The sequence below is a fragment of the Boseongicola aestuarii genome (genome assembly GCF_900184815.1).
In the GTDB taxonomy this organism is placed as follows: domain Bacteria; phylum Pseudomonadota; class Alphaproteobacteria; order Rhodobacterales; family Rhodobacteraceae; genus Boseongicola; species Boseongicola aestuarii.
This window is the reverse complement of the sequence record NZ_FXXQ01000002.1, coordinates 221843-446718: the sequence shown is the minus strand read 5'-3', so window position 1 is coordinate 446718 and position 224876 is coordinate 221843. Positions and strand designations below refer to the sequence as shown.

Here is a 224876-nt window from a genome sequence, read left to right as displayed (position 1 = left end):
TCGGCATCCGAAAAGCGGTCAACGATGGCTCAAGTTTCGACACATGGACCAGCGGCCTGATCATCGTCGCCTACGCGATCCCCGGTTTTTTGTTTGCGATCATGCTTCTGGTGTTGTTCGCCGGCGGCTCCTATTTCCAATGGTTCCCGCTTCGGGGCCTGACCTCCGACAATTTCGACGAGTTATCAGCCTGGGGCAAAGTCGTGGACTACCTCTGGCACATCACCCTTCCGGTTCTCGCGTCGTCCATTTCGGGATTTGCGACGCTGACCCTGCTTACCAAGAACAGCTTTCTCGATGAGATCAAAAAGCAATACGTTGTCACCGCAAAGGCCAAGGGCCTTTCGGAAGCCCGCGTGCTTTATGGCCACGTTTTCCGCAACGCCATGCTGATCGTCATCGCCGGATTTCCATCGCTTTTCATCGGTATCTTCTTCGGTTCCAGCCTGATTATCGAGACGATATTCTCGCTCGATGGTCTTGGCCGCCTTGGCTTTGAAGCCGCTGTCGCCCGCGACTATCCGGTGATTTTCGGGACACTGTTCGCCTTTGGCCTTGTTGGTCTTTTGGTCGGTATCCTGTCCGATCTCATGTACGTCTTCGTCGATCCGCGCATCGACTTCGAAAAGCGCGAGGTCTGAACCATGGCCTTGCCCGATCCCGTTATCGTCCCCGCACCCGTCGCCGCCGAAATCAAACGCAAGCGCCCGTGGCTGTCACCGCTCAATCAGCGTCGCTGGCGCAACTTCACCAAGAACCGTCGCGCGTATTGGTCCCTGATCATCTTTTCGGTGCTGTTCGGCCTCAGCCTGCTGGCCGAGTTCATCGCGAACGACAAGCCGATCTTCGTCAGCTATCGCGGCGAACTTTACATGCCGATTTTCAACTTCTACCCCGAAACCGAGTTCGGCGGTGACCTGCCCATCGAGGCGCAATACCAGTACGAAGACGTCGAATGCCTGATCCGCACTGGCGGCATCGAGGCCTGCTACGACGACCCCGAAGGCATCATGGCCGAAGCGGCGGAAACCGGGCAGGTCGACGGTGTCGAAGTTGAAGAAGGCTGGCTCCTCTGGCCGATGATCCCCTACCGCTATGACACCATCGTCGATATTCGGGGCGCTGCCCCAAGTGCGCCCGACAGCAACAACCTGCTTGGTACCGACGACACCAAACGCGACGTGCTGGCCCGCGTGATCTATGGTTTCCGTCTGTCGATCATGTTCACGCTGATCGTCACGGTCTGCGCCAGTATAATCGGCATCGCCGCCGGGGCGGTGCAGGGCTATTTCGGCGGCTGGCTGGACCTTGTGTTCCAGCGATTGCTTGAAATCTGGTCTTCGACCCCGTCGCTTTACGTGATCATCATCATGTTCGCGATTTTCGGGCGAAGTTTCTGGATGCTGGTGTTCCTCTCGGTCCTGTTCGGATGGCCGGCGCTGGTCGGTGTGGTGCGTGCCGAATTCCTGCGTGCGCGCAACTTCGAGTACGTCCGCGCCGCCCGCGCGCTGGGCGTGTCCAACGGCACGATCATGTTCCGCCACATGCTGCCCAACGCCATGGTCGCAACCGTCACTCTGTTGCCCTTCATCATTACAGGCACCATCGGGGGCCTCGCCTCGCTCGACTTTCTCGGATACGGGCTGCCGTCCTCCGCGCCGTCGCTTGGCGAACTGACCCTGCAAGCCAAACAAAACCTCCAGGCGCCCTGGCTGGCCTTCACGGGCTTTTTCACCTTCGCCATCATGCTGTCGCTGCTGGTTTTCATCTTTGAGGGCGTGCGTGACGCCTTTGATCCAAGAAAGACCTTCCAATGAGCAGCGACGTCCTTTTGAACGTGCGGGGCCTGAACGTGCACTTTCGTCAGGATGGTGCGCTGACACACGCCGTGCGCGACGTCAGCTTTGATCTGCGCCGTGGCGAAACCGTGGCACTTGTGGGCGAAAGTGGCTCCGGCAAATCGGTAACCGCGTTGTCCACGGTGTCGCTGCTGGGCGACAGCGCAGAAATCACAGGTTCGATCACTTACGACGGGGCCGAAATGGTCGGCGCCAACGAAGCCGAATTACGCCGCGTGCGCGGCAACGATATCTCGTTCATCTTTCAGGAGCCGATGACCTCGCTCAACCCGCTGCACACGCTTGAAAAGCAACTGGCCGAGGCCGTCGCATTGCATCAGGGACTCCGCGGAGAAGAGGCGCGGGCGAAGATCATCCAACTTCTCGAACAGGTCGGAATCCCGAACCCCGAAGTACGACTTGGAGCCTATCCACACCAGCTTTCCGGCGGGCAGCGCCAGCGCGTGATGATCGCCATGGCGCTGGCGAACGGGCCGGAACTGCTGATCGCGGACGAGCCGACAACGGCGCTGGACGTGACCATTCAGGCCCAAATCCTAGAGCTTCTGGCCGAACTGAAAGAGCGGCTTGGCATGTCTATGCTGTTCATCACCCACGACCTCGGGATTGTGCGGAAATTCGCGGACCGGGTCTGCGTGATGAAAGATGGCGAGATCGTCGAACGCGGCGATACTGCCGAGATCTTCGCGAAGCCAAGCCATCCGTACACGCAAATGCTTCTCAGCGCCGAGTCCACAGGAACACCCCTGCCGGTCCCTGCGGGCGCGGATGTCATCGCCGAAACGGATGCCTTGCGTATCTGGTTCCCAATCCAGCGCGGACTGTTGAAGCGCACGGTGGGGCATATCAAAGCGGTCAACGCTGCGACACTTTCGGTGCGGGCCGGGGAAACGGTCGGGATCGTCGGCGAGAGCGGGTCCGGCAAGACTACGCTGGCGCTTGCGATCATGCGTCTGATTTCGTCGGAAGGTCGGGTGAGCTTTCTGGGGCGCAATATTCAGGGCCTTAAATCCCGCGAAATGCGCCCCCTGCGCGCGGATATGCAGATCGTTTTTCAGGACCCTTACGGATCGCTCAGTCCGCGCATGACGGTCGAGGAGATTATTTCGGAGGGGCTGATGATCCATGACGTCGATTCCGGGCGGGATCGACGCGAGATGGTGGCCGAGATCATGGAAGAAGTCGGCCTCGATCCTGACATGATGCATCGCTATCCGCATGAATTTTCGGGCGGTCAGCGGCAGCGTATCGCCATTGCGCGCGCGATGGTGCTTAGGCCCAAGTTGGTTGTTCTGGACGAGCCGACGTCGGCGCTAGACATGACCGTGCAGGTGCAGATCGTGGAGTTGTTGCGCAATCTGCAGCAGAAATACGGGCTGGCCTATCTCTTTATCAGCCACGATTTGAAGGTTGTCCGCGCGCTCAGTCACAAAGTGATTGTGATGAAAGAGGGCGATGTGGTCGAACACGGGGATGCGGGGCAGGTGTTCGATGCACCGCGTTCCGATTACACCAAGGCGCTGATGGCCGCCGCTTTCGAGGTCAAGGCCGCCTCCTAGGGTTTCGAGCGGCTGCCTGTCCCTGACGTGTGGAATTGGTGTTTTTGAAAGGGTGAATGGGGCTGCGTCACTCCCCGGATCTGAGGCCGCGTTAACCTTAATGGGTGTTAGGGTTAATCGGGTCGGCGAGCGACGAGGCCGTAGCTGGTCCGGGATGGCGGCCCGGAGGGGAACGCATAATCACTTTCGATTTCGAAGCCGGCCTCTTTCACAAGCGATCGGATTTCGGCTTTGCCGAATGTTCGGTGGCGCCATTGCAGCCAGATTATCGCATTGCACCAATGGGGTTTGGACACCACAAGGCGAAGGCGGCCACCTCTCACAGTCAGGCTCTTGAGTTGGTTCAGCGCTAGGGCTGGGTCGGGGCAGTGTTCGATGACATGGGCGGCCAGCACTTCATTGGCGGGGTCATCCTGCACCTCGCCCAACGTCCCCCGCAAAAGCCGCGGCGCGACCCCGCGTGCGCGCAAGGCCGAGGCTCCGCGGTCCAGCATCGCTTGGCTGGGCTCAATGAGCGTCAGCTTTGATGGCGTGCCGTTGACGGCCACCCAGGCCTCCGAAAAAGCCGCGGTTCCGGCTCCCACATCGATTACGCGGGAATGCGCCCCGGGGCGGGGGCCGGGTTCGCAGAGGAACCCGAGATAGCCGTCATAATACCCAAGTGTGCGCATTTTGTCGCGCCATTTGCCGGCGGCGCTATCGTAGCGGTTGGTCAGGCTTTGCGGTGCGTCGCTCATGTGTTCAGAGTGCCATGATCGCAGCCCGTGCGCCAGATCGCCGCTGGCGTTGGCGCGGTCACGCCGCTAGGAAGAAGCGGACCCGGAACGAGAGCAATGACACATTCGATAAAACCCCAACCCGGCATTGACGATATCGTGCTTTACAAGGGCGGTGAGAGCCGCATTGACGGGCATGATCAGGTGCTGAAACTCAGCTCGAACGAAAACCCGTTCGGGCCGCCTCAGTCGGCGCAGGACGCCCTTATCGCGACAGCGGCGACGCTGCATCGCTATCCGTCCAGCGATCATGCCAGCTTGCGCAAGGCGATTGCCGATGTGCATGGGCTGGACGCGGATCGCATCATTTGCGGTGCCGGGTCTGACGAAATCCTGACGTTTCTCTGTCAGGCCTACGCGGGGCCGGGACTTGAGGTGATCTATACGGAGCACGGGTTCTCGATGTACCGGATTCTGGCCCTCGGTGCAGGGGCCACGCCCGTCGTCGTGCCCGAACGCGAGCGGGTCGTGGACGTGGACGCCATTCTGGCGGCCGTGACGGATGCGACGCGGCTGGTGTTCCTGACGAACCCCGGCAACCCCACCGGAACGATGATCGGCAATGAGGACCTGCACAGGCTGGCCGACAGCCTGCCGGATCACGTTCTGCTGGTCCTTGACGGGGCCTATGTCGAGTTTGCCGAAGGCTATGATGGCGGAGCGTCGCTGGTCGAATCCCGCGAGACCGTTGTCATGACGCGTACGTTCTCCAAGCTCTATGGTCTTGGCGGATTGCGCGTTGGCTGGGGCTATGGTCCGACCCATGTCATCGATACGCTGAACCGTTTGCGCGGGCCGTTCAATCTGGGCGTGCCGCAACTTGCGACGGCACAGGCGGCAATGCTGGACCGTGCCTTCGCTGAACACTGTCAATCCGAAAACGCGCGCCTCAGAACTTGGCTTGCCGAGGCTTTGGCGGAGATCGGAATTCCGTCTGACCCAAGTCACGCCAACTATATCCTTGCGCGATTTGCAGATGCGGCGGAGGCCAATGCCTGCGAGGCAGCGCTGCGCAGTGATGGCATCCTTGTGCGTAAGGTGGCAGGCTATGGCCTGCCCGAATGCCTGCGGATCACGATTGGCACACAAGCCAATTGCCAACGGGTGCGCGACTCGATTGAACGATTTCGAAAGGGCGAATGATGGCTCGGATTTATGAACGCGTCGCTTTAATCGGACTGGGGTTGATCGCCTCGTCGATGGCCCATGCCATGCGGCGCGGCGGGCTTGCCGGTGAGATCGTCGGAACCGCGCGCTCGGTTGAGACGCGCGAGATCGCCAGCGAGATCGGGTTTTGTGACCGCGTTGTCGACAGTGCGACCGAAGCCGTCCAAGGCGCCGACCTTGTCGTCCTCGCCATGCCCATCGGAGCGATGGAACCCGTGGCGCTTGAGATTGGGCCGCATCTGGCAAAGGGCGCGACGATCACTGACGTCGGGTCGGTCAAGCGCGCGGTGGTGGAGGCCGTCGGACCGCATCTGCCTGACCACGTCGACTTTATTCCGGGGCATCCGCTGGCCGGAACCGAACACTCCGGGCCGCGCTCGGGGTTTGCGGAATTGTTCGAGAACCGGTTCACCATCCTTGTGCCGGACGAAAACGCGAATACCGAGGCGGTCGCGCGACTGACGCGCCTTTGGGAAGGCATGGGGGCCAAGGTCGAGACGATGGAGGTCGACCACCACGATCTGGTTTTGGCCGTGACCAGCCACACGCCGCACCTGATCGCCTATACGATGGTGGGTGTGGCCGATGATCTGAGACGCGTCACCGACAGCGAAGTGATCAAATACTCCGCCGCCGGTTTTCGCGATTTCACCCGGATCGCTGCATCGGATCCGACGATGTGGCGTGACGTGTTCCTCAACAACAAAGAGGCGACGCTGGAAATCCTCGGACGGTTCACGGAAGAGCTTTTCGCCTTGCAGCGTGCTATTCGTACCGGCGACGGCGATCACCTTTTCGACTATTTCACCCACACGCGCGCCATTCGACGGGGCATAATCGAGGCTGGTCAGGATACGGATGCGCCTGACTTTGGCCGGATCGGAAAGAAGTCATGAAGCGATTGATTGCAGGACTTGCGTTGCTGGCTCTGGTGGCCTGCGGCGGTGGGGATAACAGTGCGAATTTGCCTGGACTTGTGGCCGTCAAACGCGCGCCGGTCACGGGGCCCGGCGGTTGTGGCGTCCGCGATGCCTGGGTTGTGACCGAAGTTGCGGGCGTGCGCCTGTCGCGCCCGTCGATCATGACGATGCGAACGGCGCGCGCACTGGACCGCTGGGTGCGACGCGGGGCTGTGCCGGCGATCGGGCGGCGCGGTGGTGGGTTGGTCGAACTGACCGTCGCGGCGCATTACGCATGCCGGACCCGCAACAGCCGCGCGGGCGCCCGTCTGTCTGAACATGCGCAGGGACGCGCGATCGATATATCCAGCTTCGTTCTGGCAAGTGGTGAGCGGATCAGCGTTCTGCGCGGCTGGCGCGGCGAGGACAGCCGGGTCCTGAGGCGCATGCACGGGGCGGCTTGCGGGCCGTTCGGGACCGTCCTTGGACCCAACGCGGACCGGCACCATCAGGACCATTTCCACTTCGATGTCGCAGATCATCGCGGTGGGCCGTATTGCCGTTAAAGCGGCTTGTTCGGGGCTCTGCCCCCGCTTCGCTCCCCCGGGATTTTCCGGACCCAAAGAACAGTATCAGCGGATGACGATCTTCGGTGCGTCCCCCAGCGGGATAGGGCCGAGGAAAACACGGCCTGAGCGCAGGCTGAGATCGGCGTCGATCGTATCCGAGGGGCCTTTCAGCGCTGCGAGGAATTCCAGAGCGGTCTCGATGGTTGGCGCGACGTTTTCACCGACCATCCCGCTTGCGACGAACATCTGCAGCAGACGGCGCCAATCAACGGCCTTGATAGAAATCTCGCCCGTTGGCGTGCCGCGTGCGTCGACGTCAAGGGCACCGGCCGCGCGGAACGTGACGCTTCCCCATTCGGCTGAGAGGTCATTCAGATCGATCCGGACGATTTGAGGGCGCGCAATTTCGATGGCGCCACGATCCCAGGGGGCGGTGAATCCGATGTCGGCATCAAAGCGCATGCGTTCGACCGTCCTGGGCAGCAGCCCGGCGGGGTCGAGGATTGCAAGCACCTCCTGCGGCGGATGAAATCCCAGCAGTTCGGCACCGATCCGATGTGCATTCGCGCGCGCCGGGATTTGTTCGGTGGCGAAACGACCCTCGTCAAGGCGCGCGGTCCAGCCAAGGGTCGAGCCGACGCTCAATGCTTCGATGATGATCGTCGAACGGTCCAGCGGCAGCGATGGGCTTGGCTGCATGAAGATGGACCCACGCGCCTGATCGTGGCTGAGGTCGAGCGTCTGCAGCGGCGTCGAAAGACGGTGTTCGTTCGGCAGCACCGCGATCACCTGGTGCGGTTTGTAGGCCAGCGCCAGAAGCTGAAGGAACGGCGCGGACCAGGCAACGCCCGTCTCAGGATCGGCAAAGCGGATATCGCTCAGGGTCGTGTCGAAACGATTGGGAAAGCCCGCGACATCAATATCGGCAACATCCGCCGCCCAGCCTTCCGAGCGGCGCTCATCGACCCAAGCCGTCAGCGCGCGATCCAGCGCGGACGACCCGAAAGCCCACCACGCCATCCATCCCAGTGACGCCACCAAAACCACGACGATCAAACGACCCATTTGGCCCTTTCCCCTTTTTGCGTTGCCTCGTATTAGAGGCCTTATGAATAAAGGACCAGAGACACTTGCGACCCCCCTTTGGGTCTTCGGCTATGGATCGCTGATCTGGAACCCGGGCTTTCCGGTGGCCGAGCGACGCCTTGCCACGATGCACGGGTTTCGGCGCAGCTTTTGCATGTCGTCGATCCATCATCGCGGCACCGATGCCGACCCCGGACTGGTCCTTGCGCTCGATCCGGCCCCGGACGCGTCCTGCACCGGCGTAGCCTTTGCGGTTCCTGACGAAAAGGCCGAGGCCACGGTCGCTTATCTGCGCGAGCGGGAGCTGATTTCTTCGGCCTACATCGAGCGTGTTCTGCCCGTCACTTTCGAGGATGGCGAGACCGTTATGGCGCTTTCCTACGTCGTTGATACAGACCATGTGCAATACGTCGGCGGCATGGAGCTTGAACGGCAGGCGCAGATCATCGCCCATGCGGTTGGCGGACGCGGCCCCAACACCGAGTATTTATGGAATACTTTCAGTCACTTGATTGATCTCGGCATCGAAGACGCGGAGCTTGCATGGCTTAGTGATCGCGTCCGCGAGATCGTCAGCGCGACCTGATTCGATTGAGGTTGGCAGCGCGCCGGGCTTCGCCTATTCTGCCCCAAATATAACAGCGTCAGGACCGGCCCCCGAATGGACAAACCGGATCGCGAGGTCGAGCTACAATTCACCCAACCGTATCGTCAGATTCTGACGATGCTGATCGTTTTAGGACTGGTCGGCGCGGGTGCATATGTGGCCTACCCCCAGGTCGCGCCAGTCTTTCTGGCGAACCCCTATCTCAACGGCTTCATAGCCTTTGTTTTCGTCATCGGCGTCTTTGCCTGTTTCTGGCAGGTCTACCAGCTTGTCAGTTCGGTCATTTGGATCGAAGGATTCGCCCGTGACCGTCCGGGGCATCAGTTCACCGCAGCGCCGCGATTGCTGGCGCCACTGGCGAACCTTCTGCGCAAACGCGGTGCCCGGATGCAGCTTGGCGTTTCGTCCACCCGATCGGTGCTCGATTCCGTCGCAACCCGCATCGACGAAGCACGCGATATCACGCGCTATATTGTCAACCTGCTGATTTTCCTTGGCCTTTTGGGTACGTTCTACGGCCTTGCGACCACAGTTCCGGCGGTTGTGGACACCATCCGTTCGCTGGCGCCGCAAGAAGGTGATAGCGGCGTCGCGGTCTTTGAACGCCTGATGACCGGGCTGGAAGCACAGCTTGGCGGCATGGGCGTGGCCTTCGCGTCGTCGCTCCTTGGTCTTGCGGGATCGCTTGTCGTCGGCCTGCTTGAGCTTTTCGCAAGCCACGGCCAAAACCGCTTTTACCGCGAGCTGGAAGAATGGCTCTCGACCATCACGCGCATCGGATATTCCGCAGACGAAGGCGGCGGCGAAACCGCAATCGACACAGGCGCAATCGCACAATTGTCCGAGCACATGGCCGAACGTCTCGACCAGATGCAGGCGTTTTATGAAGAAGCCGCCTCGCGCCGCGAAGCCGCCGAAGACCGCCTTGGTATGCTGGCGAATGCTGTATCGCGACTTGCCGACCGTTTGGGCGAAGGCGACGTAAACGCTGGCCCCGACATGTCTGCGGTCATCCACAGTCAGGAACGCCTGAGCGAAGCGATCGAAACACTCGTGACCGAAGGAACGGGGCAGGTTGATGCCGAAAGCCGGATGCGCCTGCGCTCGATGGATGTTCAGATGCTGCGCATCCTTGAAGAAATGTCCGCAGGTCGTCAGGAATCCCTGAGCGAGTTGCGTTCGGATCTCGGGCAATTGACCAAAGCCGTGCGCGATCTGGCCCGTGATCGCTCTGGCGGAACGTATTAAGCCATGGCGCTGACCCGTCGATCCTCGCAACGGATGTCCGGGTCGATCTGGCCCGGCTTCGTGGATGCGATGACCGCCCTCTTGCTGGTCCTGATGTTCGTCCTGACGATCTTCATGGTGATGCAGGCCGTGCAACGCGAGACGATTACCGGACAAGAAACCGAACTTGACCAACTCGCCGCCGAGGTCACCTCGCTGTCGATCGCCCTTGGTCTGTCGCAGCAGCAAACCTCGCGGCTGGAAGACGACCTGACGTCTCTGCAAAGCGAAAGCGACCGGCAGTCGGTGCTGATTAGCAACCTGACCGGACAACTTGACCAGCAGGCCCAGGCTCTGTCTGAACGCGACGCGGCAATTGCCTCTTTCGAAGCGCAGGTCGCGACGCTCTTGTCCGAGCGTGACGATGCGCGCGCGCTTGGCGCGGAACTGGCCGCCGACATCAACGACCTTGAAGCGGCGCGCGCAGTGCTGATCTCCGAGCAGGAGGCGCTGCAACTGGCGCTGGCTCAGGCCCGTACAGAGATTGACGCGCAAACCGAAGCCGCACGCCTTGCCGCCGCACGCCGCGAGGCCCTTGAGGCGTTGACTGCCGATCTTCGGGCGGAAGCCGAAACGCGCGAAGCCTCGCTTTCGCAGGCGCTGGCGGCGCTGGAAGCCGCCGAGGCGACGGAAGCCGCACTGGCCGAAGCCGATGCCCGTACTGCATCGCTGACGGCGGAACTTGAAAGCGCCGAAGCGGCGCGGCTGCGCGAACTGGCCGCCGCCGAAGCGCTGCGTGCCCGGCTTGCGGATGCCGAAGGCGCACTTTCCGAAGAAGAACAGGCCCGCCTTGCCGAAGCGGCCGCCGCCGAGGCGCTGAGAGAGCGGCTTGAAAATGCCGATGCCGAATTGACCGCCATGTCGTTGGCGCTCGAAGAGCAGCGCCAGAAGGCCGAAGACACGCTGACCCTTTTGGCGGGTGCGAATGCCGTCGAGGCGGAACTGAATGACCGTCTGGCAGCGGCTCTTCTGGAACTCGAAAACCGCGAGGCCGAACTCGCTGACCGTGAGGCGCTGGCCGCCGAGGTTGCCAACCTGCGCGCGGCGAGTGCAGACACTGCCGCGATCCGCGACCAGCTTGCAGCGGCTCTGGCAGCCCGGCTTGCGGCGGAAAACGCAGCGACCGAAATTCTGACCGAACAGGAACGCCAAGCAGCACTTTTGTCGACGGCCCGCCAGCAATTGGCCGAAGAGGAAGCCCTGTCCGCTCAAAGCCAGCGCGAAGTCGAAGCGCTCAATCAGCAGGTCGCAGCGCTGCGGTCGGAGCTTGGGTCGCTTCAGGCGCTTCTCGATGCGGCAGCAGACGCCGACAGCGAAGCGCAGGTGCGCATCGAAGCACTTGGTTCGCAACTGAACACCGCGCTTGCCCGTGCGGCACAGGAAGCCAAACGTGCCGCAGAACTGGAGGCCGCCGAGGCCGAACGTCTGCGGATCGAGGCCGAACGCCTGCAGAATCAGGTCGCCGATCTTGAAGATTTCCGATCGGAGTTCTTCGGAACGATGCGTCAGGTCCTCGGGGACCGCGAAGAAGTCCAGATCGTCGGAGATCGCTTCGTGTTTTCGTCCGAGGTCTTATTCGAAAGCGCGTCCGCCACCCTGTCTGAGGAAGGTCAGGTGCAAATCGCGCGAGTCGCAAATGTCCTGGCCGAAGTTGCCACTCTGATCCCGAGTAGTATCGACTGGATCATCCGTGTGGATGGTCACACCGATAACATCCCGCTGGGAGGGTCAGGCGAGTTTGCCGACAACTGGGAACTCAGTCAGGGCCGCGCTTTGTCGGTGGTGAAGTTCATGACCGAAGAGCTCGGTTTCCCTCCGGACAGACTGGCCGCCACGGGTTTCGGCGAATACCGCCCTGTCAATGCTGACGACACGCCCGAAGCCCGCGCGCAGAACCGTCGGATAGAACTCAAACTGACCGAGCGCTAAGAGCGGAGCGAAGGGATTCGCCTCCGCACGCGATTTATTGCGCCGTGCATCCGCACGTCGCGGTGCCTCCGGCGCGGATGTTCGGACCGAAAGAGCACGGGCGAGTGTTTCTTTGAGTCAGGAAGTCCCGGTGTGAGGCTTTTCAGGCCGAGGCGCAGCGCCCCTTTGTGGGGGCAAGAAAAAAACGCCCCGCGTTTCGGCGGGGCGTTTTTTCTTCAAGCGGTTCGCGCGGGTCAGTCAGCCGTCAGAAGCGGAGGCTTTTTCTTCGGAGAAATCCGCTTTGTCTTGTGTTCGATCCGAAGGTCGAGCTTGCCCTCCTTCACGCCCACTTTGACAATGCCACCTTTGGCGAGTTTGCCGAACAGCAATTCCTCGGCCAGAGGCTTCTTGATTTCTTCCTGGATGACCCGCCCCAGAGGACGCGCGCCCATCTTGTCGTCGTAGCCTTTGTTCGCCAGCCATTCCGCCGCAGGCCGCGTCAGTTCGATGTGAACGTTGCGGTCCATCAGTTGCGCTTCGAGTTGCAGCACAAACTTTTCGACGACCTGGAGGATGACTTCTTTCGGCAGCGCACCAAAGCTGATCACCGCGTCCAGACGGTTGCGGAATTCCGGCGTGAAGGTGCGTTCGATCGCGGCCGTGTCCTCGCCCTCGCGCCTGTCGCGACCAAAGCCGATCGCGGCCTTCGCCATGTCCGCCGCACCGGCGTTCGACGTCATGATCAACACAACGTTGCGGAAGTCGACCTTGCGCCCGTTGTGATCCGTCAGACTGCCGTGGTCCATGACCTGCAGCAGAATATTGAACACATCGGGATGCGCCTTTTCGATCTCGTCAAGGAGCAACACACAATGCGGATGCTGATCCACACCGTCCGTCAATAGCCCGCCCTGATCAAAGCCGACATAGCCCGGAGGCGCACCAATTAGCCGCGAGACCGCGTGCTTTTCCATGTACTCCGACATGTCAAAGCGCATCAGTTCGACCCCGAGGATATCCGCCAATTGCTTGGCGACCTCGGTTTTACCGACACCGGTCGGCCCAGCGAACAGGTAGTTCCCAATCGGCTTTTCAGGCTCGCGCAGACCTGCACGGCTAAGTTTGATGGCGGACGCCAAAGCCTCGATCGCCTTGTCCTGACCGAACACAACGCGCTTCAGTGCCGCGTCCAGATCTTTGAGGACTGCCGCATCATCCTTCGAGACGTTCTTGGGCGGAATGCGCGCAATCTTGGCCACGACGTTCTCGATCTGTGTGACGTCGATCGTCTTGACGCGCTTGTCGGCCGGCACAAGATGCTGCGCCGCACCGGCTTCGTCGATCACGTCGATCGCCTTGTCCGGCAGTTTGCGGTCGTTGATGTAACGCGCAGACAGCTCCACAGCCGTGCGCACCGCGTCATCCGTATAGCTTACCGAGTGATGCTTTTCGAAGTAGGGCTTCAGACCCAAAAGGATTTTCACGCTGTCATCGACAGTCGGCTCATTCACGTCGATTTTCTGGAACCGGCGCGACAAGGCGCGGTCCTTTTCGAAATGCTGACGGTATTCTTTGTAGGTTGTCGAACCCATGCAGCGCAGTTTTCCGCCCTGAAGCGCAGGCTTCAGAAGGTTCGACGCATCCATCGCGCCACCAGAGGTGGCACCAGCGCCAATGACCGTGTGGATTTCGTCGATGAACAGGATTGCATCAGGATGCTCTTCCAGTTCGTTGACGACCGCCTTCAGACGCTCTTCGAAATCGCCCCGGTACCGCGTGCCGGCCAGAAGCGCGCCCATATCGAGCGAGAAAATGGTCGAGCCCTGCAAGACCTCGGGGGTTTCCCCCGCGATGATCTTGCGCGCAAGACCTTCTGCAATCGCAGTTTTACCCACGCCGGGATCGCCCACCAGAAGCGGGTTGTTCTTGCGGCGGCGACACAGAACCTGAATGCAACGTTCGACTTCGTCCTGACGTCCGATCAGGGGATCGACGTCGCCCTTTTCGGCCTTCACGTTCAGATCGACGCAATACTTGGCAAGCGCGCTTTCCTTGGCGTCCTCTTCGGGCGCGCCGTTGGTAGCCTGTGCTTCCTCGTCAAAGTCCGGCGCACCGGAGACTGACCGACTTTCACCAAAGGACGGGTCTTTTGCGACACCGTGCGCAATGAAATTCACGGCATCATACCGCGTCATATCCTGCGCCTGCAGAAAATAGGCCGCGTTCGATTCGCGCTCGGCAAAAATCGCGACCAGCACGTTCGCGCCTGTCACTTCAGTGCGCCCCGAGGACTGCACATGGATCGCCGCCCGCTGGATGACCCGCTGGAACGCCGCGGTCGGAACGGCTTCCGACCCTTCGACTTCGGTCACCAGGGTGGACAAATCTTCATCGATGAAATCGTTCAGCGTCTTGCGCAGGTCTTCAAGATCGACGGAACAGGCCTGCATCACTTTTGCGGCGTCAGGTTCATCGATCAGTGCCAGAAGCAGATGCTCCAGCGTTGCAAGTTCGTGGCGGCGCGAATTGGCAATCGCCAGCGCTGCGTGGATCGCATCTTCGAGCGTCTTGGAAAAAGATGGCACGCTCTGTGCTCCTTTACATTGGAGGTCAGGCAGGGAAAGGCCCCACCGTACCCTGGCCTCATAGTATTAGACTTCGGTTAGTTTCGCCGAGCTTCAAGGCTTTTTTCTTTGAGATACATCACATTTTCGCTGAGTGACGTATTTTCTACCTTAAATCGCGGGTAAATCGGGCATTTTAGAAAGAATTTTTTCTGCGCCGCACTTCTACGAAGACCGCTTCGTCTGAAGCGTCTGACATATTTAGGGCATCTTTTACGCTCTGCAATCCCACGCGAAGGTAAGGATTGGTCCTGAGTTCAAGGTCAAGCGTCGTGGGAACCGTCGGCTTGCCTGTGGCGCGTGTCTGTTTGGCCCCTGCGATGCGTTCGATCAGATCCGGGTTGTCTGGTTCGATCGTCAGGGCGAACTTGCCGTTCGCAAGGGTGTATTCATGTCCTGAACAGATCACCGTCTCCGGGGGCAGGGCACCCAGACGGGTCACGCTGTGATACATCTGGTGCAGGCCGCTTTCCGGGGTCTTGCCACAGCCAAGCGCCATAAGCGTATCAGCCGTGAAAACGACATTCGCCTGCGGCACGTAGTAGGCGACGTGGCCCTCGGTATGGCCGGGTACATGCATGACCGTGACGGCAAAACCCGCGAAATCGAAGCTGTCGCCATCGTCATGGGCGACGTCCAGTTCGGGCAACCGGTGCGCATCGCCGCGAAACCCGCGAACGCGCGCGCCGAAACGCTCGCGCATGATGTCGACACCGTCGATATGATCCCAATCGTGGTGCGTTATCCAGATCTCATCCAGCCCCCAGCCGCGCTGGACCAGCGCCTCCATGATTGGATCGACGCCCGGAGGGGCATCCACTAGAACGGTCTTGTCTTCGGTGTGCAGCAGATAATTGTAGTTGTCTGCTTCGGTCGCGATCGTGACAAGTTCAAATGTCATGGCAATGCCCGTTTAACCCTTTATGGTTTCCAGAATGTTTCAGCCAGAAGAAGGCACAGCGTAATGCACCTCGATGTGCTCGATCTTAGAACTTTTTACTACCGAACCCAACTAGGGCGCGGTGCGCAGGAAGCCATACGACAACAGGTCACGGCCCTGTGGCCATCTGCCAAGGGTCAAACCGTCGCGGGCTTCGGCTTTGCTGTGCCGCTGCTGCGCCCTTATCTGGCCGACGCCCGCCGCGTGACGGCCCTGATGCCCGGTCCGCAGGGCGTCATGCCCTGGCCTGCGGACAAGGACAACGTGTCGGTGCTCTGCGAAGAAACGCAGTGGCCCGTCGAGACTGACAGCCTCGACAAACTGGTCGTGATGCATGGGCTTGAGACAAGCGAACATCCGATTGCCCTGCTGGACGAATGCTACCGAGCGCTTGCGCCCGAGGGCCGCGCGCTTTTCATCGTGCCCAACCGCGCCGGTCTCTGGGCGCGCCGAGACGGAACGCCCTTCGGGTTTGGTCGCCCCTACAGCCTTGGCCAGCTCGAAGGCCAACTGAAAGCCATCGGCCTGCCGCCATCGCGCCACGTCGCAGCCCTCTACCAGCCGCCGCGCGCTACACCTTTCTGGCGGAAGACCGGCCATATGTGGGAAAAACTCGGTCGCCGCGTGTCGAACCGCTTTGCGGGGGGCGTCTTGATGGTCGAGGTCAGAAAACAGGTGCCCGCACCCCCGCGCGCGGGCCTGAGCGAAGCGATGCGACGCCCCCTTCGTGTACTCGACGGCCTGAAACAACCAGGGCCAAAGCCGGTTTGACGCCGTAATCGGGCCTGATACCCCCCTGACTCGCGCGATAAAAATGCGTTCGTTGGGACTTTTCAGTGACTTAGAATTGCGCAAACCGTCGCACCTTTGGCTAAGTGTCTGATTTTGCTCAATCCGAGCCTTTCGGGCAATGTTGACTACCCGGTTGCCCGGTCAAACGGGCTCTGCTACATCACCGCTGATTTTGAGGCTTGGTCGCGCGACCAGGCTTGGGATGCGCGGCTCGGCCAAATCTGTTTTGGCCCTGTGTCGCAAAGAAATTAAAGAACTACGCGGAAGGGGTCTCGTGTCAGAATCATCGTCAATCTCGACCGGTATTGCAGCCCGTTATGCGTCAGCCGTGTTTGCGCTGGCCAAGGACGGCGGCGCGCTGGACGCGCTTGAGCGCGATATCGAGACGCTGGAAGGGGCGCTGAAGAACAGCGACGACTTCCGTGCATTGATCCACTCGCCGATCTACAGCCGGGAAGAACAGGGCCGGGCCATCGCCGCCCTCGCCGCCAAAATGGGCCTCAGCGACACCGTCGCCAACACCCTCAAGCTGATGTCGTCCAAGCGCCGCCTCTTTGTGTTGCCGAACCTCATGGCCGTCCTGCGCGACCTGATCTCGGACGAAAAGGGCGAAGTCACAGCCGATGTGAAAACTGCCCGCGCGCTCAGCGAAGCACAAACAACCAAACTTGCCGAAACGCTGAAAGCGTCTGTCGGCAAAGATGTGAAGATGAATGTAACCGTCGATGAAAGCCTCATCGGCGGTCTTATTGTCAGAGTGGGCTCGAAAATGATCGACACGTCGGTCGCTTCCAAGCTCGCAGCACTCCAGAACACCATGAAAGAGGTCGGATAAATGGCGATCCAAGCAGCAGAGATTTCTGCGATCCTGAAGGACCAGATCAAGAACTTTGGTCAAGAAGCAGAAGTGGCCGAAGTTGGCCGCGTGCTCAGTGTCGGCGACGGTATCGCCCGCGTCTATGGCCTCGACAACGTTCAGGCCGGTGAAATGGTCGAATTCCCCGGCGGCATCATGGGCATGGCGCTGAACCTGGAAAGCGACAACGTCGGTATCGTGATCTTCGGTTCCGACCGGGACATCAAGGAAGGCGACACCGTCAAGCGCACGAACTCGATCGTGGACGTTCCATCGGGCGACGCGCTTCTTGGTCGCGTTGTTGATGGCCTTGGCAACCCACTTGACGGCAAAGGTCCGATCGAAACCACCGAGCGCCGCGTTGCAGACGTGAAGGCCCCCGGCATTATCCCACGTAAATCGGTTCACGAACCGATGGCGACTGGCCTCAAAGCCGTTGACGCGATGATCCCGATCGGTCGTGGCCAGCGGGAATTGATCATTGGCGACCGCCAGACCGGTAAGACAGCCGTCGCGCTCGACGCCATCCTGAACCAGAAATCCTACAACGAAGCCGCTGGCGACGACGAGAGCAAGAAGCTCTACTGCATCTACGTCGCAATCGGCCAGAAGCGTTCGACTGTTGCACAGCTTGTGAAGCGCCTCGAAGAAAGCGGCGCGATCGAGTACTCAATCGTCGTTGCCGCAACCGCTTCCGACCCGGCGCCGATGCAGTTCCTTGCACCCTACGCCGCAACCGCGATGGCCGAGCACTTCCGTGACAATGGCCGTCACGCTCTGATCATCTACGATGACCTGTCCAAGCAGGCCGTGTCATATCGTCAGATGTCGCTGCTTCTGCGCCGTCCACCAGGACGTGAAGCCTATCCGGGCGACGTTTTCTACCTTCACTCCCGTCTTCTGGAACGTTCGGCCAAGCTGAACGAAGACAATGGCTCCGGCTCGCTGACGGCTCTGCCGATCATCGAAACCCAGGGCGGTGACGTTTCGGCATTTATTCCGACCAACGTGATCTCGATCACAGATGGTCAGATCTTCCTCGAAACAGAACTGTTCTTCCAGGGTATCCGCCCTGCCGTGAACACCGGTCTGTCGGTGTCTCGCGTGGGCTCAAGCGCTCAGACTTCCGCCATGTCGTCGGTTGCTGGTCCGGTGAAACTGTCGCTCGCTCAGTACCGCGAGATGGCAGCGTTCGCGCAGTTCGGTTCCGACCTCGACGCCTCGACCCAGCGCCTGCTGAACCGTGGTGCGCGTCTGACCGAACTGATGAAGCAGCCGCAGTATTCGCCACTGACCAACGCCGAGATCGTTGTCGCGATCTTCGCCGGCACGAACGGTTTCCTCGACAAGCTCGCACTGAGCGACGTCAGCCGGTTTGAAAAAGGTCTTCTGACGCATATGCATGCGAAACACAGCGATGTCATGGACTGGATCACCAACGACGATCCAAAGATCAAAGGCGATGCGGCGGACCGCCTCAAAGCCGCGATCGAAGACTTCGCCAACGATTTCGCCTAAGACTGAACGCCCGGAAGGACAGGGATAGATGCCCAACCTCAAGGACCTGAAAAACCGGATCAACTCGGTCAAATCGACCCGGAAGATCACGCAGGCCATGCAGATGGTCGCCGCAGCGAAATTGCGCCGCGCCGAAGAAGCTGCCGCCGCGGCCCGGCCCTACGCCGAGCGGTTCAACGCCGTCATGGCCGAGCTTGCCTCGTCCGTTGGCGACAGCGACAGCGCGCCCAAGCTGCTCAGCGGCACGGGCTCGGACAAAACGCATCTGCTGGTCGTCATGACCGCGGAACGCGGCCTCTGTGGTGGTTTCAACTCGTCGATCGTCAAGATCGCGAAAGCGGCCGCCACCAAGCTGGTCAGCGAAGGCAAGACGGTGAAAATCCTGACTGTCGGCAAGAAGGGTCGCGAGCAGTTGCGCCGCGACTTCAGCGACCATCTGGTCGGACATGTTGACCTCAGCGACGTCAAACGCCTCGGTTACTCCGATGCGCAGGGCGTGGCGGAAAATGTTCTGACCCGCTTTGACGCTGGCGAATTTGACGTTGCCTCGATCTTCTATTCCGAGTTCGAGACCGTCATTAGCCAGATCCCGACTGAAAAGCAGATCATTCCCGCGACCTTCGAAGAAACCGAGGACGCCGGCGAGGCGACGATCTACGACTACGAACCTGACGAGACGGAAATCCTCGCGGATCTTCTGCCCCGCGGGATCGCAACGCAGATCTTCACGGCCCTCTTGGAAAACGCAGCGTCTGAACAGGGTGCCCGGATGAGCGCCATGGACAACGCAACACGCAACGCGGGCGATATGATCGACCGCCTGACCATCCAGTACAACCGTTCGCGTCAGGCTGTGATCACGAACGAGTTGATTGAAATTATTTCGGGCGCGGAAGCGCTCTAAACGACCGGAGAGACCAGAGATATGGCAAACGCAAAAGGCAAAGTGACCCAGGTCATTGGCGCTGTTGTTGACGTACAGTTCGACGACGATCTGCCCGAAATTTTGAACGCGCTTGAAACCGACAACAACGGCAACAAGCTGACCTTGGAAGTCGCACAGCACCTTGGCGAGAACACCGTTCGTGCCATTGCGATGGACGCGACCGAAGGCCTCGTTCGCGGCCAGATCGTCACCGACATGGGCGAGCCGATTTCGGTCCCCGTCGGAACCGCAACTTTGGGTCGCATCCTGAACGTCGTCGGCGAACCAGTGGACGAAAAAGGCCCGGTCGAAGCAACCGAGCGCCGCGCCATCCACGGCGACGCCCCGGCCTTCGATCAGCAGTCGACCGCCACTGAAATCCTGACAACCGGCATCAAGGTCATCGACCTTCTTGCGCCTTACACGAAGGGCGGAAAAATCGGCCTCTTCGGCGGTGCGGGTGTTGGCAAAACCGTTCTCATCATGGAACTGATCAACAACATCGCCAAAGTGCACTCGGGTGTGTCCGTGTTCGCCGGCGTTGGCGAGCGGACCCGTGAAGGCAACGACCTTTACCACGAGATGATCGAATCCGGCGTTATCACTCCCGATAACCTCAGCGACTCGAAAATCGCTCTGGTCTACGGCCAGATGAACGAGCCTCCGGGAGCACGTATGCGCGTCGCACTCTCCGGCCTGACACTGGCCGAGCAGTTCCGCGATGACACGGGTTCCGACGTGCTGTTCTTCGTAGACAACATCTTCCGCTTTACGCAGGCGGGTTCCGAGGTGTCGGCGCTTCTGGGTCGTATCCCGTCCGCTGTGGGCTACCAGCCAACGCTGGCCACCGACATGGGCACCATGCAGGAACGCATTACATCGACCAAATCCGGCTCGATCACGTCGGTGCAAGCGGTCTACGTCCCTGCGGACGACCTTACCGACCCCGCACCGGCCACATCGTTCGCCCACCTCGACGCGACCACGGTTCTTGACCGTGCGATCTCGGAAAAAGGCATCTACCCGGCTGTGGACCCGCTTGGTTCGACATCGCGCCTTCTGGACCCGCAGATCATCGGCGAAGAGCACTACAAAGTCGCGACCGACGTTCAGCAAATCCTCCAGCGCTACAAGTCGCTTCAGGACATCATCGCCATCCTCGGCATGGACGAACTGTCGGAAGAAGACAAACTGGCCGTGGCCCGCGCCCGCAAGATCGAGCGTTTCCTCAGCCAGCCGTTCGACGTGGCGAAGGTCTTCACAGGCTCTGACGGTGTTCAGGTCCCGCTTGAAGACACAATCGCATCGTTCAAAGCCGTTGTGGCAGGCGAATACGACCACTTCCCCGAAGCAGCCTTCTACATGGTTGGCGGCATCGAAGAAGTGAAAGCAAAAGCCGAAAAACTGGCCGCTGAAGCCGCCTAAGGAGTGAAAGCCAATGGCTGACACAATGCAATTCGACCTTGTCTCGCCCGAGCGCCGTCTGGTTTCGGGTCAGGCGACCGCGGTGCAAATTCCGGGTGCCGACGGCGACATGACGGCAATGCCCGACCATGCCGCCACCGTGACGACCCTGCGCCCCGGTGTGCTTTCGGTCGAAATGGACGGCGGACTCCAGGAATTCGTCGTCACCGGCGGGTTCGCGCAAATCTCGTCCGAAGGCACAAGCGTTCTGGCCGAAGAAGCTCTGCCCAAGGGTGAAGTTACGTCCGAGTTCCTTGACGAGCGCGTCGCCAAAGCCGAAGCCGCCCGCGACGCTGCCGAAGGCGAAGCGGTCGATACCGCGGCCAAGCGCGTGGCTGATCTGCTGGCGCTCAAAGACGCGCTTTAAGCCGGCAAAGGTTGCACGAAATGACAAAGGGCCCCGTTGGGGCCCTTTTTCGTTGATGCGCTTCAAACGACGCCAGGAAGCGGTTCGCAGAAACCACGGCTCCATCAAACAGCGACCAAGGCCCACCTACAAGTCAAGGGTTGCATCTTCTCAGCCGCCCGCACATGAGTGAAGCACATCTCGGCCAACTCGCGGAGTACTTTGGATGGTCTTCAGGATATCTGCGCGGGCGCTCATATGATACCGTGGTCAAAGCGAAGTAGCACGGTGCAGGGCATTTTGCTGATCATTCTGACGATGTTCCTGTTCAGCGTCCTTGACGCCATGGCCAAGGAAGTCGCCCACCGCACTGACACGGTTATGGCGATCTGGGCGCGCTATGCCGGACAGACCGTCGCGGTGACTTTTCTGGTTGCCCCGCGCATTCGAAAGGTCCTGAAGACTGGATATCCAAAACTGCAACTTCTGCGCTCTGTTCTCTTGCTCATTGCCACCACCTGTTTCTTCTTCGGTTTTGTGACAATCGGGCTGGCGAATGCCGCCGCGATCATGTCGTTGAACCCGGTCCTGATCACACTCGGAGCCGCGCTTATCTTGGGCGAACGCTTCGGTCCGCGTCGCGCCCTTGGCGTTGCGGTCGCCTTGATTGGCGCGCTCATCATCATCCGGCCCGGCACCGAAGTCTTTTCAGCGGCGGCCTTCCTGCCTCTCTGTGCGGCGGTCGCTTATTCAGGCTATGCGCTTGCGACCCGTTTCGTAGGACGCGACGAAGATGCATGGACCTCACTGTTCTACACAGCGGCCTTCGGCGCGATCATTCTAAGCCTGATCGTCCCGTTCTTCTGGGTGCGGCCAGACCCGCTCGCGGCATTCCTGATGATGATACTGGGCGGCGTTGGGGCGCTTGGGCATTTTTGCCTGATCCGTGCGTATATGGCGGCCGAGGCAAGTGCGATTGCACCGTTTTCCTATGTGGGGCTGCTTTTCGCGATATTCTGGGGAATGATCATCTTTGCCGAATATCCGGACGGATTTACCTACCTTGGCGCGCTCCTGATCGCAGTCGCGGGGATCTATGTCTGGTACCGCGAAACTCAGGTTGTTCAGGATCCCACGCCCTCACCTGCACCTTAACCGGCAGGCGTTAACCCCCTGTCACCGCCCCGCGCGCCCGAGTTAACGCACCAAGAACAGCCAGAACGGTCGCACCGACGTAATACCGACGTGATACCGACGTTGTACCGACGTTGCCCGTTTCACCCAAAACCCCTTGAAAACAGGCGCGTTAATCTTTTTCCTCATGTTGTTTCGTTTGCAGGGTCTCCCACACCGCACGCACAATTGTCCGTGGTCCCTGACGCAGCGTCTTGTTAAAGTCGCCATCGAAAATCCTCTCGCCCGGAGCGCCTATGTCCTTCACTCTCGCCACCTGGAACATCAACTCCGTGCGCCTGCGCGAACCCCTCGTCTGCAAGTTTCTGAGGGAGGAATCGCCGGATATTCTCTGCCTTCAGGAGTGCAAATCCCCCGTCGACAAGATCCCGTTCGAGGCCTTCCAGGCCCTCGGTTACACCCACATGGTTGCCCGCGGCCAGAAGGGCTACAACGGCGTCGCGATCCTGTCGAAACTGCCCCTTACAGATGCCGGAGGCGAAGATTATGCATCGCTAAATCATGCTCGGCACGTTGCGGCGAAACTCGATAACGGTCTGACAATCCATAACTTTTACGTCCCCGCTGGCGGCGATAAACCCGATCGCGCGATTAACGAGAAATTCGGCCAAAAGCTCGATTACCTCACCGAAATGCGCGATGCCTTCCACGCTCAAGCCCCGAAGAAAGCCATTCTTGTCGGCGATCTGAACATCGCGCCGCGTGAGGATGACGTCTGGGATCACAAGAAACTTTTGAAAGTCGTCAGCCATACCCCCATCGAGGTTGAACACCTCGCCGAAACCCAGGACTCGGGCAACTGGGTCGATATCACCCGCCAGGATATCCCCGACGGCCCACTCTACAGCTGGTGGTCCTACCGTTCGCCGGGCTGGGATGACGCCGACAAGGGTCGCCGTCTCGACCACATCTGGGCCACGTCCGACATTGCCAACGCAGGCCACGGCAGCCGCGTGTTGCGCGCCGCCCGCGGCTGGGACCAACCAAGCGACCACGCCCCGGTTTTTGCCACATTCGATTTGTAGTACGCTTGTCGCATAGGAAGAAGGACGACAAATGGGCGAACTGACAAGACGCGCGATCCTGCTGGCCGGCGGCGGAATCATAGGAGGGATTGCAGGCGCCAAATTCTCCTCTAAAAGCCCCTCCCTCGCAGGCACCACACCCCTGCAACCCACGGGTGCAGAGGGCACGCTGAACGACGCCAGTTTTCTCAACGAAACCCAGATCTTCCGCCATACGATCGCGATTGAAAATCCGACCGAAATCCTTGCCGACAAGATACGTGCCGAGATCACCGAAGCTCGTGAAAACAACCGACCTGTCAACATCGGCGCAGCCCGTCACTCGATGGGCGGTCACGCCATTCCGGCGGGCGGTCATGCCATGACGTTCAACAACGGCTTCACCCAGATCAACGCCGGAGACCAGACCTATCGTGTCCACGCTGGTGCCCGGTGGAGCCACGTTATCCGTGCGCTTGACCCACTTGGATTCGGCCCGAAGGTCATGCAGTCCAACAACGACTTTGGGGTCGCGGCGACCTTCTGCGTCAATGCCCACGGGTGGCCAGTCCCCCACGGCCCCATGGGTGCCACCGTGCGCAGCATCTTCATGGTGCGCCCCGACGGCGAGCTTGTGCGTTGTTCCCGCACCGAAAACGCCCCTCTGTTCTTCGCCACGATGGGCGGCTACGGCCTCACCGGGGCGGTCATCGAACTGGAGGTCGAAACCGAACCCAACATCAATCTTGAACCGACATTCCGTAAAATGCCGTCGCGGGACTTTGCGCAGTTTTTTGTCGGCACCATCGAATCCGGAGACGTGAACATGGCCTATGGTCGCCTGAACGTCGACCGCGAGACTTTCTTCGAAGACGCCATGATGATCACCTACCGCGAGGCACAGGACCAAAGCTTTGTTCCTCCTGACAGTGGTTCCAGCACCCTCAGCCGGTTGTCCCGCCACGTCTTCCGCGCGCAGGTCGGCAATGAGACGGCTAAGGATCTGCGGTGGCTGTTCGAGACCGGCATTGGTCCGACAATCGCAGGTGGGTCGGTGACCCGCAATTCGCTGATCAACGAGCCGGTTGCGACCCTGGATGACAACGACCCGACGCGCACGGACATCCTGCATGAGTATTTTGTGCCTCCGGGACGTTTCGTCGATTTTGTGACCGCATGTCAGGAGGTTATCCCCTCCAGCTATCAAGAACTCTTGAATATCACGCTGCGCTACGTCGGTGGTGACTCGGAAAGCGTGTTGTCCTATGCACCCGCCCCGCGCATCGCCTGTGTGATGCTTTTCAGCCAGGAAATGACACAGCGCGCGGAAGCCGACCACGCTCGCATGACACGCGATCTGATCGACCGCGTTTTGGATATGGGTGGTACTTATTATCTGCCGTATCGGCCACATGCGACGGCCGACCAGTTTCGGCGGGCTTATCCCAACGCCGAGACATTCGTGACCGAAAAGAAATTCTACGACCCCGATCTGGTGTTCCGTAATGGTTTCTGGGACCGTTATCTGGCGGATATGGCATGACAAGTCAGCAGAAGATCGCCGTTGGTTTCTTCGTCGTTCTGCTTGGCGCAGCGTCGCTGAATTATATACCGGGCGTCACGGACGCCGACGGTGTCGCGTTCGGCGTATTTGCGCTGGATATCTTTGACGACGCTCTGCATCTGGCCTCGGCGATTTGGGCGCTGGTTGCGGGTCTTATGTCCCGCCACGCCGCCCGGCAGTTCCTGCTGATATTCGGAACACTCTACTTCGGAGATGGATTTCTCGGTCTGATCACGGGCTCGGGCTACCTCGACTTCGGCATCTTCAACTATGGTTTCCAGAACTTGCCATTCGGTTTCAAGATTCTGGCCAACCTGCCGCATATCGGCCTTGGTGGCATCGCACTGGCCTCGGGGATGTTTGTGGGACGCAGCAGATGAACTTCGTCTGGCGGTGGCTCAGGCGGCTTTTGCTCGCTCTAGGCGTCATTGTAATCGCGCTCGCGGCTCCTCCGGTCTACGTCGAGGTCGCCTGCCGGGGTGATACAATCGATCAGACCGGACAGCAGCCCCTGATCGCCCCGGAATGGCGCCGCGCCGAAAGCCGCACTCTTTTGACCTATCCCGAATGGCACATCGTGCACGCTTATGACGACTACGCCGCTGTCATCGCGGAAGGTGAACCGCATGACTTCGCCTATCTTCGCGCAATCTCCGGATTCTGGACGACGCTTTGCCCGCTCACGCAGGCTGCGGCCAGCATGGGCGGTGTCACCGTAGAGACAAAGGCCACGATTTACACAATCGGGGTCAGCTTCACCGTCGAACTGCTTGCAAAGGCTGGCTATGAGGAAACACTCGGACGACTGGCCGTACTGCTTCGTGGGTCCGCGCGTGCACCGCTGGATGATCTCGGCGCCGCACAAGCGGCTGAATACGCCGCTTTCCTGCAGCAAAACCCTTGGTACAAATGGGATTTCGCTGCTGATGCCGAAGCTCTGCGTCAGTCTGCGGGCGGCAGCCTTCGCGACAAGGAGCGCCGGTTTGCGCTTGGCGCTGAATACCGGGCCAAGGCCGCTTATGCCCGTGTGATTGCGGCTGCGGTTGCCGAGGTCGGGACAGACGAGCCAAGGCTCAGATCGGTCGTCTCCGGCCTGTCCACACAGGACTTGTCTCAGATCGAAGGCGTCACGGTTATCGGCCCGCTTGGCGACGGAATTGAAATCGAAACCGAGCGATACCGCGTTTATACGCGTATACTCGAACGACTTGCGCTGGATGGGGCTGATATCCTTGAGATTGCAGGAAACGATGAGATATTGATTACCGCCCTTTCAGAGAAGCCCTCTGCGGAAGGCGCCATCAATAGCTTTCCGCGTCAGGGTTATGCGGACTTCCGCCATCTGATTGTCGTCCCTGTCGCAGGTCTCGCGGCTCGCTTGCGTGACCTGAATGGACTAACCTTGGAACATGTTCACGACTATTAAGCGCACTGCCTTTGCGTTGGCCGTGGTCTTTATCGGCTGGATCGCAATCATGGCGACAGTGATGCTTCTTTCCGACGTTGCCCCCGCTGCTGTGGTCTTTTTCCCATCGCCCGAGCTGCTGGCAGACCTGCCAGACGACACGTCCATTCTTGCCCTCGAGCGCTTTCGGCTGACGGTCGTAAACGCGACGGGCGGCACGCGGGCGCTTTACGACGCCGGAGCCTGGCTTGTCCTTCCGGCAGGATTGACAGGGTGCTTGCCCTTGACGAAAGCACAAAAGGCACAGCTCTTGGCTAGGCAATCAGGCTGAAAAACCAATCGCCACCCCTTGGTCTTTTCGCAATCGTTCGCATATATAGCGCATCTCATAACACTGGGGACGACAATGCTTGAACTGAACCCAACCGCATCTGCAGCGCCTTCGGGCGACCTGATCAAAGACGGCACCGAAGCCACTTTCATGGCCGATGTGGTGGATGCCAGTCAGGCCGTTCCAGTCATCGTGGATTTCTGGGCACCGTGGTGCGGGCCATGCCGCCAATTGACTCCGGCCATCGAGGCCGCTGTCACGAACGCAGAAGGCGCCGTTAAGCTGGTCAAGGTGAACGTGGACGAGAACCCTCAAATTGCGCAGCAGTTGCGGGTTCAGTCGCTTCCAACCGTATACGCGTTCTGGAAGGGCCAGCCGATTGACGCATTTCAGGGGGCCTTGCCACCTTCGGACATCAAGGCGTTCATCGACAAGGTCATCGAAGCCTCGGGTGGAGAAGTCGGAGGCGGTCTGGGCGAAGCCCTGGAGACTGCAGAAACAATGCTTGAGCAAGGCGCGGCGGCCGATGCCGCTTCGGTTTTCGCCGCCGTTCTGGAAGAAGATCCCCAAAATGCAGCGGCTTACGGCGGATTGGCGCGCGCGCATCTTGCTCTGGATCAGGTCGATGAGGCCGCGCGTGTTCTTCTTGCTGTGCCAGACAAACTGTCCTCGGCGCCGGAAATCGAAGCCGCGCGTGCTCAGCTTGAACTCGCGCGGCAAGCCGCGAACGCGGGACCGGTCGCGGAACTACGCGCTGCGGTTGAGGCGAACCCCGATGATCTTCAGGCGCGGTTCGACCTGGCGCAGGCCCTTTACGCCGCGGGCGACGCTGAAGCAGCCGTGGCCGAATTGCTCGACAGCTTCCGACGGGACCGGGAATGGAATGACGGCGCCGCGAAAACGCAACTGTTCACGATTTTCGAAGCTCTGAAGCCAAACGATCCAGTTGTGTTGAACGGCAGACGTAAACTCTCGTCGATGATCTTTGCCTAAAGCGGAAATGGGCTAGGTGTAAATCATGTTTCCAAAGTCCGACCTGCCCGAGACCATCCCGGTATTCCCGCTCCCCGGAGCGCTCTTGCTGCCGCGCGCGCGGTTGCCGTTACACATCTTCGAGCCGCGCTACCTCGCAATGCTGGACGACACCTTGAAGACAACCGATCGTATCATCGGGATGATCCAGCCGCGTGAAGGTGCGCCCGCCGGGTCGTCAACGCTGCAGTCGATTGGCTGCGCGGGCCGACTAACGTCGTTTACGGAAACCGACGATGGTCGCTATATGGTCACTTTGACTGGCATAAGCCGCTTTCGCGTGATCGAGGAAGTCGAAGGTTTCACGCCTTATCGCCGCTGCAAAGTAAACTGGAGCGGTTTCGATCGCGACCTTGGCTCAAGCGAACATGACCCGAAATTCGATCGCGACGCGTTTTTCGCTTCACTTAACCGCTATTTCGAGACGGAAGGTCTTCAGACCGACTGGGAGTCGTTGAAGGAAGCTGAAGATGAATTGCTGATTAATTCTCTGTCGATGCTTTGTCCATTCGAGCCGGAAGACAAGCAGGCGCTGCTTGAAGCGCCATCCCTACTGACCCGTCGCGAAACACTGATGACGTTGATCGAATTCGCGATGCGTGGTGGCGGTGCCGAAGATGCACTGCAATGAGTGAGACCAAGTTCGACCGCCGGATGCTTGAAGTCCTGGTCTGTCCGCAGACCCGCGCCCAACTGACCTACGATTCCAAAACGCAGGAGTTGGTATCGAAAGCCGCGCATCTGGCTTATCCGATCCGCAATGGCATCCCGATCATGCTCGTCGATGAGGCCCGAAAACTCGACTAGAGTGGTTGCCCCTTGGCAAGTCGTGGCAGGTCACCCGTCAATCCGGCCGCTTCTCTGATCAGACTGCGCCTTAGGCCGGGCAGGGCGTTCGCGGCCCCCAGACCCAGATCGCGGATCGTGCGAAGCAGGCTATTGTCGTTTGAAAACAATCTATTGAAGCCATCCGTCGCAATCGCAAGCGTCGCTGTGTCAAAGCGACGCCATTGCCGATAGCGCAGCAGGACGTCAGCGCGACCGACGTCCTCACCGCACCGGATCGCGTCGGCCAGAACTTCGGCCAAAGCGGCCACGTCCTTCAAACCGGCGTTCAGTCCCTGGCCGGCAATCGGATGTACGGAATGCGCCGCATCACCAACCAGCGCGACGCGCGGCCCAATAAAATTCTGCGCAAGCGACAACCCCAAGGGATAGCTGAACCGTTTTCCGGCAAGCGATATATCTCCGAGGAAATCCCCGAAACGAGGCCGCAGCACGTCGAGATACTCGGCGTCGCTGAGCATTTGGATCTCAGCCGCACGTTCGGATTTTTCTGTCCACACAATCGACGCGCGGTTCCCGGTCAGCGGCAGGATCGCAAGAGGTCCAGACGGCATAAAGAACTGGTGCGCCGTGCCTTCATGCGGCTTTTCGTGCTCAATCGCGCAAACCAGCGCGGTCTGTCCGTACTGCCAGCCGATGCGTTTGATGCCAGCCCGCGTGGCGACGCTGCTTGTCTTGCCGTCGCAGCCAATAAGCAAATGCGCGCGAAGTAGTGTGCCATCATCCAATGTCACCGAAATTCCGTTCGCATCCGCGTCCTGATCCACGACGCGCCGCTCATTGAGTTGCGTGATCCCGGCATCGTCCACGGCCCGCAATAGGGCGGGTCTAAGGTGGCGGTCCTCGACGAGAAAACCCATCGGGCCTTCTTCTATTTCGGCATGGTCGAAGGCCAGCATCATCGGCGAAGGGCCTTCGCCCGGGCGGCCATCGGTCACCTTGATATCAAGGATCGGCTGCGTCATTTCAGCGACTGCGGACCAGACTCCAAGGGCTTTCAGGACGCGCTGCGAGGCAATCGACAGCGCATACCCGCGTCCATCGAAATCGCCCGCCGCACGTTTGGGTGCAGGCAGAGGGTCGACGATTGTCACATCAAATCCGGCGGAGGCCAATGCAAGCGCAAGCGAAGTGCCGTTCAGCCCGCCGCCCGCGATCAGGATATCTGTATCAAAACTCATGGGTCTTGATATGGGTGGCCGGGTGGCATTGTCCATGCGTTGTCGTGCCGCTACGGTCAGCCAGATTGTGCAGGGAGACGACAGGCATGGACGAATGGCTTTGGGAAAGCGCGGCTGATCTTGGTCGCGGGATCGAGGCGGGTCACATCGACCCGGTAGACCTGACCGAGACCTACCTGTCTGCCATCCCGGCGCACCAGTTTTCTGACCGAATTTACGTGCGCACGACCGCAGATCGCGCCAGATCTGAAGCCAAAGCAGCATCCGAACGGGCGAAAATGGGGTTGCGACGGTCGCCTCTGGATGGAGTGCCGATTTCGTGGAAGGACTTGTTCGATACTGCGGGAGTGGCGACCGAGGCTGGCTCGCGCCTTTTGACCGGGCGCGTTCCGGGCCGCGATGCGCGTGTCCTTCAGGCCGCAACGGATGCCGGTCTGATCTGTCTCGGCAAAACCCATATGACCGAATTGGCCTTTTCGGGCCTCGGGCTGAACCCAATGACCCAGTCTCCACCCTGCGTGAATGACAACGATGCGGTATCAGGCGGCTCGTCATCCGGGGCGGCGACATCTGTCGCCTTCGGATTGGCTGCGGCCGGTATCGGTTCGGACACCGGTGGATCGGTGCGCGCGCCTGCTGCTTGGAATGATCTTGTGGGCTTGAAAACCGCGCCGGGGCGTTTGTCTCTAGAAGGTGTGGTACCCCTTTGTGCGCGGTTTGATACGGTTGGCCCTCTCTGTCGTACGGTCGAGGACGCTGCATTGTTGCTTGCCGTGATGGGTGGCGACAACACAGCCTCGTTGTCCGGCACGACACTGCGCGGCTTGCGGCTTGCTATCCTCACAACAAGTGCCTTCGAGAACTTGCGCGATAGACCGCGCGGCGCGTTTGAAAGTGCAGTTGAGCGCCTGGAAGTCGCTGGTGCATCGATCGAGGCTATCGAACTGGACTGCGTGGCAGAGGCGATGGGGCTTGCCGGCGTGCTCTTTGCGCCCGAAGCCTATGGCACCTGGAAAACCCGTATTGAGGCCAATCCGGATGCGATGTATCCGTTGGTACGCGAACGTTTCAGGGGTGGAGCCGCCATTTCCGCGGCTGACCTCGTCGCCGGTTGGCAACGGCTGGACATCTTGCGCGCCGAATATGCGGCCGCCACTGCAGGCTATGACGCCGTGATACTGCCAACCGTACCGATCTTGCCGCCTAAACTGGAGGCCGTTGCGCAAGACGACGATCTGTTTGTCTCCGAGAACCTTTTGACCCTTCAAAACACGCGCATTGGCAACCTGATGGGTCTTGCGGGTCTGACATTGCCGACAGGCGTGCCGTCCTGCGGCATCCTGTTTCAGGGGCCTTCAGAAGAGCGGTTGCTGCGAACCGGTGCCGCCGCCGAAGTCGCGCTGGCGTAAAAGACACATTTTCCGCACGGCACGCCTGCAATAGGCGTCTTCACAGTGGACCACTTGGCCTGTGATGGGCTAACTTACCGCAAAACGGGGCAAAATGATCCCGGTATTGAGGCAGTTATGGTGTTTCCCGAGCGGTTTTCGAACCTACCGGAATATGCGTTCCCGCGTCTGCGGGCGTTGTTGGACGGGCATCCGCCCGGCGGTGACGTGCTGCATATGACCATCGGCGAGCCGCGCCATGAATTCCCCGGTTTCGTGGCTGACGTGATTGCCGCCAACACGGATGGTTTTGGTAAGTATCCCCCAAATGAGGGCATGCCCGAACTGCTTGATGCGATCAGCGGATGGCTGTTGCGTCGTTATGATGCGCGGATTCCGTCAGAACAGATCATGGCGCTGAACGGTACGCGCGAGGGGCTCTACAATGCGATGATGGCGCTTTGCCCCGAGACCAAGAACGGCGCAAAGCCCGTCGTTCTGGTGCCAAATCCGTTCTATCAGGTCTATGCGGTTGCGGCGTTGTCGGTCGGTGCCGAGCCCGTCTTTTTGCCTTGTACCAGAGAAACGGGATTCCTTCCCGATTTCACTTCGCTCGAAGCGTCCGTGCTGGACCGCGTGGCTGTGGCTTACGTCTGCTCGCCGTCCAATCCGCAAGGCGCCGTGGCGGATCGTGATTATTGGCGCACACTTTTTGCTTTGGCTGAAAAGCACGATTTTCGCGTTTTTGCAGACGAATGCTATTCCGAAGTCTGGCGCAAGGAGGCCCCGGTCGGAGCGCTTCAGATGGCAGCCGAGATGGGTACGGATCCCGAGCGGGTAGTGGTCTTTCACTCGCTGTCGAAACGTTCGAACTTGCCGGGACTGCGGTCAGGTTTTGTGGCTGGCGGCCCGCTTTCCATTGCGCGTATTCGTCAGTTGCGCGCCTACGCGGGCACACCCCTTCCATTGCCGCTTCAGAAAGCGGCGACGGCGGTCTGGCTGGACGAAGCGCATGTGGACGCAAGCCGCGCGCGCTATCAGGCAAAATACACAATAGCGGACAAGGTTTTCAAAGGCATCGACGGTTGTGCCTCTCCTGAAGCTGGTTTTTTTCTTTGGCTTCCGGTGGATGACGGAGAAACCGCAGCAATTAAGATTTGGCGCGAAACAGGCGTGCGGGTTTTGCCCGGTGCATATCTGTCTCGCGAAGTGGACGGGGAAAACCCCGGCGCAGGCTACATACGTGTGGCGATGGTTTTGAATGAAGAAGAATTGCAGCGCGGACTGGAGGCACTCCGCGACTGCATCTACAGGTAAGGAACAGGTAAGCATGGCGTTTCAGACAAGGCAGCGTGACCCGCTCTTCGACAGCGACACACAGGCGATCATCGAGCGCCGTGGCAAGGAACTCGTCGGGCTGACACTGATCGGGTTGGCAATGCTGGCGGCCTTGATGCTTGGGTCCTATTCGCCGGACGATCCGAACTGGTTGAATGCAACCGATGCACCCGCCCGCAATTTCCTCGGACCTGTGGGTGCCGCGATTGCCTCGCCGCTCTATGTGATTGCCGGATACGGTAGCTGGGCAATTGCCGCCATTCTTGGCGTTTGGGGAATGCGCTTTCTGTTCCATTATGGCGAAGAGCGCGCGATTTCGCGGCTCATCTTCGCACCGATTGGTGTCGCCTTAGTCGCGGTATATGCCTCGACCCACATTCCGGGAGCAAGCTGGGTCCATTCATTTGGCTTGGGCGGTTTGTTTGGCGACACGGTTCTGGGCGCAATCCTTGGTGTCTTGCCAGTTGCGCCTGGCACAGGCCTCAAGATCATGGCGCTGGTTCTATTTGCCGGCGCTATTGCGATGGGCAGCTTTGTTCTGGGTTTCACCCGTGACGAGCTTTGGACCTATGCGCGCTATCTTCTGGGCGGCGTGATCCTGCTTTATGCAACGGTGATGACAGCCCTTGGGCGAGGTGCCGTTGGTGGACTTCGCATGGCTGCTGACGCCCGTAGCCGAGCTGCCGAGCGTCGAGCACTACCCGAGACTCTGCCGGAAGTTGAAGCCTCCGATGTCAGCCCTGCGGTTCTGCGCGCAACGCGCGCTTACCGTGAAGGCGCGCCTGTCGCCGCCAAGTCCGGGCTATTGAGCAGACTTCCCTCGCTTATGAAGAAAAAGTCCCCGGTCGAGACGCCCCAGCAGGAGTTGCCTTCCGGCGCGGAAGGCCTGAGCGCTCGGGTGACTGCGGCCGTTAATTCACGCGTCCGTCGCCCGGATGGTCTGCGCGAAGAGCCGCCTTTGGTCGCCGGTGGAGTGCCACGCACGGTCATGCTGGACGAGTTCGGTGAGCTTTCGACATACGCCGATGACCTTTCGATGCGCGAATTGCCCGAGCCTGAACTGGTGGTTACGCAACACGAGCCGGGCGGCGGTTTTCATTCCTCGCGGCCTATGGTCCAGCACAAGACCGCAAAGCCAGCGCCTTCCAAGCGCGCAAAGGCTGAAGCGCAACCACAGTTGAACTTTGACGGCAGCGAAACCGATTTTGAGATTCCTCCGCTGAGCCTTCTGAGCGACCCGGCAGTGATTGAACGCCACCATCTTTCGGATGAAGCCCTGGAAGAGAATGCGCGGATGCTGGAAAGCGTGCTGGATGACTATGGCGTGAAGGGCGAGATCGTCAGCGTACGCCCTGGTCCTGTCGTTACGATGTATGAGCTCGAGCCTGCTCCGGGTCTTAAAGCCAGCCGCGTGATCGGACTGGCCGATGACATCGCACGCTCGATGTCGGCGCTCTCTGCCCGTGTTTCCACAGTGCCGGGGCGTTCTGTCATCGGCATCGAACTTCCGAACGAAAACCGCGAAAAGGTCGTGTTGCGCGAATTGCTTTCGGGTCGGGACTACGGCGACGGCAACCACCGTCTTCCGCTTGCGCTTGGCAAGGACATCGGTGGCGACCCGGTTGTCGCGAACCTTGCGAAAATGCCTCACCTTTTGATCGCGGGTACGACCGGTTCTGGCAAGTCCGTTGCTATCAATACGATGATTCTCAGCTTGCTCTACAAGCTGACACCCGAAGAATGCCGGATGATCATGATCGACCCGAAGATGCTGGAACTGTCGGTTTACGACGGCATCCCACACCTTCTTTCACCCGTCGTCACCGACCCCAAGAAAGCGGTTGTCGCCTTGAAGTGGGTCGTCGGGGAAATGGAGGAACGCTATCGCAAGATGTCGAAAATGAATGTCCGCAATATCGAGGGCTTCAACGGCAAGGTGCGAGATGCTCTGAAAAAGGGCGAAATGTTCAGCCGTACGGTGCAGACCGGCTTTGATGATGAAACTGGCGAGCCGGTCTTCGAAACAGAAGAATTCGCGCCCGAAACGTTGCCCTATATCGTCGTAATCGTGGACGAGATGGCTGACCTCATGATGGTTGCGGGCAAAGAGATCGAAGCCTGCATTCAGCGGCTGGCGCAGATGGCGCGCGCCTCAGGTATCCACCTTATCATGGCAACCCAGCGTCCGTCCGTGGACGTCATAACTGGAACGATCAAAGCCAACTTCCCAACGCGGATTTCCTTTCAGGTCACGTCCAAGATCGACAGCCGTACGATCCTTGGAGAAATGGGTGCCGAACAACTTCTTGGCATGGGAGACATGCTCTATATGGCGGGCGGCGCGAAAATCACACGTGTGCATGCGCCTTTTGTTTCAGATCAGGAAGTCGAGGAAATCGTCAACCACCTCAAGAGCTTCGGCATGCCGGAATACGTTTCGGATGTGCAGGACGGTCCAGACGAGGACAGCGAAAGCGAAATTGATCTGGTTCTCGGTCTTGGTGGCAACACTACGGGCGAGGACGCGCTTTACGACCAGGCCGTACAGATCGTTATCAAGGATCGGAAATGCTCGACCTCATATATCCAGCGCAAACTTGCGATCGGTTACAACAAGGCTGCGCGCCTTGTTGAGCAGATGGAAGACAGCGGGTTGGTCAGCGCGGCAAACCATGTCGGCAAACGCGAAATTCTGGTGCCCGAACAATCCTGAATAAAGACCGACAGGAGGCGTGTCGCCTCCTGTCAACGGCATGATATTGCCTAGCAGTGGCGCAATGCGTCTGATGCCCCTATATCGTGATCGAGCATCAAAAAAGGGCATATCATGCACCGCAGAACGTTTCTCTTGTCCAGCGCTGCCGCCATCATCGCTGCGCGTCCGGCTTTGGCACAACAGCTTTCGCTGAATGCGATCTCAAACTATCTGAATGGGATCGAAACCGCCCGTTCGCCCTTTACCCAAGTCAACGATGACGGCACGCTTGCAACGGGAACGCTCTATATTCGCCGCCCTGGCCGTATGCGGTTCGAGTACGATCCACCAACTGATCTTCTGGTCATGGCCGGTGCTGGACAAGTTGGAATTTTCGATGGCAAGTCGAACGTCGGCACTGCCGAGCGGTATCCGCTGAGCCGCACCCCGCTAAACCTGATCCTTGAACGCAATGTGGATCTTGCCCGCCGCAATATGGTTGTCGGCCATGAGTTTGATGGAACCGCTACGCTTGTTACCGCGCAAGATCCCGAACACCCCGAGTACGGCTCGATTGCGCTGAAATTTACCGATGGTCCGATTGAACTTCGTCAGTGGGTGATCCGCGACGGGCAGGGCGCGACGACGACTGTCATTCTTGGTCAACTCGAACAAGGCGCGCCGATTCCGGCACGCCTATTCGATATCAACCGTGAAGAAACCAACCGGAGGGGTTGAGATTGCGTTAGACCTTGCCGCAGGATCGTAATTGCGCATCGTAGATAATGGCGCGCGATGCGACGTCGTCGGATACCTTCAGCAACCAGCTTTTCGCGCGATAGCTTCCACGTCGGTACCCAGTGCGGCCTTCGTGGTAAGCGAGGTACTGGTTGCGTGTGTCCGACAAGGAGATCCCGAGTTCTTCTTGCGAAGCGTTGAAGTACCATCCCATAAAGTCGGTCGCGTCATCGATGTCATCACGCCGCGCACCCCAACTTCCACGCGCCTTTTTGTAGTCATCCCACGTGCCGTCCAACGCTTGACTGTATCCATATGCAGACGATTGGCGACCCATGGGAATAACCCCAAGTGAATACTGAACCGGTGTGCGTGCATTTCCGATGAACTTCGATTCCTGATAGATAGTGGCCATTTGAACAGCGACAGGAACGCCCCATCGACGTTCGGTTCGTTTCATCGCCGACAGATACGTCGGACGTTCGTTCACAATGGAACAGGCGTTATCTAGATTTCTGGGCGCCGAATAGTCATTGCCGCCGCCGCAGGCCGCGACGAACAATAGTAATGCCAGGGCGCGAAGGGGTCTGCTCATGCCTCAATCGCTCGTCTTGTTATTTTCTAGCAGCATACCTGATTTTCGTCGTTCTGTGAACGATGAAAGTGCAACTGTCAGATCACTAAAGCGAGGATGAGCGGCAAAAACCCCACGCTCATCAGGGTTGAAACCACCACCAGACCTGCCACCGAGTCCGAGTCCGCTCCATATTTTTCGGCCAAAAGATAGGATGTTACCGCAACTGGCGTTGCGACTTGCAGTACTAAGACTGCAAAGGCCACGTCGTTCAGTTCGAACCAAATCCCGATGGGCCAGGCGACGGCGACACAAAGCACCACTTTCAAACCCGACAACCAGACCATTCGCCCGATCCCGCTTGGAGATAATCTCGCCAGTGCCACGCCCAAAGTGATCAGCATCAAGGGAATGCCGAGTTGCCCGATCAACGACAATGTATTGGTTATGAAGGTCGGCGTTTCCCAACCCATCCACAGGAAAAAGCCGCCTGCAATGCTTGCGCCGACCAAAGGTTCCTTCAATGAAGGCAGCGGATTTCCGCCGCCAGAGACAAGCCAAATGCCGAAAGTGAATGAGATAATCGCCATCACGGCAAAAATGACCACCGCATAACCAAGGCCCAGATCGCCGAAAGCAAACAGCGCCAACGGCAGCCCAAGGTTGCCGGTGTTTCCAAAGGACAGCGGTGCCAGGAAGGTCTGAATGTCCAGTTTGAACGCCAAGGATATCAGAAAAAATGAAATGATTACAGTTGAGTAGGCCGCTATCGTGGCCCCTGCGACTGCAGTCAACGCGTCTTTTTCAATGTCCGCCTGCATCAGCGTCACAAAGATCAGGCAGGGCACACCAATGGTCATCGCCAGCTTGGTCACAAAGTCGAGCCGGTACTCATACCCGAACTTCACCCAAGCAAAGCCAAGCGCGGCCAGTAGGAACACTGGTGCCACGATTTCCGCCACTGTCAGGACCAGGTTCACAGACTGTTTCCCTTAAATTTTCCCAAAATATTCGACATGGCCGTTCCGCAGGATTATTACTGCTTCAGGGGGTTTTGTTATGTTCAAAACGCGTGCGAAATACGCATTGGGTCAAGTTGTCCGTCACCGCAAGCATCCATTTCGCGGTGTCGTCTTTGACGTGGATGCAATGTTCTCGAATTCTGATGAATGGTACGAGGCCATTCCGGAAGACAGCCGTCCTGAAAAAGAACAGCCGTTCTATCATCTTCTGGCCGAGAATGACCAAAGCTACTATGTGGCCTATGTATCCGAGCAGAACCTCGTGGCGGACTATTCCGGGGAACCGGTGGACCATCCGGATTTGCCCGAATTCTTCGGTGATTTCGATGACGGCCACTACCCGATGCACTTTCAGTTGAACTAGGGCCTGCACTGGGGCTGTGCAGTTAATAGCCAACCGCGATGCCGTCCTTGCGAGGGTCGGACCCTGCGATCAGGGTTCCCGTATCATGATTTATCTGGATCGCCTGCGCCCCGCCGATCGGGCCAGCTTCTTGATAAAGCCTGTGCCCGCGCTCGATCAGGCCCTGCCGTGTTTCCTCAGATAGATTCCCTTCAACTCGCAGGCCTTTGGCCTCGGGGAAGACACGCGGTGTGTCGATGGCCGCTTGGGGATCCATCCCGAAATCGATGATGTTCGAGATCAAATGGCAATGCCCCGTCGCCTGATATTGGCCCCCCATAACGCCAAAAGTCATGTCGATCCGACCATTTTTTCGGGTCATGCCCGGCAGTATGGTGTGCAGCGGGCGCTTGCCCGGGCCAAGCTCGTTCGGGTGTCCTTGCGTCAGGTTGAAACCGCTGCCGCGATTGTGGAACAGAATACCGAATTTGTCGCTTGCGACACCGGAACCAAAACTCGCAAATATCGAGTAAATCAAGCTGACCGCCATTCCATCGCGGTCAACGACCGTGATCAAAACAGTGTCTTTGTGAACCGCCTCACTTAGAGGTGCAGGGTCCGGCATGGCCTTTTTCGGATCGATCAAAGCCGCAAGCGATTTCCCGGTTTTGGGGTTTAGCATGTGGTCCAGACGGGTCATATACTCAGGATCGGAAAGGAACCTGTTGCGGGTGTTGTATGCAAGTTTGGTCGCTTCTGTCTCGAGGTGCAGCCGTTCCGTTCCGCTTGGGTTCATCGACGCAATATCGAATTCGGAGAGAATATTCGCCAACAGAATTGCAGTCGCGCCTTGTCCATTCGGGGGGTGCTCGACGATGTCGGTGCCTCGATAGTTTCCGCTGATCGGATCCGCGAAGGTGGTCTGTGTTTCTGCGAAATCCTCCAGCTGATGGACCGCTCCGATACCATTCAGCGCGGTCAGCATGTCCTCTGCAACGTCGCCCGTATAAAATGCATCACGACCGTTCTTCACAACGCGCCGCAGAACCTCGGCCTGACCCGGCATCGCAAAACGCTCACCCAAAGCGAATGGGCGTCCACACGACAAATAATGAGCTTTTCCGCTCGGTGCGAGATTGTCGACAAGCGTCGCAAAATCCATCGCAACCCGCGGTGCCACGGGTATGCCCTGCTCAAAATATTGAATGGCGGGGTCCAGCACACGGTCAAGTCCAAGACGCCCATGTGACTCGGACATTCTGCAAAAGGCATCCACGGCTCCGGGAACGGTAATCGAGGCCGGGTGTCCTGGTTCGATCTGCGAAACACCTTGTGACCTGACGGTATCGGGTGACGTGGCTTTGGGTGCGCGCCCGGATCCGTTGACGGCGATGACATTTTCACTGCCCGCGGGCTTGATAAGCGCGAAACAATCGCCGCCCAATCCAGTCATATGCGGTTCGCAACCCCCAAGAAGAACCGCACCTGCGATTGCAGCGTCAACTGCGTTGCCTCCATCGCGCAGTATGGCAAGTGCCTCAGTCGCTGCGAGTGGGTGCGACGTGGCGACCATGCCGTTCGTGGCATAAACCGACGAGCGGCCTGGTTTGTGGAAATTGCGCATTCTGCCCCATCACTATTGTTTTGCGGGAATGTAAACCAGCAGGCAGCGAATACAATTATATAGCTGGAAAGTTTCGCGACCGCGTCAAAACACCTCGACGTCGCACACTGGGTGGGGGCTGTGATACTGCGACGCCGAGGGAAGCTTTGAAGCTACCTGGACTGAATGAACGGTTCTCACGGCGGGAATTGGGTAAAATTGTGGCAAGAGAAAGGCGACCGGCGTTCAGACTTGGTCGGTCGTGTGCGGCAAAATACTATGGGCTTTGCAGTTTCTAGGTAGAAAGAGATGGTTTGGTCGGCGCGTTCTTGCGCCCGACTGCAAGTCTGAAGATCAGGAAATTCTCACCGTTCTCGCGATCATAGACTAGGTCCCGAGCAAGCTCCCTGATAAGAAACCAACCGAACCCCCCTTCTGGCAATTCATCACTTGGGTGGTTTTCCGTTGGATGATTCCCCTTTGGAGTGCGCCCATTTGGCATCGGTCTGCCGTTGTCGCGGATTTCAATCAAGAGCCCCGCACGACCGTGGCGCAACACAAGCTTTACGTCCCCCGGTGTCCCGTCCGGATACGCGTGTTCGACCACGTTGTTCAGGGCTTCGGCCAAGGCAATCTCTACCGAGCTCTTTTCTTCATCCGGAAGATTCAGCGGTTCAAGCGTGGACATCGCATCTTCGATGGCCAATCTGACGTTTTCGAATGTCGCGCGAAAGGCAGATCGCGAAAGGACCCCGCCGGCAGCAGTTGCCGGAGGGTCCGCGCGAACATGGTTCATCCCAGCATCATGACGCATTCAGGGATTCCTGTGTCGCTTCACCCAGAGTGCCAAAGATACGGAAAACCGAGTCCATTCTTGTCATTCGAAAGACTTTTTCGACTGATGCGCTGAGCCCGACCAGATCCATCCTTCCTTTACGTCTCATTTGCTTCATGCTGCCCACGACAGCGCCAAGCCCACTTGAGTCAACAAAATTGACTGCGGACAATTCGACGATAACGCGACCCGATGCGCCGGACGTCAGATCCTTCATTTTTTCCTTGAACTGCATCGCGACGGCCGCATCGATCCGGCTTTCGCCAACGGTAATCACCAAAAAATCCTTGTGAACAGACGGTGTCATTTCCATGCGTGTTTCCCTCGCCTAACAGATTTCGTAAGACCTAGACGCAAGGGGTTACCATTCTGTAAGCAAACCCGGAAAAGTTCAGGCGTATTGTTTGCATTTTACGTCTCGCCTCAAAGCAAAAGGGATCCCGCTTGGAATACAGTGAACTCAGCCAACGCCTCGCGGCCCTGTGTGAGGGCGAGACTGACACCATTGCCTTGATGGCAACTGTCGCCTGCGAGGTGCATCACTTTGATACGCGCTTTGATTGGACGGGATTTTACCGGGTTACTGCGCCGGGACTTCTCAAGATGGGTCCCTACCAAGGCGGGCATGGATGCTTGGAAATTCCTTTCGAAAGAGGTGTTTGCGGTGCAGCCGCGCGTACCGAGTCAGCACAGATCGTGCGAGATGTGGATGCCTTCCCCGGTCATATCGCTTGCGCGAGCAGCACCCGATCCGAGTTGGTCCTGCCCGTCAAGAACAGTGAGGGTGCCCTGATTGCCGTGTTTGATATCGACAGCGATCTGCCCGCCGCGTTTGACGAAAGCGACGCGGCAGCACTTCAAGCGATCCTCGATGCGATATTTGCAGTATGAGTTTTGGTGACTGGCTGGTCTTTGCAGGTTTTTGGGTCGTCTTCGTCACAACTCCGGGACCAAATGCTGTCAATTGTATTCAAAACGGCCTGACATTTGGCTTCCGGCGGTCGCTGTGGGGCGTGCTGGGCATCCTAACGCAGGCTATTCTCTTTCTTGGGCTTTCCGCGCTTGGAGTAACGGCGCTCATTTCGGCAGCGCCATCTGTGTTCTGGTGGCTGCAATTCGCGGGGTCTTTGGTCCTTGTCGGATTGGGACTGCGCACGTGGATCAACGCAACCACACCTCCGTCTCATGACAAGGCGACGGCCGGGTCGATCTACGGTCAGGCATTCGTCATCGCCACCGTCAACGTGAAGTCGCTTGCGGGCTATATCGCTGCTTTTTCGCAATTTATCGAACCCGGCCTGCCACTCTTCAGCCTGTTGAGCGTGATTTTTCCAACGGCGCTGACGATCACCGCTCTAAGTTACATCACTTATACAGCGATTGGCGTGTACCTTGGCCAGGCTGCGTTTGGAGCGGTGTTTAACGTCTATTTCCGCCGCGTTATGGCGGTTCTCTTTGTGAGTTATGGCGTGCTACTTATGGTGCTGATTGAGCGGATTGGAGCGTCATGAACAGATCGGAATTGTCTTTTGGAAACGGGATCTCGGCCAAGGCGAAGCGACGCTTTGTTTGAACCCTATGCGCCCCCTGATGTGCCGCTCGATATCGTGCATGTGGACCATGAGATCCTCATCGTCGGCAAACCCGAGGGCCTGCTTTCGGTGCCCGGCAAGAGTGATCATCTTGCCGACTGCCTGCTTTCGCGCATACAGGCGGCCTTTCCGGATGCGCTTTTGGTGCACAGGCTTGATCGGGATACGTCCGGCGTCATGGTTTTTGCACTGACCCCACACGCGCAACGCCACCTCGGACTTCAGTTTGAAAAGCGGTACATCAAAAAATCTTATGTCGCGCGTGTTTGGGGGCAGGTTTCTGAAAAAACGGGAATCATCGAACTGCCGCTTATTGTCGATTGGCCAAACCGGCCGCTTCAGATGGTCGACCACGAGAACGGAAGACCCGCCAGTACCGAGTGGCGCGTCCAACGGAGCACCGAAGCTGAGACGCGTATCAGACTTTTTCCAAAAACAGGGCGTTCGCACCAGTTACGGGTACACATGCAGGCGATCGGACACCCTATTCTGGGCGATCCTTTTTATGCCAATGGTCAAGCCCGAGACTTCCCGCGCATGATGCTTCACAGCGAGAGCCTGAGGCTGCGTCATCCCGACGGCGGTGTCGGGATGACGTTCAAAGTCAAGGCACCGTTCTAGCGCGCCCTGAAATCCAGCCACTTCAAGCCAAAAAAGCTTGGATCGCGCCTAGTTCACTTTGGGCGATCTCATGACCCCCCGGATGCCATTCGACACGCACATCTGCACGCTGCGCGACAAGGTATTGCGCAAAAACTTCGGTTTCGGTGGGTGGGCAGATCGGGTCACGTTGGCCTGCGGTGATTAAGACGCGACGACCCTTCAAGCCCGACTGTGGCGCCGGGGTCCACGGGATCAATGGGTGCATCAGGATCAACTCGTCAACGATGTCAGGAAAGCTCAGCGCCACGGAAGCCAGAATGTTCGCACCATTCGAATATCCAAGCCCGATCACACGATTTGCGCCGATTTCGGCTTTCGCGGCCCGCAGGAACGATGCCATCGCAGCAGAGCGTGTGGCAAGATCGTCCATGTCGTAGACACCCTCGCCGGTGCGACGAAAATAACGGTTCATTCCGTTTTCGGAAACATCACCCCGAGGCGAGATTACATGTGCATCCGGGACAAGTTGATGCGCCAGGCCGTGGAATTGGGTCTCGGTTCCCCCAGTCCCGTGAAATGTCACAAACAGGGGAGCGCCGGGCGTCCCTGCCGTGGTGGCTGCGGTATACGACACGTTCAGGCCTCCAGAGGCTCAAGCTGACGCTCGAGCTTTTCGCGAAGGTGCGCGTGCTGGCTTGGAAGTTTCAGTGCTTCACCAAGATGAGCGGTATCCTCATCCACATCGAAACCGGGTTCGTTGGTGGCGATTTCGAACAAAACGCCGCCGGGGGTGCGGAAATAGATCGCCCAGAAATAATCGCGATCGATCACCGGCGTCACTTGATATCCGGTGTCCATCAGAGCCTCGCGTACCTCAAGCTGACGCGCACGGTTTTCAACCGCAAAGGCAATGTGATGAACGGAGCCCGCGCCCTGACCGGCAAACCCGACCGAGGGCAGGGTTTCGATATCGATCGTGTTGGCCTCGTTCCCGCCGGAAATGGCAAACCGGGTCACGTTGCCGGCACGATCGACTTCTTCGTAGCCCATGAACTTCAAAAGTTCCGCGCTGGCGCCGCCGTCTTTGACGCGCATATCTGCCGAGTGAAATCCGCGGATTGCCATATCCTGCGAGACACCATTGCCGGTCCACGGCGTGCGTGCATCGTCGGCCTCGACCAAGGCAAAGGCGTCGCCGTCGGGGCCTTTGAACAAAAGTCGTCTCTCTCCAAAGCGCGTATCAGTTTCAAGATCTGTTGTTCCGTATGTTGTCAGCCGGTAAGCCCACGCCTTTAGCGTCCCAAGTGGAACAGTGAACGATGTGGTGCCGACTTCTCCGGTTCCGGCCCGCCCGCGGGCAGCGTTTCTAAAGGGGAAATAAGTCATGACCGACCCGGCAGTGCCGACTTCGTCGCCGTAGTAGAGGTGATAGACGTCCGGGGCGTCAAAGTTCACGGTCTTCTTGATCCGGCGCAGTCCAAGGACGTCGGTAAAGAAAGTGTTGTTTCTTGAGGCTGATGACGCCAGCGATGTGACGTGGTGCAGGCCTTTGATCTGAGTTAGCATCAAGTGTCTCCAATTGCTGGTTTCCCAAGAGTTATAATGTTCATCAATAAAGTAGAAACACACACGGCCGCGCAAACTTTGATCGTTTTTGCACATGAGTTCGCATCTAGTACCCCGGCGTGGTCGGCATGAAAGGGATGAAATCGCTCGCGGACCTGCAAACTAAAGCTGCGAAGGTGTCAACGAAAGGCGTTCCCCCGGCACTGCGAGATCCCGCGCGACCGGCTTTGTTGGCGTGGATCAATACCGCCGTGCAGCACGCGATGCCATTGAATGAAGTCCTGCGCCGCTTGAGAGACGGGGAAGCAGCCGAAGCGATCGGGCGTACGGCGATCGCGCCGCAACTCGCTGACCCGAACGGTCCTGCCGCTCGCGCGGCCTGCGCGCCGGGATGTGCATTTTGCTGCATTCTAAGCGGGGATGACGGCGGCACGATCACACAAATCGAGGCGCGCCGCATGCATCAAGCTCTCGCGCCGCTAGAGGGTCAACTTGATGGGCGCGCATGGATGCCGAAAGCCTGTCCTTCGCTTGATCCGGAAACTCGTCTTTGCCGGGCTTATGACGCGCGTCCGATGATCTGTCGCAGTTATATGTCGTCGAATGTCGCCGCTTGCGAGGTCATCGCAGGGGGAACGCCAGCCGAAGGCGCTGGTGTTCTTGGGGCGCAAGCCCTGTATCTCGCGGTTCTGATGCTTACCCGCAACTTGTTGAAGGGCATCACTCGTGTGCCCACGTATAGTCTGTCCAGGATCGCTGTCGGTGCTATCGACGGGGAAAGCCTGGAGGATGCCTTGACTGCGGCCAAACACGGGCCGCGCGAACTTGATGAAGAGGTCGCGCGGCAGGCTGCTGTGATCAAGCGATAAAGCGTCAGTCCGGCCAACCACCGACCGACTTGATTTCGACGAACTCTTCCAGGCCCCAGACTCCGCCCTCGCGCCCGTTTCCGGACTGGCCGACCCCGCCAAAGGGCGCACCCTTGCCGCGGCCCTTGCCGTTCATCTGAACCATGCCCGAGTGCAACTCGCGCGCAAAACGCTCAAGCTTGACGGGATCGCTGGACTGCACGTAGTTCGTCAGGCCGTAGACAGTGTCGTTTGCAATAGAAAGTGCTTCATCGGCCGAATCAAAGGGCATGATCGACAAGACGGGGCCGAAAATTTCCTCGCGCATGATTGTCATGTCGGGCGTGACATCGGCAAAGACAGTTGGCCGTGCAAAGTAGCCACGGTTCAGCCCGTCGGGACGACCCACACCACCCGCCACAAGGCGTGCACCTTCGTCGATGCCGGCTTGAATCAGGGACTGTACCTTATTGAACTGAGTCTCATTCACTAGCGGACCAATATGCGCGCCCTTCTCGGCGGCCGGGCCGACGCGCGTTGCGTGCGCAACTTCAGCGGCTTCTTCAACAGCCTGATCATATCGAGTTCGCTCTACCAGCATCCGAGTCGGCGCGTTGCAGGACTGGCCGGTGTTCTCGAACACCTGCCTTGCGCCGCGCTTGACGGCATCCGCATCGGCATCGGCAAAGACGATGTTAGCACCCTTTCCTCCCAGTTCGAGCGAGACCCGCTTCAGCGTATCCGCAGCCGCCTTCGAAATGGCGATACCGGCGCGGGTCGAGCCTGTGAAGGAAACCATGTCGACGTCAGGGTGCCTCGACAACTGACTGCCGACGCCCACGCCATCACCGTTCACCAGATTGAAGACACCAGCCGGTACACCTGCGGCACTCACGATTTCAGCGAACAGTAGCGAGGACAAAGGCGCGACCTCGGAAGGTTTCAACACCATAGTGCAGCCGGTCATCATGGCGGGAATGACTTTCAGAGTGACCTGATTCATCGGCCAGTTCCACGGCGTGATCATCCCAACGACGCCGATCGGATCCTTCAGAATGCGCGTGCCGCGCTGGCCATCAAGACTATGCTCCCACTCGAAATTCTTTACCGCGTGCAAGAAGCCGCGAATATGCCAGTCACCGGAATCTACCTGTTCGGCCAGCGAAAACTCGATTGGCGCGCCCATCTCAAGACTTATGGCCTTCGCCATATCGTGTTCGCGCTCCTTGTAGATTTCAAGGATGCGGCGCACATAGTCGATCCGCTTCTCGTGCGAGCGCGCGCGCCAGGCCGGCAAAGCGGCCTTTGCTGCCGCGACAGCCGCGTCCGTATCGGCTTGCCCACCAAGAGAGATAACCGCGACCGCCTCTTCGTTGGAGGGATCAATCACGTCGCAATCGGTTCCGGCAATCGGGTCGACCCACGCGCCATTGATATAGAACTGACGTTTCTCAAGCATCGGAATGTCCTTCCATTCGTTTTGACGAGACATGTCACTCGGTTCGCGTTTCGACAAGCGATCGAAACACAATTTGATCAAATTATTTTCGTCAACTTCGAGTTTAGCTGGACGAAAAGAAAAAGGCCGCATCCAAATGGAGCGGCCCTTTCATACAATCTGTCGACGTCGGCGCCGAATCAGCCCTGACGTGCTTTGAATCGGCGCTGCGTCTTGTTGATCACATAGACACGACCCTTACGGCGCACGACACGGCAATCGCGATGCCGGTTCTTCAGCGAGCGGAGCGAGTTACGAACTTTCATGTTCTTCTCCCTATTTCGCGGCGCGTGAAGGGCGCCTCTTGTTTTCGGTTCTGCCATATCCCATTGGGAATATGGCGGTTCATGGTGGGCGATACTGGGATCGAACCAGTGACCCCTTCGATGTCAACGAAGTGCTCTACCGCTGAGCTAATCGCCCTGTCTTCAAATCTTTCCACCCTGTTCAAAAGAACAAGACGCGGGGCAAGCCCCGCGCTGGTCGGGGTGGCTATAATAGGTTCGCCCTTTCACTTCAAGGGCTTTTGGCATTACCCGAAATTGATCTATATTCGGCTACAACAAGGAGTCACCTACGTGAAACCCTATCGCCTCAGAATGCCGGAAGTACGCACAACAAGTGTTGTCTTCGCGTCTCCTCATTCCGGACGCGAGTACCCGTGGAGCTTCGTGAGAAGGTCTGTTCTGGATGAACGGCGGCTGCGATCCTCTGAAGATGCATTCGTCGACCAGCTTTTTGACATGGCGCCGAAGCACGGTGCGCCACTGCTCACGGCGACCCATCCACGGGCATGGGTAGATGTGAACCGTTCCCCGGATGAACTGGACCCGGCGCTGATCGAAGGTCTGGGGCGCAATGCGCATAACCCGCGCGTTGCATCCGGGCTTGGCGTTGTGCCACGCGTCGTTGCGAACGGCCGCGCGATATACAGCGGCAAGCTGACACGTCGCGAAGCCGATTCGCGAATCCGCGACGTCTGGCAGCCCTGGCACAACGCGATTCAGACCCTTCTGGATGAAAGCCACGCCTTGTTCGGCGAGGCGGTGTTGATCGATTGCCACTCGATGCCGCACGAAGCACTGGAAAACCTGTCGCACCCTCGGGGGAAACGACCGGACATTGTGCTTGGTGATCGTTTCGGCGCCGCAGCCGGCAGCCAGGTTGTTGACCGCATAGAGGCGGCCTTCGCCGTGGCCGGCCTGCGCGTCGCGCGGAATGCGCCATTTGCCGGGGCCTTTGTGACACAACACTACGGACGACCTGCGCGGTCGCAGCATGTCGTGCAGATCGAGATTGATCGTGCGCTTTACATGAACGAACAGGCCATCCGCCCGAACGGGAATTTCCAGAGTTTCGTTGGTTTGATGGAGGCCGTGACAGCCGAGATCGCCGAGATTGGACGTCGCGATATTCCTCTGGCCGCCGAATAGGCAACGCAAATGTGATTGGCCAGACGGGTCTGCCATGCGCAGTCTTAAGGAATGCGAATTCGCCTTATCCTCGCCTTCGTCGCTCTGGCAAACACCGCATTTGCGACGGATGGTTTGCGCGCGACCGATACTGAGCTTGATCAGGAGGGTTTGACGGCGCTGCTCTCGGGCCAAGTCATTGAATTCTTTGATGGTTCGAAGTCAACTTATCGCGAAAACGGACGTTACGAATACACCTACACGGACGACGGGCCGATCTGGGCCGGGGCGTATCGTATGGAAGCCGAAAGCGCGGTCTGTGTCGAATTCGACAATGGCTCGGCACGCTGCGACGTCTTCGTCAAAGATGGCGCGCGCGTTGTCCTTATCACCGCCGACGGCTTGCGGCTTCCAGTTCGGAACATAACTGTTGCCGCCGACTAATCGCCTAAATGCTTGAAATTAAAACGATCTGCCCCTTAATCTTAATTGTACAGTTAAGAGTGGGGGCTCTTATGAGTGATTTTGCGGTGGCAGGCCTGATCCTGCTTGCCCTGGCGGCTGTGATGAATGCCGGTTCCGCCAGTGACAGCTTGGGCTGCAAGCCTGGCGATCGGGGCTTTATCCAAATCTGCTAAAGAGCGTTCAGCAGCGCCTGCGTCGGCCAGGCATCTGCAGGCTGCCCGAGTCGTTTCTGCTCGGCCTGAACGGCTGCGCGGGTGTTTGCGCCCAGAATGCCATCAATCCCGCCAACATCGTAGCCGCGTGCCTGCAGTTTCTGCTGAAGTACTTTCATTGCATCGCGATCAAGACCGGGTTCCGGATCGCCGGGGTTCAGGGGCGGTCCTCCTTCAAGCCGAGTTGCAAAATAGGCGGCGGTGGTGACGTAGACGAAGCTTTGGTTCCACTCGAAGAAAACATCGAAATTCGGGTAGGCAATAAAGGCCGGACCACGGTGGCCTTGCGGGAGGATGATTGCGGCGGGAAGGTTCGGTGCGAACAACGTGCCGGTTCTAGGCACGATCCCAACCTGCACCCAGTCACGCGCACGGTCCTTTTTTTTGTCGAGTCCGGTCTGGGACAGGTCGAAGTTTCGCGGCACGGTCACTTCCTGCAACCAGGGTTCACCCGGACGCCACCCGAGAGAGTTCAGCATCTTGGCTCCGGACATGAGCGCATCGGCCGGGGACGTCTTCAGCGTGACGTGACCGTCTCCATCGCCGTCGACACCGTTTTCGATGATGTCCTTTGGAAGCATCTGCACCATGCCGATTTCGCCCGCCCAAGCCCCCGTTGTGCGGAGGGGATCAAGATCACCGCGTTCGAACAATTCAAGCGCGGCAAAAACCTGAGGGCGGAAGAGCTCTGGCCGGCGGCAGTCATGTGCAAGTGTGACCAGCGCATTAACCGTGTTGAAATCGCCTTGCACGGCACCGAAGTCGGTCTCGAACGCCCAAAACGCCAGAAGCACGCCGCGCGAAACACCATAGTCACGGTCGATCTTGTTAAAGACCGCATCCCATTTCCGCCCGTTTTGCTGGCCGTTCTGGAAACGGTTTTGCGAAATCAGGCGGCTGGAGAAATCAAGAAAAGGTCGCGTGAAGATACCCTGCGAACGATCTGCTCTCAAAACCGCATCGTCCTTTTGAACATTGGCGAAAAAGCGGTCTGTCACGGCCCGCGATGCGCCATTCCTGATGGCTTCGGCCTTCAGGTCTGAAACAAAGCCCTGAAATGATCCGCCACAGGCCATCGCGGCTGTAGCAGGCATGATGAATGCGGCCGACAAGGCAAAAAGGAAGTGTTTCATTGAATCCAACGTCCATCCAGAAGTTGCGGGAACACTAGCACCGCAATCGGCGGTCGCAAGCAAGGGATCGGCGCAAGCCCGCCTTTGGTTAACGGCAAGTTTACTCAAGTTAACCCTTTGTTAAGCATTGTAGGACAAATATGACGAGGGGTGAACATCCGCAGCGGCTCCCCGCCGCGGGAGGTGGTATGGTGGTACTGATCGTGGCAAATAATAGGCATTTGACGCGCATCTGGTCGCGACATTTGCAGCGTCAGGGCAACACGGTGGTCGTTGTTCATAGTCAGGCGGATGCAACTGACTTCATGCGTGTCCACGACGTCGACGTGATCGTTCTTGACCTGAACCTAGAAAAGGGCAGCGCCCTCGCGATTGCCGACTACGCAAGCTACCGAAGACCGTCGGCCCGGATCGTTTTCGTTTCAAACAGCACATTTTTCTCGGACGGATCGATTTTCAACCACATCCCAAATGCTGCCGCGATGGTGCCCGAACAATCGCCGCCAAATGATTTGGCGGCGATTGTCGAGTATCATGGACGGGCCAGTTAAGCGGCTTTCGAGTTTCCGCGTTCGTGCGGCTCGTTCCAGTCAATAACCGGGTTGATCGGAATGATCCGGTGAGGGTTAATCGTCTCGTGACTGTAGTGGTAGTGGCGCACGATATGGTCGAAATTTACTGTCTCAGCGATGCGGCTTCCGTTCGGCGCAACCCATTGATAAAGTTCACGCGTAAAGGCCCAGAGGTTCGGGAAATCGACAATCCTGCTGCGATTGCATTTAAAATGCAAATGATACACCAGATCGAACCGGAACAGGGTAGCCACCAGACGCCAATCCGCCTCGGTAATTTGGTCGCCCATAAGGTAGCGTTTTTTCGACAACCGATCTTCCAGCCAATCCAACGTTTCGAAGAGCTTGGACACCGCGTCATCATACGCCCTTTGCGACGTCGCAAAGCCGCATCTATACACCCCATTGTTTAAGGTATCGTAAATGCGTGCGTTCACCTTCTCGATATCGTCGCGCATGTGCTCGGGCCAATAGTCGTCTGTGTTGCCCGTCAGCCCGTCGAACGCGGAGTTGAACATGCGAATGATCTCTGAGCTTTCGTTCGAGACGATGGTTTCAGTCTTCTTGTCCCAGAGTATCGGTACCGTAACGCGGCCCGTCATCGTCGGGTCAGCCTTGGTATAAACGTCGCGCGCGAAGCGGAGGCCATAAAGCGTATCGCCCGTCGCGCCGGGGTAATCTCCGCTTAAAGTCCAGCCGTCCGACAACATGTCAGGGTCCACGACGGACACGGAAATCATGTCTTCGAGCCCTTTCAGCTTGCGAAACATCAACGTTCGGTGCGCCCAGGGGCAGGCGAACGAAACGTAAAGGTGATAGCGTTTGGCTTCTGCCTTGAAGCCGCCTTTGCCCGAAGAACCGGGCGCGCCATCGGGCGTCACCCAGTTGCGGAACTTCGCGTCGGCGCGGACAAATGCTCCGTCGTTCGATTTGGTTTCATACCAGACGTCATGCCAGACGCCTTCAACAAGCTTACCCATCTACGATCTCCTTTGACCTTAGATATGAGGTTCTGACGATAAGAAACCATCCCAGTGGCCACAGAGAAGGTGTGCGTATTTGCGAGAAGTGTTGGCGAAACGCGGAGTTTCTTTGCAAATCCGTGCTTCCAAAAGGTGTGTTTGCCTGTGGATTGTTTCATTTTTCTGTCATGAAATCAGTGTTTTCTTTGTCCTGCGAGCGAATCGGCCCAGACTGTCCTTTGGGGGGGATGATAGCTATGTCAGAGTATCTGCCAAAAGAGGTGCGCGAGGGGCTGGAAGCGGCCAGAAAGCGCAACCGGGCAAAGAAAAGCCGTCTGCGTGTGCGGGTCGGCGATCAGACGTTTACCATATTGCGATATTGGGACGAGGGCTTTGCGCTTGATGCCGAAGACGCGCCGCAATTGCGCGGGTTGGTTGATGTTTATGATGGTGCGCGGCACATGTCTCAGTGCCTGATCGTGGCGTCCGAGGAAGACGCGGGCGAGATGGTTTATGAGTTCAAGCGCGAAACGATTGCAGCGGATCAGGCGCCGCTTGATTATGAGCGGTCCGAATTTGCTCCGGTGGCCTTGATCGGTCGTTAAACTGGTACGCCCGCGTCCAGCTCAGGACGCGGTTCTCCAGTCGAAAAAGCCATGGCCTGCGCGGGCCAGAAGGCTTTCTGCAAGGTCCTTTCCGATTGCTGCGCCGTCCTCGATGAGGCCAGTGCGCGTATCGCTCAAAGCTTCAGACCCATCGGTGCGCAGGATTTCCCCGCGCAACGACAAGGTTGTGCCGTCAAGTGTGGCAAGGCCGGCAATAGGTGTTTCACACGAGCCATCCAGCGCCGCAAGATAAGCGCGTTCAGCGGCCAACCTCTGACCCGTTTCCAGATGATGCAGGGCGGCAAGCAGTTCTGTGGCGCGGCCGTCGTCGCTCCGCCGTTCGATGCCGATAGCGCCTTGCGCGACGGCGGGCAGCATTTCCTCAGTCGCTATCGGTGTTGCGGGGACGTCGGACATACCGAGACGGTTTAAGCCAGCCATCGCAAGAAAGGTGCAATGGGCGACGCCCGCTTCCAGTTTCTTCAATCTTGTCTGCACATTACCGCGAAACTCAACGATCTCAAGGTCGGGACGCCGGTTCAGCAACTGCGCTTTTCGGCGCAGTGACGAGGTGCCGACCTTGGTCCCCGGTGCCAGACCCGAAAGTGTGCCGCCGCTGGGGGCGATGAAGGCATCGCGCACGTCTTCGCGCGGCAGATAACAATCAAGCGTCAGGCCGCCGGGTTGTTGGACGGGCATATCCTTCATCGAGTGGACTGCGATGTCGATCCGGCCTGCCAAGAGATCGTCTTCGATTTCGCGCGTGAAAAGGCCTTTTCCGCCGATTTCCTTCAGTGGCCGATCAAGGATCGCGTCGCCTGTTGTCTTGATCACAACGATTTCGAACGCCTCGGACGGCAGATCGAAAGCGGCGCAGAGGCGGTCGCGGGTTTCGTGGGCCTGCGCCAACGCCAGAGGAGAGCCTCGGGTGCCGATGCGGAACGGATTTCTGGGATCAGGCAAATTCTTCATGAATGCCTGTTTAAGGGCGTCAGAAAAAACTGACAACTCATTGTATTGACAATCTTACGTCTGGCTGGGACCTCTCTTATCCAAGTTGAGAAGGTATCCTGACATGGCAAACGATAAGTTAATCCTGCGCGCACTGGCTGGCGAGACGTTGGACACGCCGCCGATCTGGATGATGCGACAAGCCGGGCGGTATTTGCCGGAGTACAAGGCGACGCGGGCCGAGGCCGGGGATTTTCTTTCGCTGTGCTATAACTCTGATCTGGCCGCCGAGGTTACCTTACAGCCGATCCGACGCTATGGCTTTGATGCGGCTATTCTTTTTGCCGATATCTTGCTGATTCCGGACGCGCTGGGCGCGGATCTTTGGTTCGTGACTGGCGAGGGGCCGCGGTTGTCGACGATCACGGAACAGGCGGACTTCGACAAGCTGAAGCCTGCGGATGCGATCCATGATCATCTTGCGCCGGTTTACGGAACCGTTGCGAAGCTGGCGGCGGAACTGCCGAAAGAGACGACACTGATAGGATTTGCGGGCGCGCCGTGGACGGTTGCGACGTATATGATTGCCGGGCGAGGAACGCCCAATCAGGGTCCGGCGCATGCGTTGAAGGCCGCGAACCGCCCATTATTTCAAGCGGTTATGGAGCGGATCGAGGCGGCGACGGTGGAGTATCTTTCGGCGCAGATCGAGTCCGGGGCCGAGGTTGTGAAACTGTTCGACAGTTGGGCCGGATCGTTGAAAGGCGCGGACTTTGAGGAGTTCGCTTTGGAACCTGCCAAGCGGATCATTACTGAGCTGAAAACGCGTCATCCGGGCATTCCGGTGATTGCTTTCCCGCGAGAGGCTGGCGAGAAATATGTAGGGTTTTCAAAGGCTATCGGGGCGGACTGCGTCGCTTTGGACAACTCGGTGGACGCCGAGTGGGCGGCGGCGAATGTGCAGGTGGATGGCTGCGTTCAGGGCAATCTGAAATCGTCGCATATGGTGACTGGTGGGCAGGATCTGATCGACGAAACGGGCGCGATTTGTCGTGCGTTTTCAAAGGGTCCGCATATTTTCAACCTTGGCCACGGCATCACGCCGGACGCTGATCCCGAGAACGTGCAACTGATGATCGATACCGTGCGAAGCGGGGCCTGGAAGGGCTGAATCGGTGACGTCGGTATGATGTCGGTATCACGTCGGTTTTGCGTAGGTGCGACCGTTCGCGCGTTTAGCGGAGCGTTAAGGAAGGTGGCGACATGAACGAACGCATTGGCGTGATCGGACTGGGCCGGATGGGCTGGGCGCTGGCCGCACGGTTTGCAAGTCAGGGTGCGTTGGTCCAAGGCTGGACGCGCAGCGGTGTGGACAGCGAGCAAGCAGCGGCGGCAGGGTTCGAGGGCGTCGGCGAAATGCGTGATCTCGTCGCTGCTTCGGATGTCTTGGTGCTCTCGCTTTTCAATGATGACGCGGCGCGCGACGTGCTGACGCAACTTTCTACACTGGATCTGACCAGCAAGCTGATCGTGGAAACCTCAACCGTGTCGCCGACCGTGGTGCGTGATCTGCTCGCTAGTATCGAGCGGGCAGGCGGTGCCTTGTTAGATGCGCCTATTTCAGGTGGGCCTGACATGGTTGAAGCGGGCACGGTTGGCATGTTCGTCGGCGGCAAGGACGCGGACGTCGCGCGGTTCTTGCCTGTTGCTGCCTTGGCGTCCGACAAGGTGGCTCATGTTGGCCCGCTTGGGGCAGGTGCTTCGGCCAAGATCGTCAACAACATGGTCTTGACGGGGATGTGGGAAGTCTTGTCGGAGGCTTTGGAGACAGGTGCAGGACTGGGGTTGGGGATGGACACAATGCTTGGGTTCCTGGAAAAGAGTCCGGCGGCTTCGCCCGCATTCTTGCAGCGGATGCCTATCATAAAGGGCGAGAGCGACGCGGTTGGATTTTCGGTGTCCGGTATTGCCAAAGACGCGGCGCTGATGGTCGCCACATCACAGGAGCTGGACCGCGAGGCGATTGCGCTGAAGGCGGCTTTGGCGCGTTATGAGACGATGATCGGGGCGGATCTTGGCGGGCAGGATTTGTCGACCGTGCTGCCGCATTCTGTCAACGCAGTGATGAACAAGTGAGACTTTTCGCGCTCACCGCTTTGACGATGGTGGCGTTTGCCTCAAACTCGATCCTGAACCGCTGGGGGCTGTTGGACGGCGAAACCGGGCCGGCGGCTTTTCAGGCGTTGCGGGTTGTGGCGGGGGCTTTGTGCCTTGGGGCGCTGCTCTATTTTCGCGGAAACATGCCGAGGTTGCTGACCAGACGACGTGTCGTCGGGACCGGGTCGTTGATGGCCTATATGTTGGGGTTTTCGTTTGCTTATGTGGCGTTGGACGCGGGCGTCGGGGCGTTGATCCTGTTCGGTGGCGTGCAGGTGACCATGTTTGCCGGAGCCTTGGTCGCTGGGAACCGTCCACCGGTTTTGCGATGGGTCGGGGCGGCAGTGGCGTTTGGCGGATTGGTCTGGCTTTTGTGGCCGGGGGCCATAGGCGCGCCGCCTTTTGGCGCATCTTTGATGATGGGCGTCGCCGCGGTGGCTTGGGGGGTCTATTCGCTGGCAGGGCGCGGCGCGACGGATCCGATGGCCGAGACGGGGGCGAATTTCATCTGTTCGATTCCGTTTGCATTGTTGGCGTGGATCGTTGTGCAGGACGGGATGAGTGCCAGTGGCGCGGTTTTGGCGATCATCTGCGGCGCTCTGACGTCCGGGTTGGGCTATGCGCTTTGGTATTCGGTTTTGCCGAAGCTGGACGCGGCAGTGGCTGCTTTAACGCAACTGACAGTGCCGGTCATTGCGGTTGTGGGCGGTGTTTTGGTTCTGGGCGAGGTCGCCAGTGGACGCTTGATTTTGGCTAGTGCGGTGGTGCTGGGCGGGGTCGCTTTGGGTGTGCTTGGCGGTCAGCGCAGGAGCGGCTCCAAAGCGTCGTAGGCGGCGGCGCCGTCGTGGTCCCAGGCGACCTCGGCAAGGCTGTCGGGTTTGACGCGCAATGTCGTCAGTTCCTCGCGGGTGACCCAGCGGCGGTCGGTGACAATGTTTTCGACGTCTTGCCATGCGTCTGTAAGCTCGCCCGCAACGAGGGTGCAGCGGAAGTAGATATCAACTTGGTGGAAGTTGCTGCCGGGGTTATGGAATTCGTTAATCAGCACACAAGGGCCGACGGTGACGGTCAGGCCGGTTTCTTCGTAAATCTCGCGGCGCAGGTTGTCGGGCAGGGATTGATGGGGTTCTACGCCGCCGCCGGGGGCGCACATGAGGTCGCTCTTGCCGTCGGGCCATGCGTTCACGAGGAGGAGTCTGTCACCTTTGAACACGAGGCCGCGCGTTGCAAGTCGGATGCGCCGCCCCATCAGCGGTCAGTGGCGGGGCCGAGGACGCGTGTGACGTGGCCCATTTTACGCCCTGGGCGGGCTTCGGCCTTGCCATAAAGGTGCAGGCGCGCGCCGGTTTCCGCAGCGATCGCATGGACCTGTTCGATATCGTCGCCGATGAGGTTGGTCATGATGACGTCCGAGTGGCGGACCGGATCGACAAGGGGCCATCCCGCAACGGCGCGGATGTGTTGTTCGAACTGGTCGATGACCGCGCCCGCTTCGGTCCAGTGGCCCGAGTTGTGCACGCGGGGTGCAAACTCGTTGATGATGATCTTGTCGCCCGAGACGAACATCTCGACGCCGATGACCCCGATGTAATCCAGTGCCGTCAGGATGGTGCCCGCGATGCCAAAGGCGCGCTCGCGCGTGGCGGTCGAGATGTCTGCAGGCACGGTAGTGGTGTCGAGGATACCGTCGGTGTGGACGTTTTCGCCGGGTTCAAAACAGGCGATGGTATCATCAAGGCCGCGCGCGGCGATAACGCTGATCTCGCGGTCGAAGGCGACGAAGCCTTCGAGGATGGCGTCCGCGGCGTTCATCGCGGCCAGCGCGGCGGGCGCGCCGTGGCGGTCGTTGATGCGGGCCTGACCTTTGCCGTCATAGCCAAGGCGGCGGGTTTTCAGGATCGAAGGCATGCCGACCGAGGCGAGGGCTTGAGCAAGTTCGGCTTCGGTGATGACGGTGGCGAATGGGGCTGTTTCGAGGCCGATGTCCCTAAGGAAGGTCTTTTCGGTCAGGCGGTCCTGACTGGTGGCGAGCGAGATGCGGTTCGGGCGGATCGGGACGCGGGCTTCGATGAGGTCAAGCGCGGCCGCGGGTACGTTTTCAAATTCGTAGGTGACGACGTCGACGCTGTCGGCGAAGGAGGTGAGAGCGGTCTCGTCTTCGTAGGGCGCGGTGGTTGTCTTGTGGGCAACTTCGCCTGCTGGGGGATTGGCGGCGGGCTCAAAGATGTGGACTTTCAGGCCGAGGCGCGCGGCGGCCATGGCGAGCATACGGCCCAGTTGGCCTCCGCCAAGGATGCCGATGGTCTGGCCGGGTTGAAGCGCGTCAGTCATCGCTTGGTTCCTCGGGGATAGAGGCGGTGAGCGCCTCGCGCCATGCGTCGAGGCGCTTGGCGAGGGTGGCGTCGGTGGTGGCCAACATCTGCGCGGCCATGAGGCCTGCGTTCATACCTCCGCCGATCGCCATGGTCGCCACCGGATAGCCGCGAGGCATCTGCAAAATGGAATAGAGGCTGTCCACGCCTTTCAGCGCGCGGGTTTCCACCGGAACGCCGACGACGGGGATACGGGTCTTGGAAGCCATCATGCCGGGCAGGTGCGCCGCGCCACCCGCGCCAGCGATAATAACCTGAAGCCCACGATCAACAGCCGTTTTCCCGTAGTCCCAAAGGCGGTCGGGGGTGCGGTGGGCCGAGACGATTCGGGTCTCGTACGCCACGCCAAGTTCGTCGAGAATCTCGGCGGCGGGTTTCATGGTGGGCCAGTCGGACTGACTGCCCATGATGATGCCAACTTTAACGCTCACGCGGTGATCCCCCGTCAAATTCTCGCCCGGACCCTAGCGCCGCATGCAAACGGTCGCAACGGCTCAGGCGATGATATCGGGCGTCAGCTCGTCTTCGAGCTGGGCAATTCTGTCTTTCAGGGCAAGTTTCTGCTTTTTCAGCCGTTTGACCGTCAATGGATCGCCCGTACCACGCTCATCCAGAGCACGGATCGCCTCGTCGAGATCGCGGTGCTCGCGCCGCCAGGCCTCCAGTTTGAAGCGCAGAACCTCGTCATGGTCCATCTTGTGTGGCGGTGCATTTGTCATGATTTCGGGCGATATGATGTTGCTCAAGCCTTTAGATAACGTGAACGCCCTTCATTTCAAAGCGTGAACTGGCCTTGTTACGGCCGCATTGCATCCCCATATTTCTGACAACGTCGGTCGCCGTCAGGGGCCGAAAACAGCACCGTCGCTTTACTAGAGGACGTCGCATGACAAAAATGACCTTGGGAACACATCCCTTCCTTCTGGGCTTTGACCAGCTTGAACGGCTCGTCGAACGCACAGCGAAATCCGAAAACGGTTATCCGCCGTATAATATCGAGCAAGTGAAGGACAACGCGTTCCGCATCACGCTTGCTGTAGCGGGGTTTCGCGAAGACGACCTGTCGATCACGGTCGAAAACCGCCAGCTTGTCGTAAGAGGTAAGCAGACGGATGACAGCGCAGATCGGGTGTTTTTGCACCGAGGGATCGCAGCGCGGCAGTTTCAGCGGACATTCCTGCTCGCGGATGGTGTCGATGTTGCAGGAGCTTCGATGGAGCACGGTTTGCTGCATATCGATTTGATGCGCGCAGTGCCCGACAAGGTGGTGCAGACGATCCGCATCAACAAGGCTTGAAAGGAGTAAGTGGTATGAACACGCAGTATGATTTCAAGAAGTTGGACGTAGGCAAGCTGGTTTATGTGCGTCCTGTCGCCGTTGAGGACCTGCCCGAAGAGGTTCAGGATCAGGCGTTGGGTAGCAAGCATATCTATGCGCTGCACTCGGCGGATGGTGTCCGGCTGGCTTTGGTAAAAGATCGCTCGATGGCGTTTGCTTTGGCACGTCAGAATGATTTTGCGCCTGTAAACGTTCACTAATCATGACAGGGGCACGGTTTCGTGCCCCTTTGCGCTTGTTAAGTCGGTGCGCGCTACTAGTCTTTGCCCAGTAATTGTGCGGAGGCTTTCATGGCAGACCAACCCCCTCTTCGACTGGGCGTCAACATCGATCACGTCGCGACGGTGCGCAATGCGCGCGGTGGTGCGTATCCGGATCCGTTGCGCGCGGCCAAGATCGCCGAGGAGGCTGGTGCTGACGGGATCACCGCCCATTTGCGCGAGGACCGTCGCCATATTTCGGATGCGGATATCGACGGGCTGATGGAAGTCTTGTCGGTGCCGCTCAATTTCGAGATGGCCGCGACGGACGAGATGCAGGCGATTGCTTTGCGGCATAAGCCGCACGCGGTGTGCATTGTTCCCGAAAAGCGCGAGGAACGGACCACAGAAGGCGGGCTTGAGGTTGCCAAGGACGAGAACCGTCTGGCGCATTTCATTGCGCCTTTGCGGGATGCCGGATGCCGTGTTTCGATTTTCATCGCCGCCGACAAACGTCAGATCGAGGCGGCTAACCGGATCGGTGCAGAGGTCATCGAACTGCACACCGGGGCTTATTGCGATTTCCACGCTGAAGGGCACTTCGACAAACGCGACGACGAACTTGAGCGTTTGCGCGACATGTCTGCGTTTGCCCATTCGCTGGGGCTTGAGGTCCATGCGGGACATGGGCTGACTTACGACACGGTGGCTCCTGTGTCGGCGTTGCCCGAGGTGCGCGAATTGAATATCGGGCATTTCCTGATTGGCGAAGCGATTTTCCGGGGGCTTGAGCCTGCTATCCGCGAAATGCGCAACATCATGGACGGTGCGCGCCTTGGGCGTTGAATTGTGGGTTGTCGTGGTGGGCTGGATGCTGGCCGGAGGGTCCCCGGGACCGGCGACGCTGGCGATATCCTCAACGGCAATGGGGCAGGGGCGACGGGCAGGGCTGATTCTTGCGTTTGGTGTTCTGGTCGGTTCGGCAATGCTTGGAAGTGCGGCGGCCTTGGGCATGTCGGCGGTCATGATGGCGAATGTCTGGGTCTTTGAGGTGATCCGCTACGTCGGTGCTGCCTACTTGCTCTGGCTGGCGATCAGGTCGCTTCGGGCAGCGTGGTATGGCCGCGCGGTTGCGATCAGGGCAAGCGGCAGCGGGCGTAGCTTTCTGCGTGGTCTGGCAATTCACCTGACGAATCCGAAAGCGATTCTGGCATGGGGCGCGATCTATGCGATTGCTTTGCCCGCCGGAGCGTCTGGCGCAGATGTCTGGGCCTTGTTCGGCATATTGATTGCGGCGTCGACGGTTGTTTTCCTCGGGTATGCGATATTGTTTTCGGCGCCCCGGATCGCACGCGCCTACGGTCGGGCGGCGCGGGTGTTTGATGCGGGCTTTGGTTTGTTGTTCGGAGCAGCAGCCATCCGCGTGCTGACCGCGCGGATCGTGCCTGATTAGGCCGCAGCCGTTTTATCGCTGACGCGAGGGCCGCGAAGTAGCAGCCAAAGCGCAAAGCCGACTTCGGAGAGTGTTACAATCGCGAGGAGACCGATGCGGGCCAGACCGAGAAGTGTGACCTCGGGCAGGGCGAACGCATAGAGGCTGTCCAGCGCGTAACCGATGGCACCGATGGTCATGCCATAGCCAAAGAGCCGCGGATACGCCCCGGATTTCAGGATAAGTATCCCGAGAAGGACAAGGTGAAGCGCGAAGAACAGCTGCCAGATCCATACGCCGACCGCGTCGAGATAGGTGAACAGTTCGGCGAGGCTGGCGCGCTCGGGGGCGGTGAAGCCCGACAGGAACGACGCATCGGTTGCGAGTGTGAAGACCGCCGCGCTGAAGAACAACATTGCCGACATGACCGCGACCATGCTGAGGCGGGCAAGGGCTGCCATACCAGAAAGCGTTGGGCTGACGCCACGGAACATGAAGAACAGCATGACGGTGATCAGCACTTCGGACAGCATCATCACGACGTCGCCGCCGATCCCTGCAAGGAACAAGCCGCGCATGGCGCTGATATTTGCAAGTGTTGCGGCGGGATCGTCTGCGACGTTGATGGCCTCGGGGACATAGGCGATGGCGAAACCGCCAGAGACGGCGATAGTGAGATAAAGGGCCCCCGCGATGCGGGCGTAGTTTCGGCTTTCGGGGTTTGAGAGGGCTTGCATTGGGTGCTCCTTTCGGATTGGCAAAGCGGCTTCGGGACCGGAACACAGAGTGCGTGATCGGACGAGCGCCTGAAGTTCGGTGTTTGGGTCCGGTTGTGGTCCGGTGACGAGGAGGTTTTAAAGGATTCCCGATCCCAACAAAATTGTCAAAATTCGCTTAGCTGCCATGCAAAAACGTTTAAGGGGTGGCGGGCTAGAGCTTGCCCGGCCCGGATCGTCCGTCGCCCTTGCCGTTTTGGCTTGCGCTGGAACCTGTACCGTTCGCCCGGCCATTTCCGTATTCATCCGGCGCGACACCGCCGCCGACCGCGCCAAGGGGTGCGCCGCCGTCCGAAGCGCCAGCCAGACTACAGTTGACCGGATAGACCGTGGTCGGGTCATCAAAGGCCTGCCCCGGAGGGCGCGGCGCGAAGGTGGCGCGGCAGCCCTCGGTATCGCTGGAGTAGGCGGACACCGCTTGGCCATACTGGAACACCGCAACCACATAGTCCCAACTGCTGCCGAACTGCGGAAAACGTTAGCCCCGCGGGTTCGTCATGCTGCGATAGATCAGGCGCGTTTCGCCGCCTTCACGGATACGTTGCGTGGGTCGTCCCCAACGGGTCAAAAACTGACTTTCGGTGGTGACTCCGGGGCGGAGGCTTTCAAGCATCGCACGGCGCACGACTGGTTCGCTGGCCAACGTGGTATTCCACGCCACGCCACCGCAGCCGGTCAAGAGAAACAGAATCATGAGGTTTCGCCACATAAGGCGGATCCTTAGACCAACATGGTTTCCAAAACCTTGCCAAGGCCGGGGTCGCGGTTTCATATGGCGGCGAACTTGGAAAGCGGGCAGGCTAATGATCCTTGGTATCGGGACGGACCTTTGCAATATCGAGCGGATCGCCAGCACGCTGGAGCGTTTCGGCGACCGCTTTCGCAATCGTGTGTTTACGGAGATCGAGCAGGCCAAAGCCGAACGCCGGGCCGATACGCCGGGCACCTATGCCAAACGCTGGGCCGCGAAAGAGGCGTGTTCCAAGGCGCTGGGCACCGGGTTGCGGATGGGCATCGCCTGGAAGGACATGTCGGTCACGAATTTGCGAACAGGTCAGCCCGTCATGCATGTGACGGGATGGGCGGCCGAGCGGCTTGAAGCGATGACGCCTGCGGGCTTTGAAGCGGTAGTCCATGTCACGCTGACCGATGACCACCCCTGGGCTCAGGCTTTTGTTCTGATCGAAGCGCGCCCCTTGGGTGAAACGAATGACATACCAACCCCCGAGACGACGCGGCGGCTTGCTTGACAGGGCAGTCGCCACCCCTCAGAAAGCGTCGACCTTACAGAGGCTAGGCATACATGTCCGACAGTACCAGTACGTTCGTTGACGGGGTCGTCGAAACGATCAAGACCGTCGTCTACGCGCTTTTGATTGCGGGCGTGTTTCGCACCTTGTTCTTCCAGCCGTTCTGGATTCCGTCGGGGTCGATGAAAGACACCTTGCTGATCGGCGATTTTCTCTTCGTCAACAAGATGGCCTATGGGTATTCGCAATATTCCTGCCCGTTTGGCCTGTGTCCCATTGATGGGCGTATCTGGGGGTCCGAGCCCGAGCGCGGCGATGTCGTGGTGTTCCGGCATCCTGCCAACGGACAGGACTTCATAAAGCGCGTTGTCGGACTTCCGGGCGATACAGTGCAGATGCGTAGCGGCGTTCTGTTCATCAACGGATCGGCCGCACCTCAGGTTCAAGAGGGCTTGTTCACCGAGACTTACGAGCGACAGGGACCCATTGGCACAACGCCGATCTGCATCGAGATGTCGGTGTCGTTCGGGGACGATTGCAACAAAATGAAGTCCATTGAAACACTGCCGGATGGCACTCAGCACGCAGTTCTGGACGCGGGACCAACCCGTCTGGACAATACTGGCGTGACGCGCGTTCCCGAAGGCATGTTCTATTTCGTCGGCGACAATCGCGACAATTCCACCGACAGCCGTGTGGCCCAGCCTTCGGGGGTTGGGCTTGTGCCGTATGAGAACCTGATCGGACGCGCGGACCGGGTTATGTTCTCGTCCGCGGGGCGGTCTTTGTTCTTCGTCTGGACGTGGCGCATGGACCGGTTTTTCAAGGCGATCGAGTGATGAAGACCTCGGCTGAACTGGACGCTTTTGCGGCCCGGTTGGGTCACGACTTCAAGGAGCCCGAGTATCTGATCCGTGCGGTCACGCATCCGTCGATTGCCAGCGAGACCCGCCCCGACAACCAGCGGCAAGAATTCCTTGGGGACCGTGTGCTGGGACTGGTGATCGCCGAAGCATTGTTGCAAGCCGACGCAGGCGCCGCCGAAGGTCAACTGGCACCGCGGTTCAACGCTCTGGTACGTAAGGAAACCTGTGCCGCCGTAGCGCGCGATATCGACATCGGCGTGGTGCTGCGACTGGGTCGCTCGGAGATGATGTCCGGGGGGCGGCGCAAAGAGGCGCTTTTGGCGGACGCGATGGAGGCGGTGATTGCGGCGGTCTATCAGGATGCCGGTTTTGAGGCTGCGCGCGATGTTGTCCTGCGGCTTTGGGCGTCGCGCATCGACACAGTCGAAGGCGATGCGCGGGATGCGAAGACATCGCTTCAGGAATGGGCGCAGGCGCGCGGACTTGCGCCTCCTAGCTATGAAGCCGTGAGCCGCACGGGACCGGATCACGCTCCGGTTTTCACCGTGGAAGCGCGACTCTCGACGGGCGAAGCCGAACGGGCCAGCGCGAACTCCAAGCGTGCGGCGGAACAGGCATCGGCCAAGGCGCTTTTGGCGCGGGTAGAAGCGGGCTGACATCTGTCGGTGGCCGGTGGCTTTGTCGCGAAATCCGTTTGCAGCTCACCTGAAATGGACCCTGTTGGGGCCGACTTGCCAGAGTGCCGCTTTGGAAGCGTGACCCACCAATGAGTCTTGTAGGCAACAGTTCTGCGAATGAGCGCCAATTCCGCTACCTCATTTTGTGACGAAGCTTGTTTTTCAAAGTCAGCTTCTTTTCAGGTTGGCATTAGCGAAGGCAACTAAAAACGAGCGCGTAACTTGTGATGATGTACCTGGCGACGTTGAAGGCCATTGCCCATTCAAACTGGTGCGCGCCGATATCTGGGTGCTTTTCTGGCACTTTGCTTGATCGCATTTTCCCAGAGTGCCGTTGCGCAAAACCTTGTGGCGGACACAGTTACGGACAACGGCGATCCTCCGCGCTGGACGTCAGGTTCATGCCTCGCAACGCTTCCCGAATTGTCGGATGGTAGTAATGCGAACCCCGGGATCTGCCTGCTGGGACCTGTCGATCCCGACTACCAGATCACATTCACATTCTCTCCTGACAACGCAGAGTTCATGACCGGGATCGTGATCTGGGCGAACGACGGCCGCAACATGAACGACAACGAGTTGCGCCAGCTCGACGTAGAGGTGGATTACTTTGATCCTGCAACCAATTCCACGATCACGTACGCACAGGAAGACGTCAACATAGGCGAAACCACCAATTTCAACGATCCGAAATTCGTTTCCTTTGCAGGGGCGGGGGGGCGGGTCTCTACCGGGTGAGTGAGGTCAGGCTGGACAATTTCGTGGGCAGAGCCGCGAACCAGCAGGCGACGTTTCGTGAAGTGCAGGGCGTTGTCGTCACGCTTCCCGTCGCGCCCGAGATCGAGATCAGCGCGTCTGAGTCCGGTGGCCCCGTTGCCGACGGCGGCAGCGATCCACAGGGGCTTGAGCCTTCGGGTGTCGCCAAGACCGTGACGTATACCGTCATGAACACTGGCACGAACACGCTGACCCTTGGCGGCACGCCCACGGTCAGCAACGCGACGAATATAACCGGTGCAGTTAACGTAGGTCTGCCGGGGGATCTGACACTTGAACCGGGTGAGACGACGACATTCGACGTGACCTATACGCCAGCGGGGGATGGGGCGTTTGGCTTTGACATTGACGTGGCCAACAACGACCCCGACGAGGGTGTTTATGACATCGCGGTCAGCGGTGACGCGAATGACGCCCCTGGCGTCACGCTTGTGGCCGAGCCAAGCCCGCCCAATGGCCCTTTCCCGATCACGGCGATCTTTAACGAACCCGTGTCGGGCATGACGCTGGCGGGTTTCAACGTGGTGAACGGCGTGGCGTCTAGCTTTGCCAACCCGTCAGCCGGTGTTTACACGATCATCGTCACACCGACGAACCCGATGTTGCCGGTCAACGTGACGGTGCCGTCCGGTGTCGCCACGGATAGCGATGGCGCCCCGAACAGCGCGTCCAGCACGTTGACTTTCGTTCTGGTGGCCGCACTGACTCCGACCGATATTGTGGCCATCGAAGAGATCATCATCGAAGAAACCGTCCGCGACCTGCGCAATCGCATTGCGTTCAACCAGCGGGCAACCCGCGACGCACGGGGGCGACACGCTGGCTACCTACGGTGCCGAAATCTGACCGAAGAGGACCTCAGCGACGCCGATCCGAGCATCGAGGGTCTTGGCGGGTGTGCCGCTGTGCGCGGGATCAGTATCGAGCCGGTTTTTGACGGCAAACTGTCGGTGAGCAAGAGTCTCGCGACGGGCAGCGGGTCTTTCCTGACGCAGAAATCCAGCCTCGATGGCACCAGTCGCCGCCTTGCCTTTGGCGAATTGTCTGTCAGCCGCCATGAGGACGACGATGTGACGTCCTCGGTGGAAGGCCGCGTCGCATGGGAGCGTCTTGTTGGAGATGACGTGCTGCGGGGTCTGTTCATCGGGGCTTCGGCCAGGCGGTCGGACATCGAAGACGATTTTACCGGAAATCGCACGGGCTTTGGCCTGAATGCGGGGGCCTATTTCGTCGATCAACTGTCGGAAAATCTTTTCTGGGACGGGTTTGTCACCCTTGGCGTGGGGCGCAACAATCTGGACCTTGGCAACGGCACGCTGGACGTGGATGGCACGTATGACACGACGTCCGTTCAGGTCGGTGTCGCCGTAACGGGGCAGCGTGACTACGACCGTTTCACGGTCTATCCGGAGTTGAGCTTTGCCTATGGCGTGGCGTCTGTAGGGGACGCCAACGTCACCTCGGTTTCTACTCTTGCGACGACCACCGAGGTCGTGTCGGTCGGCAGCGTCGCTCTGGGTGTGATCCGATTCCGGCCCGAATTCGTTTTTGCAGGCGAGGGGGACCGGTTTGGCATCTCGCGGCGTCAACTGAGTGTTGCGCCGAGTGTCTTGTGCGAGACGATCCGCACCGACGCGACAGACACCGAATGTGGTGGTGGGCTTGAGCTTAAGTGGTCGTCGCGCTCGGTTGACGGGCGCGGAGAGTTCTCGGCGCGTGCGTCTCGCGAGGTGGTTGGCGGCGCGTCACGCGATACAGTGAGCATCAGGTACGAGCGACCGTTCTAGGGCGGATGCTGCGGAACTCATCGGGTGTGACTTGCGCGCCCGGTTGAAGAGGCTCCGAATGGTGGCCGATAGCCGAATGCTCCAAGCGCTATCGGCTGTTATGGATGGCGTTCCTCTCTCACAAGAAAGCGCCCGCCAAGACACATGGCGAGCGCTGAAATATGGTCTGTCCGGAAGTGCCCCGGGCTGTGCTGCTGGCAGTTCACTCGTTGCCGCCGACAATGGCTTTGCCGCCTTTGTAGACCAACTTGCCAGCGCCGACCGCGCCTTTGGCTACGATCTTGGTGCCCCCCGCTGCGACGCCTACCGTGTTGTCAATCACTTGATCGGACGAACAGGCTGACAGGCCGACAACGGCAGCAATCAGCGTGGCGGCAGTGGCTTTACGCGCATCAAACAGTTTCATTTCGTGCTCCTCTTCCCAAAAAGGGTTTCTTGCGTTGTGTGGAAGCAGACGCCGGAGCCTTTGCGAAGGGGCATTGGCCCCGTGACTTCCATGGCGATTCACTCGGTCGTGTTCTGCTTCCACGAGGCGTAGATATGCGGTTTCAATTCGTTAGAAAAACGAATAATAAATGGGTTTGAAGCGATTATTGCTCATGGAACGTTCTGATGGATATTGCTCTTATACGCACCTTTCTCGAAGTCGCAGCCACAGGGTCCTTCGTAAACGCCAGTGATCGACTCTTTGTCACCCAGTCCGCCGTAAGCCTTCGCGTGCAACGTCTTGAGGACTCGCTTGGCAAGCAATTGTTCCTACGCTCGAAGTCGGGGGCTGAACTGACGTCCGCGGGCCGCGAATTCGAACGTTATGCGCTCTCACTAATCAAGATCTGGGAGGAAGCCCGCCAGCAGATCGGCGTCCCCGAAGGATATTCCAGGTCGCTGACAGTCGGAGCGCAATACTCGCTTTGGCCACGACTGGGTTTCCGGTGGATTGACCTGATGCAGGTAACAATGCCGACGCTCAACGTAAGAGCGGAGATTGGGATGCCGGATCGACTGACCCGGTTTCTGGTGGAAGGAATTGTGCAGATTGGCCTGATGTACACGCCGCAGCTTCGACCGGGACTGAGCGCGCGCAGGGTCATGGATGAAGAGCTTGTGATGGCGTCGTCTTTTGAAATGACCCTCGACGAGGTCGCTCCTCACTATGTTTTCGTCGACTGGGGTCCGGAATTCGTGCATGCGCATGCCCTTCAGTTCCCTGAACTAACGAACCCTGGATTGACGCTTTCGCTCGGTGCCATGGCCGCTGACTACGTCGTCATGCGGCAGGCGGCGGCCTATCTTCCAGCGCGATACATAAAACGTTATCTTGATGAAGGGCGGCTGCACCTTGTTCCAGGCGCCCCGGCGTTTCCCTATCCGATCTGGTCAGTCTGGCGCGACGATCTTGATACGGAAGTGCGAGCGACTGCGGAGAAGACACTTGTCGCAATTCAATCACAAATCGAAGCGGATCAGAACTCGGTGATCGCTGAATTGAAAGACATCAGTGACGGCGACGCAGCCGAAGGGACGGGAAACGCTGAATAAATCTTTAAGATGAGTAATACTTGTTTTAAGCGTAATTATTTTGAATTTTCCTTGTAGATAAAACTTACCTACATGCAGTGTCAGCAGGAATTGCTCCCGCCCTTCTGGGTCGGGTCACACTTCTTTGGGAAAGGAATGACCCATGAATAAGACACTGAAACTGGCGACCGTATCCGCGCTTGCCCTGATGATTGCCGCACCTGGCTTTACACAGACTCTGATTGGCCGTGACAGCGTTGCAGGCGATCTGAACGAAGACCTGATCGAAGCCATCGAAGACGATGCAGAGCGCGAGCTTGACCGCTTCGGCAACGAAGGCCGCCCTCAGGGATTCAATGGCTCGGTTGCGCTGCGCGGTATTGCGCAAAGCGGCAATAGCGAGACACTGAACATCGGTATCGGTTCGGACATGAACTATGTCTGGGGTCCGAACGGCATCGAACTGCAGTTGAACTATGCCTATAGCGATGACGATGACTCGGCGTCTGAAGAGAGCCTGTTCTATGGGCTTGAGTACACACGTGACTTCAACCCGTCGACCTTCGGCTTTGCAAAAATTCAGGGTTCGGCAGATGGTGCGACGGACGCTCAGTACGAATCTGACACATTCGTCAGCTTTGGTGCTGGTTACCGCATCTACAACGACGCGGAGCGTCAGTGGTCGGTTCAAGCCGGTCCCGGCTACCGCTTTGCAAACCTCAACGACATCGGTTCGGCTGACGTAAGCGAAGGCGCTTTCGGCATCTCCTCGGACTATGCTCATAAGCTGACGGACACATTGTTCCTGACGAACGACACGGACATCATCCTGTCCTCGTCTGACGATGTGATCTTCAACGACCTCGCCTTGAACGTCGCAATGACCGACACATTGGCACTGCGCACGAGCATCCTGACCGAGTTCCACTCCGAGCCCGGCACAGCGAAAAGCACCGACAACACTTTCGGTGTTTCGTTGGTCTACTCGTTCAACTAAGGCCCGCGATTTCCCTCGTGGCAACAGGGGGCGGAGCAATCCGCCCCTTCTTCATTTCTGGAATCGTTGAATAGGGGCTTACAGTGTCGAATTGGCATACCTTTGCCGCGCGTGAAGGCGGCAACTTTGAAGTCTTCACCACTCAAACGACCGGTTCCATCTTTGGCTATCGCATTGTCGGCACAAAGGTCGGCCCGCAAGTCGTTGTGGCCGGGTTTTGCGATGATGCCAAAGATGTATTCGAGAGGCTTTTGGCTATCCCGACGCTTCCCTGGCTGAGAGGAAATCTGGTCTTGATCCTGCTTGACGCATTGGACGATATCGGTCGTGACATCTCCAAGATTGAATCCATCGGACATATTGATCGTACGATCATACTTACACAAAATTCCGCCGACGAAGGTGCAGAGAAGCTGAAGCGAGAGAATTTCAACATGATTTTGCGTGCCTGCGCGGAGCTTGGAATGATTTCCGGGCGCGGCGTGACTTCTGCCTAGGGCGCACAGGAATCGAAAAGGCGGATGCTCAACCCGGTTGGAGCGTGCCGTTGGCCAGTTACCTTGAAGATCGATTGCTTCGCTGCTGGCGACGTGCGCTTGGTCAAGACCAGCGGACATTTACATTGAACGCTTATCCCCCAAGGTCAGCGTCACGCAGTTGCCGGCAAACCATGTCCTTCCGGATTCAATGGATCGCCTCCGTGCCCTTGCAAGTAGGGGGGCGAGTGGCCGCCACGCGCCTTTAACCAGCGACCGCCAATCCGGCAGAGGCGGCACGCTGGTCAGATCGGGGGCTTTGGTGCCAGGTTTGCGCGCGACCCTCATGTGGCCATCGTCGGTATGCCGTAGTTAAATGAGAAACCCTCTTGTTTTGGAGGGTACAAAGTATCTCTGCTTGCGCCTTGACGACCGGTATAACAATGGAGACATGACTTCGAGATTCTCGACTCGGGCGATTGACGAAAAAAGCGCATCGCCAGAAAGACAACACAGACTGATCCTGCCCTACTGGAGCTTTCAATGAAATTTCGCTTTCCCATCGTCATCATCGACGAGGACTTCCGTTCCGACAACTCCTCTGGCTTGGGCATTCGCGCCATCGCTGAAGCCATCGAGAGCGAAGGTTTTGAGGTGCTGGGCACAACCAGCTACGGAGATCTGTCGCAGTTTGCACAACAGCAATCCCGCGCGAGTGCATTTGTGCTGTCGATCGACGACGAGGAATTCACGCCCGGCCCAGATCTTGATCCGGCAGTGTTGAACCTGAGGTCCTTCATCGAAGAGGTGCGTTGGAAAAACAACGATGTGCCTATTTATATCTATGGCGAAACCAAGACGAGCCGCCATCTGCCCAACGATATCTTGCGTGAACTTCATGGGTTCATTCACACATTTGAAGACACGCCGGAATTCGTCGCGCGCCATATCGTCCGTGACGCCAAGGCCTATCTCGAAGGTATTCAGCCGCCGTTCTTCAAGGCGCTGCTCGACTATGCCGAGGATGGTTCCTACTCGTGGCACTGTCCGGGGCACTCGGGCGGCGTCGCGTTTCTAAAAAGTCCGATCGGGCAGATGTACCACCAGTTCTATGGCGAAAACATGCTGCGGGCAGATGTGTGCAACTCGGTCGAAGAACTTGGCCAATTGCTTGACCACAACGGCGCCATCGGCGCGTCCGAGCGGAATGCGGCAAGGATATTCAACGCCGATCACTGCTTTTTTGTCACCAACGGGACCAGCACATCAAACAAGATGGTCTGGCACCACACGGTCGCTCCCGGCGACGTGGTTGTGGTTGACCGGAATTGCCACAAGTCCATTCTGCACAGCATCATAATGACGGGCGCTATCCCGGTCTTCATGAAGCCGACACGAAACCACTATGGCATCATCGGGCCGATCCCGAAGGCCGAGTTCGAGATCGAGGCGATCAAGGAGAAGATCCGCTCGAACCCGCTGTTGGCGCATGTGGATGCGGACAAGGTCAAACCGCGCATCATTACTCTGACGCAATCGACCTATGACGGGGTCCTGTACAACACCGAGACGATCAAGGACATGCTCGACGGCTATGTCGAGAACCTGCATTTCGACGAGGCATGGTTGCCGCACGCGGCGTTTCACCCGTTTTATGGCACCTTCCACGCCATGGGGCGCAAGCGCGACCGGCCGAGCCATTCGGTGACCTATTCGACCCAATCAATCCACAAACTTCTGGCAGGGATTTCGCAGGCGAGCCATGTTCTGGTCCAAGACAGCAAAAAGACCAAACTGGACCGGCATCTGTTCAATGAAGCGTATCTGATGCACACCTCGACCAGCCCTCAATACAGCATCATTGCAAGTTGCGATGTGGCTGCTGCGATGATGGAGCCTCCGGGTGGACGTGCACTTGTCGAAGAAAGCCTGATCGAGTCGCTCAATTTCCGGCGTGCCATGCGAAAGGTGGATGAAGAGTATGGCAACGATTGGTGGTTCCAGGTTTGGGGTCCGGAGGAGTTGGACGAAGAAGGCGTAGACAGTGCCGACAACTGGGTATTGAAGAAAACGAATGCCGAAGGCGTGCAGCCGTCCGATGGCGAAGACTCCTGGCATGCCTTTGGCGACATGGCGCCCGGCTTCAACATGCTGGACCCTATCAAAGCGACCATCATCACGCCGGGTATGAATTTGGACGGGAAGTTTGACTATTCCGGAATCCCTGCATCCATCGTCACGAAATATCTCGCTGAACATGGTGTCGTCGTCGAGAAAACTGGCCTCTACAGTTTTTTCATCATGTTCACGATCGGGATCACCAAGGGCCGATGGAATTCGCTTTTGACCGAGTTGCAGCAGTTCAAGGACGATTATGACAAGAACGTTCCGATGTGGCGCTGCATGCCGAAATTCTGCGCCAAACAGCCGCGCTATGAACAAATGGGTCTGGGCGATATGTGCCAGCACGTCCATTCGCTTTATGCCAAGTCCGATGTCGCTGTTCTGTCGACCGATATGTATCTCAGCGACCTGGTGCCCGCGATGAAGCCGACGGACGCGTTTTCCCACATCGCCGCCCGAACCACCCGGCGCGTGCCTATCGACGACCTTGAGGGACGTATCACGACCAGCCTTGTCACACCCTATCCACCGGGAATTCCGCTTTTGATTCCGGGCGAAGTCTTCAACAGAAAGATTGTCGAATACCTGAAATTCAACAGAACCTTCGCGCGCGAATGTCCGGGCTTCGAGACCGATATCCATGGGCTTGTGCAAGAGGTAGACGAGAACAACCAGATTCAGTTTTTTGCGGACTGCGTTGCCACTGAAGATGAGGTGTAGCGCCGGCAATCTGGTCTCGATAGTGACAGTAGTGCTGTCCCTGTTGGCGCTCAGGGACCGCGCCAAACTGTCAATCAGCAAGAGTGGCGGTTCATCGCAAGACTCGTTTTTCATCGTGCAAAGCGGGCATTCTTACCTTTTGCGGCATCCGGCGCTCTGAGGTGTTTCCGGTTATTCGCTGTCGCCATAAGTCTTGCGCAGGATGTTCTTTTGGACCTTGCCCATCGTGTTGCGGGGGAGCGCGTCCTTCAGAATATAGCGTCTGGGGTGTTTGAACCGCGCCAGCTTGGGTTCAACCTTGGAGGCGATATCGTCTTCGGACAGGCTTGGGTCCTGACAGACGACCGCCGCAAAGACGCTTTCTCCGAAGTCGGCGTTCGGAACGCCGAAGACCGCGCTCTCGACCACGCCATCGATGTCGTTGATCACGTCTTCGATTTCCTTGGGGTAAATGTTGTAGCCCCCGGAAATGATCAGATCCTTTTGCCGCCCGACAATGGAAATGCGACCGTCTTCTGATTTGACCCCGAGATCGCCGGTGATGAAGAAGCCGTTATCACGAAGCTCTTCCGCGGTTTTCTCGGGCATGTTCCAGTAGCCTTGGAACACATTGTCGCCGCGTACTTCGATCATACCAACCTGGCCAGGGGCAACGGGTGTGCCGCCGTCGGTGATCTCAACTTCGGTGCCGGGCAAGGCATACCCAACGGTGCCGGCCAGTCGTTCAGCTTCATAGGGATTTGATGTGATCATATTGGTTTCCGTCATGCCGTAGCGTTCAAGGATGCGGTGACCGGTGCGGTCTTCAAATGCGGTGTGGGTCTCGGCCAGAAGCGGGGCGGAACCCGACACGAACAGGCGCATGTTCTCGACGAGGGACCTGGTCAGGCGCGGATCAGCAAGCAGCCGCGTGTAGAAGGTCGGAACGCCCATCAGAAGCGTCGATGCAGGAATTTCCGCGATGATTGTATCAAGGTCGAAATCCGCCATCAATCGCACCTCTGCTCCGGCCAGGAGCGATGTGTTCATCGCCACGAACAAGCCATGGGTGTGAAAGATCGGCAAGGCATGGACCAAACGGTCGTTCCGAGTGATGTGCCAAAGATCGGCGAGGCTTGCGGCATTGGATAGCAAGTTCTTGTGGGACAGCATCGCGCCCTTGGAGCGCCCTGTCGTGCCCGAGGTGTAGAGAAGTGCCGCGAGGTCATCGGGCCCGCGCGGCACTGTTTGAAAGGACTTGGATTTCCCGTTCGCCTTACGTGAAATTGTGCCATCACCGGCTTTCGCCAGAGTCAGCACTGGCGTTTTTTTCTGCGCCGCGTCTGAAACTTCGGTTTCGTCCCTGACGTCGCAGACAATGAGTGCAGGGGCTGCGTCCTCGATGAAATAGGTGAGCTCGCTTTTGGTGTACGCGGTATTGAGTGGCAGGTAGACCGCTCCTGACTGAAGCGCGGCACCATAGAGAGCGACCGTGTCCAGAAGTTTGGGTGCCTGCACGACAACTCTGTCGCCCGGCTTCACGCCTGCATCGCCAAGAACATTTGCCAATTGCGCCACTCGGGCGACGTATTCCGCGTATGTGACGCGCGACCCGTCATCAAGCGTCAGAAAAACCGCTCCATTGGTTGCATGAGGTGCGATGAGCGCATCGTAGAGTGTATTGGTCACAATGACTGTTCCTTGGGTTTGGCGGGCATGGCCGCCGTCGATAGTGCAACGACCGGTTTCTTGGCGGCAGTGACTGCATTGAAAGCGAAGTCTTCGTGACGTCGCCGCGTCTTACGCCTGATCTCCTTAACGTGTTTGTCCGCCGATCCATTCGACCCTGTCTTTGTTCTCGTTTCATATCCCTTCAGGGATTACGATGAACCGAAAACTTGCGCTAAGCAAAACTGCCGTTCTCTCTCAAAGGCTTGACGGGATACCGGACACGATCCTGTCGTTGGCCAGAAAGCTTTTCAAAGAACTGTTTCGCGTTTGTCATCCATTTGGAGGCCCAGCCCAGGTGCTGGAGTACTGGTGACGAGTGGATTTGTGCGTCACCTAGGCTTCATGGAGCAATGCTGGTTCCTTGGTTGAGTTCGGGAATGGCCCGGCCAGTGGCAATTCGAACTTGGGATAAGTGGGCTCTTGAGAGCGGGTGAGGCCCTCCGCTTCGCCCAAGTTTCCCTTCAACTATATGAAATCAAGTCAAAAACTGGGTTAGCCTCCTGTGGTTTGTAATTACGCGCAAAGCTGCCATATTGCCCGCAATTGCGAACACTGGAGACGACTCATATGCTCGTTGTCGGCTGGCAGGAGCGGGTTGATCTGCCGCTTCTCGGACTTACGAACCTCAAAGCGAAGATCGACACGGGCGCTCGTACCTCTGCGCTTCACGCGACAGAAATCGTCACCTTCGAACGGGACGGGATGCCTTGGGTTCACTTTCACACGCGGTTCGATGACGATGCGCGCGATACGGATGTGGAATGCCCGATCCTTGAACGGCGTGACGTGAAGAATACCAGCGGGATCCCGGAAACGCGGATTGTCATTCGGACCAAACTTCGAATTGCCTCGCGATTGTGGAGAATTGACCTTTCGCTTACAGAACGCTCGGAAATGAAGTTCCGTATGATTGTCGGTCGTACTGCGCTACGACGCCATTCGATCCTGGTGAATCCAAGCAAACGCAATTTGACGACGCCGACATCAGCCGGTGCCCCCGATAGGAAAAGGACCGCCACATGAAAATTGCGATGCTTGCGAGAAATGCAAATCTGTATTCGCACAAACGGCTTGTCGAGGCGGCGGAAAAGCGCGGACATCAGATTGATGTCATCAACACCCTGAGATGTTACATGAACATCGCGTCCCGCCGACCTGAGGTCTTTTACAACGGTGAGAAGCTTGAAGGCTATGACGCGGTGATCCCGCGTATCGGTGCATCCGTCACTTTCTATGGCCTGGCAGTCTTGCGACAATTCGAAATGATGGGCGTCTACCCTTTGAATGAGAGCGTCGCGATTGGTCGGTCGCGCGACAAATTGCGTTCGATGCAGCTTTTGGCGAGAGATGGCGTGGGCCTTCCCGTCACGACCTTCGCGCATGATCCGAAGCAGACCGAAGAAGTCCTGAAGCTTGCGGGGGGTGCTCCGCTGGTCATCAAGCTGCTGGAGGGCACACAAGGATTGGGCGTGGTTCTGGCCGATACGGATCGCTCTGCGAAGTCAGTGATCGAGGCGTTCCGCGCGACCGGCACGAATATTCTTATTCAGGAATTCATCAAAGAAGCCGGCGGGACGGATATCCGCGCCATCGTCATTGGCGGCCGTGTCATCGCTGCAATGAAGCGCACCGGTGCCGAAGGCGAATTCAGATCCAATTTGCATCGCGGCGGCTCTGCGGAACTCATCAAATTGTCGCCCGAGGAACGGTCAACGGCGGTGCGGGCGGCCAAGGCGATGGGCCTCAATGCCTGCGGCGTCGATATGTTGCGCGCGAACCATGGAGCGGTCGTCATGGAGGTGAACTCGTCTCCCGGTCTCGAGGGGGTCGAGAACGCGACGGGCCTCGATGTCGCTGGTAAGATCATCGAATTCCTTGAAAAGAATGCAAAACGCGGGGCCACCAAGACCAAAGGGAAGGGCTGATGTCAAAACGTGTCGGATTCGAAATCGGTGGCGAGGTCATCCCTCCGGGGAAGCGCCGGACCGTCAATCTGCCGGTCAGCGCTCTTTCGGACCACACCCCGGTTACAATGTCCGCGCATGTGGTGCAGGGCAAAATGGACGGACCAACGGTCTTTGTCAGCGCTGGCGTGCACGGAGACGAGGTGATCGGGATAGAAATTGTGCGGCGCCTGTTGAAGTCTTCGGCGCTTCGGGGGATGCGCGGCACACTGATCGTCGTGCCCATCGTAAATTCGTTCGGGTTCATCAACCGATCTCGATATCTCCCCGACCGGCGTGATCTCAATCGCTGTTTTCCCGGAAACGAGGGTGGCTCACTTGCCGCGCGTCTGGCAAATCTGTTCCTGACCGAAATCGTTGCTCGGGCCGAAGTTGGTATTGATCTACACTCGGCTGCGATCCATCGCATCAACTATCCTCAGGTACGCGTTTCGCCGGGTGATCCGGAAATGCGCAAACTGGCGGATGCCTTCGGGGCGCCGATCATCATGCAGTCTCCGATCCGCGAGGGGTCGTTGCGGCAAGCGGCGCAGAAACTGGGTACACGTGTTTTGCTATACGAATCCGGTGAAGGTCTGAGATTTGACGAAGTCTCGGTACGGGCTGGTCAGGCGGGTATTCTGCGTGTTCTGAAATCGCTGGGCATGATTGCCGGTCGCGGCGTTGCGGCGGCAAAAGGTCAGTCACAGTTCTGTCCCTCCAGTAAATGGCTGCGCGCGCCGATGGGGGGATTGTTCCGCAGCCTGAAGGCCGACGGCGATCCGGTGCGCAAGGACGATCTGCTCGGGCTAGTATCCGATCCTTTCGGCGAAACCGAGAGCGCAATCGTTGCACCGTTCGACGGTATTATCGTTGGCCGCGCCGTGCTTCCGGTTGTTAACGAAGGCGACGCCGTTTTTCATCTGGCACGCGTACAGTCGGTCAAGAAGGCTGAAAACGCGATGGACGATCATTCATCGCAATTGGCAGACGATCCGATGTTCGATGAGGATGAAATCATCTGAGCGCCAGCGAGTTCTGAAGTCATGTCGCGTTTTCATAGGCAGCCACACGCCCGATCACCAGAAGCGGCAGCATGTGCCGGAGGCCAATAGGCGAAGCGATCGAAAAGAGGCATTTTACAACGCCTCTTCCTATGGTTACCAATTACAAAACAACAAGGGGACGCAAGGGATGGAGATATGAGCGAAAGCAGCCATTTTCTGTTCCTGATCGCCCTTCTTCCCTTCATTGGCGCACTTCTACCGGGCTTGATGATTCGTGCTGGCCGCACGGCTTGCGCGGTTTTCACGGCTGTTCCGACGGCGCTGGCGCTGATCCTTTTGATGATGCTGGCGCCCGCGGTCATGCGCGGCGAGGTGGTTCAGGCGGAAATCGAGTGGCTTCCGCAACTTGGTTTGTCCGCCTCGTTCTTCCTTGACGGTCTTGGTCTGCTTTTTGCGACGATGATCCTTGGCGTCGGCTTGCTGATCACGCTTTATGCACGCTTTTATCTCTCGGGCGATGACCCGATGGGACAGTTTTATACCTACCTCTTGTTGTTCCAGGGCGCGATGCTGGGCATTGTCATTTCGGGCAACATACTGCTTTTGCTAATTTTCTGGGAGCTTACGTCGCTCTCGTCCTTCCTGTTGATCGGGTATTGGAAGCACCTTCCCGAAGGTCGGCAGGGCGCGCGCATGGCGTTGGCTGTCACCGGAGCCGGTGGGCTGGCAATGATCGGTGGCATGCTGATCCTCGGCGATATCGTCGGCAGCTATGAACTGGTCGATATACTTGCCGCGGGCGATGCGATCAGGGCGTCGGAATGGTATCTGCCTGCGCTGATCCTGATCCTTCTCGGAGCCTTCACCAAGTCGGCGCAATTCCCGTTTCATTTCTGGCTGCCACACGCGATGGCCGCGCCGACCCCGGTGTCCGCTTACCTGCACTCGGCCACGATGGTGAAGGCCGGTATTTTCCTGATGGCCCGCATGTGGCCGGTGCTGTCTGGCACGGACGCCTGGTTCTATATCGTCGCGACGACCGGCCTGGTTACGATGGTGCTGGGCGCGGTGATTGCTCTGTTCAAGGACGACCTGAAGGCGCTTCTGGCGTTTTCGACCGTCAGCCATCTGGGGCTTTTGACGATGCTTCTCGGCTTTGGCACCCAGGCGGCAGCGGTTGCAGCGGTCTTTCACATCATCAACCATCTGACCTTCAAGGCCGCTTTGTTCATGACGGCAGGGATCGTCGATCACGAAACGCATACGCGTGACATCAAGCGACTTGGCGGGCTAAGGCATCTGATGCCGATCACCTTTGTCATCGGCACGGTCACGGCGCTTTCGATGGCGGGGATTCCGTTTTTCAACGGGTTCTTGTCGAAGGAAATGATGCTTGAGGAAGCGTCGCACACGAAATGGCTTGGCAGCTATTATGTGATCCCGGTGTTTGCGACACTTGGCGCGCTTTTGTCTGTGGCCTATTCCTATCGGTTCATCGTGCATGTCTTCCTTGGCCCCGAACGTGACGACTATCCGCACAAGCCACACGATCCGCCATTCGGCATGTGGGCCGCGCCTGCATTGCTAGCGGTTCTGGTCTTGGTGATAGGTATCATGCCGGTCCTAGCAGAAGCCGTGGTCACAGTAGCCGCAAATGCCGTGACCGGGGCTGACCTGCACCCGCATCTGAAGATTTGGCACGGTGTCACACCAGCGCTTTACATGTCGGTTTTTGCCATTATCGGCGGTGGCGTCCTGCTTGCTGTGCACGCGCCGCTTCAAAGGTTCTGGAACGCCGCACCGCGCCCCGAGGCCAAGGAGATCTTTGAGTGGCTTGTTGACAGTGTCGCCGGGCTGTCGCGCCGGATTACGGATATCAGTCACAACGGTGCCATCAGCCGGTATCTGGCCATATTCGTCGTCACTTCGGTTGCCGTTGGTGCCGCCGCCTTCTTCGGGAGCGGTCTTGCTGCGCCGACTCGCGGGTTGCTTTCGGTTCCTCCGGTTATTGCCGTTGGGTGGTTCATGTTGATCGTCGCGACGGTTTCGGTCGTTATGATGCATCACAGCCGTTTCCGGGCGTTGGTGCTGATCGGGGTCATCGGGCTGACCATTTCTGCAGGGTTCGTTTATCTCTCGGCACCGGACCTTGCGCTGACCCAGATTTCCGTCGAAACCGTGACGATCATGCTGTTGCTTCTGGCGCTGCATTTCCTGCCGAAGTCGACGCCCAAGGAAAGCCCGCTGGGTCTTAAAATCCGCGATGGCGTGATCGCAGTTCTGGCCGGGGCAGGTGTCGCCGGGTTGGCCTATGCCTTCATGCTGCGCGACATCGGCACGATCTCGGATTTCCATATCGCCAACAGCTATGAAGGCGGGGGCGGCACGAATGTGGTCAATGTCATTCTCGTCGATTTCCGGGGATATGACACCTATGGCGAGATCATCGTTCTGGGGATCGCAGGGCTGATTATCTATGCTGTCATGCACGCGCTTCTCGACGGTCCCGCATCACGGCGCTTGAGGAATGTCGACTATTCTCAGGACCGCTCGCGCGATCGTCACCCACTGATGATGGTGGTTGTCACGCGCGTTTTGATGCCGCTGGCGGCAATGGTCGGGCTTTACATCTTCCTGCGCGGACACAACGAACCAGGAGGCGGTTTCGTTGCCGGTCTTGTGATCGCTATTGCCCTATTGATGCAGTATATGGCGTCAGGTTTTGCATGGACCCAAGCTCGACAGAGGATCCAGTATCACGCGATGATAGGAACCGGCGTGGTGATTGCCGGTCTGACCGGGATCGGATCGTGGCTTTTCGGAAGCCCGTTCCTGACGAGTTCCTACACCTATATTCACCTGCCACCCATTGAAGAGTTCGAAGTCGCTACTGCCATGCTGTTCGACCTAGGAGTCTTTTTGACGGTTCTCGGGGCGGTCATGTTGATGCTCTACAGCCTGTCGCGGATCGCCCGATACGCCGGGGAGACCGTGAACCTCGAGCCCATGGACTATGATCCTGCAAAAACGGGCAGCGGCGACAGGGAGGAGGCCTGACATGGAGCTTATTGTCGCCAGCGCCATCGGCACACTGACTGCGGGAGGCGTGTATCTTATGCTTCGGCTCAGAACCTTCCCTGTTATTCTTGGTCTCGCCTTGTTGTCATACGCGGTGAACGTCTTCATCTTCGCGAGCGGGCGGTTGGCGATCGATATGTCACCGATCCTGTCAAAATATGGCGACGCCAGTTACACCGATCCGTTGCCGCAGGCACTGGTTCTGACCGCGATTGTAATTTCGTTCGGGATGACAGCAGTGCTTGTCATGATCGGTCTTGGGGCGTTTCTGGAGGCGGAAACCGACCGTATCGACGTCGCCTCTGACGAAGCTGAAACCAACGAGACCAAGGACGGTGCCGCCTGATGCATTGGATCATTCTGCCAGTCATCCTGCCGGCCATGCTGGCACCCATCCTTGGGTTCGTGATGCGCCACGACATCAGTCTGGCGCGGGTGGCGTCGATTGCGGGAACCGCCACGCTTGTAGCTATTGCCGTAGGCCTGACGATGCTGGCAAGCGATGGCGAAACGCATGTTTACCGATTGGGCGACTGGCCTGCACCGTTTGGGATTGTGCTTGTCCTTGATCGCCTGTCCGCGATGATGGTTATGCTGACCTCGCTGCTGGCACTGGTTGTCTTGATACATGCAGTCGTGACGGGTTGGGATGCGCGCGGCAGGCACTTTCACGCCCTGTTCCAATTCCAGTTGATGGGAATATGCGGCGCTTTCCTGACCGGGGACGTTTTCAACCTGTTTGTGTTCTTCGAAGTTCTTTTGATCGCTTCCTACGGCCTTATGATACACGCAGGTGGCCGCGAGCGGATGCAGGCTGGCTTGCAGTACGTTGTGATGAATCTGGCGGGTTCGACGCTGTTTCTGTTCGCGCTGGGCACGCTTTATGCCAGCACAGGAACTCTGAACATCGCGGACCTTGCCGCCAAAGTGCCGACGATCCCGGCCGATGAAGCGGCACTTGTCCGGGTTGCGGCAATTCTTTTGATGGTCGTCTTTGCGGTCAAAGCGGCTCTCTTTCCGGTCCAGTTCTGGCTTCCGGCAACCTATGCCAACGCCCCGGCACCGGTGGCGGCACTTTTTGCGATCATGACCAAGGTCGGAGCTTACGCGATCATCCGAGTGCACACGCTTGCCTTTGGGCCGGGCACGCCCGGGACGGATGGTCTGGCTGCAAGCTGGCTTTTCCCCGCAGCAATTGTCACCATTGCCGTCGGCGCGTTCGGTGTCCTGGGAGCGAAACGGCTGATGCCGCTTATTGCCTTCTCAATCGTCGGGTCGATGGGCACGCTTCTGGTCGCGGTTGCCGCGTTCTCGCCGACTGCGATGACGGCGGCGCTTTACTATATGCTTCATTCGACATTCGCAGCTGCCGGTCTTTTTCTCATGGCGGATCTCGTTGTCTCGCGTCGAAACGGAGACCTTCTCAGGACACAGGCCCCGACGATCCAGAACGGCCTTTTTGCCGCGCTCTTTTTCGGCGCGGCCATTGCAATGGCCGGGATGCCGCCGCTCAGCGGATTTCTGGGCAAACTCCTGATCCTCGATTCCCTGCGCGATCCGGGCACGATTGCCTGGGCCTGGACCGCGATTCTGGCGGGGTCGCTGCTGACAATCGTCGGCTTTGCGCGGGCAGGAAGCACGCTGTTCTGGAAATCGACGTCCGTTCCGGTTGCCAGCGCAGAAAGCGAAGTCACAGACATGCCTGAACCCGCATCGCAGCCTGCGACCGCCATGGAAATTGCGCCCACGATGGCCGCGATTGCGCTGCTGATCGGCCTTTCAGTGTTCGCGGGTCCCGTGTCGAACTATCTTGAAGGCACATCGGCGCAGCTTTTTGACAGGGCAGGCTATATCTCGGCCGTCCTTGGTCCCGAAGGAGAGGGGTGACCCATGCTAAAACGCCTCGTTCCGCACCCTCTTCTCAGCCTGACGCTGATCCTGTTCTGGCTGGCGCTGGTGAACACGCTGACGCTTGGGCACGTCATTCTTGGCACACTTTTTGGTATTGGGATCCCTATGATCACGGCGCCCTACTGGCCGGATCGCCCGAAAATCCGCGCCCCGCTGAAAGTCGCTGAGTATTGTCTGATTGTGCTTTGGGATATCGTAGTCGCCAATGTTCAGGTCGCGATGATCATTCTCTTTCGCCGCAACGAAGATATCCGCACACAGTGGATCCCGGTCCCTCTGGACCTCAAATCCGCGGAAGCGATCACCATCCTTGCCGGCACCATTACGATGACTCCGGGAACAGTGTCGGCGACTCTGGCTTCAGACGGAAGCTGTGTTCTTGTTCATTGCCTTCATACCGATGACCCCGACGCGGTGCGTGACGAGATCAAGGCGCGCTACGAGAGCCGACTGAAGGAGATCTTCCAATGATTGAAGCTGCCCTAATATTCGCGGCGATCTGCTACGGGGTCGCCTTGCTGCTGGATCTGTGGCGGATTGCCGTCGGACCCGACGCTTCCGATCGGATTCTGGCGTTGGACACGATGGTGATCAACGTTATCGGCCTGTTGGTGATCTATGGTATCGGGCGCGGTACGGCGATATATTTCGAGGCCGCCATGCTGGTCGCAATGGTCGGCTTCGTCTCAACAGTTGCCTATTGCCGCTTCTTGCTGCGCGGCGACATTATCGAGTGAGGTGACGGGATGCCATTTATCGCAGAACTCATTATCGCGATCTTGCTGGTTATCAGCGGGGTCTTCGGGTTTGTCGGCTCTTACGGACTTATCAAGCTAAAAGACCCGCTCCAGCGATTGCATGCACCGACCAAGGCGACTACGCTTGGCATCGGCGCTGTGCTTATCGCTTCGATGGTTTATTTCGTCGCAAAGACCGGACATGTTTCCGTGCATGAATTGATCATCACGCTTTTCTTGTTCCTGACAGCACCAATCACCGCCAATTTCATTGCAAAGACTTATATGGCCCGGAACCTGAAAGTATCCGACTTGCCCAAGAGCGGAACGGACTATGGGTGGTCGGTGTTTAGTGACCCGCCAAAGCGTGAGCCTTTGGACTAAAGGCGTCCTTGCATGCGCAATCAATTCTCCAAATATCGCTTTTTCCTCTCAAATGTTGACGCGCGCAAAAAATTGTTTTGATATGTAAAAGATAAATGCAAACTATCGATGAGCGAGCGTCTGTGCCCGAAGCAAGAATCAAGAATATGGAGGAGTTCTCGGCGATCAGTGGGATCTCAAGGCCCACGGTCTCGAAGTATTTCCACGATCCCGAAAGCGTTCGTCAATCGACACGCAAGCGGATCGAGAAGGCGCTGGAGCGGTACGACTATCGTCCAAACATCTTCGCGATGAACCAGAACCGCAAGCTGACCAAGAACGTCGGTATTGTGGTTCCGCTTCTGGCCGACCCCTATTTCGCAGAGATCGCAAGAAATCTCGAGCAGCGCTGTATTGATGCCGGTTATCGCCCCACGCTCTTCAGCGCGCACGGCGATCCCGATCTGGAAGTCGAGGTTCTCGAAAACCTGCGATCACTCAAGCCCGCTGGTGTCCTGCTTGCACCCTTGGGGCGCGCGTCCCACCGCGATGCCCTTGCGAAGTTCTGCGATGATGTGCCGACTTTGATTTTTGACAGCAGCGTTGACGAGATGGGAATTGCGTTTGTTGGTTCGGATAACTTCCAGTTCACGTCGCATATTACCGACTACCTCTGCCGTACCGGCGAGCCACCCTGTTTCTTCGAAATGAAAACGCCGGCAAACCCGAATGCGCATCGGCGCAGGCAAGCCTATCTGAAGGCAATGGAGGCTTTTGGCCACGCGCCGCAGGTTATTTCCGTCGATGGTGAGGGATGGGCGTTTGAGGAAATCGGACGCCTTGGAGGCCACGAGGCGCTTACGAACAAGCAGTTCAGCACGAACACTATTCTTTGCAGCAACGACCGGCTGGCGATTGGCCTTTTGACAGCCTGCTACGAGCAAGGTGTCAAAGTCGGACGGGCCCCGGACTGTGCGATTCGCGTTGCAGGTCAGGACGGACATCCCAATTCCAGGTATACTTGTCCGCCGCTCACAACGATTTCTCACGACTATGATGCGGTTTCCAAACATGCTGCTGAAACCTTACTGGAGGCAATTGAAGGGCACGTATCCCCTTGGAAAAGCACGAGACTAGAAGGCAAGCTCATCCTTCGAGACTCCGCGTGACAGAGTAAATCTTTACGCGCGTAAAAAAAATGTTGACGGCGCGTTACCAGCCGGGTATCTATTAACCATAACATCCAACTAGGGAGGATACCGGATGTCTTTGAAGAGCACTTTTAGTGCTGCGACTGCGCTTGCGCTGATCACAGCAGGCGGCGCGTTCGCTGACGCCCATTCCGCAACAATCACCATCGCCACCGTGAACAACGGCGACATGATCCGTATGCAGGGCTACACTGACCAATTCACCGCTGAAACAGGCATTGCCGTCGAGTGGGTAACACTCGAGGAGAACGTCCTTCGCCAGCGTGTCACGACGGACATCACCACAAAAGGTGGTCAGTTCGACATCATGACTATCGGCATGTACGAAACGCCGATTTGGGGCGCGAATGACTGGCTCGTTCCACTGAACGACCTGTCTGCAGAATATGACGTGGACGACATTCTTCCAGCCATGCGCAACGGTCTTTCACACGACGGCACGCTTTATGCTGCGCCTTTCTATGGTGAAAGCTCAATGGTCATGTATCGCACAGACCTGATGGAAGCTGCTGGTCTGGAAATGCCAACGGCACCAACATGGCAGTTCATCCGCGAAGCCGCAGCTGCGATGGACGACCCTGAGAACGAGATCAACGGCATCTGCCTGCGTGGCAAGGCCGGCTGGGGCGAGGGCGGTGCCTTCATCACGGTCACAGGCAACTCGTTTGGCGCACGTTGGTTCGACGAAGAGTGGAATGCTCAGTTCGATCAGCCTGAATGGGCTAATGCGCTGAACTTCTACGTCAACCTGATGAACGACTACGGTCCCGAAGGTTATGCCACGAACGGTTTCAACGAGAACCTCTCGCTGTTCAACCAAGGCAAATGCGGCATGTGGATTGACGCCACTGTTGCAGCGTCCTTCGTAACCGGCGCCGATTCAACCGTTGCTGACAGCGTTGGCTTTGCCTTGGCGCCGAATGCAGAAGGTGTTGAGAAGCGCGCAAACTGGCTTTGGGCTTGGGCACTGGCAATTCCTGCCGGTACACAGCAGGAAGCTGAAGCCAAGCAGTTCATCGAATGGGCAACAGGCAAAGCTTACATCGAGCTGGTTGCGGCTAACGAAGGCTGGGCGAACGTTCCTCCGGGCGCACGTACATCGCTTTACGAAACTCCTGAGTACCAGGCAGTTCCATTCGCGAAGATGACGCTCGACTCGATCAACGCAGCGGACCCAACAAATCCGACTGTTGATCCGGTGCCATACGTCGGTATCCAGTTCGTCGCGATCCCTGAGTTTGCAGGCATGGCAACTGAAGTGAGCCAGGAATTCTCGGCAGCCTACGCTGGTCAGCAGACCGTAGAAGAGGCCCTTGCAAAGGCCCAGGCGATCACGACCGAAGTCATGGAAGCCGCTGGCTACCGCTAAGCCTTCCTCCTGAGCCAAGGGGCGGCACGATCCGTCGCCCCTTGGACACAACTACCCTTCCCAAATATACTGTCGCTTGAAACAGCGCGTGAGATCGCTCCGCCTGTTCGCAGAGGAGGTACATCCAAATGGCTACCAAGGCTTCACGATCCGCCGCCAGACTGATGATGGCACCCGCCGTGATCCTGCTTCTGGGCTGGATGTTGGTTCCCCTCATAATGACACTGTGGTTTTCGTTCCGCGTCTACCTGCCGCTGCGTGGCGGCGACCAGGGCTGGGCCGGATTTGACAACTACATCCGGTTTGTAACCTCAAGCGCCTTCTGGCCATCAGTTCAAACCACTCTCATCATCGTTTTGGGTGTTCTCGCGATCACCGTAATCTTCGGAATTCTTCTGGCGCTGCTGCTCGATCAGCCGATGTGGGGACAGGGCGTCGTGCGAATACTCGTCATCGCACCGTTCTTCGTCATGCCGACCGTTTCGGCGCTGGTCTGGAAGAACATGTTCATGGACCCGGTGAACGGACTGTTCGCGCATCTGTGGCGGTTCTTCGGCGCCGAACCGGTCAGTTGGCTTTCAGATGCCTCGCTGCCCGCGATCGTCATGATCGTCAGCTGGCAGTGGCTGCCCTTCGCGACCCTTATTCTTCTGACGGCTGTGCAGTCTCTGGACAGCGAACAGCTTGAGGCGGCCGAGATGGATGGCGCACCTATTGTGAAGCGCTTCTGGTTCATCGTGTTGCCACACCTCAGCCGCGCGATCACCATCGTGATCCTGATCCAGACGATCTTCCTGCTTGCGATCTTCGCTGAGATTTTCGTGACAACCGGAGGCGCTTTTGGAACACGAACCCTGTCCTACCTGATCTTCCAACGTGTGCTTGAAAGCCAGAACGTTGGCCTTGGTTCCGCCGGTGGTGTCTACGCCATCATCCTTGCAAACATAGTCGCGATCTTCCTGATGCGGATCGTCGGCAAGAACTTGGATTAATAATCATGGCTCGCTCTGTTACACCCCGCCGGAAGATGATCAACACAACCGCTGCCTGGGCAGTTGGACTTCTGATCTTCTTTCCGATCCTCTGGACGATCCTGACCAGCTTCAAGACCGAAGCGCAGGCCATTGCCGCACCGCCGATCTTCCTGGGCTTTGATTGGACGCTTGAGAACTACAGCGTCGTGATGGAGCGTTCCGATTATGGTCGTTTCCTGTGGAACTCGATCATCATTGCCGGAGGTTCAACGATCCTCGGCTGTATCATCGCGGTCCCTGCAGCATGGTCCATGGCATTCGTGCCTTCGAGGCGGACGAAAGATATTCTGCTCTGGATGCTCTCGACGAAAATGCTTCCTGCCGTCGGCGTGCTCTATCCGATTTATCTTTTGTTCATTGAGATGGGACTGCTGGACAGCCGTGCAGGTCTGGTCGTGGTACTGATGCTGATCAATCTGCCGATCATCGTCTGGATGCTCTATACCTACTTCAAGGAAATCCCAGTGGAGATCCTCGAGGCGGCGCGAATGGACGGCGCGACACTGAAGGAAGAGTTGCTCTATGTCCTGACTCCGATGGCCATTCCGGGCATTGCTTCCACGCTTCTGTTGAATTTCATTCTCGCCTGGAACGAAGCGTTCTGGACCCTCAACCTGACCGCGGTGAATGCCGCTCCTTTGACCGCCTTCATCGCAAGTTACTCAAGCCCTGAAGGTCTCTTCTTTGCCAAACTCAGTGCTGCTTCCACAATGGCAATTGCTCCGATCCTCATCCTTGGCTGGTTTAGCCAGAAACAACTTGTCCGCGGCCTGACGTTCGGCGCGGTTAAATAAGGAACCTGACACATGGGACAAATCCAACTCAAACAGGTGACCAAGTCTTTTGGCGATGTGCAGGTCATTCCACCACTTGATTTGACGATCGAGGATGGCGAGTTCACAGTCTTTGTCGGCCCATCGGGCTGCGGTAAATCCACGCTTCTGCGCTTGATTGCTGGACTTGAGGACATCACCACGGGCCATATCGAAATAGACGGCAAAGATGCCACCGATCTTGTCCCGGCCAAGCGCGGTCTTGCGATGGTGTTTCAGTCATATGCGCTTTACCCGCATATGTCGGTTCGCAAGAACATTGCCTTCCCCCTGCGGATGGCGAAGATGGATCCGGCCGAGATCGACAGGCGCGTGAACGCAGCCGCCGAGGTCTTGAACCTTGCCGACTATATCGACCGCCGCCCGGGCCAGCTTTCTGGTGGTCAGCGCCAGCGTGTCGCAATTGGACGCGCCATTGTTCGCGAACCGTCGGCGTTCCTCTTTGACGAACCGCTCTCGAACCTCGATGCGGCCCTTCGCGTTGGGATGCGCATGGAAATCTCCGAGCTTCACAAGAAGCTTGCGACAACGATGATCTACGTGACGCACGATCAGGTCGAAGCCATGACAATGGCCGACAAGATCGTTGTGCTTCAGGCCGGCGTGATCGAGCAGGTCGGAAGTCCGCTCGAGCTTTACCGCGCGCCGCGAAACACCTTCGTGGCCGGGTTTATCGGTTCCCCGAAAATGAACCTGATCACCGGAGACGAAGCTGCGAAACACAACGCCACCACGATCGGCATTCGTCCCGAGCACATTGACGTTGTCGAAAGCGGCGGCGCTTGGACGGGGACTGTCGGCGTGGCTGAACATCTTGGCTCCGACACGTTCTTCCATATCCACAACACGGGTTTGGCAGAGATGCTGACGGTGCGCGCCATTGGGGATGTCAGCCTGCGCCACGGGGACACGATCCACCTGAACCCGCGCACCGAAGAAATGCACCGCTTCGATGCAGACGGCCTGCGGATTGCATGAAACGTCTCGAAGGAAAGACGGCCCTGATTACAGGGGCGGCGCGCGGCATCGGACTTGCCTTTGCCCGAGCCTATGCGCGTGAAGGCGCGTCCGTCGCGATTGCAGATATCGACCACGAGCGCGCAATTGTTGCGGTTGATGAAATCAACAAAGAGTTTGGCGATCGTGCCATTGCAGTTGCCTTTGACGTGACGGATCAAGCCAGCATAGACGCCGGAATTGCGCGCACTATCTCGCACTTCGGCCAGATCGACGTTTTGATCAACAACGCCGCGATCTTCACCGCAGCCCCAATTTCCGAGATTACCCGAGCCGAGTACCAGAAGGTCTTTGATATCAACGTCTGCGGCACGCTTTTCACGCTTCAGGCTGTCGCCAATCACATGATTGATCGCGGCATCAAGGGTAAGATCATCAACATGGCTTCACAGGCCGGCCGGCGCGGAGAAAGTCTCGTCGCCGTCTATTGTGCCAGCAAAGCTGCGGTCATCTCTCTGACGCAATCTGCCGGTCTCAATCTTATCAAGCACGGGATCAACGTGAACGCCATCGCACCCGGTGTTGTAGATGGCGAACACTGGGACGGAGTCGATGCCTTCTTTGCCAAATATGAAGGCAAGGCGCCGGGCCAAAAGAAAAAAGAAGTCGGCGAGGCTGTTCCGTTCGGACGGATGGCTACCGCCAATGATCTGACCGGCATGGCGGTGTTTCTGGCGTCTTCCGAAGCCGACTACATCGTGGCTCAGACATACAATGTCGATGGCGGGAACTGGATGAGCTGATGAAAGATCAACCGCGGGAGGACGCGCCAATGAAACTGAGCCAAGAGACGTTACACGCGCTCGCGCTTGTTGTCCGTGTCCCCAACTATGACCGGTCTCAACTGAAGCCTGGCATGGTCCATATCGGTCTTGGCAACTTTCATCGCGCGCATCAGGCGTGGTATTTGCACTGTCTGATGCAAGACGGATTGGCTCATGACTGGGCTATCATCGGTGCCGGGGTACGGGCTGGCGATAGCATTCAGCGCGACAGGCTCATGGCGCAGGATTACCTCACGACCTTGATCGAGCTTAAGCCGACCGAGACCTCTGCCGAGATTACCGGCTCGATGATCGGCTTTGTTCCGGTCGAGGAAGAAAATGCAGCGCTGATTGCACAGATGGCGGACCCGACAATCAGAATTGTCTCACTGACAGTTACCGAAGGCGGGTATTACATCGATCCTGCAACCAAAGGGTTTGATAGCAGCCACGCGGATATGCTGCACGATGCAGCTCACCCCTCGACGCCGAAAACAGCTTTTGGCGCTATGATTGCAGCCCTGAAAATCCGCCGTGACCAAGGCGTCGGTGCTTTCACTTGCATGAGTTGCGATAACCTTCAGGGGAACGGCGATATCTTGCGGCAAACCGTGACGTCGTTGGCGCGCATGGCGGATGGCGATCTGGCTGACTGGATCGAAACCAACTGCACCTTCCCAAATTCCATGGTTGACTGCATCGTTCCGGCGACTGGGCCGAACGAACTGAAGCTGGTGCGAAGCCTCGGGATTGAGGATGCCTCGCCCGTGACCCACGAAAGCTTTCGGCAATGGGTCATCGAGGATAGCTTCTGCGCCGGTCGCCCGGAGTGGGACAAGGTTGGTGCCACGTTCACGGACCGCGTGCACGATTACGAATCCATGAAAATCCGCGTTCTGAATGGTGGTCACCAGATCGTCGCGAACGCGGGCGAAGTACTGTCCATCGCGACAATTGCAGAATGCCTTGCCCATAAACAAATCGGAGCCTTCTTCGAGAAGGTCGCCAAAAACGAAATCATACCGCACCTTGCGCCCGTCCCCGGCATGGCGCCGTCCGACTATGTCGAGTTGATCAAAGAACGCTTTGCGAACCCGCGTATCGTGGACACGACGCGCCGGGTCGCTTTCGATGGTTCGTCCCGGCATCCGGGCTTCGTCATTCCCTCGATCAAAGACGGTATCGCCAAGGGAACATCGGTGTCGGGACTAGCTCTTGCCGAGGCAATCTGGGCCCGTATGTGTGCCGGACAAAGGGAAGACGGTAGTGAAATCGCGGCGAACGACCCATTCTGGAGTGAGTTGAACTCAACGGCTCTCAAAGCGAAGTCCGCGCCGGAAGTCTGGCTTTCACAGCGGAAATACTATGGCGATCTGGTCGAGAACCGCCATTTTTCCGGAGCATTCTCTGCCTGGTTGGAGATAATCTGGAACGAAGGCGTTGAAGCCGCCATGGCAACTTACAATCGCGACGAAGCCTAGTCCTCCGCCCGCAGCGTCGGGCGTCAGGGCTTCGACTATTTGCCGGTCGGAACGTCTCAGACCAAATCAGTGCCATGAAGCCGTTGCCAACCGTCTTGGATGCGATCGCCAAGTTCATCTAAAGCCCATTGATCAATTGATCTCCTGAAGAATCATGATAAGTTCGCTGGCTCTGGTGGATGACGGATCGTCGGCGCCTGGGTTGAGACCTGTGACCATCGGTTGGAAGGTGCTGATCGCAAATAGCTTTCCATCTTTTGCGTGTCGAGTTCCCGACGGTATTCATGAAAACCACAACGCCGCAAATCGGTATCTCCCTGTCGAGTGTCAATGCGCGGGGGCTGTTCGGTTGCGCGTTGTTTTGAGGGTCTTCACCAATCTCCTGATGCTGACGGGGCCGCTTTTCATGCTTCAGGTGTATGATCGCGTCCTGGGGTCCCGCTCGGAAGAAACCCTGGTCGCTTTGACCGTCTTGCTTGCCAGCCTGTACTTTTTCCTTTGGCTTTTGGAATTCGCACGCGGTCGGGTGATGTCGCGGGTCGGTGCGCGATTTCAATCGGCGATGGGTGCACGGGTTTTTGGGGCAGTGCTTGAGCGGGCTGCATTGCGCCGTGGGCAGCGCGACTTGGGCAGACTACAGGATCTCGAAGCTGTTCGCGGCTTCTTCGGATCACCAGCTATTCTCGCTCTGTTTGATGCGCCTTGGACACCGGTTTTCCTGATTGCGATTTTCATATTCCACCCCATGCTTGGCTGGCTTGCGGTGCTTGGCGGTGGGCTGCTGATCGCCGCCACGCTGGTCAATCAAGGGCTGACCCGATCCAAGAATTCGCAAGCCAACGAGCTTGCGCTGGAAGCCGCGCTTTTCGCGCGTCAGTCCGAACTCTCCGCGGATATGATTTGGGCACAGGGGATGGCCAGATCCATGACCGGCCGCTGGGCTGCCTCGCAGGTTAGCGCCATAGACCAATCCACCAGCGCAAGCGACCTCACAGGGACTTTTACCTCTTTCACGCGCGCCTTCAGACTGTGCCTGCAATCGGTGATGCTGGCCTTGCGTATCATGCTTTCGCGACCTCGGGCTCCTTTGCTCTGACAGGCCCACGTCGTAATTGTGAAGGCCAACCCGAAACATGTCGCACCGAGCGGGTCTGCCCCAAACCGCATATGACTCGAAAACCGGTTAACACACACTTGAAGATTCATACGCAAATCGGGGCCTCGCAATCCGAGTGACCCCTGATCTGGAAACGCGGGCTTTGCAGCCTGTCAGGCCGATCTACAGCAAACCGTCTGGCAGTTTCTGTTCCGCAGCCGTATTTGCACGGCGGAACACAAGCGTCACCAGTGTAGAGACAATCACGATGAACAGCGAATAGAGAACCGGTACCGCCATCACTGCCTGCGCTTCTGTTCCATTGAAAGTGAAGACGATGATGGCGACCGCCAGCGGACCGTTCTGAATACCCGTTTCCAACGCTACGGTCCGTGCATTTCGCGGATGCAGTTTCAGGGCGCGGGCAAAGGCATATCCAATCGAGATACCAAAAACGCCAAGCCCGACTGCGGCGAAATACGTCGCCGAGGTGGTTTCAAGCAGAAACGACCAGTTGCGTGGGATCCAGCTGATGACAAGGAAGACGATGAAGAACAGCGCAAGCGCAGATCCCATGAACTCGGTGACCGCCCCGACATTGGCGCTGAACTTGCGCAAAATCATGCCAATTCCGACAGGAACCAAAAGCAGAATAAGCGTCACAATGATATTCTCGCGCGGAATATCCAGATCAAGTGCATTGGCATAAACCACCAGAATGATCGGGATCAGCACCACACCTGCGACCGTCGATGTCACTGTCATGAGAACCGAAAGCGCCAGATTACCCTTCGAAAAATAGGTGAAAATGTTCGACGTCGTACCGCCCGGCATGCACGCCATGATCAGGATGCCTATGGCAATCGTTTCCGGCACCGTCAGAAGCGTCGCCAGCAAGAACCCAATGAAAGGCATGAAACCGTATTGCGAGACCACCCCGATCATCAGTCCATAGGGGCGTCGCAGCGCCAGATAAAAGTCACGCGGTGTAAGGGATGCGCCCATGCCAAGCATGATGACGAAGATCATCAATGCAAGGATTGCCTGCTCTAAAGGACCGACCATGCTGATTACTCCGCTGCGTCTTGTGTTGTTTCGCTGGTGCGCAAATCCTTACGCAGTATCTTGCCGACGTTCGATTTGGGCAGATCGTCTCGGAAGGCGACACGCTTGGGGATCTTGTAGCCAGTCAGATGTGCTTTGCAGTGCGCGCGGATATCGGCTTCGGTCAGGCTTTGGTCGCGCTTGACGACGAAGGCCTTCACGGCCTCGCCAGTCACATCGTCAGGCACGCCTATTACAGCGCTTTCGAGAATGCCGGGATGCGTCGCAAGACAATCCTCGATCTCATTCGGGTAAACGTTGAACCCCGAAACGACGACCATGTCCTTCTTGCGATCGACGATTGAGATATACCCGTCCGGGTCCATCACGCCGATATCCCCAGTCAAGAACCAGCCATCCCGCATTACATTCGCGGTCTCCTCGGGCTTATTCCAATACCCGGCCATGATCTGAGGCCCCTTGGTGGCGATCTCACCCCGTTCACCGGGGGCTACCGGAACGCCGGCTTCATCCACGCAAATCACATCAGTTGATGGCAGCGGTATACCGATTGTGCCTTCGCGAACCTTGCCCAAAGGATTGAACGTCAAAATCGGCGAGGTCTCGGTCAGACCATAACCCTGCAGTACGGGTTTGCCTGTGATATCTTGCCACCTACGGGCGACGGCCGTTTGCAGGGCCATCCCGCCGGCCGAAGCGAACTTCAGATGCTTTGGCGGGCTGTCCGTGAACCAGACCTCGTTGCAAAGGCCATTGAACAACGTGTTCACGCCACTCATCCAGGTGATCTTATAGTTTTCGAATGCGCGTTTCACATTGGACAATGGGCGCGGGTTCGGGATCAGGACATTACGCGCACCCAGCCAATAGAAGCCAAGCAAATTCACCGTAAAAGCGAAGATATGGTAGAGCGGCAGCGCCGTCAGGGCGACTTCTTCACCCTTCTTGAAGACCGAGATCATCTCCATGGTCTGCTGCATGTTCATGATCAGGTTGGTATGGGTCAGCATGGCGCCTTTCGCCACGCCCGTCGTACCGCCCGTGTACTGAAGGCAGGCGACATCATCCGGCGAAACATCCTGAAAATAGGCATCGACTTCGATCTTGTTTTCGTTTCGCCGTGCGCGGCCTACATCCAGCGCTTCCGGAAGGCGAATATGTGCAATTTCGATTGGCTTTACCGAACGATCCCAGTGTTTCTGCACCAATCCGACAATGCCGCGCGGCATCTTCGGCAGGAATTCGGCAATCCGGGTCACAATGACGTTCGGGATCGGGTGGCCCTTCGTTGCTTCCGGGACCTTATCGGCAAACATATCAACGATCACCAGCGCGTGTGGTTCGGCATCGGCGAACTGTTTGGCCATCTCCTCGGCTGTGTAGAGCGGATTGACGTTCACAAGCACGCAACCTGCCTTCAGAACGCCGAAAGCTGCAATCGGATAGCTGAGGCAGTTGGGCATTTGCACCGCAACCCTGTCGCCACGATTGAGACCGGCAACCTCCCTCAGGTAGACCGCAAAGGCATCGGACATTTCGTCGACCTGAGAAAAACTCAAGGTGCCATTCATACCGTTGTACAGGCAGGTCGTGAACGCGGGCGCTTTGCCGTAAGTTTCGGCAACCGAACGGATGAGATCTCCGATAGTGCGACAGGATGCAGTCTCGATTTCGGGACGTACATCAGGTCCGTAGTACGCCGCCCACGGACGTTCAGAGATTGTCATGATGGCCTCCCCAACCTTTCATTCATTGTGACATGATGCGTAAGGGCCTGATTGTCGAATGAAACTTAACGTCAAATGCCGTTTCCCGAGGTTGAGAGGCGGATTTTCATCAGGCCCATTCCCAACGGCGATGTCGCGAGGGCAGACTTGAAGGGCGCTGTGGGGATGTCGTTACAACTTGAACTAAAGAGCGTGGAGCGCCGCCAGGATTTAAAGCCTTCGTTAAAGCGTTCCCCTTATGCCCAATGACCAGGTGATAGCGGTCGACATCCAGTGGTGTCTGACCTGCCGGCATACCTCGACTGCCCTTTTGACGGAGCGTTTGATCGTATGCTGAGCAATACAATACAAAACCCTCTCGAGGTGGCCCACAGTCAGAACAAGTCGGTTCTCGACGTTCTTATTCTCGACGATCTGGAAGCGGATCGGATGCGGGTGCGCCGGTTCTGTCGCAAAGCCGGCCTCGATTTCGAACTGCATGAAGCACACGACGTCGCAAGCTTCCGTCAGTGTATTGATAGTCAAAAGATGGATCTGGTTTTTCTGGATTACCACCTTGCCATGGAGAATGGGCTGGATGCGCTCCAGCTTCTACAGGCCCAAGAAGACCAGATAGATGCCATCCCGATCATGATCACCAGTTTTGATCGTTATGATATCGCGGTTGAGGCTATGCGCGCCGGTTGTGCTGACTACCTCACAAAAGAAGAACTCAGTGTGGATTCCATCCGAAAGGCCATTATTTCCGCTTTCGAACGTCGCATATTGATCTCTGCACTTAACGAATCCCATTCCTCCAAACATGCCCTGCGCGTCTCTATCTCGCGCATTGCCAAGACATGCGGTCCGGAAATCCGCGAAGTTCTCGCGGCAACCCTGAGGCATGTCAGAACCCTACGGTCTGCGGATATGCTAAGTACGAACGTCAAATCGAGTCTTGGCGGATTGGAAAAACCCTGCGGACAACTTTACGCCTTTCTAGACGAAATTTCTGGGCTGTTGGAGGTGGAAAAAGCAACCGCATTTCGGAGCACGCCGCCCCAGTCGTTGCGATCCCCCCGAGCCGCCGTCTCTGCGAAACTATGAGGCCAAACATCCATTTCGAACGGGTTCACAAATATGCACGGCCTGTCGGTATTGATTGTCGACGATAATGTAGGCGACAGAAAAATGCTGCGTCGCATTCTCGGCGCCAGCGATCTTGGTTTAAACATAGTTGAGGTTGAAACGGCCGACGCGGCCCTTGAATTGGATGACAGCGCATTTGATGCGGTCTTTCTGGACTACCATCTTCCAATGACCGAGGGGCTCAGGGCCTTGTCCGCCTGCCGCGCGACCCGAGGCGCTTTTGCGAGGCGTGCTTCAGACCTTGGATCTTGAATTGAAGCAGTCGGGCGCTGTGGTCGAAATCAGTGTTTCGATCGCTTTGCCACAAGTGATTTGCCAACCGCCCCAAATCGCTCAGGCTCTGCAGAACTTGATATCAAACGCGATCAAGTACGCCGGCGATAGCCCGCCGCAGATCATGATAACAGTCACAGAAGATGCCTGCGAGATGGTCGAATTTGATGTTACCGACCAAGGCATCGGCATCCCGGCTGCGTTTATCGCCAGAATTTTTGAGCCTTTCAAGCGTGCGCCTGGATCAGGTGACACGCAGGGGACTGGCCTGGGACCTGGCCACATGCAAAAAGGTCGTTCAACGTCACGGCGGTAGAATATGGTGTGTTTCCGAACCCGCGCGCGGCACGTCTGTTCGCTTCACGCTTCCAGCGGTTGATGGCAAGCATGAAGCAGCGTCAGAACAGGTCGTTTCGAACTCCGCGCAGCCCGCCCCCAGTGTTTTTCCGCAAAGTTGAGAAGGCGCATGATGCCACCGGATCTGTGACGTCAGTCTGCCTCATTGAGCGCATCAACAACTCCGCCAACAAGCTGATATGCCAAAAGATCGCGCATGTCGTGAGGATCGCGAACCATCGGACTGACCATGGCAGTCATTTCAGTCAGCCTTTGCGCTGTGCTTTTGTGCGAATGAAGAGCAGCGTCGTATTCGACAAAGCGAAACCGAAGTTCATCGCCCGGACCAGCTTGGGCAATTATTGGAAGGTCGACAGGCAGCACTGTCCCAATGCGTGGATAACCGCCGGTTGTCTGGCACTCTGGGAGCAACACAAATGGCGCACCTTCGCCGGTCATCTGAATGTCACCGGCAACCATCGGCTCGGACAAAACCGTCAATTGATCGGTTGTCCCGAAGGGTTCGCCTTCAAAAACCAGTTCCAAACCTTGCCGATTTGCGCGCGGTGAGCGCTTGAAAACCGTCGCCTGGAAACGCTCCAGCACGTCTTGCGAAAAACTTTGCGTCTGAACGCTTGGCAGAATGCGAACGGTCCCGCCCTCAAACCTTGGCTCGGGCAAAATCATTTTGTTCACATCGTTTGGTTTCGCGTCCGTTCCGACAGGCAACTCCTGCCCTGTGGCAATCAGTGTGCCAATTCCGGCCGTCAAATGCGTTGATCGGCTTTCCAAAAAGGGCTGTGTCTGGACGCCACCACCGACGTGCAAATACGCATAGACACCCGATCTCGCGGCCCCGATCGAAAGCCGTTTCCCGGCCTTCACAAGATGCGACGCATTCCAGGCCAAAGCTTCACCATCGCAGGTCGCGACCATCGGTGCGCCAGTCAAAGCGATCCTGATGTCCTTGGAAACGGTGAAATCGCCGCCGAATGCCGCCATTTCGATAGCGGCGCATTCAACTGTTTGATCTAAAAGAGCCACACCTTCAAGAAATGCCTCTCTGTCCGCCGCCCCTCCGTGAGACAGGCCTTCCCCCATGTGTCCGGGACGTCCCAAGTCCTGCACAGACATTGCCGGGCCGGCGCGCAGAACTGACAACACGGCCGTCATCGCAAATCCTCGCACTCTGCGCCACCATCGCCACTTTGATCGCGCGCCAGAACGTCATCGTACTCTTGCCACGAGACGGACCGAAAACGGATTTCGTCCCCCGGACGCAACGCGAAAGGCTGCTCAGCTTCTGGGCGAAACGCCTTGAACCCACATACCCCGACCTGCCGCCACCCCGTCGGCGTCGACGTCGAGAACAGGACGATCTGGCGAATGGCGACGGTAATGGCACCTACAGGCACGCGTTTTGTCAGACCCGTTTGGCGCGGGATCGCCCAATTTTCGGGAAGGGATCCAAGATATGGCTGCCCTGGCGCAAAACCCAATGTCATCACGCGTAAAGGATTGGAGCAAAGCTCGTTTACGGCAACTTCGGTGGAAACCCTTGCAAGGCCTGCGGCTTCCTCAAGTTGTGGCCCTGCAACGTCACCGCCGAACACCGCCGGAATGGTCCATCGCACGCGGTTTGCCGGTAATCCCGCCGTTTCCCAATCGCGATCCTGCACCAGTTCGCTCAGGGCCTGTCGCAGAACCTCCCGCTTCAAGGCAATAGGGTCAAAAATCACGAAAGCCGATGTCAAAGACGTCGAACTTTCCATAATTCCGTCCAATCCCAGAGCATCAACGGCTTCGCGGAAGGCAAGAGCCGCGCCATTCGCACTGTCCGTCAGTGTATTGGAAAAGGTAACAAGCATACCGCACAACCCGACATCAACGATGCGCGGAAATTCCAAGGAAGACGAGGCGTCCTGAAGTGTCACTGGCGAACCATCTGTTAGTGTGACTCTGGAAAAGCGTTCTAATTCAGAGCTTGCGGCAGGAACAAAGCGATCTGCGGGAACGCGATCAAGGCAAATGCCATCAACAGCATCACAATAGCAAAGGGGAGAGCGCCAAGCATGACTTCCGACATTGACCCTGATTGTCTGGCACCTTGTACAACATAAAGGTTCAGACCGACCGGAGGCGTAATGAGCGCCATCTCGATCAGTACGATCATCAGGATACCGAACCAGATCGGGTCATATCCCTGTTCGATCACAAGCGGGACAATAATTGGAATGGTCACGACCATCAGAGACAAGGTCTCGATGAAAAAGCCAAGCACTATATACATCACCACCACGACCAGGATGAATCCGAGTGGGGACAGGCCAAGACCACTCAGGAAGGCATCCAACTCCTGTCCTAATCCTGCGGAAGCCAAAGTGAAGTTCAGGAAAGACGCCCCGATCACCACGAGCATGATCATCGAAGTGATCTTGACGGTGCCATAGATGCTTTCAGTCAGCATTTTGAACGACAAGCCGCCAAATGCCCCCGCAATCACAAACGCGCCTGCAACTCCCACGGCTGCAGCTTCGGTTGGCGTTGCCCAGCCGTTATAAATCGATCCGATGATCATGGTGAATAAGAGAATGATCGGCAGGAGATGTACCAATGCGCGCATCATGTCCGCCAAGGGGAACACACGACGTTCGCCGCCAAGGTGGGGTTTTATCGTGCAGATGATCGCCACCATGACGATGAACGCCAGCGCCAGCCCAATACCGGGAATTAGCCCGGCCAGAAACAGCTGTGGGATCGACGTCTGAGTAAGAAACCCATAGACGATCAGGTTGATCGATGGTGGAATCATGATCCCCAGCGTGCCGCCGGCGGCGATCGCGCCCGAAAAAAGTTTCGGATCATAGCCCAGTTTTTCAGCCTGTGGCATCGCTACGGTCGCAACTGTAGCAGCGGTCGCAACCGATGACCCGGACGTTGCCGAGAACATTGTCGCCGTTGCCACATTCGCGTGGACCAGACCTCCGGGCAACCAGGACACCCAGCGATCAAGGGCCGCGTAAGTGCGTGTCGCGACGCCGCTGCGAACAAGTATCTCGCCGAGCAGGACAAAGAACGGAATGGCGATCAGGGTTGCGCTGTTCGACGCGGACCAAACCATGTTTCCCAGCCCGCGGATCAGCGGAAAGCTCGAGAAGAACCAATCGATCCCGAAACCGAGAAGAAACAGAACGATTCCAACGGGAATCGACATGCTGAGCAGGGCCAAAAGGCCAACGGCGACATAGGTGATCATTTCAATGTCTCCACTTCACCAAAGGCGCCGATTATGGCTTCACTCTGAGAAAACTCGCCCTTCAAGATCATCCGAAGCGCGATCAGTGTTGTGAGGCAGGCCATGACGGCGAACCAGAGCCATCCGGCAAACCATGGCGCCTGCACCAGCACCAAAGGTGTTTCCAGCGGTGTATTCGCGGTGGAGTTGTTATTGATGGATCGCTCAAGGACGGGCCAGCATTTATAGGCGATCAGCACGACCGTGGCACTGAGTACGGTCATGGAAAACAAGTCAAACAGGCACCGACCCACCGGCGCCGCGCGGCTGCGCAACAGGTCAATGCGGACGTGTCCGAGCTCCAACATCGTATAGGCCATCCCCCATGACGTGGCGATGGCCATCACATAGCCGCTGATTTCGTCGGTCCCGCCGAAAGAGGACCCAAGCTGCCTGAAAACGATGTCCAGAAGGACGAAGGCCGCACAGAGCAAAAGCATGACGCCGATCAGAGCGGCCACCCCTCTGTTAATCGTCCTGAGTGTTCCCAGTAATTCCATTTGCTTGGATCCTCTTGAGTTTAAGAAGGCTTAGTTGATGGTCACGCCAACAACCTGACCAACAGACGCATTCCAGCGCTCGGCCCAGTCACCGCCAGCGCGTTCTGCCCACTCGGGAAGAACTTCGCCAACCAGAATTTCGCGTGCTTTCGCGAAGTCTGCGTCAGAAGCCTCGACCAGAATCATCGAGCGCGATTCACCCGCAGGGCAGTCACCATTGCCGGTAAGGCAGGCGATGTCATTCACCAACGCGTTCTGGGCTGTCGCCCAGGCCGGATCTTCGAATTCCGTGGTGATCTGTGTTTGGATCAACTCCTGCATTTCACTGCTCAGACCATTCCATTTGTCCAGGTTCATGGCAGTGACAACAGGATCCCATCCGCCCAATGGCAGTGGCATCAGATGCGTGGACACTTCCCACCAGCCAGCGGAATAGCCCGACCCAGCACCGGTCACCGCGCAATCGACGACGCCCTTTTGCAGCGCGCCAGGAACTTCCGAGAACGAAACGTTCACGCCTTCAGCGCCCAGCGCTTCCAGCAATTTCGCAGTCATACGGCCAGATGCACGGACTTTCAGACCCTGAAGGTCGTCAAGACCAGCGATTTCAGCGTTACAAAACACGACCTGCGGCGGGTAGGGGGCAATCGCCAGCACGTGGCTGTTGAATCGGTCATGGTAGATGTCAGCGACCATCGGGCGCGCAGCATCAACCATCGCGCGCGCTTCTTCCGCGCTCAGTGCGATCAGCGGCACGTCGAGGCCTTCAAGCTCGGGCGCGTCGGCGACGGCGTAATCTGCAACCGTCATGGCCACATCATAGACGCCCTGACCAAGAAGCGGATAAATGTCACCAAGCCCCAGACCCATCTGGTTGTGGGTTGTCAATTCGATCGTAAGGTCTCCGCCCGACGCAGCCGGAAGGGTCTCGCCCCAGAACGGTGCTTCATATTCGATGTGCAGCGGCAAGCCCGACCAGCTGCCGACGACGGCCAGGTTCTCGGCCATTGCAGGTGCTGCCAACGTCATCGACGCAGCAACAAGTGTAAGCGATTTACGCATGTTTCTCTCCATGTTGTGTTTGGTTTATTGCTTGATCTTCCAAGGTCTCAGACACGTCCGCGATCAGCATGTGACCGGGGGCGTGGGTGATGCAGAAGGGCAGTCTTGCGTTCATCAGAACGTTTTGCGGGGTTACCCCGCAGGCCCAGTAAACCGGAATTTCGTCTTCTCTGACTGGCACCGGATCCCCCCAGTCAGGTGCGTCTAGGTCCCGAATGCCAATGTCACCCGGTGCACCCATCGCAATAGGAGCACCGTGCGCATGTGGAAATGCGCCACTGATCTGGAACGCGTCTTCAATGCGATCCTTGTGGATGGGTCGCATCGTTGCGACCATTTCACCCGAGAACACGCCAGCAGGCGTCAACGCGACGTTGGTCTTGTACATCGGAACAGTCTTGTCCTGTTCAATGTGGCGCACCGGTATATCGTTGGCGATGAACGCGTTCTCAAACGTGAACGAGCAACCCAGTGCGACCGTCACCAGATCGTCACGCCAAAGTGCGGAAATATCCGTGACTTCCTCCGTAAATGCACCGTCGCGAAAGACCCGATAGCGCGGCACGTCGCTGCGAATGTCGATATCGTCACCCAAGGTGCGCATGAACGGATCACCTGTATCGCTGACGCCAACAACGGGGCAGGGCTTGGGGTTGCGTTGGCAAAATCTCAGGAAATCGAGCGCAAAAGCCTCGGGTATGATCGCAAGGTTGCACTGAAGTTTGCCAGCCGCCAATCCGGCCGTGTGCCGATCGTAGAGACCCTCGCGGATTTCCATCCGCACCTGTCTCGCCGACAATGCACGTCGATCCTGATAGTTTGCCTGGTTCGAAGACATGCCCACCCCTTCGTTCTCACCGAATCAAGATTGCACGCCAGAAGGTTTATCTCAAATTATCATTTTCGATCAAAGTCGATAGATTATTTGAATGCCCTAATGTCCATCCGCGGCCCGCCAATCTGTTGCGATATTGCTGGCAATCTCAGCTCCCCGTTCGGCCAGAATGCTGCGCGGCTCACCCAGATAAGAGGCAGTGAACGTCAATGGGCTGGGTTGAAAGCCAGGATCGAACTCCTCAATACGCCCCAGTGACAACAGCCCGCCAGCCAGCGTACGAGGGTAGGGGCCGACGGCAATGCCCGCAGCAATCATTTGCAAGCTCGCGGACAACGAGGCTGAGGAATAGACCCGGACATTTGGTCCGACGCGACTGGACAATTCTGCCATCAACTCGCGATAGGGTCGGGTTTTCGCGGCATAGGAAATCACTGGTATCGTCTGGAAATCGACGTCTCCGCTGCCCTTCGCCTTATACCAATGCAGATCGAATTTCGGCAGTTCGACGTTCTCGACCGTGAACTCCGACACTGGCCCCATAAGAAATGCCAGATCGATATCCTGCTGGAGCAGACTATTGCGCAGGTTCCCCGATATATCGACCGTCAGATCGACATTCACACGCGGGAATTCCGCGCTGAAGGCCTTCAGGAACTCCGGCAACCACGCCTGTGCAATGGTTTCGGAAGACCCAATCCGGAACAGGCCCTCGGTTTCCAGCGGATTGGCGACGCGTTTGGAGATCTCCTCTTCCACGAACAGCATTTGTTCCGCATAGCCGAGCAGCATCGTCCCGGACTTGGTCAATCCAGCGCCTTTAGCCGTGCGTTCGAAAAGCACGACGCCCAGTTCGGTTTCCAGAGTGCCGACGCGGGTCGAAACAGCAGGTTGAGACAGGCTCAAATGCTCAGACGCGCGCCGAAAGCCACCAAGGCGCGCGACCCAGTAAAACGTCTTCAACTGCTCGAAAGTCATATCAACGCTCCCGCCCGATCGGGCAATTGGGCTGGACAGTCGCTGCGCTTCTGCTCAGGTTCACCCTTGCACACACGTTTGAGGACCACGCGATGCAATTCAATACCGAAAATGGCTCGATCGACTTCGAGTGCCGGCAAGTTGTCGTCGCAGGTTGGACGGGCCGGGATACGCATGCCGTGCAACATCACATTGAAGAATTGGCCGCCATCGGTGTCGCGCCTCCGTCCAAGGTGCCACTGTTTTACCGCGTCTCGAACAGCCTGTTGACTGCCGAACGTAATATCGAAGTCCTCGGCACTGCTTCATCCGGCGAAGCCGAGCCTTTGGTCATCAGGCACGACGGCAAGCTCTGGCTTGGGCTGGCATCGGATCATACGGATCGCCAACTGGAAACTATTTCCGTCGCGGCCTCCAAGCAAATCTGTGGCAAGCCCTGCGCAACGTCCCTCTGGGAATTCGCCTCGCTTGAAGGTCGTTTGGATGCCATCATCATCAAATCGTGGATACGTGAAAACGGCGACTGGGTTCTCTATCAGGATGGTACGATCGGTCAGATCAAGCCCCTGCGCGATCTGATAGCGGCTGCCGATTTGCAAAACGGCTCAGCCATGCTCTGTGGCACCTTCGCGGCCCTTGGCGGTGTGCGCGCAGCAGAGGATTTCCGGGCGACAATGACCGACCCCGAAACTGGCGCCGAGATCACGCTGGAATACACCGCCCGTGCTTTGCCAGAGGTCAGCTAACACCTAAAGACGCGCGTCTCGGAAACTTGAAGCGCGTCCTCAATTTCAACAAACCGGAGTTCCCCGCGATGCCAGTTTTCTCAGCAAACCTCGGATTTCTTTGGACGGACAAGTCTTTGCCCGAAGCGATCCTGGCGGCCCATGCCGCGGGTTTTGTCGCGGTCGAGTGTCACTGGCCCTATGAGACACCACCCGAAGACGTGGCGGCGGCCTTGAAGGAAACCGGACTACCAATGCTTGGATTGAACACTGTGCGCGGCGACGTCGCCGGGGGCGAAAACGGACTTTCAGCGCTTCCCGGACGCGAGAACGAAGCCCGCGCAGCGATAGACCAAGCCCTTGAGTACGCCACGGCGGTCGGAGCGACGTCGGTCCATGTCATGGCAGGCAATGCCAGCGGTGCAGTGGCCCACTCGACGTTCGTTGGCAGTCTTGTTTACGCCTGCGCCCAAGCCGCCAAGAACGACATTACCATTCTGATTGAGCCTTTGAACCGCAATGACGCACCTGACTACTTCCTGCGAACCACGGACCAGGCCGTCGCCATAATGGACGAGGTCAAGGCTTCCAACCTCAAGCTGATGTTCGACTGCTACCATGTCGGGCGGAATGAAGGCGATGTTGTCACGCGTTTTAAAGCCCTTCAGCCGGTGATCGGCCACGTCCAGTTCGCCTCGGTCCCAACGCGCGGCGCACCCGATCAAGGTGAACTCAACTACGCATTCGTGTTCCGCAAAATCGACGCGGCGGGATGGGTCAAGCCCCTTGGAGCGGAATACAAACCGGGGGGTTCGACGGAGGCGACGCTGGGCTGGATGAGTTCGCTCGTTTAGACGCTTTGCACCGGGCCTCAGACCGTGCAATCAAGTGACGACGCCAGCCCAGCAAGAGAGCCAACCATGAAAACACTCGTGAAATCATCGGCCGAGCTTGTCGCTGACGCGCGTGCCCGTATCAGCGAGATCGAGACGGCTGATCTTGTAGCGCGGCTGGGAGATCCAAACCTCGTCGTTGTCGATATCCGCGACATCCGCGAGCGCCAGCGAAGCGGCTTTATCCCAGGCAGCTTTCATGCCCCTCGCGGGATGATCGAATTCTGGGTCGATCCACAAAGTCCATATTTCAAACCCATTTTCGGCGAAGACAAACGCTTCGTGTTTCACTGTGCCAGCGGGTGGCGCTCGGCTCTGACTGTAGCTGCATTGCAGGACATGGGCTTTAGGGCCGCACATCTGAAAGAGGGTTTTTCGACTTGGGAAACCCAAGGCGGGCCCGTCGAAAAAAGCGAGTCGGGCAAATGACGTTAGAAGCCGACAAGGCGTTCCTCGCCAGATTGTTTGACGCGGCCGTGGCGGCGGCAGATCCGAAAATCGCTCTCGCCAAGGCGCTGCCAAAGCCACCAAAGGGCCGTACAATCGTTATCGGCGCGGGAAAAGGCGCCGCGCAAATGGCCGCGGCTTTCGAAGATCTCTGGCCGACGCCGGTCGAAGGCGTTGTCGTCACACGCTATGGCTATGCCGCACCCACCAGATCGATCCGGGTCATGGAAGCCTCGCATCCGGTCCCCGATGAGGCAGGAGCAAAGGCGACGGAGGCGTTGTTCGCGGCGGTTTCTGACCTTGGCCCTGACGATCTTGTCGTCGCCCTGATCTGTGGTGGCGGTTCGGCGTTATTGCCCGCTCCGCCACCCGGAATGACGTTATCCGATGAAGTCGCATTGAACGAGTGTCTCCTCGCTTCGGGGGCGCCCATCTCGGTGATGAACGCCATCCGCAAACAGGTGAGCACGATCAAGGGTGGCCGTCTCGCAGCCGCCGCGCATCCCGCCCGCGTTGTCAGCCTGGTCGTGTCGGATGTCCCGGGAGACGACCCGGCGCAGGTCGCCTCCGGTCCAACCGTGCCCGACAGCGTGAATCGTGCAGATGCGCTCAAACATATCGCGGCCTACGGATTAGCATTGCCGGAAAATATCCGCTCCCACCTCGCGTCCGATCAGAATATTCCGCCGCTTCCAGCGGATGCTGCGTTTGAGGGCAACGAGGTGCACATCATCGCCTCGGCGTCGCTCTCGCTCGAAGCTGCCGCCCGACTGGCCTCCTCCGAGAACGTGCCACCGGTCATCTTGTCAGATGCCATCGAAGGCGAAGCTCGCGACGTTGGTCAGGTGCACGCTGCGATCGCCCGTGAAGTCCGCCAGCGCAATCGCCCATTCGCTCCGCCAGTCGTCATTTTGTCAGGCGGAGAAACCACAGTGACAATCCGCAATTCAGGGGGTCGCGGCGGACGCAATACCGAGTTCCTTCTCGCATTCGCAGGCGGTATCCAAGGTCAGAAAATTACCGCGTTGGCAGCCGACACGGATGGGATTGACGGCTCTGAAGACAACGCGGGCGCCTTCGCTGACGGCACGACCTGGAGCCGTATCCGCGCCACTGGCCAAGACCCAGCCACGCTTCTGGCGGCACATGACGCTTGGGGCGCATTTGACAGTATTGATGCCATATTCGCCCCTGGTCCTACCGGCACGAACGTCAACGATTTTCGAGCCATCTTGATTCGATGACATCGCAGTTGCCCAGCACTTGCAACGAAGTGAAAAGCAAGGTTTATCTTCTGCGACTTTACCTGCCATGCAAAGGATGCCCCAATGACTGATACACCCCTCGCACTCGTCACCGGCGGTGCACAAGGTATTGGGTATGCCTCGGCTCAGGCGCTTATCGAGGACGGTTTTCGCGTCATTCTTGCTGATATCAAGGCGGATGAAGTCGTCGCAGCTGCTAAGGAAATCGGCGCCGTGGCGGGGCTGGTTTGTGACATGGGCGACGCCGACCAGGTGCTCGCCATGTTCGACAAGATCGAAGCGGACTACGGCCCCGTCTCTGCGCTGGTCAACAACGCCGGTATCGCGGCGGCAGGAGACTTCCTCTCCTACGATCTAAAGACGTTCGATCGCGTCATCGACATCAACTTGCGCGGCGTCTTTGTTGCAACCCAGCGCGCGGGGAGGGCAATGGTCGAACACGGGCTTGAAGGCGCAATCGTGAACATGTCCTCAATCAATGCGCAGGTCGCTATTCCGGCCATCCCCGCATATTGCGCGTCAAAAGGTGGTGTCACGCAGCTTACCAAAGTGGCTGCGCTGGCATTGGCACCGCACAATATCCGTGTGAACGCAGTCGGGCCGGGGTCCATCGATACTGAAATGATGGCAGCCGTGAACGCCAACCCGGAAGCCATGAAGATAGCGATGTCCCGAACACCCTTGAAGCGTCCCGGCACAGCGCGCGAGATCGGCGATGTGGTCGCATTTCTTTGCTCGAAGAAAGCCAGTTATATTACTGGTGAAACCATCTATGTTGATGGTGGGCGGCTTGGTCTGAACTACACCGTCTAATTCCCAGCGCCGCGCCCGTTTCGGTATTATGTCTTTAAATGAACTGCTTGGCGGGTTTTGGATGATAGCTCCATTGCCTCGATGATAGCCTGCGCCTTCAAGCCATCCTGCACCGGGCAAAGCGGTGTGCGTCCAGTCCGAAGGCAATCAGCGAAGTCCTCGATCACTCTTTGATGCCAGACGTGTGTAAACGCCATTGGGTTCGCACCTCCGCCCGTGCCATCGGAAGTGGCGCCGATCGTTTCGATACGGCCATCCAGATATGACACCGTCAGAACGCCGTCTTCCAGATGCGCATGCGCTTTCGTGCCCTGTACGCGCATGCTTTCTGGGCATCCTGGAAAAAACGACGTTGTTGCTGTCATTGTTGCCACCGCTCCGTTCTCGAATTCAAACAGCCCGCCGGCCCAGTCTTCGGCTTCCATTGCGTGCAGCGACGTCGTCGCCATCACAGCGCTTACGGATCTTACGGAACCCATGAGCCAGGTCGCCAGATCCAGAGTGTGGATTGCCTGAGTTATCATTACCCCACCGCCGTCGCGCTCAAAAGTGCCACGACCGGGGGCGTTGTAGTAGTCTTGATCGCGCCACCACGGCACCCGGATTTCTGCGGAAACCAGATCTCCGATGAGCCCATCGTCAATCATCCTCTTGAAAGCTTTCGACGACTCTCTTGCACGATGCTGGAAGACAACGCCCGCAAGAACACCTCGCGTTTCAAAAAGGCTCGCGATGGTTTGCGCCGACGTCAACGTCCGCTCGATCGGCTTCTCCATGAGAACCGGTATTCCCGCGCGGACCAAGCCCTCAACTATTGACATGCGCGCGTTTGGAGGGGTTGTCAGAACCACAAAATCCAATGTTTCGTCGTCGCAAAGCTCCGACAGGCTTTGATACACGACTCCGCCGCCATGTGACGAATTCAGATACGAGTGGGCGCGATCGAAATCACGTCCAAGCAACCCGCCAAAATTGACAATATTACTGTCAGTTATGGCGCGAAGATGGGTTTTCGCGACCATCCCGTGTCCGATCAAAGCAACCTTCATGAAACTCCTTCCAGTCTGCCTCAGGAACGGTCCCGTGGCTGAGCAAAGCCGCTCGCCAGGGCGGCCCCTGTACCTTGAGTTTTATTTTGTAATGATCGCCCCACGATACCCCACAACCTTCGAGGCCAATTCGTGTCCGGCCTTCAAGGCATCCGCTTGGCTATGTCCGGTTAATCGCGCAGCAAGGTAGCCGCCGTTGAAACTGTCCCCTGCCGCCGTCGTATCCACCACCCGGCTGGCACGGGCATAAACCTGCTCGATCGTTTGCCCCAGAGAAACAGGCCCAGCCTCGCCACACTTCATCGCCCCGCTCCGGGATGTCGCGGAAAACCGCGCGCGCACCTCATCTTCGCTCTCGCCGAAGATCGCCATCTCATCATCCAGCGAAGGCAGGAGAATGTCCGCAAAGGACCAGAAAGAGGCGGTCACTTCCCGTGCGTCCTCGACACTCCAAAGCCTTGGCCGGTGATTGTTGTCATAAGCAACGCGCAGCCCGCTCGCCTTCAAATAGGCGATCAACTCTAGCCGCACCTCATGCGGCAAAATTGCGAGTGAAATTCCCGATAGGTAAACGAGATCGTATCCCTTGAGCATCGAAAAATCGCCATCCGAAAACAACTTCCGGGCCGCCGACGCCGATCGCCAGTAGGTAAAAGAACGCTCTCCCTCAGCACTCAGAGTAATCGCGTAAAGCCCTGGAACGGCAATTGGATCGATGCCAATTCTCGAGATGCCAAGCCCCTCGGACTCCATAAAGCTCTGAATTCGCTTTGAAAAGGGGTCACTCCCAAGCTGAGTAATATAATCCACTTCAATCTTTGGCGCGCACCGCTTCAGGTAAACAGCCGTGTTCAAGGTATCGCCCGCAACCGCCAACGCAGCAATGTCGCCGTCCAGAGACATTTCGATCATTGCTTCCCCAACGCAGGCGACCCGGGTCATGCCCTTACCCCTTGTAGAGGTCTGAATAGAAGTCGACCATTTGTGGTACCATGTCCTCGGACCGGCCATCCGCCATCGCCGCCTTCAATCCCTTCAAAGCGCATTGCGACATGATGCTGTCAGCGCCCGCATCACGTGCCATCTGAACGTAATAGCCCACGTCCTTGGCGCCATTTTTCACGGCGAACGCCAGCTGCATTGGATCGCCGTCCAACGCATAGGCTTTGACGAAATCCATCATGCCCGAACGCAATGGACCCGCGGCCATCACGTTGTAGACCTTCTCGCGGTCCACACCCATGACATCCGCCATCGCAAAAGCTTCGGACATCGCGTTGGCTGTTGTCATGGCAAAAAAGTTGTTGATAAGTTTGATCGTGTGACCTGCCCCAAGGTCGCCCAGATGGAAAACGTTTTCGCCCAGATCGTTCAAGACCGGTGCGACCTTATCAAAGGCCGCCTTGTCTCCGGACCCCATGATATTCAGCAATCCGTCCTTTGCATGAAGCGGCGTGCGCCCGAGAGGCGCGTCCAGATAAGTGCCTCCTGCGGCGGTGACCTCATCGCCCAGTACGCGCGTCGAAGCGGGTAACGACGTGCCGAAATCAATCACCACGGCCCCTTTGCGCAAGCCAGCAATCACGCCATCACCACCTCTCATCCGAGCCTCGACACTGTCCGATGTATCCATGCAAAGCATCACTATGTCGCTCGCCGCCGCAACGTCGCGGGCCGTGGCAACTTCGGTCGCGCCGCGTGCAACGGCCGCGTCAATGTTGGGACGGGACCGGTTCGGCGTGATTGTCACGTCATATGCCTTGGCCTGAAGCCGTTCCACCATAGCGGACCCCATCAACCCAAGTCCGATAAATCCAATCGCTGGTTTCGTCATCTTTTCATCCCTTCAAAATCTATTCCGCTAACAGGGCCGCACCGAGACGCCCCAATTCATCCGAACATTTCGCACCCGCACCGTTCCCCGCAGAGGCCACTGAAACACGTTCCGAAAGTCGCGCGATTTCGGGCCGCAAATCATCGGTCCAGGTCGTCATGCAGGCGTCCATCTTAATCGAAAGCACTTCGACCGCGGGGAAGAGCGCGCGAAATCTGGCTTCCTGATCGTCTCGCACCTCAGACCTTCCGCCCGATCTGAACCAATCCCCGATCTCTTGTGGAGACTTTAGCAATATATCGTCCGGATCCCCACCGAGTTTCATATAAATCTTGCCATCCGGGTACCGTATGGGCGGCAAGAAATAGTGCCCTTCCGGCGTACCCATAACCAACGAGGGCAAATAGCCAAGTCGCGCGGCTTCGTTCTCGGAAAGCTCGAACAACGCCACAGTACGCCCACAGACCTTGTAAGACAGGGGCCGACCCAAGACATGGTCGGTCATGCCGCCTGCCGCCACCAGCACCTGATCAAAAACCGGGGTGCCAGTCTTCGTGTGAACCTTCACGCCCGCGGCGGTTTCTTCCAGCCCGGTGACCACACCATCGAAAAGGATTGCACCGCCTGCTTCCGCCAATTTCGTTTGCGCCGCCACAAGGCGACGCGGCGAGATGTGTCCGCTGTCGTCGGGCTCCCACAAAGCACTCCAGTCATTTGGCAGAGACAAGTCCGGGATGACTTCTGCCACCAGTTCGCCCCTCAGATCCTGATGCAGCACCGACAACTGCTGTGCCACCCGGCGCGCATTTCCAAGAAACTCACCGCTTTCCGCGCCTGCCATCAACGCGCCGACCGGCGAAAAGAACGCAATCCCCGACGTCGCCTCGATCATTCGATATCTTGCAATCGAAGCAATTGAAGCTTCGGCCCAAAAGATGTCTGTGGCGTTTTTTCGGGTTATCCGCCCTTCATCATAGTGACTTGCAAAAACTCCTTGATGGGTGCGTTTGTCGGCCGGTTCTACCGGGCCGATCAGAGTGACATCCTGCCCCGCGTTGGCCAGATGTCGCGCTGCCGCGCTGCCAATTAGACCCCTGCCGATTACGGCGATCGAAGGACGCTTTTCCACCCGCCGCCTCTCAATCCGGCCGTAGCGCGTCAATCAAGGGCAGCATTTTTTCCTTGTTGGGACGCGCGCCCGAATAGGCCTCGAAAGATCCGAGGATCATATGACGAAACAGATCAAAACCCGAGACCGTCGTCAGCCCGCGAGACGCCGCCGCTCGCAGGAATGTCGTGCGGGTTGGTGTATAAACCGCGTCGAACGCCCAAGCTTGTGAGCCGATGGTTTCGATCGGAAACGCCGACCGCCTGTCGTCCCCCATCCCCAATGCCGAGGCATTCACCAATCCGTCGGCGTCCGAGATCACAGCAGGTGCGTCTGACATTAAAATTGCGCGCACGGGCCCGTCCACCGCCTCGGCCAATCGCGCAGCAACGCCACGCGCCGGGTCCCAGACTGCAATATCGGTAGCCCCAAGCTCGACCAAGGCGGGCACAATCGCACCGGCGACTCCGCCGGCCCCGGCGACCGCGACCTGACCGGGGATTGCATTTCCCATTTCTGTCTTCCACGCGCCGATAAAGCCAGTGTAGTCCGTGTTGAAGCCTCGAATTTCCGGGTGGAATGTCAGCAAGTTCGATGCAGGAAGATGGGCAACCTCTGAGATCATACCGTCAGCGGCGCGCGCGCGGGCCTTGTTCTTGTGGGGATGCGTTATCGTCACCCCAGTCCAGCCTTTGGCAATCAACTCGTCCAACGTTTCGTCGAAGTTGAATTCGGGCATGTCGCCGGTATCTATCGGCGTAAAATCCAGCGTCAGACCATGTTCCCGACACAGCAAATCCATCGCCGCCGAAAACCGCGACTGCCCTATATGATCGCCGATCAATCCAAGTTTGATGACCTTGGTTTCGCTCACATCACGGCCCCTATCTGCCAGGGAACGAATTCATAGTCCCCAAGTCCTTGCGCCTCGGACTTCGTGGCTTCGCCCGATGCAACCCGCAGAAACGCCTGATATATCTCGCGTCCTTTCGCTTCGACTGTCACTCCGGCGTCCAGAATATCGCCCGCGTTGATATCCATGTCGTCGGTCATCCGCTCGTACATCCGTGTGTTCGTGGCGACCTTGATCGTCGGACTTGGCTTTGATCCAAATGCCGATCCACGCCCAGTTGTAAAGCAGACCAGATTGCACCCGCCCGCGATTTGTCCGGTAACGCTCGCGGGGTCATAGCCGGGACTGTCCATGAAGGTGAAGCCGCGCGCGCGTACTTCTTCTGCGTATTTGTAGACCCCCGTCAAAGGTGTCGTGCCACCCTTCGCCGAAGCCCCAAGCGACTTCTCCAAAATCGTCGTCAGCCCACCCTTCTTGTTGCCCGGAGAAGGATTGTTGTCCATCACACCCTTGTTGCGGGCGGTGTAATCCTCCCACCAGCGGATGCGTTCGATCAACTGCTCGCCAACGGCCTGCGTGCGCGCGCGCGCCGTCAGCAAATGCTCGGCCCCGTAAATCTCCGGCGTTTCCGCCAAAAGGCCAGTTCCACCTTGCGCGACCAGCAGATCACAGGCGTGCCCCAGTGCTGGGTTGGCCGTGATCCCGGACCACGCATCAGATCCGCCGCACTGAAGTGCAACCATCAACTCGGAGGCTGGACAAGGCTCGCGCGTGACGTCATTCGCCAGCGGCAGCATCGCTTCTATCTTGGCAATACCCGCTGCAACCGTGCGCGACAGCCCGCCCACATCCTGAATATTCATCGCCTGAAACAACGGTCCTGGCGTCAGGCCGAAGGCCTCCATCAACCAGTCGATCTGCATCGTCTCGCATCCAAGACCTGCCATCAACACACCAACCACATTCGGGTTGCGCGCATACCCCCACATCACGCGCTGCAACGCCTCGAAACCGTCGCCCGCATCCGCCATTCCGCAGCCCGTGCCATGCACGAAGGCCGACACGCCATCCACATTCGGATAGGCTGCCAGACGTTCAGGCGTGAAGTGCTCGGCGATCCGCCGTGCAGCCGTCGCCGAGCAATTCACCGAAGTCAAAACCGCGATATAATTGCGCGTCCCGACCTTTCCGTTCTGGCGACGATATCCCATGAACGTGTCGATCGTCTCAGGGGCTGGGGCGTCGCGCAGGTTGGTCGAGAACTCGTAGGCGCGGTTGACGTTGCGGTATTCGAGATTGTGCGTATGCACCAAAGACCCCGCGGCGATGTCCTCAGCAGCATAGCCGATCAGGGTTGCGTACTTTCGTACTTCGGACCCTTTGGCGATGGGCTCCAAAGCCATCTTCTGACCCCGTGGGATCATCTCGACAGCGCCTTCGACACCGACTTCCAGCGCACGAATGGCGGTTGCAACATTGTCTGCGGGGTTCAGGCGGATCAAAGCACTCATGCGCAGGCCGGACTGTCGGATTGCCATCGGTGAATGGCGATATGCGGGCTTTTCGAAAGCCGTGCGCGTGCCTCTTCCCACATTTTCTTCCACTCCTGCCAATCGTGCAATTCTGTCTCCGGATGCGCGCGGCTTCGCGCAATGAAATCCGGAAAATGGTTGCGCCCCGAAGGTTGTCCCGTAACGTGAAACCGCAAATCAAACGACCAGCGAAATCCGTCCGTCTTATTCATCAATGACGCGTGCGGCGTCAGAGGGTGAAACAGCACCATCCCACCGGCCGCAACCGGCAATGGCACAGCCTTTTCCTCGGCGACGTAACCCGGTGCGATTGCTGTTTGCCGCTGAGGGCAATGGGGCAGCATTTCTTGCGCCGGCGCCTTCGGCAAAACCTGGAGGCACCCGTTCTCCACTGTCGCATCCGTGATCGCCAGCCAACACGTCACCATTTCCGTCCGGTCGGCCTCGTCCAAGGCCACGGCGCGATCCTGATGCCAGTCCGTCGAGGTGATATGTGCGCGCGACTCGTTGTCGGTCAATGTGCGCGCAGGTGGCTTGATGCGGACATGCTGAATGGGATTCGACGTAATCTCGCCGCCGATCAGTTGCTCTACGATGTCCAGAAGCCGCGGTGCACGCACCATATCGAAAACCGCCGGACCAAAATGCATTGGTGTGTCGGGCGAAATCTGATCGCCCGGCAGCGAGATATCCATGGGCTGAAACCAATCGCATCCGGCTTCGTAGGCGGTCAATAGTTTGCCCCAGAAGCTATCGCTGAGCGGCGCACCAACACGCCCCTCGGCCTGCCACCCGGCATAGAGCCGATCCAAGACCTGAGAGTATTCGAGCCGCACCGACTTCAGGCATTCAGTGTCGAGCACGTCCTCGACCACCAGAAACCCCTGGGTGTGAAAGGCCTCTATCTGTGACGCGCTCAACATGCACCGACCCAGCCCTAGTTCAGCAAGACTTCAACGATCGGCGGCCAGATCAGCAGGACCGAAAGAGCGATCAACTGGATGCAGATGAACGGCAGGAAGCCTTTGAAGATATCCGTAAGCGAAATGTGCGGAGGTGCCACCGACTTCAGGTAGAAGGCGGCTGGGCCAAACGGAGGCGACAGGAAACTGACCTGCATGTTCATACAGAACAACACTCCGAACCAGACCGCGACGTACTTTGGCTGAAGCTCTCCGATTAGACCGATCTCCTCGATGGGCAGGCGCTGCACAATCGGCAGGAACACCGGAATGATCAGCAATACGATGCCCACCCAGTCCATGAAAGCCCCCATGAACAAAAGAATCAGCATCATCATCAGCAGGATCGACATCGTCGGCAGATCTTGTCCAAGAATGAAGTTAGCCACGTAGGTCGGCCCGCCCGCGATCGTATAGGCACCCGCCAAAGCCGCCGCTCCGATCGTCACCCAGATGATCGTGCCTGTCGATTTCAGCGTCCGCATCAAACTATCCCAGACAAGCTCGAAAGAAGCCTCGCCCCGAAAAATCGCAATGACGAGGACCGCAAACGCACCCATTCCAGCGGCTTCGGTGATGCCCGTAATGCCGCCGTAAATGGACCCAAGCACAACGCCAATGACGACAATCGGGGGCACTAGTCCTTTGCCCATCGCCCAACCGGTCTTGGTCCGTTCACGCCCGAAGACGAACAGGCACAAAAGAACCGCAATGATCGTAAGTCCGGCAAACCAAGGCACATGGCCCGGGGTGCCCCAAAAGATATCTTCAACACCATTTTCGGCAGCATTCTGTCCGGAGACGGTGAAGAACAATGCGCGCAAGAACAAAACAGTCGAGAACCCTGCAATCAGCACTGACAGGAACGCGCCAAACAGCATCCCTTTTTCGCGTCCCACAGCTTCACCCGGAACGGGGTCGGGCAGCGGGGCGTCTTCCGGGCGCAACCGGGTGCGCACGATGATGTAAATGATGAAGAACGACGCCAGCATGAAGCCCGGCACAAACGCCGCTGTAAACAACGCCTTGATCGACGTCTCGGTAATCAGGCCATAAATGATCAGAACAATCGACGGCGGAATCATCGTCCCCAAAGACCCCGACGCACAGATCGTTCCAATCGCAAGGTTCTGATTATACCCAAGTCGCAACATCTGCGGCAGTGCAATCAGCCCGAGAAGAACAACCTCACCACCGATGATTCCCGACATTGCGGCCATGATCACAGCCATGATCGAGGTGACAATCGCAATGCCTCCGCGGGTGCGGTTCAGCCAGACATTCAGCGACGAATACATCTCTTTGGCAATGCCGGAGCGTTCCAGCAGAGCGGCCATGAAGATGAATAAGGGAATGGATATGAGCACATAATCCGTCAAAAGGCCGTAGATCTTCTGCGCCAGAATGTTCAACGGCCCACTCCCCGGCCTCCCGGTGAGAATGCCGTCCCCAAACAAAAGCGGATTGAACAACGTATCGGGCTCAAACTTCATGAAGAGCACCAAGACGGCCAGAATAGCCGACGCTAGCCCAAGTGGCATGCCGATCGCCAGCAGAACCAGTAGTCCCAGCATCAGGACAAGCGAAATCGTTCCGATATCCATCAGTTGCGCTCCGTTTGATTGCCTTGGATTGACCCGCGCGTCACGTCGAGGTCGCCGACTCCCTCAGCACCGACCGCGGCGCGAATCTTTTCCAGCTCGTCCTGATCGATATCGTCGGCAGCCGTGTGAATTACTGGCTCCGCGTTCCAGTCGGAAATGAGATTTACGACGGCCTGAATCGCCACAAGACTGACAATGATCAGTACTGTAGGCTTCAAGGTCGCCGGAATAGGAGGGTCGAAGGCCGTTCCGAAAGTCTCCCAGCGCCATAGCTTGTCAAGGGCCTCACCATAGCCGCCGTAGACAAGGAAGAAGGCAAAGAGAACAATCAGCACTGTCGAAATCGTGTCAAACAATCGCTGCATCCAGCGGGGACAGATATCGTAGAGCAGGAAGATTCGGATGTGGCTGCGTTGCTGCATCGCGTAGAGACCCGCGCACAGGAACACGAAACCCGCGAGCCAAAGTGACAATTCGTTCGCCCAAAGTGTCGGTGCTTCAAAGACGTACCGAAGAAGGACCTCGTATAGCATAACGCTGGTCAAAAGGATGATCATCATCATCGTCACGCGACCGATGAAGACTGAAACACGGTCAGCAGGGCGCCAGCTTTCGAATTCCATCGGAGCGCGGCGCACGGTGCGAATGCCAATATAGAGGAAGATCGGCAATCCGAGCAGAGCCAGATAATCGACCCAGTCGGCCTCGCCGCCGAAAGGTCCCGACATCCCTGGCGTAACATCATTGCGATGATGCAGCCCGCGAAGATTGTCGGCCTGGCTCTGGTCCGGCGGCACCCAGTCAAGCGTAAATGCGGGCAGATGCCAGATGAGCCAGCCGGCGCACAGAATGAAGCAAAAAGGAATGAGCCACTCTATGAAGCTTCCAGATTTATTCTTCATGAGTCCCCTCCGCGCGGCAGAGCGACCACGCTGAAAATGCCTGCTTGAATGTCCGTAAAAGGGTTTGGACCCCACACCGTGGCGGGGTCCAGATTGAGCGAACAGCGATTAGTTTGAAACCAAACCAAGCTGTGTGAGATAGCTCATGTGAGCATCAACAAGTGCCTTAGCTTCAGGCGTCGTTGCGAACTCAGGCCATGTTGCCTGCGCTGCTGCACGGAACTTTGCCAGCTCTTCAGGTGCCCACTGCGACAGGGTCACGCCCTGTGTGCGCAGTAGCGCCGCTGCTTCGGCGTTCTTCTTTTCGAACGTTAATGCAGTGCGAAGCGCAAGGGCTTCCATGCCGACCTTCATGATCTTCTGGTGGTGTGCAGGCATCGCGTCAAACACGGCCTTGTTACACGCCAGGTGATCGGACGGCATCGAGTGGAAGCCAGGGAAGTTGGCAAACTTGACGATATCATAAAGGCCAAGACCAACGTTGTTGGCCAAGCCAGAGGCGTCAGCACCGTCGATGATGCCGGTCTCCAAAGCCGTAAAGATTTCGGTGAAATCCATCACGATCGGCGAAGCGCCAAGCTTTTCAAAGATCTTGGTTTCCATGCCTGGGGGCGAACGGAACTTCCAGTCCTTGAAGTCAGCGACCTTCTCAATTGGCTTGGAAGACGCAAAACTCTCCTGACCGTAGACCCACCAACCGATGAGCTCCATACCGTACTTGTTGTAAAGCGGTGCAGCGGCTTCGCGACCACCGCCAAAGTACAGCCATGAAAGCTGCTGGTACGGCGTGTCGTAGCCACCCATGATGTCAGCCACGAACTGGAACGCGGGGTTCTTACCGGTCTGGTAACCACCGCCGGTCATGTCGCAGTCGAGAATTCCGGTTGCCGCAGCATCGAACGTCTCAACCGACTTCACAACGGAAGACGAGTAGAACATCTCGACCTGAATTTCGCCATTCGACATCTCGACGATGTCGTCGATGTACTGCTGAGCCAACTGGCCGGATACGGTTTCAGGCGCATAGTGCGTCTGGATGCGTAGGTTCGTCGTTTGCGCCGCGGCGGCAGTTGCACCGACAATCGCAAGAGTACTTGCCGCGGCTGCGGCGAGCTTCATGAATTTCATAATTGGTCCTCCCAGAGTTCAGTTATGCCCATCGCGGTCTTCGCCGCGTCTTCATGGGGCCGAGTCGACCGTAACCGCGCTTTTCATGCCTGCCAACAAAATTCTGGAAAAACTGAAAATTTCAAAATTCTTTGCAAATCTCAAAAAGTCTCTGTTACACACGAGTCGCGAAAGGCTGCCCATGAAGACCGACTCACCGGCGATCTATGCCGATCTCAAAGAGAAACTGATGAACGCGCGTTTCGGTGCGGGCGAGAAGCTGAAGCCGGCGGAACTTCAGGGTGAATACGGCTGTTCGGCCAATACGGTGCGCGATGTGTTGCTGCGTCTGACAAAGGTCGGGCTCGTCAATTTCGAAATGCAGCGCGGCTTTCGCGCGCAATATACATCTCCCGAAAAGCGAAATGACGTCACCCGGTTTCGCACGTTGCTTGAACAGGAAGGTGCTACCCTTTCGATGAAACTTGGCGGCATCAGCTGGGAAGCCGACCTTACGGCGGCGCACCACCGACTGAGCCACCTCGAACGTGAATTCGAACGTTCCGGAGATCTTGCAGACAACCCTGACAACATGAAGCTATGGACCAACGCGGAATGGAGTTTTCACGACACGCTGATCTCGCGCTGCGGCTCGCCTATGCTGCGCGACATTTACGAAAACGTCTATGCCCAGTTCCGTCAGCAAATGGTCGCGCAGGAACGTGACTTTGGCCGCAGCTATTTCAGTGCCATCATCGCCGAACATCAGGCAGTTCTTGATGCCGCGCTGTCGCGCAACGTCGAAGCCTGCCGTGCTGCGATTCACGACCACCTGAAACGAAACTATGTCGAGGCCAAACCCCTCGAAACGGCGGTTTGATGCGGTGCCGCGTCAGTCCAGCCCATTCTGCGCCTTAAGCTCAAGGTAAAGCCCGGAATGATCCAAATCCGCCCCATCCATTTCTTCCGCAAAATACGCGAAACGATCACGTATTGCTTGCGTCGAGGGCAGTTTCAGACCAAGTGCTGCCGCCTCGGCCAACGTATTGTCGAGGTCTTTCACCTGCAATTTCGACAACCCACCCGGAACGAAATTGCCGGTCGTCATCCGTTCGCCGTGTTGCTGCAAAATCGTCGAATCGGCAAAGCCGCCGCGCAAGGCCTGCCGCACAGCTGCCGGGTCGGCGCCGCCTTTCTCCAAAAGCAGCATCGCCTCGGCCACCGCCCCGATCGTTACCGCCACAATTGTCTGGTTGGCCAGTTTCGCCAGTTGGCCGGCCCCGCTTGCGCCGACATGCACTGGCCGTCCAAGATCGTTCAAGACAGGCAGGGCGCGCGAGAAAACCTCCGCATCGCCCCCGACCATGATCGCGAGGCTCGCCGCTTCGGCACCCTTTGTTCCACCGGAAACAGGTGCATCCAGATGCACGCACCCAAGCCCTTGCAGCAACTTCGATTGCGCGCGTGCATGCTCCGGCTTGGCGCTCGACATATCCAGCCACAAGGTTCCGGGCCGCAATGCAAGGCGCAGGTTCGCGTCTTCCAAAAGCGACCCCGTGGCAAACCCATCCGACAGCATCGTCAAGACGACATTAGCCCCGTTGACGGCCTCGGCAGCGGTCTCGGCAATGCGTGCGCCATCCGCTTCCAACCCGTTGGCCCGCGCGCGCGTCCGGTTCCAGACTGTGACGTGATGACCGGCCCGCACAAGATTGCGCGCCATCGGAAACCCCATCAAACCGGTGCCAATGACTGCGATATTCTGTCTGTTCGTCATCTCGTCACCTCTGTCTTGACCGTGGCGAACCCTAAGCCTATCCGCGATTGGAAAACCACTAAAAGCGGCGACGGCATCGACAATAGGGCGTATCCGAACTCGAAAAAGACCGTGAATGGCATAAACAACATCAGCGGCAACGCCGCTTGATCGCATGGGAGAAAAGCATGAAATCTAAAAGGCTTGAGGGCAAACGGGCCCTCATCACCGCCGCCGGTCAGGGGATCGGTCGCGCCAGCGCAATTGCCATGGCCGATGCGGGTGCCCACGTGGTTGCCACCGACATCAGCGAGGCCGCTCTCGAAGACCTCGCGGCAGCGAATCACGCAAACATTGAAACCCGACTGGCCGATGCCCGAGACACTGACAGCATCAAAGCCGCTGTGGCGCACGCGCAACCGGATGTCCTTTTCAACTGCGCGGGCTTCGTCCATCACGGAACGGTTTTGGACGCCACGGATGAAGAATGGGATTTCGCTTTTGACCTGAACGTTAAGTCCATGTTCCGCACGATCCGGGCGGCCCTTCCGGGTATGCTCGAACGCGGCAACGGTTCGATCATCAACATGGCCTCGGCCTGTTCTTCCATCATCGGCGCACCCAATCGGTTCGTCTACGGAACCACCAAGGCGGCCGTCATCGGCCTTACCAAATCGGTGGCGATCGACTTCATCACCAAGGGCATCCGCTGCAACTGCATCTGTCCTGGCACAGTTCAAAGCCCCTCACTGGAAGATCGCCTCCAAACTCTTGGCAAACAGGTCGGTGGCTACGAAGAAGCCCGTAAGCAATTCATTGCGCGCCAGCCCATGGGCCGCATCGCAGCCCCCGAGGAAATCGCGGCTCTGACCGTCTACCTCGCCAGCGACGAAAGCGCCTTTATCACCGGACAACCCCACGTAATCGATGGCGGATGGTCGGGCTGACCCGATCTTCCCAACAGAAGGAAAACACTCATGAAACTCGTACGTTACGGCAAAACTGGTGCCGAAAAACCCGGCTTGATGCACGGCGATAGCCTGCGTGATCTCAGCGCCCATGTCGACGACATCACAGGAGCTACGCTCGACGATGCAAGCCTTGCGCGCCTCGCGGCAATCGATCCTGAAACACTGCCCGAAGTTGCCGGAAATCCCCGCATCGGTCCGTGTGTCGGCAACATCGGCAAGTTCCTCTGTATTGGACTGAACTATTCTGACCACGCTGCCGAAACCGGCGCTGCCATTCCCGAACACCCGATCCTGTTCTTCAAGGCAAATTCGGCAATCGTTGGTCCCAACGACACCGTCATGATGCCCCGCGGGTCGACCCACACCGATTGGGAAGTCGAACTTGGCGTCGTCATCGGCAAGGCCGCGAAATACGTCTCGAAAGAGGACGCGCTCGACTACGTTGCGGGGTATTGCATCGTGAACGACGTCTCCGAACGCCATTTCCAGACGCAACTAACCGGCCAGTGGACCAAGGGGAAAAGCCCGGACACATTCGGCCCGACTGGCCCTTGGCTGGTGACCAAAGACGAAGTTCCGGACCCGCAGAACCTCTCCATGTCCTGCGACGTGAACGGCAAGCGGATGCAGACCGGCACGACAAGCACGATGATTTTCACAGTTGCCGAAATCATCGAACACCTTAGCCACCTGTTCACTTTGCACCCCGGTGACGTCATCTCGACCGGGACCCCTCCGGGCGTTGGCATGGGCATGAAACCCCCGACTTACCTCAAGGTCGGTGACGTCATGGAATTGGAAATTGAGGGCCTCGGTCATCAGCGACAGGAGGTCGGCGAGGATGCCTGATCTCCTGCAAATCGGCGGCGCCACGGATGAGATGAATGCGCGCGTTTCCGCGGCATTCACCATTCAAAAAGCAAGCGACCATGCGGATCTGGCTGCGTGGCTCGCTGAACATGGTGACAGGATCACCCACGTGCAAACCAACGGCCATGACGGAGTCAAACCCGAGATCATGGCCGCGCTGCCGAACCTCCAGATGATCTCGTGCTACGGGGTCGGGTATGACAACATTGATGCCAAAGAAGCCGTCCGCCGCGGCATTATGGTCACGCACACTCCGAACGTCCTGAACGAGGAGGTCGCGACCACTGCGGTTCTTCTCATGCTCGCGTGCTACCGCGAACTTCTGCGCGATGATGCCTGGGTGCGCTCCGGCAACTGGGAAGCCAAAGGCAACAGCCCGCTTACCCGCTCTGCGGACAACCAAACCATCGGTATCCTTGGGATGGGCCGTATCGGTCAGGCAATCGCCGCCAAACTTGCGCCTTGGAACCCGACAATCCTCTACCATACACGGAGCGAAAAAGACGTTCCCTACCAATATGTTGGCGACCTGATCGAGATGGCTGAACAATCCGACGTCCTGATCGTCATCACCCCCGGCGGCGCGTCCACGCATCACCTCGTCAACACCGAGGTCATGAATGCGCTTGGCCCCAAAGGCACACTTGTCAACGTCGCGCGCGGCACCGTAATCGACGAGACCGCGATGATCGCGGCCTTGTCGGAAGGGCGCCTCGGCTGGGCGGGGCTCGACGTTTTCGAGAATGAACCAAAGGTCCCGCAAGCCCTGCGTGACCTCAAGAACGTCACACTCCTTCCCCACGTCGGCAGCGCCACGCACGAAACGCGCGCTGCTATGGGCAAGCTCACCGTGGACAACCTGTTAAGCCATTTGAACGATGGCACGGTCATCAGTCCCGTGCCCGAGTGTCAATGACCAGGATCACTTCGATCGAGCCACGGCTTTTCGCCGTGCCGCTCGACGAGGTGCTGGTCGATGCCAAACACGGCGCGCACAGCCATTTCCACTTGATTACTGCCACCGTCACACTGGAAGACGGTCGCTCTGGAACCGGCTACACCTACAACGGCGGTCGTGGCGGCCATGCGACCCTCGCCATGATTGAACATGATCTTGCGCCTTTTCTGATCGGCGAAGACGCCACGAACATCGAGGCCCTGACCGATGCAATGGATGCGCACATGCATTACGTCGGACGCGGCGGGATCCTAAGCTTTGCCATTTCCGCTATCGACATTGCCCTTTGGGACATCCGCGCCAGAGAAGTGGAAAAACCGCTCTGGCAACTGGTAGGCGGCGCTGCGAAGACCTGCAAGGCCTACGGCGGTGGCATCGACCTCGCCTTCCCGCTTGAAAAGCTGAAATCCCACGTCCAAGGCTACCTCGACGCGGGCCTGAACGCCGTCAAGATCAAGATCGGCCAACCTACCGAAGCCGAAGACATCACCCGCATTCTCGCCATCCGTGATCTACTAGGCCCCGACCGCGCCTTCATGATCGACGCAAACTACTCGATGAGCCGCGATCAGGCCGTCTCGCTTGCCCGCGCCGTTCAGAACCAGAACATCCTCTGGTTTGAAGAACCGATCATTCCCGACGACTACCCCGGATACGCCCATGTGGCCCGAGAAGGCGGTATCTCCGTTGCTCAAGGCGAAAACCTCCATACCATCCATGAATTCGAGATGGCCCTTGCCCAGGGCGGTCTCGGCTTCATCCAACCTGACGCCTCGAACTGCCTTGGTATTACCGGTTGGCTACGCGTCGCCCAACTGGCACGCGAACATGACGTTCCGGTTTGTTCGCACGGAATGCAGGAGCTTCACGTCAGCCTTGTGTCCTCCCAACCTCACGGCGGCTGGCTCGAAGTCCACAGCTTCCCCATCGACCGCTACACGCGCCGCCCTCTCGTCATCGAAAAGGGCAGGGCCGTCGCGCCTGACTCTCCCGGCATAGGCGTCGATTTCGACTGGGAAAAACTCGCCCCCTTCAAAGTCCGCTAAAGCGACGCAGTAATCCCGCCGTCCACATAAAGCGTGTGTCCGTTTACAAAACTGGATGCCGCAGACGACAAGAACACGGCGGCTCCCTGCAACTCGTCGACCTTGCCCCAACGCCCCGCAGGTGTGCGCTTCTCCAGCCATGCGCTAAACTCGGGATCCGCGACCAGGGCCGCATTCAGTGGCGTGTCGAAATACCCCGGCGCAATAGCGTTGCACTGTAACCCATACTTGGCCCAGTCCGTGGCCATACCCTTGGTCAGGTTCGCGACAGCGCCTTTGGTCGCCGTATAGGGCGCAATTCCAGGTCGCGCCAAAGCTGACTGCACGCTGGCGATATTGATGATCTTGCCCGCCTTGCGCGAAATCATGTGCCGCGCGACCGCTTGCCCCACGTGGAAGACACTGGCGATATTCGTCTGTAACAACCGCTCGAACGCATCGGCCGGAAAGTCCTGCAATTCGGTGCGATGCTGCATCCCGGCGTTGTTGATCAGAATGTCGAATGCCATGCCCTCGGCCTCGGCACTGTCCACCGCCGCACGCACCCCGTCATGGTCGGTCACGTCAAACGCCAAAGTCGCGGCGCCACCCAAACGCGCAGATGCTTCTGCCAGCTTCCCTTCATCCCGTCCGTTCAACACCACGGATGCGCCCGCCTCGATCAAGCCCTCAGCCAGTGCAAAGCCAATCCCCTGCGACGACCCGGTAATCAGCGCGCGACGCCCCGAAAGATCAAACAGTTTCGATGACATGCTATTCCCCCCAATGAATTCCAAGGCTACCTTCCGGGTCAAAGCGGGGAACCGCAAGGGGGGATTATGAAAGCCATCGTCATTCACGCAGCCCACGATCTTCGCGTCGAAGACCGCGAAGCGCGCGCACCCGCCAAGGGCGAAGTCCGCGTGGCCATTCAGGCAGGCGGCATATGTGGCTCGGACCTCCACTATTATCACAATGGTGGCTTCGGCCCAATCCGCCTGAAAGAGCCGATGATCCTGGGCCACGAGGTGTCAGGCGTCATCACCGATCTCGGCGACGATGTGACGGGCCTCACGAAGGGCCAGCTTGTCGCCGTCTCGCCATCACGCCCCTGTCAGGCTTGCCAATACTGCCTGAAGGGCATGCAAAACCATTGCGAAAATATGGCCTTCTACGGGTCTGCCATGCCCTTCCCGCACATCCAGGGCGCCTTCCGCGAAGACCTGATCGCGCTGCCCCACCAATGCGTCCCCGCAGAGGGCCTGACGGCAGGCGAAGCCGCCATGGCCGAACCGCTGGCGGTCTGCCTCCATGCGGCCCACCACGCCGGGGACCTTGTCGGCAAATCCGTCCTCGTCTCGGGCTGCGGTCCAATCGGTCTACTGTCGATCCTCGCTGCCCGACGCGCGGGTGCGTCGGAAATTATTGCCACCGACCTCAGCGACTTCACCCTGAAAAAAGCACGCGACATCGGAGCCGACTACGCCCTCAATCTCGCCACTCACCCGGACGCTCTGGCCCATTGGCAAACAGGCAAGGGCCAGATCGACGTGCAGTTCGAATGTTCCGGGGCTCCGCAAGCTGTGGCGGCAGGGGTCAAGGCCCTGCGTCCGCAAGGCACCCTCGTCCAGCTAGGCCTTGGCGGAGACATGACGCTGCCCATGCAGGCGATGACGGCCAAGGAAATCATCTTGAAAGGCTCCTTTCGCTTCCACGAGGAATTCAAGTCTGCCGTGCAACTCATGCAAAAAGGCCTCATCGACGTTGCACCGCTCATCACGCAAACCTTCCGGCTTGCTGACGCCGTCAAGGCTTTCGACACCGCCGGAGACCGCAGCCAAGCCGTCAAAGCCCAGATCGACTTCACGTGATTCCATCCGAATTCCTCCCCACAGGGCTGTCGGAGTTTGCGTTTTACAGCCTTGCCGCGATCAGTTTCCTCGGCTCATTCATCACCGTTGCACTGGGTATCGGAGGCGGTGGTCTGGTCCTTGCCGTCATGGCAATACTCGTTCCGCCAGCTGCCCTTATTCCCGTCCACGGCGTTATCCAACTTGGCTCCAACGCCGGGCGTCTTGCAATGTTTGTGCCTCACATCTTCTGGAGCGCACTTCCCGCCTTCGCGGTCGGCACCGTGATCGGGGCGTCCATCGGCGGAGCCATCGCCATTGACCTGCCGCCCGCGTATGTACAAATCGGTGTCGGCGCCTTCGTCCTGTTCACGATCATCGCCAAATCCCCCAAGTGGCTCAGTCGCTGGCCCGCCATCACCGGCGTGATCTCAAGCTTCCTTACGATGTTCTTTGGGGCCACGGGACTTTTCGTTGCAAGCTTCACCAAGTCCCTCTCGCTGCCGCGCCAGCCCCACGTCGCGACGCATGCCGCCATGATGACACTTCAACACGGGTTGAAAGTTCTCATCTTCGCAATGCTGGGTTTTGCATTCGCACCCTGGGCCCCGACGATCGCCGTTATGATCGCGACGGGTCTTCTGGGCACCTATGTTGGCAAACACGCCTTGGCCAGAATGAGCGACAAGAACTTCAAAACGGCGCTGAATGTCGTTCTCGTCCTGATCTCGCTGCGCCTGATCTGGGCCGGATTCAGCGACCTAAGCCGCTAACCAAGCTTAACCGCGATGTTCTTCGTCTGAACGTAATTCCAAAGCGCCTCGCGGCCCTTCTCGCGCCCATAGCCGGACTTTCCATAGCCGCCAAACGGCGTCTCAACACCTCCCGCGAACCACTCGTTGACGAAGACCTGTCCCGCCCGCATCCGCTGCGCCACCCGTGTCGCCCGGTCCAGATCCCGTGTGAATACACCACCGACCAGCCCGTAGTTCGTCGAGTTCGCGATCTCAATCGCCTCGGCTTCGTCATGGAACGACATCACCGACAAAACAGGACCAAAAACTTCATCCTGCGCAATCGTCATGTCCGATGTCACCCCGTCCAGCACAGTCGGCTCCAGGAACGCGCCGGGCCGATTGAGCTTGCGCCCTCCTGTTACCACCCGTGCGCCTTGCGCTTCGGCCACCTGAACCATACCGGCGGCCCGGTCACGTTGCCCGTCCGAGACCATCGACCCCATGTTCGCGCCTTCCTCAGCCCTTTCAATCCCCGGCCCGACCGACAAGGACTGCGCAATTCCGGCTGCGCGCTCCACCAACTCCTCGCGCAGGCTTTCGTGCACAATCACACGGCTCATCGCCGAGCAAACCTGACCCGCATTAAAGTAAATTCCCCAACGGATGTCGTTCTCGAACGCGTCCAAATCCGCGTCCTCATGCACAATCGCGGCCGACTTCCCGCCCAACTCCAGTACACAAGGCACCACGTTGGCCGCCGCCGCTGTCGCAATCGCAATACCCGTCTGAACGGAGCCTGTGAACACGATCTGCCGCACCCCTGGATGCGACACCAATGCTGCGCCCGCGTCACGACCCAGACCGCAAAGGACGTTCACCGTCCCGGAGGGAAACCCGGCTGCTTCTGCGGCTCTCGCGAAATAACCATTCGTCAAAGGAGTCAATTCAGGGGACTTGATCACGCAAGTATTCCCCGTCGCCAGGGCCGCCGATATCCCGCGCGCCGTCATCTCAAGCGGGTAATTCCAGGGGATCACCTGCGCCGAAACACCGTAGGGCTCGTTCACTGTCCAGTCGAAATAGCCAGCCCCCAAAGGAATTGATTTCCCCTCAACGGTCGATGCCTGATTACCGTAGTACTCGAAATAGAGCGCGGCCCCCTTCACCTCGATCACCGCTTCCCAAAGCGGTTTGCCCTGCTCAAGCGTCAGAACGCGGGCGATCTCGTCCAGATGTGCAAGCAACCAGCGCCCCATCTCTTGCACCATCCGGCCACGCTCAATGGGCCGCATGTCGGTCAAGACCCGCGACCTATGCACCCGCTCTGCCGCGCGTACCGCGCGATCCACGTCCGAAGCATCCGCCAAGGCGTGTTCTGCCAGAAACCCACCCGTTCCAGGGTCCTGCACATCAATGCGCCCGGCGCCACCATCGCACCATGCCCCATCGATGTAATTCTGCCAAAATTCCTGCATGCCAATCTCCGCGCTCTTCCCATACGAGGCACCGCCCGGGCGGCTCATCGCAAGCCCGTCTGCGCCCCTTCGCGTCGCAATCGCGCCATATCAAAGCGTCAGCTTGCAGCCTTCTGCGTCCGACCGGTAAACGGCTTCTTCGATTGTAACGATCGTCAGGTATTCGCGGGCCAGGTTCTCAAATGGCGCCCCATCCAGAACCCCCGCGACGACGTGCTCCTGCAAGGCGTAAACGCAGTCGCCAGCAAACCCCTCCGTCGTGGGAGTGAACACCAGCGCGCGTTCCAAAGACCCAAACTCCCGCTTCCAGACCGTTCCGTCGCCCAGTAATTCCAAGACACCCTTCGTGCCTTCAACAAGGGCTTCGCCCATCGTCCAGCGCGTGTTCGTAGCGATATGATCAATGTGGCGATTGCCGTCGAACAACGACCGAACCCCGTTTGGATGATCCATGATGAAAAAGCCTGCATCCTCACCCGCAATCACCGGATTGAGCCTCCGCAGATCCGCATAGACCGCTGTCGGATCCCCCAGCAAATAGCGAAATGTATCAATGAAATGGACAGCCGTTTCATGGATCAGCAATCGCTCCATTTTCTGGAAATACGGCTGGCGATCCAGATAGGCCCGCGGCCCCTGACCATCGCCGGGACGCAAGCGAAACGACACCTGCTGCAACTCCCCCAGCTCACCGGACTCCAGTACACCTTTGATGAACCGGAACCAAGGCTGAAAACGGAAATTCTCATGCACAATCAACGTCACACCCGTCGCTTCGGCCTCGGCAGCAATGACCTTTGCCTCATCCAAAGTCCGACAGAACGGCTTTTGGCAAATGACGTGTTTCACCCCATGCGCAAAAGCGATCCGCAGCGTTTCCGCATGTGTGACTGGTGGCACTACTACGTCCAGAATGTCCGGAGACACCGCCGCAAGCATCGCTTCAAGATCATCAAACGCAGGGGCGCCGGTGGCCTCGGCCGCAGCAAGATTTCGGTCACAGACCCCGGCCAGATCCGCCCGCGGCATCCGCCCCCAGGCGTCCACATGGAATTGGCTGAAATACCCGGCCCCCACCATCGCTACCCGCAATGATCCAGTGTCTTCCATGTCGATTTCCCTCCGAATGACGCTCCAAGCGTCTTGTTCAGTCACCCAACTGTCAACACCGGACCCTTGCAAGACAAAGGTTTTTCTTGCCGCGCAGGGCAGGGCTGGCATGATCGTCGTGGCACCTTCGCCCAAAGGAGAACACCGAATGTCCGAATGGGAAGTCTTTTCGATCAAATACGCGGATCGCAGTGCGCGCACCCGCGCCGACAGCTTCATCTTCGACGACAACCACGATGCGCCGCACGAGATGGATTACTTCATGTGGCTCCTGCGGTCAGGCGACGAGTTCATCCTTGTCGATTGCGGCTATGACGACGCCGAAGCCAAAGCGCGCGACCGCCCCATCCGCCGCGATCCCGGCGCGGCCCTCGCACCTTTCGGCCTCAAACCTGAAGACATCACTCAAATGATCGTCACCCACCTACATTATGATCACGCTGGCGGTCTGCACCTCTTTCCCAACGCCCGGCTTCATATGCAGGCAGCGGAAATGGCCTATGCCACCGGACCCTGCATGTGCCACGGCACCCTGAAAATGCCGTTTACCGCCGGCCACATTTGCGAAGCGATCACACGGCTCTATTCCGGCAAGGTCACGTTCCACGACGGTGACGGCCAGATCGCAGACGGTGTCACTGTCCACAAGATCGGAGGTCATAGCCGAGGCCTCCAGTGTGTCCGCGTCAAAACGCGGGCAGGGTGGTTGGTGCTGGCCTCCGATGCCTCGCACTTCTACGAGAATCTCTGGGCCGCCAAGCCGTTCCCCATTGTCGTCGACCTTGAAGACATGCTGAACGGATTTACCACGCTGCAAACGCTGGCCAGCTCTCCGAACCTGATCATCCCGGGCCACGATCCGCTGGTGCGAAACTATTTCCCAAGCGAGCTGGACGATTTCATCCACCGGCTCGATGCCGGTCCTTCAAAAGACGTTGCCAGATAGAAAAAGGGCGGCGCACCTGGCACCGCCCTTTAAACCTTGACCGCGCGGGGAGATTACTCCTCGCCGCCCTCTGTTTCTTCGTCACCAGTTGTCGGAACTTCATCCGCGTCAACTTCATCCTCGTCTTCGTCCGCCTGCGAGGCAAGACCAGAAGGCGCCTGAATGTTGGCAATCACGAAGTCGCGGTCGATCGTTGGTTTCGCGCCACTTGGCATATCAACCATCGAAATCGTAGCTGTGTCGCCGATTTCCATGCCTGCAACGGATACGACAACCTTCTCAGGAATATCGCCAGCCGTCACAACCAGTTCGACCTCGGGGCGTACCATCGTCAACACGCCACCCTTGCGGATACCAGGGCATTCCTCTTCGCCCACGATCTCGACAGGAATATACAGCGCGATCTTCGATGTCCGCTTCAGACGCATCAGGTCGAGGTGTGTCGGAAGATCCTTCACCACATCCCGCTGAACGTTCCGGCAGATGACACGCACGTCGTCGTGGCCTTCAACCTTCAGGTTATAAAGCGTCGCCAGAAAGCGCCCGGCTTTCAGGTTCTTGTACAGTACGTTGTAAGGGATGTTGATCGCTACGGGGTCTGCGCCGCCGCCGTATACGATGCCAGGTACGAGCCCGTCTCTACGAGCTTGACGAGCGGCCCCCTTGCCTGTCCCCGTCCGTACCATAGCGTTAAGATCAGGAATCTCACCAGCCATGGGTATCTCCAAATTTTCTGCGTTGCGAGCGGCCTCCAAGGGTGTCCGCTCATGAGTGGCTGCCTATAGCGAGCGATTCTCGTTTTGGAAAGAGGAATCGTGATAATCCTTGCCGGTCCGGCTTTTCTCTGAATTCATCGATCACAGAACAGGAAAAGTGGGGCAGGTCATGCACGACACGGAAAGCGGTTACAGCAGGATGTTGGCCGGGCAATATTACTTAGTTCCGGATGCTGAACTTGAAGCGATGCAGGTCGTAGCGAGCGAAACCTGCGCGCGACTGAACACAACGCCCTACAGCGCCATGGCGGAGCGTGCGGAAATTCTTCAGGAGTTCTTACAACACTTTGGAGGCGGCATGGTTGTGCCCCCAATCCGCATTGAGTACGGCCGCCACCTTTCCATTGGCAAAGCGGTCTATATCAATTCAAATTGTACCATCCTTGACGGTGCCATGGTCAGAATCGGCGATTTTTGCGCAATTGGTCCTGGAGTGATGATACTGACCGCCGGGCACCCGCTTGTGCCAGAAGAACGTTTTCTGACCGACACGCATACCGGCGACTTTCAAAACGCAGTGGCGATCAACCATCCCATCACCATCGAAGATCATTGCTGGATAGGGGCAGGCAGCATCATATTGGGCGGCGTCACCATCGGCGCAGGCACTACCGTCGCCGCCGGAAGCGTCGTGACACGATCCTTGCCCGCCCGCGTGCTTGCAGGCGGCTCCCCCGCGCGGGTCATTCGCGAAATTCCGGAAAAAGACCCCGTCAGGCCGGGTCGAACACCGTGAAATTCGGCTCGATCTCGCCGTAAGCACAGTTTGCATCAAGCAATGCGGCATGCGTCGCCCCGGGGTGGCGCTGTGCCAGCAACTTCAGGTCGACGTAATTTGCGACCAACTGATCGATTTGCGGGTCGTCCGGATTGCTCAGATCCCAGGTGACATAGCCGCAAACCAGCCCGCGATTGCGGTCATATGTTCCCATGAAATCCACGGCTCCCAGCAGACGGTCGACGGGATACCAGTTGATCCGATACGCGGTCAGATGCGCCACAGGTCCAAACTCGGCCGGAAAGGCTTCGCTGATGTCAGGCCCGGGCGTCGCACTTGCCGGGATCGCTACGCCATCCAGACGCAACTCAATCCCGCCCGAAGCCGGCGTGGCCTCGACGCTTTCAAACAGCGCAGTAGTCGCGGCGACCAAAACATCGGTTTCATCCGCGAATTCAACGTCATCCTGCCCTGCGCAGGCAGACACAGTCCCGGCGACCAAAGCCACCAGCGGTAAGGCAAAGAGCCTTTTCACAGACATATGAAACGTACCACTCATCATAGGCACAAAATACTTCCCAGCATGAATTGCGGCAAGAACATGCCGACAAATCGACGTATTTTGGGTCGCAAGCGTGGCATTCAAGCGCGTTTCAGCAACAATACCGCCGAAACCAAGTGAAAGTCGCCAAAGCCGGTGCTTCGGACCCTAAGCCCAGTCCCCCGAGAATCCCTTCGGCACCAAAACGATATCGCGATCCACATCCTGAATGTCACGCTTTCCGCACAGCGCCATCGACACATCCAACTCCTTGTGAATCACCTCCAAAGCGCTTGTCACACCTTTCTCGCCCATCGCACCCAAGCCATACACCCAGGCACGCCCGATCATCACGCCTTTGGCCCCCATTGCGACGGCTTTCAGCACGTCCTGACCGCTGCGAATTCCGCTATCCAGCCAAACCTCAGTCTTGTCTCCGACCTCTTTGACGATATCTTCCAGCATCCGGATAGAACTCAACGCCCCATCCAATTGCCGCCCGCCATGGTTGGACACGACAATCGCATCCGCACCGACCTCGACCGCCTTCTTTGCGTCCTCAACATCCAGAATACCCTTCAGGATGACCTTGCCTCCCCACATCTCCATCAACGTCTTGATGCGATCCCAATCAAGCGACGGATCGAACGCCTCCGCCGTCCAGGATGACAATGACGACGGGTCCGACACCCCCTTGGCATGTCCCACGATATTTCCAAAGAACCGCCGCTTGGTCTGAAGCATTTCCAGACCCCAAGTGACCTTCGTCATCATGTTCGCCACAGATTTGATCGTCAGCTTCGGCGGAGCAGACAGCCCGTTCTTCAAATCCTTGTGCCGCTGCCCCAGAACCTGCAAATCGACCGTTATCACCATCGCCGAGACGTTCGCCGCCCGCGCTCGCTCGAACAGACGCCCCATGAAATCGTCGTCTTTCAGTGTGTAGACCTGAAACCAGAAGGGCTTGGTCGTATGCGCCGCCACATCCTCGATCGAACAGATCGACATAGTCGACAAACAAAACGGCACACCGAACTTTTCAGCGGCCTTCGCCGCCTTGATCTCGCCGTCCGCGCTTTGCATCCCCGTCAAGCCAACAGGCGCCAAGGCAACCGGCATCGACACGTCTTCGCCAATCATCTGACTTTTGATCGAGCGGTTGTCCATATCCTTCGCAATCCGCTGCCGAAGCCGGATCTTGTCGAAGTCACTCGTGTTCTCGCGAAACGTCTGCTCGGACCAACTACCGCTCTCGGCATAGTCATAAAACATCTTCGGCACGCGCCGCTTATAAATGCGTTTCAGGTCCGCGATCTCGGTGATTATTGGCATGGGGTCATTCCAATTGAGCAGTGGTCACTTTGGTTTACCAATATTAGCAAGCCCTGTCCTGCGGCAAAACGCAATTGCAAAAACCTGATTCGAATTCGATACGATACCGAATTGGTGGTGCGGCTCTGGCCTTGGTTTCTTCCCCAAACCGAGAACTCATGGCACCCTCCACACCGAATTGCACCAGAGGCCGGCCTGCAAAGGCGGAGCCGTGCAAATGCTGGTGCGATTGGGCGACGAACTTTAGGTGCCGCCAGACTGGCGCTGGCCATCACAGACAAAAATGCGTGCCACGCAATAATTCCACCAATCCCATCTTCGCGTTTTTCAAAGAGATCGGGATCGTCGAACGACGGATCCGTATCGCCCCAAACCCATCACGCGTGAATGGCACCATCTCCACAGTCCAAAGCGGCCTCCCGGACAGCCTCGGAATAGGTGGGATGTGCGTGGCAGGTCCGTGCAAGATCCTCGGCCGCAGCTCCGAACTCCATGGCGACACAAATCTCGTGAATGAGATCACCGGCCATTGGCCCGATGATATGCGCGCCCAGAATCCTGTCGGTTTCCTTGTCCGCAAGGATTTTCACGAAACCATCGGCGGCGAAATTCGCCTTGGCGCGACCATTGCCCATGAATGAGAATTTGCCGACCTTGTAGGCGTGGCCCGCCTCCTTCAACTGCTCCTCTGTCTGCCCGACATTGGCGACTTCAGGATGCGTATAGATCACGCCCGGAATGACACCATAATTCACATGCCCGGCCTGGCCGGCAATTGTCTCGGCGACGGCCATGCCCTCGTCCTCGGCCTTGTGCGCTAGCATCGGTCCCGCGATTGCGTCTCCGATGGCGTAGATGCCCTTCACATTGGTCGCCCAATGCGCGTCTGTCATAACCTGCCCGCGCTCGGACATCTTGACTCCAAGCTCAGCCAGCCCCAGTCCGTCCGTGTAAGGCTTGCGGCCCGTGGCAACCAGAACCGTGTCGGCATCAATCGTCGCCTCGCTATCGTCTTTCTTCAGCTTGTAGGTCACCTTCGCCTTGGTCTTGGTCGCGGAAACGCCCTGCACCGCAGCCCCCATGATGAACTTCAAGCCCTGCTTTTTCAAAATCCGCTGGAAGGTCTTCTGAATTTCCGCATCCATCCCCGGCGTGATCACGTCGAGATATTCGATCACCGTCACATCCGCGCCAAGACGGCTGTAGACCGAACCCAATTCCAGCCCGATCACACCGGCGCCAATCACCACCATGGTCTTGGGGATCTTGCCCAACTCCAAAGCACCGGTAGAGGACACGACGACCTTCTCGTCTACGTCGACACCCGGCAAAGTGGAAACATCCGAACCGGTTGCGATCACGATGTGCTTGGCCTCGTGAACGTCGTCGCCAACTTTGACCTTGCCGGCCTCCGGGATCGAGCCCCAGCCTTTCAGCCAGTCCACCTTGTTCTTCTTGAACAGGAATTCGATGCCCTTTGTGTTGGCGTCGATCGTGTCTTGCTTGTAGGCGAGCATGGCTTTCCAATCGACTTTGGGTTTGGCGACGCCAAGACCCATTTTCGAGAAGTTATGCTCGGCCTCGTGCAGCATTTCGGTGGCGTGCAGCATTGCCTTTGACGGGATACAACCGACGTTGAGGCAGGTTCCCCCAAGGGTTTCGCGTCCTTCGACACAGGCCGTTTTCAACCCCAGCTGAGCGCATCGAATAGCGCAGACATAGCCGCCGGGTCCGCTGCCGATGATGATTACATCATAATTTGCCATTGGGTTTTCCTTTGCAATTTGACGAGGCTGGGGGCTTTGCCCCCTTGCCCCCCAGGATATTTTCAAACAGGTGAATAATCATGCGCGTGAACACCTGAGCGGAGCGACAAGCATCGTTTCGATAAAGCGCGCACCTTGAGAGTTCGTTGCTTCGATCAGCACGTCGTCGGGTGCATCGACCCAGGCGCAGCTTGGCTCAAGCGCGATAGTGCGACGCGCGATTGCCTTGCGGTCTGCCAGGGAGCGGGGCTCATTTGGATCGAATATGAAGAGGTGCATACGCGCGCCATCGTTTCCGTAGGCAACATTTGAGGGCACATGACGGGCGGTTGCCGCGGGCTCGACGACGGGTGCGGCGCAACCCGCCAGTGCGAGGAGCGCAATGGCCAGGGATATGCGAACGGCGGCTGTCACCACCCTTGCGCCCATGCACTTGGCAAGGTGACGAGGATGATCAGTGCTGCAACGGTAACGACGATGAAGGCCAACGGCACGTCAAACAACAAGTAGCCGTGAACGCCGTAGAACCCGAGCATCGCCACGACCACCGCCATCGCGGCCTTGCGCGACTGTTTCTGCCATGCCGCCCAAATTGCATAGATCAGCAATAGCGTGATTGGCATTTCCAAGAGTCCGATCCACAAGGGCAAGTCGAACACGTCAAAGGTCGAATGCGCGAACATCGTCGCGTAGACGCCCAGCAGCGCGATCATGATCGCCGCGCTGCCAAATCGTGTTCCTGGCCAGGCCATCCCTTTACAGATCCATAAGCAACCGGCGCGGATCCTCAAGCGCTTCTTTCACGCGCACAAGGAAGGTCACGGCACCTTTGCCGTCAACGATCCGGTGGTCATAAGACAGCGCCAGATACATCATTGGGCGGATCACGATCTCGCCGTTCACGACCATGGGGCGTTCCTGGATCTTGTGCATGCCGAGGATACCCGATTGCGGCGGGTTCAGGATTGGCGACGACATAAGCGAGCCGTACACACCTCCGTTCGATATCGTGAAGGTGCCACCCTGCATTTCTGCCATCGACAACTTGCCATCGCGACCGCGCGCGCCCAACTCGTTGATCTTCTTTTCGATTTCGGCGAACGACATCTGGTCGGCATTGCGCACGACCGGCACGACCAACCCATTCGGAGTGCCGACCGCGATTCCCATATGGACGAAGTTCTTGTAAACGACGTCCGTGCCGTCAATCTCGGCGTTCACCTCGGGGACTTCTTTCAAGGCATGGGCACAGGCCTTGGTGAAGAACGACATGAACCCGAGCTTCACACCATGTTTCTTCTCGAAAAGCTCCTTGTACTCTTTGCGCAAGGCCATCGTCGCAGACATGTCGACCTCGTTGTAGGTCGTCAGCATGGCGGCCGTATTCTGCGCATCCTTGAGGCGACGCGCGATGGTCTGACGCAGACGAGTCATCTTCACGCGTTCCTCGCGACCGGCATCTTCGGCTGCGACCGGACCACGCGGAGCTGCCGGTGCAGGGGCGGCTGCAGGAGGTGTCGGACTTGTCAGGGCTTTCTGAACGTCTTCTTTCATTACGCGGCCGTCACGACCCGTGCCGGTCACCTGATCCGATGACAAACCTTTTTCGGCCATCATCTTTTTGGCTGAGGGCGCGTCTTCCACATCGCGTCCCTTACCCGCGGCTGCAGAGTCGGGCGCCTTCGAAGCCGCCACGTCGGGACCTCCGGGTTCGGAAGGCGCAACTGCGCCGTTGCCGGACGATATCACCGCCAGCTTTCCGCCGGCTTCGACGGTTGCACCTTCTGCAGCCAGAATCTCGCCAAGGATACCAGACGCCGGTGCCGGCACTTCGACCGAGACCTTGTCGGTTTCCAGCTCGCAAAGCATCTCATCCTGCGTGACGCTGTCACCAGTCTTTTTGAACCAGCTTGAAACGGTCGCTTCCGTTACGCTTTCGCCCAATGTTGGCACCATCACGTCCACCGACTGGCTGCCACCGGAAGCCGCGGCCGTTGGCGTTTCCGACTTGGCCGGAGCTTCCGCCGCGCCCGCGCCGTCACCTTCAGCCAATGTTGCAAGCAAGGCATCCACACCAACGGTCTCGCCCTCGGCGGCGATGATCTCGCCCAAGGTGCCCGCTGCTGGCGACGGCACTTCGACCGTTACCTTGTCGGTTTCAAGTTCGCAGAGCATCTCGTCCACCGCGACTGCATCGCCGGGTTTCTTGAACCATGTGGCGACAGTTGCCTCCGTGACGCTTTCCCCAAGCGTCGGCACACGAATTTCAGTTGCCATTTCGGACTACCCTTCCAATGTCAGCGCATCGTTCACGAGCGCCTGTTGTTGTGACTTATGCGCCGAAGCAAGACCCGTGGCAGGCGATGCCGCCGCCGCGCGTCCCACGTACTTCGGACGTTTGTTCTTTGCCTTGATCCGCGTGAGAACCCACTCGATGTTGGGCTCCATGAACGTCCAGGCGCCTTGATTCTTCGGCTCTTCCTGGCACCAGATGTAGTCGGCGTTTGGAAAGCGCTTCAGTTCGTTGACGAAGGATTGCGCCGGGAACGGATAGAATTGCTCGACGCGCATCAGATAAACATCATCGATGCCGCGCGCATCGCGCTCCTCAAGCAGATCGAAGTAGACCTTGCCCGAACACATCACGACGCGCTTGATCTTGTCATCTGCCGCCAATTCAGTGTCGGAATTGCCGTGCTGGGCGTCATCCCACAAGACCCGGTGAAAGCTGGATCCTGTGATGAATTCCGATGTCTTCGAGACGGCCATCTTGTGCCGCAAAAGCGACTTCGGCGTCATGATCACCAAAGGCTTGCGATAACTGCGGTGCAACTGGCGGCGCAACAGATGGAAATAGTTCGCCGGGGTCGTGCAGTTAGCCACGATCCAGTTGTCCTCGGCACACATCTGCAGGAACCGCTCAAGCCGTGCAGACGAGTGCTCGGGGCCTTGCCCTTCAAACCCGTGTGGCAACAGCATCACCAGACCCGACATCCGGAGCCACTTGCGCTCGCCCGACGAGATAAACTGATCGAACATGATCTGTGCGCCGTTGGCAAAGTCTCCAAACTGGGCTTCCCAAAGAACCAGTGCGTTCGGCTCGGCCAGCGAATAGCCATACTCGAAGCCAAGCACTGCGTATTCGGACAGCATCGAGTCGATCACTTCGTAATGGGCCTGACCTTCGCGGATGTGGTTCAGCGGATAATACCGCTCCTCAGTTTCCTGGTTGATGATCCCGGAGTGACGCTGCGAGAATGTGCCGCGTGTGGAATCCTGCCCCGCCAACCGCACCGGATACCCCTCGGTCAAGAGCGAGCCGAAAGCCAAAGCCTCGGCCGTCGCCCAGTCGAAACCTTCACCGGTTTCGAACATCTTGGCCTTGTTCTCGAACAAGCGCTCCACCGTCCGATGAATGGGCAAACCCTTGGGGGCCGTTGTCAAAGCCTTGCCGATCTCGTCAAACGTCGCCTGCTTGATCGCCGTCTTGCCGCGCTGATACTTCTCGCCGATCTTGTCCAGATGCGACCAGCGTCCGTCCAGCCAGTCCGCCTTGTTCGGCTTATAGGCTTTCCCGGCTTCGAATTCCTCGTTCAGATAGGCCTGAAATCCGGCCTTCATATCCTCAATCTCGCCTTCGGGGATCAACCCGTCACGCACAAGACGCTCGGTATACAGGCTGAGTGTCGTCTTCTGCTTCTTGATCTTCTGATACATGATCGGGTTGGTGAACATGGGCTCGTCGCCCTCGTTGTGACCAAACCGGCGGTAGCAGAAAATATCCAGAACCACGTCCTTGCCGAACTTCTGACGGAACTCGGTCGCGACCTTGGCCGCATGCACCACGGCTTCGGGGTCATCACCGTTTACGTGGAAGATCGGCGCTTCTACCATCAAGGCGATATCCGTCGGATAGGGCGACGACCGAGAATTATGCGGAGCCGTCGTAAAGCCGATCTGGTTGTTCACGACGATGTGGATCGTGCCACCCGTCTTGTGACCCTTCAGACCCGACAGACCGAAACACTCGGCCACAACGCCCTGTCCTGCAAACGCCGCATCACCATGCAGCAACAGCGGCAGAACACTGGTGCGCGTTTCGTCGTTGTGCTGATCCTGCTTGGCCCGCGCCTTGCCGATCACCACCGGGTTTACGGCTTCAAGGTGTGACGGGTTGGCCGTCAGCGACAAATGCACCGAATTGCCGTCGAACTCGCGATCCGACGACGCCCCGAGGTGATATTTCACATCACCCGACCCATCGACATCCTCAGGCTTGAACGAGCCGCCCTGAAATTCGTTGAAGATTGCCTTGTAGGGCTTGGCCATCACATTGGCCAAAACACTCAGACGGCCCCGGTGCGGCATCCCGATGATGATGTCCTTAACACCCAGCGCACCACCACGCTTGATGATTTGCTCCATCGCCGGGATCAGGCTTTCACCGCCATCCAGACCAAATCGCTTGGTTCCCATGTATTTCACATGCAGGAACTTCTCAAAGCCCTCGGCTTCGACCAGTTTGTTCAGGATCGCCTTGCGCCCTTCGCGGGTAAAGGCAATTTCCTTGCCGTATCCCTCGATACGTTCTTTCAGCCAGGCCGCTTCCTCGGGGTTCGAAATGTGCATGTATTGCAACGCAAATGTGCCGCAATAGGTGCGATTCACGATCGCAATGATCTCGCGCATCGAAGCCATCTGAAGCCCCAGCACGTTATCAATGAAGATCGGGCGATCCATGTCAGATTCCGAAAACCCGTAGGACTTCGGATCAAGCTCGGGATGCGGCGTCTGATCGCGCATCCCCAATGGATCAAGATCGGCCACCAGATGTCCCCGAATCCGATAGGCGCGGATGATCATCAATGCCCGGATCGAATCCAGAACTGCACGCTTGATCTGGTCTTCACTGACCGGAACGCCCTTTTCAGTCGCCTTGGCCGCAATCTTCGCTCCGGCTGCAGCAGCAGCTTGCGGCCCAAGATCTCCCCACTGCCCATCCAGCGCCGCCGTCAACTCGTCGCTCGGCTGCGGAGGCCAATCGCTGCGCGCCCATGAGGGCCCCGCCGCCTCGGCCTGCGCATCGACGCCTGCGTCGCCAAGCTCCTTGAAGAACGCACCCCAAGCCTCATCGACCGCATCCGGGTCCTCGGCATAGCGCGCATAGAGCTGCTCGATGTATTCGGCGTTGTGGCCTTGCAAAAAGGACGAGGCCTTGAAGATGTCGTTGGGAGATTGTTCAGTCATGGGGTCACCTTTTCCGGCGATGGATCATTGGTTTCGCGACGTGTGATAAGTTTGAACCACCGCGCCCGGTGGTGTGTGCGGCGCAAGCTTTTCGGCATTTAAAAGTGTGACGTTTACCCGGCCATCCTTGCTAATCTCGGTTGGGCCCTGATCAAAGGCGGGACGGCTTGCCAGATCGAGATCCAAGCTCATGTCCCGCACGGTGTCAGCCGACAAAGCGGCATGGCATTCGATCTCTGTTATCGAAATCGCGGGCTGACGCCACATGACATACAGTACATCTTCACCCCGCATCAGAAACCGCCCTTTGCTCTGAGGGATATCTTTCTTGCGTACCAGTGCCGCAGCCGTTTTGGCCTTCAGAGCAAGTATGGTCTCAAGCGTCTCACCACCCGTATCGGTTGTGAAGTAATCCGTGACGCCGATCCATATCAGGCCAGTGATCACCGCATCCGCATCCGCATCCACATCCTGCTTCCAGCCATCGCGGGAAAGAGTGTCCGCAATTGTCTCGATATCAGCTTCATAGCGCAAACAAGTCTGCGCAAAATCCAGAGGTTGCCCAGCACCCAAAGCGGCGGTGGACGTCATCGCCACCGCCACGAAGGTCATTGCAACCGCTGGATGCCGATGTCGCATTACCCAATCGCTTCCAGTACAGCCTCGCCCAGACCCGCAGGGCTTTCGGCCACTACGATCCCGGCCAGCTTCATCGCTTCGATCTTATCGTCCGCGCCACCCTTGCCACCGGCGACAATCGCGCCCGCGTGACCCATCCGACGTCCCGGAGGCGCCGTGCGACCCGCAATGAAACCAGCCGTCGGCTTCCAGCGACCGCGCTTCTTTTCATCGGCCAGAAACTGTGCGGCTTCCTCTTCCGCCGAACCGCCGATCTCACCGATCATGATGATGCTCTCGGTCTCGTCGTCGGCCAGGAACCACTCAAGCACATCAATATGCTCCGTGCCCTTTATCGGGTCACCACCGATGCCCACGCAGGTCGACTGACCCAAGCCCACATCCGTGGTCTGCTTCACCGCTTCATACGTCAAAGTGCCCGACCGCGACACAACACCAACCGAGCCGCGCTTGTGAATGTGACCCGGCATAATGCCGATCTTGCAGGCATCCGGTGTAATCACACCCGGACAGTTCGGCCCGATCAGGATCGAGGACGAATTCTCCAGAGCGCGCTTCACCCGCATCATATCCAACACCGGAATGCCTTCCGTGATCGCCACAATCAGGGGAATTTCCGCGTCCAATGCCTCCAAAATCGAGTCAGCCGCAAACGGCGGCGGCACGTAGATCACGCTGGCATTCGCGCCGGTCTTGGCAACCGCTTCGTGGCACGAGTTGAACACCGGCAGATCAAGGTGGCTTTGACCACCCTTGCCAGGGGTCACACCGCCGACCATCTTGGTGCCGTAGGCAATTGCCTGCTCGGAGTGGAATGTCCCCTGCGAGCCCGTGAAGCCTTGACAGATTACCTTGGTATTTTCGTCGACGAGGACAGCCATGTGCAGTTCCCTATTGTTGCGGCCGGAGCCGTTCTACAGTCATAAAGGTTTCGATACCGTCGGGCCCGGGGCGCGTGCCCACGTGCACAACGGCGATTCGTTGCGGATTGAGTTGGCGCGCGGCCAGTAAAACAGTGCCGACCGTTGCAGTGTCGGCGTGTGTCGGGGGCAGGGCGGCTTCGGTCAGAATACCTTCCTGCGCCAGGGCCGTCGCAGCCCTCTCAGCCGCCCGAGCGCCGTAATCTCCGTCAAAAGCGACCTCGCAGCGGCGATCCGTCCCCGGCGTGACACTGCCACTTGCTGGCGAAGGCTCCACATCTGAAAACGGATCTAGGTCGTAGAAATCATACCGGAGATTGGCCAGATTGAAGGCACGGCGCGCCTTGGCCGCCGTCAGAAACGGCGAAAAGCAATTGTCCGCAAACACCGCCATGCCACCCGTGGCATCCGTTCCGGGCGAGCGCGCGTCGACGGTCCCGGCGGTGAGAAAAGTCACCGCCAAAACAGTCCCGGCCGCGGCCAAAGGGATATGTAGCCTATGCATCAACGCGAGTCTCCGTTTCCGCAACTTGCGAAGTCGCATCGTGACGGTTCAACACGTCACATACCTGTGCACGGCTCCAAAGCCCCAATGAGCGATGACCACCACGCGGCGAAGTCATCACCATCGCGCCCGCGTCATCGAACTCTGCCGTTTCCACGATCGTCTCAATCGGTTCCGGGAAATTGAAAGGTGGCTTGGTCGGATTGAACTTCCGGAACGCTCCGTTCTCGGAAACGTTCCGGTTCGTCTCAACTGAATTCGAGGTCATCAAAAGATACTTCGACCCCGATGCCTCAAAGTTTCGGAAAAACTCCCAACGTAACCAGAACTTCAGATGGAACAGACAATCGCGGCACATGAACAGATCCGCGCTGGGCAACTCATCGGACGTGATATCTGCGACAGCAAATGACACCCCGTCACGCACATGTGCAGCCGTGTTGGCCGCAATCAGCGAGGACGAGATATCAAGCCCGGTGTAGTCGATGCCGTCCAAGTCGACGTGCTGCATCCACGCCCAGTCACCACAAGGCGCATCAACGAAAGACCTGATCTGATACCTCTCGAACAAAACCGGCAAAGCGCGTCGCAGGTTTTCTGTGTACGACAGGCTGGACCCGAACCCCGACTTGGGGTGCGAGCCGCCTTCGGACCAGTCCTTGCCCTCGAATACGCGCTTCAGGTTTCGTCGCATAGCACCTTCAATCCTCAAGCCGGTTCACGCCTCTCGGCACAACCGACTTACCCCTTAACCGCTTTCACGATCTTCTGAGCGCCATCTTTCAGGTTGTCCGCTGCAATCACGTCCAGACCTGAATTGTTGATGATCTCCTTGCCCTTCTCGACGTTCGTCCCTTCAAGACGCACGACCAGGGGCACCTTCAGGCCAACCTCTTTCACCGCTGACACAACGCCCTCGGCGATCACGTCACAGCGCATGATCCCGCCAAAGATGTTTACCAGTATACCTTTCACCTGCGGATCGGACGTGATGATCTTGAATGCTTCGGTCACCTTCTCTTTCGTGGCGCCACCGCCAACATCCAGAAAGTTCGCAGGCTCGGCCCCGTAAAGCTTGATGATGTCCATCGTCGCCATGGCCAGACCGGCTCCGTTGACCATGCAGCCGATCTCCCCATCCAGGGCGATGTAGTTCAGATCGAATTTCGATGCCGCCAGTTCCTTCGGGTCTTCTTCGGTCTCGTCGCGCAAAGCGGCGATATCGGGATGACGGTAAATCGCGTTGCCGTCAAAACCCATCTTCGCATCAAGACACTTCAGATCGCCCTTATCCGTGACGATCAGGGGGTTGATCTCCAGCATCTCCATGTCTTTTTCGGTGAACACTTTGTACAGTGTCCCCATCAAGGCCACGCATTGTTTGACCTGCGACCCCGTCAGACCCAACTCGAATGCAATCCGGCGACCATGGAACGCCTGATACCCGGTTGCTGGATCAACGCTGAACGACAGGATTTTCTCGGGCGTGGATTCTGCCACTTCCTCGATGTCCATCCCGCCTTCGGTCGAGGCCACAAAGCTCACGCGGCTGGTTTGGCGATCCACCAAAAGCGCCAGGTACATCTCGGTCTCGATGCCCGAACCGTCTTCGATATAAATCCGGTTCACCTGCTTGCCCGCAGGCCCCGTCTGCTTGGTCACCAACGTGCGCCCCAACATCCGCTTTGCTTCGGCGGCAGCTTCCTCGACCGAGCGTGCAAGCCGCACCCCGCCAGCTTCGCCTGCGCCCGCTTCCTTGAAGCTGCCCTTGCCGCGTCCGCCTGCGTGAATCTGCGCCTTGACGACCCACAGTGGACCATCCAATTCGCCCGCTGCCGTTTTCGCTTCTTCGGACCGCATGACAGCGCGCCCGTCCGAAACCGGAGCCCCATAACTGCGCAAAAGTGCTTTCGCCTGATATTCGTGGATGTTCACCGGAGGCCTCCTTGGTTCCCTTTTTTCCTGCATGGCACAGAAAAAACACCTAAAGATACTGAAAACCGGCAATTCGAGAGATTTTCACGGACATTCCTGATGTTTGTGATCACACGCTAAAAACGTGTGATCACAAACATCAGAGAATCGCCTGAGGCGGGCGAGACAAATGGTTCACATGCGCCGGTAGAGCCATCTCAAACGCAATGCTTTCCCGCCTGCCAGCCACGCAATACGAAAGATCGTGCAAGCAGTAGCGCATCGCGTGCCTCTATAACCGAGCAGATTCCGGTAGTTCTGGTTTCCTGTGCGCCGTAAGGTCCGCTCACGGAACAAGGGTCAAGCAAATGAACGCCACTTGGAGCATTGTCGCTACGGTACACGAGAACGCGGACGTAGTTCGCAATTTCGTCGCGCACCACCTTATTCTCGGGGCCGACGAAATCATCCTGTATTTTGACGATCCTGAAGACCCAGTCATGGAAGACGTCGCGTCACTGGAGCGTGTCACGACAGTTTCATGCGACTCATTTCATTGGAAAAACGCTCGTCCCTCCACACATCAGGCGCGTCAGAAACATAACGCGAACCACGCCTACCGCGTTGCGAAGACTGACTGGATCACTCATATCGACGCCGACGAATTGATCACTGCAACAGGATCCATCGCTAGGATTCTGGCCAGATCAAATCCCGAAACCCACGTTCTGCGCCTTCTGCCAGTCGAAGCCTTTGCTCACCCACGGGATTCTGTGACCACGGTCTTTCGTCGAGCATTGTCAAATGATCGGCGCGGTCGGCGGGTCGGGCTCGAAGCCTACGGTGAGGAATACCCGCTTCTCAATCGGGGCCTACTCAGCCATGTTGCAGGCAAGTTCTTTGTACGCACGAATATTGAAGGAATGGTGCTATCCATACATGCTCCTTGGATCAGCAGCGCTCGCGCCGAGGGCCAAATTCAAGAGGATATGCTTCTGCTGCACCTGCACGGCAATTCCGAAGACGAGTGGCTGTCCAAAGTGCACCACCGCATGAAAAGCGGCGCTTATCAAGCTGCGTTCCACGACGCCCGCAAGCGCCCAGAAAAAGTTGACGGGCGCGCGCTTAATGCTCACCTGCAGCATTTGTTTGACGTCGGAGGCGAGGATGGCTTGCGGGCGTTCTTCCGCCGTGTCTCGACCTTCAATCGCTCGAAACGAAAGCTGCGCCGGCACGGTCTATTGGTAAAGAAACGACTTTGGAGCGCAGAGAAAGTCGCGGCCGTATTCGGACAGACGTCGCATGTCTCTAACTTAAAACCACGCGACGATACCGGCGAACTGGAAGGCGATATTGTGCTGGGCAATGTCGCTATGCGGCTAGGTCTCGAAGAAAACTACTCCGAAATCCGACTTGGCCAAGGCGCGCCCGATGAGGAAGCAGAAATGGCCACCATTTGTGACCTGGTGCGCGACCGCTCAGTGGATTTCTACGATATTGGTGCAAATGTAGGCCTTTACAGTCTTATCGTGGCCGATGCGGCCAGTCCTGACAGCACGATCATTGCATTTGAACCAAATCCCCGTATGGCTGATAAATTTGAACGCAACTGCGCCCTGAACCCGCATCTGAAGGTTACCTTGCACCGATGCGCACTCGGAGAAAAGGAAGGCGAGGCCCAATTATCCGCCCCTGGAAACCCAGGACAGGCGACGATTCTGCCTGCCGCGCAAGGCACGGGTTCCTTCACCGTGCCGTTACGCCCTCTGAAAAGCTTTGTGACCCCCGCGATCAAGCCGCGCGTCAGCGTTTTCAAAGTCGATATCGAAGGCGCGGAGCCTTTGTGCCTCGCGCCGTTTTTTGAGGAAGCTGACAGGGCACTTTGGCCGGACTACATCCTGTATGAACACGCCCACACTGACGTCTGGCCCATACCTCCCGAGGAGGTATTCCCCCCGGAAGTATACGAAATCAGGCAGATCTTCGAAACAAACACGCTCTTGCAACAAAAAAGCCCCTCAGCCCCTTAGGGCCGCGGGGCTTTCCCGAAAATCTAACATGAACGCCAATCAAAGTCCGTCGTCGATCGCCTTGCAAGCGTCAACAAGACCCTTCACAGCATCGACCGACTTGTCGAACATCGCCTGTTCTTCGCTCGACAATTCGATGTCCACAATCCGCTCGACGCCCCCGGCACCGATCACTGTCGGCACGCCGACATACATGCCCTTCAGGCCCAACGCGCCATCCACATAAGCCGCACATGGCAGCAGACGCTTTTGATCCTTCAGATAGGCCTCGGCCATCTCGATCGCGCTTGTCGCCGGCGCATAATAGGCCGACCCGTTGCCCAAAAGACCAACGATCTCGGCGCCGCCGTCACGGGTGCGCTGCACAATCGCATCCAGTTTTTCCTGCGTTGTCCAACCCATCTTGACCAGGTCGGGCAGGGGAATACCGCCAACTGTCGAATAGCGCACCGACGGCACCATTGTGTCGCCATGTCCGCCAAGAACGAACGCGGTCACGTCCTTCATCGACACATCGAACTCAAGGCTCAGGAAATGCCGGAAGCGCGCGCTATCGAGGACACCCGCCATGCCGCAAACCTTCTCATGCGGCAGGCCGGAGTATTCACGCAGCGCCCAGACCATCGCATCCAGCGGGTTGGTGATGCAGATCACAAACGCATCCGGCGCATGTGCCTTGATGCCTTCGCCGACCGACTTCATGACCTTGAGGTTGATGCCCAAAAGGTCATCGCGACTCATGCCAGGCTTGCGCGCGACGCCAGCTGTGACGATGCAAACGTCCGCGCCCGCGATATCTGCATAGTCTGTCGTGCCGGTCAAAGTGGCGTCAAAGCCCTCCGACGGACCGGCTTCCGAAATATCGAGCGCCTTGCCCTGCGGCGTGCCGTCCGCGATATCGAACAAGACGACATCGCCGAGTTCATTCATGGCAGCAAGGTGGGCAAGCGTGCCACCGATCTGGCCTGCGCCGATAAGCGCGATCTTTGGTCTGGACATGGGGATTGGTCTCCGATCCGAGTGGAAATGTAGCGGTTCGGAGCCGAGGGGTAGCCAGAGTCTCGCCAAGGTGCAAGAGCCAAGCGGCGGGTTGTGATCCTTCCCTTGTCGGTTGTCCGACGCTATCAGCCGGTCAAGTCCATGCCACAAGAGTCAGCGATGATCCTCGACACCACATTCTTCATGATTGCGATCCCGGCAGTGATTTTTGCTGGAATATCAAAGGGAGGTTTTGGTTCAGGCGCCGCATTTGTCGCCGCACCTTTGCTTGCGCTTATCGTCGATCCGGCCCTCGCCGTGGGATTAATGCTGCCCCTTTTGATGCTCATTGATGCTGCGACACTAAAACCCTACTGGAAGCAATGGAGTTGGTCCGACACCCGATTACTTGTCCTCGGAGCCGCCCCCGGCGTCGCCCTCGGCGCGCTTTTCTGGCGCATAGCGGATGCCGACTTGTTGCGGATTTTTCTCGGGGTGATCTCGCTGGCCTTCGTCGCCTTCCAGCTTGCACGCGCGCGGAACCTCATCCGCATCCCCGACCGCCCCTTTGCGCCAATCGTCGGACTGTTTGCCGGCGCGATCGGCGGCTTTACAAGCTTTGTCAGCCACGCCGGAGGGCCGCCGGTTGCGGTCTACCTTCTGGCGCGCGGCCTGAACAAGACAACCTATCAGGCGACTACCGTGATCACCTTCTGGGCCGTTAATATCTTCAAGGCCATTCCGTACGCGATTTTGGGGATCTTCACATCACAAACCCTGTTGGCGGGCCTCTACCTTGCGCCCGCCGCGCTATTTGGGGCGTGGCTCGGCGTGAAAGCGCACCGAATAATCCCGGAACGCCCGTTCTTTCTGATCACCTATGTGCTGCTGACTCTCACCGGCACAAAACTTATCTTCGACGCGCTGACCTAGCTTTCGGTCCCGCTTGGAATCGGAGCTTCGGCCAACAGTTCGAACGCCTCCCCGGCAGCGACAAGACAGGTCAATCCGTTCGGCAGTGTCACAGTGATCGTCCAGCTTCCCGTCTCAAGCGACGCAAAAACCTCGACGACGCGCCCTTCCTGGCCCATCCGTATGGACTGACGGCTTTCTCCGAAGTTATCCGAAAGATGCGCAATCACCGCCGCGCGCGGTCCGCAGTTCGGCTCGGCGCTTGCAGCGGAAGCGGTCATGAATGTCAAAATAGCGGTCAATGCAGTCAAGAGTTTGGTCATCTCGGGTCCTTTCCTCGGGCCGGTCAATCCGGTTTTTCATGACCACAAAGCCTCATTTCTTAACCGTTAAATATGGTTAACAGCCCGTGCGGTGGCCTCTGCCGCTGCCGGACTTCGCTGCGTTGCGGCGAAAAGGCTTGCGGATTGCTGCGCAAATATGCAGGTTCCGCGCAACTTTATTACTGTATGGCGCGAATCGTGGGGAAGCTATCATGACCGAAAAGACGACCCTTTACCGGTCAGTTCTCTATATCCCTGCTTCGAAAGAGCGCGCACTCGACAAAGCCCGCACGCTTGATTGCGATGCAATCATCTTCGACCTCGAGGACGCCGTTACGCCCGACGAAAAGACAAGCGCCCGTGAAATTCTCGCCCGTGAACTTGCCAAAGGCGGCTACGGTCACCGCCAGCGCATCGTGCGCATCAATGCGCTCGATACCGAATGGGGCAGGGACGACGCAAGCGCTGTGGCTTACATGGATTGCGACGCCGTTCTCCTGCCGAAAGTTGACGGCCCCGCCGACACTCAGGCCCTTGCAGAGTTGACCGGCGACCTTCCCATCTGGTGCATGTTGGAAACCCCTCGAGGCGTCCTGAACGCCCTCGCCATCGCCGATCACGCCCCTGTTTCTGGCTTCATCCTCGGCACCAATGACCTTGCCAAAGACATCGGCTGCGCCACCGGCGGTGATCGTTCCGCGATGATGACGGCGTTGCAAACCTGCCTCATGGCCGCCCGCGCCGCCGGGATCATTTGCGTCGATGGCGTTTATAACGCCTTCAAGGACGACGATGGCCTGAAGACCGAATGCGAACAGGGCAGGGCGCTGGGCATGGATGGCAAAACGCTTATCCACCCCGCGCAACTGGCCATCGCAAACGCCGCCTTCGCCCCGACTCAAGACCAGATCGACCTCGCCAAGCGGCAGATCGAAGCATTTGACGCAGCCCTCGCGCGCGGCGAAGGTGTTGCAGTGGTGGACGGCAAGATCGTCGAAAACCTGCACATCGAAACCGCACGCGCGACACTTACCCGCGCGGATGCAATCGCAAGGCGCGCCTGACCAATGACCCTTCTCATCCTCGGACTGCTTCTGTGGTCTTTCGTTCATTCCTTTAAACGCCTCGCACCCGCAGGCCGCGCGGCCATGCAGAACAAGATGGGCGATGCCTCAAAAGGCCTCATCGCCATTCTTCTGGTGCTTTCGGTCGTCCTGATGGTCATGGGCTATCGCAGTGCGAACGTCGATTTCCTCTGGGGCCGCTCCGCCGCCACAACAGGCATCAATAACCTTCTGATGTTGTTCTCCGTCGCCCTCTTCGGCCTCGGTTCGTCCAAAAGCCGCCTGCGCAAAAAGATGCGCCACCCGATGTTGACCGGCGTCGTCGTCTGGTCCGCTTCGCACCTTCTGGTCAATGGCGACACCGCCTCCATCGTCCTGTTCGGCGGCCTTTCCATCTGGGCGCTGGCCGAGATCGTTCTGATCAACCAAGCCGAACCCGACTACACGCCCTATGACGGCGGGAGCGTCGCCGGAGACATCCGTCTCGGCGTCATCACCCTTGTTGTTTACGGCATCCTTGCAGCGATCCACACCTGGCTCGGCTATTTTCCATTCGGAGGCTAACGCCTTGAAAACTAACCCGGGACGCTTTTTCGAGGACTACCGCGTCGGCGAAACCATCGCCCACGCCGTGCCCCGCACTGTCAGAATGGGCGAACGCGCGCTTTACCATATGCTTTACCCCGCGCGTCATGCGCTGCATTCGTCCGACCAGTTCGCCCAAAGCTGCGGACTGCCGTTCAGCCCGCTTGATGACATGGTCGTATTTCACGTCGTCTTCGGCAAGACCGTGCCCGAAATCTCCCTGAATGCGGTTGCCAACCTCGGCTACGCGGAAGGCCGCTGGCTGTCCCCCGTCTGGCCCGGCGACACCATCCGGTCGCAGTCCGAAGTAATAGGCCTCAAACAAAACTCCAACGGCAAGACCGGCGTTGTCTGGGTCCGCACGACCGGTTTCAACCAGCACGACGAAGCCGTCATGAGCTATGTCCGCTGGGTCATGGTCAAAAAGCGCGACATCGACGCGCCCGCCCCCGAAACCGTCATTCCCGAGCTTGCCGCAAGCGTGCCTTCGGATGCGCTGGTCCTGCCCAAAGGCCTCGATTTTTCAAATTACGACGACACACTCGCTGGCGAATCCCACCGCTGGGGTGACTACGAGATCGGCGAGAAGATCGACCACGTCGACCGCGTCACCATCGAAGAGGCCGAGCACATGCTTGCCACCCGCCTGTGGCAGAATACGGCAAAAGTTCACTTTGACGCCACGAACCGCCCGGATGGCAAACGCCTGATCTACGGCGGTCACGTCATCTCAATGGCCCGAAGCCTAAGCTTCAACGGCCTCGCCAACGCGCAAATGGTCGTTGCTCTGAACGGCGGCAGTCACGCGGGGCCCTGTTTCGCAGGCGACACCATTGCCGCCTGGTCCGAAGTGCTCGACAAAGCCGAAACATCAGCGCCTGGTGTTGGGGCACTGCGGCTTCGTCTGGTTGCGCATCGCGCCGAAACGCAGGCCTTCACGCTCAAAAGCGACTCCGGGAAATACGATTCAGGCGTCTTGCTTGACCTCGATTATTGGGCTCTCATGCCGACATGAAGCACCGTCTCGCGTTAATAGCTCTTGCAGGCCTCATTGCCGCTCCGGCTTTCAGCGGGACTTGCGGCCCCGAACAGGCTGCTGACGTGGCGCTTCTGGAAACCGCAAAAGCAGCACTTCTGAACGCAGATTATCAATCGTTTACGAGCATCGCAGGCCCATACTTCCCGGATCTCGCGGAAAACTATGACGGCTATTTCGGCCCCCTCGAAACCACTTTCCCCGAGGGCTTTGATCGTTGCGTGACGATCCTCCAGCGCCGTGAAGCACCTTCGTTCGCACAGGATCTGATCTTTTATTTTCCCAAGGGCTACGACTCACCAATGGCTGTTCTTTTGATAGCTGCTGATGTGGAAGGCACCATGCGGATGATCGAATTCAGCTACAACACGAACATCTCCGGCGTTCTGGATGAACTGAAGTAATCGCGATTCTCCTGCATGTGATCACACCAGAAAAATCTGTGATCACAAAGGGGCAAAATTTCTCTCGCACCCGGCACAAATTGCCGCGCTGCGGCTACGGCGCACGTGACATCCGTGATTAATCTGATAACCATCGTGTAAAGCGAATAAAGAAAGAAGTGGGAGCCGAAAATGGCCGATGTGAACCGGGGGAAGCGTCCCCTGTCGCCGCACCTGACGATTTATCGTCCGCAAATGACATCCATAACATCAATCTTCACGCGTATCACGGGCAACGCTTTGCTTGTGGCCGCGCTGCTGATCGTCTGGTGGTTTCTGGCAGCGGCGACGTCGTCTGAATACTTCGCTGTCGCAGATGGTCTGATCACCTCATGGTTCGGTGATCTTGTCATGACGCTTTCGGTCTGGGCGCTCTGGTATCACGCGCTGGCCGGCGTGCGGCACCTGATCTGGGACGCAGGCTATGGCCTTGAGATCGAAACAGCCGAAAAGCTCGGCCTCGCGGTGATCGCCGGTTCGCTGGTCCTCACCATCATCACCATTCTGGCCGTCTGAGGGGGATCGAACATGGCTTATCTCACCGATCTGAAGCGCGCCGTAGGAATGGGTTCGGCCCGCGAGGGCACCAAGCGCCACTGGTCCATGACCAAATCCTCCGTGGCTCTCCTGATCCTCACACCGTTTTTCGTCTTCACCTTCGGCCCGATGCTGGGCCAGCCGCACGACGCGGTCATGGCCTATTTCGCACGGCCATTCCCGGCAATCGTTGCCGCCCTGATGGTCGTGACGTCTTTCATGCATTTCAAAACCGGCGTTCAAATGCTGGTTGAGGATTACGTCCACGGCCTCGCCCGCGAGATCACCATCATTCTTCTGACATGCCTCAGCTACGGCGCTGCCGCGACAGGCGTTTTCGCCATCGCCAAGATCGCGCTTTAAGGAATTCCCATGGCTGCTTACGACTACGAAACACACGAGTACGACTGCATCGTCATCGGCGCCGGTGGCGCAGGTCTGCGCGCGACGCTTGGCATGGCCGAACAGGACCTGCGCACCGCCTGTATCACCAAAGTCTTCCCGACGCGTTCGCACACGGTTGCAGCGCAAGGCGGCATCGCTGCAAGCCTTGGCAACATGGGCCCCGACAGCTGGCAGTGGCACATGTATGACACCGTCAAAGGCTCCGACTGGCTCGGTGACACCGATGCGATGGAATACCTCGCTCGTGAAGCCCCGAAAGCCGTCTACGAACTAGATCACTATGGTGTGCCGTTCTCGCGCACTGAGGAAGGCAAAATCTACCAGCGCCCCTTCGGTGGTCACACCACCGAATACGGTGAAGGCCCGCCCGTGCAACGCACCTGTGCCGCCGCCGACCGCACCGGTCACGCCATTCTGCACACGCTTTACGGACAAAGCCTGAAGAACAACGCCGAATTCTACATCGAGTACTTCGCCACTGACCTCATCATGGCCGAAGACGGCACGTGTCAGGGCGTGCTGGCATGGAACCTCGAAGACGGCTCGCTTCATGTCTTCAATGCCAAGATGACCGTTCTGGCCACAGGCGGCTATGGCCGCGCCTATTTCTCGGCCACCTCCGCCCACACCTGCACTGGCGACGGCGGCGGCATGGTTGCGCGGCAAGGTCTGCCTCTTCAGGACATGGAGTTTGTGCAATTCCACCCGACCGGCATCTATGGCGCCGGCTGCCTGATCACCGAAGGTGCGCGCGGCGAGGGCGGCTACCTCACCAACTCCGAAGGTGAACGCTTCATGGAGCGCTATGCCCCGACTTACAAAGACCTCGCCTCCCGCGACGTCGTATCACGCTGCATGACGATGGAAATCCGCGAAGGACGCGGCGTCGGCGCCGAAGGCGACCACATCCACCTGCACCTGAACCACCTCCCACCCGAAACGCTTGCGCTGCGCCTGCCGGGCATCTCGGAAAGCGCGCGCATCTTCGCGGGCGTCGACCTCACCAAAGAACCAATCCCGGTTCTGCCAACAGTGCACTACAACATGGGCGGCATCCCGACGAACTACTGGGGCGAAGTGCTGAACCCGACTGCGGACGATCCCGACCGCATCACGCCGGGTCTCATGGCTGTTGGCGAAGCAGGCTGCGCCAGTGTTCACGGCGCGAACCGCCTTGGCTCGAACAGCCTCATCGACCTGGTGGTCTTTGGTCGCGCCGCTGGCATAAAAGCCGGACAGGTCGTCGATCCAAACACCTCGAACCCGACCCTCAACAAGGCCAGTGTCGACGCAGCCCTCGACCGCTTCGACAAACTGCGCCACGCTGACGGTCAGACACCAACCGCCGAACTGCGCCTTGAGATGCAAAAGAACATGCAGGCCGATGCTGCCGTCTTCCGCACCGACAAGACGCTCGGCGAAGGCGTCGAAAAGATGTACGACGTCGCCGGCAAATTCAGCGACATCAAAGTCACCGACCGCAGCCTCGTGTGGAACTCGGACCTCATGGAAACGCTGGAACTGTCGAACCTGCTGCCAAACGCGCTTGCCACAGTGGTCAGCGCCGAAGCCCGCAAGGAAAGCCGCGGCGCCCACGCCCACGAGGACTACCCTGATCGCAACGACACCGAATGGCGCAAACACTCTCTTGCCACCGTCGGCGAGAAGGTTGAACTCTCCTATCGGCCCGTGCATCTTGATCCGCTCACCACGCAGGACGAAGGGGGCATCGACCTCAAGAAGATCGCGCCAAAGGCACGCGTCTATTGATCCGACAGGCGACCATAACACTTGCCCTCTCCGGCATTTTGGTCGCCTGCGGCCCGATCTCGCCCGAGCGAGCGGCGGAACTATGCGAGGACGAAGCCCGTAAGGCAGCTGGTCCGACTGGCGAAATTGGCATTGGCGTCAACAGCGGGGGCAACGTGTCCAGCCGCGTAGAAATTGGCATCTCGTCCGACTTCCTCTTGGGCAAGGATCCTCAACAGGTTTACAAGGATTGCGTGCTCCGCAAGACCGGGCAGGGGCCAATCCGCCCGCTGGAGCTTTGATGAAACACCTCGCTATTCTCGCCACGATCGCTCTGACAGCCTGCACGGCCGCGCAACAGGATAATCTCGCCCGTGACGCCGCCAAACGACAGGTGCGCCCCATTCTTGCAGAACGCTTTCCCGGCATTCCTCTCGAACCAGCCACCGACTGCGTCATCGACAATGCCAGCGCACAGGAAATCCTGACCCTCGCCGCCGACAGCGTGACGGGGCCAACCGCTTCAACAGCCGAGATCGTTACCCGTATTGTCTCGCGCCCCGAAACCATTCAATGCCTTGCGACCGAAGGACTTCCTGTCCTTCTCGGTCGCCTGTAAAGGAGAGAACCCATGGTCCAACTGACCCTCCCCAAGAACTCGACCATCCGCACCGGCAAGACATGGCCCGCTCCGGAAGGCGCGACCAATCTGCGCAAGGTGCAGATTTATCGCTGGAACCCCGACGACGGCAAGAATCCAAGCGTCGACACATACCACGTCGATATGGACACCTGTGGCCCGATGGTTCTGGACGCGCTGATCAAGATCAAGAACGAGATCGATCCGACGCTGACTTTCCGCCGCTCTTGCCGAGAAGGCATCTGCGGAAGTTGCGCGATGAACATCGACGGCATCAATACGCTGGCCTGCATCTATGGCATGGACGAGGTGAAAGGCGACATCAAAATCTACCCGCTGCCGCACATGCCGGTGATCAAAGACCTGATCCCTGATCTCACGCACTTCTACGCTCAACATGCCTCGATCATGCCTTGGCTTGAAACCAAAACGAACCATCCGCAAAAAGAGTGGCGTCAGTCCGTTGAGGACCGCGAGAAACTCGACGGTCTCTATGAATGCGTCATGTGCGCCTGCTGCTCGACGTCCTGTCCGAGCTATTGGTGGAATGGTGACCGGTATCTCGGCCCCGCAGCGCTTCTTCACGCTTACCGATGGATCATCGATAGCCGTGATGAAGCCACAGGCGAACGTCTTGATGAACTTGAAGATCCGTTCAAGCTTTACCGCTGCCACACAATTATGAACTGTGCCAAGACCTGCCCCAAAGGGCTAAACCCGGCCAAGGCCATTGCAGAGATCAAGAAGATGATGGTCGAGCGCGTCGTCTGAAAAGAAATAGGGGGCTTCGCCCCCGCCTCCCTAAGGTCGGCTCCCCCAGGATATTTCTGGGCCAATAATAACGTTTTGGTAACCTCGCAATTCTAGGTCTGGTTCTGCGGCACAGGCGGGGACGCCGATGGCCGTGGCCGGTAATGACCGGAGAAAGGGATTTGCCTTCGACATGAAGGAAGATCCCTTTTTGCATTATCGGCCGAAAACATCCTGGCCAAGACCCGAAGAGGGTCAGGGGCAAAGCCCCAATTTTCTGATCAAAGGGCCTTTGCCACTGTCCTGATCAAGGCAAAAGTTAAGCGGTGGTGTCAAATTTTGCCCATGTTTGCAGGATAGCGATTTTCAATAGCTTAAAGCAATTGGGACTGTTCAGATGAGAGAAGCTCTTATTTCCTTGCCTGCAACGGGTGCGATACTGCTTTTCTCCGCTTGCGGTGGAGGCGGTGGTGGCGGGTCAAGTCTTGAGGCCTATGCATCACAACTTGCTGCATTTGGATCGGATCCCACACTTGCAAGTCGCACACCTGATGCAACTGTGAACGCTCTGAACGCGAGCGCGACCTACAATGGTGTTGTGAATATTGGTACAGATGCCGCTTCGAACCCGGCCGGCGCAGCCGCCTACTACGGCGGCCTCAGCGTCACTGTCGATTTCACCAACGCAAGTGCAACAGATTCACTGTCAGGGACGGCTGGCAATTTCGTGCAGTATTTTTCTGAAATCGCGAGCCCCAAAACTGGCGGCGCAGTCTCAGGGAGCATATCTCTTGTAGGTAATCTCACCGGTTCCAACGAGTCCGGTATCGGTGACGGATTGAATGGAACCGCAGCTGGAACCATCGACGGCATCAATGTTTCCTACACTTTTGATGGTAGCATTGATGGGCTTGCTGGAAATGGCATGTCTCTATTCTTCAGTGGTGCAAACGCCGACAGTTCCGGGGGTGTCGGGCTCGCGGTTGACTAGCCTGGCCCAAATTGGGCTTTCGCCCTTGCCAGTGGCGTGGTGTTAATGCTCCATGCCACTTCTCTTTCTCGCCCTTCTCCTCGGCGTCCTCGCTTACCTCTACTGGAAGCGCACCGCGACGACCCTCACCCGCAATTGCCGCTGGCGACAAGACCGCGCGGCGGGCGACTGGGTCTGCACTTACTGCGGTGCCAGAAATCCCTCGCAGGCCAGCCCGACGTCCTGCGAAAACATTGATCGCTAGACGCGCGAAAACCGCGTGTTAATCCGCTGTTAGTCTCACCGAACGGCCGCACCGACGTCATACCGACGTGACACCGACGTTATACAGACGTTGCCTTTTACCCTGTCCAATCACCTCGCAGACCCTGCACAAGCCATCCCGAACCACGCCATACGGCCTGCAATCGGCCCTGCCAAACTCGTCCCATCATGTTAAAAACAAGGGACAAATCATGTTTCAATCCACCGGCTTCCGCTTCATCGCCGTCGGGCTCCTCGCTCTTTTGATGTTCATACCTCTTAACCTCGTCTCCTCGGTCATCAACGACCGCGCCAACTACTCCCGCCAAACCGTCAACGACATCTCCAGCGAATGGGGCGGTGCCCAGCAAATCAGCGGTCCCGTGCTTGTCATTCCCGTCATCGAAGATGTCACCTACGACCGCCGCCGCGAGGTCGTGGACGCCTTTACAGGGCAGCCCTTGCAGGACGAAAACGGCAAACCTGTATACGAGCGGTACGAGGAAACAATCACCGAAAAGCGCCCGCCGGTTTACCTTTTCGCCGAGTCCCTCGACATCGGCGTCACCACGGCTTCTCAGACCCGCGCCCGCGGTATCTTTGAGGTGCCCGTCTATACTGCCGACGTTCAAATAACCTTTGACTTCAACGCTCTGTCCGCAAGCGATGCTGTCGGTGGTGATGAGGTCCTGCTCTGGAACGATGCCCGTATCGACGTCCATCTGACCTCCAACCGGGCGCTGCGCGGCCAAGCCGAACTCACCACAAACGGTCTGCCATTAACCCTTGAGCCGATTGCACAAGCGAACGAGAAGTCCGGCGGCGGCATCACCGCGACTCCGGGCGATCCACGTGCCTCGGGACCCTTCGTGCTAAAACTCAAACTGAACGGAGCCCAGCACTTCGCCGCCACCGCAACGGGGCGCACGACCCACCTGGCCATCGCCAGCGATTGGCCTGATCCAAGCTTCTTCGGCAGTTTTCTTCCTGAAGACCGGGAGATCAACGAAAATGGCTTTACCGCCCGCTGGACGGTTCCGCATCTGGCCCGGCCTTTTCCGCAAGTCAGCCGCGAAGCACTCGACCATTCCGCAAGCTCTGTCCCTTTGATGGGTGTGCGGTTCATTACGCCCAACGACTTCTACCAAAAAGCGTACCGTTCCGCGCGATATGGCCTTCTTTTCATAGGTCTGACCTTCCTTACGGTCCTGCTGCTGGACCGCGTCGGCACAAAGTCAGCTCACCCGGTGCAGTATCTGATGATCGGCCTGGCGCAGTCGATTTTCGTGCTTCTCATGGCCTCGTATGCCGAACAAATCGGCTTTGGAGCCGCCTATCTTCTTGCCTCAGCCGCGACGATCGCCCTGTTAACCATATTTGGCGCTACAGCGCTTAGACTGGGCAAGCAAACGAGGACTTTGGCCGCGATGTTAATAATCGTTTACACGATTTTGTATCTGATCCTGCAAAGCTCGGATCACGCTCTTCTCGCTGGCTCCACATTGGCCTTCCTTGCTCTTGCCGGAACCATGTGGCTCACGCGAAATGAAGACTGGCACGGTCCGGACTGCGAACCCAGAAAATGGTTCCGCCGTAAGGCACCTTCCGAAGCCATGCAAACAACTGGCTAAAGCGCCTTCGAAAAGGTGAGACTAGTCACCCGGTCAAAGCCTGGGTGGCGGGTTTCACCGGACTTCGTAAACCCTAATGCGTTGAAAATAAAGTGATTAGTCTCAAGTTCCACGCGTGTTTGCAGGGTCAAGGCAGTCAAGTCGGATGCGATGGCGAAGTCTACAAACCGACACACAATACGCCGCAAAACCCCGCGATTTCGCGCGTCGGGGTGTACCGCAAGTTTCGATAGATACAGGGCCTTGCCTCGCGTGCTGCCAAAGCCGAACCCCACGATCCGGTTGCTGTCTCTTGCCACGACAAACGCGTCCGACCTAGCCACTTCACGCAAGTTTTCAGCGTTCATCTTCGTTAATGACGACGGAGGGTCGATCTGGCCGTCCATATAGGCGAATGACGTCACCAAGAGCGCGTGCACCGCGTTCCAGTCATCAAAGCCGGCAGGTGAAAACTCTACGTTTAAGTCCTTGATCCGGTCAGTCAAAAGTTAACGATTGCGTGTCACGCAAAGGCCGCCTCCAAGGCAATTTCCACCATGTCCCCAAAGCTCTTCTCACGCTGATCGCTGGGCAAGGCTTCACCGGTAATCAGGTGATCCGACACGGTCAAAACAGCCAAGGCCCGCCGTCCGTATCGCGCCGCCAGATTGTAAAGCTCCGCCGCCTCCATCTCGACACCCAATATGCCGTGGCGCATCATCTGCTCATTCAGATCGGGCCGTTCGTCATAGAACACATCCGACGAATAGATCCCGCCAACATGCGTAGAAACCCCTTTGTTTTCAGCAGCATCAGCGGCAGCGCGCAACAGGCCATAGTCGGCGGAAGGTGCAAACCTGAACTCTTTGAAGATGCCGGCCGACGGTGTGGACAACGACGAAGCCGTCATCGCCAAAATCACATCTCGCACCTTCACTTTGTCCTGCATTCCCCCGCAGGATCCGATGCGGATCAGTGTCTTGGCGCCATAGTCCTTTATCAGTTCATTGGCATAAATCGAGAGGCTTGGCATCCCCATGCCGGACCCGTGGATCGTGACGGGGTGCCCCTTCCAGGTTCCCGTGAAACCCAGCATTCCCCGGACTTCGTTAACCAAACGCGCGTCAGTCAGAAACGTCTCCGCTGCCCATCTGGCACGATAAGGGTCACCTGGAAGCAATACTGTTTCCGCAATTTCGCCTTCCTTGGCGCAGATATGAATGGTCATGACGGGACCCTTTGTAAAGATGATAAGACCCCTAAAGTGCTACTTCGTTAAAGGTGGGTTGCCAATGCCTCACAGATTGATCGCAACATGTGCTGTCGTGATCGCCGCAATGCCCACCCTGGCAGATCCAGAGGCCGAACTGGCGTTTGCTCGCAGTATTCTGAACGACCTTCAGGGGCCATCGTTTCGCGAGAATGTCGAATATTGCGGCTACATCGGTCTCGACGAAGACGGTAGTCTGGTTGCAACCGTCTCCACTCGTGGCGGTGCCGACTGGTGCGAAATGGACATTCCGGAACACTTTGAAATCGTGGCATCTTATCACACACACGCTGGTTATGACCCCAACTCGTGGTCCGAAATCCCAAGCGGTGGCGATATGGAAAGTGACGAGGATCTGGGCATCGACGGCTACATCAGCACGCCTGGTGGTCGGTTATGGTATATCGATACCGCAGATATGGTTGCCTTCCAGATTTGCGGCATCGGATGCCTTCAGTTCGATCCAAGCTTTCAACCAGCGCCGGAAGACAATATTCAGCCAAACTACACCTACGACGAGCTTATCCGCAAAATTGGGGATTAACCTTGGTTAATCCCCGTCATTCAGCCGCGACGCTTGCAGGGTCGGCAAGATGAACAATGTCGAACATGATCCGGTTGAGTTCAAAATCCTTCGGCGTATAGACCCGCGCTACACCCATTCTCAGCAGCCGTTCCGAGTCATCATCTGGGATTATTCCGCCGACGACGACCGGGATGTGACTCAGCCCGACTTCGTGAAGTTCGCTCAGAAGCTCTTCGATAAGCGGCATATGGCTGCCGGAAAGAATAGATAATCCAATGACATGCGAGCCATTCTCCCGCGCCGCCGCGACAATCTCGGATGGTGTCAGCCGGATACCTTCATAGGTGATATCCATACCGGCATCGCGTGCGCGGGTCGCGATCTGCTCCGCCCCATTCGAATGCCCGTCCAGACCGGGCTTGCCCACGAGGAACTTCAGTCGCTCGCCAAGTCTGGCCGAAACGGCTTCGACTTCGGCGCGTAGCTCGTCCAGCCCCTCGGTTCGGTTCGACGGAGATTGCGACACACCCGTCGGCGCGCGGTATTGCCCGAACACCTCTCGCACTACGTCGCCCCATTCGCCCGTGGTCGCCCCGGCCTTTGCCGCAGCAATCGACGTTGGCATGATGTTCACGCCGGACCGCGCCGCCGCGCGCAAATCCGTCAACGCCTTTTCCACTGCAAACTGGTCGCGCGAAGATCGCCAGGCCTCTAGTCGCGCAATCTGATCAGCCTCGGCCTTTGGATCAGCAAGCATGATTGCTTCTGGCCCACTAGTTAACGGCGACGGCTCACCCGATTCATACTTGTTAACGCCCACGACCGTCGTTTCGCCGCGCTCGATACGTTGAATGCGGTCCGCATTCGCCTCGACCAGACGCATCTTCATATGTTCAATCGCTTCGACCGCACCGCCCATGGCGTCGATGTGGGCCAGCTCTGAACGCGCGCCCTCTTTCAGGGCCTCAACCTTCGATGCAATGACCGGGTTGCCATCGAACAGATCGCCGTATTCCAGCAGGTCCGTCTCAAACGCCAGAATCTGCTGCATCCGAAGCGACCATTGCTGATCCCAGGGGCGCGGTAGCCCAAGGGCCTCATTCCAAGCAGGCAACTGAACCGCGCGAGCTCGCGCATTCTTGGACAATGTAACTGCCAGCATTTCCAACAAGATACGGTACACGTTGTTCTCGGGCTGCTGTTCCGTCAGCCCCAACGAATTTACCTGAACGCCGTAGCGGAAACGCCTGAATTTTTCCTCTTCGACACCATATCGCTCGCGACAGATCTCGTCCCAAAGCTCGGTGAATGCACGCATTTTACAAAGCTCGGTCACAAAGCGGATGCCCGCGTTCACAAAGAAGCTGATGCGACCAACCATCGCCGGGAAATGCTCGGCTGGAACCTTTTGCTGAAGATCGTCCAGCACCGCCTGCGCCGTCGCCAAAGCATAGGCCAGCTCTTGTTCCGGCGTCGCTCCGGCTTCCTGAAGGTGATAGGAACACACGTTCATGGGGTTCCATTTTGGAAGATGTTCGCGCGTCCAAGCCGCCACATCGGTAATCATTCTTAACGACGGGCGAGGGGGGCAAACATATGTGCCGCGGGACAAATATTCTTTGATGATGTCGTTCTGAACCGTGCCCTGAAGTTTGGAAACGTCCGCACCCTGCTCCTCGGCGGCAGCCACATAAAGCGCCAAAAGCCATGGCGCGGTCGCGTTTATGGTCATCGACGTGTTCATCTGATCCAGCGGAATCGCATCAAACAGCGCCCGCATGTCGCCAAGATGTGCAACCGGAACGCCGACTTTTCCGACCTCGCCCCGCGCAAGGCGGTGATCGCTGTCATAGCCCGTTTGCGTTGGCAGATCGAAGGCGACCGAAAGACCCGTCTGTCCCTTCGCAAGGTTGCCACGATACAAAGCATTGGACGCCTTGGCCGTCGAATGGCCCGCATAGGTGCGAAACAGCCAAGGCCGATCAGCGGTGTTCTGGGCGGTCTCTTTCTGCACCTGCGACATAGGCGAATCCCCTCGGAGTGATCCTGAAATATTATTTCGTCAGAAAGCGATTTAAAGTCATTTTGTATCGCTGTCAATTCGCTGCGTCGCGGCATGACGGGATTGTCCTTCCGCGAACACACTGTCACTGTCGCGCCATGACACAACCGGTCACCTTGCCGCTCTGGCTCCTTGTTCTTGTTCTGGTGTTCGCGGCTGTGACTGCGTCAACGCACCTCCTGTTTCCATCCGTGCGCTGGTATTTCCGCCGCCGTGCGGAACGCCTTGTCGCGGAACTGAACAAGCGCCTCGAACGTCCTATCCAGCCGTTCAAACTGCTTCGCCGACAAGACATGATCCAGCGCGTCATCTATGATCCCGAAGTCGTCCGAGCTGTGACCGAGTACGCCGAAAACGAAGGCGTGCGCGAAGACGTGGCCTTTGAAAAAGCCCATCGATACGCCCGCGAGATCGTTCCCTCGTTTAGCGCGACGGCCTACTTCGGGGTTGCGGTCCGCGCAACGCGCTGGCTGTCCAACAAGCTGTTCGACGTGCGCCTCCACCGTATTGACGACGAAGCTCTTACGGCGGTCGACCAGAACGCAACATTGGTCTTCGTCATCAATCACCGCTCGAACTTCGACTATGTTCTGGTGACCTATCTTGCCGGCGACAGATCGGCGCTCAGCTATGCCGCCGGGGAATGGGCTCAGGTCTGGCCTCTCAGCCGCATTGTCCGGGCAATGGGCGCCTACTTCATTCGCAGGCGCTCGCACACGGAGCTCTATCGCAAAGTCTTGGCATCATACGTTAAAAAGGCGACCGAGGCCGGTGTGACCCAGGCCGTCTTCCCGGAAGGCGGCCTCAGTCGCACCGGATTGGTTGGTCCGCCCAAACTCGGGATCCTCAGTTATATCGTGCAGGGATGGCGGGAAGACGGACATGACGTTGTTTTCGTGCCGGTGTCTCTTAACTATGATCGCGTTGTCGAAGATCGTGTTCTCGTAGCGGCTGGCCGGTCCGGAACTCGCCGCTTTCGCGCCTCAGCCCCCGAAGGCATCCGCTTCACCTTTCGGTATGTCTGGCGCCGCCTGCGTGGCCGCGAGACCCGGTTCGGTGTCGCAGGCGTTACCTTCGGCAAGCCCGTATCGCTCACCGACCTTTCCAAGGACACGACCGACGACCACGTCCTCGTCGACATTTTGGGTGCGCGCCTGAAAACAGATATCGAAGCGTCGGTGCCGGTCGTGACTGTCCCCTTGATCATGACGACGCTTCTTCGATCCGGCAGCACCGCCAGTCTGGACGAAATTGCAAAAGGCATGGCAATACTGCGCGCTGACCTTGGTGATGGCCCGCCTGACTTCGGTATTGCAACAGACGATGCCAAGGCCCTTGCAGCGGTTCTCGACGGTCTCGTCGTGCGCAACATCCTATCCCAGTCCGGTGATTCCTACACCATCCTCGAACCGGACCTCGCCGCCTTCTATGCAAATTCTATCCGCCAGTTTCTTGCTGCAGATGCAGCTTCGGCAATCCCGCCGATCAAGGCAGAAAGCAAATCGCCCGAGACATAAAATTTCAAAATGTAGCAAAAAAAATTTGCAAAATTACTTTTCGAACGCTATCCCAATCCAAAGTGTCGCGAGATTCTGCGGCGCAGCGTGATATATAGTTAAGGGAATCAACCAATGGCGTTGGACGAGAAGGCAAACACCGTGAGCTACACATCCCCGATCAAAGACCTTTACGAGGTGGGCGAGATGCCTCCGATGGGTCATGTCCCCGCGAAAATGCATGCCTGGGCCATCCGTCGCGAGCGTCATGGTGAGCCGGATAAAGCCATGCAGCTTGAAACCGTCGACACGCCGCAAATCGACAGCCACGAAGTGCTCGTTTTGGTGATGGCCGCCGGAGTGAACTACAACGGTGTTTGGGCAGCTCTCGGTCAGCCGATCAGCCCCTTTGACGGCCATCAGCAGCCCTATCACATTGCCGGATCAGATGCCGCAGGCATCGTGTGGGCGGTGGGTGACAAGGTAAAGCGTTGGAGGGTCGGTGACGAGGTCGTCATCCATTGCAACCAGGACGACGGTGACGACGAGGAATGCAATGGCGGCGATCCGATGTTCTCGACCTCGCAGCGCATCTGGGGATACGAAACGCCAGATGGGTCGTTTTCACAATTCACCCGCGTTCAGTCCCAGCAGTTGATGGAGCGCCCAAAGCATCTCACCTGGGAAGAAAGCGCCTGCTACACGTTAACCTTGGCAACGGCCTATCGGATGCTGTTCGGTCATGAACCGCACGACCTGAAACCCGGCCAGAATGTGCTTGTCTGGGGCGCGTCCGGCGGTCTTGGATCTTACGCAATCCAGCTAATCAACACCGCTGGTGCGAACGCGATCGGCGTGATTTCGGACGAAGACAAGCGTGATTTCGTCATGGGTCTGGGTGCCAAGGGTGTTCTCAATCGTTGTGACTTTAATTGCTGGGGGCAGATGCCCAAGGTAAACACGCCCGAATACGCCGACTGGTTCAAGGAAGCGCGCAAATTCGGCAAGGCGATCTGGGACATCACCGGCAAGGGCAACAACGTCGACATGGTGTTCGAACATCCTGGCGAGGCGACGTTCCCCGTCTCGACATTCGTCTGTAAAAAGGGTGGCATGGTCGTGATTTGCGCGGGCACGACCGGATTCAATTGCACCTTCGATGTGCGCTATATGTGGATGCACCAGAAGCGCCTACAAGGCAGCCATTTCGCCCACCTGAAACAGGCAAGTGCTGCCAACAAGCTGATGGTCGAGCGTCGCCTCGACCCCTGCATGTCCGAAGTCTTCACGTGGTCCGAATTGCCCGAGGCGCATATGAAAATGCTTCGCAACGAACACAAGCCCGGAAACATGGCCGTGCTCGTCCAGTCGCCACGGACAGGTCTGCGCACTCTAGAGGACACGCTGGAGGCAAGCGTTTCCTTTTAGGAAACAGTCTGTTTCCAAAGAATCAAAGGCGGTCAAGTCATCCGGCCTTTCAACGAGAGAACCTGCCCCTTAAGGGCGGGTTCTTTTGTTTTCAGACACTTGCATCTCCCTGCCTCCCTATTTCCGGGGAGTTGAAATCAGCGAATTCTCGGAAAATCAGGCACATGCTAAGGTTGTATTAACTGTTCATTAACCTTTGAAAAAGAGAGTCGATTATGGCGAACGAATGGATACTCGAAGTCTTTGCGGATTTGACGACCTTTGCTGAACAAAACGATCTGCCCGCCCTTGAGCGTCAGCTGGTCTTGGCAAAACAGGTTGCCGAAATCGATGTAAGCGCGAACCACGGCATGTCGCCACACTCGACGAGACAGGGTATTGGACATGTTGGAATCCTACATCGAGCAACTGCAGAGGGTTGAGACACTCGGTGAACTCAACGATCAGGTCGTCGCCTTGCGCGATACGCTTGACGTCGAACACGTCGTTTACCATTCGGTCAATTCAACCGGCGAACAATACGCCGCGCTGACCTACTCGCCCGAATGGGTGCAACGCTATCTGGACGAGGATTACACCCGCATCGATCCGGTCGTTCAGGCCTGCTACCGGCGCTTTCATCCGATCGACTGGAAACGCCTCGATTGGACCAACAAGAACGTCAGGAACTTCCACGGCGAGGCCATCGACAGCGGCATCGGAAATCAGGGTTTTTCCGTTCCGATCCGGGGGCCTTCCGGCCAGTTCGCGCTCTTTACAGTCTCGGGAAATGCCTCTGACGACAAATGGGCCTCCTACACGCAAGAGCACGTCCGCGACCTTCTTCTCGTGTCTCACTTCGTGAACCAGAAAGCCCTCGAACTGGAACGCGGCACCGATCAGGTCCAGACCGTCAGTCTCAGCCCGCGCGAGACCGATGCGTTAACCATGCTGGCGATGAGTTATAACCGCGCGCAGGCCGCCGACAGTCTGTCGATCTCTGAACACACCTTGCGCGTCTACATCGAAAGCGCGCGCTTCAAACTCACGGCGATGAACACAACCCACGCAGTCGCGCGCGCCTTGAGCCAAGGGCTGTTAATCATTTGATAACCGTACAGCGCGGCCTGATCCGAAAGCGTTAACAAACGCCACTTAGCACTCTCTCCAGCACATCCACTGGAGGGACCACATGCTTCGCTACATCTACGCCGACGATCTTCACCGCTTCCCGCGCCTCGCCCGCTCTATGTTTGTCGACCGCGCTAAACAGTTCCACGACCGCTTGCGGTGGGACGTCACCCTGCGGGACGATGGCACCGAGCGTGATGACTACGACGATGCAAACCCGCTCTATGTCATCTGGGAAGACACCACCGGAGGCCACGGCGGCTCGATGCGTTTTTTGCCAACAACCGGCGACACGATGGTGAACGACCACTTCCTGCACCTCACGGACGGCGTCGAAATCAAAAGCCCGTTCATCTGGGAGTGTACCCGCTTCTGCCTTGCCCCCGGCGCACCCGCACAGGTGTCCGCCGCCCTTATGCTTGGCGGCATGGAACTTGGCTTGAACAACCACCTTTCCCATTCGGTCGGTGTTTTTGACGCCCGCATGGTGCGCATTTATGCACGCCTCGGATGGGGGCCGACGATCCTCGGCACCGCAGGGCAGGGACGCGATGCCACCAGTGTCGGCCTCTGGGCGTTCGAACCTGAACTACGCCCACGCCTCCTGTCGCGCGCCGGGATCACCGACGAAATGAGCCGTCACTGGTATGACCGCAGCTTCGGTGCCCTGACACCTACCGCAAAACCCGCGCTTTCCGCCTGATCGCGCTGGTGCAGACATGGGCAGCCCGCTAGGGTCCGCCCATGTCCGTCCCTCTCATCCAGTTTTCCGAAGATCAGGCCGATGCGTTTGACCGTGTCGCCGACGTCCTGCGCTCCGCCGGCGTCGACATCGAAGAAAGCATGACGACCCCCCGTGTCGAAGGCGGCGACAACGCGCTGGCCATCATTGGCAAAGCGGGGTCCGGCAAGACCATGCTTCTTGCGCGTCTCGCCGAAGCCCTCGCGGAAGCCGGTGTCGACACGATCTCCGGCGATTACGAAAGCCGCCGCCGTAAAGACCGTCGCACCGTCGCCATCCTCGCCCCCACGAACAAAGCCGCCAGCGTCCTGCGCACGCGCGGCGTCGCAGCCACCACAATCCACCGCATCCTCTACACGCCCCTCTACGATCCCGAGTATGAGAAGATCGCTGAATGGCTGGTGGGCAATGCAGACCGCCCCGAAGTCGAACTTGAAGGCCTGACCGACCTCGCCCTTGATCGCGCCTTCGCGTTCTACCAACAGGTCAAATCCGTCCCCGGCGCGTTGGCCACCGCAGGCCTCAAAGGCTCCGACTTTATCCTCGGGTGGAAGCGCCGCGAAGACCCTCTCGACATCGGCTTCGTCGATGAAAGCTCCATGCTCGACAAACGCCAGTTTGATGACCTCAAAGAAATCTTCCCCACCCTAGTCCTCTTCGGCGACCCCGCCCAGCTTGCCCCCGTCAACCAATCCGGCTCAATGGTCTTTGATGATCTGCCCGCGCCGCGCAAACTCATTCTCCACCGCATCCACCGCCAGGATCAGGACAACCCGATCCTCGATCTCGCCCACGCCCTCTCGGACGACAGCCTCAGCTTCGAGGCCTTCGAAAGCATGATTGAAGACGCCGCAAAAACCGACGACCGCGTCATTCTGGCCGAGCGCGTCGATGCCGACATGATGGCCCGCTCGCCCGTTCTGGTCTGGCGCAACGCCACCCGCATCCGCCTGATCCACGCCTTCCGCGCCACCTTCGAAGCCCCCGCCGAAGGTCTCCTCCCCGGCGAACCGCTGCTCTGCGACGGCATCGAATTGCCGCTGAAACACCGCAAGAAACGCCTCGACCTCGAGGCGCGCGGCCTCATCAAAGGCGCGCAAGTCATCTACCTCGGCCCCGGCAGACGAGCCGGATTTTCGCGCCTCCACGTCATCGGGGCCCCAGAACCGCAAGTCTCCGCAGCCTCCATCGTCAAAATCGAAATCCCGGATGAAGAAGAACCGCAAATCCCCTTCGCCGCTAACATGGGCGCAGCCTTCCTCCATGGCGCTGCCGTAACGATCCACAAGGCTCAGGGCTCGCAGTGGCCCGACGTGCAGGTCTTCGCCCCTGACCTCTACGCCGCCAGCCGCGCCGGGCGCATCGAAGCAGGCATCCCGCTGTGGAAACGCCTCGCCTACGTCGCCATCACCCGCGCTGAAAACCGGCTCCATTGGGTGACACGCTACCGCCTCGCCCGCCCAACAGCCCCTCTCACCACGACGGACCTGCAACAACCCGCGGCCCCGTTCGAACTCACCTCTGAGGAGACACCATGACCAAATCCATCCTGATCACCGGAGCTTCCTCCGGCATCGGCCACGCCACGGCGCTCGAATTCCTGAACGCAGGCTGGACTGTCGGCCTGATCGCGCGCCGCGCCGAGATGCTCGAACATATGGCCGATACCTACGACAATGCTGTCCCGCTGCCCGCCGATGTGACAAACGAAGCGCAGGTCGACAACGCGTTCGATGCCTTCGTCGCGCAAACGGGCCGCCTCGATGCAATGTTCAATAACGCCGGCATTTCAGGCCCACAAGCCACCATCGACGAGGTCTCGCTCGCCGACTTCCAGCAGGTCGTCAACGTTAACCTCACAGGCATGTTCCTCGCCGCCCGTGCCGCTTTCCGCCACATGCGCACCCAGTCGCCCCAAGGCGGGCGCATCATCAACAACGGCTCGATCTCGGCCCACGTTCCGCGCCCGCTCATGGTCTGCTATACCACGACAAAACACGCGATCACCGGCATGACCCGCCAGCTCAGCCTCGACGGCCGCCCCTTCAACATCGCCTGCGGCCAAATCGACATCGGCAACGCCGGCACCCAGATGGTCACTGAAATGAATGATATCCTCGTTGCGCGGGGTGAAGAACCCAACCCCGTCATGGACGTGCACGAAGCCGCCCGCGCGGTCCTTCACATGGCCGAGCTGCCGCTGGAAACCAACGTGCAATTCATGACTATCATGGCGACAAAAATGCCCTACATCGGCCGCGGCTGACTGCTTCGCCCTTTCAAAAATACCATGGGGGAAGAGCAAAGCGAGGGGGGGAAGCCCCCCAAGCCCAACCTTAGAACCGGAAATACCGGAAAAAAGCCGAGGCTGCCCAACCGGCAAAGATCGCGATCGCCAGAGACATCAATCCGTAGACCAGTGGTTGCTGACGCGACAGATTGAACAGAAAGCGCTCCAGCCCAACCTTGCTGACATTGATGTTGGTCTCGTGCACATCCAAAACCGCCCCGCCGCGCGTCAAAAAGAACCGCGCCTTATAGTCACCTTCGGTCAGGTTCGCTGGCAGTTGAATGGATGTCTTGAACAACGTCTCCTCGCTGACCTCAACCGACCCAAAGGCGTTGAGATAAGCGTCCTGCGATTCCTTGATCCGCAACAACGCTTCGATAAAACTCCCCCGATCTTCGCGATCAAGCCCAACCGCGCGAATGGCCCGGTCGATCGACACCGAGTGCCGCAAATCCTCGACGTCGAGGATCACATCCGCCCATGGCGCCGAGGTCGCCACCGCGTAAAAGGACGGTGCCGCATCGACCTCGACAGCGGCGTTGTTCACCCAAATCCCAAAACGCTTGTCCTTACGGCGAATGGTGATCGGCGCGGCAGGCCCTTCGACCGTCACGATCACCTGAAGCGGAGGTCCGCCCGGCAATGGCACCGCACGTTTAACGGCCCCGAAGATCAGAATTTCGGACCCCTCGAAATTCGTCGTGATCTGCACCGAGTCCTGGCTCAGCCCCGCAACCACTTCTTCGGCTTGCGCTGGCAGCGCGAAAGCGATCAAAAAACACAACAGCCGGATCATCAGTGACCCCCCGCCGCGCCAAGGGAGTACAACTCCGACGGCATCACCAGCAAATCGAACGCAAGCTTGCCGCAGACCAAAAGCACCATACCCGCCAACAAGATCCGCAACTGCTCGGCCGGCAGCCGCGCCCCGATCTTCGTGCCAATCTGCGCTCCGATCACGCCGCCAACCAGCAATAAGACTGCCAGTACCACGTCCACCGTGAAGTTCGTCGTCGCATGCAAGAGTGTGGTGAAACCGGTGACGAAAATGATCTGAAACAGCGACGTTCCCACAACGACCTTCGTCGGCATCCCCAGCAGATAAATCATCGCCGGAACCATGATGAACCCGCCGCCAACGCCCATGATCGCGGCCAAGATACCCACGAATACACCGACCAGAGCCGGCGGAATCACCGAGATATAAAGACCAGATGTGCGGAACTTCATCTTGAAGGGCAGGTTGTGAACCCAATTGTGACGCTTGCGGGCTGGGGGCTTGCCGCTGCGCGTCTTGATGATCGCATTCAGGCTCTCGACGAACATCAGGCTGCCGATGATCCCCAGAAAGACGACGTAGCAAAGCTTCACCAACAGATCGACCTGACCCATCGCCTTTAGCGTATTGAACAATTGCACACCCAATGCCGCGCCGATCAGACCGCCGATCAGCAGCACCGTGCCCATCCTCAGGTCAACCGATTTTCGCCTCAGATGCGCAAGCACGCCGGAAAACGACGAGGCGACGATCTGGTTGGCTTCGGTCGCGACGGCAACCGCCGGAGGGATGCCGATAAAGAACAAAAGCGGCGTCATCAGGAAGCCGCCGCCGACACCGAACATGCCCGAAAGTACGCCGACCATGCCACCCAACCCCAAAAGGAGGAACGCATTGACGGATACTTCGGCGATGGGAAGGTAAATCTGCATGGCTTCCTTTACGCCTGCTGTGGCTCTCTAATCAACGCCCAAATCGGGAATCCCGATAAGGCCAGCTGCGACAATTCGGAGCAATCGGCCCGCCCGGCCTCACCGCTCCTTGACGTAGGGTTCACCGCCCGCACGCGGAGGGATCGCCTTGCCGACGAAACCGGCCAGAATGACCACGGTCAGGATATAAGGCAGCGCGTCCAGAAGCTGTCCCGGAATGTCGATTTGCACCAGCCGCTCGACGGCGTCCGGGCGCAACGCCATGGCTTGCAGGAACCCGAACAACAGACAGGCCCAAAGGGCATACCAAGGCCGCCATTTCGCAAAAATCAAAGCTGCTAGCGCGATAAACCCCCGTCCTGATGACATATCCTTGACAAAACCGGCTTGTAGCCCGGTCGCCAGATACGCGCCGGCCATCCCGCAAAGGATGCCGCAAATCGCCACCGCCGCATAGCGCAGACCCACGACCGATACGCCTGCCGTATCGACGGCGGCCGGGTTCTCACCCACCGCGCGAAGCCGCAGCCCAAACCGCGTCCGGAACAGAATATACCATGTCAGCGGCACCATCAGGAAACCGACATAAACCAGGATCGAGTGCCCCGAAATCAACTCGGCATAAACCAGACCTAACGGCCCGGCGTCCTGCATCTGATCGGCATAGGGCAGGGTGATTGAATTGAACCGCGCGTTAGGTCCAAAGTCTGACAGCGATGGCGTGCGCCCACCTTGGCGAAACCAGTCCTGCGCGATGAGAACAGTCAGGCCTGCCGCCAGAAAGTTGATCGCCACACCAGAGATAAGCTGGTTGCCCCGGAACGTGATCGAGGCCAACCCGTGAATGATCGACAGCGCCATCGACGCCCCGATGCCCGCCAGCAGGCCGATCCAAACATTCCCGGTCAGTGCTGCGATGGCGGCTGAAAAGAACGCCGCCGCCAGCATCTTGCCCTCTAGGCCGATGTCGAAAATGCCCGCGCGTTCTGAAAAAAGACCGGCCAGACAGGCAAACAACAACGGGATCGCAAAGCGAACGGCAGTGTCGGAGATTTGCAGGAAAGTGAGAAAATCCATGTCCGTTACTCCGCCGGTTTCACGACGGTCGTCGCGGGCTCGGGCGACTTGCGCCGAAACATCAGGAACAGTTTTTCAAGCGGTATTCGAACCATATTGTCCAAGGCTCCGGTGAATAGGATCACCAAGGCCTGAATGACCACGATCAACTCGCGTGGCACGTTGGTCCAGAGGCTCAACTCCGCGCCGCCCTGATAGAGAAACCCGAACAACAGTGCTGCAAGCAAGACGCCCAGCGGATGCGATCGCCCCATCAACGCCACCGCAATCCCGATAAACCCGGCCCCCTCGACCGAATTCAAGACCAATCGCTCGGCCTCGCCCATCACGGCGTTGATTGCCATCATGCCGGACAGGCCACCCGAAATCAGCATCGCGATCATGATGATCCGCGTAGGTGAAATGCCCGCATAAAGCGCCGCCGGTTCGCTGTGGCCGTAGGCGCGGATCGCGTACCCAAGGCGCGTGCGCCAGATCAGCAGCCAAACCGCGAAGCACGACAAAAGCGCGATGAAGAACGTCACGTTCGCAGGCGCGCCCCGAAAGGCCGGTTTCTCGCCAAAACTGAACATATCCTGGAACGTCGGCAGGTGCGTGCCTTCCGGAAACTTCGCCGTCGCCGGGTCCATCGCGCCCGCTGGTTTCAAAACCTCGACCAGCAAAAACACCAAAAGCGAGCCCGCAATGAAGTTGAACATGATCGTCGTTATAACGATGTGACTACCGCGCTTGGCCTGCAGATACGCCGGGATAGCGGCCCATGCTGCACCGAACAAGGCGCCTCCGATCAAAGCAACCGGCAGCGCCAAAATCCAATGAGGGAAGGGGATGAACAGACAGACAAGGGCCACACCCACGCCGCCCAGCATTGCCTGACCTTCGCCGCCGATGTTGAACATCCGTGCATGAAACGCCACCGCCACGGCAAGACCCGTGAAGATGAAATTCGTAGTATAATAAAGCGTATAGCCCCATCCGTAAGACGACCCTAATGCCCCCGTGACCATCGTATTCAATGCAGCAACGGGGTCTTCACCGATCGCCACGATCACACCCGCCGAGATCGCAAAAGCGATCAGGATCGATATCAGCGGGATCAGCAGGGCATCCGCCCACTTTGGCATCACATCCATCGCTTAAGCCCCCCGTCCCGGATTTCCGACCCGCATCGCACCCGTTGAGCCTTGCGCCAACGGCGACCGCCCTGTGTCCGTCACACCGGCCATCAAAAGCCCCAACTCGCGCTCATCGGTTTGCCCGGCGATACGCTCGCCCATGATCTGACCGTCGAACATCACGATAATCCTATCCGCCAGTGACATGATCTCGTCCAGCTCGACCGAGACCAGCAAAATCGCCTTCCCCCGGTCCCGCAAAGCCACCAACTGCTGGTGAATGAACTCGATCGCTCCGATATCCACTCCCCGCGTCGGTTGCCCGACAAGCAGCAACTCCGGGTTCCGTTCGATCTCGCGCGCCAAGACGATCTTCTGCTGGTTCCCGCCCGAGAAATTCTTCGCCGTTAAATGTGGATTCGGCGGGCGCACGTCAAAGCGCTTCATTTTGTCGGCCGTGTCCTGCCGGATCGCGCGGTTGTCCATCAGCCAGCGGTTTTTCTGGTAAGCCGGGTCATTGTGATACCCGAAAGCGATGTTTTCCCAGGCTTGAAAATCAAGGATCAGCCCTTCGCGATGCCGATCTTCCGGCACATGCGCAATCCCTTTGGCGCGCCGCGACTGACCGTCCGACTTGCGCCCCGTCAGATCAATCGGCTCGCCATTGATCATCACATTGCCCTTGGCCTTCCGATAGCCACCGAGAACCTCCAAAAGCTCGGACTGCCCATTCCCGGCTACGCCCGCGATCCCGACGATCTCACCGCCATGAACGTCCAGAGAAACGCCCTTAAGGCGCTCGACCCCGGCATCGTCCTTCACCCGCAAGTTCTTGACCTCAAGCACCTTGGCATACGGCGTCGCAGGTTTTTTATCGACGCGTAACAACACCTTACGGCCAACCATCAGCTCGGCCAGATGCTCGGGCGAGGTCTCTTTGGTTTTCACCGTCGCGGTCATTTCCCCGCGCCGCATCACACTCACCGTGTCCGTTACATCCATGATCTCGCGCAGCTTGTGCGTGATCAGAATGATCGTCTTGCCCTCGTCTTTCAGACCCTTCAGGATCCGGAAAAGGTGATCCGCCTCCGATGGCGTCAGAACACCCGTTGGCTCGTCCAGAATCAAGATCTCGGCCTTGCGATACAGCGCCTTCAAAATCTCGACACGCTGCTGCATGCCGACGCCGATATCCTCAATCTTCTTGTCGGGATCGACGTTCAGCTCATACTCATCCGCCAGTTCCGTCAAAAGCTTCCGCGCCTTTGACAACGACGGCATCAACCGCCCGCCTTCTTCCGCCCCAAGAACTACGTTCTCAAGCACAGTGAAGTTCTCAACCAGTTTGAAATGCTGGAAAACCATCCCGATTCCAGCAGCAATCGCCGCCTGACTGTCAGGGATCGTCGTCTCTTTGCCGTTGATGAAAACCTGACCCGAGTCTGCTTTGTAAAATCCATACAGGATCGACATCAAAGTGGATTTGCCCGCGCCGTTCTCGCCAATGATCCCGTGGATCGTGCCGGGCATCACGCGGATGGAAATGTCCTTGTTGGCCTGAACAGGCCCAAAAGCCTTTGAAATGCCTTTGAGTTCAATCGCCGGTGCGTCGCTCACGCCGCTATCCCCCTCGGTTATTTTTGGGGTGCGCCGCCGCAGCGCCGCACCCCTTTTCAAAGTCGCGCGTCTTAGAATTCAAGCGCCGGGCAGCTGTCGTCCGACATATAGTCGTGAACCATCATCTCACCCGAAACGATCTTGTCCGCCGCCGCATAAACCTGCGCCAGCATGTCGTAAGACACGATTGCCTCGTTGTTTTCGTCCAAAGCAACGCCGACACCATAGTTCGCCAGACCCATCACGTTGAAGCCGGTCTCAAGGTCTGTGCCTTGCGACATCGCCTCATAAACGGCCACGTCCACACGCTTCAGCATCGACGTCAGAACCGATCCGGGGTGCAGATAGTTCTGGTTGCTGTCCACGCCGATCGAGAAGATGCCCTCATCGGCAGCCGCCTGAAGAACACCAACACCCGTGCCGCCAGCAGCCGCATAGACGATATCAGCACCCTGGCTGATCTGCGCCTTCGTCAACTCGCCGCCTTTAACCGGGTCGTTCCATGCCGCAGGCGTCGTGCCCGTCATGTTGGCAATCACAGTCGCATCTGGGTTCGCCGCAACAACGCCCTGTGCGTAACCACAAGCAAACTTGCGGATCAGCGGAATGTCCATGCCGCCGATAAAGCCGACAGTGCCCGACTCGGTCTTCAGACCGGCCATCATGCCAACCAGGAACGAGCCTTCGTGCTCATTGAAGACAACCGAGCGGACGTTTGGCTGGTCGACGACCATGTCAATGATCGCGAACTTCGTGTCCGGATAATCAGGTGCGACTTCGTCCAGAACCGAACCGAAGGCAAAGCCGGTCATGACAACCGGGTTCGCGCCAGCTTCGGCAAAGCGACGCAGCGCCTGCTCGCGCTGAGCTTCCGATGTCAGCTCAATCTCGCGGAACGTGCCGCCGGTTTCTTCGGCCCAACGCTGCGCACCATTAAAGGCAGCTTCGTTGAAGGATTTGTCGAACTTGCCGCCAAGATCGAAAATCAGAGCAGGCTCGGCTGTCGCTGTTCCGGCCGACAGGGCCAGCACGGCGCTTGCGCCAAGTAGTTTCTGCATGAGGGTCATGTGGTTTCTCCCAGGTTACACATTTTCAGGAACGCCAAAAGCGGGCAGAGACCCGCGCCGCGTCCGAATTCGTCTGATCATCGTCAGATCATTTCCGATTAAGGCCGCAGACGCCGGATAGGGTCAATAGGAGTCTTGGGGAATCTTATGTTCTGAAGGCCCTAAAATGACGCAAAGTCATGCAGGTAGAAGCGTTTTGCTCATCACGATTGCATCTATCGCTTCGCCTGCCGTGCCCCGGTAGTAGCGCTTGCGCACCCCGGCCTCGCCAAACCCGGCCCCGACATAAAGCGCGCGCGCCGGGTCGTTGGTCGCCGCCACCTCCAGAAAGAGCCGAAGTGCGCCCTTTTCGCGCGCCATTCGTTCAAGTTCTTCCAGGCACCTGCGCGCTTGCCCCTGCCGCCGCGCATCCGGTGATACCGCAAGCGTCAGAAGTTCGGCCTCATCCGCTGCCACGCGGCCCAACGCGAATCCCGCCTCTGTTGTGGCCAATATCGCGCCCGGAGCGTCCAGAAACCCCTCGATTGTCACCGCAGACCAGGCCGGCGGCACGACCATCGCCCGGGCATGGATCGCGGCAAGCTCATCAGCCGTCATGGCAGGATAACAGGCGGAGCGTCGGAAGCGGGTGCCGCATCCGCCGCGCGCACGTAGAGCGGAGCAGGCGGCGCGATGTTCGCAGCGTCGCTCAGCTTTTCAGCCGCGATTCGCGCAAGAACGCTGCTTGCACGAGGCCAATCAATGTCAGCCGACCGAAAGGGATAAAGCTTTTGCGCCCCCATCCCAAGAGCCAGCATTAGATTTTCGGCAAACGGCCCAATCAATTCCGTCCCCACAGGAAGGACCGGAAGATCAGTGTCCAGCCAGCTGTTTCGACCCGAGCCGAGCAAGAACGGCTCATCGACCGGATGCCCCGAACGAAATCGCTGCAAAAACACGGTGTCGCGCACGCCGTTCAGCGTCACGATTTGATGCTCAGGCCCCCCTCGTGACGCCGGTCCCCGCGCAATCTCAAACGCGGACACGCCAATCGCCGGCACCTGCAAAGCCAATGCAAGTCCGCGGGCTGCACTCACGCCGATACGAATTCCGGTAAAGTTTCCGGGGCCCACTCCAACCGCAATTGCATCAAGTTCTTCCCAAACGGCCCCCTCAGCTTGAAGCAATTCCTCCAGCATCGGCATTAGCTGCTCAGCCTGACCGCGCTTCATCTCTTCAAACCGCGATTGCACGATCTTGTCGTCAATCAGCAACGCGGCCGCACAATGCGGCCCCGACGTATCAAACGCCAATATCCTCGGACGCGCCGTCATCTTCTTTTTGGAACAAATATCCCGGGGAGAGCAAGCAAAGCGCGCGGGGGGCAGAGCCCCCTACGATCGCGCAGGTCAATCATCCGCAATGGATCAGGCCGCAACCGGCCGCACCTCGACCACTTCCGGAATGTAATGCCGCAACAGGTTCTCGATGCCCATCTTCAACGTCAGAGTCGACGATGGACACCCGGCACAAGCCCCCTGCATATGCAGATACACCACACCACGATCAAATCCGTGGAACACGATGTCCCCCCCGTCCTGAGCCACGGCAGGGCGTACCCGCGTGTCCAGCAACTCCTTGATCTGGTCCACGATCTCCGAATCCTCACCGCTATGCTCGGCATGACCCGAAACCGGCCTGCTGCCATCTGACACCGCCGGCTGACCCGACTGGAAATGCTCCATGATCGCACCCAGAATGGCAGGCTTCACATGATCCCAATCGGTCTCGTCCGTCTTCGTGACCGTGACGAAATCCAAACCGAAGAAAACACCCGACACACCGGAAATACCGAACAAGCGCGTCGCCAAAGGCGAACTTCCCGCCGTCTCAGCGCTCGGAAAATCAGCCGTTCCGACCTCCAGAACACTCTGGCCCGGCAGAAACTTCAACGTCGCTGGGTTCGGCGTCGATTCCGTTTGAATAAACATCTCATGCGTCCTCTCGATTGAACCTCAGATATGCGTCCCGCACCCCAAAGTGTCAAGACTTTGGAATCATTCTAAACGATGGCGAAACACCCTGTCACCCTTTCAAAAAACCCTGCGCAGGCCCAAAAGGCGAAGCGCACAGCCCTTTCAAGACGTCAGGTGATCGCTTCCAGCTTCTCTTTCGACAATTCCCCCGGCACAATCGTCACCGGAATCGGCAAATCACCGAAATTCCGCGCAAGTTCCGACAGGATCGGCCCCGGCCCGCGCCCCTCGCTCGAGGCCCCAAGCACCAGAACCCCCACATCATTGTCCTCGGCCACCTGCGCCATGATCTCGGCCACCGGCTCGCCCTCGCGGATCACCAACTCGGGATCGACGTTCTGCTTGTCGCGCATCCACTTGGCGAAAACCTCGAAATGCGCATGGATACGCTCGCGCGCTTCCTCCCGCATGATGTTGCCGACACCGATCCAGTGATTGAACTCATCCGGGGGAATGACCGACAAGACCTGCACGCCTCCACCGGTGTGCGCCGCCCGCATCGCGGCAAACCGCATCGCATTCAGACACTCCCGACTGTCATCCAGTACGACCAGAAACTTACGCATCGCTTGTCCCCTCTTTTGGCGATGATCTTGATCGCATCGCGCGCTCTTTGTCTATGGGTCCGGCGAAATCACTTGACCGACGCCCGCCGCCTCGGCCCGCCGAAGTGCAAGCACCGCCGCCGCATAGTCTCCAAGCGCCAACCCGCGAAACACAAACGCACAAGGGCTTTCGGTAGGCCGCGCGAACTCAGGCCCGGTCACCAATTCTGTCAGGTCCCCGGTAATCTGACCAGCAGGAACCATCGGCTTCGGGCTCGCTCGTTCCTGCTCAAGATCATCGACGTAAATCGATCCAAATGCGCCCGCTGTCTCGTCTCTCCACGGGATGAACAAATCGGTAATAGCGGCAAACGTCCCTGGGCGCATCCAAGCGGCATCCAGAAACGGTGCGACCTCATAGTTCAGCGTTATCGAGCTCACCACGATATCCGCTGCCCGAACAGCCGCCTCGGCGTCACATGCTTCGGCCTCCAGGCCCAGCCCGCGCGCTTCGGCCACGAACCGATCCACATTCGCGCGCCCGCGTCCGACGGCAAACACTTTTTTCAACGGGTAAAGCGCACGAAACGCCGCCAGATGGCTCGATGCCTGAACTCCGCAGCCAATAAAGGCAATGCTCTCCGAGCCGGGGTCCGCCATCTTGCGCGCAGCCACAGCGGACAAGGCCGCAGTCCGCACCGCTGTCACCCAGGCTGCACCCAAAAGCGCACGCAAGACACCGGTTTCAGCATCCAGCACCAGGATCGCTCCCGTTGTCGCAGGCAACCCCCGCGCCGCATTGTCCGGATAGACCCCAACCGTCTTCAAGACCGTATATCCGTCGCCGCCCACAGCCAGCGTCGACATCATATACCGCCCATCTCCCGGAAGGATTGCTGACTTCGGTGTCGTCTGAAGCCGCCCCTCGGCCTTGGCAACCAACGCAACCACAATCGCATCAGCAATATCTCCGGGAGAGATATGCAAAGCCTCCAGCGCGCTATCTGGCAGATAAAGATGTTCAGGCCCCAAATGCATCAATCGCGCTCCGACAAAGCCCAGTCCCAATACATTTCCCGCGCACGCCGTGTCACGGGACCAATCTGGTAATGCGTCCCGTCAAACTCGGTCACAGGCGTGATCTTCGACATATTTCCGGTCATGAAGACCTCATCCGCGCTTTCAAAATCCGCAAAAGACAAAACGGTTTCCCGCACAGGGCTGCCATCGCCCGCAAGGTTCACCATATGCCGCGCGCGTGTGATCCCCGCCAAGAAAGTCCCGTTCGCAATAGGCGTGAAAATCTCACCGTCCCTCACCATGAAAATATTTGCCGTCGCAGTCTCGGCAACATTGCCCATGGCATCAGCAACCAAAGCATTGTCGAACCCGCGCTGCCGCGCCTCCACCAGCATTCGTGCATTGTTCGGATAAAGACATCCCGCCTTCGCATTCACCACGGCGTCCTCCAAAACCGGTCGGCGAAACCGAGTGCGGGTCAATCGTGCCGATTTCTCAGGCGGCGCCATGCCGACTTCTTCCAGACAGACCGCAAATCCGGTCGCCTCCGCGCTTGGCACAATCGCCGTCGGATCGCCGTCAATACCCCAATACATCGGCCGGATATAAACAGCGCTGCCCGGCCCAAACGACGCAAGACCCTCGCGCACAATCTCGACCATGTCGGCAGTCGACACCGTCGGAGTCAGCATCAGCGCCTCCGCCGAGCGGTTCACCCGCTCGCAATGCGCCACCAAATCCGGGCAAACCCCGTCGAAAAAACGTGCCCCGTCAAAAACCGTCGATCCAAGCCAGGCCCCGTGATCCGCCGCCCGCATGACCGGCACATCTCCGTCATGCCAGACGCCTTCCGCATAGGTTCGAATAGTGCTGCTGATCGCCATCAAGGTCCCCCTTCAACGGCAAACCCTAGGCCGGGATATGCCTCAGGTCCAGCGAAACCCAAACCCGGACAGACCCCTTCTTTTTGGCAAAAATATCCAAAAACGAACCGTGCCGTCAGGCCTGCCCATCGGCAATCAAAGCGTCCACATCCAAAGGCGCGTTGATCATCCTGAGCGCACCCTCGTCGGTCGTCTCCCACAAATCCGGCGCGCGATCCCAGTAAAGCTCAATCCCGTTTCCGTCCGGATCATCGAAATACACGGCTTCCGACACCCCATGATCCGCCGCTCCGTAAATATCCACGCCCGCCGCGCGTACTTCACCCACCGCGCGCCCCAAAGACGCATGATCTGGATAGACAAACGCCACATGATACATGCCCGCAGCCCTTTTCTCGACTTTAGGAGCACCAAGACTGTCCCAGGTATTCAACCCGATGTGATGATGATACGCACCGGCCGCCAAGAACGCGGCCCTTTCGCCATACCGCAACTTCACGTCAAACCCGAGCACATCCCGGTAAAACGCAATCGAACGCTCAAGGTCACTGACTTTCAGATGAACATGGCCGACACGGGTCTCGGCCGGTGCTTTGTAACTCATGAGATTTCCCCTCAAAAAAATAATGCTAAGCGATCGACAAAGCGAAAGCCAATCTGCAAATCTCAACACCTCATATGTGAGAAAAGAACAGCCCCCGGCGGTTTGGCCGAGGGCTGACACAGATCGGGTCTGGATCCATGGAGGCGACCTTTCCGTACGGCAAACCCCTGGGCAAGAGAGGGACAATTAGAACACGGGCCTGCAGCAGGAAATCCGAAGGGGCTCGGATGTCGCTCTCCTACTTTTGCCGCCCCGTGTAACAGACGAACGACAATCAGACGGCAAAATCGTCAATAATGCGGTGGCCGCTCGTTTCCGATCACAACCCCACCCGTGCCTTCCGCCTCGCGCATCGCCTCGCGCTGCATCAGCATCGCGGCGCGCCGCGTCAGCACCGCAATCTCTTCCGCCTGCTTGGCCACCACATCGCTCAGATCGTCCACGACGCGCTCCAGATGCGCCAGTCGCTCCTCAATCTCGACACTCATCGCCGTCCTCCTTGCCCCAGACCGGACCTCGGGCTAAACCCCGCGCGACATTGCATAAGGCCGGACGCCGAAAATACCATGGCAAAGATCAAAAAGACCCCCCGCCCCAAGGCCGAAACGCCCAAAGGCTTCCGCGACTACTTCGGCGCTGACGTGACCGAACGCCAGACGATGCTCGATGCCATCGCACGGCTCTACCACGCCCATGGCTTTGACCCGCTCGAAAGCGCGGCGGTCGAGACCGTCGAAGCGCTCGGTAAATTCCTCCCCGACGTTGACCGACCCAACGAAGGCGTCTTCGCCTGGCAAGAAGAGGCCGACAGCGACAGACCCGGCGATTGGTTGGCTCTGCGCTACGATCTGACGGCCCCCTTGGCCCGCGTCTTCGCCCAGCACCGCAACGACCTGCCGACACCCTATCGTCGCTATGCGATGGGACCGGTCTGGCGCAACGAAAAGCCCGGACCGGGACGATTTCGTCAATTCTATCAATGTGATGCAGACACTGTCGGCACGGCATCCGTCGCCGCTGACGCCGAGATCTGCATAATGCTCGCCGACGCGCTGGAAGCCGTCGGGATCGAGCGTGGCGACTACGTGATCCGCATCAATAACCGCAAAGTCCTGAATGGCGTGCTGGAAGTTGCAGGGCTGCCCGAAGACGCCACTCGCGAGCGCGGTATCGTTCTGCGTGCCATCGACAAACTCGATCGTCTGGGCGGAGACGGCGTGCGCGCCTTACTTGGACAGGGCCGTAAAGACGAAAGCGGCGATTTCACCGATGGCGCCGGCCTCATCGAGGCACAGGCCAATCGGATCATGGGTTTCATGGCTGCAAAAAGCGCAGACAACGAAATGACTCTTGATGTCCTGTCAAACCTCGTCGGCGACAACCCGACTGGCACCGAAGGCGTCGCCGAACTCCGCCAAATCGCCGACCTATGCACCGCCGCGGGCTACGGGCCCGACCGGATCGTCATCGACCCGTCCGTCGTACGCGGCCTTGGCTACTACACAGGTCCTGTCTTCGAAGCCGAACTCACCTTCGAAATCAAAGACGAAAAAGGCCGTCCCCGCCAGTTCGGATCGGTCGCTGGCGGAGGCCGCTATGACGACCTCGTCAAACGCTTCACCGGCCAGTCCGTCCCCGCCACCGGCATTTCCATAGGCGTCGACCGTCTCCTCGCTGCCCTTCGCATGAAAGGCGCCACCCAAACCGACACCACCGGCCCCGTCGTCGTCACGGTCATGGACCGTGACCGCATGCCCGACTACCAGAAAATGGCCGCAGAGCTCCGCGCCGCCGGCATCCGCGCCGAAGTCTATCTCGGCAACCCCAAGAACTTCGGCAACCAGTTGAAGTACGCCGACAAGCGCAATTCTCCCGTCGCAATCATCCAAGGCTCCGATGAAGCGACCCGCAATGTCGTCCAGGTCAAAGACCTCGTCCTCGGGGCGAAAATCGCCGAAACCGCGACCCACGAGGAATGGAAAGACCAGCCCGCGCAATTCGAATGCGACCGCGCCGATATGGTCGCCCGTGTCCGCGCCATCCTTGATCGGTCATGACCGTCAAGTCCGACATCCGCGCCGAGGCCGACCGCCTGCGCGCCGCCTTCGAGGCGCGCGGTGCCGAAACCTTTGAGCCACAAATTTTGCAGCCCGCTGGCGCGCTCCTGAACCTCTACGGCGAAGAAATCCGCGCCCGCGCGTTCGTCACCCAGGACCCTTTGCGTGGCGAGATGATGCTGCGCCCTGACTTCACCGTTCCGCTCGTTCAGGCCCACATCATCAACGATCGCGCTGAAGCACGCTATACCTACGCTGGTGAAATCTTCCGCCGCCAGGAAGACGACGACACAAGGCCCACCGAATACATGCAGGTCGGCTTCGAGATCATCGGCCACGCCCCAGGCGCGCAGGCCGAAATCGCCGCTGACGCAGAAGTCTTCGCCACAATCGCCGATGCCCTGAACGGCTTGCCCGTTACCGGCACGATCGGCGACTTCAACGTTCTGACCACAGCGATCCTCGGTCTCGACACACCTCGGCGCCGAAAAGACGCGCTGCTCCGCCACCTCTGGCGGCCGACGCGGTTCAAGGCCCTGCTCGACAGATTCTCACGCCCGGCACCGCCCGTACCCGCGAACGCTGATCTGAACATCCCGCATGTTGGCCTCAGAAGTCCGGTAGAAATCGAAACACGTCTTGCCCTCCTTGCCGAGGAGGCCAAAACGCCCCCGTTGAAAACCGCCGAAGTCGACCGACTGATGGCATTGATGGCGATCCGCTCCACCGCACCCGCCGCCGTCGACGACATCAAACGTATCGCAAGCGGAGATGAAGATATCGTTGATGCGGCACGGGGCGTCGAAGCGCTGCTCGACGCGCTCGCCGCCCAAAGTATCGACCCCGCGTCGCTCAATTTCGAAGCCAGCTATGGCCTCACCGCCCTTGAATACTATACCGGTTTCGTCTTTGGCTTCTCCGCTCCAAACTTGCCCACTGTCGCGACCGGAGGCCGCTACGACCTCCTCACCGCGACTCTGTCCGGGGGGCGTCTCATCCCTGCCGTCGGCGGCGTCATCCGCCCCGACGCGGCCCTTGCATTGAAGGTGGCGGCATGACGATCAAGCTCGGCATTCCGTCCAAAGGCCGCCTCATGGCTGACACCTTCGACTGGTTCGGTGCGCGTGGCGTGACCATCACGCGCACCGGCACCGACCGCGAATATGCGGGCCGTGTGGATGGTGCTGAGGGCGTCGAACTCGTCCTGCTCGCGGCCGGGGAAATCCCCCGCGAACTTGCCGCCGGTCGCATCCATCTCGGCGTCACCGGCTCGGATGTGGTGCAGGAAAAGATTGCGCGGTGGGAGACGAAAATCGCCCCCCTCGCGGCCTTGGGCTTCGGCCACGCCGACCTTGTTCTGGCCGTGCCGAAAACCTGGACCGATGTGCGCGACCTCTCGGATCTCGACGCCGTCGCCGACGCGTTCCGTCGCGCGCACGGCTTCCGTCTGCGTATCGCAACCAAATACCATCGCCTTGTCCGCGCGCACCTGAAAGCCGCCGGAGTCACCAGCTATCAACTCGTCGACAGCCAGGGCGCGACCGAAGGCACCGTCGCCAATCTGACCGCGGAAGCCATCGCCGACATCACATCTACGGGCGCCACCTTGGACGCCAATCACCTGAAGGTGATCGGTGACGTCATGCACAAGAGCCAGGCGACGCTGTTTCAATCGCTTACGGCCGACTTATCGAGCAAAGATGAAGAATTACTTGCCGACCTTCGTTCAAAAATCAGAGTCTGACGAAAATCCGCGAACAAATCGCCGATATCTTAACGATGCGAACGGTCGCACCGACGCAATACCGACGTGATACCGACGTTGCACCGACGTGCCTAAATCGCTCCTAACGAACCCCGATATCAGCGAGGGCAGACATCAGTTTTGGCGGTAAATCCTCGTTCGCACGGTCTAGGGAAAGATCGCGTGGCGCATCGCTTGCCGGCAAATACCGCCATCCCTGAAAGGCTCGCTTTGGAACGGTCTCAGTCCGGTAAACAATTGGATCCATTACGATTCCACACCGCCGGATCCCATCGCCCCGATCCACCTCATCAAACCGCACGATCCGCTGACGTGCCAGAACGAGCCCCTTGAAGACCCAATAAATCGAGCCCCCGTCCAAAATCTCGTCCGCCCGCTTCGGCCACATCCGCGTCACATGCCGAGGCAATCCATCCGCCCCCTTGGCCCGACCACTCGCCTGCCATTCCAGCAAGTCCTCGACCTTTGTCGCACCGACGCAAAGCTTAATAAGATGTAGCGACTTATCCACAGATTCTTCCCCAGACCACACAGGATAATCTAACTCATTGAAGCGCGGCATCAACATGTAGTAGTTTTCCCGTCTCACCAGAGGATTCGCTATGACCAGCTTCGCAGCCCCGATCGCCGAGCAAATTTGGGACATGAAATACCGCTTCAAGGACGCGGATGGCACCCCCATCGACGCGACCGTCGAAGATACCTGGCGGCGAATTGCGCGCGCTCTCGCCTCTGTTGAGAATGACCCAAAGCATTGGGAAAGCGTGTTTTATTCGGCTCTCGCTGATTTCAAATACCTGCCCGCCGGACGGATTACCGCTGGCGCCGGCACCGCCCGCTCGGTCACGCTGTTCAATTGCTTCGTTATGGGCACGATTCCCGACAGCATGGGCGGCATCTTTGATATGCTGAAGGAAGCGGCCCTCACGATGCAGCAGGGCGGCGGCATTGGCTACGACTTCTCGACGATTCGCCCCAAGGGAGCCGACGTCAAAGGGGTCGCCGCCGATGCCTCAGGCCCGTTAAGCTTTATGGATGTTTGGGATGCCATGTGCCGCACTATCATGTCGGCCGGATCCCGGCGTGGGGCGATGATGGCGACGATGCGCTGCGATCACCCTGATATCGAGGATTTCATCACGGCCAAATCCGACCCCGCACGCCTGCGAAACTTCAATGTTTCCGTCCTTGTCACGGATGCTTTCATGGCGGCGGTCAAAGCTGATGCACCTTGGGAATTGTCTTTTGATGGAACCGTTTACAAGACGGTCAACGCGGCCGATCTTTGGAACAAGATCATGCGCTCGACTTACGATTACGCGGAACCAGGCGTGATTTTCATCGACCGCATCAATGCGATGAACAACCTCGGCTATTGCGAAACGATCTCGGCCACGAACCCCTGTGGTGAACAACCGCTTCCGCCTTACGGCGCCTGCCTTCTCGGGTCTATCAACCTCGCGCGGCTCGTTAACGAACCTTTCAGCGAAACCGCGCATCTTAATGAAACGGCGCTTGACCATTTGGTCTCGACCGCCGTGCGCATGATGGACAACGTGGTGGATGCCTCGCGGTTCCCGCTCGAAGCACAGCGTCAGGAGGCATTGAATAAACGCCGGATCGGGCTTGGCGTGACAGGGCTTGCGGACGCACTCTTGATGGTTGGCGCGCGTTATGGCTCGGACGAGGCGGCGCATTTGACCGGAATGTGGTTCAAACAAATCGCGCGGGCAGCCTATTTGGCATCGGTTCAGCTCGCGAGGGAAAAAGGGTCCTTTCCACTATTTGACGCCGATAAATTCCTTGCCAGCGGTGCCATGCAGGCGATGGACGAAGACGTCCGCGCAGAAATCCGCGAACACGGAATTCGCAACGCATTGTTAACGTCAATCGCGCCGACCGGGACGATCAGTCTCTATGCCGGAAATGTTTCCAGCGGTATCGAACCCGTGTTCGCCTATGCTTACACCCGCAAAGTGCTGCAAAAGGACGGCACCCGCACCGAGGAGGAAGTGGTCGATTACGCGGTCCAGATGTGGCGCGATAAATTTGGCGATGCAGAATTGCCTGAATATTTCGTTAACGCACAGACCCTGTCGCCCTCCGAGCACGTCAAGATGCAGGCGGCGGCGCAGACGTGGATCGACAGTTCGATTTCCAAGACGATCAACGTGCCTGTAGACATCGACTTTGAGGCATTCAAAGATGTCTATCTGCAGGCTTATGAAACCGGCTGCAAAGGGTGCACGACTTATCGTCCGAACGCTGTCACAGGCTCAGTTCTGAGCGTTTCCGAAGAAAAATCCAGCGCCCCCGAGGTCATTTCCGGGGACGAAGATGCGCCCGCGACGCCGCATGGCGATGTGGTTTATATCGCCGAGCCGCTTGACCGGCCACAGGCGCTAGAAGGCTCGACCTACAAACTGAAATGGCCCGATAGCGAGCACGCTATTTACATCACGATCAACGACATCATTCAGGGTGGCCGACGCCAACCCTTTGAAGTCTTTATCAATTCCAAAAACATGGAGCATTTTGCCTGGACAGTCGCATTGACGCGAATGATCTCGGCAGTGTTCCGGCGCGGCGGCGACGTATCCTTTGTCGTTGAAGAACTGAAGGCGGTTTTCGACCCCCGTGGCGGCGCATGGATGCAAGGCAAATACGTGCCATCGATCCTGGCGGCCATCGGAAGCGTGATTGAGCGCCACCTCGTATCTATCGGCTTCATCGCCGGCGAAGGCATGGGCCTGAAAGAGGATCCGCGCGCGCAGGTCGTGAACCTGAACGAAAGCCGGGGCCCTGCTTGTCCAAGTTGTGGCCAATACGGAATGCACATGGTCGAAGGCTGCATGACCTGCCCAAGCTGTGGTCACTCAAAGTGCGGATAGTCCCCCGAGGAAATTCAGTGCTGACAGCCACAACGCAAGTGTCCGCTGGTCTCTAAAGGACTGAGTTGATTCGTATGTTTCTTGGGGGTTCCAAGCGGCGGGCAGCAGAAAAGCCGACCTAATCCAATTCGCACCTGCAGAATCCTTCGCATAACCGGACCTGCCTGTCTGTCGGGGTTTTCCCCGGATAAGTGCCCGGCGCGTGGCGCAATTTAGGAACTATCCACAAGCCTTCCTCGAAGCTGTCCCCAAGACTATCCCCAAGAAATTTTCATGCTGCAGTGCTTTTTTGTTGGCGCGTTTGGACTTCTTTGCCAACTTGAGATCACCGCAACGGAGCTTCGGCAAAGGGGCGGGGTGCTGAGCCTCTCAGGGTCGAAGCGATTTGAAAAGGGACATCAGTGCCGGATCAGATCGGGTAGGTTTTGAGGAAGTCGCGCGGACCTGTTCGGCCTTCGGGCTGGGGCGGAAAGTACGGCGGATAACAGGCAGAGCGCGCAAGTCAGGATCGCAAGATCGTGGTTTGCAGCGGCGGACCTTCGGGGAAGTCGCGAACGGGCCTAAAGCCCTTTGGGGGGATAGGTTCCAGGAAGACGTCAGGGCGTGTTGGCAACAGCACAATGCAAAGACCGCGTCTGAGCACCTGACGTCTTCTGCTATTTCAGGCTTAACTTTTGGGCCTTTGAAATGCCACGGGGGCCAACTGTTTTTGCAGTCGACCCCCGCTTCTCGTCAGAGCATGCATACCGCGTCTACGCACCTATGATGTGGCGGATAGCCTATATTCACCAATCTGGCAACTATATGTTGTGTCGTAAGATGCCGCCTCGGTTGATCTGTACGACAGACGCGACACGGTTCTGCAATGTTGAATGGTGCACGCCGAAGTGTTTCCGAAAAAAACAAAGTAAAATCTGACAAAGAAGTGTATCATGCTGCCGGTCTGTCCTTTTGGGGAAGGAAGAACAGAATGGGACGTATTTTCATTTTTGCTGTTGCACTTGCAGCCGCGGGATTTGCCTACAACCAATATACCGGAAAGAATCCGGTCCGTTCCTTGCAGTCCTTCGCAACCGGAAGCGGCGGGGGCGGATTTGCCGGGGGCTATGGTGTGGCGGTCGACAGCGGCCGCTCGATCGGTAGTTCCGCCAAGGGCTTGGCAAGTGGTGTATCCGGGGCCTTCGGCTCGGTCGGTAACTAAGCATCGCGGCGCACTGGTGGCGATTTTCTTGGATTTTCGCGCCGAAAGGCGCTGGAATTGCGAAAAGGCTCGAAGTTTGAAGAAAAGGCCGCTATTTTCGCGGCATTAAATTGGCGATGAGGAGGGCTATTGTGAACCTTCGATTAATATCCGCCGGTGTATTTTTATTGGCGGGTTATCTGGCATTCGGTGATTTCTTGACGGCAAGTACGCTTTCCACGCCCGAGGCGTTCGTCTCGGACATCGGGCGTGGAATCGGCGGCGCAATCTCAAGCCTTGCCGACCGTGTCGAGCTATTTATCGGATGGTAAATTCCATCAGGGCGACACGGTTTCAGGCCGCCAGAAACGCGGAAACCGCCGCTTCGAATTCGCGCGGTTTCTCCGCGTGAAGCCAGTGCCCGACTCCGGGAATTTTCGCAAAGCGCGCTGACGGAAAAAGCGCGTGGATACGCTCTCGATGCTCTTGGCGAACGTAATCGCTGTTTGCACCTGAAAGGAACAGTGTTGGACCATCGAACGCCCCGGAGACCTCGGGGAAACCAATGATATGATCCATTTCCGCAGCCAGAATATCCAGGTTCAGCCGCCAGCGCCGCTCTTTGACATCGAGTGACTGCAACAAAAACGCCCTGACACCCGGCTCGTCGATTGTCGCTTGCAACTGCCGGTCAGCGTCGCCGCGGGTTTCAATGGCCTCGAGGTCAAGCCCGCGCATCGCATCAATAAGCGGTGTCTGCGTATGAGTGTATGTGACCGGCGCGATATCGGCGACGACAAGTTTCCGTACTTTATCGGGATGGTTCAGGGCCAACAGCATTGCCGCCTTGCCGCCCATCGAATGACCCAGCACATCGGATTGGCCAGCAATTGCGCGCGCCAGGTCATCCGCCATGTCGGGGTATCGATGACCTTGGAACCAAGGGCTTTCACCGTGGTTTCGCATATCCACGGCAGTGACGATGCGATTTTCCGACAGTCGCTTCGCGATCACGCCCCAATTGCGCGCCGAGCCGAAAAGCCCGTGCGCAATCAAGAGCGGTGTAAGGTCAGTCGCACTGCCGAAGGTGGTCGCATTCAGCATCTATTGGGATCAAAGTCCGGGATAGATCGGAAAACGGTCGCAAAGGGCTTGGACTTCGCTCTTGACGCGTTGCTCGACTGCGCCATTGCCATCTTCGCCATGCGCTGCCAGTCCATCGACAACCTCGGTAATCCAACGACCAATCTCGCGGAACTCGCCTTCGGCAAAACCACGCGTCGTCGCCGCAGGAGACCCCAGGCGTACGCCCGAAGTGATCATCGGTTTTTCGGTATCGAACGGGATGCCGTTCTTGTTGCAAGTGATATGCGCACGACCGAGAGCCGCTTCCGTGGCCTTCCCCGTCACTCTCTTGGGACGCAGATCGACCAGTAACACATGCGTGTCGGTCCCTCCTGTTACGATATCTATGCCGCCTTTCATAAGCTCATCAGCCAGGGCCTGAGCGTTCTTGATAACCTGCTGTTGATAGACCTTGAACTCGGGCCGCAGAGCCTCACCGAAAGCCACGGCCTTGGCAGCGATCACGTGCATCAAGGGGCCGCCCTGAATGCCCGGGAAAATCGCTGAATTGAACTTCTTGGCCAGGGCTTCGTCGTTCGTCAGGATCATACCGCCGCGCGGTCCGCGCAATGTCTTGTGCGTCGTAGTTGTCGCGACATGTGCGTGTGGGAAAGGCGAAGGGTGTACTCCAGCGGCGACGAGTCCCGCAAAGTGGGCCATGTCCACGTGCAGATAAGCGCCGACACTATCCGCGATCTCACGCATTTTGGCGAAGTCGATCTGACGGGGAATGGCCGAGCCACCCGCGATAATAAGCTTTGGCTGATGCTCGGCGGCCAATGCGGCGACCTGCTCATAGTCAAGCCGAAGGTCTTCCTTGCGCACACCGTACTGGACGGCATTGAACCACTTGCCCGACTGGTTTGGCTTGGCACCGTGCGTCAGGTGTCCGCCGGCATCGAGGCTCATCCCCAAGATAGTGTCGCCGGGCTGCAGTAGCGCCGTGAACACGCCCTGATTGGCCTGACTGCCCGAGTTGGGTTGCACGTTTGCAAAGTCACATCCGAACAGCTCTTTCGCACGGTCAATGGCAAGCGTTTCGGCGATGTCAACGTATTGGCAGCCGCCGTAATAGCGCCGGCCCGGATAGCCCTCGGCGTACTTGTTGGTCATAACCGAGCCTTGCGCCTCCATGACCGCCGCTGAGACGATGTTTTCCGACGCGATCAGCTCGATCTCGTCCTGCTGGCGCCCAAGTTCAGAGCGAATGGCGCGATGCAGTTCGGGATCGCGGTCTGCGAGGCTTTCGGTGAAAAAGCCGGAATCGCGGTGGGTCACATTCATGAGGTCTTCCCCCTTCGGGTGGCTACATAAGTTCCCGTCGTCTTAACCTCAATCGCTGCGCCCGAAAAGCCGGGAAACCGGCAGTTTGATGCGTGAAGTCGTCACGCTGTTCCCCTTTGCGCACTTGTGTTTCCGATGCGCTCGGGCAATCGTCGCAGTCAACACGGGCATCCGGGACGCTAAAGTCATGAAAATATCCTTTCGCGCCAGCAATGTAGATGTCGCGCAAGACGCGCTGACGGCGCTGACAAATCGCTATGGCCAAGTGGATGCGGAAGCGTCGGATGTCATCGTGGTCCTTGGCGGCGACGGGTTCATGCTGGAGACACTCGGTGAGGCGCGCGCGCTTGACAAGCCGGTCTACGGGATGAATCGCGGTACGGTCGGCTTTTTGATGAACACCTATAGCGAGGACGCCCTGCAGGAACGCGTGGCGGAAGCCGAAGAGGTGCAGCTCAATCCGCTCAAGATGCGTGCGGAAGGCGTCGATGGAAAGATCACCGAAGCACTTGCCCTGAACGAGGTCTCCCTATTGCGCGGCGGCCCACAGGCAGCGCGGTTGCGGATCTCGGTCGATGGTCGCACACGGATGGAAGAACTGGTATGTGACGGTGCTTTGGTTGCGACGCCGGCCGGATCGACGGCTTACAACTATTCGGCCCATGGACCGATACTGCCAATAGGAGCTGACGTGCTGGCGCTGACGCCAGTTGCTGCGTTTAGACCTCGGCGTTGGCGGGGTGCGTTGTTGCCGATATCAGCCACGGTGCGCTTTGACGTTCTGAACCCCGAAAAGCGGCCAGTTCGAGCGGACGCTGACAGCAGGACGGTGCCGGATGTGCGATGGGTCGAAGTGCATTCGGAAACCAGCATCGTACACCGCCTGTTGTTCGATCCGGGCCACGGGCTTGAGGAGCGGCTGATCCGCGAGCAATTCTCCTGACCAACACGTTTGCCGATACAAGCGTGGCTTCCCTGCCGCGTTTCGCAGGCTTGCAGGCAGCAGACTCTTGAGCGATGCCGTCGTAGCTGTCAGTGTGCTGAGAAATCAAAAGCGGCACCGGGATAACCCGGGCCTGAGGCAACGAGTGAGGCATCAGCCATGAGCGAACCGGCACCATTGGCCGAAGATATGCGTGCGCGTATTCTGAGTGAACCCGACATGATCCTAAGCGATCCCGATGTGATGCGTGCGCTGATTACAGCGAATGAGCAGGCGATGGGTTCGAACATCGTGGACCTGCGCGGTGTCGCGATGGAGCGACTTGAAGACCGCCTTACGCGACTGGAAGACACGCATAACTCTGTTATTGCAGCGGCTTACGAGAATCTGGCTGGCACCAACCAGATTCACCGGGCCATTCTGGCTTTTCTTGAACCACACGAGTTCGAGGGGTTCATTCGCTGCCTTGGCGAGGACGTGATGACAATTCTGCGCGTCAAGAAAGTGCGGCTCTTGCTTGAGAGCCACGAAACGGCGCTGGATCCGAATCTGGTTGAGATCAGCGACGTACTTTCGATCGCTGAGCCGGGTTTTTGCGAGCACTACGCAGGGCACGGAAAGGCGGCGCGGCAGGTTACATTGCGGGGACTTTCACCGGGCGAAAGCACGATATACGGCAAAGATAGTGCGTGGGTGAAGTCGGAAGCCTGCATTCTTCTGGACTTCGGAGAACTGCGCCTGCCCGGGATGCTGGCTCTGGGCTCGGATGATCCGCACCAGTTTTCGGCCAACCATGGAACCGATCTTCTGAGCTTTATGGGAAGTGTGTTCGAACGTGCGATGCGGCGCTGGTTGGGGTGATTTCTCCGGGGCAGACAGACGTAGTTCAACGCTGGCTGGCCGAGCTTTCGGCAATTGGCGGACGGGCAACGAAGACAGTCGATGCCTATCGCACGGACGTTTTCGGGTTTCTTGAGTTCCTCCAAGCGCATTTCGGAGACGCCGCGGGTGCGAGCGTGCTGCGAACCCTTACGACTCGCGATATGCGCGCATGGATGGCGCATGAGCGCGGGCGTGGTGTGAGCGCGCGCTCGCTGGCGCGATCCTTGTCGGCCGTAAAGAATTTCATCGGATGGGTTGCCGAACGCGACGGCTTCGATCCGACACCCGTTTTGATGACGCGAAGCCCGAGGTTCCAAAGCAAACTGCCGCGCCCGCTGGAGGCCAGTGCGGCCAAGGCGATGATCGATACGGTTGAACTTCAATCGACAACCGACTGGATCGCGCGGCGGGACGCCGCCGTCGTCACCTTGCTTTACGGGTGTGGTCTGCGGATATCCGAGGCCCTCGGATTGACGGGCGGAGCGGTCCCACTTGGCGAAACCATTCGGATTCTAGGTAAAGGCGGTAAAGAGCGGATCGTCCCCGTGATCCCAATGGCGCAGCGCAGCGTGGACGCCTATATCAAGGCTTGTCCCTTTGATCTAACAAGCGATGCACCGCTATTTCGCGGCTTGCGCGGAGGCGCGCTCAATCCTCGCTTGATCCAGAAAGTCATGGAGCGCGCACGCGCGCAACTGGGCTTGCCGGCGACCGCGACACCGCACGCGATGCGCCACAGTTTTGCGACGCATCTTCTGAATGCCGGTGGCGACCTTCGATCCATTCAAGAACTTCTTGGGCACGCATCTCTGTCCACGACCCAAGCTTACACCGCAGTTGACGCCGCACGCCTTATGGACGTCTACAAGGCGGCACACCCACGAGCGCAACGGACCTGACCTGAAACCGGGAAGTGCTGGCGTTGGCACAAAAATTCCGGCATGAGACCCGAATGAAAATCAAGACCAAAGCCTATCTTGTTCACCTTCTGACCGCGACCGGAGCCGTGTTGGCGATGCTTGCAATGCTGGAAGCAGTGAGTGGCGATTGGGCAATGATGTTCTTTTGGCTGGTCGTTGCATTTGGCGTTGACGGCATCGACGGGCCTTTGGCGCGAGCGGCTGGCGTCAAGGAGAACGCACCAAGAATCGATGGTGAACTTCTGGATCTGATCATCGACTACCTGACCTATGTGTTCATTCCTGCTTTCGCATTGTTTACTTCGGGTTTGTTGCCGGGTTGGACGGGATGGCTAGCGATAATCATAATTACGTTCACCTCGGCGCTCTATTTCGCGGATACACGTATGAAGACGGCGGACTATTCGTTTTCCGGTTTTCCGGGATGCTGGAACATGGTGGTCCTGGTTCTTTTCGCGGTTCAACCGAATTTCTGGGTTAGTACCGGCATTGTCGTGCTGCTAGCTCTGGCGATGTTCGTGCCGGTCAAGTTCGTCCATCCCGTGCGCACCGAGCGTTGGCGCATGATTACGCTTCCAATGGCTTTGGGCTGGACGTTCTTTGCAGGTTGGGCGGCCTGGGTTGCATTCGATCCTGACAGCTTTGCTCATTGGGGATTGGTAATGACCTCCCTTTGGCTGACTTTTGCAGGCGCCGCCCAACAGGTCATTTACCGCGAAACGATATAAGGTCAGCCGTCAGAACCAGACTTCAACTCCGTCGAGTTGCAGGATGTGATGACGTCGCCAAGATATGATCAGCGCCGTGGACCACATGGCTGGCTTCACCCACGATGTTCGGATCGGGTGCCTTTGCAACTGACAAGTCCTTGTCGGGATAATCGAACTGCGCGAGAAAGTGCCGCATACAATTCAGCCGGGCACGTTTCTTGTCGTCCGACTTGATCACCGTCCAGGGGGCGTCGGCCGTGTCGGTATAAAAAAACATAGCTTCCTTGGCTTCAGTGTAATCCTCCCATTTGTCGAGACTTGCGCGATCTACTGGTGACAACTTCCAGCGCTTCAACGGGTCCGTTTCGCGCGCCTGGAAGCGTCGGTGCTGTTCGCCTTGGGTCACAGAGAACCAATATTTGATCAGCTTGATGCCGCTGCGCGTCAGCATGCGCTCAAGTTCGGGAGTCTCGCGCATAAATTCGAGGTATTCGCCGGGCTCGCAAAAACTCATGACGCGCTCGACGCCGGCGCGGTTGTACCAAGACCGATCATATAGAACGAATTCACCGTTGGTTGGCAGGTGTTTGATATAACGTTGATAATACCACTGGCCGCGCTCTTCATCCGTGGGTTTGTTCAGGGCAACGACGCGCGCTGCACGCGGATTGAGATGTTCGGTGAATCGTTTGATCGTTCCGCCCTTGCCAGCAGCGTCGCGCCCCTCAAACAGCATGACAACCTTCTGCCCGGTTTCCTGCACCCAGAGCTGAACCTTGAGGAGTTCCGCCTGAAGAGCGGCTTTCTCCGCCTCGTAGCTCGATTTGCTGAGCTTCTCGGAGTAGGGGTACGCGCCGGTTTCAAAAGCGAGAATAGAGTTGTCGTTTATGGCTGTGTCTTTTGCTGCCTCTGCCGAATCCGTCATGCGCCGTTCCCTTTTTGCTTTGGTCGGCACGAGTCTTTCACATTACGGTCAGCGGCGCTCTGATACAGGTCAAAAAAATGGGCGCCCGCGAACGGGCGCCCAAAAACAGCCAAGACCGAGGGGACGAATCCTAGCTGTCGTCCAGTGTCAAAGCGACGAAACGCGGGTCGCCATCACGGCGCACCAGAAGCACCAGAGATTTTCGACCGGCTTCGCGCGCGGCTTCGACGCGTTCCTTCAGATCTGCGATGCTTGCAACGCTTTCCTGGGCAGCTTCGGTAATGATATCGCCGACACGCAGGCCCTTTTCGAAGGCCTCGCTATCTTCGGCAACATTGGCAACGACAAGTCCTTCGACATCATCAGTAAGGCCGAGTTGTTCACGCAATTCATCCGTGATGTCGGAAACCGTAAGCCCGAGTAAGTCGGCGGTTGTCGGGTCTTCCTGCCGATCAATGGATGCAGGCACGGGGTTTTCTGCCTCCTCGCGACGACCGAGCGTAACGCGGAGCGTTTCGGTTTTGCCATCGCGGAACACAATCACCCGCACTTCTGAACCGACAGAAGTGTTGGCGACCTGGCGGACAAGCCCGCGTGTATCGTCGACGTCGACCCCATCGAAGCTGAGGATCACGTCTCCGGCTTCCATTCCGGCCTCAAGCGCCGGGCCTTCGGGAACATCCGTCACCAGCGCGCCACGGGCTTCTTCAAGCCCAAGACCGTCCGCAAGGTCCTCGGTGACGTCCTGGATGCGGACGCCCAGCCATCCGCGGCGGGTTTCCCCAAAATCGCGAAGCTGCTGAATGACGTTTTCCGCAACACGGCTGGACATCGCGAAACCAATGCCGATAGAGCCTCCGTTCGGGCTTAGGATCGCCGTGTTTACTCCTATGACCTGCCCATCCATGTTGAACAGCGGACCACCAGAGTTGCCACGGTTAATTGCTGCGTCTGTTTGAATGTAGTCGTCATAGGTGCCGGAAAGCGCGCGGCCACGGGCCGAAACGATGCCAGCGGAGACCGAAAAGCCCTGTCCGAGTGGGTTACCCATGGCCATGACCCAATCGCCAACGCGGGCGACTTCGCTGTCACCCCACGAGACGAAGGCCAGCGGTTCGTCACTTTCGACTTTCAAAAGGGCGAGGTCGGTATTCGGGTCTGTACCGATGATCTCGGCTTCAAGTTCGAAGCCTTCGAAGAATTCGATCAGGACTTCATCAGCGCCCTGAATTACGTGGTTGTTGGTGACGATATATCCGTCTTCAGAGATCACGAAGCCTGAGCCAAGCGCCTGGCTACGGCGGGGCCGCTGGCCATTCGGACCGTTGCGATCCATGAAATCCTCGAAGAATTCCTCGAATGGCGAGCCTTCCGGCAAGACCGGTCCGGGGTTGGTGCTGGTCGCGAAAGTGGTCGAGGTTGTAATGTTCACGACCGACGGGCTGACTTGTTCTGCAAGATCGGCGAATGTGGTCGGTCGTGTCTGCGCCGCTGAGGCGATAGTCTGTGCAATCAGCAGGGCAATCGCAAGCGTCGTCAGCCAGAATGCGCGGAGCACTGTTGTCGACGTCGTTGTTGTTCGTGCTGCAGTGATCTGCATGTGGAGGTCCTCCAAAGGTCTGCTCGTGGCGCCGGATGCCGGACGCCTTAAACGTCATATGATCAAGATAGGTTATGAAATGCGCAAGCCAACCTTCGCTCGCGATTCTTCACCTGCATGTGAAAGCAGCGTGGATCAGTTTACGTCGGAGGCAGGAGGCGTTGCGCCGGGGGACGCACAGGGGCGGTCCGGCGCAACAAGTCTTCTTATTGGATCAGAGGATCGACTGACCCGTAGCCGCCCAGTCCTTCAGGAAGGCATCGAGGCCTTTGTCCGTTAGAGGGTGGAGGGCCATCTTCTTGATCACATCCGGCGGTGCGGTTGCGACGTCGGCGCCGATCTTGGCGGCGTCGCTCATGTGATTTGCCGAGCGGATTGAAGCGGCGAGGATTTGGGTTTCAAATCCGTAGTTGTCGTAGATCTCGCGAATGTCAGCGATCAAGTCCATGCCGTCGAGGTTCAGGTCATCAAGGCGACCAATGAAGGGCGAGATGAACGTAGCACCGGCTTTTGCCGCCAGAAGTGCCTGATTTGCCGAGAAACAAAGCGTGACGTTGACCATGTGGCCTTCGCTGGTGAGCGTCTTGCACGCACGCAAGCCGGCCCATGTCAAAGGTACCTTGATCGCTATGTTGTCGCCGAGCTTTGCCACTTCGTGACCTTCAGCGATCATACCTTCGTAGTCGGTCGCCACCGTTTCGGCGCTGACGGGGCCGTCGGTCATCTTGGCGATCTGAGCGATCACTTCCTTGATATCGCGGCCACTTTTATGGATCAGGGATGGGTTGGTGGTGACGCCGTCGACCATCCCGAGCTCGATCAGCTCGGCGATTGCATCGGTATCGGCGGTATCGACGAAGAATTTCATCAGTTGGCCCCTCTGGTGCTTAGGTTCGGTTTCGTGGCACTGATAGCGGATCAGACGCGGGGGCTGAACCCCCAAACCCTCACTTCAGGCGATAAACCGAGGCACGCGTGATCGAGCATTTCCATGAAGGCGAGTTGATCTCAGTGCTGACAGCGCAGCCGATTGACCGGGCTTTGGATTACAAGGCGCCCGAGGGCGGGTGCATGAAAGGCGCTTTTGTTGAGGTGCCTTTAGGGCCACGGAAGGTGTTGGGCATTGTCTGGGGCCGCGGCGAGGGGGGGTATGACCTTGCCAAGGTGCGATCCGTCATTCGGGTTCTGGATGCCGTGCCGATGCGCGAAGAGATGCGCACGTTTCTGGAACGGGCCGGGGCTTACACGCTGACACCGATGTCGGCGATGGTGCGGCTTGCGACGCGCTCGCCGGGGCTTGGGGATCCGCCGTCGATGCGCACGATTTATCGTCGCGGGACAGGGGAACCGGACCGGTGGACGGACGCGCGCCGCAGGGTTGTTGAGACGCTGGAGAGCTACGGTAGTCTGGCGTTCACGCTGAAAGAGCTCGCCGAGATGGCAGGCGTTTCTTCCAGCGTTGTTAAAGGTTTGGTGAAGCAGGGCGTGGTAGCTGAGGAGGCCAGTCCGCGTGACGTGGCCTATCCGCGACTTGATCCGGGTGAGAGCCCTTATGAACTGACTGAGGAGCAGTCGGCGGCGGCGGAGACGCTTAAATCGGGTGTGGCGGGGCGCAAATACGGGACGACTTTGCTGAAGGGTGTGACGGGATCGGGGAAGACCGAGGTTTATCTGGAGGCCGTCGGGGCCTGTCTGGCGGCGGGGCGGCAGGCTCTGGTGTTGTTACCGGAGATTGCGCTGACTGCGGAGTTTTTGACGCGGGTTGATGCACGGTTTGGGGCGCGGCCGGCCGAGTGGCATTCCGGCGTGACGATGACCGAGCGGCGACGTGCCTGGCGGATGGTGGGCGAGGGCGGCGCGCAATTGGTTGTTGGCGCGCGGTCGGCGTTGTTTTTGCCGTTTCAGGATTTAGGTCTGATCGTCGTCGATGAGGAACATGACACGTCCTACAAACAGGAAGACGGCGTTTTGTATAATGCACGCGATATGGCGGTTTTGCGGGCGTCGATTAATGGGGCGCAGGTGGTTTTGGCGTCGGCGACTCCGTCGTTGGAAAGCTGGGCGAATGCTGAGGCCGGGAAGTATACCCGCGTAACGTTAACATCTCGTTTCGGGTCCGCTGCGATGCCCGATATGCGCGCGATTGATATGCGCGATGCGGCGCTGCCAAGTGATCGATGGATCTCGCAAACCCTTGTGGATGAGGTGAAAAAGCGCACCGAGGCGGGCGAACAATCGTTATTGTTCCTTAACCGCCGGGGCTATGCGCCGGTGACGATTTGCCGGGCCTGCGGGCATCAAATCGGGTGCGATCACTGCGATGCGCGGATGGTGGAGCACCGGTTTTTGAAGCGGCTTGTGTGCCATCAGTGTGGCGAATCAAAGCCTTTGCCGGAGGCCTGCCCATCCTGTGATGCGGAGGGGCGGATGGCACCGGTGGGGCCGGGTGTTGAGCGGTTGGCAGAGGAGGTTCAGGCGCTGTTTCCAGAGGCGCGAACGTCGGTTTTGTCGTCAGATGTTTTTGGGTCTGCGCGGGCTTTGAAAGCCGAGATTGAGCGGATTGCCGAAGGCGATGCGGACATCATCATCGGAACGCAGATCGTCGCAAAAGGTCATAACTTTCCGCACCTTACGTTGGTTGGGGTGATTGATGCGGACCTTGGGTTGCAGGGCTCGGATTTACGGGCGGCGGAGCGGACGTTTCAACTGATGCGGCAGGTGGCGGGGCGTGCCGGGCGGGCGGAAAAGCCGGGGGTGGCTTTGTTGCAGACCTATCAGCCGGCGCATCCGGTGATCGGAGCGATCCTGAGCGGGGACGAGGAAGAGTTCTGGAAGGCTGAAGCGCGCGAGCGGCAGGCGGCAGGGGTGCCGCCGTTCGGGCGGATGGCGGGGATCGTTCTGTCGTCGCCGGATGTGCAGGAAGTCTTTGATATTGGGCGAATTTTAGCGACGCGGCGCGAGCCTTTGGCGCGAATCGGGGCGCAGGTTTACGGGCCTGCGGCAGCTCCGATTGCACGGATACGTGGTCGGCACCGGGTGCGACTTTTGGTGAAGGCGGACAAGACGGCGCCACTGCAGGAGGCCTTGGTGGCATGGGTCAATCAGGTGAAATTGCCCAACAATTTAAGGCTGTCGATCGATATCGATCCGCAAACTTTTTACTGAATTCCGGACCCCGCGTACGGCGGCAGACGCATGAGATCCCGAATCGGGCTTTTTTAATTAACTTTCTGTGGAAACCGGCGATTTCGGCCACGTCGGTACAACGTCGGTATGACGTCGGTATCGCGTCGGTGCGACCGATCTGACCATAACATGGTTAACGCAACGCGCGCACTTGCCGGACCCACGGCTTAGGCGTAAGCCGAATCCATGCGTATTGTTCACCTGGCCGAGGCGCGAGAGTTTCCGCTTTGGCGGCGCCCCACGACATTGTTGGTCCTTATGGCCATTGCGATGCCACTGGCATTCGCGACGTGGTCCGCGCTGCTCAATAACTTCGTGATCGAACGTGCGGGCTTCTCCGGAGTCGAGATCGGCTGGCTGCATACTGTGCGCGAGGTACCGGGGTTTCTGGCGGTGGGCGTGATCGCGATCATCATTTTCGTCCGCGAGCAGGTGCTGGGGTTGGTGTCGCTGGCGCTTTTGGGCGCGGCAACGGCGATTACGGCGTGGTTTCCGAGCTTCGGCGGGCTGTTGTTCATCACGCTTTTGTCGTCGATCGGGTTTCACTACTACGAGACGGTGAACCAGTCGTTGCAGCTTCAGTGGCTGCCGAAAGACCGCGCGCCGCAGGTTTTGGGCTGGCTGGTGGCGTTCGGGTCGGGGGCGTCCTTGCTGAGCTACGGACTTTTGGTCGCCACTTGGGATGTGTTCAACCTGAGCTACAACACGGTTTACCTGCTGTCTGGCGGTGCGTGCCTTGCGATTGCGGTCTATTGCATGGTGGCCTTTCCACAGTTTGAGGCCCCGGACCCGCAGTTGAAGAAGATGGTGCTGCGCAAGCGCTATTGGCTCTATTATGCATTGCAGTTCATGTCGGGCGCGCGGCGGCAGATTTTCGTGGTGTTCGCAGCGTTCATGATGGTCGAGCGTTTTGGCTTTGAGGTGCATGAAGTCACGGCGCTGTTCATTTACAGCTTTCTTGCGAACATGCTGATTGCTCCGGTACTGGGTCAAGCCGTGGCCTATTTTGGCGAGCGGCGGGCGTTGGCGTTCGAGTATGTCGGGCTGGCGGCGGTGTTTATCGCTTATGCCTGCGTGTATTATCTTGAGTGGAGCCAGACGGTTGCGGCGACGCTGTATGTGGTGAACCACGTGTTCTTTTCGTTGGCCTTCGCGTTGAAGACGTATTTTCAGAAAGTTGCGGATCCGGGGGATATTGCACCGACGGCGGCGGTGGCCTTTACGATCAACCATATTGCGGCGGTGTTTTTGCCGGCGTTGCTGGGGTATTTCTGGATTGTCTCGCCGGGCGGGGTCTTTGTGTTGGCGGCCTGCATGGCGCTGACATCGCTGGTTCTGGCACTTTTGATCCCGCGCCACCCGGTGCCTGGTCACGAGACCGTGTTCAGCAAGGCTCAGCCGGCCCCTGCGGAGTAGAAGCGGAGCGGGGGCGACCCTATATTGGATGAGAACCGATTGAGGAAGGATAGCCCGATGTTTTTCATGAACCGAAAGAAGTCCGAGATGGTTGCTGCTGATGCGGCTTTGCCTGGTCGGGGTGAGGCCATTCCGACCGCGACGACGCATTTTGTGAACGGAAATTCACTGAGCGCGGACGTGCCGGAGGGCATGGAAATTGCGATGTTCGGCATGGGCTGCTTCTGGGGCGTTGAGCGGATGTTCTGGAAGCTGGATGGCGTGCATCTGACGGCCGTGGGATATGCGGGGGGGTATACGCCGAACGCGACGTATCAGGAGGTGTGTTCGGGGCAGACCGGGCACAACGAAGTTGTGCGGGTGGTTTATGACCCTGCGGTGATCTCGTTTGAGGACTTGCTGAAGGTGTTTTGGGAAGGACATGATCCGACCCAGGGCATGTGTCAGGGCAATGACGTGGGCACGCAGTATCGCTCGGGGATTTACTATTACAGCGACGCGCAGAAGTCGGCTGCGGAAGAAACCAAGCGAATGTTTGGTGAGCGACTTGGCGGCGCCGGTTTCGGGGATGTGACAACCGAGATTGTCCCGGCCCCAGAATTCTATTTCGCTGAAGATTATCACCAGCAGTATCTGGCCAAGAATCCGAACGGATATTGCGGGATTGGTGGCACGGGTGTGACCTGCCCGATTGGCACTGGTGTGAGCGCCTGACTGAGAGACCTTATTGGGGGAGCCCTGCGGCTCCGCTTTTTGGTATTTTTGAAAGGGTGAATACGTTGACGGGGCATCGCCTTTCAGCGTAGGCGCTGGGCCATGAGCACATGGACCGCATTGACCACATTAAAGAGCAAAGACCGGGCGGAAGCGCTCGGTCTTGCGTTGGAAACGATTGAACCCGAGCCGACAGGTGTTGGAGTCTTCGAAGTCGAGGATGGCAGCGACACTTGGGAAGTCGGCGGTTATTTTCTGGAAGAGCCGGACGTCGTCGGGCTGGCATTGTTGGCGGCTGCTTTTGGTGCGGGTGAGTTCGTTGTTTCGGAAGTTCCTGAGACCGACTGGGTTGCGCATGTCCGTCGTGAGTTGACGCCCGTCGAGGCGGGGCGGTTCTTCGTTTATGGCGCGCATGATGCGGACAAGGTGCCGGAGGACCGGGTTTCGCTGTTGATCGAGGCGGCGATGGCCTTCGGGACTGGGCATCACGGGACGACGCTGGGGTGTTTGCGCGCTTTGGACAGATTGATTGATGATGGCGTGCGAGCGATGGCGGTTGCGGATATCGGTTGTGGTACGGCTGTCTTGGCGATGGCGGCGGCGCGGATTTGGCCCGAGGAGGTTCTGGCTTCGGATATTGATCGGGTTGCGGTGGATGTGGCGGAAGCAAATGTGTGTGCCAATGGGCTGGAGGGACGAGTGCGCTGTGTCGAGGCGGCGGGTTTCGGGCATGCGGCCTTGTCTGGTGAAGGGCAGTTTGATCTGGTCTTTGCCAATATTCTGATGGGGCCGTTGTTGGATCTCGCGCCGGAGATGGGGCGGGCGGTGCGTGTTGGTGGACATGCGATCTTGAGCGGTATCCTGAACGAGCAAGCCGAAAAGGTCGCTGCGCGTTATCGCGAGTTTGGGTTCAATCTTGTTAAAGGTGAGCAGATTGTTGACTGGACGACGCTCACTTTAGCGCGAATAGACGCAATTTGAACGAAAGCCCTGTAAATCAGCGGTCTACGCCACATTGAGGCCACAATTTCGCGGAATCTTCTCGCATCCGGCATATTACGTCCGGTGTCTGGAGAAATTTGATGTCTGCTCATCAATTTGACGAATTTGAACGCCGCATGCGCCGGATCAACCGGCGGCACAGCAAGTTGAGCCACGGTTTTGTGACACAGATCACCGACGATGGTCTTGTTGTTGCCAAGCCACGGAAGCCACGGGGCTATGCTTTGGTGCGCGGCACATTTCTGCTCTTGCTCGTGATGCTAATCTTCAAGGGTTTCCTGCATTCGAACCTTGGCGCTGTTGCCTATCAGGCGCAGGTTGAAACCCTGCGGGGCGGCAACACGATCGAACAGATCGGCGCTCTTGCCATGACGGCTGATCCCGTCACGCTGTCGATTTCCAGCGCTATCTCATCCCTCGTGCGGTAACTGTGGGTCGTCATGGACGGCCTGGTTCCGGCACAACAACGAAAAACGGCCGCGTCCTGCCAGACGCGGCCGTTTTTTCATTCTCTGAACGCGGGTTCAGAAGGTCTTGCGAGCGATACGGTCGATGTCGCCGCGGTGAAGACCGATGTCTTCAAGTTCGTGTGCCGAAAGCTGCGAAAGGGCGTCATGTGTGCGACGCGCGTCGTTCCAGGCGGCAAACGCCGCAAATGCGCCAGTTAATGCAGCATAGGCCCGGTCAACGACTGTTGCGGGACGGCTGTTGAGGCGTGAGTCGTAAAGTGCCATCGCGGTAATCCTTGGTATTTGGGCTGCTGCCCGTTATTTGATTGGCCGCAGTTAGTAGGGCGAAACGAGTCGGGCAAGCGCACAAATTGCATGCCCGTGATGCACTTCTTGCATAGGTCGTTTTTGGGCGTAAACTGCTTCCGGTAAAGGGGAAAATCGGCCTCGGGAATGTCGATTTTGACGTCAGATGTGGCGGTTTCGGGCTGACTTTCGGGGTGTCGTCAATGCGCGGTCTGATTGCGACATTTCGAGCGGATATGCGGGAATTTATTTCGTTCGTCCAGGGTGTGGCTGAATTGTCTCATTGAGATGCCGGACTCGCGGTTGCGGGGGCGGGCGGCGCTTCGGGGATGTTTTGGTGCGTTTGATACATAGCCCCGCAATCTTCTTGGAAGATGTTCGCGTTTCGTGCTACTCGTTTTGAAAGACAAAAATGAGCAGGTGAGGCAATGCGTGTGATGGGGCTGGACCCGGGGCTGAGGGCCATGGGGTGGGGCGTGATTGATGTGTCCGGCTCGCGGCTCAGTCATGTGGCCAATGGCATTTGCAAAACCACAAATGGCGATCTTGGCGGGCGACTGGTGTCTTTGTTCGAACAACTGAGTGAAATCTGGACGGTTTATGCGCCGGATACGGCTGCTGTTGAGCAGACGTTCGTGAACAAGGATGGAGCGGGTACGCTGAAATTGGGACAGGCACGCGGCATTGCGATGCTGGTGCCTGCGCTGTCCGGGATTGTGGTTGGTGAGTATGCTCCGAACGCAGTGAAGAAGGCGGTTGTTGGTGTGGGCCATGCGGATAAGCGACAGGTCGAGCATATGGTGAAGATGCAGCTTCCGGGTGTCGTGATCGCGGGGCCGGATGCGGCGGATGCCTTGGCGATTGCGATTTGTCATGCGCATCTGGCTGCGACGGCGGCCCGAATGCAGAGGGCGGTCGGATGATTGGCAAGCTGGCGGGGCGGATTGATTATCGTGGCTCGGATCACGTTTTGATTGATGTGCGGGGCGTTGGGTATGTCGTGCATGTGAGCGAGCGGACGCTGGCGGCTTTGCCGGGAGTCGGTGAGGCGGTGGCGCTTTATACGGATTTGCTGGTACGCGAGGATTTGATGCAGCTCTTTGGGTTCACGACGTTGGTCGAGAAGGAATGGCATCGGTTGCTTATGGGCGTTCAGGGGATCGGGGCTAAAGCTTCGATGGCGATTTTGGGCACGTTGGGGCCGGACGGGGTGTCTCGGGCGATTGCCTTGGGCGACTGGGGGGCTGTGAAAGCGGCGCCGGGTGTAGGGCCGAAGATCGCGCAGCGTGTCGTGTTGGAGTTGAAGGGCAAAGCACCTGCAATGATGGCGATGTCGGGGGCGGCGCCTGTGTTGGATGCTGGCGAGGTGGTCGAGCCTGCAGTTGCGGCTCCGGTTCAGTCGCCGAATGCTTCGGCTCAGGCGGAGGCGTTGTCGGCTTTGGCTAATCTTGGCTATGGGCCTGGCGAGGCGGCGAGTGCGGTGGCGGAAGCCGCCGGCGCGAATGAGGGGGCGGAGACATCGGTATTGATCCGCGCCGCTTTGAAGCGATTGGCGCCGAAGGGATGAGGGGTTTGGCCGATGTTTGCGCTGCCTGCGGCATCGCGGTGGATGAGGGGCGCTGCCCCTCGAGCTCCCCGGGATATTTTTGCCAAAAAGATGGGAATTTCTTGTGAGTGAGCCTGATCCATTGATGCGCCCCGAGGCGCGGGCCGAGGATGCGGATCGGGCGTTGCGCCCTCAGGTGCTGGGCGAGTTCATCGGTCAGGAGGAAGCGCGCGCGAACCTTGGGGTGTTTATCGAAAGCGCGCGGCTGCGCGGCGAGGCGATGGATCATACGCTGTTCCATGGGCCTCCGGGGTTAGGCAAGACGACTTTGGCGCAGATCGTGGCGCGCGAATTGGGGGTGAATTTTCGCATGACCTCGGGGCCGGTTTTGGCCAAGGCGGGAGATTTGGCGGCGATCCTGACGAACCTGGAAGCGCGGGATGTTTTGTTCATTGACGAAATTCATCGGTTGAACCCGGTTGTTGAGGAGGTGCTTTATCCGGCGCTGGAAGATTTCGAACTGGATTTGGTGATTGGCGAGGGGCCGGCGGCGCGCACGGTGCGGATTGAGTTGCAGCCCTTTACGTTGGTGGGGGCGACGACTCGACTGGGGCTTTTGACTACGCCTTTGCGGGACCGGTTCGGGATTCCGACGCGGTTGAATTTTTACACCGAGGACGAGTTGTTTCAGATCGTTGAGCGGGGCGCGCGGTTGCTCGGGCTTCCGGCGGAGGATGGTGGCGTTCGTGAGATTGCGCGACGGGCGCGGGGGACGCCGCGGATTGCGGGGCGGCTGTTGCGGCGGGTTGTGGACTTTGCGCTTGTCGAGGGTGATGGGCGGTTGACGCAAGCCCTGGCTGACAGTGCATTGACGCGGCTTGGGGTTGATGGGTTGGGACTTGACGGGGCCGACCGGCGGTATCTGACCTTGATTGCCGAGAATTATGCCGGGGGGCCGGTTGGGGTCGAGACCTTGTCGGCGGCCTTGTCGGAAAGCCGGGATGCGATTGAGGAGGTGATTGAGCCTTATCTTTTGCAGCAGGGATTGATTCAGCGCACACCGCGCGGACGGATGTTGGCGGCGAAGGCCTGGTCGCATTTGGGAATGGCGGCACCGAAGGCATCGGGACAGGCGGATTTGTTCTGATTTCTTGCCTCCGGCGGTGGTATTTTTTTGAAAGGGTGAGGCTGGAAGTGGCGATCATCGCGCGATAGATCGACCGTATGGATATGATTGACGTTGAGCCGATGTTTACCCGCTCGGATGGGGATTACCTTTTTGCGCGTTGGGGGCGACCGATTGTTCCGGTGGTGTTTGGCGTGGATGACGCGACGCTGTCCGTTGTGAAGGGCGCGATTGAGGCGGTTGTCGTGTTGGCCGGGCATCAGATGGCCGAGACGGATCCCGAGCTTGGGGTCAATTTGATGATGTTCGTTTTCCGCGAATGGGATGAGTTGGTGGAGACGCCGGATCTGGACCGGTTGGTCCCGGATCTGGGGCCTTTGGTCGTGCGACTTAAGGCGGCGGAGGCCAATCAATACCGGCATTTCAGGTTTGACGAGACTGGCGCGATCAAGGCGGCGTTTGTATTTGTGCGGATGGACGCTGAGATGGAACAGGTGCCGGCCGAGGATATCGCATTGGCGCAGGCGGCACAGACGATCTTGCTTTGGTCAGACGTGGCGTTTCGCGACAAGGGGCCTTTGGCGCGGATTGGTGAGAATGTGGTTTTGAGGCCCGATATCGCGGCGGTTATTCGGGCCGGATATGATAAAGTGATGCCATCCGCTGCGATTGATCCAAGCCATGCTTTGCGATTGGCGGCGCGGGTGGCGCGGGATTTGCCCGTTTGACCTGACACAAGCGTCTGCGTAGCGTCACTGCAATGAATTTTTTCCGCGGGGCGCTTTGATGGATAATTCGAAAACAGATTTTGATCCCTCAAACTGGGAAGACTTTCGCACACTTGGGCACCGGGCGGTGGATGATGCGGTGGCGCGCTTGTCTTCGATCCGCGAGGGTGCGGTCTGGAAAGCGCCAACGGATGCCACGAGCGCAGCTTTCTCGGGGCCGATGCCGGATGACGGGCTGCCGTTGGATCAGGTTTATTCTGATGCGGTCAGCGCGCTTTTTCCGGCCTCGATGGGCAATCAGAACCTGCGGTTTTGGGGTTGGTATATGGGGGCCGGGACGGCTGGCGGTGCTTTAGCGGATTTCTTCGCTGCGGTTGATGGCTCGAACCTTGGGGGCGGCAACACGGGCGCGGCGAAAGTCGAGTGGCAGGTCATTGATTGGCTGACCGATATGGTTGGGTTTCCGAAAGGGTCTGGCGGGATTTTGACGTCGAGCGGGTCGCAGGCGAACCTCAATTGTCTGGTGACGGCGCGTAACAAGATGGCGTCGGTGGATGTGCGCAAGGTGGGGATCGGCGGGTTGCCGAAGCCGATGCGGTTTTATGCGTCGCAAGAGACGCATTACTGCGTGGCGAAAGCTTTGGAGGTGATGGGGCATGGCACGGACGCGTTGCGGTTGGTGCCGGTGAATGAGCGGTTGGCGATGGATCCGGGCGCTTTGCCAGCCATGATCGCGGAGGATCGCGCGGCTGGGTTTGAGCCGGTGTGTGTAATCGGGACGGCGGGGGCGACGAGTACAGGCGCGATTGATGATCTTGTCGCGCTGTCGAAGGTCGCGCGCGATGAAGGGCTTTGGTTTCATGTGGACGGGTGCGTCGGGGCGGTTGTGAAGCTGTCACGTCAGCACAGCGGTTTGGTGGGCGGGCTGGAGGCGGCGGATTCGGTGGCGCTTGATCTGCACAAGTGGTTGCAGGTGCCGTTTGGCGTGGGCGCTGCTGTCGTGCGACGCAAGACGGATCAGTCCGACACCTTTGCCGCGCATGGTGACTTCCTTGAGATGAAGCCGCGAGGGTTGATCGTGGGGGATTTCTTTGGGGGTTATGGGATTGATCTGTCGCGGGGTTTGTCGGCGCTTAAGGTCTGGATGACATTCAAAGAGCAGGGCCGCGACAAAATCGGGCGGATGATTGACCACACAATTGAACTGGCAAGGGGTGCGGCGGCACGGGCCGAGGCAGAACCGCAAATGGAGCGCATGGCACCCTGTCCAATCAATGTGGCGTGTTTTCGGTTTTGGGGTGAGTCTTTGAGTGATGCAGCCCTTGATGCGATCAACAATGAAATCATGCTGCAATTGCAGGAAGATGGCTCGGCTGTGATGTCGGACACGCAAATTGGTGGCAAGGTCGCTATACGGATGGCGATCAGCAATCATCGCACGGTGAAGTCGGATGTGGATGCGGTGCTGGACCTGTTTATTGCGCGTGGCCAAAAGCTGTTGGCCGAAGGGTTTGCGGATGGGGTGGCGGCAGAGTGAGTCATCGCATGACCTTGCGTGTCTATTATGAGGACACGGATTTGGCGGGGATCGTCTATTACGCCAATTATCTGAAGTTCATCGAGCGGGGGCGGACCGAATATGTGCGCGAGATCGGGCTGGATCAGACCAAGTTGAAGGCCGATCAGGGCATTGTGTTTGCGGTGCGTCGGGTGGAGGCGGATTATCTCGCGCCTGCGAAGTTCGATGATGTGCTGGATGTGGTGACCACGCTGGAGCGTGCATCGGGCGCACGTCTGGTGATGCGGCAAGTGGTCGAGCGGGGTGGCGCAGTGCTGTTCGAAGCCCTTGTAACGTTGGTGGCTTTGTCTGAAACGGGCGCTCCGGCGCGGCTTCCGGCGGAAATACGCCAAGCTTTGTCCTGATCGAACCTTGGCCGCAGCGTCATTCACGCCTTCTTGTTGGCAATTGGTTTGTGTTTACAGTATTCTGTCTCGAAACGAGGGACCCAAGATAAAACAATAAGGGTCGGCAGAGAGAGCAGAGTTATGGAACAAGAAGCGATCGCGCTTGCGAGCCACGCGGATTTTTCGATGTGGGCGTTGTTTGCGCGCGCATCCCTGACGGTCAAATTGGTGATGGTGGCTCTGATATTGGCGTCGGTCTGGGCCTGGGCGATCATTTATTCGCGCACGAGGGATTATCGCGCGGCGCGAGCCGAACAGGCCGCGTTCGAGGAGGCGTTCTGGTCAGGCGAGCCATTGGATCAGTTGTTTGATCAGATCGGGCCCTCGCCAGGTGGGCGGGCCGAGCGGATATTCGTCGCCGGCATGACTGAATGGCGTCGCTCGCATCGCGAGACGGGTGCGATGATCGGGGGTGCTCAGGTGCGGATCGATCGTTCGATGGACGTGGCGATCCAGAAGGAAACCGAAAGCCTTCAGGTTGGCTTGCCGGTGTTGGCGACAGTTGGGTCGACGGCTCCTTTCGTGGGGCTGTTCGGCACGGTCTGGGGCATCATGGTGGCCTTTATCGAGATCGGTCAAACGCAATCGACGTCGCTGGCAGTGGTTGCGCCCGGCATTGCCGAGGCGCTTTTGGCTACGGGGCTTGGATTGGCTGCGGCTATTCCGGCGGTGATTTTCTACAACAAGCTATCGACGGATGCGGACAAGATCATCGGCGGGTACGAGTCCTTTGCTGATGAGTTCGCCACGATCCTGAGCCGTCAGATGGACGCGTCTTAAGATGGCTGGCAGCGTCCTGGAAAAGGGTGGCGGATCGCGCAGGCGGGGTCGGCGGTCACGGGCCAAGCCGATGGCCGAGATCAACGTCACACCCTTTGTCGATGTGATGATGGTGCTTCTTATTATCTTCATGGTGGCGGCGCCGTTGCAGGTTGTGGGTGTGCCGATTGAATTGCCGCGCACGGCGGCGCAGTCCTTGCCGACCGAGCAGGAGACGCCCTTGACAGTGACGTTGACGGCGGATGGCGCTGTGACAATCCAGACGACGGAAGTGGCCGACGGTGACATTGTCGGGCGATTGCAGGCGATTTTGACCGAGCGGACGTCGGACCGGGTGTTTTTGCGCGCCGATGCGGCTGTGCCTTATGGTCGGGTGGCCACGGTGATGGGCGCGATGAATGCCGCTGGGATTACCAATATTGGACTTGTGACTGATGACGGCGGTCCGCGCCTTAACGGTCAGGGCGGTTGAGGCGGTTTTGCGCACGGGCTGGTATATCTCTGGTGTCGGGCACGGCGCACTTATTCTGTTCATCCTGTTTGGCGGGCTGTTCGCGGGCGACCGCATCCCGGAAGTGACGGTGAGCGAGGTGACGGTCTTGTCGGAAGCCGAGTATGCCGCCTTGTTGCCGCCGACGACGGCTCCGGACGTAGGGTCGGATGCCCCCGAGGTTGCGCCGCCGGCGGAAGACAAAGCGCCAGAGGCGCCGGTTGAGGATACCGCGCCCGAGGTAAGCGAGCCTGAGCAGGTGGAAGAGCCGGAAACCCCGGCGAACCCGGAATTGACGATCCCGCAGCCGATCCCGGATGCGATTGTCGAGGACAATGCTCCGATCATTGCGACACCGCCGACGGATATTGATGGTTCGTCACCCGTGGCAGACGGCACGCCGCAGCCTGCACCGCGCGTCGCGCCGACCCCGTCGATTGCGCCGCCGCCTTTGGCGGAAGCCGCGCCAGAGCGGGTAGAGGAAGCGACGCCGGACGCCGAGGCATTGCCGGAAGAGGTCGTTGAGGAAGAGACGCCTGCGGCTCCGCCCGAGGCGAGTGACAGGATCGTAACGGAAGCCGAGGAGACGCCCGAGTTGGCTCCGGCGAGTTCGATGCGCCCGCGCACACGGCCAGCACCTTCGGCTCGGCAGGCGGAAGCGCCCGCCGAAACACCGCGCGAGACTCCTCGGGAAACGCCGAGAGAGACACCGCGCGAAAACGCGACCGAGGATGCCGTCGCGGCGGCTGTAGCGGAAGCGAATGCGACACCGGCGCCAAATGTGCCGACGGGGCCGCCTTTGACGGGCGGTGAGGTCGATGGCTTCAAGATTGCGGTTGGTTCATGCTGGGTTGTTGACCCCGGAGCTCGGTCAGCAGGCGTCCGTGTGACAGTCGCCTTCTCGCTTGATCAGCAGGGTAAGCCGCTAGGCGAGGTGCGACAGGTTAGTGCCGAGGGCGGTGATGCCTCGACTCAACGTGCCGCGTTTGACGCCGCGCGACGAGCGATTCTCCGCTGTGGCGCGCGTGGATTTCCTTTACCTGTGGAAAAATACAGCCAATGGCGCGATATCGAAATGACGTTCAACCCCGAAGGGATGCAGTTCCGATGAAGGTTTTGAGTACACTTGTTCTCGGTTTGGTGATGGCCTTTGCCGCGCCTTTGATCGCGCAGGAGCGCACAGGTCCGCTTCGCATCGAGATCACTCAAGGTGTGATCGAACCGGTTCCGATCGCGGTGGCACCCTTCCTGGCTGAGAACGCTGCGGCGACGGATTTCGCGCGGCAGATTACAGCCGTTGTGGCTGCGGACCTAGTTGGAACGGGCTTATTCCGGGACGTGCCGAAAGACGCCTACATTTCGCAGGTGACCAATTTTGATGGCGGTGTGGCTTACGCAGATTGGGAGGCGATCAACGTCGAAGCGCTGGTGACGGGTGCCGTGACACTGACGAGCGATAATCGGTTGGTGGTCAAGTTCCGGCTTTTCGACATCTTCACGGGCGCGCCTTTGGGTGAGGGGTTGCAGTTTGCAGGCGGCACCGACAGTTGGCGGCGTGTGGCACACAAGGTGGCAGATCAGGTCTATGCACGGATCACGGGCGAGACAGGGTATTTCGACAGCCGTGTCGTTTATGTCGAAGAAACGGGACCGAAGAACGCCCGCGCGATGCGGCTTGCAATCATGGACTATGACGGCGCGAATATTCAGTATTTGACCGATGCATCGTCGATTGTGCTGGCGCCACGGTTTTCCCCGACCGGGGATCGCGTGTTGTTCACCAGCTACGAATCCGGGTTCCCTCAGATCTACGAACTTGCCGTCGGCACCGTGACGAAGCGGCCGCTGCAGGTGGATGTCGCGGCCATGACCTTTGCGCCGCGCTATGCGCCGAACGGGCAAACGGTGCTCTATTCTCGTTCGGAAGGCGGCAATACGGACCTTTATCGGCTGGATCTTGCCAGCGGGCAGCGCACGCGCCTGACGGACGCGCCTTCCATTGAAACCGCGCCGTCGTTTTCGCCGGATGGCAGCCAGATCGTCTTCGAGAGCGACCGTTCGGGCAATCAGCAGCTTTACGTAATGCCCGCCGGTGGCGGTGAGGCCAAGCGGATCAGCTTTGGGCAGGGCCGCTACGGCACGCCGGTCTGGTCTCCGCGTGGTGACTATATCGCCTTTACCAAGCAAAATGCAGGCCGGTTCCACATTGGTGTAATGCGCACCGATGGTTCAAACGAGCGATTGTTGACCGCGTCCTTTCTGGACGAGGGCCCGACATGGGCACCGAATGGGCGGGTTTTGATGTTCACGCGTGAAAGTGCGGGGGCCGAAGGCGAGCCAGCGTTGTTCTCGGTCGATATTTCGGGGCGCAATCTGAAGCGGTTGCCGATGCCGACGGCGGCGTCTGATCCGGCGTGGTCGCCGCTGTTACCGTGAACCGTTTCCATCTTCCACGGGGCGTGGTAATTTACGTCCAAGCAGTCAAACAAAAAAACAAACAGGTGATCTCATGACTTTTCTGAAAATGGCAGTGGCGGCCGTAGCACTTGTCGCCCTTGGTGCGTGTACGAATGCAGATCGTTTCGGCCCCGGTGGTGCGGACGCGGCAGGCGGCGGATTTGGTGCGAATGGTGGCATCGCAGGCAGCGCGAGCGACCCGACGTCTCCGGCGTTTTTCAATCAAACGATCGGCGACCGGGTCTTGTTCGCCGTCGATCAGTCGACGCTCAGCCCTGAAGCTCAGGCTGTTCTGGACCAGCAGGCGGTATGGCTGATGCAGAACTCGGCTTATCGCGCTTTGATCGAAGGCCATGCGGACGAGCAGGGCACGACCGATTACAACCTGGCACTTGGTGCACGGCGGGCAAGCTCGGTGCAGAACTATCTGATTTCGCGCGGCGTTGCGCCGAACCGGTTGCAGACCATCAGCTATGGCAAAGAGCGTCCAATCCAGATTTGTTCGGACGAAGGCTGCTATAGCCAGAACCGTCGCGCGGTCACTGTGATTACCGCAGGTGCGGGCGTCTAAGGAGCATCGTCTCATGCGTTGGATTATCATTGCCGCTGTTCTCGCCCTGGCCTCACCGGCTGTGGCGCAGGGTCGGGAACAAACACTGGCGGATATCCGTCAGGAGTTGACGGTGCTGTTCGTCGAGATGCAGAAACTACGGCGCGAGTTGTCTACGACCGGAGGTGTGAACACCAATTTGTCGGGCACGAACGCGCTGGAGCGTATGGACGCGATGGAAGCCGAATTGCAACGGCTGACGGCGGCGAATGAGGCGTTGACCAATCGTGTTGATCGTATCGTGTCGGATGGAACGAACCGGATCGGTGATCTGGAGTTCCGCCTTTGCGAACTGGAAAGCGGGTGTGACATCGGAAGCCTCGGTGACACACCCACCCTTGGCGGCGGGGCTTTACCACCCCCGGTCGCGCCGCAACCAGTTGCACCGACGAGCGATCCGACCGGTGGCGTCGAACTGGCCGTGGCGGAACGCGAGGACTTCGAACGCGCCAAGGCCTCGTTCGATGCGGGCAACTACGAAGTGGCCGTCGAGCAGTTGCAGCGCTTTTCCGACACCTATCAGGGCGGACCGCTGACTGGTCTGGCGCATTTGATGCGGGGCGAGGCTTTGCAGAACCTTGGGCTGACGTCTTCGGCGGCGCGGGCGTATTTGGAGAGCTATTCGGGGACACCGAATGGACCCACGTCTCCGACGGCCTTGCTGAAGTTGGGCGTTGCGCTGGATGGCTTGGGTCAGACGTCGGAGGCCTGCATCACACTTGGTGAAGTCACATTGCGGTATCCTGACACCGAAGCCTCGATTGAGGCGCAGACGGCGCGTGCGTCGATGGGCTGCGTGTGAGCGAGGGCGACAGGTTCGCCAGCGATGAGGGTCGGACGCACTGGCTGAGACACGCCTGCGAGTGGAGTTTTCTAGGCGCCAAGCCAAAGCGGCTGGGTGTTGCCGTTTCGGGTGGCAGCGATTCCATGGCGTTGCTGGACCTGATGGCTTGGCACTGCGCCGAGAAAGGCATCGAAATTTTTGCGGTCACGGTCGATCACGGTTTGCGGGCGGAGGCGAAGGACGAGATTGCGCTTGTGGCGAAGTATTGTGCCAAGCGGGGTGTGCCGCACTCGGTGCTTCGTTGGGAATGGGACGGCCAAGGCAATTTGCAGGGCAAAGCGCGCAAGGCGCGGTATGCGTTGATCTCAGCGTGGGCCGAGCGCAAAGGCGTCGATGTTGTGGCTCTTGGGCACACGCAAGACGATCAGGCGGAAACGGTACTGATGCGACTGGCGCGGCAATCGGGTGTCGATGGGCTGGCAGGGATGTCACGCCGTTTTGAGCGGAATGGCTTGGTGTGGATCCGGCCGTTTCTCTTTGGGCTGGAGCGGTCGGATTTACAGGATTATCTGACGAGCCAAGGCATTTTGTGGTGCAGTGATCCGACAAACGAAGATGACAGTTTCGAACGGATACGGGCGCGTCGGGCGATGGCTGCTTTGAGCGAGATCGGAATTGACAGCGAAACGCTTTGGATGGTCGCCTCCAACGCCGACGCGGCGCGGTCGGCCTTGGATCACTATGCATGGCGCGAAGTCGCCGAGAATGAAATTGTGACAATGGACCATGGCGATCTGATCTTTCCGGAGCATTTTTTGACCCCCAGAACTCAGGTGCCTGCTGAAGTTGGCCGGCGGATTTTGATTGGCGCGCTCAAATGGATGTCGGGTGCTGAGTATCCGCCGCGTCGTTCGGCGATTATCGGGATTGATGTCGGATTAATGGACGCGGATCGACACACCGTTGCGGGATGTCTGATTTCCCGAATCAAAGCGAAAAGGCGCATAAATCAAAAGCTGCGAATCACCCGTGAATACAATGCGGTAAAGGACACCACATCGTCCACGGACACGCTTTGGGATGGTCGCTGGGTCTTGGACGGACCACATGACGCAGATTTGCAGGTGCGCGCGCTTGGCGAAGCCGTGAAGGACTGCCCTGATTGGCGTGAAACTGGCTTGCCGCGTCAGTCTTTATTGGCGACTCCGGCGATTTGGCGGGGCGAGGAACTCGTTGCGGCACCCGTTGCAGGCTTGAAAAATGGCTGGGAGGCCACGGCAACAGGGCGGGGAAGTTTCGCTCAATTCCTCTTATCCCGTTGAAGATCTCCGTTTGGTGGCTATTTAGTGGTACAGTCGGAGGGGTGGCCGTTTCTGCCCCAAGAAATTCCCAAAGGAGCGTCCTTTGAACAACGCGCGCAGCATCGCCTTTTGGCTGGTTCTTTTCCTGCTGATTTTGGCGCTATTTAACCTGATTTCTGGCGGGCAGACGAATACTCAGTCTTCCACGGTCAGCTATTCCGATTTTGTCCAGCGAGTGGAAGGCGGCGACGTCTCGAACGCGACAATCGACGGCGAGCGGATCGTATTCCGCAGCTCGGACGGGCGTGACTATGTGACGATCCAGCCTGAAGGCGCAGGGGCGACGGATCTGTTGGTTGCAAATGAAGTGACGTTCCGGGCTGAGCCTCAAGAGCAGTCGGGATTTGTGACGATCCTGATGACTTTCCTGCCGTTCCTGCTTTTGATCGGTGTGTGGATTTACTTCATGAACCGGATGCAGGGCGGTGGCCGTGGCGGCGCGATGGGCTTTGGCAAATCGCGCGCGAAGCTGCTGACGGAAAAGCATGGCCGGGTGACGTTTGACGACGTGGCAGGCATTGATGAAGCCAAGGAAGAGCTGGAAGAGATCGTAGAATTCCTGCGCACGCCGCAGAAGTTCTCGCGGCTGGGCGGCAAAATTCCGAAAGGTGCTCTTTTGGTTGGTCCTCCGGGCACGGGTAAAACGCTTTTGGCCCGCGCGATTGCGGGCGAGGCGGGTGTTCCGTTCTTCACGATTTCGGGTTCCGACTTTGTCGAGATGTTCGTGGGTGTGGGTGCAAGTCGTGTACGCGACATGTTCGAGCAGGCGAAGAAGAACGCGCCGTGCATCGTTTTCATCGACGAGATTGACGCTGTCGGGCGCTCGCGAGGTGTCGGCTATGGCGGTGGCAACGACGAGCGTGAACAGACGTTGAATCAGTTGCTGGTTGAGATGGACGGTTTTGAGGCCAACGAAGGTATCATCATCGTTGCCGCGACCAACCGTCCGGACGTGTTGGATCCGGCGCTGTTGCGACCCGGTCGTTTTGACCGTCAGGTTCAGGTGCCGAACCCTGACATCAAGGGCCGCGAGAAAATTCTTGGCGTACATGCGCGCAAGGTACCTTTGGGGCCGGATGTTGATTTGCGCATTATCGCCCGGGGCACACCGGGTTTCTCGGGTGCTGATCTGGCAAACCTTGTAAACGAAAGTGCGTTGATGGCGGCCCGCGTTGGGCGTCGGTTCGTGACTATGGAAGATTTCGAGAGTGCGAAAGACAAGGTCATGATGGGCGCCGAGCGTCGTTCGATGGTGATGACCGAAGACGAGAAGAAGCTGACCGCCTATCACGAAGCGGGCCACGCGATTGTGGGCCTGAACGTGCCGCAACATGATCCGATCCATAAGGCGACGATCATTCCGCGTGGGCGGGCTTTGGGTCTGGTGTTGTCTTTGCCCGAGCGGGATCAGTTGTCCGTGACCTATACGAAGTATACGTCCAAGATCGCGATGGCGATGGGCGGACGTGTGGCTGAGGAACTGGTGTTCGGCAAAGAAAACGTCACTTCGGGCGCGTCTTCGGACATCCAGCAGGTGACGCGTATTGCACGGGCTATGGTCACGCAGTTCGGTTATGCTGATGAACTTGGCTACGTCGATTACGCCAATGAACAGCAGTCGCATCTGGGTACTTACGGAGGCGGCACGACGCATTCGAGCGAAACTCAGAAGACCATCGACGACAAGGTGAAAGCCTTGGTCGACGAAGGGTACGAGACGGCAAAGCGTATTCTGACCGAGAAGCGCGACGACCTTGAGCGTCTGGCGCAAGGTCTGTTGGAGTACGAAACGCTGACCGGGAACGAGATCACGCGCGTGATTGCGGGCGAGCCTTTGAACCGGGGCGATGACGACGATGACAAGCCGTCCGACACCGGTGGCACGGCGTCGATCACGGCCATTCCGAAGACCAAGCCCAAGTCGAAATCCTCGGATGATGACGGTGGCATGGAGCCGGAGCCCTCGGCCTGATCCGACCCGAATATTGATCATTCAATGCCCCGCCATCGCGCGGGGCATTGTTTTTTTTGGGGCTGGCGTCAATCATCGCGCTATTGAAACTAGCGAAGTATGAGGGGCGAGGATGCTGTCACAAATTGCCGATGTTGCGGACCTGATCGCGGCTGCCACCATAGTTGTTTCGCTCTTGTTTGTGGCATTCGAGATGCGCGCCACCCGCAAGCAAACCGAACTGACAAACTGGCGCGATTTGTTGCAGACGCTTACAGACTACAAGGCGCAGGTAAACGATCCAAACCTTGCAGCGGTGCTGGTGAAGGGACATGCAGACTATGGCAGTCTGAGCGATGCCGAGCGTCTGACATTTGAGATGTATCTGGAGCAGGGCGTGCATATCTTCGGTAATTTCCTGAAGCATAATGACTCGCTGCCACAAAAGCTTGTGGGGCTGGACGGTGCGATTACGAATTACTTTTTTGAGATGCTGACGACGCCGGGCGGGGCCGTTTGGTGGGAAGAGTCACAACGCCGCAAGCGGTTTATGCCCGACACCTACCGAACAACCAATTCGCTGCTGGAACGTCGTCACGCGAATGCCGGCGCGCCGGTCGAAACCTGATTGGGGCCATCGAATGCCAGCACTCATCAAGACGCAATTCACGGGTCGGGTCGAATGGCTTGGATGTGTTGCCGACCGCGCCGCGGATTTGGCGTCGGCGGGCCGGACCGAAGTCTTTGCCACTTTTGCCGGTGTCGCCGATGAAGATCATGCCGGTTTGACACGAGCGTCCTGCTCGAGGGTCGTCACGCAGTATCCCAAAGGAACAGAGATTCGAAACACGCGTCAATTCTCGGTGGTTTCCGCCGAGGAGCTGGCCACCATCGCTGCGAACATGGGTATCCCGGCGCTTGATCCGTCGTGGATCGGGGCCTCGATTGTAATTTCAGGACTGCCGGATTTCACGCATGTGCCGCCGTCATCGCGACTTCAGTTTGCAAGTGGCGCCACTTTGGTTGTCGATATGCTGAACCGTCCCTGTCATCTGCCGGTGGCAGTGATCGATCGTCACGTTCCCGGTGTGGGGCGCAAGTTCAAGACTGCGGCGCGGGGATTGCGCGGCGTGACGGCTTGGGTCGAACGCGAAGGCGCACTTCGCGTCGGTGATGACGTACGTTTGCATGTACCTCAGCAGCGGGCCTGGACGGCTGCTTGAGATCGCCTTTCGAGCCTAAAGTTTCCGATATGCAGCGCTTGGCCCCTTGCTTGGACGCAAGAGGTGTCGGAAATGTCGAAATTGACGCTTACCTGAGCCGCTTGCGGGCTTATAGCGGTTGAGAACGTCGAACGACGGCAGCTCATAACAGGGAAACCCGGGACATGGCCTACAAGACTGACATCGAGATTGCGCGTGAAGCCAACAAGAAGCCGATCATGGAGATTGGTGCCAAGTTGGGCATTGGACCGGAAGACCTTGTTCCCTATGGCCACGATAAAGCGAAAGTCAGTCAAAGCTTTATCTCCAGCCTTGCCGATAAGCCGAAGGGCAAACTGGTTTTGGTTACTGCGATCAATCCGACACCAGCTGGCGAAGGCAAGACGACAACCACGGTGGGCCTGGGTGATGGCCTTAACCGTATCGGCAAGAAGACAGCCGTGTGTATCCGCGAGGCGTCGTTGGGTCCGAACTTTGGCATGAAGGGTGGCGCTGCTGGCGGCGGCTATGCGCAGATTGTTCCGATGGAAGATATGAACCTGCACTTTACGGGTGACTTCCACGCGATCACTGCGGCTCATAACCTTCTTTCGGCAATGATCGACAACCACATCTATTGGGGCAACAGCCTTGAGATCGATGAGCGGCGCGTAACTTGGAAACGTGTTCTGGATATGAACGACCGTGCTCTGCGCGACGTCGTGACCTCGCTTGGGGGCGTGGCCAACGGGTTCCCGCGTCAAACCGGTTTTGACATCACGGTTGCCTCTGAGGTCATGGCGATCCTTTGCCTTGCGACGGATCTGAAGGACCTCGAAAAGCGTCTCGGGGACATGATCGTGGCGTATCGGCGTGATCGCACGGCCATCTACGCGCGTGATATCAAGGCGGACGGCGCGATGACCGTGCTGCTGAAAGACGCGATGCAGCCGAACCTAGTTCAGACCCTGGAAAACAACCCGGCCTTCGTGCATGGCGGTCCATTTGCGAACATCGCACACGGCTGCAACTCGGTTATTGCAACAACGACGGCGCTGAAGTTGGCGGATTTCGTGGTGACCGAGGCTGGGTTCGGCGCTGATCTGGGTGCCGAGAAGTTCATGAATATCAAGTGCCGCAAGGCTGGTCTGGCACCTGATTGCGTGGTGTTGGTGGCTACAGTGCGCGCGATGAAGATGAACGGTGGGGTCGCCAAGGCGGAGCTTGGTCAAGAGAACGTCGACGCTGTGAAGTCCGGCTGTGCGAATCTGGGTCGCCACATTGGCAACCTGAAGTCCTTTGGCGTGCCGGTGGTCGTGGCGATCAACCACTTCGTCACGGACACAGAGGCCGAAATTCAGGCCGTGAAGGACTATGTGAAGACGCAGGGTTCGGAAGCGATCCTGTCGCGCCACTGGGAGCTTGGGTCGGAAGGTTCGGAGCCGTTGGCGCGCCGTGTCGCCGAGATTGCCGAAAGTGGCGTCAGCCAGTTTGCGCCGCTGTATAAGGACGAGCTGTCGCTTTTCAGCAAGATGGAAACAATTGCAAAACGGATTTACCACGCCGATGAGGTGATAGCGGACAAAAAGATTCGCGATCAGCTAAAAGCCTGGGAAGAAGCCGGTTACGGGCATTTACCAGTTTGCATGGCCAAGACGCAATACAGCTTTACAACCGATCCAACGCAGCGCGGCGCTCCGACCGGACATACCGTGCCGGTGCGTGAAGTGCGGCTGTCGGCTGGTGCGGGGTTCGTCGTGGCGGTTTGCGGAGAGATCATGACCATGCCGGGCCTGCCGTCCAAGCCTGCGGCCGAGAACATCTGCCTCAATGACGATGGCCAGATCGAAGGTCTGTTCTAGGACATATGCATTCGGCAGAAGTCATATGGACATGCGACGGGGATTTTGCCTCCGGGCAATATTCCCGTGCACACCATTGGCGGTTTGACGGTGGGATCGAAGTGGCGGCGGCGCCGTCCCCGATGATCGTCCCGCCGCCATTGGGTTGCGCTGAAGCTGTCGATCCCGAAGAGGCCTATATCGCATCCATATCGTCGTGCCATATGCTCTGGTTTCTGGATGTGGCCTGTCGTGCCGGGTTTCAGGTAAAGTCTTACCGGGACACTGCGAAGGGTGCTTTGCGTCAAACGGACGGTATTGCCTGGATTCCGCGCGTGGATTTGCACATAGCGGTTGTCTTTTCTGGCGAGACGCCGGATGAGGCGGCGCATATGGCGCTGCATGACAAAGCGCACCACGCCTGTTTTATAGCGAATTCGGTGAAGACCGAGATCGTTGTCAACCTAGACTAAGGAACACTTCATGACGGCAACGCGCATCGACGGAAAAGCATTTGCGGCCACGGTTCGCGAAAAGGTGGCGGTTCATGTGGCCAACCTGAAGGCGGAGCATGGGATCACGCCGGGGTTGGCGGTTGTTTTGGTCGGCGAGGATCCTGCGAGCCAGGTTTATGTGCGTTCCAAGGGCAAGCAGACACAAGAGGTCGGCATGAAGTCGGTGGAGCACAAGCTTGACGCCGCGACTTCGGAGGCGGATTTGTTGGCGCTGATTGACAAGCTGAACCGCGATGAGACGATCCACGGCATTTTGGTGCAATTGCCTTTGCCGAAACATCTGAACGAAGACCTTGTGATCAACGCGATTGATCCAGCCAAGGACGTGGATGGGTTTCACATCTCGAACGTTGGACTGCTGGGCACGGGCCAAAAGTCGATGGTGCCCTGCACACCATTGGGCTGTCTGATGATGCTGCGCGACCATCACGGCAGTCTTTCAGGGATGGATGCCGTCGTTATCGGGCGGTCGAACATTGTGGGCAAGCCGATGGCTCAGCTTCTTTTGGGCGATAGCTGCACGGTCACGATTGCGCACAGCAGGACCAAAGATTTGCCCGACGTCGTACGCCGCGCCGATATCGTCGTGGCGGCTGTCGGACGTGCCGAGATGGTGCCGGGGAGTTGGATCAAGCCGGGTGCGACTGTAATAGACGTGGGCATCAACCGAGTCGATGCGGGTCTGAAGGACGACGGCTCGCCCAAGACGCGGCTTGTGGGGGACGTTGATTTTGCCAGTGCTTGCGAAATAGCAGGGGCCATCACGCCGGTGCCGGGCGGGGTCGGTCCAATGACGATTGCCTGTCTTTTGGCGAATACCTTGACCGCGTGTTGCCGGGTGAACGGTCTGGCTGAACCCGAGGGTTTGACCGTCTGAGGCTTGACCTCGCGCCACCAATCGAGTGCGTTGGTTGGGAATAGCGAGAGGTGGGCATGGCAAAGACTTACAAAGGCGAAGCGATCGAGATCGGCTTCGAGATGAATCGCTGCATTCATGCGCGCAACTGTTTCCTGAAGTTGCCGCAGGTCTTTGACCCGGCAAAGCGGCCTTGGGTGTCACCCGATGCGGCGCCGGCTGAAGAAATCGCCGCGATGATCCGCACTTGTCCGTCCGGGGCGTTGACGTTTCGTCGCCTCCAGTCGCAAGCAGATGAGACCGCGCCGGGTATTAATCGCGCGGCAGTCCTGGAGAACGGGCCGAATGCGTTTCATGGAAACCTTGTGGTTGGAGGCGAAAGACTAACGCGTGCAACGATGTGTCGGTGCGGGCAAACCAAAAATCCACCGTTTTGTGACTATTCGCATGTGGAGGCAAAATTCGCGGCAACCGGCGAGCCAGCGGCGACGGGCAAGGACGCGCCGGGCGATGATGCCGGGGAAGTCTTGGAGATCATCGGCCATGAAAACGGCCCTCTTGAAGCACGCGGATCGTTGGAGATCACCTCGGGGACGGGGCATCGCTTGCACCGTGGAACGCGGGCGTTTCTGTGTCGTTGCGGGCAGTCCAGGAACAAACCGTTTTGCGACGGCAGCCACAAGACCGCAGGATTTGAAGTACCGCAGAGTTAGGCGTCGGTTGCAATGATCCGTGGCATAGGAACAGCGAGAATGCGGCGACCGGTCAGATAGGCCGTTGCGGTGTCGGAAAAGAGACCGCGCAATTCCGGTGTGGTCCAGTTCAGGCCGCCGGTATAGGCACCGAATGCTGGCAAGATCATTCGGCGTTGATCGACCAGAAAGCATCTGCGTGACGCGGACTTGATGTAGGCTTTGGGGTGGTAGTGCCCTGATATTTCGCCGCTTTCGCATTGTGGCTTGGCGATATGGCGAAATGTCAGAGTGCTTTGGAAATGCTCGGAAAGCGTCGTCCCACCAAGCCCAAGCGGGCCGGGATCATGGTTTCCCTCGATCCAGAGCCAGCGTCTTCCCGCTTGCAACTTTTGCAGGGTCGCAAGGTGGCTTTCATCCAGTGAGTGTGCGGCCATTCGGTCGTCAAAACTGTCGCCAAGGCAAAGAACGGTTTTCGCACGCGTCGCGTAGATCTCGTCTGAAAGTCTCGTGAGTGTTTCCGTGGTCTCGTACGGCGGAAGGAGTGTGCCGCCCCGGCGCGCGATGCGTTCGGACTTCCCGAGGTGAAGATCGGAAACCACCAGCATTTCGGCCGTGGGCCAGAACATGGCTCCGGATGGGCGCAAGTCGACCATTTCGCCGCAGAATTCGATCGTATCGTTCATGCTTCGTTCTTGATGCCTGACAGTGATAATTGCAAGTGCCGGTGTTGCGCTGGTCCTTGCTTGATGAGCAGAACCTTACTGAAACGTGACTGAAAATTCATAGGGATGACCGCGCCGGGGTTCGTGCGGTAGCCTAATATGGAACGCGCCAAGCCCGTTTGTTTTCCTTCGGCAGACTTTCGAGGCCAGCGGCCTGCATTAATCTTTCGGCTTCCCGTTCTATCAGTCTTTCGCGTCCCTCTCCCATGACGGGCACCCGTCCGGGTTCAAGGAACAACGGCGCTGCCAACGGCGTGACCCGGTTCAGGATGACGTGGTCGACCCGCCCGTTGGTGCGTTCGAGCATGTTTTCGATACGTCCATAGTCCACAAGCCCCTTCATCGCTTCGTCCCGCGTAATGTCGAGCATCAGGTGATCGGGGTCGTATTTCGTGAGCGTGTCGTAGAGAATGTCGGACGAGAAACTCGTTTGCCGCCCGGTGCGTCGTTGATGTCCCCAGTTGCGCTCTAGAAGTCCGGCGATGGTGGCTGAAGCGCGGAACGTGCGCTTCATCACGGCATTGCCGGAAAGCCAGTTCTCGAAATCCTCACGCAGCGTTTCACGATCAAAAAGCGCTTTCGCATCCGGCACTTGATTTAGACCCCAGATCAGAACGGCATAGTCGGTCGCGACGAATCCAAGGGGATCAAGCCCGGCTTTTTCCATACGCTCGGTAAGCAATAAGCCAAGCGTTTGCATCGCGTTGCGACCTGCAAATCCGTAAACGCAGGTGTGGTGGCGACCATCGTGGGGGAAGCTTTCGATTAACAGCCGATCGGCAGACGGCAGCTTGGAGACCTTTTTTTGAAGCGCCAGCCAATCGGCGGTATGTGGCGGAAGTTCCGGCCAGTTGTCCCGCGCAAAGGTCTTCAGGATACGCTCGGACAGTTGCGTGGAGGTGGCGAATTTTGTCCCCATGAACGTCGCGATTTTTGGCGGTTTGTCGGCGCGT

Annotated in this window: 235 protein-coding genes, 1 tRNA gene and 1 pseudogene (2 of these 237 running past the window's edge); 145 read left to right on the top strand and 92 right to left on the bottom strand. The window is 58.3% G+C overall.

Annotated elements, in window-relative coordinates; genetic code table 11:
* The 3 genes in view from BOA8489_RS05215 to BOA8489_RS05205 are tightly spaced (at most 3 nt apart) and all read left to right on the top strand, a layout consistent with a single transcriptional unit that may run on beyond the window.
* Positions 1–641 carry the 3' portion of a microcin C ABC transporter permease YejB gene (locus BOA8489_RS05215; RefSeq protein WP_093972911.1) on the top strand. It extends 439 nt beyond the left edge of the window, so 641 of the gene's 1080 nt are visible here — the last part of the coding sequence; its start codon lies off the left edge, out of view; its stop codon occupies positions 639–641.
* 3 nt (positions 642–644) lie between these two features.
* Positions 645–1817, top strand: a complete 1173-nt coding sequence (locus BOA8489_RS05210; protein ID WP_093972910.1) for an ABC transporter permease — start codon at positions 645–647, stop codon at positions 1815–1817.
* Positions 1814–3418 (top strand): ABC transporter ATP-binding protein, encoded by a 1605-nt coding sequence (locus BOA8489_RS05205; protein WP_093972909.1) that lies wholly within the window; start codon positions 1814–1816, stop codon positions 3416–3418. The genes BOA8489_RS05210 and BOA8489_RS05205 overlap by 4 nt, the downstream gene beginning before the upstream one ends.
* A 113-nt stretch (positions 3419–3531) precedes the next feature.
* Here the strand turns inward: BOA8489_RS05205 and BOA8489_RS05200 are convergent, their stop codons facing one another.
* A complete protein-coding gene (locus BOA8489_RS05200; protein ID WP_245813670.1) occupies positions 3532–4155 on the bottom strand; it encodes a class I SAM-dependent methyltransferase in 624 nt (207 codons plus the stop codon).
* 96 nt (positions 4156–4251) lie between these two features.
* Here BOA8489_RS05200 and hisC point away from each other — a divergent pair, with 96 nt between their 5' ends.
* Genes hisC through BOA8489_RS05185 form a run of 3 tightly spaced genes read left to right on the top strand, consistent with a single transcriptional unit; the run spans position 4252 to position 6826 of the window.
* Complete coding sequence (gene hisC, locus BOA8489_RS05195) at positions 4252–5337, top strand: histidinol-phosphate transaminase (protein WP_093972908.1); 1086 nt, start codon at positions 4252–4254, stop codon at positions 5335–5337.
* Positions 5337–6257 (top strand): prephenate/arogenate dehydrogenase family protein, encoded by a 921-nt coding sequence (locus tag BOA8489_RS05190; protein ID WP_093972907.1) that lies wholly within the window; start codon positions 5337–5339, stop codon positions 6255–6257. The genes hisC and BOA8489_RS05190 overlap by 1 nt, the downstream gene beginning before the upstream one ends.
* Complete coding sequence (locus BOA8489_RS05185; protein ID WP_093972906.1) at positions 6254–6826, top strand: extensin-like domain-containing protein; 573 nt, start codon at positions 6254–6256, stop codon at positions 6824–6826. Before BOA8489_RS05190 ends, BOA8489_RS05185 begins: the two co-directional genes overlap by 4 nt.
* Positions 6827–6892: 66 nt before the next feature.
* Here the strand turns inward: BOA8489_RS05185 and BOA8489_RS05180 are convergent, their stop codons facing one another.
* Positions 6893–7894, bottom strand: coding sequence for a DUF2125 domain-containing protein (locus tag BOA8489_RS05180; protein WP_093972905.1), 1002 nt, complete (start codon positions 7892–7894; stop codon positions 6893–6895).
* 43 nt (positions 7895–7937) lie between these two features.
* Between BOA8489_RS05180 and BOA8489_RS05175 the strand changes: the two genes are divergently transcribed.
* From BOA8489_RS05175 to BOA8489_RS05165, 3 genes are all read left to right on the top strand, one after another.
* Positions 7938–8501 carry a gamma-glutamylcyclotransferase gene (locus tag BOA8489_RS05175; RefSeq protein ID WP_093972904.1) on the top strand — a complete coding sequence of 188 codons (564 nt, stop codon included), beginning with the start codon at positions 7938–7940 and terminating at the stop codon, positions 8499–8501.
* Between the two features lie 75 nt (positions 8502–8576).
* A complete protein-coding gene (locus tag BOA8489_RS05170; RefSeq protein WP_093972903.1) occupies positions 8577–9770 on the top strand; it encodes a biopolymer transporter ExbB in 1194 nt (397 codons plus the stop codon).
* A gap of 3 nt (positions 9771–9773) precedes the next feature.
* Entirely contained in the window at positions 9774–11738 is a 1965-nt protein-coding gene (locus BOA8489_RS05165; RefSeq protein WP_093972902.1) for a peptidoglycan -binding protein, read from the top strand.
* A 233-nt stretch (positions 11739–11971) separates the two neighbouring features.
* Here the strand turns inward: BOA8489_RS05165 and clpA are convergent, their stop codons facing one another.
* Positions 11972–14302: an ATP-dependent Clp protease ATP-binding subunit ClpA gene (gene clpA, locus BOA8489_RS05160; RefSeq protein WP_093972901.1), complete on the bottom strand. Its 2331-nt coding sequence runs from the start codon at positions 14300–14302 to the stop codon at positions 11972–11974.
* Between the two features lie 175 nt (positions 14303–14477).
* Positions 14478–15242, bottom strand: coding sequence for a hydroxyacylglutathione hydrolase (gene gloB / locus BOA8489_RS05155; RefSeq protein ID WP_176440213.1), 765 nt, complete (start codon positions 15240–15242; stop codon positions 14478–14480).
* Between the two features lie 63 nt (positions 15243–15305).
* Here gloB and BOA8489_RS05150 point away from each other — a divergent pair, with 63 nt between their 5' ends.
* The 15 genes from BOA8489_RS05150 (at position 15306) to BOA8489_RS05080 (ending at position 28519) form a co-directional block, all read left to right on the top strand.
* On the top strand, positions 15306–16052 hold the full coding sequence (locus tag BOA8489_RS05150) for a methyltransferase domain-containing protein (protein ID WP_093972899.1): 747 nt from the start codon (positions 15306–15308) through the stop codon (positions 16050–16052).
* 295 nt (positions 16053–16347) lie between these two features.
* Positions 16348–16908: a F0F1 ATP synthase subunit delta gene (locus tag BOA8489_RS05145; RefSeq protein ID WP_093973057.1), complete on the top strand. Its 561-nt coding sequence runs from the start codon at positions 16348–16350 to the stop codon at positions 16906–16908.
* Positions 16909–18447: a F0F1 ATP synthase subunit alpha gene (gene atpA, locus BOA8489_RS05140; protein WP_093972898.1), complete on the top strand. Its 1539-nt coding sequence runs from the start codon at positions 16909–16911 to the stop codon at positions 18445–18447.
* Positions 18448–18475: 28 nt separating this feature from the next.
* On the top strand, positions 18476–19351 hold the full coding sequence (locus BOA8489_RS05135) for a F0F1 ATP synthase subunit gamma (RefSeq protein ID WP_093972897.1): 876 nt from the start codon (positions 18476–18478) through the stop codon (positions 19349–19351).
* 21 nt (positions 19352–19372) lie between these two features.
* A complete protein-coding gene (gene atpD, locus BOA8489_RS05130) occupies positions 19373–20797 on the top strand; it encodes a F0F1 ATP synthase subunit beta (protein ID WP_093972896.1) in 1425 nt (474 codons plus the stop codon).
* Positions 20798–20810: 13 nt separating this feature from the next.
* Positions 20811–21203: a F0F1 ATP synthase subunit epsilon gene (locus BOA8489_RS05125; RefSeq protein WP_093972895.1), complete on the top strand. Its 393-nt coding sequence runs from the start codon at positions 20811–20813 to the stop codon at positions 21201–21203.
* A gap of 267 nt (positions 21204–21470) precedes the next feature.
* Positions 21471–22337: a DMT family transporter gene (locus BOA8489_RS05120; RefSeq protein WP_245813668.1), complete on the top strand. Its 867-nt coding sequence runs from the start codon at positions 21471–21473 to the stop codon at positions 22335–22337.
* Positions 22338–22612: 275 nt separating this feature from the next.
* Complete coding sequence (locus BOA8489_RS05115) at positions 22613–23401, top strand: exodeoxyribonuclease III (protein ID WP_093972894.1); 789 nt, start codon at positions 22613–22615, stop codon at positions 23399–23401.
* 31 nt (positions 23402–23432) lie between these two features.
* On the top strand, positions 23433–24923 hold the full coding sequence (locus BOA8489_RS05110; RefSeq protein WP_093972893.1) for an FAD-binding oxidoreductase: 1491 nt from the start codon (positions 23433–23435) through the stop codon (positions 24921–24923).
* The gene (locus BOA8489_RS05105) at positions 24920–25324 is read left to right on the top strand and encodes a hypothetical protein (protein ID WP_093972892.1); all 405 of its coding nucleotides are present in this window, start codon (positions 24920–24922) and stop codon (positions 25322–25324) included. The genes BOA8489_RS05110 and BOA8489_RS05105 overlap by 4 nt, the downstream gene beginning before the upstream one ends.
* On the top strand, positions 25321–26370 hold the full coding sequence (locus tag BOA8489_RS05100; RefSeq protein WP_093972891.1) for a hypothetical protein: 1050 nt from the start codon (positions 25321–25323) through the stop codon (positions 26368–26370). The genes BOA8489_RS05105 and BOA8489_RS05100 overlap by 4 nt, the downstream gene beginning before the upstream one ends.
* Positions 26354–26680 (top strand): hypothetical protein, encoded by a 327-nt coding sequence (locus tag BOA8489_RS05095; protein ID WP_245813667.1) that lies wholly within the window; start codon positions 26354–26356, stop codon positions 26678–26680. The genes BOA8489_RS05100 and BOA8489_RS05095 overlap by 17 nt, the downstream gene beginning before the upstream one ends.
* A 75-nt stretch (positions 26681–26755) precedes the next feature.
* Positions 26756–27673 (top strand): tetratricopeptide repeat protein, encoded by a 918-nt coding sequence (locus BOA8489_RS05090; protein WP_093973054.1) that lies wholly within the window; start codon positions 26756–26758, stop codon positions 27671–27673.
* A gap of 25 nt (positions 27674–27698) precedes the next feature.
* Positions 27699–28343 carry an LON peptidase substrate-binding domain-containing protein gene (locus tag BOA8489_RS05085; RefSeq protein WP_093972890.1) on the top strand — a complete coding sequence of 215 codons (645 nt, stop codon included), beginning with the start codon at positions 27699–27701 and terminating at the stop codon, positions 28341–28343.
* Positions 28340–28519 carry a Trm112 family protein gene (locus tag BOA8489_RS05080; RefSeq protein ID WP_093972889.1) on the top strand — a complete coding sequence of 60 codons (180 nt, stop codon included), beginning with the start codon at positions 28340–28342 and terminating at the stop codon, positions 28517–28519. Before BOA8489_RS05085 ends, BOA8489_RS05080 begins: the two co-directional genes overlap by 4 nt.
* On the opposite strand, the gene BOA8489_RS05075 is transcribed toward BOA8489_RS05080, so the two are convergent.
* On the bottom strand, positions 28516–29739 hold the full coding sequence (locus BOA8489_RS05075; RefSeq protein ID WP_093972888.1) for an FAD-dependent monooxygenase: 1224 nt from the start codon (positions 29737–29739) through the stop codon (positions 28516–28518). The two genes, BOA8489_RS05080 and BOA8489_RS05075, sit on opposite strands and share 4 nt — an antisense overlap.
* 86 nt (positions 29740–29825) lie before the next feature.
* Here BOA8489_RS05075 and BOA8489_RS05070 point away from each other — a divergent pair, with 86 nt between their 5' ends.
* The 4 genes from BOA8489_RS05070 (at position 29826) to BOA8489_RS05055 (ending at position 35898) form a co-directional block, all read left to right on the top strand.
* Positions 29826–31148, top strand: coding sequence for an amidase (locus BOA8489_RS05070; RefSeq protein ID WP_093972887.1), 1323 nt, complete (start codon positions 29826–29828; stop codon positions 31146–31148).
* Between the two features lie 117 nt (positions 31149–31265).
* Entirely contained in the window at positions 31266–32444 is a 1179-nt protein-coding gene (locus BOA8489_RS05065; RefSeq protein WP_093972886.1) for an aminotransferase class I/II-fold pyridoxal phosphate-dependent enzyme, read from the top strand.
* Between the two features lie 13 nt (positions 32445–32457).
* Positions 32458–35178, top strand: a complete 2721-nt coding sequence (locus BOA8489_RS05060) for a DNA translocase FtsK (protein ID WP_093972885.1) — start codon at positions 32458–32460, stop codon at positions 35176–35178.
* 114 nt (positions 35179–35292) lie between these two features.
* Positions 35293–35898: a LolA family protein gene (locus BOA8489_RS05055; protein WP_093972884.1), complete on the top strand. Its 606-nt coding sequence runs from the start codon at positions 35293–35295 to the stop codon at positions 35896–35898.
* 7 nt (positions 35899–35905) lie between these two features.
* On the opposite strand, the gene BOA8489_RS05050 is transcribed toward BOA8489_RS05055, so the two are convergent.
* Positions 35906–36493, bottom strand: a complete 588-nt coding sequence (locus BOA8489_RS05050) for a transglycosylase SLT domain-containing protein (protein ID WP_093972883.1) — start codon at positions 36491–36493, stop codon at positions 35906–35908.
* 77 nt (positions 36494–36570) lie between these two features.
* Positions 36571–37452 carry an AEC family transporter gene (locus BOA8489_RS05045; RefSeq protein ID WP_093972882.1) on the bottom strand — a complete coding sequence of 294 codons (882 nt, stop codon included), beginning with the start codon at positions 37450–37452 and terminating at the stop codon, positions 36571–36573.
* Between the two features lie 79 nt (positions 37453–37531).
* Between BOA8489_RS05045 and hspQ the strand changes: the two genes are divergently transcribed.
* Entirely contained in the window at positions 37532–37858 is a 327-nt protein-coding gene (gene hspQ, locus BOA8489_RS05040; protein WP_093972881.1) for a heat shock protein HspQ, read from the top strand.
* Positions 37859–37880: 22 nt separating this feature from the next.
* Here hspQ and BOA8489_RS05035 read toward each other — a convergent pair whose 3' ends face one another.
* The 3 genes from BOA8489_RS05035 to BOA8489_RS05025 form a co-directional block, all read right to left on the bottom strand.
* Positions 37881–39461 (bottom strand): gamma-glutamyltransferase family protein, encoded by a 1581-nt coding sequence (locus BOA8489_RS05035; RefSeq protein WP_093972880.1) that lies wholly within the window; start codon positions 39459–39461, stop codon positions 37881–37883.
* Positions 39462–39735: 274 nt separating this feature from the next.
* On the bottom strand, positions 39736–40254 hold the full coding sequence (locus tag BOA8489_RS05030; RefSeq protein ID WP_245813666.1) for an ATP-binding protein: 519 nt from the start codon (positions 40252–40254) through the stop codon (positions 39736–39738).
* Entirely contained in the window at positions 40244–40588 is a 345-nt protein-coding gene (locus BOA8489_RS05025; protein ID WP_093972879.1) for an STAS domain-containing protein, read from the bottom strand. The genes BOA8489_RS05030 and BOA8489_RS05025 overlap by 11 nt, the downstream gene beginning before the upstream one ends.
* Positions 40589–40719: 131 nt before the next feature.
* Between BOA8489_RS05025 and msrC the strand changes: the two genes are divergently transcribed.
* From msrC to BOA8489_RS05010, 3 genes are read left to right on the top strand one after another with little or no spacing between them, the layout of a single operon-like run.
* Positions 40720–41166: a free L-methionine (R)-S-oxide reductase MsrC gene (gene msrC / locus BOA8489_RS05020; protein WP_245813665.1), complete on the top strand. Its 447-nt coding sequence runs from the start codon at positions 40720–40722 to the stop codon at positions 41164–41166.
* Positions 41163–41786, top strand: coding sequence for a LysE family translocator (locus BOA8489_RS05015; protein ID WP_093972878.1), 624 nt, complete (start codon positions 41163–41165; stop codon positions 41784–41786). The genes msrC and BOA8489_RS05015 overlap by 4 nt, the downstream gene beginning before the upstream one ends.
* Positions 41787–41840: 54 nt before the next feature.
* On the top strand, positions 41841–42488 hold the full coding sequence (locus tag BOA8489_RS05010) for a pseudouridine synthase (protein WP_093972877.1): 648 nt from the start codon (positions 41841–41843) through the stop codon (positions 42486–42488).
* Positions 42489–42510: 22 nt separating this feature from the next.
* Here the strand turns inward: BOA8489_RS05010 and BOA8489_RS05005 are convergent, their stop codons facing one another.
* Positions 42511–43104: an alpha/beta hydrolase gene (locus BOA8489_RS05005; RefSeq protein WP_093972876.1), complete on the bottom strand. Its 594-nt coding sequence runs from the start codon at positions 43102–43104 to the stop codon at positions 42511–42513.
* Between the two features lie 2 nt (positions 43105–43106).
* Complete coding sequence (locus BOA8489_RS05000; protein WP_093972875.1) at positions 43107–44036, bottom strand: VOC family protein; 930 nt, start codon at positions 44034–44036, stop codon at positions 43107–43109.
* Positions 44037–44173: 137 nt separating this feature from the next.
* Between BOA8489_RS05000 and BOA8489_RS04995 the strand changes: the two genes are divergently transcribed.
* Entirely contained in the window at positions 44174–44905 is a 732-nt protein-coding gene (locus BOA8489_RS04995; protein WP_176440212.1) for a YkgJ family cysteine cluster protein, read from the top strand.
* Between the two features lie 4 nt (positions 44906–44909).
* Here the strand turns inward: BOA8489_RS04995 and BOA8489_RS04990 are convergent, their stop codons facing one another.
* The 3 genes from BOA8489_RS04990 to BOA8489_RS04980 all read right to left on the bottom strand — a co-directional run bounded on the left by BOA8489_RS04990 (position 44910) and on the right by BOA8489_RS04980 (position 46805).
* A complete protein-coding gene (locus tag BOA8489_RS04990) occupies positions 44910–46343 on the bottom strand; it encodes an aldehyde dehydrogenase family protein (RefSeq protein ID WP_093973051.1) in 1434 nt (477 codons plus the stop codon).
* Between the two features lie 179 nt (positions 46344–46522).
* Positions 46523–46648, bottom strand: a complete 126-nt coding sequence (ykgO, locus tag BOA8489_RS04985) for a type B 50S ribosomal protein L36 (RefSeq protein ID WP_005850168.1) — start codon at positions 46646–46648, stop codon at positions 46523–46525.
* Positions 46649–46730: 82 nt separating this feature from the next.
* Positions 46731–46805 (bottom strand) — tRNA-Val (locus BOA8489_RS04980).
* A 176-nt stretch (positions 46806–46981) separates the two neighbouring features.
* Here BOA8489_RS04980 and BOA8489_RS04975 point away from each other — a divergent pair.
* The 3 genes from BOA8489_RS04975 to BOA8489_RS20915 all read left to right on the top strand — a co-directional run bounded on the left by BOA8489_RS04975 (position 46982) and on the right by BOA8489_RS20915 (position 48432).
* Positions 46982–47815: an N-formylglutamate amidohydrolase gene (locus tag BOA8489_RS04975; RefSeq protein ID WP_093972873.1), complete on the top strand. Its 834-nt coding sequence runs from the start codon at positions 46982–46984 to the stop codon at positions 47813–47815.
* A 51-nt stretch (positions 47816–47866) separates the two neighbouring features.
* Positions 47867–48238 (top strand): hypothetical protein, encoded by a 372-nt coding sequence (locus tag BOA8489_RS04970; protein ID WP_093972872.1) that lies wholly within the window; start codon positions 47867–47869, stop codon positions 48236–48238.
* A gap of 71 nt (positions 48239–48309) precedes the next feature.
* Complete coding sequence (locus BOA8489_RS20915; protein ID WP_281256169.1) at positions 48310–48432, top strand: hypothetical protein; 123 nt, start codon at positions 48310–48312, stop codon at positions 48430–48432.
* Here BOA8489_RS20915 and BOA8489_RS04960 read toward each other — a convergent pair.
* A complete protein-coding gene (locus tag BOA8489_RS04960; RefSeq protein ID WP_093972870.1) occupies positions 48429–49604 on the bottom strand; it encodes a lytic murein transglycosylase in 1176 nt (391 codons plus the stop codon). The two genes, BOA8489_RS20915 and BOA8489_RS04960, sit on opposite strands and share 4 nt — an antisense overlap.
* Before the next feature lie 188 nt (positions 49605–49792).
* On the opposite strand from BOA8489_RS04960, the gene BOA8489_RS04955 reads away from it, so the two are divergent.
* Entirely contained in the window at positions 49793–50155 is a 363-nt protein-coding gene (locus BOA8489_RS04955) for a response regulator (protein ID WP_093972869.1), read from the top strand.
* On the opposite strand, the gene BOA8489_RS04950 is transcribed toward BOA8489_RS04955, so the two are convergent.
* Positions 50152–51156, bottom strand: a complete 1005-nt coding sequence (locus tag BOA8489_RS04950; RefSeq protein ID WP_093972868.1) for a glutathione S-transferase family protein — start codon at positions 51154–51156, stop codon at positions 50152–50154. The two genes, BOA8489_RS04955 and BOA8489_RS04950, sit on opposite strands and share 4 nt — an antisense overlap.
* 239 nt (positions 51157–51395) lie before the next feature.
* Between BOA8489_RS04950 and BOA8489_RS04945 the strand changes: the two genes are divergently transcribed.
* Positions 51396–51743: a hypothetical protein gene (locus BOA8489_RS04945; RefSeq protein WP_093972867.1), complete on the top strand. Its 348-nt coding sequence runs from the start codon at positions 51396–51398 to the stop codon at positions 51741–51743.
* Between the two features lie 21 nt (positions 51744–51764).
* Here the strand turns inward: BOA8489_RS04945 and hemC are convergent, their stop codons facing one another.
* The gene (gene hemC, locus BOA8489_RS04940) at positions 51765–52715 is read right to left on the bottom strand and encodes a hydroxymethylbilane synthase (protein WP_093972866.1); all 951 of its coding nucleotides are present in this window, start codon (positions 52713–52715) and stop codon (positions 51765–51767) included.
* 103 nt (positions 52716–52818) lie between these two features.
* Here hemC and hemE point away from each other — a divergent pair, with 103 nt between their 5' ends.
* The 3 genes from hemE to BOA8489_RS04925 all read left to right on the top strand — a co-directional run bounded on the left by hemE (position 52819) and on the right by BOA8489_RS04925 (position 55681).
* Positions 52819–53865: a uroporphyrinogen decarboxylase gene (gene hemE, locus BOA8489_RS04935; RefSeq protein ID WP_093972865.1), complete on the top strand. Its 1047-nt coding sequence runs from the start codon at positions 52819–52821 to the stop codon at positions 53863–53865.
* A 92-nt stretch (positions 53866–53957) separates the two neighbouring features.
* Positions 53958–54830 carry an NAD(P)-dependent oxidoreductase gene (locus BOA8489_RS04930; protein WP_093972864.1) on the top strand — a complete coding sequence of 291 codons (873 nt, stop codon included), beginning with the start codon at positions 53958–53960 and terminating at the stop codon, positions 54828–54830.
* Positions 54827–55681, top strand: coding sequence for a DMT family transporter (locus BOA8489_RS04925; RefSeq protein ID WP_245813664.1), 855 nt, complete (start codon positions 54827–54829; stop codon positions 55679–55681). Before BOA8489_RS04930 ends, BOA8489_RS04925 begins: the two co-directional genes overlap by 4 nt.
* Here BOA8489_RS04925 and BOA8489_RS04920 read toward each other — a convergent pair.
* The 4 genes from BOA8489_RS04920 to BOA8489_RS04905 form a co-directional block, all read right to left on the bottom strand.
* Entirely contained in the window at positions 55651–56100 is a 450-nt protein-coding gene (locus tag BOA8489_RS04920; protein ID WP_093972862.1) for an NUDIX domain-containing protein, read from the bottom strand. The two genes, BOA8489_RS04925 and BOA8489_RS04920, sit on opposite strands and share 31 nt — an antisense overlap.
* Positions 56100–57182 (bottom strand): 5-(carboxyamino)imidazole ribonucleotide synthase, encoded by a 1083-nt coding sequence (locus BOA8489_RS04915; protein WP_093972861.1) that lies wholly within the window; start codon positions 57180–57182, stop codon positions 56100–56102. The genes BOA8489_RS04920 and BOA8489_RS04915 overlap by 1 nt, the downstream gene beginning before the upstream one ends.
* A complete protein-coding gene (gene purE / locus BOA8489_RS04910; RefSeq protein ID WP_281256168.1) occupies positions 57175–57654 on the bottom strand; it encodes a 5-(carboxyamino)imidazole ribonucleotide mutase in 480 nt (159 codons plus the stop codon). The genes BOA8489_RS04915 and purE overlap by 8 nt, the downstream gene beginning before the upstream one ends.
* Positions 57655–57717: 63 nt before the next feature.
* Entirely contained in the window at positions 57718–57942 is a 225-nt protein-coding gene (locus BOA8489_RS04905) for a YdcH family protein (protein ID WP_370807153.1), read from the bottom strand.
* Positions 57943–58109: 167 nt separating this feature from the next.
* Between BOA8489_RS04905 and BOA8489_RS04900 the strand changes: the two genes are divergently transcribed.
* The 4 genes from BOA8489_RS04900 (at position 58110) to BOA8489_RS04885 (ending at position 60215) form a co-directional block, all read left to right on the top strand.
* Complete coding sequence (locus BOA8489_RS04900) at positions 58110–58520, top strand: Hsp20 family protein (protein WP_093972860.1); 411 nt, start codon at positions 58110–58112, stop codon at positions 58518–58520.
* Positions 58521–58534: 14 nt separating this feature from the next.
* A complete protein-coding gene (locus BOA8489_RS04895) occupies positions 58535–58762 on the top strand; it encodes a DUF1150 family protein (protein ID WP_093972859.1) in 228 nt (75 codons plus the stop codon).
* A 90-nt stretch (positions 58763–58852) separates the two neighbouring features.
* On the top strand, positions 58853–59608 hold the full coding sequence (locus tag BOA8489_RS04890) for a pyridoxine 5'-phosphate synthase (RefSeq protein WP_093972858.1): 756 nt from the start codon (positions 58853–58855) through the stop codon (positions 59606–59608).
* Entirely contained in the window at positions 59598–60215 is a 618-nt protein-coding gene (locus BOA8489_RS04885) for a LysE family translocator (RefSeq protein ID WP_245813663.1), read from the top strand. The genes BOA8489_RS04890 and BOA8489_RS04885 overlap by 11 nt, the downstream gene beginning before the upstream one ends.
* Here BOA8489_RS04885 and BOA8489_RS04880 read toward each other — a convergent pair.
* The 3 genes from BOA8489_RS04880 to BOA8489_RS04870 all read right to left on the bottom strand — a co-directional run bounded on the left by BOA8489_RS04880 (position 60212) and on the right by BOA8489_RS04870 (position 61664).
* The gene (locus BOA8489_RS04880) at positions 60212–60931 is read right to left on the bottom strand and encodes a DUF4386 domain-containing protein (RefSeq protein ID WP_093972857.1); all 720 of its coding nucleotides are present in this window, start codon (positions 60929–60931) and stop codon (positions 60212–60214) included. The genes BOA8489_RS04885 and BOA8489_RS04880 overlap by 4 nt on opposite strands.
* A gap of 193 nt (positions 60932–61124) precedes the next feature.
* The gene (locus BOA8489_RS04875) at positions 61125–61406 is read right to left on the bottom strand and encodes a hypothetical protein (RefSeq protein ID WP_141138241.1); all 282 of its coding nucleotides are present in this window, start codon (positions 61404–61406) and stop codon (positions 61125–61127) included.
* Positions 61407–61448: 42 nt separating this feature from the next.
* Positions 61449–61664 carry a hypothetical protein gene (locus BOA8489_RS04870; protein ID WP_141138240.1) on the bottom strand — a complete coding sequence of 72 codons (216 nt, stop codon included), beginning with the start codon at positions 61662–61664 and terminating at the stop codon, positions 61449–61451.
* Between the two features lie 109 nt (positions 61665–61773).
* On the opposite strand from BOA8489_RS04870, the gene acpS reads away from it, so the two are divergent.
* The 5 genes from acpS to BOA8489_RS04845 all read left to right on the top strand — a co-directional run bounded on the left by acpS (position 61774) and on the right by BOA8489_RS04845 (position 66327).
* A complete protein-coding gene (gene acpS, locus BOA8489_RS04865) occupies positions 61774–62220 on the top strand; it encodes a holo-ACP synthase (RefSeq protein ID WP_093972854.1) in 447 nt (148 codons plus the stop codon).
* 53 nt (positions 62221–62273) lie between these two features.
* On the top strand, positions 62274–63059 hold the full coding sequence (gene lepB, locus BOA8489_RS04860; protein ID WP_093972853.1) for a signal peptidase I: 786 nt from the start codon (positions 62274–62276) through the stop codon (positions 63057–63059).
* Positions 63059–63742 (top strand): ribonuclease III, encoded by a 684-nt coding sequence (gene rnc, locus BOA8489_RS04855; RefSeq protein WP_093972852.1) that lies wholly within the window; start codon positions 63059–63061, stop codon positions 63740–63742. The genes lepB and rnc overlap by 1 nt, the downstream gene beginning before the upstream one ends.
* 276 nt (positions 63743–64018) lie before the next feature.
* Complete coding sequence (locus BOA8489_RS04850) at positions 64019–64501, top strand: hypothetical protein (protein WP_093972851.1); 483 nt, start codon at positions 64019–64021, stop codon at positions 64499–64501.
* Entirely contained in the window at positions 64498–66327 is a 1830-nt protein-coding gene (locus BOA8489_RS04845) for an Ig-like domain-containing protein (RefSeq protein WP_093972850.1), read from the top strand. The genes BOA8489_RS04850 and BOA8489_RS04845 overlap by 4 nt, the downstream gene beginning before the upstream one ends.
* Positions 66328–66529: 202 nt before the next feature.
* On the opposite strand, the gene BOA8489_RS04840 is transcribed toward BOA8489_RS04845, so the two are convergent.
* Positions 66530–66733 carry a hypothetical protein gene (locus BOA8489_RS04840; protein WP_093972849.1) on the bottom strand — a complete coding sequence of 68 codons (204 nt, stop codon included), beginning with the start codon at positions 66731–66733 and terminating at the stop codon, positions 66530–66532.
* A 206-nt stretch (positions 66734–66939) separates the two neighbouring features.
* Between BOA8489_RS04840 and BOA8489_RS04835 the strand changes: the two genes are divergently transcribed.
* The 4 genes from BOA8489_RS04835 (at position 66940) to BOA8489_RS04820 (ending at position 72162) form a co-directional block, all read left to right on the top strand.
* Complete coding sequence (locus tag BOA8489_RS04835) at positions 66940–67866, top strand: LysR family transcriptional regulator (protein WP_093972848.1); 927 nt, start codon at positions 66940–66942, stop codon at positions 67864–67866.
* A gap of 142 nt (positions 67867–68008) precedes the next feature.
* Positions 68009–68842 carry a DUF481 domain-containing protein gene (locus BOA8489_RS04830; RefSeq protein ID WP_093972847.1) on the top strand — a complete coding sequence of 278 codons (834 nt, stop codon included), beginning with the start codon at positions 68009–68011 and terminating at the stop codon, positions 68840–68842.
* A gap of 83 nt (positions 68843–68925) precedes the next feature.
* The gene (locus BOA8489_RS04825) at positions 68926–69339 is read left to right on the top strand and encodes a hypothetical protein (protein ID WP_093972846.1); all 414 of its coding nucleotides are present in this window, start codon (positions 68926–68928) and stop codon (positions 69337–69339) included.
* A gap of 522 nt (positions 69340–69861) precedes the next feature.
* Positions 69862–72162 (top strand): arginine/lysine/ornithine decarboxylase, encoded by a 2301-nt coding sequence (locus BOA8489_RS04820; RefSeq protein ID WP_093972845.1) that lies wholly within the window; start codon positions 69862–69864, stop codon positions 72160–72162.
* Positions 72163–72333: 171 nt separating this feature from the next.
* On the opposite strand, the gene BOA8489_RS04815 is transcribed toward BOA8489_RS04820, so the two are convergent.
* Positions 72334–73830: an AMP-binding protein gene (locus BOA8489_RS04815; protein ID WP_093972844.1), complete on the bottom strand. Its 1497-nt coding sequence runs from the start codon at positions 73828–73830 to the stop codon at positions 72334–72336.
* A 609-nt stretch (positions 73831–74439) separates the two neighbouring features.
* On the opposite strand from BOA8489_RS04815, the gene BOA8489_RS04810 reads away from it, so the two are divergent.
* The 17 genes from BOA8489_RS04810 (at position 74440) to BOA8489_RS04730 (ending at position 91716) form a co-directional block, all read left to right on the top strand.
* A complete protein-coding gene (locus tag BOA8489_RS04810; protein ID WP_093972843.1) occupies positions 74440–74895 on the top strand; it encodes an ATP-dependent zinc protease family protein in 456 nt (151 codons plus the stop codon).
* The gene (rimK, locus tag BOA8489_RS04805; RefSeq protein WP_093972842.1) at positions 74892–75797 is read left to right on the top strand and encodes a 30S ribosomal protein S6--L-glutamate ligase; all 906 of its coding nucleotides are present in this window, start codon (positions 74892–74894) and stop codon (positions 75795–75797) included. Before BOA8489_RS04810 ends, rimK begins: the two co-directional genes overlap by 4 nt.
* A complete protein-coding gene (locus tag BOA8489_RS04800; RefSeq protein WP_093972841.1) occupies positions 75797–76840 on the top strand; it encodes a succinylglutamate desuccinylase/aspartoacylase family protein in 1044 nt (347 codons plus the stop codon). Before rimK ends, BOA8489_RS04800 begins: the two co-directional genes overlap by 1 nt.
* A 177-nt stretch (positions 76841–77017) precedes the next feature.
* Positions 77018–79879: a monovalent cation/H+ antiporter subunit A gene (locus tag BOA8489_RS04795; protein WP_093972840.1), complete on the top strand. Its 2862-nt coding sequence runs from the start codon at positions 77018–77020 to the stop codon at positions 79877–79879.
* Between the two features lies 1 nt (position 79880).
* Complete coding sequence (locus tag BOA8489_RS04790) at positions 79881–80246, top strand: Na+/H+ antiporter subunit C (RefSeq protein ID WP_093972839.1); 366 nt, start codon at positions 79881–79883, stop codon at positions 80244–80246.
* The gene (locus tag BOA8489_RS04785) at positions 80243–81787 is read left to right on the top strand and encodes a monovalent cation/H+ antiporter subunit D (protein WP_093972838.1); all 1545 of its coding nucleotides are present in this window, start codon (positions 80243–80245) and stop codon (positions 81785–81787) included. Before BOA8489_RS04790 ends, BOA8489_RS04785 begins: the two co-directional genes overlap by 4 nt.
* 3 nt (positions 81788–81790) lie before the next feature.
* On the top strand, positions 81791–82282 hold the full coding sequence (locus BOA8489_RS04780; protein WP_093972837.1) for a Na+/H+ antiporter subunit E: 492 nt from the start codon (positions 81791–81793) through the stop codon (positions 82280–82282).
* Positions 82279–82548 (top strand): K+/H+ antiporter subunit F, encoded by a 270-nt coding sequence (locus BOA8489_RS04775; RefSeq protein WP_093972836.1) that lies wholly within the window; start codon positions 82279–82281, stop codon positions 82546–82548. The genes BOA8489_RS04780 and BOA8489_RS04775 overlap by 4 nt, the downstream gene beginning before the upstream one ends.
* A 9-nt stretch (positions 82549–82557) precedes the next feature.
* On the top strand, positions 82558–82932 hold the full coding sequence (locus BOA8489_RS04770; protein WP_093972835.1) for a Na+/H+ antiporter subunit G: 375 nt from the start codon (positions 82558–82560) through the stop codon (positions 82930–82932).
* Positions 82933–83027: 95 nt separating this feature from the next.
* Positions 83028–84080, top strand: coding sequence for a LacI family DNA-binding transcriptional regulator (locus BOA8489_RS04765; protein ID WP_093972834.1), 1053 nt, complete (start codon positions 83028–83030; stop codon positions 84078–84080).
* A 94-nt stretch (positions 84081–84174) separates the two neighbouring features.
* Positions 84175–85491 carry an ABC transporter substrate-binding protein gene (locus BOA8489_RS04760; RefSeq protein WP_093972833.1) on the top strand — a complete coding sequence of 439 codons (1317 nt, stop codon included), beginning with the start codon at positions 84175–84177 and terminating at the stop codon, positions 85489–85491.
* A gap of 128 nt (positions 85492–85619) precedes the next feature.
* Positions 85620–86483: a carbohydrate ABC transporter permease gene (locus BOA8489_RS04755; RefSeq protein ID WP_093972832.1), complete on the top strand. Its 864-nt coding sequence runs from the start codon at positions 85620–85622 to the stop codon at positions 86481–86483.
* Positions 86484–86488: 5 nt separating this feature from the next.
* A complete protein-coding gene (locus BOA8489_RS04750) occupies positions 86489–87319 on the top strand; it encodes a carbohydrate ABC transporter permease (RefSeq protein WP_093972831.1) in 831 nt (276 codons plus the stop codon).
* Between the two features lie 12 nt (positions 87320–87331).
* Positions 87332–88336: an ABC transporter ATP-binding protein gene (locus BOA8489_RS04745; protein ID WP_093972830.1), complete on the top strand. Its 1005-nt coding sequence runs from the start codon at positions 87332–87334 to the stop codon at positions 88334–88336.
* A complete protein-coding gene (locus BOA8489_RS04740; RefSeq protein WP_093972829.1) occupies positions 88333–89118 on the top strand; it encodes an L-iditol 2-dehydrogenase in 786 nt (261 codons plus the stop codon). The genes BOA8489_RS04745 and BOA8489_RS04740 overlap by 4 nt, the downstream gene beginning before the upstream one ends.
* Before the next feature lie 29 nt (positions 89119–89147).
* On the top strand, positions 89148–90620 hold the full coding sequence (locus BOA8489_RS04735) for a mannitol dehydrogenase family protein (RefSeq protein WP_245813662.1): 1473 nt from the start codon (positions 89148–89150) through the stop codon (positions 90618–90620).
* Positions 90621–90774: 154 nt separating this feature from the next.
* Positions 90775–91716 (top strand): ABC transporter transmembrane domain-containing protein, encoded by a 942-nt coding sequence (locus BOA8489_RS04730; protein WP_093972827.1) that lies wholly within the window; start codon positions 90775–90777, stop codon positions 91714–91716.
* Between the two features lie 183 nt (positions 91717–91899).
* Here BOA8489_RS04730 and BOA8489_RS04725 read toward each other — a convergent pair whose 3' ends face one another.
* Both BOA8489_RS04725 and BOA8489_RS04720 read right to left on the bottom strand, forming a co-directional pair.
* A complete protein-coding gene (locus BOA8489_RS04725) occupies positions 91900–92781 on the bottom strand; it encodes a bile acid:sodium symporter family protein (RefSeq protein ID WP_093972826.1) in 882 nt (293 codons plus the stop codon).
* Positions 92782–92786: 5 nt separating this feature from the next.
* Positions 92787–94508, bottom strand: a complete 1722-nt coding sequence (locus BOA8489_RS04720) for an AMP-binding protein (protein ID WP_093972825.1) — start codon at positions 94506–94508, stop codon at positions 92787–92789.
* Positions 94509–94838: 330 nt separating this feature from the next.
* Here BOA8489_RS04720 and BOA8489_RS04715 point away from each other — a divergent pair, with 330 nt between their 5' ends.
* The 3 genes and pseudogenes from BOA8489_RS04715 (at position 94839) to BOA8489_RS21045 (ending at position 96367) form a co-directional block, all read left to right on the top strand.
* Positions 94839–95594 carry a response regulator gene (locus tag BOA8489_RS04715; protein ID WP_093972824.1) on the top strand — a complete coding sequence of 252 codons (756 nt, stop codon included), beginning with the start codon at positions 94839–94841 and terminating at the stop codon, positions 95592–95594.
* Positions 95595–95627: 33 nt separating this feature from the next.
* Entirely contained in the window at positions 95628–95888 is a 261-nt protein-coding gene (locus BOA8489_RS04710; RefSeq protein ID WP_093972823.1) for a response regulator, read from the top strand.
* Positions 95866–96367: pseudogene (locus tag BOA8489_RS21045) on the top strand (sensor histidine kinase). Before BOA8489_RS04710 ends, BOA8489_RS21045 begins: the two are co-directional and overlap by 23 nt.
* A gap of 31 nt (positions 96368–96398) precedes the next feature.
* On the opposite strand, the gene BOA8489_RS04695 reads toward BOA8489_RS21045, so the two are convergent.
* The 7 genes from BOA8489_RS04695 to BOA8489_RS04665 form a co-directional block, all read right to left on the bottom strand.
* Positions 96399–97418 carry a 5-oxoprolinase subunit C family protein gene (locus tag BOA8489_RS04695; protein ID WP_093972820.1) on the bottom strand — a complete coding sequence of 340 codons (1020 nt, stop codon included), beginning with the start codon at positions 97416–97418 and terminating at the stop codon, positions 96399–96401.
* Complete coding sequence (locus tag BOA8489_RS04690; protein ID WP_245813661.1) at positions 97415–98179, bottom strand: 5-oxoprolinase subunit B family protein; 765 nt, start codon at positions 98177–98179, stop codon at positions 97415–97417. Before BOA8489_RS04690 ends, BOA8489_RS04695 begins: the two co-directional genes overlap by 4 nt.
* Before the next feature lie 38 nt (positions 98180–98217).
* Positions 98218–99501, bottom strand: coding sequence for a TRAP transporter large permease (locus tag BOA8489_RS04685; protein ID WP_093972819.1), 1284 nt, complete (start codon positions 99499–99501; stop codon positions 98218–98220).
* Positions 99498–100040, bottom strand: coding sequence for a TRAP transporter small permease subunit (locus BOA8489_RS04680; protein ID WP_093972818.1), 543 nt, complete (start codon positions 100038–100040; stop codon positions 99498–99500). Before BOA8489_RS04680 ends, BOA8489_RS04685 begins: the two co-directional genes overlap by 4 nt.
* Before the next feature lie 30 nt (positions 100041–100070).
* The gene (locus BOA8489_RS04675) at positions 100071–101102 is read right to left on the bottom strand and encodes a TRAP transporter substrate-binding protein (RefSeq protein ID WP_093972817.1); all 1032 of its coding nucleotides are present in this window, start codon (positions 101100–101102) and stop codon (positions 100071–100073) included.
* Positions 101095–101940, bottom strand: coding sequence for a putative hydro-lyase (locus BOA8489_RS04670; RefSeq protein WP_093972816.1), 846 nt, complete (start codon positions 101938–101940; stop codon positions 101095–101097). Before BOA8489_RS04670 ends, BOA8489_RS04675 begins: the two co-directional genes overlap by 8 nt.
* 96 nt (positions 101941–102036) lie before the next feature.
* The gene (locus BOA8489_RS04665) at positions 102037–102915 is read right to left on the bottom strand and encodes a LysR family transcriptional regulator (RefSeq protein ID WP_093972815.1); all 879 of its coding nucleotides are present in this window, start codon (positions 102913–102915) and stop codon (positions 102037–102039) included.
* A 92-nt stretch (positions 102916–103007) separates the two neighbouring features.
* On the opposite strand from BOA8489_RS04665, the gene BOA8489_RS04660 reads away from it, so the two are divergent.
* From BOA8489_RS04660 to BOA8489_RS04640, 5 genes are all read left to right on the top strand, one after another.
* On the top strand, positions 103008–103661 hold the full coding sequence (locus BOA8489_RS04660) for a DUF2848 domain-containing protein (RefSeq protein WP_093973046.1): 654 nt from the start codon (positions 103008–103010) through the stop codon (positions 103659–103661).
* Positions 103662–103729: 68 nt separating this feature from the next.
* Positions 103730–104494: a hydroxypyruvate isomerase family protein gene (locus BOA8489_RS04655; protein ID WP_093973045.1), complete on the top strand. Its 765-nt coding sequence runs from the start codon at positions 103730–103732 to the stop codon at positions 104492–104494.
* Positions 104495–104560: 66 nt separating this feature from the next.
* Complete coding sequence (locus BOA8489_RS04650) at positions 104561–104962, top strand: rhodanese-like domain-containing protein (RefSeq protein ID WP_093972814.1); 402 nt, start codon at positions 104561–104563, stop codon at positions 104960–104962.
* On the top strand, positions 104959–106224 hold the full coding sequence (locus tag BOA8489_RS04645) for a glycerate kinase type-2 family protein (RefSeq protein ID WP_093972813.1): 1266 nt from the start codon (positions 104959–104961) through the stop codon (positions 106222–106224). Before BOA8489_RS04650 ends, BOA8489_RS04645 begins: the two co-directional genes overlap by 4 nt.
* Before the next feature lie 84 nt (positions 106225–106308).
* On the top strand, positions 106309–107058 hold the full coding sequence (locus tag BOA8489_RS04640) for an SDR family NAD(P)-dependent oxidoreductase (protein ID WP_093972812.1): 750 nt from the start codon (positions 106309–106311) through the stop codon (positions 107056–107058).
* A gap of 26 nt (positions 107059–107084) precedes the next feature.
* On the opposite strand, the gene BOA8489_RS04635 is transcribed toward BOA8489_RS04640, so the two are convergent.
* The 10 genes from BOA8489_RS04635 to BOA8489_RS04590 all read right to left on the bottom strand — a co-directional run bounded on the left by BOA8489_RS04635 (position 107085) and on the right by BOA8489_RS04590 (position 118030).
* Entirely contained in the window at positions 107085–108107 is a 1023-nt protein-coding gene (locus BOA8489_RS04635) for a Gfo/Idh/MocA family protein (RefSeq protein WP_093972811.1), read from the bottom strand.
* A gap of 81 nt (positions 108108–108188) precedes the next feature.
* Positions 108189–109049 carry a sugar kinase gene (locus tag BOA8489_RS04630; protein WP_093972810.1) on the bottom strand — a complete coding sequence of 287 codons (861 nt, stop codon included), beginning with the start codon at positions 109047–109049 and terminating at the stop codon, positions 108189–108191.
* A gap of 4 nt (positions 109050–109053) precedes the next feature.
* Positions 109054–109941 carry an NAD(P)-dependent oxidoreductase gene (locus BOA8489_RS04625; protein ID WP_093972809.1) on the bottom strand — a complete coding sequence of 296 codons (888 nt, stop codon included), beginning with the start codon at positions 109939–109941 and terminating at the stop codon, positions 109054–109056.
* A 19-nt stretch (positions 109942–109960) separates the two neighbouring features.
* Complete coding sequence (locus BOA8489_RS04620) at positions 109961–111070, bottom strand: FAD-dependent oxidoreductase (protein WP_245813660.1); 1110 nt, start codon at positions 111068–111070, stop codon at positions 109961–109963.
* A gap of 10 nt (positions 111071–111080) precedes the next feature.
* Positions 111081–111923: a shikimate dehydrogenase family protein gene (locus tag BOA8489_RS04615; RefSeq protein ID WP_093972808.1), complete on the bottom strand. Its 843-nt coding sequence runs from the start codon at positions 111921–111923 to the stop codon at positions 111081–111083.
* Positions 111920–113413 carry a UxaA family hydrolase gene (locus BOA8489_RS04610; RefSeq protein WP_093973043.1) on the bottom strand — a complete coding sequence of 498 codons (1494 nt, stop codon included), beginning with the start codon at positions 113411–113413 and terminating at the stop codon, positions 111920–111922. The genes BOA8489_RS04615 and BOA8489_RS04610 overlap by 4 nt, the downstream gene beginning before the upstream one ends.
* On the bottom strand, positions 113410–114357 hold the full coding sequence (locus BOA8489_RS04605) for a phytanoyl-CoA dioxygenase family protein (protein WP_093972807.1): 948 nt from the start codon (positions 114355–114357) through the stop codon (positions 113410–113412). Before BOA8489_RS04605 ends, BOA8489_RS04610 begins: the two co-directional genes overlap by 4 nt.
* Before the next feature lie 14 nt (positions 114358–114371).
* Complete coding sequence (locus BOA8489_RS04600; protein ID WP_093972806.1) at positions 114372–116000, bottom strand: TRAP transporter large permease; 1629 nt, start codon at positions 115998–116000, stop codon at positions 114372–114374.
* Entirely contained in the window at positions 116000–116902 is a 903-nt protein-coding gene (locus BOA8489_RS04595; RefSeq protein WP_093972805.1) for a TRAP transporter small permease subunit, read from the bottom strand. The genes BOA8489_RS04600 and BOA8489_RS04595 overlap by 1 nt, the downstream gene beginning before the upstream one ends.
* Positions 116903–117010: 108 nt before the next feature.
* Complete coding sequence (locus BOA8489_RS04590) at positions 117011–118030, bottom strand: TRAP transporter substrate-binding protein (RefSeq protein ID WP_093972804.1); 1020 nt, start codon at positions 118028–118030, stop codon at positions 117011–117013.
* A gap of 181 nt (positions 118031–118211) precedes the next feature.
* On the opposite strand from BOA8489_RS04590, the gene BOA8489_RS20125 reads away from it, so the two are divergent.
* A complete protein-coding gene (locus tag BOA8489_RS20125; protein WP_176440209.1) occupies positions 118212–118889 on the top strand; it encodes a GntR family transcriptional regulator in 678 nt (225 codons plus the stop codon).
* A 12-nt stretch (positions 118890–118901) separates the two neighbouring features.
* Here BOA8489_RS20125 and BOA8489_RS04575 read toward each other — a convergent pair whose 3' ends face one another.
* Complete coding sequence (locus BOA8489_RS04575) at positions 118902–119786, bottom strand: NAD(P)-dependent oxidoreductase (protein ID WP_093972802.1); 885 nt, start codon at positions 119784–119786, stop codon at positions 118902–118904.
* Between the two features lie 167 nt (positions 119787–119953).
* On the opposite strand from BOA8489_RS04575, the gene BOA8489_RS04570 reads away from it, so the two are divergent.
* From BOA8489_RS04570 to BOA8489_RS04555, 4 genes are read left to right on the top strand one after another with little or no spacing between them, the layout of a single operon-like run.
* Positions 119954–120712, top strand: a complete 759-nt coding sequence (locus BOA8489_RS04570) for an SDR family oxidoreductase (RefSeq protein ID WP_093972801.1) — start codon at positions 119954–119956, stop codon at positions 120710–120712.
* 30 nt (positions 120713–120742) lie between these two features.
* The gene (locus BOA8489_RS04565; protein WP_093972800.1) at positions 120743–121585 is read left to right on the top strand and encodes a fumarylacetoacetate hydrolase family protein; all 843 of its coding nucleotides are present in this window, start codon (positions 120743–120745) and stop codon (positions 121583–121585) included.
* A complete protein-coding gene (locus BOA8489_RS04560; RefSeq protein WP_093972799.1) occupies positions 121578–122522 on the top strand; it encodes a 2-hydroxyacid dehydrogenase in 945 nt (314 codons plus the stop codon). The genes BOA8489_RS04565 and BOA8489_RS04560 overlap by 8 nt, the downstream gene beginning before the upstream one ends.
* Positions 122519–123610 (top strand): mandelate racemase/muconate lactonizing enzyme family protein, encoded by a 1092-nt coding sequence (locus tag BOA8489_RS04555; protein WP_093972798.1) that lies wholly within the window; start codon positions 122519–122521, stop codon positions 123608–123610. Before BOA8489_RS04560 ends, BOA8489_RS04555 begins: the two co-directional genes overlap by 4 nt.
* Here BOA8489_RS04555 and BOA8489_RS04550 read toward each other — a convergent pair.
* A complete protein-coding gene (locus BOA8489_RS04550) occupies positions 123607–124362 on the bottom strand; it encodes an SDR family oxidoreductase (RefSeq protein ID WP_093972797.1) in 756 nt (251 codons plus the stop codon). The genes BOA8489_RS04555 and BOA8489_RS04550 overlap by 4 nt on opposite strands.
* 66 nt (positions 124363–124428) lie before the next feature.
* On the opposite strand from BOA8489_RS04550, the gene BOA8489_RS04545 reads away from it, so the two are divergent.
* Positions 124429–125460, top strand: coding sequence for an L-idonate 5-dehydrogenase (locus BOA8489_RS04545; protein ID WP_093972796.1), 1032 nt, complete (start codon positions 124429–124431; stop codon positions 125458–125460).
* Positions 125457–126212 carry a sulfite exporter TauE/SafE family protein gene (locus BOA8489_RS04540; RefSeq protein ID WP_093972795.1) on the top strand — a complete coding sequence of 252 codons (756 nt, stop codon included), beginning with the start codon at positions 125457–125459 and terminating at the stop codon, positions 126210–126212. The genes BOA8489_RS04545 and BOA8489_RS04540 overlap by 4 nt, the downstream gene beginning before the upstream one ends.
* Here the strand turns inward: BOA8489_RS04540 and BOA8489_RS04535 are convergent.
* Complete coding sequence (locus BOA8489_RS04535) at positions 126209–127651, bottom strand: aldehyde dehydrogenase family protein (protein WP_093973042.1); 1443 nt, start codon at positions 127649–127651, stop codon at positions 126209–126211. The genes BOA8489_RS04540 and BOA8489_RS04535 overlap by 4 nt on opposite strands.
* Positions 127652–127741: 90 nt before the next feature.
* Positions 127742–128761, bottom strand: a complete 1020-nt coding sequence (locus tag BOA8489_RS04530) for a Gfo/Idh/MocA family protein (RefSeq protein WP_093973041.1) — start codon at positions 128759–128761, stop codon at positions 127742–127744.
* Between the two features lie 148 nt (positions 128762–128909).
* Here BOA8489_RS04530 and BOA8489_RS04525 point away from each other — a divergent pair, with 148 nt between their 5' ends.
* On the top strand, positions 128910–129707 hold the full coding sequence (locus tag BOA8489_RS04525) for an N-acyl homoserine lactonase family protein (RefSeq protein ID WP_093972794.1): 798 nt from the start codon (positions 128910–128912) through the stop codon (positions 129705–129707).
* Positions 129708–129760: 53 nt separating this feature from the next.
* Here BOA8489_RS04525 and BOA8489_RS04520 read toward each other — a convergent pair whose 3' ends face one another.
* Positions 129761–130423, bottom strand: coding sequence for a 50S ribosomal protein L25/general stress protein Ctc (locus BOA8489_RS04520; RefSeq protein ID WP_093972793.1), 663 nt, complete (start codon positions 130421–130423; stop codon positions 129761–129763).
* Positions 130424–130592: 169 nt separating this feature from the next.
* Here BOA8489_RS04520 and BOA8489_RS04515 point away from each other — a divergent pair, with 169 nt between their 5' ends.
* Complete coding sequence (locus tag BOA8489_RS04515; RefSeq protein WP_093972792.1) at positions 130593–131219, top strand: sugar O-acetyltransferase; 627 nt, start codon at positions 130593–130595, stop codon at positions 131217–131219.
* On the opposite strand, the gene BOA8489_RS04510 is transcribed toward BOA8489_RS04515, so the two are convergent.
* From BOA8489_RS04510 to sucC, 12 genes are all read right to left on the bottom strand, one after another.
* Positions 131197–131769 carry a hypothetical protein gene (locus BOA8489_RS04510; protein WP_141138237.1) on the bottom strand — a complete coding sequence of 191 codons (573 nt, stop codon included), beginning with the start codon at positions 131767–131769 and terminating at the stop codon, positions 131197–131199. The two genes, BOA8489_RS04515 and BOA8489_RS04510, sit on opposite strands and share 23 nt — an antisense overlap.
* Positions 131770–131910: 141 nt before the next feature.
* Positions 131911–133074 carry an alpha-hydroxy acid oxidase gene (locus BOA8489_RS04505; protein WP_093972790.1) on the bottom strand — a complete coding sequence of 388 codons (1164 nt, stop codon included), beginning with the start codon at positions 133072–133074 and terminating at the stop codon, positions 131911–131913.
* A gap of 377 nt (positions 133075–133451) precedes the next feature.
* Entirely contained in the window at positions 133452–134840 is a 1389-nt protein-coding gene (gene lpdA / locus BOA8489_RS04500) for a dihydrolipoyl dehydrogenase (RefSeq protein WP_093972789.1), read from the bottom strand.
* Between the two features lie 78 nt (positions 134841–134918).
* Complete coding sequence (locus BOA8489_RS04495) at positions 134919–135254, bottom strand: hypothetical protein (protein WP_141138236.1); 336 nt, start codon at positions 135252–135254, stop codon at positions 134919–134921.
* Complete coding sequence (locus BOA8489_RS04490; protein ID WP_093972787.1) at positions 135251–135592, bottom strand: hypothetical protein; 342 nt, start codon at positions 135590–135592, stop codon at positions 135251–135253. The genes BOA8489_RS04495 and BOA8489_RS04490 overlap by 4 nt, the downstream gene beginning before the upstream one ends.
* 4 nt (positions 135593–135596) lie before the next feature.
* Positions 135597–137117 carry a 2-oxoglutarate dehydrogenase complex dihydrolipoyllysine-residue succinyltransferase gene (gene odhB, locus BOA8489_RS04485; RefSeq protein WP_093972786.1) on the bottom strand — a complete coding sequence of 507 codons (1521 nt, stop codon included), beginning with the start codon at positions 137115–137117 and terminating at the stop codon, positions 135597–135599.
* Between the two features lie 6 nt (positions 137118–137123).
* Complete coding sequence (locus tag BOA8489_RS04480) at positions 137124–140087, bottom strand: 2-oxoglutarate dehydrogenase E1 component (protein WP_093972785.1); 2964 nt, start codon at positions 140085–140087, stop codon at positions 137124–137126.
* A gap of 24 nt (positions 140088–140111) precedes the next feature.
* The gene (locus tag BOA8489_RS04475; protein WP_093972784.1) at positions 140112–140726 is read right to left on the bottom strand and encodes a hypothetical protein; all 615 of its coding nucleotides are present in this window, start codon (positions 140724–140726) and stop codon (positions 140112–140114) included.
* Positions 140726–141607, bottom strand: a complete 882-nt coding sequence (sucD, locus tag BOA8489_RS04470) for a succinate--CoA ligase subunit alpha (protein ID WP_093972783.1) — start codon at positions 141605–141607, stop codon at positions 140726–140728. The genes BOA8489_RS04475 and sucD overlap by 1 nt, the downstream gene beginning before the upstream one ends.
* Positions 141608–141617: 10 nt before the next feature.
* Positions 141618–142151 (bottom strand): hypothetical protein, encoded by a 534-nt coding sequence (locus tag BOA8489_RS04465; RefSeq protein WP_093972782.1) that lies wholly within the window; start codon positions 142149–142151, stop codon positions 141618–141620.
* Positions 142144–142845: a class I SAM-dependent methyltransferase gene (locus BOA8489_RS04460; protein WP_093972781.1), complete on the bottom strand. Its 702-nt coding sequence runs from the start codon at positions 142843–142845 to the stop codon at positions 142144–142146. Before BOA8489_RS04460 ends, BOA8489_RS04465 begins: the two co-directional genes overlap by 8 nt.
* Before the next feature lie 47 nt (positions 142846–142892).
* Positions 142893–144086 (bottom strand): ADP-forming succinate--CoA ligase subunit beta, encoded by a 1194-nt coding sequence (sucC, locus tag BOA8489_RS04455; RefSeq protein WP_093972780.1) that lies wholly within the window; start codon positions 144084–144086, stop codon positions 142893–142895.
* A gap of 347 nt (positions 144087–144433) precedes the next feature.
* On the opposite strand from sucC, the gene BOA8489_RS04450 reads away from it, so the two are divergent.
* A complete protein-coding gene (locus BOA8489_RS04450; protein WP_093972779.1) occupies positions 144434–146095 on the top strand; it encodes an FkbM family methyltransferase in 1662 nt (553 codons plus the stop codon).
* A gap of 39 nt (positions 146096–146134) precedes the next feature.
* On the opposite strand, the gene mdh is transcribed toward BOA8489_RS04450, so the two are convergent.
* On the bottom strand, positions 146135–147094 hold the full coding sequence (gene mdh, locus BOA8489_RS04445; protein WP_093972778.1) for a malate dehydrogenase: 960 nt from the start codon (positions 147092–147094) through the stop codon (positions 146135–146137).
* A 141-nt stretch (positions 147095–147235) separates the two neighbouring features.
* Between mdh and BOA8489_RS04440 the strand changes: the two genes are divergently transcribed.
* The gene (locus tag BOA8489_RS04440) at positions 147236–148006 is read left to right on the top strand and encodes a sulfite exporter TauE/SafE family protein (RefSeq protein WP_245813659.1); all 771 of its coding nucleotides are present in this window, start codon (positions 147236–147238) and stop codon (positions 148004–148006) included.
* Here BOA8489_RS04440 and BOA8489_RS04435 read toward each other — a convergent pair.
* Positions 148003–148308 carry a hypothetical protein gene (locus BOA8489_RS04435; RefSeq protein ID WP_093972777.1) on the bottom strand — a complete coding sequence of 102 codons (306 nt, stop codon included), beginning with the start codon at positions 148306–148308 and terminating at the stop codon, positions 148003–148005. The genes BOA8489_RS04440 and BOA8489_RS04435 overlap by 4 nt on opposite strands.
* A gap of 212 nt (positions 148309–148520) precedes the next feature.
* Between BOA8489_RS04435 and BOA8489_RS04430 the strand changes: the two genes are divergently transcribed.
* The 13 genes from BOA8489_RS04430 (at position 148521) to creD (ending at position 158382) form a co-directional block, all read left to right on the top strand.
* Positions 148521–149372 (top strand): HpcH/HpaI aldolase/citrate lyase family protein, encoded by an 852-nt coding sequence (locus BOA8489_RS04430; RefSeq protein ID WP_093972776.1) that lies wholly within the window; start codon positions 148521–148523, stop codon positions 149370–149372.
* 3 nt (positions 149373–149375) lie between these two features.
* On the top strand, positions 149376–149936 hold the full coding sequence (locus BOA8489_RS04425; protein ID WP_093972775.1) for an NnrU family protein: 561 nt from the start codon (positions 149376–149378) through the stop codon (positions 149934–149936).
* Between the two features lie 4 nt (positions 149937–149940).
* Positions 149941–150972: a MaoC family dehydratase gene (locus BOA8489_RS04420; RefSeq protein ID WP_093972774.1), complete on the top strand. Its 1032-nt coding sequence runs from the start codon at positions 149941–149943 to the stop codon at positions 150970–150972.
* Entirely contained in the window at positions 150969–151397 is a 429-nt protein-coding gene (locus tag BOA8489_RS04415) for a hypothetical protein (protein WP_141138235.1), read from the top strand. Before BOA8489_RS04420 ends, BOA8489_RS04415 begins: the two co-directional genes overlap by 4 nt.
* A 171-nt stretch (positions 151398–151568) precedes the next feature.
* Positions 151569–151952 (top strand): succinate dehydrogenase, cytochrome b556 subunit, encoded by a 384-nt coding sequence (gene sdhC, locus BOA8489_RS04410; protein ID WP_093972772.1) that lies wholly within the window; start codon positions 151569–151571, stop codon positions 151950–151952.
* A gap of 12 nt (positions 151953–151964) precedes the next feature.
* A complete protein-coding gene (gene sdhD, locus BOA8489_RS04405) occupies positions 151965–152336 on the top strand; it encodes a succinate dehydrogenase, hydrophobic membrane anchor protein (RefSeq protein WP_093972771.1) in 372 nt (123 codons plus the stop codon).
* Positions 152337–152345: 9 nt separating this feature from the next.
* On the top strand, positions 152346–154148 hold the full coding sequence (gene sdhA, locus BOA8489_RS04400) for a succinate dehydrogenase flavoprotein subunit (RefSeq protein WP_093972770.1): 1803 nt from the start codon (positions 152346–152348) through the stop codon (positions 154146–154148).
* A complete protein-coding gene (locus tag BOA8489_RS04395) occupies positions 154145–154429 on the top strand; it encodes a hypothetical protein (protein WP_093972769.1) in 285 nt (94 codons plus the stop codon). The genes sdhA and BOA8489_RS04395 overlap by 4 nt, the downstream gene beginning before the upstream one ends.
* The gene (locus BOA8489_RS04390) at positions 154429–154746 is read left to right on the top strand and encodes a hypothetical protein (RefSeq protein WP_176440207.1); all 318 of its coding nucleotides are present in this window, start codon (positions 154429–154431) and stop codon (positions 154744–154746) included. Before BOA8489_RS04395 ends, BOA8489_RS04390 begins: the two co-directional genes overlap by 1 nt.
* Positions 154747–154758: 12 nt before the next feature.
* Positions 154759–155538, top strand: coding sequence for a succinate dehydrogenase iron-sulfur subunit (locus BOA8489_RS04385; protein WP_093972767.1), 780 nt, complete (start codon positions 154759–154761; stop codon positions 155536–155538).
* Between the two features lie 376 nt (positions 155539–155914).
* Positions 155915–156508: a hypothetical protein gene (locus tag BOA8489_RS04380; RefSeq protein WP_141138234.1), complete on the top strand. Its 594-nt coding sequence runs from the start codon at positions 155915–155917 to the stop codon at positions 156506–156508.
* Positions 156509–156560: 52 nt separating this feature from the next.
* Positions 156561–156752, top strand: coding sequence for a hypothetical protein (locus BOA8489_RS04375; protein WP_093972765.1), 192 nt, complete (start codon positions 156561–156563; stop codon positions 156750–156752).
* A 211-nt stretch (positions 156753–156963) separates the two neighbouring features.
* The gene (gene creD / locus BOA8489_RS04370; RefSeq protein ID WP_093972764.1) at positions 156964–158382 is read left to right on the top strand and encodes a cell envelope integrity protein CreD; all 1419 of its coding nucleotides are present in this window, start codon (positions 156964–156966) and stop codon (positions 158380–158382) included.
* Here creD and BOA8489_RS04365 read toward each other — a convergent pair.
* Positions 158379–158867, bottom strand: coding sequence for a GNAT family N-acetyltransferase (locus BOA8489_RS04365; RefSeq protein WP_093972763.1), 489 nt, complete (start codon positions 158865–158867; stop codon positions 158379–158381). The genes creD and BOA8489_RS04365 overlap by 4 nt on opposite strands.
* Before the next feature lie 17 nt (positions 158868–158884).
* A complete protein-coding gene (gene deoD, locus BOA8489_RS04360) occupies positions 158885–159589 on the bottom strand; it encodes a purine-nucleoside phosphorylase (RefSeq protein ID WP_093972762.1) in 705 nt (234 codons plus the stop codon).
* A gap of 64 nt (positions 159590–159653) precedes the next feature.
* Here deoD and BOA8489_RS04355 point away from each other — a divergent pair, with 64 nt between their 5' ends.
* Positions 159654–160175 carry a DUF4329 domain-containing protein gene (locus tag BOA8489_RS04355; protein ID WP_176440206.1) on the top strand — a complete coding sequence of 174 codons (522 nt, stop codon included), beginning with the start codon at positions 159654–159656 and terminating at the stop codon, positions 160173–160175.
* Positions 160176–160191: 16 nt separating this feature from the next.
* On the opposite strand, the gene BOA8489_RS04350 is transcribed toward BOA8489_RS04355, so the two are convergent.
* A complete protein-coding gene (locus BOA8489_RS04350; protein ID WP_281256170.1) occupies positions 160192–162210 on the bottom strand; it encodes an ethylmalonyl-CoA mutase in 2019 nt (672 codons plus the stop codon).
* A gap of 107 nt (positions 162211–162317) precedes the next feature.
* Between BOA8489_RS04350 and BOA8489_RS04345 the strand changes: the two genes are divergently transcribed.
* Positions 162318–163736, top strand: coding sequence for a 1-acyl-sn-glycerol-3-phosphate acyltransferase (locus BOA8489_RS04345; RefSeq protein WP_093972759.1), 1419 nt, complete (start codon positions 162318–162320; stop codon positions 163734–163736).
* Positions 163737–163850: 114 nt separating this feature from the next.
* The gene (gene ccrA / locus BOA8489_RS04340; protein WP_093972758.1) at positions 163851–165143 is read left to right on the top strand and encodes a crotonyl-CoA carboxylase/reductase; all 1293 of its coding nucleotides are present in this window, start codon (positions 163851–163853) and stop codon (positions 165141–165143) included.
* Between the two features lie 167 nt (positions 165144–165310).
* Here ccrA and BOA8489_RS20120 read toward each other — a convergent pair whose 3' ends face one another.
* Positions 165311–165529, bottom strand: a complete 219-nt coding sequence (locus BOA8489_RS20120) for a hypothetical protein (protein WP_141138233.1) — start codon at positions 165527–165529, stop codon at positions 165311–165313.
* Here BOA8489_RS20120 and BOA8489_RS04330 point away from each other — a divergent pair.
* From BOA8489_RS04330 to BOA8489_RS04315, 4 genes are all read left to right on the top strand, one after another.
* Positions 165528–166232 carry a helix-turn-helix transcriptional regulator gene (locus tag BOA8489_RS04330; protein ID WP_093972756.1) on the top strand — a complete coding sequence of 235 codons (705 nt, stop codon included), beginning with the start codon at positions 165528–165530 and terminating at the stop codon, positions 166230–166232. The two genes, BOA8489_RS20120 and BOA8489_RS04330, sit on opposite strands and share 2 nt — an antisense overlap.
* Before the next feature lie 82 nt (positions 166233–166314).
* On the top strand, positions 166315–166956 hold the full coding sequence (locus BOA8489_RS04325) for an acyl-homoserine-lactone synthase (RefSeq protein WP_093972755.1): 642 nt from the start codon (positions 166315–166317) through the stop codon (positions 166954–166956).
* 41 nt (positions 166957–166997) lie between these two features.
* Positions 166998–168533: an AAA family ATPase gene (locus BOA8489_RS04320; protein WP_093972754.1), complete on the top strand. Its 1536-nt coding sequence runs from the start codon at positions 166998–167000 to the stop codon at positions 168531–168533.
* Positions 168530–169261 (top strand): SDR family oxidoreductase, encoded by a 732-nt coding sequence (locus BOA8489_RS04315; RefSeq protein WP_093972753.1) that lies wholly within the window; start codon positions 168530–168532, stop codon positions 169259–169261. The genes BOA8489_RS04320 and BOA8489_RS04315 overlap by 4 nt, the downstream gene beginning before the upstream one ends.
* Before the next feature lie 70 nt (positions 169262–169331).
* Here BOA8489_RS04315 and BOA8489_RS04310 read toward each other — a convergent pair whose 3' ends face one another.
* The 14 genes from BOA8489_RS04310 to BOA8489_RS04245 form a co-directional block, all read right to left on the bottom strand.
* Positions 169332–170081 (bottom strand): TIGR02186 family protein, encoded by a 750-nt coding sequence (locus tag BOA8489_RS04310; RefSeq protein WP_093972752.1) that lies wholly within the window; start codon positions 170079–170081, stop codon positions 169332–169334.
* Positions 170081–170995 carry a sulfite exporter TauE/SafE family protein gene (locus BOA8489_RS04305; protein ID WP_093972751.1) on the bottom strand — a complete coding sequence of 305 codons (915 nt, stop codon included), beginning with the start codon at positions 170993–170995 and terminating at the stop codon, positions 170081–170083. Before BOA8489_RS04305 ends, BOA8489_RS04310 begins: the two co-directional genes overlap by 1 nt.
* Before the next feature lie 99 nt (positions 170996–171094).
* Positions 171095–172072 (bottom strand): ABC transporter permease, encoded by a 978-nt coding sequence (locus tag BOA8489_RS04300; protein WP_093972750.1) that lies wholly within the window; start codon positions 172070–172072, stop codon positions 171095–171097.
* A gap of 5 nt (positions 172073–172077) precedes the next feature.
* Positions 172078–173205, bottom strand: a complete 1128-nt coding sequence (locus tag BOA8489_RS04295) for an ABC transporter permease (RefSeq protein ID WP_093972749.1) — start codon at positions 173203–173205, stop codon at positions 172078–172080.
* A gap of 3 nt (positions 173206–173208) precedes the next feature.
* Entirely contained in the window at positions 173209–174804 is a 1596-nt protein-coding gene (locus BOA8489_RS04290) for an ABC transporter ATP-binding protein (RefSeq protein WP_093972748.1), read from the bottom strand.
* A gap of 71 nt (positions 174805–174875) precedes the next feature.
* Entirely contained in the window at positions 174876–175871 is a 996-nt protein-coding gene (locus tag BOA8489_RS04285) for a BMP family lipoprotein (protein WP_093972747.1), read from the bottom strand.
* Between the two features lie 177 nt (positions 175872–176048).
* On the bottom strand, positions 176049–176468 hold the full coding sequence (locus BOA8489_RS04280; protein WP_093972746.1) for a GNAT family N-acetyltransferase: 420 nt from the start codon (positions 176466–176468) through the stop codon (positions 176049–176051).
* The gene (gene tsaB / locus BOA8489_RS04275; RefSeq protein ID WP_093972745.1) at positions 176465–177184 is read right to left on the bottom strand and encodes a tRNA (adenosine(37)-N6)-threonylcarbamoyltransferase complex dimerization subunit type 1 TsaB; all 720 of its coding nucleotides are present in this window, start codon (positions 177182–177184) and stop codon (positions 176465–176467) included. The genes BOA8489_RS04280 and tsaB overlap by 4 nt, the downstream gene beginning before the upstream one ends.
* Positions 177185–177277: 93 nt before the next feature.
* Positions 177278–177841: a NifU family protein gene (locus BOA8489_RS04270; protein WP_093972744.1), complete on the bottom strand. Its 564-nt coding sequence runs from the start codon at positions 177839–177841 to the stop codon at positions 177278–177280.
* A 155-nt stretch (positions 177842–177996) separates the two neighbouring features.
* Positions 177997–178452, bottom strand: coding sequence for a universal stress protein (locus BOA8489_RS04265; protein WP_093972743.1), 456 nt, complete (start codon positions 178450–178452; stop codon positions 177997–177999).
* 51 nt (positions 178453–178503) lie between these two features.
* A complete protein-coding gene (locus BOA8489_RS04260; RefSeq protein ID WP_217897930.1) occupies positions 178504–179499 on the bottom strand; it encodes an ornithine cyclodeaminase family protein in 996 nt (331 codons plus the stop codon).
* Positions 179469–180335 carry a branched-chain amino acid aminotransferase gene (locus tag BOA8489_RS04255; protein ID WP_093972741.1) on the bottom strand — a complete coding sequence of 289 codons (867 nt, stop codon included), beginning with the start codon at positions 180333–180335 and terminating at the stop codon, positions 179469–179471. Before BOA8489_RS04255 ends, BOA8489_RS04260 begins: the two co-directional genes overlap by 31 nt.
* A 115-nt stretch (positions 180336–180450) precedes the next feature.
* Positions 180451–180939, bottom strand: coding sequence for a VOC family protein (locus tag BOA8489_RS04250; RefSeq protein WP_093972740.1), 489 nt, complete (start codon positions 180937–180939; stop codon positions 180451–180453).
* A gap of 290 nt (positions 180940–181229) precedes the next feature.
* Positions 181230–181427 (bottom strand): SlyX family protein, encoded by a 198-nt coding sequence (locus BOA8489_RS04245; RefSeq protein ID WP_093972739.1) that lies wholly within the window; start codon positions 181425–181427, stop codon positions 181230–181232.
* Positions 181428–181505: 78 nt separating this feature from the next.
* On the opposite strand from BOA8489_RS04245, the gene hisS reads away from it, so the two are divergent.
* Genes hisS through hisG form a run of 3 tightly spaced genes read left to right on the top strand, consistent with a single transcriptional unit; the run spans position 181506 to position 184740 of the window.
* Positions 181506–182996, top strand: a complete 1491-nt coding sequence (hisS, locus tag BOA8489_RS04240) for a histidine--tRNA ligase (protein WP_093972738.1) — start codon at positions 181506–181508, stop codon at positions 182994–182996.
* Positions 182993–184054, top strand: a complete 1062-nt coding sequence (locus BOA8489_RS04235) for an ATP phosphoribosyltransferase regulatory subunit (RefSeq protein ID WP_093972737.1) — start codon at positions 182993–182995, stop codon at positions 184052–184054. The genes hisS and BOA8489_RS04235 overlap by 4 nt, the downstream gene beginning before the upstream one ends.
* Positions 184051–184740 (top strand): ATP phosphoribosyltransferase, encoded by a 690-nt coding sequence (gene hisG / locus BOA8489_RS04230; protein ID WP_093972736.1) that lies wholly within the window; start codon positions 184051–184053, stop codon positions 184738–184740. The genes BOA8489_RS04235 and hisG overlap by 4 nt, the downstream gene beginning before the upstream one ends.
* A 103-nt stretch (positions 184741–184843) precedes the next feature.
* On the opposite strand, the gene BOA8489_RS04225 is transcribed toward hisG, so the two are convergent.
* Positions 184844–185272, bottom strand: coding sequence for a DUF1489 family protein (locus BOA8489_RS04225; protein ID WP_176440205.1), 429 nt, complete (start codon positions 185270–185272; stop codon positions 184844–184846).
* Positions 185273–185363: 91 nt separating this feature from the next.
* Between BOA8489_RS04225 and BOA8489_RS04220 the strand changes: the two genes are divergently transcribed.
* From BOA8489_RS04220 to BOA8489_RS04210, 3 genes are all read left to right on the top strand, one after another.
* Positions 185364–187652: an adenosylcobalamin-dependent ribonucleoside-diphosphate reductase gene (locus tag BOA8489_RS04220; protein WP_093972735.1), complete on the top strand. Its 2289-nt coding sequence runs from the start codon at positions 185364–185366 to the stop codon at positions 187650–187652.
* A gap of 970 nt (positions 187653–188622) precedes the next feature.
* Positions 188623–188853, top strand: coding sequence for a hypothetical protein (locus BOA8489_RS04215; RefSeq protein ID WP_141138232.1), 231 nt, complete (start codon positions 188623–188625; stop codon positions 188851–188853).
* Positions 188854–188984: 131 nt separating this feature from the next.
* Entirely contained in the window at positions 188985–189164 is a 180-nt protein-coding gene (locus tag BOA8489_RS04210) for a hypothetical protein (RefSeq protein WP_093972733.1), read from the top strand.
* Between the two features lie 22 nt (positions 189165–189186).
* Here the strand turns inward: BOA8489_RS04210 and BOA8489_RS04205 are convergent, their stop codons facing one another.
* Together BOA8489_RS04205 and glyA are read right to left on the bottom strand one after the other, a co-directional pair.
* The gene (locus tag BOA8489_RS04205; RefSeq protein WP_093972732.1) at positions 189187–189936 is read right to left on the bottom strand and encodes an alpha/beta fold hydrolase; all 750 of its coding nucleotides are present in this window, start codon (positions 189934–189936) and stop codon (positions 189187–189189) included.
* 9 nt (positions 189937–189945) lie between these two features.
* The gene (gene glyA / locus BOA8489_RS04200) at positions 189946–191241 is read right to left on the bottom strand and encodes a serine hydroxymethyltransferase (protein WP_093972731.1); all 1296 of its coding nucleotides are present in this window, start codon (positions 191239–191241) and stop codon (positions 189946–189948) included.
* Between the two features lie 148 nt (positions 191242–191389).
* Between glyA and BOA8489_RS04195 the strand changes: the two genes are divergently transcribed.
* The 4 genes from BOA8489_RS04195 to BOA8489_RS04180 all read left to right on the top strand — a co-directional run bounded on the left by BOA8489_RS04195 (position 191390) and on the right by BOA8489_RS04180 (position 194714).
* Positions 191390–192184 carry an NAD kinase gene (locus tag BOA8489_RS04195; protein WP_370807151.1) on the top strand — a complete coding sequence of 265 codons (795 nt, stop codon included), beginning with the start codon at positions 191390–191392 and terminating at the stop codon, positions 192182–192184.
* Positions 192185–192343: 159 nt separating this feature from the next.
* Complete coding sequence (locus BOA8489_RS04190) at positions 192344–193045, top strand: DUF484 family protein (protein ID WP_093972729.1); 702 nt, start codon at positions 192344–192346, stop codon at positions 193043–193045.
* On the top strand, positions 193042–193965 hold the full coding sequence (locus tag BOA8489_RS04185; RefSeq protein ID WP_093972728.1) for a tyrosine recombinase XerC: 924 nt from the start codon (positions 193042–193044) through the stop codon (positions 193963–193965). The genes BOA8489_RS04190 and BOA8489_RS04185 overlap by 4 nt, the downstream gene beginning before the upstream one ends.
* 53 nt (positions 193966–194018) lie before the next feature.
* Positions 194019–194714 carry a CDP-alcohol phosphatidyltransferase family protein gene (locus BOA8489_RS04180; protein ID WP_093973038.1) on the top strand — a complete coding sequence of 232 codons (696 nt, stop codon included), beginning with the start codon at positions 194019–194021 and terminating at the stop codon, positions 194712–194714.
* A gap of 22 nt (positions 194715–194736) precedes the next feature.
* Here the strand turns inward: BOA8489_RS04180 and ppk2 are convergent, their stop codons facing one another.
* From ppk2 to fsa, 3 genes are all read right to left on the bottom strand, one after another.
* Positions 194737–195621 (bottom strand): polyphosphate kinase 2, encoded by an 885-nt coding sequence (ppk2, locus tag BOA8489_RS04175; RefSeq protein ID WP_093972727.1) that lies wholly within the window; start codon positions 195619–195621, stop codon positions 194737–194739.
* Between the two features lie 130 nt (positions 195622–195751).
* Complete coding sequence (locus BOA8489_RS04170) at positions 195752–197221, bottom strand: DegQ family serine endoprotease (RefSeq protein WP_093972726.1); 1470 nt, start codon at positions 197219–197221, stop codon at positions 195752–195754.
* Positions 197222–197435: 214 nt separating this feature from the next.
* Positions 197436–198089, bottom strand: a complete 654-nt coding sequence (gene fsa / locus BOA8489_RS04165; RefSeq protein ID WP_093972725.1) for a fructose-6-phosphate aldolase — start codon at positions 198087–198089, stop codon at positions 197436–197438.
* Positions 198090–198196: 107 nt separating this feature from the next.
* Here fsa and BOA8489_RS04160 point away from each other — a divergent pair, with 107 nt between their 5' ends.
* From BOA8489_RS04160 to BOA8489_RS04140, 5 genes are all read left to right on the top strand, one after another.
* On the top strand, positions 198197–200386 hold the full coding sequence (locus BOA8489_RS04160; protein WP_093972724.1) for a primosomal protein N': 2190 nt from the start codon (positions 198197–198199) through the stop codon (positions 200384–200386).
* A 207-nt stretch (positions 200387–200593) separates the two neighbouring features.
* The gene (locus BOA8489_RS04155) at positions 200594–201823 is read left to right on the top strand and encodes an MFS transporter (RefSeq protein ID WP_093972723.1); all 1230 of its coding nucleotides are present in this window, start codon (positions 200594–200596) and stop codon (positions 201821–201823) included.
* A gap of 57 nt (positions 201824–201880) precedes the next feature.
* The gene (msrA, locus tag BOA8489_RS04150) at positions 201881–202537 is read left to right on the top strand and encodes a peptide-methionine (S)-S-oxide reductase MsrA (protein ID WP_093972722.1); all 657 of its coding nucleotides are present in this window, start codon (positions 201881–201883) and stop codon (positions 202535–202537) included.
* A gap of 102 nt (positions 202538–202639) precedes the next feature.
* Positions 202640–203518, top strand: coding sequence for a 50S ribosomal protein L11 methyltransferase (locus BOA8489_RS04145; protein WP_093972721.1), 879 nt, complete (start codon positions 202640–202642; stop codon positions 203516–203518).
* 101 nt (positions 203519–203619) lie between these two features.
* Complete coding sequence (locus BOA8489_RS04140) at positions 203620–203967, top strand: hypothetical protein (protein WP_093972720.1); 348 nt, start codon at positions 203620–203622, stop codon at positions 203965–203967.
* A 96-nt stretch (positions 203968–204063) separates the two neighbouring features.
* Here BOA8489_RS04140 and BOA8489_RS04135 read toward each other — a convergent pair whose 3' ends face one another.
* Positions 204064–204273, bottom strand: a complete 210-nt coding sequence (locus tag BOA8489_RS04135; protein WP_093972719.1) for a DUF1127 domain-containing protein — start codon at positions 204271–204273, stop codon at positions 204064–204066.
* A gap of 449 nt (positions 204274–204722) precedes the next feature.
* On the opposite strand from BOA8489_RS04135, the gene ruvC reads away from it, so the two are divergent.
* The 20 genes from ruvC to BOA8489_RS04035 all read left to right on the top strand — a co-directional run bounded on the left by ruvC (position 204723) and on the right by BOA8489_RS04035 (position 223219).
* On the top strand, positions 204723–205217 hold the full coding sequence (gene ruvC, locus BOA8489_RS04130) for a crossover junction endodeoxyribonuclease RuvC (protein ID WP_093972718.1): 495 nt from the start codon (positions 204723–204725) through the stop codon (positions 205215–205217).
* Positions 205214–205861: a Holliday junction branch migration protein RuvA gene (gene ruvA, locus BOA8489_RS04125; RefSeq protein WP_093972717.1), complete on the top strand. Its 648-nt coding sequence runs from the start codon at positions 205214–205216 to the stop codon at positions 205859–205861. Before ruvC ends, ruvA begins: the two co-directional genes overlap by 4 nt.
* Before the next feature lie 124 nt (positions 205862–205985).
* On the top strand, positions 205986–206987 hold the full coding sequence (gene ruvB, locus BOA8489_RS04120) for a Holliday junction branch migration DNA helicase RuvB (protein ID WP_370807149.1): 1002 nt from the start codon (positions 205986–205988) through the stop codon (positions 206985–206987).
* 77 nt (positions 206988–207064) lie between these two features.
* Positions 207065–207694, top strand: coding sequence for a hypothetical protein (locus BOA8489_RS04115; RefSeq protein ID WP_093972715.1), 630 nt, complete (start codon positions 207065–207067; stop codon positions 207692–207694).
* A gap of 58 nt (positions 207695–207752) precedes the next feature.
* Complete coding sequence (locus BOA8489_RS04110; protein WP_093972714.1) at positions 207753–209231, top strand: pyridoxal phosphate-dependent decarboxylase family protein; 1479 nt, start codon at positions 207753–207755, stop codon at positions 209229–209231.
* Positions 209228–209617: a tol-pal system-associated acyl-CoA thioesterase gene (gene ybgC / locus BOA8489_RS04105; RefSeq protein ID WP_093972713.1), complete on the top strand. Its 390-nt coding sequence runs from the start codon at positions 209228–209230 to the stop codon at positions 209615–209617. Before BOA8489_RS04110 ends, ybgC begins: the two co-directional genes overlap by 4 nt.
* 123 nt (positions 209618–209740) lie before the next feature.
* The gene (gene tolQ, locus BOA8489_RS04100; RefSeq protein ID WP_093972712.1) at positions 209741–210439 is read left to right on the top strand and encodes a protein TolQ; all 699 of its coding nucleotides are present in this window, start codon (positions 209741–209743) and stop codon (positions 210437–210439) included.
* Position 210440: 1 nt separating this feature from the next.
* Positions 210441–210911: an ExbD/TolR family protein gene (locus BOA8489_RS04095; RefSeq protein ID WP_093972711.1), complete on the top strand. Its 471-nt coding sequence runs from the start codon at positions 210441–210443 to the stop codon at positions 210909–210911.
* A complete protein-coding gene (gene tolA, locus BOA8489_RS04090) occupies positions 210874–212040 on the top strand; it encodes a cell envelope integrity protein TolA (protein ID WP_093972710.1) in 1167 nt (388 codons plus the stop codon). Before BOA8489_RS04095 ends, tolA begins: the two co-directional genes overlap by 38 nt.
* A complete protein-coding gene (gene tolB, locus BOA8489_RS04085; RefSeq protein WP_093972709.1) occupies positions 212037–213365 on the top strand; it encodes a Tol-Pal system beta propeller repeat protein TolB in 1329 nt (442 codons plus the stop codon). The genes tolA and tolB overlap by 4 nt, the downstream gene beginning before the upstream one ends.
* 73 nt (positions 213366–213438) lie before the next feature.
* Positions 213439–213957, top strand: a complete 519-nt coding sequence (gene pal, locus BOA8489_RS04080) for a peptidoglycan-associated lipoprotein Pal (protein ID WP_093972708.1) — start codon at positions 213439–213441, stop codon at positions 213955–213957.
* 13 nt (positions 213958–213970) lie between these two features.
* Positions 213971–214798, top strand: a complete 828-nt coding sequence (locus tag BOA8489_RS04075; RefSeq protein ID WP_093972707.1) for a tetratricopeptide repeat protein — start codon at positions 213971–213973, stop codon at positions 214796–214798.
* The gene (gene tilS, locus BOA8489_RS04070; protein WP_245813657.1) at positions 214795–216102 is read left to right on the top strand and encodes a tRNA lysidine(34) synthetase TilS; all 1308 of its coding nucleotides are present in this window, start codon (positions 214795–214797) and stop codon (positions 216100–216102) included. The genes BOA8489_RS04075 and tilS overlap by 4 nt, the downstream gene beginning before the upstream one ends.
* An 82-nt stretch (positions 216103–216184) precedes the next feature.
* Complete coding sequence (gene ftsH / locus BOA8489_RS04065) at positions 216185–218113, top strand: ATP-dependent zinc metalloprotease FtsH (RefSeq protein WP_093972706.1); 1929 nt, start codon at positions 216185–216187, stop codon at positions 218111–218113.
* A 112-nt stretch (positions 218114–218225) separates the two neighbouring features.
* Positions 218226–218720, top strand: coding sequence for a hypothetical protein (locus BOA8489_RS04060; protein ID WP_093972705.1), 495 nt, complete (start codon positions 218226–218228; stop codon positions 218718–218720).
* A gap of 13 nt (positions 218721–218733) precedes the next feature.
* Positions 218734–219315 carry an MOSC domain-containing protein gene (locus BOA8489_RS04055; RefSeq protein ID WP_093972704.1) on the top strand — a complete coding sequence of 194 codons (582 nt, stop codon included), beginning with the start codon at positions 218734–218736 and terminating at the stop codon, positions 219313–219315.
* Between the two features lie 164 nt (positions 219316–219479).
* Entirely contained in the window at positions 219480–221156 is a 1677-nt protein-coding gene (locus BOA8489_RS04050) for a formate--tetrahydrofolate ligase (RefSeq protein WP_093972703.1), read from the top strand.
* A gap of 5 nt (positions 221157–221161) precedes the next feature.
* Complete coding sequence (locus tag BOA8489_RS04045; RefSeq protein ID WP_093972702.1) at positions 221162–221608, top strand: OsmC family protein; 447 nt, start codon at positions 221162–221164, stop codon at positions 221606–221608.
* Between the two features lie 10 nt (positions 221609–221618).
* A complete protein-coding gene (folD, locus tag BOA8489_RS04040; RefSeq protein ID WP_093972701.1) occupies positions 221619–222527 on the top strand; it encodes a bifunctional methylenetetrahydrofolate dehydrogenase/methenyltetrahydrofolate cyclohydrolase FolD in 909 nt (302 codons plus the stop codon).
* Positions 222528–222583: 56 nt separating this feature from the next.
* Positions 222584–223219 carry a CDGSH iron-sulfur domain-containing protein gene (locus tag BOA8489_RS04035; RefSeq protein WP_093972700.1) on the top strand — a complete coding sequence of 212 codons (636 nt, stop codon included), beginning with the start codon at positions 222584–222586 and terminating at the stop codon, positions 223217–223219.
* Here the strand turns inward: BOA8489_RS04035 and pdeM are convergent.
* Both pdeM and BOA8489_RS04025 read right to left on the bottom strand, forming a co-directional pair.
* Positions 223216–223884 carry a ligase-associated DNA damage response endonuclease PdeM gene (gene pdeM / locus BOA8489_RS04030; RefSeq protein WP_093972699.1) on the bottom strand — a complete coding sequence of 223 codons (669 nt, stop codon included), beginning with the start codon at positions 223882–223884 and terminating at the stop codon, positions 223216–223218. The two genes, BOA8489_RS04035 and pdeM, sit on opposite strands and share 4 nt — an antisense overlap.
* Before the next feature lie 133 nt (positions 223885–224017).
* On the bottom strand, positions 224018–224876 hold the 3' portion of the coding sequence (locus BOA8489_RS04025; protein WP_093972698.1) for a ligase-associated DNA damage response DEXH box helicase. 1589 nt of this gene lie beyond the right edge of the window; the window shows 859 of its 2448 coding nt (coding positions 1590–2448); its start codon lies beyond the right edge, outside the window — the gene reads right to left on this strand; the stop codon is at positions 224018–224020.

Bases quoted from the DNA above. Each gene is read 5' to 3' on its own strand.
- BOA8489_RS04170 (WP_093972726.1), bottom strand. From the start codon at position 197,221: ATGCAGATCACTGCAGCACGAACAACAACGACGTCGACAACAGTGCTC.
- BOA8489_RS04995 (WP_176440212.1), top strand. From the start codon at position 44,174: ATGAAATCGCTCGCGGACCTGCAAACTAAAGCTGCGAAGGTGTCAACG.
- BOA8489_RS05080 (WP_093972889.1), top strand. From the start codon at position 28,340: ATGAGTGAGACCAAGTTCGACCGCCGGATGCTTGAAGTCCTGGTCTGT.
- BOA8489_RS04765 (WP_093972834.1), top strand. From the start codon at position 83,028: ATGCAAACTATCGATGAGCGAGCGTCTGTGCCCGAAGCAAGAATCAAG.
- BOA8489_RS04440 (WP_245813659.1), top strand. From the start codon at position 147,236: ATGCCACAAGAGTCAGCGATGATCCTCGACACCACATTCTTCATGATT.
- BOA8489_RS04685 (WP_093972819.1), bottom strand. From the start codon at position 99,501: ATGATCACCTATGTCGCCGTTGGCCTTTTGGCCCTGCTCAGCATGTCG.
- pdeM (WP_093972699.1), bottom strand. From the start codon at position 223,884: ATGAACGATACGATCGAATTCTGCGGCGAAATGGTCGACTTGCGCCCA.
- BOA8489_RS04720 (WP_093972825.1), bottom strand. From the start codon at position 94,508: ATGACAATCTCTGAACGTCCGTGGGCGGCGTACTACGGACCTGATGTA.
- BOA8489_RS04745 (WP_093972830.1), top strand. From the start codon at position 87,332: ATGGGACAAATCCAACTCAAACAGGTGACCAAGTCTTTTGGCGATGTG.
- BOA8489_RS04265 (WP_093972743.1), bottom strand. From the start codon at position 178,452: ATGCGTAAGTTTCTGGTCGTACTGGATGACAGTCGGGAGTGTCTGAAT.
- BOA8489_RS04475 (WP_093972784.1), bottom strand. From the start codon at position 140,726: ATGCGACATCGGCATCCAGCGGTTGCAATGACCTTCGTGGCGGTGGCG.
- BOA8489_RS05050 (WP_093972883.1), bottom strand. From the start codon at position 36,493: ATGAGCAGACCCCTTCGCGCCCTGGCATTACTATTGTTCGTCGCGGCC.
- BOA8489_RS04640 (WP_093972812.1), top strand. From the start codon at position 106,309: ATGACTGATACACCCCTCGCACTCGTCACCGGCGGTGCACAAGGTATT.
- creD (WP_093972764.1), top strand. From the start codon at position 156,964: ATGTTTCAATCCACCGGCTTCCGCTTCATCGCCGTCGGGCTCCTCGCT.
- acpS (WP_093972854.1), top strand. From the start codon at position 61,774: ATGATCCTTGGTATCGGGACGGACCTTTGCAATATCGAGCGGATCGCC.
- BOA8489_RS04695 (WP_093972820.1), bottom strand. From the start codon at position 97,418: ATGACGGCCGTGTTGTCAGTTCTGCGCGCCGGCCCGGCAATGTCTGTG.
- BOA8489_RS05165 (WP_093972902.1), top strand. From the start codon at position 9,774: ATGGCGCTGACCCGTCGATCCTCGCAACGGATGTCCGGGTCGATCTGG.
- BOA8489_RS04990 (WP_093973051.1), bottom strand. From the start codon at position 46,343: ATGCTTGAGAAACGTCAGTTCTATATCAATGGCGCGTGGGTCGACCCG.
- BOA8489_RS04920 (WP_093972862.1), bottom strand. From the start codon at position 56,100: ATGGGGCGGCGCATCCGACTTGCAACGCGCGGCCTCGTGTTCAAAGGT.
- BOA8489_RS04735 (WP_245813662.1), top strand. From the start codon at position 89,148: ATGAAACTGAGCCAAGAGACGTTACACGCGCTCGCGCTTGTTGTCCGT.
- lpdA (WP_093972789.1), bottom strand. From the start codon at position 134,840: ATGGCAAATTATGATGTAATCATCATCGGCAGCGGACCCGGCGGCTAT.
- BOA8489_RS04820 (WP_093972845.1), top strand. From the start codon at position 69,862: ATGAAATTTCGCTTTCCCATCGTCATCATCGACGAGGACTTCCGTTCC.
- BOA8489_RS04425 (WP_093972775.1), top strand. From the start codon at position 149,376: ATGACCCTTCTCATCCTCGGACTGCTTCTGTGGTCTTTCGTTCATTCC.
- BOA8489_RS04555 (WP_093972798.1), top strand. From the start codon at position 122,519: ATGACCAGGATCACTTCGATCGAGCCACGGCTTTTCGCCGTGCCGCTC.
- BOA8489_RS04725 (WP_093972826.1), bottom strand. From the start codon at position 92,781: ATGGTCGGTCCTTTAGAGCAGGCAATCCTTGCATTGATGATCTTCGTC.
- BOA8489_RS04245 (WP_093972739.1), bottom strand. From the start codon at position 181,427: ATGAGTGTCGAGATTGAGGAGCGACTGGCGCATCTGGAGCGCGTCGTG.
- hemC (WP_093972866.1), bottom strand. From the start codon at position 52,715: ATGAAGAATTTGCCTGATCCCAGAAATCCGTTCCGCATCGGCACCCGA.
- tolQ (WP_093972712.1), top strand. From the start codon at position 209,741: ATGGAACAAGAAGCGATCGCGCTTGCGAGCCACGCGGATTTTTCGATG.
- BOA8489_RS04660 (WP_093973046.1), top strand. From the start codon at position 103,008: ATGCAATTCAATACCGAAAATGGCTCGATCGACTTCGAGTGCCGGCAA.
- BOA8489_RS04280 (WP_093972746.1), bottom strand. From the start codon at position 176,468: ATGACGGCTGATGAGCTTGCCGCGATCCATGCCCGGGCGATGGTCGTG.
- BOA8489_RS04035 (WP_093972700.1), top strand. From the start codon at position 222,584: ATGGCAAAGACTTACAAAGGCGAAGCGATCGAGATCGGCTTCGAGATG.
- BOA8489_RS04095 (WP_093972711.1), top strand. From the start codon at position 210,441: ATGGCTGGCAGCGTCCTGGAAAAGGGTGGCGGATCGCGCAGGCGGGGT.
- BOA8489_RS05125 (WP_093972895.1), top strand. From the start codon at position 20,811: ATGGCTGACACAATGCAATTCGACCTTGTCTCGCCCGAGCGCCGTCTG.
- BOA8489_RS04810 (WP_093972843.1), top strand. From the start codon at position 74,440: ATGCTCGTTGTCGGCTGGCAGGAGCGGGTTGATCTGCCGCTTCTCGGA.
- BOA8489_RS04545 (WP_093972796.1), top strand. From the start codon at position 124,429: ATGAAAGCCATCGTCATTCACGCAGCCCACGATCTTCGCGTCGAAGAC.
- BOA8489_RS04770 (WP_093972835.1), top strand. From the start codon at position 82,558: ATGCCATTTATCGCAGAACTCATTATCGCGATCTTGCTGGTTATCAGC.
- BOA8489_RS04960 (WP_093972870.1), bottom strand. From the start codon at position 49,604: ATGAAACACTTCCTTTTTGCCTTGTCGGCCGCATTCATCATGCCTGCT.
- BOA8489_RS05210 (WP_093972910.1), top strand. From the start codon at position 645: ATGGCCTTGCCCGATCCCGTTATCGTCCCCGCACCCGTCGCCGCCGAA.
- BOA8489_RS04665 (WP_093972815.1), bottom strand. From the start codon at position 102,915: ATGACTTTCGAGCAGTTGAAGACGTTTTACTGGGTCGCGCGCCTTGGT.
- BOA8489_RS04315 (WP_093972753.1), top strand. From the start codon at position 168,530: ATGACCAAATCCATCCTGATCACCGGAGCTTCCTCCGGCATCGGCCAC.
- BOA8489_RS04840 (WP_093972849.1), bottom strand. From the start codon at position 66,733: ATGAAACTGTTTGATGCGCGTAAAGCCACTGCCGCCACGCTGATTGCT.
- BOA8489_RS04320 (WP_093972754.1), top strand. From the start codon at position 166,998: ATGTCCGTCCCTCTCATCCAGTTTTCCGAAGATCAGGCCGATGCGTTT.
- BOA8489_RS04775 (WP_093972836.1), top strand. From the start codon at position 82,279: ATGATTGAAGCTGCCCTAATATTCGCGGCGATCTGCTACGGGGTCGCC.
- BOA8489_RS04930 (WP_093972864.1), top strand. From the start codon at position 53,958: ATGAACGAACGCATTGGCGTGATCGGACTGGGCCGGATGGGCTGGGCG.
- sdhD (WP_093972771.1), top strand. From the start codon at position 151,965: ATGGCTTATCTCACCGATCTGAAGCGCGCCGTAGGAATGGGTTCGGCC.
- ccrA (WP_093972758.1), top strand. From the start codon at position 163,851: ATGGCGTTGGACGAGAAGGCAAACACCGTGAGCTACACATCCCCGATC.
- BOA8489_RS04890 (WP_093972858.1), top strand. From the start codon at position 58,853: ATGGCAGACCAACCCCCTCTTCGACTGGGCGTCAACATCGATCACGTC.
- BOA8489_RS04760 (WP_093972833.1), top strand. From the start codon at position 84,175: ATGTCTTTGAAGAGCACTTTTAGTGCTGCGACTGCGCTTGCGCTGATC.
- BOA8489_RS04505 (WP_093972790.1), bottom strand. From the start codon at position 133,074: ATGCCAATAATCACCGAGATCGCGGACCTGAAACGCATTTATAAGCGG.
- BOA8489_RS05025 (WP_093972879.1), bottom strand. From the start codon at position 40,588: ATGGAAATGACACCGTCTGTTCACAAGGATTTTTTGGTGATTACCGTT.
- BOA8489_RS04740 (WP_093972829.1), top strand. From the start codon at position 88,333: ATGAAACGTCTCGAAGGAAAGACGGCCCTGATTACAGGGGCGGCGCGC.
- BOA8489_RS04835 (WP_093972848.1), top strand. From the start codon at position 66,940: ATGGATATTGCTCTTATACGCACCTTTCTCGAAGTCGCAGCCACAGGG.
- BOA8489_RS05185 (WP_093972906.1), top strand. From the start codon at position 6,254: ATGAAGCGATTGATTGCAGGACTTGCGTTGCTGGCTCTGGTGGCCTGC.
- BOA8489_RS05090 (WP_093973054.1), top strand. From the start codon at position 26,756: ATGCTTGAACTGAACCCAACCGCATCTGCAGCGCCTTCGGGCGACCTG.
- BOA8489_RS04975 (WP_093972873.1), top strand. From the start codon at position 46,982: ATGCCGGAAGTACGCACAACAAGTGTTGTCTTCGCGTCTCCTCATTCC.
- BOA8489_RS20120 (WP_141138233.1), bottom strand. From the start codon at position 165,529: ATGTCCAATACCCTGTCTCGTCGAGTGTGGCGACATGCCGTGGTTCGC.
- BOA8489_RS04110 (WP_093972714.1), top strand. From the start codon at position 207,753: ATGGATAATTCGAAAACAGATTTTGATCCCTCAAACTGGGAAGACTTT.
- BOA8489_RS04385 (WP_093972767.1), top strand. From the start codon at position 154,759: ATGGTCCAACTGACCCTCCCCAAGAACTCGACCATCCGCACCGGCAAG.
- BOA8489_RS04235 (WP_093972737.1), top strand. From the start codon at position 182,993: ATGACCGTCAAGTCCGACATCCGCGCCGAGGCCGACCGCCTGCGCGCC.
- ykgO (WP_005850168.1), bottom strand. From the start codon at position 46,648: ATGAAAGTTCGTAACTCGCTCCGCTCGCTGAAGAACCGGCATCGCGAT.
- BOA8489_RS05000 (WP_093972875.1), bottom strand. From the start codon at position 44,036: ATGCTAACTCAGATCAAAGGCCTGCACCACGTCACATCGCTGGCGTCA.
- BOA8489_RS04045 (WP_093972702.1), top strand. From the start codon at position 221,162: ATGCATTCGGCAGAAGTCATATGGACATGCGACGGGGATTTTGCCTCC.
- BOA8489_RS04380 (WP_141138234.1), top strand. From the start codon at position 155,915: ATGAGAGAAGCTCTTATTTCCTTGCCTGCAACGGGTGCGATACTGCTT.
- BOA8489_RS05170 (WP_093972903.1), top strand. From the start codon at position 8,577: ATGGACAAACCGGATCGCGAGGTCGAGCTACAATTCACCCAACCGTAT.
- BOA8489_RS04205 (WP_093972732.1), bottom strand. From the start codon at position 189,936: ATGCTGAATGCGACCACCTTCGGCAGTGCGACTGACCTTACACCGCTC.
- BOA8489_RS04155 (WP_093972723.1), top strand. From the start codon at position 200,594: ATGCGTATTGTTCACCTGGCCGAGGCGCGAGAGTTTCCGCTTTGGCGG.
- BOA8489_RS04190 (WP_093972729.1), top strand. From the start codon at position 192,344: ATGAGCGAACCGGCACCATTGGCCGAAGATATGCGTGCGCGTATTCTG.
- BOA8489_RS04415 (WP_141138235.1), top strand. From the start codon at position 150,969: ATGAAGCACCGTCTCGCGTTAATAGCTCTTGCAGGCCTCATTGCCGCT.
- ruvC (WP_093972718.1), top strand. From the start codon at position 204,723: ATGCGTGTGATGGGGCTGGACCCGGGGCTGAGGGCCATGGGGTGGGGC.
- BOA8489_RS04900 (WP_093972860.1), top strand. From the start codon at position 58,110: ATGACAAAAATGACCTTGGGAACACATCCCTTCCTTCTGGGCTTTGAC.
- BOA8489_RS05035 (WP_093972880.1), bottom strand. From the start codon at position 39,461: ATGCGCAATTTCCACAAACCAGGCCGCTCGTCGGTTTATGCCACGAAC.
- pal (WP_093972708.1), top strand. From the start codon at position 213,439: ATGACTTTTCTGAAAATGGCAGTGGCGGCCGTAGCACTTGTCGCCCTT.
- BOA8489_RS04300 (WP_093972750.1), bottom strand. From the start codon at position 172,072: ATGGATTTTCTCACTTTCCTGCAAATCTCCGACACTGCCGTTCGCTTT.
- BOA8489_RS04325 (WP_093972755.1), top strand. From the start codon at position 166,315: ATGCTTCGCTACATCTACGCCGACGATCTTCACCGCTTCCCGCGCCTC.
- BOA8489_RS04060 (WP_093972705.1), top strand. From the start codon at position 218,226: ATGCTGTCACAAATTGCCGATGTTGCGGACCTGATCGCGGCTGCCACC.
- BOA8489_RS04525 (WP_093972794.1), top strand. From the start codon at position 128,910: ATGTCCGAATGGGAAGTCTTTTCGATCAAATACGCGGATCGCAGTGCG.
- BOA8489_RS04465 (WP_093972782.1), bottom strand. From the start codon at position 142,151: ATGCATAGGCTACATATCCCTTTGGCCGCGGCCGGGACTGTTTTGGCG.
- tolB (WP_093972709.1), top strand. From the start codon at position 212,037: ATGAAGGTTTTGAGTACACTTGTTCTCGGTTTGGTGATGGCCTTTGCC.
- BOA8489_RS04255 (WP_093972741.1), bottom strand. From the start codon at position 180,335: ATGGCGATCAGCAGCACTATTCGAACCTATGCGGAAGGCGTCTGGCAT.
- BOA8489_RS04375 (WP_093972765.1), top strand. From the start codon at position 156,561: ATGCCACTTCTCTTTCTCGCCCTTCTCCTCGGCGTCCTCGCTTACCTC.
- BOA8489_RS04950 (WP_093972868.1), bottom strand. From the start codon at position 51,156: ATGGGTAAGCTTGTTGAAGGCGTCTGGCATGACGTCTGGTATGAAACC.
- rimK (WP_093972842.1), top strand. From the start codon at position 74,892: ATGAAAATTGCGATGCTTGCGAGAAATGCAAATCTGTATTCGCACAAA.
- BOA8489_RS05055 (WP_093972884.1), top strand. From the start codon at position 35,293: ATGCACCGCAGAACGTTTCTCTTGTCCAGCGCTGCCGCCATCATCGCT.
- BOA8489_RS04870 (WP_141138240.1), bottom strand. From the start codon at position 61,664: ATGATTCTGTTTCTCTTGACCGGCTGCGGTGGCGTGGCGTGGAATACC.
- BOA8489_RS04915 (WP_093972861.1), bottom strand. From the start codon at position 57,182: ATGACTGACGCGCTTCAACCCGGCCAGACCATCGGCATCCTTGGCGGA.
- BOA8489_RS04630 (WP_093972810.1), bottom strand. From the start codon at position 109,049: ATGACCCGGGTCGCCTGCGTTGGGGAAGCAATGATCGAAATGTCTCTG.
- BOA8489_RS04710 (WP_093972823.1), top strand. From the start codon at position 95,628: ATGCACGGCCTGTCGGTATTGATTGTCGACGATAATGTAGGCGACAGA.
- BOA8489_RS04180 (WP_093973038.1), top strand. From the start codon at position 194,019: ATGAAAATCAAGACCAAAGCCTATCTTGTTCACCTTCTGACCGCGACC.
- BOA8489_RS04625 (WP_093972809.1), bottom strand. From the start codon at position 109,941: ATGACGAAACCAGCGATTGGATTTATCGGACTTGGGTTGATGGGGTCC.
- hisG (WP_093972736.1), top strand. From the start codon at position 184,051: ATGACGATCAAGCTCGGCATTCCGTCCAAAGGCCGCCTCATGGCTGAC.
- BOA8489_RS04480 (WP_093972785.1), bottom strand. From the start codon at position 140,087: ATGACTGAACAATCTCCCAACGACATCTTCAAGGCCTCGTCCTTTTTG.
- BOA8489_RS04490 (WP_093972787.1), bottom strand. From the start codon at position 135,592: ATGGCCTGGCCAGGAACACGATTTGGCAGCGCGGCGATCATGATCGCG.
- BOA8489_RS04075 (WP_093972707.1), top strand. From the start codon at position 213,971: ATGCGTTGGATTATCATTGCCGCTGTTCTCGCCCTGGCCTCACCGGCT.
- BOA8489_RS04675 (WP_093972817.1), bottom strand. From the start codon at position 101,102: ATGCGTAAATCGCTTACACTTGTTGCTGCGTCGATGACGTTGGCAGCA.
- BOA8489_RS20125 (WP_176440209.1), top strand. From the start codon at position 118,212: ATGAAGACCGACTCACCGGCGATCTATGCCGATCTCAAAGAGAAACTG.
- BOA8489_RS04970 (WP_093972872.1), top strand. From the start codon at position 47,867: ATGCGAATTCGCCTTATCCTCGCCTTCGTCGCTCTGGCAAACACCGCA.
- BOA8489_RS04535 (WP_093973042.1), bottom strand. From the start codon at position 127,651: ATGCAGGAATTTTGGCAGAATTACATCGATGGGGCATGGTGCGATGGT.
- BOA8489_RS05030 (WP_245813666.1), bottom strand. From the start codon at position 40,254: ATGCGTCATGATGCTGGGATGAACCATGTTCGCGCGGACCCTCCGGCA.
- BOA8489_RS04750 (WP_093972831.1), top strand. From the start codon at position 86,489: ATGGCTCGCTCTGTTACACCCCGCCGGAAGATGATCAACACAACCGCT.
- BOA8489_RS04460 (WP_093972781.1), bottom strand. From the start codon at position 142,845: ATGCGACGAAACCTGAAGCGCGTATTCGAGGGCAAGGACTGGTCCGAA.
- lepB (WP_093972853.1), top strand. From the start codon at position 62,274: ATGTCCGACAGTACCAGTACGTTCGTTGACGGGGTCGTCGAAACGATC.
- BOA8489_RS05075 (WP_093972888.1), bottom strand. From the start codon at position 29,739: ATGAGTTTTGATACAGATATCCTGATCGCGGGCGGCGGGCTGAACGGC.
- BOA8489_RS05115 (WP_093972894.1), top strand. From the start codon at position 22,613: ATGTCCTTCACTCTCGCCACCTGGAACATCAACTCCGTGCGCCTGCGC.
- BOA8489_RS05015 (WP_093972878.1), top strand. From the start codon at position 41,163: ATGAGTTTTGGTGACTGGCTGGTCTTTGCAGGTTTTTGGGTCGTCTTC.
- mdh (WP_093972778.1), bottom strand. From the start codon at position 147,094: ATGTCCAGACCAAAGATCGCGCTTATCGGCGCAGGCCAGATCGGTGGC.
- deoD (WP_093972762.1), bottom strand. From the start codon at position 159,589: ATGACCATTCATATCTGCGCCAAGGAAGGCGAAATTGCGGAAACAGTA.
- BOA8489_RS04830 (WP_093972847.1), top strand. From the start codon at position 68,009: ATGAATAAGACACTGAAACTGGCGACCGTATCCGCGCTTGCCCTGATG.
- BOA8489_RS04790 (WP_093972839.1), top strand. From the start codon at position 79,881: ATGGAGCTTATTGTCGCCAGCGCCATCGGCACACTGACTGCGGGAGGC.
- BOA8489_RS04140 (WP_093972720.1), top strand. From the start codon at position 203,620: ATGTCTGCTCATCAATTTGACGAATTTGAACGCCGCATGCGCCGGATC.
- BOA8489_RS04295 (WP_093972749.1), bottom strand. From the start codon at position 173,205: ATGGATGTGATGCCAAAGTGGGCGGATGCCCTGCTGATCCCGCTGATA.
- BOA8489_RS04215 (WP_141138232.1), top strand. From the start codon at position 188,623: ATGGGACGTATTTTCATTTTTGCTGTTGCACTTGCAGCCGCGGGATTT.
- sdhA (WP_093972770.1), top strand. From the start codon at position 152,346: ATGGCTGCTTACGACTACGAAACACACGAGTACGACTGCATCGTCATC.
- sucD (WP_093972783.1), bottom strand. From the start codon at position 141,607: ATGGCTGTCCTCGTCGACGAAAATACCAAGGTAATCTGTCAAGGCTTC.
- tsaB (WP_093972745.1), bottom strand. From the start codon at position 177,184: ATGACGGCGCGTCCGAGGATATTGGCGTTTGATACGTCGGGGCCGCAT.
- BOA8489_RS04800 (WP_093972841.1), top strand. From the start codon at position 75,797: ATGTCAAAACGTGTCGGATTCGAAATCGGTGGCGAGGTCATCCCTCCG.
- BOA8489_RS05100 (WP_093972891.1), top strand. From the start codon at position 25,321: ATGAACTTCGTCTGGCGGTGGCTCAGGCGGCTTTTGCTCGCTCTAGGC.
- BOA8489_RS04355 (WP_176440206.1), top strand. From the start codon at position 159,654: ATGCCTCACAGATTGATCGCAACATGTGCTGTCGTGATCGCCGCAATG.
- BOA8489_RS05105 (WP_093972892.1), top strand. From the start codon at position 24,920: ATGACAAGTCAGCAGAAGATCGCCGTTGGTTTCTTCGTCGTTCTGCTT.
- BOA8489_RS04880 (WP_093972857.1), bottom strand. From the start codon at position 60,931: ATGCAAGCCCTCTCAAACCCCGAAAGCCGAAACTACGCCCGCATCGCG.
- BOA8489_RS05060 (WP_093972885.1), top strand. From the start codon at position 32,458: ATGGCGTTTCAGACAAGGCAGCGTGACCCGCTCTTCGACAGCGACACA.
- BOA8489_RS05095 (WP_245813667.1), top strand. From the start codon at position 26,354: ATGTTCACGACTATTAAGCGCACTGCCTTTGCGTTGGCCGTGGTCTTT.
- rnc (WP_093972852.1), top strand. From the start codon at position 63,059: ATGAAGACCTCGGCTGAACTGGACGCTTTTGCGGCCCGGTTGGGTCAC.
- BOA8489_RS04220 (WP_093972735.1), top strand. From the start codon at position 185,364: ATGACCAGCTTCGCAGCCCCGATCGCCGAGCAAATTTGGGACATGAAA.
- BOA8489_RS04610 (WP_093973043.1), bottom strand. From the start codon at position 113,413: ATGAGTGCTTTGATCCGCCTGAACCCCGCAGACAATGTTGCAACCGCC.
- BOA8489_RS05200 (WP_245813670.1), bottom strand. From the start codon at position 4,155: ATGAGCGACGCACCGCAAAGCCTGACCAACCGCTACGATAGCGCCGCC.
- BOA8489_RS04430 (WP_093972776.1), top strand. From the start codon at position 148,521: ATGACCGAAAAGACGACCCTTTACCGGTCAGTTCTCTATATCCCTGCT.
- BOA8489_RS05085 (WP_093972890.1), top strand. From the start codon at position 27,699: ATGTTTCCAAAGTCCGACCTGCCCGAGACCATCCCGGTATTCCCGCTC.
- BOA8489_RS04650 (WP_093972814.1), top strand. From the start codon at position 104,561: ATGAAAACACTCGTGAAATCATCGGCCGAGCTTGTCGCTGACGCGCGT.
- BOA8489_RS04570 (WP_093972801.1), top strand. From the start codon at position 119,954: ATGAAATCTAAAAGGCTTGAGGGCAAACGGGCCCTCATCACCGCCGCC.
- BOA8489_RS04530 (WP_093973041.1), bottom strand. From the start codon at position 128,761: ATGGAAGACACTGGATCATTGCGGGTAGCGATGGTGGGGGCCGGGTAT.
- BOA8489_RS04655 (WP_093973045.1), top strand. From the start codon at position 103,730: ATGCCAGTTTTCTCAGCAAACCTCGGATTTCTTTGGACGGACAAGTCT.
- BOA8489_RS04680 (WP_093972818.1), bottom strand. From the start codon at position 100,040: ATGGAATTACTGGGAACACTCAGGACGATTAACAGAGGGGTGGCCGCT.
- atpA (WP_093972898.1), top strand. From the start codon at position 16,909: ATGGCGATCCAAGCAGCAGAGATTTCTGCGATCCTGAAGGACCAGATC.
- BOA8489_RS20915 (WP_281256169.1), top strand. From the start codon at position 48,310: ATGAGTGATTTTGCGGTGGCAGGCCTGATCCTGCTTGCCCTGGCGGCT.
- BOA8489_RS04945 (WP_093972867.1), top strand. From the start codon at position 51,396: ATGTCAGAGTATCTGCCAAAAGAGGTGCGCGAGGGGCTGGAAGCGGCC.
- BOA8489_RS04055 (WP_093972704.1), top strand. From the start codon at position 218,734: ATGCCAGCACTCATCAAGACGCAATTCACGGGTCGGGTCGAATGGCTT.
- BOA8489_RS04550 (WP_093972797.1), bottom strand. From the start codon at position 124,362: ATGTCATCGAAACTGTTTGATCTTTCGGGGCGTCGCGCGCTGATTACC.
- glyA (WP_093972731.1), bottom strand. From the start codon at position 191,241: ATGAATGTGACCCACCGCGATTCCGGCTTTTTCACCGAAAGCCTCGCA.
- ruvB (WP_370807149.1), top strand. From the start codon at position 205,986: ATGCGCCCCGAGGCGCGGGCCGAGGATGCGGATCGGGCGTTGCGCCCT.
- odhB (WP_093972786.1), bottom strand. From the start codon at position 137,117: ATGGCAACTGAAATTCGTGTGCCGACGCTTGGGGAAAGCGTCACGGAG.
- BOA8489_RS04715 (WP_093972824.1), top strand. From the start codon at position 94,839: ATGCTGAGCAATACAATACAAAACCCTCTCGAGGTGGCCCACAGTCAG.
- BOA8489_RS05190 (WP_093972907.1), top strand. From the start codon at position 5,337: ATGGCTCGGATTTATGAACGCGTCGCTTTAATCGGACTGGGGTTGATC.
- BOA8489_RS04250 (WP_093972740.1), bottom strand. From the start codon at position 180,939: ATGAGTTACAAAGCACCGGCCGAGACCCGTGTCGGCCATGTTCATCTG.
- BOA8489_RS04305 (WP_093972751.1), bottom strand. From the start codon at position 170,995: ATGCAGATTTACCTTCCCATCGCCGAAGTATCCGTCAATGCGTTCCTC.
- BOA8489_RS05110 (WP_093972893.1), top strand. From the start codon at position 23,433: ATGGGCGAACTGACAAGACGCGCGATCCTGCTGGCCGGCGGCGGAATC.
- msrA (WP_093972722.1), top strand. From the start codon at position 201,881: ATGTTTTTCATGAACCGAAAGAAGTCCGAGATGGTTGCTGCTGATGCG.
- atpD (WP_093972896.1), top strand. From the start codon at position 19,373: ATGGCAAACGCAAAAGGCAAAGTGACCCAGGTCATTGGCGCTGTTGTT.
- BOA8489_RS04565 (WP_093972800.1), top strand. From the start codon at position 120,743: ATGAAACTCGTACGTTACGGCAAAACTGGTGCCGAAAAACCCGGCTTG.
- BOA8489_RS04575 (WP_093972802.1), bottom strand. From the start codon at position 119,786: ATGACGAACAGACAGAATATCGCAGTCATTGGCACCGGTTTGATGGGG.
- BOA8489_RS05070 (WP_093972887.1), top strand. From the start codon at position 29,826: ATGGACGAATGGCTTTGGGAAAGCGCGGCTGATCTTGGTCGCGGGATC.
- BOA8489_RS04270 (WP_093972744.1), bottom strand. From the start codon at position 177,841: ATGTTTATTCAAACGGAATCGACGCCGAACCCAGCGACGTTGAAGTTT.
- BOA8489_RS04755 (WP_093972832.1), top strand. From the start codon at position 85,620: ATGGCTACCAAGGCTTCACGATCCGCCGCCAGACTGATGATGGCACCC.
- BOA8489_RS04285 (WP_093972747.1), bottom strand. From the start codon at position 175,871: ATGACCCTCATGCAGAAACTACTTGGCGCAAGCGCCGTGCTGGCCCTG.
- BOA8489_RS04645 (WP_093972813.1), top strand. From the start codon at position 104,959: ATGACGTTAGAAGCCGACAAGGCGTTCCTCGCCAGATTGTTTGACGCG.
- BOA8489_RS04955 (WP_093972869.1), top strand. From the start codon at position 49,793: ATGGTGGTACTGATCGTGGCAAATAATAGGCATTTGACGCGCATCTGG.
- BOA8489_RS04905 (WP_370807153.1), bottom strand. From the start codon at position 57,942: ATGACAAATGCACCGCCACACAAGATGGACCATGACGAGGTTCTGCGC.
- BOA8489_RS04435 (WP_093972777.1), bottom strand. From the start codon at position 148,308: ATGACCAAACTCTTGACTGCATTGACCGCTATTTTGACATTCATGACC.
- fsa (WP_093972725.1), bottom strand. From the start codon at position 198,089: ATGAAATTCTTCGTCGATACCGCCGATACCGATGCAATCGCCGAGCTG.
- hisC (WP_093972908.1), top strand. From the start codon at position 4,252: ATGACACATTCGATAAAACCCCAACCCGGCATTGACGATATCGTGCTT.
- BOA8489_RS04600 (WP_093972806.1), bottom strand. From the start codon at position 116,000: ATGGATATCGGAACGATTTCGCTTGTCCTGATGCTGGGACTACTGGTT.
- BOA8489_RS04135 (WP_093972719.1), bottom strand. From the start codon at position 204,273: ATGGCACTTTACGACTCACGCCTCAACAGCCGTCCCGCAACAGTCGTT.
- BOA8489_RS04730 (WP_093972827.1), top strand. From the start codon at position 90,775: ATGATAAGTTCGCTGGCTCTGGTGGATGACGGATCGTCGGCGCCTGGG.
- gloB (WP_176440213.1), bottom strand. From the start codon at position 15,242: ATGACATTTGAACTTGTCACGATCGCGACCGAAGCAGACAACTACAAT.
- BOA8489_RS05180 (WP_093972905.1), bottom strand. From the start codon at position 7,894: ATGGGTCGTTTGATCGTCGTGGTTTTGGTGGCGTCACTGGGATGGATG.
- BOA8489_RS04330 (WP_093972756.1), top strand. From the start codon at position 165,528: ATGTTGGAATCCTACATCGAGCAACTGCAGAGGGTTGAGACACTCGGT.
- BOA8489_RS05205 (WP_093972909.1), top strand. From the start codon at position 1,814: ATGAGCAGCGACGTCCTTTTGAACGTGCGGGGCCTGAACGTGCACTTT.
- BOA8489_RS04635 (WP_093972811.1), bottom strand. From the start codon at position 108,107: ATGAAGGTTGCTTTGATCGGACACGGGATGGTCGCGAAAACCCATCTT.
- BOA8489_RS04895 (WP_093972859.1), top strand. From the start codon at position 58,535: ATGAACACGCAGTATGATTTCAAGAAGTTGGACGTAGGCAAGCTGGTT.
- BOA8489_RS04670 (WP_093972816.1), bottom strand. From the start codon at position 101,940: ATGTCTTCGAACCAGGCAAACTATCAGGATCGACGTGCATTGTCGGCG.
- BOA8489_RS04520 (WP_093972793.1), bottom strand. From the start codon at position 130,423: ATGGCTGGTGAGATTCCTGATCTTAACGCTATGGTACGGACGGGGACA.
- BOA8489_RS04590 (WP_093972804.1), bottom strand. From the start codon at position 118,030: ATGAAATTCATGAAGCTCGCCGCAGCCGCGGCAAGTACTCTTGCGATT.
- BOA8489_RS05175 (WP_093972904.1), top strand. From the start codon at position 7,938: ATGAATAAAGGACCAGAGACACTTGCGACCCCCCTTTGGGTCTTCGGC.
- BOA8489_RS04115 (WP_093972715.1), top strand. From the start codon at position 207,065: ATGGATATGATTGACGTTGAGCCGATGTTTACCCGCTCGGATGGGGAT.
- sdhC (WP_093972772.1), top strand. From the start codon at position 151,569: ATGGCCGATGTGAACCGGGGGAAGCGTCCCCTGTCGCCGCACCTGACG.
- folD (WP_093972701.1), top strand. From the start codon at position 221,619: ATGACGGCAACGCGCATCGACGGAAAAGCATTTGCGGCCACGGTTCGC.
- hemE (WP_093972865.1), top strand. From the start codon at position 52,819: ATGGCAAACGATAAGTTAATCCTGCGCGCACTGGCTGGCGAGACGTTG.
- ruvA (WP_093972717.1), top strand. From the start codon at position 205,214: ATGATTGGCAAGCTGGCGGGGCGGATTGATTATCGTGGCTCGGATCAC.
- BOA8489_RS04780 (WP_093972837.1), top strand. From the start codon at position 81,791: ATGCTAAAACGCCTCGTTCCGCACCCTCTTCTCAGCCTGACGCTGATC.
- BOA8489_RS04795 (WP_093972840.1), top strand. From the start codon at position 77,018: ATGAGCGAAAGCAGCCATTTTCTGTTCCTGATCGCCCTTCTTCCCTTC.
- BOA8489_RS05150 (WP_093972899.1), top strand. From the start codon at position 15,306: ATGCACCTCGATGTGCTCGATCTTAGAACTTTTTACTACCGAACCCAA.
- BOA8489_RS05135 (WP_093972897.1), top strand. From the start codon at position 18,476: ATGCCCAACCTCAAGGACCTGAAAAACCGGATCAACTCGGTCAAATCG.
- BOA8489_RS04450 (WP_093972779.1), top strand. From the start codon at position 144,434: ATGAACGCCACTTGGAGCATTGTCGCTACGGTACACGAGAACGCGGAC.
- BOA8489_RS04145 (WP_093972721.1), top strand. From the start codon at position 202,640: ATGAGCACATGGACCGCATTGACCACATTAAAGAGCAAAGACCGGGCG.
- BOA8489_RS04345 (WP_093972759.1), top strand. From the start codon at position 162,318: ATGACACAACCGGTCACCTTGCCGCTCTGGCTCCTTGTTCTTGTTCTG.
- BOA8489_RS05065 (WP_093972886.1), top strand. From the start codon at position 31,266: ATGGTGTTTCCCGAGCGGTTTTCGAACCTACCGGAATATGCGTTCCCG.
- BOA8489_RS04605 (WP_093972807.1), bottom strand. From the start codon at position 114,357: ATGTTGAGCGCGTCACAGATAGAGGCCTTTCACACCCAGGGGTTTCTG.
- BOA8489_RS04515 (WP_093972792.1), top strand. From the start codon at position 130,593: ATGCACGACACGGAAAGCGGTTACAGCAGGATGTTGGCCGGGCAATAT.
- BOA8489_RS04560 (WP_093972799.1), top strand. From the start codon at position 121,578: ATGCCTGATCTCCTGCAAATCGGCGGCGCCACGGATGAGATGAATGCG.
- BOA8489_RS04050 (WP_093972703.1), top strand. From the start codon at position 219,480: ATGGCCTACAAGACTGACATCGAGATTGCGCGTGAAGCCAACAAGAAG.
- tolA (WP_093972710.1), top strand. From the start codon at position 210,874: ATGACGGCGGTCCGCGCCTTAACGGTCAGGGCGGTTGAGGCGGTTTTG.
- BOA8489_RS04390 (WP_176440207.1), top strand. From the start codon at position 154,429: ATGAAACACCTCGCTATTCTCGCCACGATCGCTCTGACAGCCTGCACG.
- BOA8489_RS04595 (WP_093972805.1), bottom strand. From the start codon at position 116,902: ATGAAGAATAAATCTGGAAGCTTCATAGAGTGGCTCATTCCTTTTTGC.
- hisS (WP_093972738.1), top strand. From the start codon at position 181,506: ATGGCAAAGATCAAAAAGACCCCCCGCCCCAAGGCCGAAACGCCCAAA.
- hspQ (WP_093972881.1), top strand. From the start codon at position 37,532: ATGTTCAAAACGCGTGCGAAATACGCATTGGGTCAAGTTGTCCGTCAC.
- ppk2 (WP_093972727.1), bottom strand. From the start codon at position 195,621: ATGACGGATTCGGCAGAGGCAGCAAAAGACACAGCCATAAACGACAAC.
- BOA8489_RS04310 (WP_093972752.1), bottom strand. From the start codon at position 170,081: ATGATCCGGCTGTTGTGTTTTTTGATCGCTTTCGCGCTGCCAGCGCAA.